The 230,686-nt window shown below is 64.6% G+C and carries 200 protein-coding genes, 3 rRNA genes and 7 pseudogenes (2 of these 210 running past the window's edge); 119 read left to right on the plus strand and 91 right to left on the minus strand.

Annotated elements, in window-relative coordinates:
- Positions 1 to 946, plus strand: the 3' portion of a protein-coding gene (locus NY08_RS23950; RefSeq protein WP_045199209.1) for an HNH endonuclease signature motif containing protein. Its footprint begins 464 nt before the window's first position; 946 of the gene's 1,410 nt are visible here — the last part of the coding sequence; its start codon lies beyond the left edge, outside the window; it ends in the stop codon at positions 944 to 946.
- Between the two features lie 90 nt (positions 947 to 1,036).
- Here the strand turns inward: NY08_RS23950 and dapD are convergent, their stop codons facing one another.
- Positions 1,037 to 1,990 (minus strand): 2,3,4,5-tetrahydropyridine-2,6-dicarboxylate N-succinyltransferase, encoded by a 954-nt coding sequence (gene dapD, locus NY08_RS23955; protein WP_045199211.1) that lies wholly within the window; start codon positions 1,988 to 1,990, stop codon positions 1,037 to 1,039.
- A gap of 180 nt (positions 1,991 to 2,170) precedes the next feature.
- Between dapD and NY08_RS26170 the strand changes: the two genes are divergently transcribed.
- The 12 genes from NY08_RS26170 to NY08_RS24005 all read left to right on the plus strand — a co-directional run bounded on the left by NY08_RS26170 (position 2,171) and on the right by NY08_RS24005 (position 11,665).
- A complete protein-coding gene (locus NY08_RS26170) occupies positions 2,171 to 2,314 on the plus strand; it encodes a hypothetical protein (protein WP_158462611.1) in 144 nt (47 codons plus the stop codon).
- 46 nt (positions 2,315 to 2,360) lie between these two features.
- A complete protein-coding gene (locus tag NY08_RS23960; protein WP_045199213.1) occupies positions 2,361 to 3,305 on the plus strand; it encodes an SMP-30/gluconolactonase/LRE family protein in 945 nt (314 codons plus the stop codon).
- Between the two features lie 11 nt (positions 3,306 to 3,316).
- Positions 3,317 to 4,402: a succinyl-diaminopimelate desuccinylase gene (gene dapE, locus NY08_RS23965; protein ID WP_144407424.1), complete on the plus strand. Its 1,086-nt coding sequence runs from the start codon at positions 3,317 to 3,319 to the stop codon at positions 4,400 to 4,402.
- A gap of 10 nt (positions 4,403 to 4,412) precedes the next feature.
- Positions 4,413 to 5,219: a TIGR00730 family Rossman fold protein gene (locus tag NY08_RS23970; protein WP_032394086.1), complete on the plus strand. Its 807-nt coding sequence runs from the start codon at positions 4,413 to 4,415 to the stop codon at positions 5,217 to 5,219.
- Positions 5,216 to 5,779, plus strand: a complete 564-nt coding sequence (locus NY08_RS23975; RefSeq protein ID WP_032394087.1) for a TIGR00730 family Rossman fold protein — start codon at positions 5,216 to 5,218, stop codon at positions 5,777 to 5,779. Before NY08_RS23970 ends, NY08_RS23975 begins: the two co-directional genes overlap by 4 nt.
- A gap of 92 nt (positions 5,780 to 5,871) precedes the next feature.
- On the plus strand, positions 5,872 to 7,647 hold the full coding sequence (locus NY08_RS23980) for a long-chain-acyl-CoA synthetase (protein WP_045199216.1): 1,776 nt from the start codon (positions 5,872 to 5,874) through the stop codon (positions 7,645 to 7,647).
- Between the two features lie 36 nt (positions 7,648 to 7,683).
- Positions 7,684 to 8,544, plus strand: a complete 861-nt coding sequence (gene folP / locus NY08_RS23985) for a dihydropteroate synthase (RefSeq protein ID WP_032394089.1) — start codon at positions 7,684 to 7,686, stop codon at positions 8,542 to 8,544.
- Positions 8,541 to 9,470 carry a glucosyl-3-phosphoglycerate synthase gene (locus NY08_RS23990; protein ID WP_032394090.1) on the plus strand — a complete coding sequence of 310 codons (930 nt, stop codon included), beginning with the start codon at positions 8,541 to 8,543 and terminating at the stop codon, positions 9,468 to 9,470. Before folP ends, NY08_RS23990 begins: the two co-directional genes overlap by 4 nt.
- A 30-nt stretch (positions 9,471 to 9,500) precedes the next feature.
- Positions 9,501 to 9,830 carry a DivIVA domain-containing protein gene (locus NY08_RS23995; RefSeq protein ID WP_032394091.1) on the plus strand — a complete coding sequence of 110 codons (330 nt, stop codon included), beginning with the start codon at positions 9,501 to 9,503 and terminating at the stop codon, positions 9,828 to 9,830.
- A complete protein-coding gene (locus tag NY08_RS24000) occupies positions 9,827 to 10,435 on the plus strand; it encodes a DNA-3-methyladenine glycosylase I (RefSeq protein ID WP_032394092.1) in 609 nt (202 codons plus the stop codon). Before NY08_RS23995 ends, NY08_RS24000 begins: the two co-directional genes overlap by 4 nt.
- Positions 10,436 to 10,530: 95 nt before the next feature.
- A complete protein-coding gene (locus NY08_RS25720; RefSeq protein WP_008714277.1) occupies positions 10,531 to 10,698 on the plus strand; it encodes a DUF3117 domain-containing protein in 168 nt (55 codons plus the stop codon).
- A gap of 112 nt (positions 10,699 to 10,810) precedes the next feature.
- A complete protein-coding gene (locus tag NY08_RS24005; RefSeq protein ID WP_045199218.1) occupies positions 10,811 to 11,665 on the plus strand; it encodes a methyltransferase domain-containing protein in 855 nt (284 codons plus the stop codon).
- Positions 11,666 to 11,675: 10 nt separating this feature from the next.
- On the opposite strand, the gene glgA is transcribed toward NY08_RS24005, so the two are convergent.
- The gene (gene glgA, locus NY08_RS24010; RefSeq protein WP_032394094.1) at positions 11,676 to 12,839 is read right to left on the minus strand and encodes a glycogen synthase; all 1,164 of its coding nucleotides are present in this window, start codon (positions 12,837 to 12,839) and stop codon (positions 11,676 to 11,678) included.
- Positions 12,840 to 12,915: 76 nt separating this feature from the next.
- On the opposite strand from glgA, the gene glgC reads away from it, so the two are divergent.
- Positions 12,916 to 14,130, plus strand: coding sequence for a glucose-1-phosphate adenylyltransferase (glgC, locus tag NY08_RS24015; protein WP_032394095.1), 1,215 nt, complete (start codon positions 12,916 to 12,918; stop codon positions 14,128 to 14,130).
- Positions 14,131 to 14,197: 67 nt separating this feature from the next.
- Here the strand turns inward: glgC and NY08_RS24020 are convergent.
- A pseudogene (locus NY08_RS24020) lies at positions 14,198 to 14,808 on the minus strand (O-methyltransferase).
- Between the two features lie 239 nt (positions 14,809 to 15,047).
- Here NY08_RS24020 and sigE point away from each other — a divergent pair.
- The 4 genes from sigE to tatB all read left to right on the plus strand — a co-directional run bounded on the left by sigE (position 15,048) and on the right by tatB (position 18,111).
- Positions 15,048 to 15,674: an RNA polymerase sigma factor SigE gene (gene sigE / locus NY08_RS24025; RefSeq protein WP_045201066.1), complete on the plus strand. Its 627-nt coding sequence runs from the start codon at positions 15,048 to 15,050 to the stop codon at positions 15,672 to 15,674.
- Positions 15,675 to 15,690: 16 nt separating this feature from the next.
- A complete protein-coding gene (locus NY08_RS24030) occupies positions 15,691 to 16,017 on the plus strand; it encodes an anti-sigma factor family protein (protein WP_032394231.1) in 327 nt (108 codons plus the stop codon).
- 84 nt (positions 16,018 to 16,101) lie between these two features.
- Positions 16,102 to 17,643: a S1C family serine protease gene (locus NY08_RS24035; protein WP_373453945.1), complete on the plus strand. Its 1,542-nt coding sequence runs from the start codon at positions 16,102 to 16,104 to the stop codon at positions 17,641 to 17,643.
- Positions 17,644 to 17,661: 18 nt separating this feature from the next.
- Entirely contained in the window at positions 17,662 to 18,111 is a 450-nt protein-coding gene (tatB, locus tag NY08_RS24040) for a Sec-independent protein translocase protein TatB (protein ID WP_032394097.1), read from the plus strand.
- Between the two features lie 164 nt (positions 18,112 to 18,275).
- On the opposite strand, the gene NY08_RS24045 is transcribed toward tatB, so the two are convergent.
- The 6 genes from NY08_RS24045 to NY08_RS24070 all read right to left on the minus strand — a co-directional run bounded on the left by NY08_RS24045 (position 18,276) and on the right by NY08_RS24070 (position 24,616).
- The gene (locus NY08_RS24045; RefSeq protein ID WP_045199220.1) at positions 18,276 to 19,049 is read right to left on the minus strand and encodes an amino acid ABC transporter ATP-binding protein; all 774 of its coding nucleotides are present in this window, start codon (positions 19,047 to 19,049) and stop codon (positions 18,276 to 18,278) included.
- A complete protein-coding gene (locus NY08_RS24050; protein ID WP_032394098.1) occupies positions 19,046 to 20,503 on the minus strand; it encodes an amino acid ABC transporter substrate-binding protein/permease in 1,458 nt (485 codons plus the stop codon). The genes NY08_RS24045 and NY08_RS24050 overlap by 4 nt, the downstream gene beginning before the upstream one ends.
- 92 nt (positions 20,504 to 20,595) lie before the next feature.
- Entirely contained in the window at positions 20,596 to 21,732 is a 1,137-nt protein-coding gene (locus NY08_RS24055; RefSeq protein ID WP_032394099.1) for an Mrp/NBP35 family ATP-binding protein, read from the minus strand.
- Positions 21,733 to 21,793: 61 nt separating this feature from the next.
- Positions 21,794 to 22,666 (minus strand): lytic transglycosylase domain-containing protein, encoded by an 873-nt coding sequence (locus tag NY08_RS24060; protein ID WP_032394100.1) that lies wholly within the window; start codon positions 22,664 to 22,666, stop codon positions 21,794 to 21,796.
- Between the two features lie 112 nt (positions 22,667 to 22,778).
- Complete coding sequence (locus tag NY08_RS24065) at positions 22,779 to 23,321, minus strand: DUF1003 domain-containing protein (RefSeq protein ID WP_045199222.1); 543 nt, start codon at positions 23,319 to 23,321, stop codon at positions 22,779 to 22,781.
- Positions 23,322 to 23,341: 20 nt separating this feature from the next.
- On the minus strand, positions 23,342 to 24,616 hold the full coding sequence (locus NY08_RS24070; RefSeq protein WP_032394102.1) for a magnesium transporter MgtE N-terminal domain-containing protein: 1,275 nt from the start codon (positions 24,614 to 24,616) through the stop codon (positions 23,342 to 23,344).
- 74 nt (positions 24,617 to 24,690) lie between these two features.
- Here NY08_RS24070 and NY08_RS24075 point away from each other — a divergent pair, with 74 nt between their 5' ends.
- The 6 genes and pseudogenes from NY08_RS24075 to NY08_RS24100 all read left to right on the plus strand — a co-directional run bounded on the left by NY08_RS24075 (position 24,691) and on the right by NY08_RS24100 (position 30,678).
- Positions 24,691 to 25,632: an HpcH/HpaI aldolase/citrate lyase family protein gene (locus tag NY08_RS24075; RefSeq protein WP_045199224.1), complete on the plus strand. Its 942-nt coding sequence runs from the start codon at positions 24,691 to 24,693 to the stop codon at positions 25,630 to 25,632.
- Between the two features lie 85 nt (positions 25,633 to 25,717).
- Positions 25,718 to 26,206, plus strand: a complete 489-nt coding sequence (locus NY08_RS24080) for a general stress protein (RefSeq protein WP_032394104.1) — start codon at positions 25,718 to 25,720, stop codon at positions 26,204 to 26,206.
- A gap of 195 nt (positions 26,207 to 26,401) precedes the next feature.
- Positions 26,402 to 27,723 (plus strand): annotated as a pseudogene (locus NY08_RS24085) (extracellular solute-binding protein).
- Positions 27,720 to 28,670 (plus strand): carbohydrate ABC transporter permease, encoded by a 951-nt coding sequence (locus NY08_RS24090; protein WP_032394106.1) that lies wholly within the window; start codon positions 27,720 to 27,722, stop codon positions 28,668 to 28,670. Before NY08_RS24085 ends, NY08_RS24090 begins: the two are co-directional and overlap by 4 nt.
- Complete coding sequence (locus tag NY08_RS24095) at positions 28,670 to 29,503, plus strand: carbohydrate ABC transporter permease (protein ID WP_032394107.1); 834 nt, start codon at positions 28,670 to 28,672, stop codon at positions 29,501 to 29,503. The genes NY08_RS24090 and NY08_RS24095 overlap by 1 nt, the downstream gene beginning before the upstream one ends.
- 5 nt (positions 29,504 to 29,508) lie before the next feature.
- Positions 29,509 to 30,678: an ABC transporter ATP-binding protein gene (locus NY08_RS24100; RefSeq protein WP_045199226.1), complete on the plus strand. Its 1,170-nt coding sequence runs from the start codon at positions 29,509 to 29,511 to the stop codon at positions 30,676 to 30,678.
- Positions 30,679 to 30,737: 59 nt separating this feature from the next.
- Here the strand turns inward: NY08_RS24100 and NY08_RS24105 are convergent, their stop codons facing one another.
- From NY08_RS24105 to NY08_RS24120, 4 genes are all read right to left on the minus strand, one after another.
- Complete coding sequence (locus tag NY08_RS24105) at positions 30,738 to 31,025, minus strand: hypothetical protein (protein ID WP_045199227.1); 288 nt, start codon at positions 31,023 to 31,025, stop codon at positions 30,738 to 30,740.
- Positions 31,026 to 31,216: 191 nt separating this feature from the next.
- Positions 31,217 to 32,653, minus strand: a complete 1,437-nt coding sequence (locus NY08_RS24110; RefSeq protein ID WP_045199228.1) for an MFS transporter — start codon at positions 32,651 to 32,653, stop codon at positions 31,217 to 31,219.
- A 141-nt stretch (positions 32,654 to 32,794) separates the two neighbouring features.
- A complete protein-coding gene (locus NY08_RS24115; protein ID WP_032394110.1) occupies positions 32,795 to 33,649 on the minus strand; it encodes a hypothetical protein in 855 nt (284 codons plus the stop codon).
- Positions 33,639 to 34,355 carry a metallophosphoesterase family protein gene (locus NY08_RS24120; protein WP_032394235.1) on the minus strand — a complete coding sequence of 239 codons (717 nt, stop codon included), beginning with the start codon at positions 34,353 to 34,355 and terminating at the stop codon, positions 33,639 to 33,641. The genes NY08_RS24115 and NY08_RS24120 overlap by 11 nt, the downstream gene beginning before the upstream one ends.
- Before the next feature lie 70 nt (positions 34,356 to 34,425).
- Between NY08_RS24120 and NY08_RS24125 the strand changes: the two genes are divergently transcribed.
- Complete coding sequence (locus NY08_RS24125) at positions 34,426 to 35,019, plus strand: suppressor of fused domain protein (RefSeq protein WP_082073932.1); 594 nt, start codon at positions 34,426 to 34,428, stop codon at positions 35,017 to 35,019.
- A gap of 7 nt (positions 35,020 to 35,026) precedes the next feature.
- On the opposite strand, the gene NY08_RS24130 is transcribed toward NY08_RS24125, so the two are convergent.
- Positions 35,027 to 35,989 (minus strand): hypothetical protein, encoded by a 963-nt coding sequence (locus NY08_RS24130; protein WP_052683988.1) that lies wholly within the window; start codon positions 35,987 to 35,989, stop codon positions 35,027 to 35,029.
- Positions 35,990 to 36,129: 140 nt separating this feature from the next.
- The gene (locus NY08_RS24135; RefSeq protein ID WP_032394111.1) at positions 36,130 to 37,218 is read right to left on the minus strand and encodes a magnesium and cobalt transport protein CorA; all 1,089 of its coding nucleotides are present in this window, start codon (positions 37,216 to 37,218) and stop codon (positions 36,130 to 36,132) included.
- A 57-nt stretch (positions 37,219 to 37,275) separates the two neighbouring features.
- Here NY08_RS24135 and NY08_RS24140 point away from each other — a divergent pair, with 57 nt between their 5' ends.
- From NY08_RS24140 to NY08_RS24155, 4 genes are all read left to right on the plus strand, one after another.
- On the plus strand, positions 37,276 to 38,112 hold the full coding sequence (locus tag NY08_RS24140; protein ID WP_045201071.1) for a PHP domain-containing protein: 837 nt from the start codon (positions 37,276 to 37,278) through the stop codon (positions 38,110 to 38,112).
- A complete protein-coding gene (locus NY08_RS24145; protein ID WP_032394112.1) occupies positions 38,109 to 38,723 on the plus strand; it encodes a MarC family protein in 615 nt (204 codons plus the stop codon). Before NY08_RS24140 ends, NY08_RS24145 begins: the two co-directional genes overlap by 4 nt.
- Positions 38,720 to 39,007 carry a hypothetical protein gene (locus tag NY08_RS24150; protein ID WP_045199231.1) on the plus strand — a complete coding sequence of 96 codons (288 nt, stop codon included), beginning with the start codon at positions 38,720 to 38,722 and terminating at the stop codon, positions 39,005 to 39,007. Before NY08_RS24145 ends, NY08_RS24150 begins: the two co-directional genes overlap by 4 nt.
- A 243-nt stretch (positions 39,008 to 39,250) precedes the next feature.
- Positions 39,251 to 40,456: an NAD(P)-dependent malic enzyme gene (locus NY08_RS24155; protein WP_045199233.1), complete on the plus strand. Its 1,206-nt coding sequence runs from the start codon at positions 39,251 to 39,253 to the stop codon at positions 40,454 to 40,456.
- A gap of 89 nt (positions 40,457 to 40,545) precedes the next feature.
- On the opposite strand, the gene NY08_RS24160 is transcribed toward NY08_RS24155, so the two are convergent.
- From NY08_RS24160 to NY08_RS24175, 4 genes are read right to left on the minus strand one after another with little or no spacing between them, the layout of a single operon-like run.
- Entirely contained in the window at positions 40,546 to 41,238 is a 693-nt protein-coding gene (locus NY08_RS24160; protein WP_032394114.1) for an ABC transporter permease, read from the minus strand.
- Positions 41,235 to 41,900 carry an ABC transporter permease gene (locus tag NY08_RS24165; protein ID WP_032394115.1) on the minus strand — a complete coding sequence of 222 codons (666 nt, stop codon included), beginning with the start codon at positions 41,898 to 41,900 and terminating at the stop codon, positions 41,235 to 41,237. Before NY08_RS24165 ends, NY08_RS24160 begins: the two co-directional genes overlap by 4 nt.
- Positions 41,897 to 43,048 carry an ABC transporter ATP-binding protein gene (locus NY08_RS24170; protein WP_045199235.1) on the minus strand — a complete coding sequence of 384 codons (1,152 nt, stop codon included), beginning with the start codon at positions 43,046 to 43,048 and terminating at the stop codon, positions 41,897 to 41,899. The genes NY08_RS24165 and NY08_RS24170 overlap by 4 nt, the downstream gene beginning before the upstream one ends.
- Positions 43,048 to 44,022 carry an ABC transporter substrate-binding protein gene (locus NY08_RS24175; RefSeq protein ID WP_045199238.1) on the minus strand — a complete coding sequence of 325 codons (975 nt, stop codon included), beginning with the start codon at positions 44,020 to 44,022 and terminating at the stop codon, positions 43,048 to 43,050. The genes NY08_RS24170 and NY08_RS24175 overlap by 1 nt, the downstream gene beginning before the upstream one ends.
- 203 nt (positions 44,023 to 44,225) lie before the next feature.
- Here NY08_RS24175 and NY08_RS24180 point away from each other — a divergent pair, with 203 nt between their 5' ends.
- Positions 44,226 to 45,116 carry a glycine betaine ABC transporter substrate-binding protein gene (locus NY08_RS24180; RefSeq protein ID WP_045199240.1) on the plus strand — a complete coding sequence of 297 codons (891 nt, stop codon included), beginning with the start codon at positions 44,226 to 44,228 and terminating at the stop codon, positions 45,114 to 45,116.
- Here NY08_RS24180 and NY08_RS24185 read toward each other — a convergent pair.
- The 3 genes from NY08_RS24185 to NY08_RS24195 are packed head-to-tail and all read right to left on the minus strand — an operon-like array spanning position 45,072 to position 48,442.
- Positions 45,072 to 46,028, minus strand: a complete 957-nt coding sequence (locus tag NY08_RS24185; protein WP_032394118.1) for an alpha/beta hydrolase — start codon at positions 46,026 to 46,028, stop codon at positions 45,072 to 45,074. The two genes, NY08_RS24180 and NY08_RS24185, sit on opposite strands and share 45 nt — an antisense overlap.
- Positions 46,029 to 46,040: 12 nt before the next feature.
- Positions 46,041 to 46,874 carry an SDR family NAD(P)-dependent oxidoreductase gene (locus tag NY08_RS24190; RefSeq protein WP_032394119.1) on the minus strand — a complete coding sequence of 278 codons (834 nt, stop codon included), beginning with the start codon at positions 46,872 to 46,874 and terminating at the stop codon, positions 46,041 to 46,043.
- A complete protein-coding gene (locus NY08_RS24195; protein WP_045199242.1) occupies positions 46,871 to 48,442 on the minus strand; it encodes a flavin-containing monooxygenase in 1,572 nt (523 codons plus the stop codon). Before NY08_RS24195 ends, NY08_RS24190 begins: the two co-directional genes overlap by 4 nt.
- A 69-nt stretch (positions 48,443 to 48,511) precedes the next feature.
- On the opposite strand from NY08_RS24195, the gene NY08_RS24200 reads away from it, so the two are divergent.
- Positions 48,512 to 49,171 carry a TetR/AcrR family transcriptional regulator gene (locus tag NY08_RS24200; protein WP_045199244.1) on the plus strand — a complete coding sequence of 220 codons (660 nt, stop codon included), beginning with the start codon at positions 48,512 to 48,514 and terminating at the stop codon, positions 49,169 to 49,171.
- Positions 49,172 to 49,401: 230 nt separating this feature from the next.
- Here the strand turns inward: NY08_RS24200 and NY08_RS24205 are convergent, their stop codons facing one another.
- The 8 genes from NY08_RS24205 to NY08_RS24240 all read right to left on the minus strand — a co-directional run bounded on the left by NY08_RS24205 (position 49,402) and on the right by NY08_RS24240 (position 62,624).
- Positions 49,402 to 53,205, minus strand: coding sequence for a multifunctional oxoglutarate decarboxylase/oxoglutarate dehydrogenase thiamine pyrophosphate-binding subunit/dihydrolipoyllysine-residue succinyltransferase subunit (locus NY08_RS24205; protein ID WP_082073933.1), 3,804 nt, complete (start codon positions 53,203 to 53,205; stop codon positions 49,402 to 49,404).
- 110 nt (positions 53,206 to 53,315) lie between these two features.
- Positions 53,316 to 57,050: an ABC transporter ATP-binding protein gene (locus NY08_RS24210; protein WP_045201073.1), complete on the minus strand. Its 3,735-nt coding sequence runs from the start codon at positions 57,048 to 57,050 to the stop codon at positions 53,316 to 53,318.
- Between the two features lie 182 nt (positions 57,051 to 57,232).
- Positions 57,233 to 58,003, minus strand: a complete 771-nt coding sequence (locus NY08_RS24215) for an ABC transporter permease (protein WP_045199247.1) — start codon at positions 58,001 to 58,003, stop codon at positions 57,233 to 57,235.
- The gene (locus NY08_RS24220; RefSeq protein WP_045199249.1) at positions 58,000 to 59,043 is read right to left on the minus strand and encodes an ABC transporter ATP-binding protein; all 1,044 of its coding nucleotides are present in this window, start codon (positions 59,041 to 59,043) and stop codon (positions 58,000 to 58,002) included. The genes NY08_RS24215 and NY08_RS24220 overlap by 4 nt, the downstream gene beginning before the upstream one ends.
- Positions 59,044 to 59,165: 122 nt before the next feature.
- Positions 59,166 to 60,005 carry an LLM class F420-dependent oxidoreductase gene (locus NY08_RS24225; RefSeq protein ID WP_032396493.1) on the minus strand — a complete coding sequence of 280 codons (840 nt, stop codon included), beginning with the start codon at positions 60,003 to 60,005 and terminating at the stop codon, positions 59,166 to 59,168.
- 43 nt (positions 60,006 to 60,048) lie between these two features.
- Complete coding sequence (locus NY08_RS24230; RefSeq protein WP_045199250.1) at positions 60,049 to 60,768, minus strand: hypothetical protein; 720 nt, start codon at positions 60,766 to 60,768, stop codon at positions 60,049 to 60,051.
- A 29-nt stretch (positions 60,769 to 60,797) separates the two neighbouring features.
- Positions 60,798 to 61,814 (minus strand): glutathione S-transferase family protein, encoded by a 1,017-nt coding sequence (locus tag NY08_RS24235; protein ID WP_045199251.1) that lies wholly within the window; start codon positions 61,812 to 61,814, stop codon positions 60,798 to 60,800.
- 57 nt (positions 61,815 to 61,871) lie between these two features.
- The gene (locus NY08_RS24240; RefSeq protein ID WP_052683930.1) at positions 61,872 to 62,624 is read right to left on the minus strand and encodes a GNAT family N-acetyltransferase; all 753 of its coding nucleotides are present in this window, start codon (positions 62,622 to 62,624) and stop codon (positions 61,872 to 61,874) included.
- A gap of 174 nt (positions 62,625 to 62,798) precedes the next feature.
- Between NY08_RS24240 and NY08_RS24245 the strand changes: the two genes are divergently transcribed.
- The 3 genes from NY08_RS24245 (at position 62,799) to NY08_RS24255 (ending at position 65,360) form a co-directional block, all read left to right on the plus strand.
- Positions 62,799 to 63,002, plus strand: coding sequence for a cold-shock protein (locus tag NY08_RS24245; protein ID WP_008714360.1), 204 nt, complete (start codon positions 62,799 to 62,801; stop codon positions 63,000 to 63,002).
- Between the two features lie 288 nt (positions 63,003 to 63,290).
- Entirely contained in the window at positions 63,291 to 63,896 is a 606-nt protein-coding gene (locus NY08_RS24250; RefSeq protein ID WP_045199253.1) for a PadR family transcriptional regulator, read from the plus strand.
- A gap of 9 nt (positions 63,897 to 63,905) precedes the next feature.
- On the plus strand, positions 63,906 to 65,360 hold the full coding sequence (locus tag NY08_RS24255; protein ID WP_045199255.1) for a DHA2 family efflux MFS transporter permease subunit: 1,455 nt from the start codon (positions 63,906 to 63,908) through the stop codon (positions 65,358 to 65,360).
- Positions 65,361 to 65,427: 67 nt separating this feature from the next.
- Here the strand turns inward: NY08_RS24255 and NY08_RS24260 are convergent, their stop codons facing one another.
- Complete coding sequence (locus tag NY08_RS24260; protein WP_032396497.1) at positions 65,428 to 66,573, minus strand: acyl-CoA dehydrogenase family protein; 1,146 nt, start codon at positions 66,571 to 66,573, stop codon at positions 65,428 to 65,430.
- Between the two features lie 89 nt (positions 66,574 to 66,662).
- Here NY08_RS24260 and NY08_RS24265 point away from each other — a divergent pair, with 89 nt between their 5' ends.
- Positions 66,663 to 67,454 (plus strand): enoyl-CoA hydratase/isomerase family protein, encoded by a 792-nt coding sequence (locus NY08_RS24265; protein ID WP_045201077.1) that lies wholly within the window; start codon positions 66,663 to 66,665, stop codon positions 67,452 to 67,454.
- A gap of 10 nt (positions 67,455 to 67,464) precedes the next feature.
- Positions 67,465 to 68,406 carry an adenosine deaminase gene (locus NY08_RS24270; RefSeq protein ID WP_045199256.1) on the plus strand — a complete coding sequence of 314 codons (942 nt, stop codon included), beginning with the start codon at positions 67,465 to 67,467 and terminating at the stop codon, positions 68,404 to 68,406.
- A 19-nt stretch (positions 68,407 to 68,425) separates the two neighbouring features.
- On the opposite strand, the gene NY08_RS24275 is transcribed toward NY08_RS24270, so the two are convergent.
- Positions 68,426 to 69,913, minus strand: a complete 1,488-nt coding sequence (locus tag NY08_RS24275) for a molybdopterin-dependent oxidoreductase (RefSeq protein WP_045199258.1) — start codon at positions 69,911 to 69,913, stop codon at positions 68,426 to 68,428.
- Between the two features lie 61 nt (positions 69,914 to 69,974).
- Positions 69,975 to 71,288, minus strand: a complete 1,314-nt coding sequence (locus NY08_RS24280) for a D-arabinono-1,4-lactone oxidase (protein ID WP_045199260.1) — start codon at positions 71,286 to 71,288, stop codon at positions 69,975 to 69,977.
- 88 nt (positions 71,289 to 71,376) lie between these two features.
- Between NY08_RS24280 and NY08_RS24285 the strand changes: the two genes are divergently transcribed.
- Together NY08_RS24285 and NY08_RS24290 are read left to right on the plus strand one after the other, a co-directional pair.
- On the plus strand, positions 71,377 to 72,018 hold the full coding sequence (locus NY08_RS24285; protein ID WP_032396501.1) for a TetR/AcrR family transcriptional regulator: 642 nt from the start codon (positions 71,377 to 71,379) through the stop codon (positions 72,016 to 72,018).
- 90 nt (positions 72,019 to 72,108) lie between these two features.
- Positions 72,109 to 73,323, plus strand: coding sequence for an alanine racemase (locus NY08_RS24290; RefSeq protein ID WP_045199262.1), 1,215 nt, complete (start codon positions 72,109 to 72,111; stop codon positions 73,321 to 73,323).
- Here NY08_RS24290 and NY08_RS24295 read toward each other — a convergent pair.
- Positions 73,293 to 76,742 carry a TM0106 family RecB-like putative nuclease gene (locus NY08_RS24295; protein ID WP_045199263.1) on the minus strand — a complete coding sequence of 1,150 codons (3,450 nt, stop codon included), beginning with the start codon at positions 76,740 to 76,742 and terminating at the stop codon, positions 73,293 to 73,295. The genes NY08_RS24290 and NY08_RS24295 overlap by 31 nt on opposite strands.
- Positions 76,743 to 76,821: 79 nt before the next feature.
- Between NY08_RS24295 and NY08_RS24300 the strand changes: the two genes are divergently transcribed.
- Entirely contained in the window at positions 76,822 to 77,439 is a 618-nt protein-coding gene (locus NY08_RS24300) for an alpha/beta hydrolase (protein ID WP_045199264.1), read from the plus strand.
- Positions 77,440 to 77,496: 57 nt separating this feature from the next.
- Here the strand turns inward: NY08_RS24300 and NY08_RS24305 are convergent, their stop codons facing one another.
- Positions 77,497 to 79,284, minus strand: coding sequence for an AMP-dependent synthetase/ligase (locus NY08_RS24305; RefSeq protein ID WP_032396505.1), 1,788 nt, complete (start codon positions 79,282 to 79,284; stop codon positions 77,497 to 77,499).
- A gap of 277 nt (positions 79,285 to 79,561) precedes the next feature.
- Here NY08_RS24305 and NY08_RS24310 point away from each other — a divergent pair, with 277 nt between their 5' ends.
- From NY08_RS24310 to NY08_RS24325, 4 genes are all read left to right on the plus strand, one after another.
- A complete protein-coding gene (locus NY08_RS24310) occupies positions 79,562 to 81,382 on the plus strand; it encodes a DEAD/DEAH box helicase (protein ID WP_256986309.1) in 1,821 nt (606 codons plus the stop codon).
- 61 nt (positions 81,383 to 81,443) lie between these two features.
- Positions 81,444 to 81,944, plus strand: a complete 501-nt coding sequence (locus NY08_RS24315) for a 2Fe-2S iron-sulfur cluster-binding protein (RefSeq protein WP_045201081.1) — start codon at positions 81,444 to 81,446, stop codon at positions 81,942 to 81,944.
- Positions 81,941 to 82,936, plus strand: a complete 996-nt coding sequence (locus NY08_RS24320) for an FAD binding domain-containing protein (RefSeq protein WP_032396506.1) — start codon at positions 81,941 to 81,943, stop codon at positions 82,934 to 82,936. Before NY08_RS24315 ends, NY08_RS24320 begins: the two co-directional genes overlap by 4 nt.
- Entirely contained in the window at positions 82,933 to 85,041 is a 2,109-nt protein-coding gene (locus tag NY08_RS24325) for a xanthine dehydrogenase family protein molybdopterin-binding subunit (RefSeq protein ID WP_045199265.1), read from the plus strand. Before NY08_RS24320 ends, NY08_RS24325 begins: the two co-directional genes overlap by 4 nt.
- On the opposite strand, the gene NY08_RS24330 is transcribed toward NY08_RS24325, so the two are convergent.
- The 4 genes from NY08_RS24330 to NY08_RS24350 are packed head-to-tail and all read right to left on the minus strand — an operon-like array spanning position 85,038 to position 88,361.
- Positions 85,038 to 85,784, minus strand: coding sequence for an amino acid ABC transporter ATP-binding protein (locus NY08_RS24330; RefSeq protein ID WP_045199266.1), 747 nt, complete (start codon positions 85,782 to 85,784; stop codon positions 85,038 to 85,040). The two genes, NY08_RS24325 and NY08_RS24330, sit on opposite strands and share 4 nt — an antisense overlap.
- A complete protein-coding gene (locus NY08_RS25725; RefSeq protein ID WP_082074084.1) occupies positions 85,781 to 87,271 on the minus strand; it encodes an ABC transporter permease subunit in 1,491 nt (496 codons plus the stop codon). Before NY08_RS25725 ends, NY08_RS24330 begins: the two co-directional genes overlap by 4 nt.
- 38 nt (positions 87,272 to 87,309) lie before the next feature.
- Entirely contained in the window at positions 87,310 to 87,792 is a 483-nt protein-coding gene (locus NY08_RS24345; RefSeq protein ID WP_045199267.1) for a RidA family protein, read from the minus strand.
- A 14-nt stretch (positions 87,793 to 87,806) separates the two neighbouring features.
- The gene (locus NY08_RS24350; RefSeq protein WP_045199268.1) at positions 87,807 to 88,361 is read right to left on the minus strand and encodes a histidine phosphatase family protein; all 555 of its coding nucleotides are present in this window, start codon (positions 88,359 to 88,361) and stop codon (positions 87,807 to 87,809) included.
- A gap of 78 nt (positions 88,362 to 88,439) precedes the next feature.
- Here NY08_RS24350 and NY08_RS24355 point away from each other — a divergent pair, with 78 nt between their 5' ends.
- Both NY08_RS24355 and NY08_RS24360 read left to right on the plus strand, forming a co-directional pair.
- Complete coding sequence (locus NY08_RS24355; RefSeq protein ID WP_032396511.1) at positions 88,440 to 89,615, plus strand: acyl-CoA dehydrogenase family protein; 1,176 nt, start codon at positions 88,440 to 88,442, stop codon at positions 89,613 to 89,615.
- Positions 89,616 to 89,632: 17 nt separating this feature from the next.
- Positions 89,633 to 90,760 carry an acyl-CoA dehydrogenase family protein gene (locus NY08_RS24360; protein WP_045199270.1) on the plus strand — a complete coding sequence of 376 codons (1,128 nt, stop codon included), beginning with the start codon at positions 89,633 to 89,635 and terminating at the stop codon, positions 90,758 to 90,760.
- Between the two features lie 72 nt (positions 90,761 to 90,832).
- Here the strand turns inward: NY08_RS24360 and NY08_RS24365 are convergent, their stop codons facing one another.
- Complete coding sequence (locus tag NY08_RS24365) at positions 90,833 to 91,642, minus strand: alpha/beta hydrolase (RefSeq protein WP_045199272.1); 810 nt, start codon at positions 91,640 to 91,642, stop codon at positions 90,833 to 90,835.
- A 160-nt stretch (positions 91,643 to 91,802) separates the two neighbouring features.
- On the opposite strand from NY08_RS24365, the gene NY08_RS24370 reads away from it, so the two are divergent.
- Entirely contained in the window at positions 91,803 to 92,714 is a 912-nt protein-coding gene (locus NY08_RS24370) for a phosphodiesterase (protein WP_045201086.1), read from the plus strand.
- Here NY08_RS24370 and NY08_RS24375 read toward each other — a convergent pair.
- The 3 genes from NY08_RS24375 to NY08_RS24385 all read right to left on the minus strand — a co-directional run bounded on the left by NY08_RS24375 (position 92,711) and on the right by NY08_RS24385 (position 95,403).
- On the minus strand, positions 92,711 to 94,132 hold the full coding sequence (locus tag NY08_RS24375) for a stealth family protein (protein ID WP_045199274.1): 1,422 nt from the start codon (positions 94,130 to 94,132) through the stop codon (positions 92,711 to 92,713). The genes NY08_RS24370 and NY08_RS24375 overlap by 4 nt on opposite strands.
- A gap of 230 nt (positions 94,133 to 94,362) precedes the next feature.
- On the minus strand, positions 94,363 to 94,725 hold the full coding sequence (locus NY08_RS24380; RefSeq protein ID WP_045199276.1) for a VanZ family protein: 363 nt from the start codon (positions 94,723 to 94,725) through the stop codon (positions 94,363 to 94,365).
- 9 nt (positions 94,726 to 94,734) lie between these two features.
- On the minus strand, positions 94,735 to 95,403 hold the full coding sequence (locus NY08_RS24385) for a class I SAM-dependent methyltransferase (protein WP_052683931.1): 669 nt from the start codon (positions 95,401 to 95,403) through the stop codon (positions 94,735 to 94,737).
- Between the two features lie 83 nt (positions 95,404 to 95,486).
- On the opposite strand from NY08_RS24385, the gene NY08_RS24390 reads away from it, so the two are divergent.
- Positions 95,487 to 95,960: a phosphoribosyltransferase gene (locus NY08_RS24390; protein ID WP_045199278.1), complete on the plus strand. Its 474-nt coding sequence runs from the start codon at positions 95,487 to 95,489 to the stop codon at positions 95,958 to 95,960.
- 1 nt (position 95,961) lies between these two features.
- On the opposite strand, the gene NY08_RS24395 is transcribed toward NY08_RS24390, so the two are convergent.
- Entirely contained in the window at positions 95,962 to 96,996 is a 1,035-nt protein-coding gene (locus NY08_RS24395) for an NADPH:quinone reductase (protein WP_200893152.1), read from the minus strand.
- A 98-nt stretch (positions 96,997 to 97,094) separates the two neighbouring features.
- Here NY08_RS24395 and NY08_RS24400 point away from each other — a divergent pair, with 98 nt between their 5' ends.
- Positions 97,095 to 97,604, plus strand: coding sequence for a mycothiol transferase (locus tag NY08_RS24400; protein WP_045201092.1), 510 nt, complete (start codon positions 97,095 to 97,097; stop codon positions 97,602 to 97,604).
- A 3-nt stretch (positions 97,605 to 97,607) separates the two neighbouring features.
- Here the strand turns inward: NY08_RS24400 and NY08_RS24405 are convergent, their stop codons facing one another.
- A complete protein-coding gene (locus tag NY08_RS24405; RefSeq protein ID WP_045199280.1) occupies positions 97,608 to 98,102 on the minus strand; it encodes an SRPBCC family protein in 495 nt (164 codons plus the stop codon).
- The gene (locus NY08_RS24410; protein WP_045199282.1) at positions 98,099 to 98,923 is read right to left on the minus strand and encodes an SDR family NAD(P)-dependent oxidoreductase; all 825 of its coding nucleotides are present in this window, start codon (positions 98,921 to 98,923) and stop codon (positions 98,099 to 98,101) included. Before NY08_RS24410 ends, NY08_RS24405 begins: the two co-directional genes overlap by 4 nt.
- Before the next feature lie 103 nt (positions 98,924 to 99,026).
- On the opposite strand from NY08_RS24410, the gene NY08_RS24415 reads away from it, so the two are divergent.
- Positions 99,027 to 100,082 carry an iron-siderophore ABC transporter substrate-binding protein gene (locus NY08_RS24415; protein ID WP_045199284.1) on the plus strand — a complete coding sequence of 352 codons (1,056 nt, stop codon included), beginning with the start codon at positions 99,027 to 99,029 and terminating at the stop codon, positions 100,080 to 100,082.
- 308 nt (positions 100,083 to 100,390) lie between these two features.
- Here NY08_RS24415 and NY08_RS24420 read toward each other — a convergent pair whose 3' ends face one another.
- Together NY08_RS24420 and NY08_RS24425 are read right to left on the minus strand one after the other, a co-directional pair.
- Complete coding sequence (locus tag NY08_RS24420; protein WP_045199286.1) at positions 100,391 to 101,776, minus strand: HNH endonuclease signature motif containing protein; 1,386 nt, start codon at positions 101,774 to 101,776, stop codon at positions 100,391 to 100,393.
- A 468-nt stretch (positions 101,777 to 102,244) separates the two neighbouring features.
- Positions 102,245 to 103,717, minus strand: a complete 1,473-nt coding sequence (locus NY08_RS24425) for a cryptochrome/photolyase family protein (RefSeq protein ID WP_045199288.1) — start codon at positions 103,715 to 103,717, stop codon at positions 102,245 to 102,247.
- Positions 103,718 to 103,844: 127 nt separating this feature from the next.
- Between NY08_RS24425 and NY08_RS24430 the strand changes: the two genes are divergently transcribed.
- The 4 genes from NY08_RS24430 (at position 103,845) to NY08_RS24445 (ending at position 107,551) form a co-directional block, all read left to right on the plus strand.
- Complete coding sequence (locus tag NY08_RS24430; RefSeq protein ID WP_045199290.1) at positions 103,845 to 105,494, plus strand: alkaline phosphatase D family protein; 1,650 nt, start codon at positions 103,845 to 103,847, stop codon at positions 105,492 to 105,494.
- 21 nt (positions 105,495 to 105,515) lie between these two features.
- Positions 105,516 to 106,358: an oxygen-dependent tRNA uridine(34) hydroxylase TrhO gene (trhO, locus tag NY08_RS24435; protein WP_032396522.1), complete on the plus strand. Its 843-nt coding sequence runs from the start codon at positions 105,516 to 105,518 to the stop codon at positions 106,356 to 106,358.
- A 4-nt stretch (positions 106,359 to 106,362) separates the two neighbouring features.
- Positions 106,363 to 107,238, plus strand: a complete 876-nt coding sequence (locus NY08_RS24440) for a pseudouridine synthase (protein ID WP_045199292.1) — start codon at positions 106,363 to 106,365, stop codon at positions 107,236 to 107,238.
- A 67-nt stretch (positions 107,239 to 107,305) separates the two neighbouring features.
- On the plus strand, positions 107,306 to 107,551 hold the full coding sequence (locus NY08_RS24445; protein WP_032396524.1) for a hypothetical protein: 246 nt from the start codon (positions 107,306 to 107,308) through the stop codon (positions 107,549 to 107,551).
- Positions 107,552 to 107,686: 135 nt separating this feature from the next.
- Here the strand turns inward: NY08_RS24445 and NY08_RS24450 are convergent, their stop codons facing one another.
- The 3 genes from NY08_RS24450 to NY08_RS24460 all read right to left on the minus strand — a co-directional run bounded on the left by NY08_RS24450 (position 107,687) and on the right by NY08_RS24460 (position 114,839).
- Positions 107,687 to 113,164: an ATP-binding protein gene (locus NY08_RS24450; protein WP_045201094.1), complete on the minus strand. Its 5,478-nt coding sequence runs from the start codon at positions 113,162 to 113,164 to the stop codon at positions 107,687 to 107,689.
- A gap of 386 nt (positions 113,165 to 113,550) precedes the next feature.
- The gene (locus tag NY08_RS24455) at positions 113,551 to 114,222 is read right to left on the minus strand and encodes a TetR/AcrR family transcriptional regulator (RefSeq protein ID WP_045199294.1); all 672 of its coding nucleotides are present in this window, start codon (positions 114,220 to 114,222) and stop codon (positions 113,551 to 113,553) included.
- A gap of 14 nt (positions 114,223 to 114,236) precedes the next feature.
- Positions 114,237 to 114,839 carry a dihydrofolate reductase family protein gene (locus NY08_RS24460; protein ID WP_045199296.1) on the minus strand — a complete coding sequence of 201 codons (603 nt, stop codon included), beginning with the start codon at positions 114,837 to 114,839 and terminating at the stop codon, positions 114,237 to 114,239.
- A 279-nt stretch (positions 114,840 to 115,118) separates the two neighbouring features.
- On the opposite strand from NY08_RS24460, the gene NY08_RS24465 reads away from it, so the two are divergent.
- The 8 genes from NY08_RS24465 to rrf all read left to right on the plus strand — a co-directional run bounded on the left by NY08_RS24465 (position 115,119) and on the right by rrf (position 130,590).
- Entirely contained in the window at positions 115,119 to 120,368 is a 5,250-nt protein-coding gene (locus NY08_RS24465) for an AAA domain-containing protein (protein ID WP_045201096.1), read from the plus strand.
- 108 nt (positions 120,369 to 120,476) lie between these two features.
- Positions 120,477 to 121,685 (plus strand): metallophosphoesterase, encoded by a 1,209-nt coding sequence (locus tag NY08_RS24470; protein ID WP_045199298.1) that lies wholly within the window; start codon positions 120,477 to 120,479, stop codon positions 121,683 to 121,685.
- Between the two features lie 28 nt (positions 121,686 to 121,713).
- On the plus strand, positions 121,714 to 122,553 hold the full coding sequence (locus tag NY08_RS24475) for an HAD family hydrolase (RefSeq protein WP_045199300.1): 840 nt from the start codon (positions 121,714 to 121,716) through the stop codon (positions 122,551 to 122,553).
- Positions 122,554 to 122,835: 282 nt separating this feature from the next.
- Entirely contained in the window at positions 122,836 to 123,381 is a 546-nt protein-coding gene (locus tag NY08_RS24480; RefSeq protein ID WP_082073936.1) for an LpqN/LpqT family lipoprotein, read from the plus strand.
- A gap of 51 nt (positions 123,382 to 123,432) precedes the next feature.
- The gene (locus NY08_RS24485; RefSeq protein ID WP_045199302.1) at positions 123,433 to 124,842 is read left to right on the plus strand and encodes a plasmid pRiA4b ORF-3 family protein; all 1,410 of its coding nucleotides are present in this window, start codon (positions 123,433 to 123,435) and stop codon (positions 124,840 to 124,842) included.
- A 491-nt stretch (positions 124,843 to 125,333) separates the two neighbouring features.
- A 16S ribosomal RNA gene (locus NY08_RS24490) occupies positions 125,334 to 126,851 on the plus strand.
- 334 nt (positions 126,852 to 127,185) lie between these two features.
- Positions 127,186 to 130,340: ribosomal RNA gene (locus NY08_RS24495) — 23S ribosomal RNA — on the plus strand.
- Between the two features lie 133 nt (positions 130,341 to 130,473).
- Positions 130,474 to 130,590: ribosomal RNA gene (gene rrf, locus NY08_RS24500) — 5S ribosomal RNA — on the plus strand.
- The 16S, 23S and 5S rRNA genes sit together here, the layout of an rRNA operon.
- Positions 130,591 to 130,900: 310 nt before the next feature.
- Here the strand turns inward: rrf and NY08_RS24505 are convergent.
- Positions 130,901 to 131,266 (minus strand): annotated as a pseudogene (locus tag NY08_RS24505) (transposase); the annotation flags it as partial.
- Between the two features lie 134 nt (positions 131,267 to 131,400).
- Here NY08_RS24505 and NY08_RS24510 point away from each other — a divergent pair.
- Complete coding sequence (locus NY08_RS24510; protein ID WP_045194499.1) at positions 131,401 to 132,792, plus strand: Mu transposase domain-containing protein; 1,392 nt, start codon at positions 131,401 to 131,403, stop codon at positions 132,790 to 132,792.
- Positions 132,789 to 133,640, plus strand: a complete 852-nt coding sequence (gene istB, locus NY08_RS24515) for an IS21-like element helper ATPase IstB (RefSeq protein WP_045194497.1) — start codon at positions 132,789 to 132,791, stop codon at positions 133,638 to 133,640. The genes NY08_RS24510 and istB overlap by 4 nt, the downstream gene beginning before the upstream one ends.
- Before the next feature lie 24 nt (positions 133,641 to 133,664).
- Here istB and NY08_RS25730 read toward each other — a convergent pair.
- Positions 133,665 to 134,497 (minus strand): annotated as a pseudogene (locus tag NY08_RS25730) (IS3 family transposase); the annotation flags it as partial.
- A gap of 290 nt (positions 134,498 to 134,787) precedes the next feature.
- Between NY08_RS25730 and NY08_RS24530 the strand changes: the two are divergent.
- Positions 134,788 to 135,408, plus strand: a complete 621-nt coding sequence (locus NY08_RS24530) for a DUF6188 family protein (RefSeq protein WP_045199304.1) — start codon at positions 134,788 to 134,790, stop codon at positions 135,406 to 135,408.
- Here the strand turns inward: NY08_RS24530 and NY08_RS24535 are convergent.
- Both NY08_RS24535 and NY08_RS24540 read right to left on the minus strand, forming a co-directional pair.
- Positions 135,387 to 136,136, minus strand: coding sequence for a YqjF family protein (locus NY08_RS24535; protein ID WP_235387027.1), 750 nt, complete (start codon positions 136,134 to 136,136; stop codon positions 135,387 to 135,389). The two genes, NY08_RS24530 and NY08_RS24535, sit on opposite strands and share 22 nt — an antisense overlap.
- Positions 136,137 to 136,159: 23 nt before the next feature.
- Positions 136,160 to 136,828: an SIMPL domain-containing protein gene (locus tag NY08_RS24540; RefSeq protein WP_045199306.1), complete on the minus strand. Its 669-nt coding sequence runs from the start codon at positions 136,826 to 136,828 to the stop codon at positions 136,160 to 136,162.
- Positions 136,829 to 136,916: 88 nt separating this feature from the next.
- Here NY08_RS24540 and NY08_RS24545 point away from each other — a divergent pair, with 88 nt between their 5' ends.
- A complete protein-coding gene (locus NY08_RS24545) occupies positions 136,917 to 137,909 on the plus strand; it encodes an isopenicillin N synthase family dioxygenase (protein WP_045199308.1) in 993 nt (330 codons plus the stop codon).
- Here the strand turns inward: NY08_RS24545 and NY08_RS24550 are convergent.
- Positions 137,903 to 138,331 carry a DoxX family protein gene (locus tag NY08_RS24550; RefSeq protein ID WP_045201105.1) on the minus strand — a complete coding sequence of 143 codons (429 nt, stop codon included), beginning with the start codon at positions 138,329 to 138,331 and terminating at the stop codon, positions 137,903 to 137,905. The genes NY08_RS24545 and NY08_RS24550 overlap by 7 nt on opposite strands.
- A gap of 34 nt (positions 138,332 to 138,365) precedes the next feature.
- Between NY08_RS24550 and NY08_RS24555 the strand changes: the two genes are divergently transcribed.
- Positions 138,366 to 139,433, plus strand: a complete 1,068-nt coding sequence (locus tag NY08_RS24555; protein WP_045199310.1) for a DNA polymerase IV — start codon at positions 138,366 to 138,368, stop codon at positions 139,431 to 139,433.
- Here NY08_RS24555 and NY08_RS24560 read toward each other — a convergent pair whose 3' ends face one another.
- From NY08_RS24560 to NY08_RS24575, 4 genes are all read right to left on the minus strand, one after another.
- Positions 139,434 to 140,138, minus strand: a complete 705-nt coding sequence (locus tag NY08_RS24560; protein ID WP_045199312.1) for a TerD family protein — start codon at positions 140,136 to 140,138, stop codon at positions 139,434 to 139,436.
- 125 nt (positions 140,139 to 140,263) lie between these two features.
- Positions 140,264 to 142,015 carry a pyruvate dehydrogenase gene (locus NY08_RS24565; protein WP_045199314.1) on the minus strand — a complete coding sequence of 584 codons (1,752 nt, stop codon included), beginning with the start codon at positions 142,013 to 142,015 and terminating at the stop codon, positions 140,264 to 140,266.
- Positions 142,016 to 142,264: 249 nt separating this feature from the next.
- A complete protein-coding gene (locus tag NY08_RS24570; RefSeq protein ID WP_235387028.1) occupies positions 142,265 to 142,930 on the minus strand; it encodes an aspartate/glutamate racemase family protein in 666 nt (221 codons plus the stop codon).
- 3 nt (positions 142,931 to 142,933) lie between these two features.
- Positions 142,934 to 144,352 carry an MFS transporter gene (locus NY08_RS24575; protein ID WP_045199316.1) on the minus strand — a complete coding sequence of 473 codons (1,419 nt, stop codon included), beginning with the start codon at positions 144,350 to 144,352 and terminating at the stop codon, positions 142,934 to 142,936.
- A gap of 199 nt (positions 144,353 to 144,551) precedes the next feature.
- On the opposite strand from NY08_RS24575, the gene NY08_RS24580 reads away from it, so the two are divergent.
- Complete coding sequence (locus NY08_RS24580; protein WP_045199318.1) at positions 144,552 to 145,226, plus strand: GntR family transcriptional regulator; 675 nt, start codon at positions 144,552 to 144,554, stop codon at positions 145,224 to 145,226.
- Between the two features lie 16 nt (positions 145,227 to 145,242).
- Here the strand turns inward: NY08_RS24580 and NY08_RS24585 are convergent, their stop codons facing one another.
- Positions 145,243 to 146,361, minus strand: a complete 1,119-nt coding sequence (locus tag NY08_RS24585) for a YbfB/YjiJ family MFS transporter (protein WP_045201109.1) — start codon at positions 146,359 to 146,361, stop codon at positions 145,243 to 145,245.
- Between the two features lie 156 nt (positions 146,362 to 146,517).
- Between NY08_RS24585 and NY08_RS24590 the strand changes: the two genes are divergently transcribed.
- From NY08_RS24590 to NY08_RS25365, 4 genes are all read left to right on the plus strand, one after another.
- Complete coding sequence (locus NY08_RS24590) at positions 146,518 to 146,817, plus strand: type VII secretion target (protein WP_052683933.1); 300 nt, start codon at positions 146,518 to 146,520, stop codon at positions 146,815 to 146,817.
- Positions 146,814 to 147,797, plus strand: coding sequence for a WXG100 family type VII secretion target (locus NY08_RS24595; RefSeq protein WP_045199320.1), 984 nt, complete (start codon positions 146,814 to 146,816; stop codon positions 147,795 to 147,797). Before NY08_RS24590 ends, NY08_RS24595 begins: the two co-directional genes overlap by 4 nt.
- A gap of 206 nt (positions 147,798 to 148,003) precedes the next feature.
- Positions 148,004 to 148,741: a hypothetical protein gene (locus NY08_RS24600; RefSeq protein ID WP_144407426.1), complete on the plus strand. Its 738-nt coding sequence runs from the start codon at positions 148,004 to 148,006 to the stop codon at positions 148,739 to 148,741.
- A complete protein-coding gene (locus tag NY08_RS25365; RefSeq protein ID WP_052683934.1) occupies positions 148,738 to 149,268 on the plus strand; it encodes an LpqN/LpqT family lipoprotein in 531 nt (176 codons plus the stop codon). The genes NY08_RS24600 and NY08_RS25365 overlap by 4 nt, the downstream gene beginning before the upstream one ends.
- Here NY08_RS25365 and NY08_RS24610 read toward each other — a convergent pair.
- Complete coding sequence (locus tag NY08_RS24610; RefSeq protein WP_082073938.1) at positions 149,265 to 150,632, minus strand: MmgE/PrpD family protein; 1,368 nt, start codon at positions 150,630 to 150,632, stop codon at positions 149,265 to 149,267. The two genes, NY08_RS25365 and NY08_RS24610, sit on opposite strands and share 4 nt — an antisense overlap.
- A gap of 178 nt (positions 150,633 to 150,810) precedes the next feature.
- Between NY08_RS24610 and NY08_RS24615 the strand changes: the two genes are divergently transcribed.
- Positions 150,811 to 151,623: a cyclase family protein gene (locus NY08_RS24615; RefSeq protein ID WP_045199325.1), complete on the plus strand. Its 813-nt coding sequence runs from the start codon at positions 150,811 to 150,813 to the stop codon at positions 151,621 to 151,623.
- Positions 151,620 to 153,047: an MmgE/PrpD family protein gene (locus NY08_RS24620; RefSeq protein WP_045199327.1), complete on the plus strand. Its 1,428-nt coding sequence runs from the start codon at positions 151,620 to 151,622 to the stop codon at positions 153,045 to 153,047. Before NY08_RS24615 ends, NY08_RS24620 begins: the two co-directional genes overlap by 4 nt.
- Positions 153,048 to 153,105: 58 nt before the next feature.
- Here the strand turns inward: NY08_RS24620 and NY08_RS24625 are convergent, their stop codons facing one another.
- Together NY08_RS24625 and NY08_RS24630 are read right to left on the minus strand one after the other, a co-directional pair.
- Positions 153,106 to 153,933 (minus strand): HpcH/HpaI aldolase/citrate lyase family protein, encoded by an 828-nt coding sequence (locus NY08_RS24625; protein ID WP_045199330.1) that lies wholly within the window; start codon positions 153,931 to 153,933, stop codon positions 153,106 to 153,108.
- Positions 153,930 to 154,718 carry an IclR family transcriptional regulator gene (locus tag NY08_RS24630; protein ID WP_045199332.1) on the minus strand — a complete coding sequence of 263 codons (789 nt, stop codon included), beginning with the start codon at positions 154,716 to 154,718 and terminating at the stop codon, positions 153,930 to 153,932. The genes NY08_RS24625 and NY08_RS24630 overlap by 4 nt, the downstream gene beginning before the upstream one ends.
- 210 nt (positions 154,719 to 154,928) lie before the next feature.
- On the opposite strand from NY08_RS24630, the gene NY08_RS24635 reads away from it, so the two are divergent.
- Genes NY08_RS24635 through NY08_RS24675 form a run of 9 tightly spaced genes read left to right on the plus strand, consistent with a single transcriptional unit; the run spans position 154,929 to position 164,291 of the window.
- The gene (locus NY08_RS24635; RefSeq protein ID WP_045199334.1) at positions 154,929 to 156,149 is read left to right on the plus strand and encodes an ABC transporter substrate-binding protein; all 1,221 of its coding nucleotides are present in this window, start codon (positions 154,929 to 154,931) and stop codon (positions 156,147 to 156,149) included.
- Positions 156,146 to 157,135 (plus strand): branched-chain amino acid ABC transporter permease, encoded by a 990-nt coding sequence (locus tag NY08_RS24640; protein WP_045199335.1) that lies wholly within the window; start codon positions 156,146 to 156,148, stop codon positions 157,133 to 157,135. The genes NY08_RS24635 and NY08_RS24640 overlap by 4 nt, the downstream gene beginning before the upstream one ends.
- Entirely contained in the window at positions 157,132 to 158,181 is a 1,050-nt protein-coding gene (locus NY08_RS24645; RefSeq protein ID WP_045199337.1) for a branched-chain amino acid ABC transporter permease, read from the plus strand. The genes NY08_RS24640 and NY08_RS24645 overlap by 4 nt, the downstream gene beginning before the upstream one ends.
- Positions 158,178 to 158,900 carry an ABC transporter ATP-binding protein gene (locus tag NY08_RS24650; protein ID WP_032395095.1) on the plus strand — a complete coding sequence of 241 codons (723 nt, stop codon included), beginning with the start codon at positions 158,178 to 158,180 and terminating at the stop codon, positions 158,898 to 158,900. The genes NY08_RS24645 and NY08_RS24650 overlap by 4 nt, the downstream gene beginning before the upstream one ends.
- Positions 158,897 to 159,601, plus strand: coding sequence for an ABC transporter ATP-binding protein (locus tag NY08_RS24655; protein ID WP_032394949.1), 705 nt, complete (start codon positions 158,897 to 158,899; stop codon positions 159,599 to 159,601). Before NY08_RS24650 ends, NY08_RS24655 begins: the two co-directional genes overlap by 4 nt.
- A gap of 13 nt (positions 159,602 to 159,614) precedes the next feature.
- Positions 159,615 to 160,247, plus strand: a complete 633-nt coding sequence (locus NY08_RS24660; RefSeq protein ID WP_045199340.1) for a hypothetical protein — start codon at positions 159,615 to 159,617, stop codon at positions 160,245 to 160,247.
- A complete protein-coding gene (locus NY08_RS24665; RefSeq protein WP_045199342.1) occupies positions 160,244 to 161,614 on the plus strand; it encodes an FAD-dependent oxidoreductase in 1,371 nt (456 codons plus the stop codon). Before NY08_RS24660 ends, NY08_RS24665 begins: the two co-directional genes overlap by 4 nt.
- A 23-nt stretch (positions 161,615 to 161,637) precedes the next feature.
- Positions 161,638 to 163,104 (plus strand): dihydroorotase, encoded by a 1,467-nt coding sequence (locus tag NY08_RS24670; protein WP_045199344.1) that lies wholly within the window; start codon positions 161,638 to 161,640, stop codon positions 163,102 to 163,104.
- Positions 163,101 to 164,291, plus strand: coding sequence for a CaiB/BaiF CoA transferase family protein (locus NY08_RS24675; RefSeq protein ID WP_032394952.1), 1,191 nt, complete (start codon positions 163,101 to 163,103; stop codon positions 164,289 to 164,291). Before NY08_RS24670 ends, NY08_RS24675 begins: the two co-directional genes overlap by 4 nt.
- A gap of 40 nt (positions 164,292 to 164,331) precedes the next feature.
- Here NY08_RS24675 and NY08_RS24680 read toward each other — a convergent pair whose 3' ends face one another.
- Both NY08_RS24680 and NY08_RS24685 read right to left on the minus strand, forming a co-directional pair.
- The gene (locus tag NY08_RS24680) at positions 164,332 to 165,258 is read right to left on the minus strand and encodes an ABC transporter substrate-binding protein (protein WP_045199346.1); all 927 of its coding nucleotides are present in this window, start codon (positions 165,256 to 165,258) and stop codon (positions 164,332 to 164,334) included.
- Positions 165,259 to 165,333: 75 nt separating this feature from the next.
- Positions 165,334 to 167,631, minus strand: coding sequence for an ATP-binding cassette domain-containing protein (locus NY08_RS24685; RefSeq protein WP_045199349.1), 2,298 nt, complete (start codon positions 167,629 to 167,631; stop codon positions 165,334 to 165,336).
- Positions 167,632 to 167,805: 174 nt separating this feature from the next.
- Between NY08_RS24685 and NY08_RS26540 the strand changes: the two genes are divergently transcribed.
- On the plus strand, positions 167,806 to 168,276 hold the full coding sequence (locus tag NY08_RS26540; protein ID WP_230596718.1) for a PASTA domain-containing protein: 471 nt from the start codon (positions 167,806 to 167,808) through the stop codon (positions 168,274 to 168,276).
- Position 168,277: 1 nt separating this feature from the next.
- Here NY08_RS26540 and NY08_RS24695 read toward each other — a convergent pair whose 3' ends face one another.
- Positions 168,278 to 168,817, minus strand: a complete 540-nt coding sequence (locus tag NY08_RS24695) for a DUF2231 domain-containing protein (protein ID WP_045199351.1) — start codon at positions 168,815 to 168,817, stop codon at positions 168,278 to 168,280.
- A gap of 89 nt (positions 168,818 to 168,906) precedes the next feature.
- Between NY08_RS24695 and NY08_RS24700 the strand changes: the two genes are divergently transcribed.
- On the plus strand, positions 168,907 to 170,403 hold the full coding sequence (locus tag NY08_RS24700) for an acyl-CoA synthetase (RefSeq protein ID WP_045199353.1): 1,497 nt from the start codon (positions 168,907 to 168,909) through the stop codon (positions 170,401 to 170,403).
- 7 nt (positions 170,404 to 170,410) lie between these two features.
- Here the strand turns inward: NY08_RS24700 and NY08_RS26670 are convergent, their stop codons facing one another.
- The 4 genes and pseudogenes from NY08_RS26670 to NY08_RS26770 all read right to left on the minus strand — a co-directional run.
- Positions 170,411 to 171,217 carry an HNH endonuclease signature motif containing protein gene (locus NY08_RS26670; RefSeq protein ID WP_327205225.1) on the minus strand — a complete coding sequence of 269 codons (807 nt, stop codon included), beginning with the start codon at positions 171,215 to 171,217 and terminating at the stop codon, positions 170,411 to 170,413.
- Positions 171,171 to 172,178: a DUF222 domain-containing protein gene (locus tag NY08_RS24710; RefSeq protein WP_235387030.1), complete on the minus strand. Its 1,008-nt coding sequence runs from the start codon at positions 172,176 to 172,178 to the stop codon at positions 171,171 to 171,173. Before NY08_RS24710 ends, NY08_RS26670 begins: the two co-directional genes overlap by 47 nt.
- Positions 172,179 to 172,224: 46 nt before the next feature.
- A complete protein-coding gene (locus NY08_RS26545) occupies positions 172,225 to 172,476 on the minus strand; it encodes a DUF3253 domain-containing protein (protein ID WP_235387273.1) in 252 nt (83 codons plus the stop codon).
- 15 nt (positions 172,477 to 172,491) lie between these two features.
- Positions 172,492 to 172,659, minus strand: a pseudogene (locus tag NY08_RS26770) (DUF2256 domain-containing protein); the annotation flags it as partial.
- On the opposite strand from NY08_RS26770, the gene NY08_RS24720 reads away from it, so the two are divergent.
- A complete protein-coding gene (locus NY08_RS24720; protein WP_045199357.1) occupies positions 172,643 to 173,209 on the plus strand; it encodes a peptide deformylase in 567 nt (188 codons plus the stop codon). The pseudogene NY08_RS26770 and the gene NY08_RS24720 overlap by 17 nt on opposite strands.
- Positions 173,210 to 173,222: 13 nt before the next feature.
- Here the strand turns inward: NY08_RS24720 and NY08_RS24725 are convergent, their stop codons facing one another.
- Together NY08_RS24725 and NY08_RS24730 are read right to left on the minus strand one after the other, a co-directional pair.
- Positions 173,223 to 173,663, minus strand: coding sequence for a hypothetical protein (locus NY08_RS24725; protein ID WP_045199358.1), 441 nt, complete (start codon positions 173,661 to 173,663; stop codon positions 173,223 to 173,225).
- Positions 173,663 to 173,995, minus strand: coding sequence for a hypothetical protein (locus tag NY08_RS24730; protein WP_045199359.1), 333 nt, complete (start codon positions 173,993 to 173,995; stop codon positions 173,663 to 173,665). Before NY08_RS24730 ends, NY08_RS24725 begins: the two co-directional genes overlap by 1 nt.
- 40 nt (positions 173,996 to 174,035) lie before the next feature.
- Here NY08_RS24730 and NY08_RS24735 point away from each other — a divergent pair, with 40 nt between their 5' ends.
- Positions 174,036 to 174,518 (plus strand): DUF6992 family protein, encoded by a 483-nt coding sequence (locus tag NY08_RS24735; RefSeq protein ID WP_200893153.1) that lies wholly within the window; start codon positions 174,036 to 174,038, stop codon positions 174,516 to 174,518.
- A gap of 142 nt (positions 174,519 to 174,660) precedes the next feature.
- Positions 174,661 to 175,929, plus strand: coding sequence for a DUF4185 domain-containing protein (locus tag NY08_RS24740; RefSeq protein WP_045201116.1), 1,269 nt, complete (start codon positions 174,661 to 174,663; stop codon positions 175,927 to 175,929).
- Here NY08_RS24740 and NY08_RS25950 read toward each other — a convergent pair.
- Positions 175,862 to 176,524 carry a hypothetical protein gene (locus tag NY08_RS25950; RefSeq protein WP_144407427.1) on the minus strand — a complete coding sequence of 221 codons (663 nt, stop codon included), beginning with the start codon at positions 176,522 to 176,524 and terminating at the stop codon, positions 175,862 to 175,864. The genes NY08_RS24740 and NY08_RS25950 overlap by 68 nt on opposite strands.
- On the minus strand, positions 176,521 to 177,477 hold the full coding sequence (locus NY08_RS26550) for a hypothetical protein (protein WP_235387031.1): 957 nt from the start codon (positions 177,475 to 177,477) through the stop codon (positions 176,521 to 176,523). Before NY08_RS26550 ends, NY08_RS25950 begins: the two co-directional genes overlap by 4 nt.
- 320 nt (positions 177,478 to 177,797) lie before the next feature.
- Between NY08_RS26550 and NY08_RS24750 the strand changes: the two genes are divergently transcribed.
- The 6 genes from NY08_RS24750 (at position 177,798) to NY08_RS24775 (ending at position 185,459) form a co-directional block, all read left to right on the plus strand.
- Complete coding sequence (locus NY08_RS24750; protein WP_032394960.1) at positions 177,798 to 178,778, plus strand: ABC transporter permease; 981 nt, start codon at positions 177,798 to 177,800, stop codon at positions 178,776 to 178,778.
- A gap of 31 nt (positions 178,779 to 178,809) precedes the next feature.
- Positions 178,810 to 179,730 (plus strand): ABC transporter permease, encoded by a 921-nt coding sequence (locus NY08_RS24755; protein WP_045199361.1) that lies wholly within the window; start codon positions 178,810 to 178,812, stop codon positions 179,728 to 179,730.
- Complete coding sequence (locus NY08_RS24760; protein ID WP_045199363.1) at positions 179,723 to 181,624, plus strand: ABC transporter ATP-binding protein; 1,902 nt, start codon at positions 179,723 to 179,725, stop codon at positions 181,622 to 181,624. Before NY08_RS24755 ends, NY08_RS24760 begins: the two co-directional genes overlap by 8 nt.
- Before the next feature lie 37 nt (positions 181,625 to 181,661).
- Positions 181,662 to 183,350, plus strand: a complete 1,689-nt coding sequence (locus NY08_RS24765) for an ABC transporter family substrate-binding protein (protein ID WP_045201119.1) — start codon at positions 181,662 to 181,664, stop codon at positions 183,348 to 183,350.
- A 212-nt stretch (positions 183,351 to 183,562) separates the two neighbouring features.
- Positions 183,563 to 184,003: a hypothetical protein gene (locus NY08_RS24770; RefSeq protein WP_144407428.1), complete on the plus strand. Its 441-nt coding sequence runs from the start codon at positions 183,563 to 183,565 to the stop codon at positions 184,001 to 184,003.
- Positions 184,004 to 184,097: 94 nt separating this feature from the next.
- Positions 184,098 to 185,459 (plus strand): acetamidase/formamidase family protein, encoded by a 1,362-nt coding sequence (locus tag NY08_RS24775; RefSeq protein WP_045199364.1) that lies wholly within the window; start codon positions 184,098 to 184,100, stop codon positions 185,457 to 185,459.
- A 73-nt stretch (positions 185,460 to 185,532) separates the two neighbouring features.
- Here the strand turns inward: NY08_RS24775 and NY08_RS24780 are convergent, their stop codons facing one another.
- Complete coding sequence (locus NY08_RS24780) at positions 185,533 to 186,150, minus strand: TetR/AcrR family transcriptional regulator (protein WP_032394963.1); 618 nt, start codon at positions 186,148 to 186,150, stop codon at positions 185,533 to 185,535.
- A gap of 85 nt (positions 186,151 to 186,235) precedes the next feature.
- Between NY08_RS24780 and NY08_RS24785 the strand changes: the two genes are divergently transcribed.
- Entirely contained in the window at positions 186,236 to 187,588 is a 1,353-nt protein-coding gene (locus NY08_RS24785) for a cytochrome P450 (protein ID WP_032394964.1), read from the plus strand.
- Here the strand turns inward: NY08_RS24785 and NY08_RS24790 are convergent.
- The 3 genes from NY08_RS24790 to NY08_RS24800 all read right to left on the minus strand — a co-directional run bounded on the left by NY08_RS24790 (position 187,585) and on the right by NY08_RS24800 (position 190,248).
- Positions 187,585 to 188,454 (minus strand): alpha/beta fold hydrolase, encoded by an 870-nt coding sequence (locus NY08_RS24790; RefSeq protein WP_045199366.1) that lies wholly within the window; start codon positions 188,452 to 188,454, stop codon positions 187,585 to 187,587. The genes NY08_RS24785 and NY08_RS24790 overlap by 4 nt on opposite strands.
- Positions 188,455 to 188,501: 47 nt before the next feature.
- Positions 188,502 to 188,798, minus strand: a complete 297-nt coding sequence (locus tag NY08_RS24795) for an antibiotic biosynthesis monooxygenase family protein (RefSeq protein WP_045199368.1) — start codon at positions 188,796 to 188,798, stop codon at positions 188,502 to 188,504.
- A gap of 73 nt (positions 188,799 to 188,871) precedes the next feature.
- Positions 188,872 to 190,248: an NAD-dependent succinate-semialdehyde dehydrogenase gene (locus NY08_RS24800; protein WP_032394972.1), complete on the minus strand. Its 1,377-nt coding sequence runs from the start codon at positions 190,246 to 190,248 to the stop codon at positions 188,872 to 188,874.
- A 240-nt stretch (positions 190,249 to 190,488) separates the two neighbouring features.
- On the opposite strand from NY08_RS24800, the gene NY08_RS24805 reads away from it, so the two are divergent.
- Positions 190,489 to 192,726 carry an NADP-dependent isocitrate dehydrogenase gene (locus NY08_RS24805; RefSeq protein WP_032394973.1) on the plus strand — a complete coding sequence of 746 codons (2,238 nt, stop codon included), beginning with the start codon at positions 190,489 to 190,491 and terminating at the stop codon, positions 192,724 to 192,726.
- A gap of 187 nt (positions 192,727 to 192,913) precedes the next feature.
- Here NY08_RS24805 and NY08_RS24810 read toward each other — a convergent pair whose 3' ends face one another.
- Positions 192,914 to 193,807, minus strand: coding sequence for a LysR family transcriptional regulator (locus tag NY08_RS24810; protein ID WP_045201123.1), 894 nt, complete (start codon positions 193,805 to 193,807; stop codon positions 192,914 to 192,916).
- An 82-nt stretch (positions 193,808 to 193,889) separates the two neighbouring features.
- On the opposite strand from NY08_RS24810, the gene NY08_RS24815 reads away from it, so the two are divergent.
- Genes NY08_RS24815 through NY08_RS24825 form a run of 3 tightly spaced genes read left to right on the plus strand, consistent with a single transcriptional unit; the run spans position 193,890 to position 196,983 of the window.
- A complete protein-coding gene (locus tag NY08_RS24815) occupies positions 193,890 to 195,323 on the plus strand; it encodes a CitMHS family transporter (RefSeq protein WP_045199371.1) in 1,434 nt (477 codons plus the stop codon).
- Positions 195,320 to 196,672: an acyclic terpene utilization AtuA family protein gene (locus tag NY08_RS24820; protein ID WP_045201125.1), complete on the plus strand. Its 1,353-nt coding sequence runs from the start codon at positions 195,320 to 195,322 to the stop codon at positions 196,670 to 196,672. The genes NY08_RS24815 and NY08_RS24820 overlap by 4 nt, the downstream gene beginning before the upstream one ends.
- Positions 196,669 to 196,983 (plus strand): AtuA-related protein, encoded by a 315-nt coding sequence (locus tag NY08_RS24825; protein WP_045199373.1) that lies wholly within the window; start codon positions 196,669 to 196,671, stop codon positions 196,981 to 196,983. The genes NY08_RS24820 and NY08_RS24825 overlap by 4 nt, the downstream gene beginning before the upstream one ends.
- Here the strand turns inward: NY08_RS24825 and NY08_RS24830 are convergent.
- On the minus strand, positions 196,980 to 197,816 hold the full coding sequence (locus NY08_RS24830; RefSeq protein WP_179275773.1) for an adenylate/guanylate cyclase domain-containing protein: 837 nt from the start codon (positions 197,814 to 197,816) through the stop codon (positions 196,980 to 196,982). The two genes, NY08_RS24825 and NY08_RS24830, sit on opposite strands and share 4 nt — an antisense overlap.
- The gene (locus NY08_RS24835; RefSeq protein WP_045199375.1) at positions 197,813 to 198,793 is read right to left on the minus strand and encodes a GlxA family transcriptional regulator; all 981 of its coding nucleotides are present in this window, start codon (positions 198,791 to 198,793) and stop codon (positions 197,813 to 197,815) included. Before NY08_RS24835 ends, NY08_RS24830 begins: the two co-directional genes overlap by 4 nt.
- Before the next feature lie 124 nt (positions 198,794 to 198,917).
- On the opposite strand from NY08_RS24835, the gene NY08_RS24840 reads away from it, so the two are divergent.
- From NY08_RS24840 to NY08_RS24855, 4 genes are read left to right on the plus strand one after another with little or no spacing between them, the layout of a single operon-like run.
- The gene (locus NY08_RS24840; RefSeq protein WP_045201129.1) at positions 198,918 to 199,550 is read left to right on the plus strand and encodes an isochorismatase family protein; all 633 of its coding nucleotides are present in this window, start codon (positions 198,918 to 198,920) and stop codon (positions 199,548 to 199,550) included.
- Positions 199,551 to 199,567: 17 nt separating this feature from the next.
- Positions 199,568 to 199,987 (plus strand): EVE domain-containing protein, encoded by a 420-nt coding sequence (locus tag NY08_RS24845; RefSeq protein ID WP_235387034.1) that lies wholly within the window; start codon positions 199,568 to 199,570, stop codon positions 199,985 to 199,987.
- Positions 199,988 to 199,999: 12 nt separating this feature from the next.
- Complete coding sequence (locus tag NY08_RS24850) at positions 200,000 to 200,986, plus strand: alpha/beta fold hydrolase (RefSeq protein WP_045199377.1); 987 nt, start codon at positions 200,000 to 200,002, stop codon at positions 200,984 to 200,986.
- Between the two features lie 7 nt (positions 200,987 to 200,993).
- Positions 200,994 to 201,650 carry a nitroreductase family protein gene (locus NY08_RS24855; RefSeq protein WP_045201133.1) on the plus strand — a complete coding sequence of 219 codons (657 nt, stop codon included), beginning with the start codon at positions 200,994 to 200,996 and terminating at the stop codon, positions 201,648 to 201,650.
- Positions 201,651 to 201,693: 43 nt separating this feature from the next.
- Here the strand turns inward: NY08_RS24855 and NY08_RS24860 are convergent, their stop codons facing one another.
- Both NY08_RS24860 and NY08_RS24865 read right to left on the minus strand, forming a co-directional pair.
- Positions 201,694 to 202,761 (minus strand): ParB/Srx family N-terminal domain-containing protein, encoded by a 1,068-nt coding sequence (locus NY08_RS24860; protein WP_045199379.1) that lies wholly within the window; start codon positions 202,759 to 202,761, stop codon positions 201,694 to 201,696.
- Positions 202,762 to 202,876: 115 nt separating this feature from the next.
- The gene (locus NY08_RS24865) at positions 202,877 to 203,407 is read right to left on the minus strand and encodes a GNAT family N-acetyltransferase (protein WP_045199381.1); all 531 of its coding nucleotides are present in this window, start codon (positions 203,405 to 203,407) and stop codon (positions 202,877 to 202,879) included.
- 122 nt (positions 203,408 to 203,529) lie between these two features.
- On the opposite strand from NY08_RS24865, the gene NY08_RS24870 reads away from it, so the two are divergent.
- From NY08_RS24870 to NY08_RS24885, 4 genes are read left to right on the plus strand one after another with little or no spacing between them, the layout of a single operon-like run.
- On the plus strand, positions 203,530 to 204,384 hold the full coding sequence (locus tag NY08_RS24870; protein WP_144407429.1) for an ABC transporter permease: 855 nt from the start codon (positions 203,530 to 203,532) through the stop codon (positions 204,382 to 204,384).
- Between the two features lie 3 nt (positions 204,385 to 204,387).
- A complete protein-coding gene (locus NY08_RS24875; RefSeq protein WP_045199383.1) occupies positions 204,388 to 205,107 on the plus strand; it encodes an ABC transporter ATP-binding protein in 720 nt (239 codons plus the stop codon).
- Between the two features lie 55 nt (positions 205,108 to 205,162).
- Positions 205,163 to 206,209 carry an ABC transporter substrate-binding protein gene (locus NY08_RS24880; RefSeq protein ID WP_045199385.1) on the plus strand — a complete coding sequence of 349 codons (1,047 nt, stop codon included), beginning with the start codon at positions 205,163 to 205,165 and terminating at the stop codon, positions 206,207 to 206,209.
- Positions 206,210 to 206,252: 43 nt separating this feature from the next.
- Positions 206,253 to 207,362: an LLM class flavin-dependent oxidoreductase gene (locus NY08_RS24885; RefSeq protein WP_045199387.1), complete on the plus strand. Its 1,110-nt coding sequence runs from the start codon at positions 206,253 to 206,255 to the stop codon at positions 207,360 to 207,362.
- Positions 207,363 to 207,383: 21 nt separating this feature from the next.
- Here the strand turns inward: NY08_RS24885 and NY08_RS24890 are convergent, their stop codons facing one another.
- The 4 genes from NY08_RS24890 to NY08_RS24905 form a co-directional block, all read right to left on the minus strand.
- Entirely contained in the window at positions 207,384 to 208,610 is a 1,227-nt protein-coding gene (locus NY08_RS24890) for a bifunctional 3,4-dihydroxy-2-butanone-4-phosphate synthase/GTP cyclohydrolase II (protein WP_045199389.1), read from the minus strand.
- Positions 208,610 to 209,107, minus strand: coding sequence for a flavin reductase family protein (locus NY08_RS24895; protein WP_045199390.1), 498 nt, complete (start codon positions 209,105 to 209,107; stop codon positions 208,610 to 208,612). Before NY08_RS24895 ends, NY08_RS24890 begins: the two co-directional genes overlap by 1 nt.
- Positions 209,104 to 209,610, minus strand: a complete 507-nt coding sequence (locus NY08_RS24900; RefSeq protein WP_045199391.1) for an NADPH-dependent FMN reductase — start codon at positions 209,608 to 209,610, stop codon at positions 209,104 to 209,106. Before NY08_RS24900 ends, NY08_RS24895 begins: the two co-directional genes overlap by 4 nt.
- Before the next feature lie 159 nt (positions 209,611 to 209,769).
- Positions 209,770 to 211,062, minus strand: a complete 1,293-nt coding sequence (locus NY08_RS24905) for an NtaA/DmoA family FMN-dependent monooxygenase (RefSeq protein ID WP_045199393.1) — start codon at positions 211,060 to 211,062, stop codon at positions 209,770 to 209,772.
- Positions 211,063 to 211,483: 421 nt separating this feature from the next.
- Here NY08_RS24905 and NY08_RS24910 point away from each other — a divergent pair, with 421 nt between their 5' ends.
- From NY08_RS24910 to NY08_RS24965, 12 genes are all read left to right on the plus strand, one after another.
- Positions 211,484 to 212,311 (plus strand): ABC transporter ATP-binding protein, encoded by an 828-nt coding sequence (locus NY08_RS24910; RefSeq protein ID WP_045199396.1) that lies wholly within the window; start codon positions 211,484 to 211,486, stop codon positions 212,309 to 212,311.
- Positions 212,308 to 213,351 (plus strand): ABC transporter permease, encoded by a 1,044-nt coding sequence (locus NY08_RS24915; RefSeq protein ID WP_045199398.1) that lies wholly within the window; start codon positions 212,308 to 212,310, stop codon positions 213,349 to 213,351. Before NY08_RS24910 ends, NY08_RS24915 begins: the two co-directional genes overlap by 4 nt.
- Positions 213,351 to 214,235, plus strand: coding sequence for an ABC transporter permease (locus NY08_RS24920; protein ID WP_045199400.1), 885 nt, complete (start codon positions 213,351 to 213,353; stop codon positions 214,233 to 214,235). The genes NY08_RS24915 and NY08_RS24920 overlap by 1 nt, the downstream gene beginning before the upstream one ends.
- Positions 214,236 to 214,385: 150 nt before the next feature.
- The gene (locus tag NY08_RS24925) at positions 214,386 to 216,038 is read left to right on the plus strand and encodes an ABC transporter substrate-binding protein (RefSeq protein WP_045199402.1); all 1,653 of its coding nucleotides are present in this window, start codon (positions 214,386 to 214,388) and stop codon (positions 216,036 to 216,038) included.
- Between the two features lie 178 nt (positions 216,039 to 216,216).
- Complete coding sequence (locus NY08_RS24930; protein WP_045199404.1) at positions 216,217 to 217,524, plus strand: NtaA/DmoA family FMN-dependent monooxygenase; 1,308 nt, start codon at positions 216,217 to 216,219, stop codon at positions 217,522 to 217,524.
- Positions 217,525 to 217,556: 32 nt separating this feature from the next.
- A complete protein-coding gene (locus NY08_RS24935) occupies positions 217,557 to 218,870 on the plus strand; it encodes an NtaA/DmoA family FMN-dependent monooxygenase (RefSeq protein WP_045199405.1) in 1,314 nt (437 codons plus the stop codon).
- A gap of 30 nt (positions 218,871 to 218,900) precedes the next feature.
- Positions 218,901 to 220,190 carry an NtaA/DmoA family FMN-dependent monooxygenase gene (locus tag NY08_RS24940; RefSeq protein WP_045199406.1) on the plus strand — a complete coding sequence of 430 codons (1,290 nt, stop codon included), beginning with the start codon at positions 218,901 to 218,903 and terminating at the stop codon, positions 220,188 to 220,190.
- A gap of 23 nt (positions 220,191 to 220,213) precedes the next feature.
- Positions 220,214 to 221,710, plus strand: coding sequence for an MFS transporter (locus NY08_RS24945; protein ID WP_052683939.1), 1,497 nt, complete (start codon positions 220,214 to 220,216; stop codon positions 221,708 to 221,710).
- Positions 221,707 to 222,996: an NtaA/DmoA family FMN-dependent monooxygenase gene (locus tag NY08_RS24950; protein ID WP_045199408.1), complete on the plus strand. Its 1,290-nt coding sequence runs from the start codon at positions 221,707 to 221,709 to the stop codon at positions 222,994 to 222,996. The genes NY08_RS24945 and NY08_RS24950 overlap by 4 nt, the downstream gene beginning before the upstream one ends.
- Positions 222,996 to 224,435, plus strand: coding sequence for an MFS transporter (locus NY08_RS26555; RefSeq protein ID WP_052683940.1), 1,440 nt, complete (start codon positions 222,996 to 222,998; stop codon positions 224,433 to 224,435). The genes NY08_RS24950 and NY08_RS26555 overlap by 1 nt, the downstream gene beginning before the upstream one ends.
- On the plus strand, positions 224,399 to 225,595 hold the full coding sequence (locus NY08_RS24960; protein ID WP_052683941.1) for an NtaA/DmoA family FMN-dependent monooxygenase: 1,197 nt from the start codon (positions 224,399 to 224,401) through the stop codon (positions 225,593 to 225,595). Before NY08_RS26555 ends, NY08_RS24960 begins: the two co-directional genes overlap by 37 nt.
- Entirely contained in the window at positions 225,592 to 226,920 is a 1,329-nt protein-coding gene (locus tag NY08_RS24965; protein WP_045194158.1) for an NtaA/DmoA family FMN-dependent monooxygenase, read from the plus strand. The genes NY08_RS24960 and NY08_RS24965 overlap by 4 nt, the downstream gene beginning before the upstream one ends.
- Positions 226,921 to 226,966: 46 nt before the next feature.
- Here NY08_RS24965 and NY08_RS24970 read toward each other — a convergent pair whose 3' ends face one another.
- Positions 226,967 to 227,701, minus strand: coding sequence for a GntR family transcriptional regulator (locus NY08_RS24970; protein WP_158462490.1), 735 nt, complete (start codon positions 227,699 to 227,701; stop codon positions 226,967 to 226,969).
- Between the two features lie 410 nt (positions 227,702 to 228,111).
- On the opposite strand from NY08_RS24970, the gene NY08_RS24975 reads away from it, so the two are divergent.
- Complete coding sequence (locus tag NY08_RS24975) at positions 228,112 to 229,032, plus strand: ABC transporter ATP-binding protein (protein ID WP_052683673.1); 921 nt, start codon at positions 228,112 to 228,114, stop codon at positions 229,030 to 229,032.
- 117 nt (positions 229,033 to 229,149) lie between these two features.
- On the opposite strand, the pseudogene NY08_RS25740 reads toward NY08_RS24975, so the two are convergent.
- Both NY08_RS25740 and NY08_RS24985 read right to left on the minus strand, forming a co-directional pair.
- A pseudogene (locus NY08_RS25740) lies at positions 229,150 to 230,046 on the minus strand (dioxygenase family protein).
- Position 230,047: 1 nt separating this feature from the next.
- Positions 230,048 to 230,686 (minus strand): annotated as a pseudogene (locus NY08_RS24985) (maleylacetate reductase); it runs 430 nt beyond the window's last position.

The following is a 230,686-nucleotide window of genomic DNA, read 5'->3' on the forward strand; positions in this document are numbered from 1 at the left end:
CGAGGACACCGACCGCAACGAATTCTTCGCCTCCAAGACGTTGAACGGCCGGCTCGTACTCAAAGGAGACTTCGATGCGATCACCGGAGAAAAACTCCTCACCGCACTCTCCCCGCTGACCGAACCACGACCCGACCCCGACGGCACCGAGACACCCAAAACCGGAGACGACCGCAGCCCCGCCAGGCGTCGCGCCGACGCTTTCGGACACATCATCGACCAGTACCTCGCCTCGAGCAATCGCCCCACCGAAGGCGGCGAGAGGCCGCACCTGAACCTGCACATCACCCTGCGTGATCTCACCGACCTCCGCGACAGTGCCGACGGTGCTGACGTCGATGACATCGCCGACGACGAAACCACTCGCGCTGCAGCCGAATCCGACACCGGCGAAGTAGATCCGGTCGACATCAACACCGGACACCCCATCCACCCCGATGCGGAAGACGGGACGAATCCACCTTGTGCCGCAGATCGCGGCGCGTATCGGGACCTGTTCGGCGACGGCACTTCGGTCGGGTGGCTGCCCTGGATGGGACCACTGTCCCGCAACACCTCCCGCCAACTCGCCTGCGACTGCCTCCTCACCGCCATCGTCATGGACGAGAACGGCTCACCGATCAACCTCGCCCGCACCGCACGCACCGTCACCGCAAAACAACGCAAAGCCCTCATCGCGAGAGATCACACCTGCGCCTTCCCCGGCTGCGGAAAACCCGCCGCCTGGACAGAAGCGCATCACATTTGGCACTGGGCCGATGGTGGCCCCACCGACATGAACAACCTCGTCCTCCTGTGCGGATTCCACCACCGACTCCTCCACCACAGTGACTGGGAAGTGTTCATCGGCGTCGACAACCACCCGTGGTTCGTGCCACCGGCAACCGTCGACCCGTACCGACAACCCAGACCATCCCACGCCCGAGCAGGCCCACACATCGCCTGAACCCGCCCAAAGACCACTCCAGCCCCGCACCGAGAACACGGTGCGGGGCTGGAAGAGGTTGGCAGTAAGCCTGATTCGGGAATTCAGCTCTCAGTCGTTGGCGTGCAGTGCCGCGTTCAGTTCGACGCCGGTGCCCTTCCACGGCACCACCTCGACAGCGCCCGACAGCGAGTTGCGACGGAACAGCAGGTTGGACTTGCCGGACAGTGTCGCCGCCTTCACCACTGTTCCATCCGGGCCACTCACCTTGGTTCCTGCGGTGATGTAGAGCCCGGCCTCGACGACGCAGTCGTCACCGAGTGAAATGCCGAGCCCGGAGTTCGCGCCCAGCAGGCAGCTCTTTCCGACGGAAATGACATTCTTGCCGCCGCCGGAGAGCGTGCCCATGATCGACGCGCCGCCGCCCACATCGGAACCGTCGCCCACGACGACGCCCGCGGAGATGCGACCCTCGACCATCGAGTTGCCGAGCGTGCCGGCGTTGAAGTTGACGAAGCCCTCGTGCATGACCGTCGTTCCGCTGGCCAGGTGCGCGCCGAGACGAACGCGGTCGGCGTCGGCGATCCGAACACCGGTGGGAACGACGTAGTCGACCAGGCGCGGGAACTTGTCGACTCCGAACACGGTCACCGGACCGCGGGCACGAAGTTTCGCGCGCACCGTCTCGAAACCGTCCACCGCCGCGGGCCCGAAGTTGGTCCACACCACATTGGACAGCAGACCGAACACGCCGTCGAGGTTCTGCCCGTGCGGCTGGATCAACCGGTGCGAAAGCAGGTGCAGTCGCAGATACGCGTCGTGGGCGTCGATCGGAGCGTCGTCGAGAGAGGCGATGCTGGTGCGCACTGCGACTACCTCGACGCCGCGCGCCTCGTCCGGTCCGACGAGAGCGGCCAGCTCCTCGGGGACGTCCGAACCCTCGAGCCGGACGGTGCCGGTCTCGAAGCCCGACCCGAGCTCCGGGTTCGGAAACCAGGTGTCGAGAACGACGCCCGACGTCGTGATGTTGGCAATACCTACTGCTGATGCTCCCTGTGCGCTCACGGCTCGAAGAATACGCGGTGGACCCGGAGGGCGGGTTGGCCCGTCATTGCGGGAACGTCGACTGTTCCTGGACGTCGTTCCCGACGCGGCGTCGGTTCGTTATCGGTTCGACCGTGGAGCGTGATCGCATCGGAATGCCGGCGGAGGCATCGACGGCGGGGAAGCTGACAGAGTTTCCCGGTGACCACACGTCCCGACTCCCGCATCCGTGGAGTGACCTCGGTGATGGCGGACGGTGTGTCCTTCACAGGGTTGGTGACGACCCTGGCGACGACGATCGTGCTCGGGGTCGCCCTGGGTTTGCATGTCGCAGGCGCGTGGTAGACATCGTCATCGGCTGACAGGGGGTCGCCGAGGTTGGGGGAGTGTCATGGGTTCGAGCAAGTCCGCGCGTATGCGTTCGGTCGTCACGGCGATCGCTGCTGCGATGGTGGTGGCCGGGAGCGTCGTCGTCGGGTCCGGCACCGCAGTCGCCGATCCCTCCTGCGCCGGCGCAGGCGGTCCGTCGGCAGTGGTCGCACGGATCCCGGGTGCGGCTCTGGAAGGCCTGACGGTCGACGCCTCGGGCCGGGCCTACGTCACCGACATCGTCTCCGGACGGGTGTACCGCATCGACGCGCCGGGGCAGGCCGCCTATCCCATCGCGACGGTTCCCAGCGGCGGCGGTGGTGCCCTGGCCTGGATGCCCGACGGCACCCTGCTGGTCGGCTACGGGGCCGACCCTCGCGTCTTCGTCGGAGACATCGTCAAGGCCGCCGGGATCGTGCGGCTCGACGTGAACACCCTGATCGTGACCCCGTTCGCAACCGGTCTGAGCGCAGCCAACGGACTTGCCGTCGCCGCTGACGGAACGGTGTACGCCACCAACGACTTCGGCTCGCTCATCGGCCGGATCGGCCCCGATGGTTCGGTCGACCCGGCGTGGGCGAGCTTCCCCAGTGCCAACGGCGCAGTGCTCGACGCTGCCGATCGGTACCTCTACGTCTCGCGCACCTTCGTGAACCCGGGCGTCAGCCGGATTCCGATCGCCGACCCCTCGGGGCCGGAAAGCGTGCTCGACCTGACGGGACTCGACTCGTTCGCAGCTCCGGACGGGCTCACCCTCGACGACGCCGGACGTCCGGTGGTACCCCTGAATGCAGGCGGCTCCGTCGTCCGCATCGATGCGCCGGGGGCGACGTGCGTCATCGGCACCGGAACTCGGTTGACCAGCGTCGTCGCCTACGGTCGCTCCGACCAGGGGTTCTCGAACGGAAGATTGTTCGGTGCAGGCTTCGACGGCGTGGTCCGCGAGATTCCGGGATCCACGGCCTAGAGTTTTCACCCGTGACGCTCGAACTGAATGCAGACCCGATCGACCTCACCGCGGCGCTGGTGGACATCCCCAGTGTCAGCGAGGACGAATCGCGCATTGCGGACGAGGTGGAACGGGCGCTCCGCGACCAGACGACCGGCTTCGAGATCATCCGCAGTGGCAACGCCGTGCTGGCCCGGACCAACTTCGGGCTCGGGTCGCGCGTGGTGCTCGCCGGGCACCTCGACACGGTCCCCATCGCAGACAACGTGCCGTCGAGGCGGGAACACGACAGCGCCGAAGGTGACATCCTGCACGGCTGCGGAACCGTCGACATGAAGTCGGGCGACGCAGTGTTCCTGCATCTCGCCGCGACGATCGACAATCCTGCGCACGATCTCACTCTGGTGTTCTACGACTGCGAGGAGATCGCGGCTGCCCGCAACGGGCTGGGCCGCATCGAACGCGAACTTCCCGAATGGCTGGTCGCCGACGTCGCGATCCTCGGCGAACCGTCCGGCGGGTTCATCGAGGCCGGTTGCCAAGGGACACTCCGTGTTCGGTTGACGGCGTCGGGAACACGGGCTCACAGTGCCCGGTCCTGGTTGGGCGACAATGCAATTCACAAATTCGGCGCGGTTCTGAACCGGCTCGCGGCGTATCGGGCACGCACCGTCGACATCGACGGCTGCGTGTATCGGGAAGGGCTGCAAGCGGTCCGGATCTCCGGTGGGGTCGCGGGCAACGTCGTTCCCGACGCGGCCGAGCTCGATGTCAACTTTCGCTTCGCACCCGATCGCAGCGTCGACGACGCCGTCGAACACGTTCGTGAGGTGGTCGAGGGACTGGATCTCGGCTTCGAGGTCACCGACTCGTCGCCGGGTGCCCTTCCCGGACTGAACCAGCCTGCGGCGGCTGCGCTGATCGAAGCCGCGGGCGGACAGTTCCGCGCCAAGTACGGCTGGACGGACGTCTCCCGGTTCTCGGCGCTCGGTATTCCGGCGGTCAACTACGGACCCGGCGACCCCAATCTCGCCCACAAGCGCGACGAACGCGTCCCCGTCGAGCAGATCAGCCACGTCACGCAGGTTCTCCGGAGCTACCTCACTGCCGGATAGCCTGAACGCCATGAACAGCGACCAGGACCCAGGTAGTTCCGAGGAACACGGCAGTTCCGAAGAACACAGCAGTTTCGAGTGGCACAGCAGCGAGAAGCCGGCCAAGCACAAGGGATCCGTCGTACTTCGGCGTGGCCGGAACACCGAGACCTCCACCTCGGATCAGCGCCTGCTCGACGAGCGAGGACCGGGGAACTGGATTCACTCCGACACCTGGCGAGTGCTGCGCATCCAGAGCGAATTCGTCGAGGGATTCGGTGCACTCGCCGAGGTCCCCAAGGCCGTGACGGTGTTCGGTTCGGCGCGCACCCCCGTCGACCATCCCGAGTACGCCCGAGCCCGACAGCTCGGAGCCGCTCTCGCGAAGGAGGGCTTCGCCGTCATCACCGGTGGTGGGCCGGGCGCGATGGAGGGGGCGAACCGAGGTGCGAGCGAGGCCGACGGGTACTCGATCGGGCTCGGGATCGAGCTGCCGTTCGAGCAGGGCCTCAACGAATGGGTCGATCTGGGCGTCAACTTTCGCTACTTCTTCGTTCGCAAGACCATGTTCGTGAAGTACTCGCAGGCGTTCGTGTGCCTTCCCGGCGGCTTCGGTACTCTCGACGAACTCTTCGAGGCGCTGACCCTGGTGCAGACGGCCAAGGTCACCAGGTTCCCGATCGTGTTGCTGGGCAAGGACTTCTGGTCGGGACTGCTCGATTGGATCAAGACGACTCTCGTGAAAGAAGGCAAGGTGTCCGAGAAGGACCTCGAACTGATCCACTGCACCGACAGCGTCGACGAGGCTGTCCGGATCGTCCGCGAGGCCCAGCAGTGAGCGATCGTGGCACGACCGAACGCGCGATCAGTGTCTGCGTCTACTGCGCGTCCGGTCCCGTCGACTCCTCCTTCATCGACCTCGCCGCCGAGGTCGGCACCGAGATCGGCCGACGAGGCTGGCAGCTCGTCTCGGGCGGCGGCAACGTGTCGATGATGGGCGCCGTTGCTGCGGCGACGCGAGCTGCGGGCGGCAACACGGTCGGCGTGATCCCCAAAGCACTCGTGCATCGCGAGGTCGCCGATGTCGATGCCGACGAGTTGATCGTCACCGACACCATGCGCGAGCGGAAGAAGATCATGGAGGACCGCGCCGACGCGTTCATCACCTTGCCGGGTGGCATCGGGACGTTGGAGGAGCTGTTCGAGACGTGGACCGCGGGCTATCTCGGGATGCACAGCAAGCCGATGGTGATGCTCGACCCATTCGGACATTTCGACGGCATGATGCAGTGGATCGACGGGCTGCTGGCCACGGGCTTCGTCCAGCAGCGCGCTGTGGATGCCCTGATCAGAACCGCGTCGGTCGAGGCTGCCCTGGACGCCTGTGCAACGTTGTGACAGGTCACCAACCGTGGCCGACGAGTGCGCTCCTCAAAGTTGTTACTCTCAAGTAGGGTAAGAAATCTCACATCGTCTTCAAAGGGGAGTACATGGCTGTCGATGCCCGTCAGAAAATTGGAGTGACCGACCTCGCGGTCGCGTTGCCGAAAATGGTGACGGAGGTGCCCAGTCTCCTCAAGGGCCTGGCGGGATTCACCCGCAAACCCGACCACAAGGCGTCGATCGGTCAGGTCTTCCAGGATGCTGCCGCGAAGAACAGCGACCGTCCGTTCGTGCGGTTCGAGGGTGAGTCGATCACCTACCGGGACGCGAACGAGCTCGTCAACCAGTACGCCGCGGTGTTCGCAGACCACGGAGTCAAGCGCGGCGACGTCGTCGGCATCCTCAGCAAGAACCGTCCGGAGGCGCTGTTCGCCGCCCTTGCCGCCGTCAAACTCGGCGCCACCGCGGGAATGCTGAACTACAACCAGCGCGGCGATGTACTCGAACACAGCCTGGGCATTCTCGAGGCGAAGGTCCTCGTACTGGACGAGAACGCGCAGGAGGCGCTCGATTCGCTCGACGGGGAGCCGAAGGTCGGTGCCGTACTGCCGCTGAAGAAACTCGCCGAACTCGCCGCGACGGCGTCGACAGCCAACCCGAAGGTGACCGCCGAGATCCAGGCCAAGGAGAAGGCGTTCTACATCTTCACCTCGGGCACCACCGGCATGCCGAAGGCGAGCCTGATGAGCCACTTCCGCTGGCTCAAGTCCATGTCCGGTCTCGGCAACATGGGTGTCCGGCTGCGCAGCAACGACGTCATCTACTGCTGCCTGCCGCTCTACCATAACAACGCGCTGACGGTGACGCTGTCCTCGGTGCTCGCGGGCGGCGCGACGATAGCCATCGGCAAGCAGTTCTCGGTGAGCAATTTCTGGGACGACATTCGGGTCAACAAGGCCACCGCGTTCACCTATATCGGCGAGCTGTGCCGCTACCTGCTGACACAGCCGAAGAAGAGCTCCGACCGCGACAACTCGGTGAAACTGATCGTCGGCAACGGACTGCGCCCGGAGATCTGGGAGGAGTTCACCGAACGATTCGGCATCTCCCGCGTCGCCGAGTTCTACGGTGCAAGCGAGTGCAACATCGCGTTCATCAACGCCCTCAACATGAAGAAGACCGCCGGGATCTGCCCGCTCCCGTACGCCGTCGTCCAGTACGACGAGGAGTCCGGCAAGGCCAAGCGCGGGCAGGACGGCAAGCTCCGCAAGGTCGGAAACGGCGAGGTCGGACTGTTGCTGTCCAAGGTGACCGACCGGGCGCCGTTCGACGGCTACTCCGACGACATGGCCACCGAGAAGAAGTTGGTGCGCGACGGCTTCAAGGACGGCGACGCGTGGTTCGACACCGGCGATCTGGTTCGTAAGCAGGGCTGGATGCACGTCGCATTCGTCGACCGTCTCGGCGACACCTTCCGTTGGAAGGGTGAGAACGTGGCCACCACCCAGGTCGAAGGTGCGCTCGGTGGGCATCCGTCGATCGACGGTGCCGTCGTGTACGGCGTCGACATCGAGGGAACCGACGGCAAGGCAGGCATGGCTGCGGTGACGCTGCGCGAGGGCGAGACCTTCGACGGCAAGTCCACGGCCGCGCACCTCTACGACAAGCTCCCCACGTACGCGGTGCCCCTCTTCGTCAGGGTCGTCGACAGCCTCGAGCAGACGTCGACGTTCAAGAGTCAGAAGGTGGCCCTGCGCAAGCTCGGCTACGAGGAAGACGGCGACAGCGACCTGTACGTGCTGCGCGGCAAGTCCGGTGGCTACGAGAAGGCGTACGACGGCTACGTCGCCGAGGTCGCCGCAGGCAAGGCTCCCAAGGGCTGAGCACCCGAAAGATGCGCTCGTGTCACTATTGATTTCATGAGCACCCTCTGCGGCAAACCGGTCGCCGACGATCGCGCATTGGTCATGGCCATCGTCAATCGCACCCCCGATTCGTTCTACGACGGGGGTGCGAATTTCAGCGACGACGCTGCGATGGCGTCGGTGCACCGGGCTGTCGCAGAGGGTGCCGACATGATCGACATCGGTGGTGTGAAAGCAGGTCCCGGCGACATCGTCGACGCCGAGGAGGAGATCCGCCGTGTCGTCCCGTTCGTCGAGGCGATCCGGGACGCGTATCCGGAGCTGCTGATCAGTGTGGACACCTGGCGCAGCGAGGTAGCTCGACTGGCCTGCGGTGTCGGAGCGGATCTGATCAACGACACGTGGGCCGGGGCCGACCCCGAGCTGGTGCGCGTCGCTGCCGCCGAAGGAGTCGGCATCGTCTGCTCGCACACCGGCGGTGCGGTGCCCCGTACTCGCCCGCATCGGGTTCGGTACGCCGATGTCGTGGCCGACGTGATCACCGAAGTCACCGCCGCCGCGGAGAACGCCGTTGCGGAGGGGGTGAAAAAAGATTCGATTCTGATCGATCCGACGCACGATTTCGGGAAAAACACCTATCACGGGCTCGAGTTGTTGCGTCGCGTGGACGATCTTGTAAACACCGGGTGGCCTGTGCTCATGGCGCTGAGCAACAAGGACTTCGTAGGCGAGACTCTAGGGGTAGAGCTCGCCGACCGGTTGGAGGGAACATTGGCAGCGACAGCATTGGCCGCAGCAGGCGGAGCCCGAATGTTCCGGGTGCACGAAGTTGCGTCGACCAGAAGAGTCGTCGACATGGTGGCAGCGATCCAGGGACTGAGAACCCCGGCGCGGACGGTCAGGGGTCTGGCATGACGCTTGCAGATCGAACGGACGTCACCAGGGCGTGGTCCGAGACCAACAGCTGGGACACCCCGGAGTGGACCATTGCCGAGCTCGAGGCCGCCAAAGCGGGCCGAACGGTGTCGGTGGTACTGCCGGCACTGAACGAGGAACAGACGGTCGCCGCTGTCATCGACACCATCCACCCGTTGCTCGGTGGCCTCGTCGACGAGCTGATCGTGTTGGACTCCGGTTCCACCGACGAGACGGCCGTGCGCGCGACAGCGGCCGGCGCACGCGTCATCAGCCGAGAAGAAGCGGTACCCGGTGTGGACCCGGTACCGGGCAAGGGCGAGGTTCTGTGGCGTTCGGTCGCCGCGTCGACCGGTGATCTCATCGCGTTCGTCGACTCCGACCTGATCAACCCCGATCCGGCGTTCGTGCCCAAGTTGCTCGGCCCCCTGCTGATGGGCGACGGCATCCACCTCGTCAAGGGCTACTACCGCCGTCCGTTACGGACCAGTGGAACCGAGGACGCCAACGGCGGTGGACGCGTCACCGAGCTCGTGGCGAGGCCGCTGCTCGCTGCCCTTCGGCCCGAGCTGACCGGGGTCATTCAGCCCCTCGGCGGTGAGTATGCCGGAACGCGTGAGCTTCTGTCCGCGGTGCCGTTCGCACCCGGCTACGGAGTGGAGATCGGGCTGCTGCTCGATACCTACGACAGGCTCGGACTGCGGGCGATCGGCCAGGTGAATCTGGGTGTGCGCAAGCACCGCAACCGCCCGCTGGTCGAACTCGGGGCCATGAGCAGACAGATCGTCGGGACGATGCTCAATCGGTGCGGGATGGTCGATTCCGGTGCCGGTCTGATGCAGTTCCGGGTCGACGGCGACTCGTTCGAGCCGTTCTCGACCGAGGTGTCGTTGCTGGACCGACCGGCGATGAACTCGCTGAAGTAGCGTGTCGGGCGGTCGTGACAAGATCGTGGCATGTTGACGCTGCTGATCTACGTCGTCGTCATTGCCGTCGTCGCCGCTGCATTGTTCTTCGTGGCGTCAGCGGTTTTCGGTCGCGGTGAGGAACTGGGCCCGCTGCCCGAGGGAACCACCGCGACCGTTCTGCCGGCCGAAGGCGTCACCGGTGCCGACGTGCATGCGCTGAAGTTTCAGCAGAGCCTGCGCGGCTACAAGCCCAGCGAGGTCGACTGGGCGTTGGAGCGACTGGGCGGCGAGATCGACATGCTCCGTTCGCGGCTGTCGGCTGCGCAGCAGGCACAGGAGACGGTCGCCCCGTCCCCGGATGAGCCGGACGAGCGATGAGCGCTGTCGCCGGACCGGACGGCCGACTGCGCTGCCCCTGGGGTGCCACCGACGACGACCTGTACCGGAACTACCACGATCTCGAATGGGGACAGCCGCTCCACGGCCGCAACGAGCTCTACGAGCGGCTCTGTCTCGAAGCGTTCCAATCGGGCCTGTCGTGGATCACGATCCTGCGCAAACGCGACAGCTTCCGCACGGCATTCGCCGGATTCGATCCCGAGCTGGTGGCCCGGTTCGGCGACGCCGATGTCGAACGGTTGATGAACGACGCGTCCATCGTGCGCAACAGGCTCAAGATCGACGCTGCGGTGAGCAACGCACGTGCCATCGTCGATTTCGACGATACCGACCTCGACACCCTGCTCTGGTCGTTCGCTCCGAAACCCAGGCCGGCGCGACTGACCGAGTTCTCCGATGTGCCCGCCTCGACTCCGGAGTCCACCGCTCTGGCCAAGGAGCTCAAGCGGCGGGGCCTACGGTTCGTCGGTCCGACAACTGCCTACGCCTTGATGCAGGCCACCGGAATGGTCGACGATCACCTGTCGGGGTGTTGGGTGCAGGTCGTCAATACCGACTCCGGTTCCCGGTATCGACGACGATAGGGAAGAATAGGGGACAACACCCGTCGCCCCGCGACGAAATTGTCTTTTTGGCCTAGGCGCCGAGCTGGTGGGCGCAGATCTGGAGGGAGCAGAGGATGGCGGCGATGAAGCCCCGGACCGGGGACGGTCCCCTCGAAGCAACCAAAGAGGGACGAGGAATCGTCATGCGCGTCCCGCTCGAGGGGGGCGGCCGATTGGTCGTCGAATTGACCCCCGACGAGGCCGCGGCGCTCGGTGACGAATTGAAGGGTGTCACCGGCTGACCGTTCTGTCGATCGATCATCGCTCAGCCCCGCTCGCCGTGACGGCAAGCGGGGCTTTGTGTTGTGTTCACGACTGTGTCGTCCGGCAGAGTCGTGACGGAGGAGGTGTCCGATGCTGACCGACGTCGTGGACGTGCTTCTGTGTCCGCAGTGCCGAGCACGCGAGGTCGACTCCGGGCTCGGTGTCGGCGACACGGATCGGGCGCTGTGGTGCGATCGAGGGCACTCGTTCGATGTCGCTCGGCAGGGGTACGTCAGTCTGCTGACCGGTGACGGCGGCAAGTTCACCGGCGATTCGGCCGAGATGATCGCCGCGCGCGATGCGTTCCTGGGGGAGGGGCACTTCGACCCGATTGCCCGAGCAGTGTCTGCGGGGGTCCCGGTGGACAGCGAGTTGGTGCTCGACGTCGGGGTCGGAACCGGTCACTATCTCGCGGCTGTTCTCGACGACCACCCCGAGGCTCGGGGGATGGGCGTCGACGTGTCGAAGTTCGCGGCCAGGCGCGCTGCGCGGTCCCATCCCCGGCTGGGGTCCGTGGTCGCCGACATCTGGAGCGGACTTCCGGTGCGGTCGGGTGCCCTGTCCGCGGTGACGTGCGTCTTCGCTCCGCGCAACGCCGGAGAACTGAATCGGGTACTCGTCGACGACGGCGTGTTGGTGGTCGTCACGCCCACGACGCGGCATCAGCGCGAGCTGCGGGGGCCGCTGGGACTCATCGGTGTCGACGAGGACAAGCCCCGCCGCCTGAGCGAATCGTTGTCCGGTCTGTTCGAACCGGTCACGGAATCTCCGCTGGAATACTCGATGATGCTTTCGCACAACGACATCGAGGCTTTGATCGGCATGGGCCCGTCGGCGCGTCACGGTGACCCCGAGGCGCGGGCTGCGGCGCTGACGCAGCTACCGGACACCACTGAGGTCACCGCGTCGGTGACGGTGTCGACCTATCGCAAGACGAATCGCTGAGTCGTCCCGATCAGCGGCGGCGCGCCAGAGCGTCGTTGTAGACGGCGAGAGTCTGCTTCGCGATCGACGCCCAGGAGAACTCGGCGACGGCCCGCTCTCGACCCGCCTTGCCCATCGCTGCCGCGAGCGCGGGATCGAGGGCGACCTCGTTGACGGTCTCGGCCAGGTTCCGCTCGAAGGCATCGGGTTCGTAGGAGTTGTAGTGCACCAGGCGTCCGGTGCGGCCCTCGTCGACGACCTCGGGAATGCCGCCGACATCCGATGCCACCACAGCAGTTTCGCAGGCCATCGCCTCGAGGTTGACGATGCCCAGTGGCTCGTACACCGAGGGGCAGACGAAGACGGCTGCTGCAGTGAGGATCTCGCGAATCTTGTCGGTGGGCAGCATGTCCTTGACCCAGAACACACCGCCGCGCTGCTCGGCGAGCAGGGCGACGGCCCGCTCGGTTTCCGCGGCGATCTCCGGAGTGTCGGGGGCACCAGCGCACAGGACGAGTTGGATCGACGGGTCGAAGTGGTGGGCGGCAGCGATCAGGTGGCCCACACCCTTCTGCCTGGTGATGCGGCCGACGAACGCGACGATCGGCTTGCTTCGATCGACGCCGATCTCGTCCAGAGTTGCGGTGCCCTGGTCGGCGAACCACCGCTGCGTGTCGATTCCGTTGCGCACCACATGAACACGGCTCGGATCGAGCCGCGGGTACGCGTCGAGCACGTCTTTGGCCATGCCCTCGCTGACGGCGATGACCGCGTCTGCGTATTCCACGGCATTGCGCTCGGACCACGACGAGATGCGGTAGCCGCCGCCGAGCTGCTCGGCCTTCCACGGCCGTCGTGGTTCGAGTGAGTGTGCGGTGAGGATGTGCGGAACGTCGTACAACTCGGCGGCGAGATGGCCCGCGAGGCCGGTGTACCAGGTGTGTGAGTGCACCACATCGGCGTCGGCGGCGGCGTTGGCCATCCGCAGCTCGGCCGACAGCGTCGTCAACGCGGCGTTCGCTCCGGCGAGTGCGGGATCGGGGTCGTGCACCTGCGCGGTGTCGCGCGGCGCGCCCATGCAGTGGATGTCCACGTCGCACAGCGATTTCAGCTGCGCGGTCAACTCCGTGACATGGACTCCTGCGCCACCGTAGATCTCCGGGGGATATTCCTTGGTCATCATTGCTACGCGCACGTGAACGAACCTACATTCCCCAGCAGTTGTGCGTGTACTGCTAGCAAGGTTCTCTCGGTGCGGATAGGTTGAGTGGGTGAGGACACAACCGCACGTACTAGGGATTGTGCTTGCCGGCGGTGAGGGTAAGCGCCTTTACCCGATGACCGCGGACCGAGCCAAGCCAGCCGTGCCCTTCGGGGGCGCCTACCGACTCATCGACTTCGTACTGAGCAATCTCGTCAACGCCGGCTACCTCCGGCTCTGCGTGCTCACCCAGTACAAGTCCCATTCACTGGACCGCCACATCTCGCAGACATGGCGACTGTCCGGTTTCGCCGGGGAGTACATCACTCCGGTCCCGGCACAGCAGCGTCTCGGGCCCCGGTGGTACACCGGCAGCGCCGACGCCATCTTCCAGTCGCTGAACCTGGTGTACGACGAGGACCCCGAGTACATCGTGGTCTTCGGAGCCGACCACGTGTACCGGATGGACCCGGAGCAGATGGTGCAGCAGCACATCGACTCCGGTGCCGGCGTCACCGTCGCGGGCATCCGGGTTCCGCGTAGCGAGGCATTCGCGTTCGGATGCATCGACTCGGACGAGAACGGCAAGATCACCCAGTTCCTCGAGAAGCCGGCGCAGCCGCCCGGGACCCCCGACGATCCCGACGTCACCTACGCCTCGATGGGCAACTACGTGTTCACCACCAAGGTGCTCGTCGACGCCATCAAGGCCGACTCCGAGAACGTCGACTCCGACCACGACATGGGTGGCGACATCATTCCGGCACTCGTCGAAGCGGGCGTCGCCTCGGTCTACGACTTCAACGACAACGTCGTTCCCGGTGCCACCGAACGCGACCGCGGATACTGGCGAGACGTCGGCACCATCGACGCCTTCTACGACGCCCACATGGACCTCGTGTCGGTGCATCCCATCTTCAACCTCTACAACCGGCGCTGGCCCATCCGCGGATCGGCCGAGAACCTGCCGCCCGCCAAGTTCGTCCAGGGCGGCTTGGCTCAGGAGTCGGTCGTCGGTGCCGGCTGCATCCTGTCCGCGGCCACCGTCCGCAACTCGGTTCTCAGCTCCAACGTCATGATCGACAGTGGTGCGACCGTCGAGGGCAGCGTCCTGATGCCCGGCGTCCGTATCGGCAAGGGTGCGGTGGTGCGGCACGCGATCCTGGACAAGAACGTCGTCGTCGGTGACGGCGAGATCATCGGTGTCGATCACGAACGCGACCGCGAACGCTTCAACGTCAGCGCCGGGGGAGTCGTCTCCGTCGGCAAGGGCGTCTGGATCTAGTGCGCTGCGCGCAGTGGTGCGGTCAAGTGCCCTCTGTGGCTCCTGACCGCACCACTGCCGTAGGCATTTACGCTCTCGACGCGCAGATCAACCCGTCGCCCAGAGGCAGCAGCACCGTCGTCAGACGCTCGTCCTCGGCGATGGCCCGGGCGGCGGATCGAACGGCAACTGCGGTGGCGTCGCGCTGAGTCGGGTCGGCGACTCGCCCACCCAGTAACGCGTTGTGCAGCACCAGAACTCCACCGGGTCGCAGGAGTCGAACACTCTCGGCGACGAAGTGCGGATGGTCGGCCGGACTGGCATCGATGAAGACCAGATCGTAGGTGTCGTCGGCCAACCGGGGGAGCACATCGAGCGCCCAGCCGTTGATCAACCGGGTGCGCGAGGGCGCAATTCCCCCGCGCGGAACGCTTCTCGGGCTGCACGCTGGTGCTCGGGCTCGGTGTCGATGGTGGTGAGCACACCGTCCACGCGCATCCCGTCGAGCAACCACAGACCACTGATTCCAGCGCCGGTACCGATTTCGACGACAGTCTTCGCACCGAGCATCTGGGTGAAGATGGACAGAATCGCTCCGACCGACGGCGGTACCGGTGCGGCACCCAGGTCGACGGCTCGCTCTCTGGCTGCGATCAGAACCTCGTCCTCCTGAGCGGAGTCTTCGGCGTAGGCGAGCATCTTCTCGGCGTTGGTCGGCACGCCCCGAGGCTATCGTGCCCAGGGCACATTCTCACGCACACATTCTCAGGTGCGCCTCAGCTGTTTCATACCGGACCCACACGCGGGTCCGTCAGGCTGTGCAGGAGTCGAAGGTCCATCTCGATTGCGAAGTGTGAGCTGGAACATCCGAGGGTAGTCGTCGGTTGAATCAGAAGGACGTACGCAGTCCTGAGCAGGAGGATCCAACTATTTACAAGATCAACGGCGATCGCGACAGCGCGCGTCTACCCGAGTCCGTACCCGCACCCGACGATCTCAGCGGCACCGCAGTGTTCGATGCGACCGGCGAGAACTCCACCATGCCGTCCTGGGACGAACTGGTTCGCGAACACGGCGACCGCGTCTACCGACTGGCCTACCGCCTGTCCGGCAACGCCCAGGACGCCGAGGACCTGACGCAGGACACTTTCATTCGCGTGTTCCGCTCCCTGTCGAATTACCAGCCGGGCACCTTCGAGGGGTGGCTGCACCGCATCACCACCAATCTGTTCCTGGACATGGTTCGTCGTCGCAGCCGCATCCGTATGGAGGCGCTCCCCGAGGACTACGACCGTGTTCCCTCGGACCGACCCAACCCCGAGCAGATCTACCACGATGCTCGCCTCGACCCCGATCTGCAGTCCGCGCTCGACTCGCTGGCACCGGAGTTCCGTGCCGCAATCGTGCTGTGCGACATCGAAGGACTGTCGTACGAGGAGATCGGTGCGACACTGGGCGTCAAGCTCGGAACTGTTCGCAGTCGCATTCACCGTGGACGCCAGGCGCTACGCGAGTACCTTCGAGTGCACGGGAAGGTCGACTCCGGTCACGCAAGTGTCCACTAGCTACGAGGAGGGTTGGATGACGCAGGCGCGCAAGCCGAAGCGATTCAGCTCCACCGAACATCTGGCCAGTGAGGCCATCGCGGCGTACGTCGATGGCGAATTGCGAATGCCCGCCTATCTCCGCGCAGCAGACCACCTGTCCGAATGCCCCGAGTGCGCCGCCGAGGTCGAGGCCCAGCAGCAGGCGCGCAAGGCACTGCGTGGAGCAGGGGAGATGTCGATGCCACACTCCTTGCTCGGCCTGCTCAGTCAGATACCGTCCTGCGCGGGCGAGGATCGGCCGACCCACACCAAGAGAACGTTCATGTCCGCTGTCGCCGACGTCCGCCGTCGCCGACGCTGATCGCATCGACATCTGCCCCACGACTTCTCACCTGCATCGAGCCGCGCCGACCGCTCGAGTGATACTGAACTCTCACACCGACGTATGCGAGGGGTAACCGGACGCGTGACATCGAATTCGACCAGCACCGAGGCCGCAGGCACCGACCCATCGGAGATCGAGCCCGACGGCATCGGCTCGGCGGGACCGGAGGGTCCGCGGTTGCCACCTCGTCCGGTGTATCGACCTTCCGTCGATCCGGTGTCGGCTTCGGTGTTCGGACGTCCCGACGACGTGGACGGTTCGTTCTCTCCTCGTAGGCCCGGTGAGGAACTTCCCTCACGTGTTTCGGTGCGTCCACCCGATCCCATCCTCGCCGAGGCGTTCGGACGCCCGGACGATGCCACGGAATCGCTGCAGCGCGACCCGAACGCCGAGGACGACAGCGACGCCGCTCCGTCGGCTCCGGCAGATCCGTGGCGCGACCCCACCGCTCGGGTGTCCCTCGGCAGCGCGGCGCTCGACACCCCGCCCCCTCCAGTGCTGCCGCCGGGAACCAAACTCGGTGTGCGCGACGTGCTGTTCGGGCGGTCGGTATCGGCCCGAGCTCTGGTGGTGCTCGGTGTTCTGGCACTCGTCATCGGATTGGTCGGCGGGTTGTTCGGTCGCCTCACCGCCGAGGTGACCGGCGCGTTGACCAGCCAGAAAGTGACTCTGACCCAATCCAGCGGCGACGACATCCCGCGCGGGCAGATCAGCAAGGTCGCCGACGCAGTCCTGCCCTCCGTGGTGTCGATCCAGGTGACGCTCGGCGACACCGGCGGTACCGGCTCGGGCGTCGTCATCGCAGGTGAGGGCTACATCGTGACGAACAATCACGTGATCTCACTGGCCGCATCCGACCCGGAGAACTCGACCCTCGAAGTGACCTTCTCCGACGGCACCAAGGTGCCAGCGGACATCGTCGGACGAGACACCAAGACCGACCTCGCCGTCCTCAAGACCGACGTCGGCAACCTCACCGTGGCCGAGCTCGGTCGTTCCGCCGACGTTCGCGTCGGGCAGGACGTGATCGCCGTCGGCTCACCGCTGGGATTGAACAAGACCGTCACCTCCGGCATCGTCAGCGCGCTCGACCGACCCGTTGCCCTGTCGGGTGAAGGCACCGACACCAATGCCGTCATCGATGCCGTACAGACCGACGCCGCCATCAACCCCGGCAACTCCGGTGGCCCGCTCATCGACTTCGAAGGCCGCGTGATCGGCATCAACTCCGCCATCCGCAGCGAGAGCGGCGGATCGGTCGGCCTCGGCTTCGCCATTCCGGTCGACGAGGTGTTCGAGGTGACACAGGCGCTGATCCGGGACGGCGTGATGCGGCACCCCGACATCGGAATCAATGCCCGCTCGGTCATCAACGACACCTCGGCCGGCGCGGAAGTGGCGAACGTCCGCTCGGGCGGTCCTGCCCAGCAGGCCGGAATCGTCGAAGGAGATGTCATCACCAAGGTCGGTGACCGAGCAGTGGGCGACGCCGACGAACTGGTCGTCGCCGTGCAGGCCACGACGATCGGGGAGCCCGTTCCAGTGCAACTCGTTCGGTCCGGGCGGCTGGTGGACCTGTCCGTCACGCCGGTTTCGGACTGACGACGTAGGCTGGCAGACGTGTTCGGCAACATCGGTTGGGGAGAGCTCGTCATTCTCCTCGTAGCAGCTCTCGTCATCCTCGGCCCCGATCGCCTCCCCGGCGCGATCAGCTGGGTGTCGAAGTCCATCCGTCAGGTCAAGGACTATGCCAACGGTGCGAGCCAGCAGCTCAAGGACGAACTCGGCACCGACTTCGAGGACCTCCGCAAGCCGCTGGCGGATCTCAACCAACTTCGCGGCATGACCCCTCGGGCAGTGATCACCAAACATCTGCTCGACGGAGACGACTCGGTCTTCAAGAACCCACTCGAGGACACCTTCAAGGGCAAGCCCTTCGACGCCAAGCCGAAAAGCTCGGGCGGCCCGACGCCCCAGATCAACACGTCACAGGGTGGGGTGTCGATGAGCAAGAACGAGCCGAAGCTGTCTGCAGGCGACACCCCGCCCATCGACGCCGACGCCACCTGACGCTGCTTTGCATATGGCCGACCCCGCTGCTGCGTGAATGGACCATTGCACACGTCTGAGCGCGGCAGTGGTCCATTCATGCCGACCCCGCTGCTGCGTGAATGGACCATTGCACACGTCTGAGCGCGGCAGTGGTCCATTGACGCAACCGGGGAGCGGGGCGGCTAGAGGACCTTGTTCAGGAAGTCCTGGGTGCGAGGGTTCTGCGGGTTACCGAACAATTCGTCGGGTGTTCCCTCCTCGACGATGACGCCTTCGGCCATGAAGATCACGCGATCCGCGACCTCGCGTGCGAAGCCCATTTCGTGGGTCACGACGACCATCGTCATGCCGCCCTGCGCGAGGTCTCGCAACACCTGCAGGACTTCGCCGACCATTTCAGGGTCGAGAGCACTGGTGGCCTCGTCGAACAGCATGATCGACGGGCTCATGGCCAACGCTCGGGCGATGGCGACGCGCTGCTTCTGCCCGCCGGAGAGGTTGGCGGGTTTGTAGTCCGCACGCTCGGACAGGCCCACCTGTTCGAGCAGCTTCCGGGCCGCGTCCTTGGCCTGCGACTTCGACATCTTCTTCGTCTCGACGGGCGCGAGCATGACGTTCTCGAGCGCGGTCATGTGTGGGAAGAGGTTGAAGTGCTGGAACACCATGCCGATGTTCTGGCGCACCTTGTCCAGGTCGACGTTCTTCGCGGTCAGGTCGGTGCCGTCGACGACGACCGATCCGGCAGTGATGTCTTCGAGCTTGTTCAGGCAACGCAGGAACGTGCTCTTGCCCGAGCCCGATGGCCCGATCACGCACACCACTTCACCGTTGGCGATCTCGGCGTCGATGCCCTTGAGGACCGTGTTGTCGCCGAACGCCTTCTGCAGGCCCCTGATGGAGATCTTGGTTCCGGAACCGCTGTCGACCGGCAGGTCCTTGGTCAGTTCGGTGCTCATTTGTTGATCCTCTTCTCGAGCCGGTTCGACAGCTTGGTGAGAGCCATGATGATGATGAAGTACAGAACGCCGACGATGAGCCACATGTTGAACGACTCGAAGTTGCGGGCGATGATCAGACGACCGGTCTGTGTCAGTTCGGCGAGGCCGATGACCGAGAGCAGTGACGTGTCCTTGAGCGTGATGACGAACTGATTGATGTACGACGGGATCATCGTGCGAATTGCCTGTGGCATCACCACTTTTCGCATCGACTTGAGGTAACTGATGCCGAGACTGCGCGATGCTTCCATCTGGCCCTTGTCGACGGCGAGAATCCCACCGCGGACAATCTCGGCCATGTACGCACCGGCATTGAGCGAGAGCGTGATGATGCCCGCGGTGAACGCCGACATCTGGAAGTTCAGCGCCGCGGGGACACCGAAGTAGATGAAGAATGCCTGCACCAGAAGCGGTGTGCCACGGAAGATGTCGACGTAGGTGGTGCCGATGCCGCGGAGCACGATGTTGGTCGAGACGCGGAACAGGCCGAAGATCGCGCCGAGTACCAGCGCGATGGCGATGGAGATGACGGTCAGCACGATGGTCAGCCACAGTCCCTTGAGCAGCAACTGCCAGCTGCTGGCGATCAGACCGGGGATGGACGTGTCGGCGGTGGAGGCATCGGCGTTGAGGTAGGTGTCGAGAATCTGGTCGTACTGGCCGTTGGCGCGCAGGTTCTCGAGGCCGGTGTTGAACTGTTCGAGCAACTGGGCGTTGGTGCCCTTGGCGACGGCGAATCCGTAACTGGCACCGGCTTCTTTCTCGGTGACGGTCTTGAATCCGTTGCCCTGGGTGATGCCGTAGGCGAGCACCGGGTAGTCCTCGAAGGCGGCCGCGGAGTTACCGGTGCGCACTTCCTCGAACATCGTTGCCGAGTCGTCGAAGCTCCGGATGGTGAAGCCGTACTGATCTGCGATCGACGCTGCGAAGGTCGCGCCCTCGGTGCCGTTCTTGACTGCGACGGACTTGCCGCGCAGATCCTCGTAGCCCTTGATCTCGTCGTTGGAATCCAGAATCGCCATCTGGACACCGGAATCGAAGTACGGCTCGGAGAAGTCGAAAGTGGCCTTGCGTTCGTCGGTGATCGACATGCCGGCGATCATTCCGTTGAACTGGCCGCTGGTGACGCCCTGGAGTGCGGTATCGAAACCGACCTGCTCGACGGTGTAGTCGAAGCCCTGATCCACCGAGATCGCGGCGAGTAGGTCCATGTCGATTCCGACGAGTTTGCCGCTCTCGTCCTGGAATTCGAACGGTGCGAACGTGGTGTCCGTCGCGATCGAATAGTTCTGTGCAGGCGGGGCGGGTTGTGCGGATGCCATAGCGGGACCGAGCAGCGATCCCAGCAGGGTGATCAGCAGTGCGATCAGAACCGGAACGACGACCGGCCTGACCCGATGCGGCTTCTTCATGAAGGCCACTCTCTATCGACAATAGGATCGAAGGCAAATCCTAAGGCCCCAACCCTGTTTCCCGCGTCGTTTGTCGGGTATAAGCGCGCGCCCTACAGCTTGCGTGCCGAATCGATGCCGAGTGACATTCCCACCAGACCGCGCTCGCGTACGGCGAGTTTCGCTGCGACGGCCTCGAGTGCCTGTGCCGCAGGCGATTCCGGGTTACTCAGCACGATCGGCGTGCCTGCGTCACCGCCCTCTCGGACGGCGGTGTCGAGCGGAATCTGGCCGAGAAGTGGAACGCTGGCACCCACTGCCTTGGTGAGTCTGTCCGATACGTCCTGTCCGCCACCGGATCCGAAGATGTCCATCCGGGTGCCGTCGGGGAGCTCGAGCCACGACATGTTCTCCACGACGCCTGCCACGCGCTGCCGAGTCTGTAGTGCAATTGCACCCGCGCGCTCGGCGACCTCGGCCGCGGCCTGCTGCGGGGTGGTGACCACGAGGATTTCCGCGCTCGGAATGAGCTGAGCGACAGAGATTGCCACGTCTCCGGTACCGGGCGGAAGGTCGAGCAGCAGCACGTCCAGATCGCCCCAGAAGACGTCGGCGAGGAACTGCTGCAGCGCACGGTGCAGCATCGGTCCACGCCACACGACCGGAGTGTTGCCCTGCGTGAACTGGGCGATCGAGATGAACTTCACGCCGTGCGCCTGCGGCGGCATGATCATCTTCTCGACCTGCGTGGGCCGGGCGTCGTTCCCGAGCATCCGGGGCACGGAGTGGCCGTAGATGTCGGCGTCGAGCACACCGACCGAGAGTCCGCGAGCAGTCAGCGATGCGGCGAGATTGACCGTCACACTGGACTTGCCGACGCCACCCTTGCCCGACGCCACCGCGTACACGCGCGTCAGGGATCCGGGTTGCGCGAAGGGAATGATCGGCTCCGCGGAATCGCCGCGCAGTGACTTGCGGAGTTCGGTGCGCTGCTCGTCGTTCATCACGTCGAGTTCGACCGAGACGGTGCCGACGCCTGCGACGTCGGCGACTGCGTTCTTGACGCGGTCGCTGATCTCGGTCTTCATCGGGCACCCGGAGGTGGTGAGGTAGATGCCGACGCCGACGGCTCCGTCGTCGGAGATGTCGATGCTCTTGACCATCCCCAGATCGGTGATGGGTTTGCGGATCTCGGGGTCGATCACCTTCGAGAGCGCGGTCCGAACGTCGGATTCGGTCAGTACAGCCATTGCTTCATGCTAGGCGGTGGGCTGTGCGCCGATGGACAGCAGGGCAGGTGCGGACGGCCGATCAGTGAATGCGCGGGAGCTGGTCCGAGGTCGGGACGATGCCGGTGGCGTATCCGGCCGACCACGCGAGCACGTTCGCCACGTAGGCCATCGAGTTGTTGTAACGCAGGATCGCTTTGGTGGTCGATCCCAGGTCACGCATGTTGGTGCCGTCGTCGCACAGGTACATGCCGGTGGCCAGGGCCGCGTCGAACAGATTCTGTGGGTCGGAGACTCCGTCGCCGTTGCCGTCGGCGTGATAGAGGTTCCACGTCGAGGGTAGGAACTGCATGGGTCCGACGGCACGGTCGTATTCGGTGTCACCGTCGAGCGCGCCGCCGTCGGTGTCACGAATCACCTGATTGCCCGCGAGGGTGCCGTTCAGTCGTGGCCCGAGGATGGGCTCGTGCAGCTCGCCCGAGTCGTCGACCTTGCCGTTGTTGGCGTGGGTGGATTCGACACGGCCGATGCCGGCGATGACGGTCCAGCTGATGCCGCAGCCGGGTTGCTGCTGGGCGAGGATGCGCTCGGCGTTCTTGTACGCCGAGACGTTGACGACCGGAATCGCGATGGGACTGACCGCGAGGTTGGTGGGCAGCTCAGGTGTGGGCGGGATCTCGGGAACCGGCGCCGGTGCGGGGACCGCAGCGGGCACGGGAAGCTCGGCCTGGGCGACCGGCTGCGCCTGTCCGTCCTGGGCGATCGGCTGCGGAGTTTCGACGACGGAGTTCGATTCCTGCGCGGCAGGGGACGTCTTCGCGCTGACGAACGGGATGTATTCCGTGGCTCCGGCGCTGGTGGCGGCGGTGACGAGTCCTGCGGGGACGAGACCTGCCAGAGCAATCACCGAATTCCGTCTGACCTTGGAATTCGATGCTTTTCTGTGACGACCCACGCGTGCTGTACCTCCTGATTTCCCCGGATGACAACCGGGGCCCGACCTGATGACCGGGATCGAGGGTACCTGATTCGAGACTGTTCCGTTATCGGGCTGTTACAGAGCGGACCTAGTGCGTATCGGGGTCCGATGCGTCCGGCATGCCCATGTCGTCGTGCACCCGCGCGGCCGCCTTCTTTCGTGCCTTCTTGGGAGAGACCGTGGGTTGACCCGTCGCCTGCTCGAGGAGTGCCTTGATCTCGTCCAGTTCGCGGCGCAGGTAGTCGCGGGTGGCGACCTCGCCGACGGCGATGCGCAGCGCGGCGAGTTCACGAGCGAGGAACTCGGTGTCGGCCTTGGTCTGCTGGGCGCGAGAACGGTCCTCCTCGAGGGAGACGCGGTCGCGGTCGTCCTGCCGATTCTGGGCCAGAAGAATCAACGGAGCTGCGTACGCGGCCTGGGTCGAGAACGCGAGGTTGAGCAGGATGAAGGGGTAGGGGTCCCACTGGAGGTTGACCGCCACGACGTTGAGGAAGATCCAGACGATCACGATTCCCGTCTGGATGGCCAGGTAGCGGCCGGTGCCGAGGAATCGTGCGGCCTTCTCGCCCGACTTGCCGAGGTCGAAGTCGAGGTTCACATTGAACATCCGCGACCCGCGCGGCGTGTCCATTCTCTGGCGTGCTGTTTCTTTCACTGTCCCGCCACTTCCTGATCTCGCCAGTCCTCGGGCAGCAGGTGATCGAGGACGTCGTCCACGGTCACGGCCCCGACCAGGTGGTCCTCGTCGTCGACCACCGGGCCGCAGACGAGGTTGTACGTCGCGAAGTACCGCGTCACGGCGGTGAGACTGTCCTCGGGGGACAATCTCGGCAGAGCGCTGTCCACCACACCGCCGACCAGGCTCGCCGGGGGTTCTCGAAGCAATTGCTGCAGATGCACGCAGCCGAGATACGGGCCGGTCGGTGTCGCGGTCGGGGGCCGCACGACGAACACCAGGGAGGCCAGCGCAGGCGTCAGGTCGGGATTACGTACCCGGGCGAGCGCCTCGGCCACCGTCGTCGACGCGGTGAGAACCACCGGCTCGGGGGTCATCAGACCACCGGCGGTATCGGGGGAGTGTTCGAGCAGACGACGGACAGGCGCGGAGTCCTCTGGATCCATCAGGCGCAGAAGCGATTCCGCCTCGGTCTCGGGCAGCTCGCCCAGCAGGTCGGCGGCGTCGTCCGGGTCCATGGCCTCGAGCACGTCGGCACCACGGTCGACACCGAGGTAGTGCATCAACTCCACCTGATCGTCGTCGGGCAGTTCCTGGACGACGTCCGCGAGCCGCTCGTCGTCGAGAGCGCGCGCCACCTCCATCCGGCGCTTGACGGGCAGCTCGCGCATCGCGTTCGCCACGTCGGCCGCGCGAAGATCCTCGAACTGCATCAGCAGCTGCGCCACACCCTGATCGGGCATGGACAGCTCGTTCTGTGTCAGCCCCTGCACGTGCTGCCAATCGACGACGTGGATGGCACCACGCCGCGCGAGCCGTTGCCGTTGCTTGCGGACCGCCACCCGCGCGACCACCCAGTCGCGAGTTCGGGTGAGTTCGATGCCGAGGTCGACAACGATGGAATCGACGTCGTGCAGCTCGTCGAGCTCGGGGTCGTCGACGCGCACCTTGGAGTCGAGGATCTGCGCGAAGACCAGGATCTCGTTGGCGCGCTGGGTGAATCGACGAAGACTGACGTTTCCGGTCGTGAGTTGAACGGAATTGGGCTCGATGCTCGTCACTCGTAGCATCGGCACGAAAATTCTTCGGCGAGTTGCCAATTCGACCACAAGGCCGAGGACTCTCGGCTGCGCTCTGCCGACACGCATCGAGACGACCACGTCACGAACCCGGCCGATCGATTCGCCGTCGGGGCCCAGGACACCCAGGCCGGCGAGCCTGGCCGCGAATACCTTGCTCAGTGCTGCCATGATGGCAAGGTTAGAGGCTCGGCAGTACAGAGGGTGAATCAGACAGGGGTTGTGCTTTCGTGAGAGCTTCGGGCATGCGGCGGTCGGTACTGGCCGTTCCGGGCAGTTCGGACAAGATGATCGACAAGGCGAAGGGACTGCCCGCCGACGCGGTCTTTCTCGATCTCGAGGACGCCGTCGCGCCGCTGGCGAAAGTGGCGGCCCGAGCGCGCATCGTGGACGCACTCAACTCCGACGGCTGGGGCGATCAGATCAAGGTCGTGCGCGTCAACGACTGGACGACGCAGTGGACCTACGGCGACGTCATCGACGTCGTGTCGGGTGCCGGACGCAATCTCGACGCCATCCTGCTGCCGAAGGTGGAATGCGCCGCGCACGTGCAGGCGCTGGATCTGCTGCTCACTCAGCTCGAGAAGGAGCACGGTCTCGAGGTCGGTGCCATCGGGATCGAGCCGCAGATCGAGAGCGCACGCAGTCTGCGCAACATCGACGAGATCGCGACGGCGAGCCCGCGCGTGCAGACTCTGGTGTTCGGCCCTGCGGATCTGATGGCGAGCGTCAACATGCGCACTCTGGTCGTCGGCGAGCAACCGGTCGGATACGACACGGGCGACGCCTATCACCACATTCTGATGACCATTCTGCTCGCTGCCCGGACCCACGGTCTGCAGGCGATCGATGGCCCCTACCTGCAAATTCGAGATCTCGACGCCTTTCGTCGGGCGGCCGGGCGCACGGCCGGCCTCGGTTTCGACGGCAAGTGGGTGCTGCATCCGACGCAGATCGAGGCCGCCAACGAGATCTTCGCGCCGCGTCAGGCCGATTACGACAAGGCCGAGATGATTCTCGACGCCTACGAGTTCCACACGTCCGCGGCGGGTGGCGGTCGCGGTGCGGTGATGTTGGGCGACGAGATGATCGACGAGGCGAGCCGCAAGATGGCGCTCGTCGTCTCGGCGAAGGGCCGCGCCGCAGGAATGACGCGCACGACCGCTTTCGTGCCGCCCACAACCTGACCGACCACGTCCTGACCGACCGTCAACCTGCTGTGAACCGCTACAACGGGTGTGCCGGGTGTCCGTTTCGGGGCACAATGGAGTCATGACTAATCCCCTCTCGCAGTCGGGCCGCCCAGGGCAGGGACTGCCGACGCCGCCTTCCGGTTGGCCGATCGGTTCCTACCCCACCTACGCCGAGGCACAGCGCGCCGTCGACTACCTGTCCGACGAGGAGTTCTCGGTACAGGACGTGACGATCGTCGGCGTCGACCTGATGCAGGTCGAGCGCGTCCTGGGCCGGCTCACGTGGCCCAAAGTGATTGGTGGAGGCATTGTTTCGGGTGCATGGCTGGGCGTTTTCCTCGGCCTGGTCCTCGGTATCTTCAGCGAGAACATCCTCGGAGCTCTGCTCATCGGCGTCGGCGGCGGCATCATCTTCGGCCTGATCTCGGCGTCCATTCCGTACGCGGCCACCAAGGGGCAGCGAGATTTCGCGTCGAGCATGCAGTTGGTCGCCGGTCGTTACGACGTCCTCTGCGAACCCCGTACCGCGGAGAAAGCGCGCGACCTGCTCGCGAAACTGTCGATCTGATCACACCTGGTGGACGACAAGGCAACCGACAGGTAACGGAATAGCCCCAATCTCCCCTCAATGCCAGTGAGTTCGGTTACGTTTCTTTCGTGCACGGCAGTCCCACACAGTGTGCTGCGCGAGTAACTGAACGTACGGAGGCGGAAAGTGCCGAGACATCGTGGTCGTAGGCGTGGAAAAGCAACGAGGATAGGGGTGTTGGCGGCAGCGGCTCTGGTGACGAGTCCGTTGCTCGCAGCGTGTGGTTCGTCCGACAGTTCGGTTCCGGTTCTGAGTTTCTACACTGCCGCAGACGGCGCAGAGCAGTACGCCGCTGCGGCACAGGTGTGTTCGGACGCCTCGAACGGTCGCTACCGCGTGGAGCAGCGAACGCTGCCCAAGAGCGCAAATGATCAGCGTCTCCAGCTCGCGCGGCGCCTCGCAGGCAACGACCGGACGCTCGATCTGATGACACTCGACGTGGTGTGGACGGCCGAATTCGCCGAAGCCGGATGGGCATTGCCCGTGCCCGACGACCTGTCCGAAAAGCTGCGCGACGGCTCCACCCTCGAAGGTCCGCTCGCCACGGCCGAATGGCAGGACCAGCTCTACGCGGTTCCGCTGAACTCCAACACCCAGTTGCTCTGGTACCGGCCCGACGAGGTGCCGGACGGGGTACCCCGCAGACGTGGGATCAGCTGATCGACGTGGCCGAGGCCAATGCGGCCGCCGGAAGGCCCTCGGAGATCGGCGTCCAGGCCAAGCAGTACGAGGGCTTCATGGTCTGGTTCAACTCGCTGCTCGAGAGCGCAGGAGGATCGGTCGTCGGCGAAGACGGAACGACGGTGACACTGAACGACACTCCCGAGCACCGCGCCGCCACCGAGAAGGCCCTCGAGATCATCAAGCGGGTCGCCACCGCCGATGGCCGCGACCCGTCGGTCTCGCAGAGCGACGAGGGAACCTCCCGGCTCGGGATGGAAGCGGGACGGATGGCCTTCCAGGTCAACTACCCGTTCGTGCTGCCCGGTCTGAAGGAGAACGCCGTCGCCGGTGCCGTCTCGTTCCTCGACCTGTCGAACGTGCCTGCCGACCAGCAGGACGCGCGGATCGCCGAGGTCTTCCGCAGCGCCCCGTATCCGGAGGTCGATGCTGGCGAGCCCGCCAAGGTCACCATCGGTGGGTTCAACATCGGCGTCGCCAAGACCACGCAGCACGAGGACCTCGCGTGGGAGGCCGTCGAGTGCCTCACCAACGAGGAGAACCAGCGCAACAACGCCGTCAACGGTGGTGTGCCGCCGGTGCTTGCACGCCTGTACGACGATCCGGAGTTCCAGGCCGTCTATCCCGCGTGGGAAGGGGTGCTCGGTTCCATCGAGTCGGCGGCCGTGCGGCCCGTTTCGCCTGCGTACCAGAGCATCTCGATTCTGTTGACCGATGCGCTCAACCCGCCGCAGAACATCGATCCGGTGGCCGACGTGGACAAGCTCGCTGATCTGGTCACCAAGGCCGTCAATTCCGAAGGGTTGATTCCATGAGCGCCACCACCGAGTCACAGCCCGCATCGCAGCCTGTCGACAAGCAGGCGGCTCTGAAGAACGTTTCCGACGGCAAGAAGGCCGAACGACGGTTGGGTCTGCTGCTCATCGCACCCGCAGCCCTGCTGATGATCGCGGTCACCGGGTACCCGATCATCTACGCGTTCTGGCTCAGCCTGCAGAAGTACAACCTCGCATTCCCCGAGGATCGTGAATTCGTCGGCATCTCCAACTACGTGACCGTGCTCTCCGACGGCTACTGGTGGACGGCGTTCGGCGTGACGGCGGGCATCACGATCATCTCGGTGATCATCGAGTTCATCCTCGGCCTGGCGGTGGCTCTGGTCATGCACCGCACCATCTTCGGCCGTGGACTGGTGCGCACCGTGGTGCTCATTCCGTACGGCATCGTGACCGTCGCCGCCGCGTACAGCTGGTACTACGCGTGGACCCCCGGCACGGGCTACCTCGCCAATCTGCTGCCCGACGGCAGTGCCCCGCTCACCGAGCAGTTCCCGTCACTGGCGATCGTCGTGTTGGCCGAAGTGTGGAAGACGACGCCGTTCATGGCGCTGCTGCTGCTCGCAGGCCTGGCGCTGGTGCCCGACGACCTGCTCAAGGCCGCCGAGGTCGACGGGGCGGGCGGCTGGACCAGGCTGATGCGGATCACCATTCCGTTGATGAAGCCGGCGATCCTCGTCGCGGTGCTCTTCCGCACCCTCGACGCGTTCCGCATCTTCGACAACATCTACGTCCTGACCCGAGGCAGCAACGAAACCGGATCGGTCTCGATTCTGGGTTACAACAACCTCTTCGGTGCGTTCAACCTCGGACTCGGGTCGGCGATCAGCATCCTGATCTTCTTCTGCGTCGCGATCATCGCGTTCGTGTTCATCAAGTTGTTCGGTGCATCGGCACCGGGATCCGACGACGGAGGCCGCAAGTAATGACCACTGTTACGCCTCGCAAGAAGGTCGGTTGGACGGTCGTCAACGTCCTCGTCCTGCTCTACGCACTCGTTCCGCTGCTGTGGATCATCAGCCTGTCGTTCAAGTCGACGGCGACCATCGCGGACGGCAGGTTCATTCCGCAGTCGTTCACCCTCGAGAACTACAAGGGCATCTTCCAGACGAACCAGTTCACCTCGGCATTGGTGAACTCGATCGGCATCGGATTGATCACCACGGTGATCGCCGTGGTGATCGGCACGATGGCCGCGTATGCCGTTGCTCGCCTTGACTTTCCGGGCAAGAAGGCGCTCGTGGGTGCGGCGCTGCTCATCGCGATGTTCCCGCAGATCTCGCTGGTGACACCGCTGTTCGACATCTCCCGCTCGCTGGGACTGTTCGACACCTGGCCGGGACTGATCATCCCGTACATCACCTTCGCGTTGCCGTTGGCGATCTACACCCTGTCGGCGTTCTTCCGTGAGATTCCGTGGGAGCTCGAAAAGGCAGCGAAGATGGACGGCGCGACGCCCGCACAGGCGTTCCGCAAGGTCATCGCTCCGCTGGCCGCCCCCGGCATCGTCACCGCCGCCATTCTGGTGTTCATCTTCGCCTGGAACGACCTTCTGCTCGCCATCTCGTTGACGGCGACGGAACGTTCGGTCACCGTCCCGGCGGCCATCTCGCAGTTCACCGGTAGCTCTCAGTTCGAGGAGCCCACGGGGTCGATCGCGGCGGCAGCAGTCGTCATCACGATCCCGATCATCATTTTCGTGCTCTTCTTCCAACGACGTATCGTGGCGGGCTTGACGTCCGGCGCAGTGAAGGGATAACCGTCATGGCCGAAATCGTTCTCGACAAAGTCACCAAGCTCTACCCCGACGGCGCCGCCGCGGTCAGCGACGTCGACATCACCATCGCCGATGGCGAATTCATCATCCTCGTCGGGCCCTCCGGTTGCGGAAAGTCCACGACGCTCAACATGATCGCCGGTCTCGAGGACATCTCGTCCGGCGAACTGCGCATCGCGGGGGAGCGCGTCAACGAGAAGGCACCGAAGGATCGCGACATCGCGATGGTGTTCCAGTCCTACGCGCTGTACCCGCACATGACGGTGCGTCAGAACATCGCCTTCCCGCTGACGCTCGCGAAGCTGTCGAAGTCGGAGATCAACACCAAGGTCGAGGAGGCAGCCAAGATCCTCGACCTCAGTCAGCACCTCGACCGCAAGCCGGCGAACCTCTCCGGCGGTCAGCGTCAGCGAGTTGCCATGGGCCGCGCCATCGTTCGTACCCCCAAGGCCTTCCTGATGGACGAGCCGCTGTCCAACCTCGACGCGAAGCTGCGCGTGCAGACTCGCGCCGAGATCTCGCGCCTGCAGAAGCGGCTCGGCACCACCACGGTGTACGTCACGCACGACCAGACCGAGGCCATGACCCTCGGCGATCGCGTCGTGGTGCTGCGCGGCGGTTTGGTGCAGCAGATCGGTTCTCCGCAGGAGCTCTACGACAAGCCGCGAAACCTGTTCGTGGGCGGCTTCATCGGATCGCCCTCGATGAACTTCGTTCCCGGACAGCTCACCTCGAACGGCGTGTCCACCGCGCTCGGTGAGATCGACATCCCACTCGAGCGGATGGATGCGATCAAGGCCAAGAACCCAGGCCGCGAGGTGGTCGTCGGCATCCGTCCCGAGCACTTCGAGGACGCGGCGCTGATCGACGGCTACCAGAAGATGAGCGGCGCGACCTTCACCGCCACCGTCGACGTGCTCGAGTCGATGGGTAGCGACAAGTACGTCTACTTCACGCTCGAGGGTGCCAAGGTCGAGTCCAGCGAGCTGCAGGAGCTCGCCGCCGATGCCGGCATCGCCGATCTCGGTGGCGCACAGGTGGTTGCGCGTCTGGCCGCCGAATCCAAGGCCGCCGAGGGTGGTCAGGTGGAACTGTGGTTCGACCCGGCGAAGATCTCGGTGTTCGACCAGGCCTCGGGTGCCAACCTGACGCTGTAGAGCGCTGCGCGCATGTGCACGGAACTTCGTAGTGGGCTACGAAGTTCCGTGCACATGGGTCAGAAGGCAGAGCCCGTGCTCGGCAGCTGGTAGCCCTGGAAGAAGTCGAACGGCACCACATTCGGTGCCGGGTTCTGCAGCTGCGGCGCCGGTGCCTGTGGGAACAGTTCGGGTAGGCGGAACTGATCGGGCTGCTGGTTCTGCTGATACTGCGGCGCGCTGTGGTCACGATCGTCGCGGTCGGACCACAGCGGATCGGCCGACGCGGTGCCGGTGACCGCCACCAGAGGGATGGCCACCAATGCTCCGGTGACTGCTGCGCGGGTGAGGATCTTTCGGGTGTTCATGTGTTCCCTTTCGTCGTGGTTCGTACCTCCACGACACTAGGTATTCGTGAGTACGCCCGAAAGGAAGATTCGTTGACTCCCAGTAGATTACGAGTCTTCTGCCAGGGTTTCCCACCTGCGAACGGACGGTCTTCGTCCTGGTCGGACAAGGGTGTCGGCTGTCAGGTCGCTGTGAAGCGGTCGGCAGCTCGTCACGCCGCCATGTTCGACGTGCTGGTCGGTTCGGACCCCGCCACTCGCACCGATTCCCGCGCGGCGGGGGTACTCCTGATGGCCAGGGCCGCGAGTACGACAACGAGGCAGGCCACCGCACCTGCGACGAACGCTGCGGTGTACACGCTCTCGCGGGCGACGGCTGTCCCGTCGATGGTGAACATGGCGAGGACGGTGGACAGCGTGGCACTGGCGATCGAGGTGCCGACTGTCCGGACGATCGAATTGACGCTGTTCGCCACCCCGGTGTCCGCTGCGCTGACCTCGGCCATGAGCAGGTTCGGCAGGGCAGCGAACGCAAGACTGACGAACATGTTGATGACGATGCCTGCGGTGATCAGCTGCCAGGTGTGATCGTGGGCGAGTGCGACGAAGACGAACCCGACCATCCCGATCACGGCTCCTGCGATCAGTACTCGGCGCGGCCCGAACGACCGGATGAGGCGGCCACTGACGACGGCCGCGACCACTCCGACCGCTGCGCCGGGCAGCAGATAGACGACACTCGCCTCGAGAACGTTCGCGGTGAAGCCGTAGCCGGCCACAGCTCGTGGTGTCTGCACGAAGTACGAGCAGGCGAGGAAATTGACGAACATCCCGATACCGACGAAGAGGGTGGCGACGTTGGTGGCGAGCAACGGTCCGTGGGTGAGCATGCGGGGTGCGACCAATGGCTCGTCGGCGCGCTTCTCGAAGGTCCACCAGATGGCCCCCGCGACCACACCGCCGACCGCGCAGCCGATGGTGGCAACCGAACCCCACCCCCAGGTGCGGCCCTGGGTCAGGGCGAGGAACAGCAGCAGCAGAGTCACCGCGAGCAGTGCAGCTCCCCACCAGTCGACGGTGCCGCCGCTGGTTCTCGGGCGCGCCGGTACGCCGAACCAGGCGATTGCGAGCGCGAGCACCACGAACGCAACAGTGAGCCAGAACACGCGGTGGTAGTCGGCACCGTTGGCCGTCAGCAGCCCGGTCAACACCAGTCCGAAGCCACCGCCAACGCCGAGTGTGCCGGACAGGACGGCCATCGAGCCCACGAGCTTACGAGGAGGCATCTCGTCACGGAGGACGGCAAGCGCGATGGGGAACAGTGCGTAGGACACGCCCTGCAGGACGCGGCCGACGATCAGCCACAGCAACGAGTGAGTCAGGGCCGCGAGGAGAGATCCGGCGAGGACGACGGTGAGCACACCGATCAGCACCGGACGCTTGCCGTGCAGGTCGGCGAGCCTCCCGATGACCGGGGTGGCGATCACCGCCGCGAGGAGGTTGGCCGTCAGCACCCATCCGGCGGCGGTGGTGCCGACCCCGAGTTGGGTGCCGATGGTCAAGACGATGGGGACCACCATCGTTTGCAGAACGGCGAGAGTCATGACGATGAAACAGAGTCCGGGCAGCAGTATGCGGCGGGAGGACATGAAAGAACTACCTCGTTACGTATCGACCAAGCGATGGAACCGAAAAAATTAGAATGATGAACGCATCTAAGTAACTATCAGAGATCGGTGCACCAGGGAAGTGAGCCGGGGCCGTTACCACGGCCGAGCATCGACGCAGGCCTACTGATGCTTTCCCAGAGCTTTCTGACGCAGTTCGCTGACGATCTCGTCGTTCCAGACGTGTTCGCGCACCAGGCGGTAGCGCTCCCGGCTCATCCACAGGTACGCCTCGGCGTCGGTGCGGTCCTCGAGGATCTCCGCTGCGCGCACCATGCGCACCACCGGTAGGTACTCCTCACCGAACCAACGCCGCGCGACGGTACCGCGGTCGACGAATTCTCCGACCTCCTGCATCAACCGGAAGCCCCACGCCTCCACCGATTCGCTCAGTTGGGCGTAGTCGAAGGGATCGGTGACCTGGACGGCCTCGCGGGCGCGGCCGACCAACGGAACTCGACTGAGGAAGATGCGTCGGTGGTCCTTGATCAGCAGGTCGCCGCGTCGGGTGATGCCCTCGGGGGAGATGCGGGTGATGATCTCGGTGACCACCGCGTCGATCGACGTCCGGTGCATCGCGAAGGCGATGGAGACTCGGTGGTGGCCGTCGACGACGAAGTGCATGCCCCCGATGCGGTACACCTGGATCGGCGGCATCGCCTCGCCGCGGCGCTGAGCGGCCGCGAGTCGCTGCCAGCGCTCGCGAATACGTGCCGAGGTAGGGCGGAAGAAACGGTCGAAATCGCGTGTGCGGTCCACACTTCCGACGATGGTCTCGACGCGGATGACCTGCAGACCCAGGTGCCGTTCGCCCACCTTGCCGAGGGCGGCGACCACCTCGTCGAACGGCAGGATGGTGTTGACGTCGTCGGGTTGGCGACGCAGCCACCCGACCAGACGTGCGACGTCGGCGCGTCGGCGCTGGCGGGTGAAGTCGTTCTCCGCGTCGGCGGCCGGGAATCCGGTGTCACGTGCCATGTCTGCGCCTCACGATCTTCGGTGTCTCGAAATCCGTTCTCTCGCTGCCCGGTTCGATCTCGAGAAGGGTGTATCCGACGGTGTTGATCACCGTCGCGCCGTGCAGGGTCAGGTCGTCCGGGGTGTGACCGTGCGGATGAATATGCCCGTGCAACAACAACTGTGGCGACAGTCGACGCGTCACCTCGTCCAGGCAGTCGAAGCCGATGTGCGCGGGGTCGGTGTCGTCACCGACGCCGAGCGGGGGACTGTGGGTGAGCAGAATGTCGACGGGGCGAAGATCCTTGCGCACGTTGCGATGCCACGCGAACGTTCGAGTCAGGGTGCGCGATCGCCGTCGTTGCTGCCGTTGGGTCCACTGATTGGGGCCACCGTTGTAGCGGATGGACCCACCGAGGCCGGCTATCCGTAGGCCTGCGGCGGAGACTATTCGACGGTCGACGTTGACGGCACCGACCGGTCCGGGCCAGGTGGCGGGCAACCCGGCGCGCATCCACCCTGCGCGTCCGGCCGAGTATCCGGTGAGGTCCGCGTCGTGATTGCCTGGAACGAACACACACGGAGCGTTCAACGCGTCGGTGAGGTACTCGAGGTAGTCGAACGGGAGGTCGCCCGCGCCGAGAATCAGGTCGACTCCGAGCGACTTCACCTGCGGACTCCACAGGGATTCGATCGTTTCGTCGGCAACTGCGAGAACGGAGACCACGGGTACGACGGTACCCACCTCCGGTGCGGTGATACCTCCGAACGGACTTCTCGGGCATCGGTGGTGTTGGATGGGTCAGGTGAGCGACAGTGTCATTGCAGCGGTACGCGCACATCTGGTGACCGAGATCGGCGACGAGAATCCGTCGTCGGCGTCGGTGACGTTCCTCGGCCTCGAGTCGCTGGACGTGCTGAGGTTCGGCGCGGACTCCGACGTGGTCCGGTACGTCAGTCTCGGCTGTTCTCGTCACCCCATGGCCGATCCCAACGAACTCGTCGCCGATCCCTCGCGCGGCCCCCGAGCAGAACTGGTGCTGACTCTTCGCGGTGGGGCAGGCGTGGCGTCGGGCGTGCACAAGTCCCTGGCCGTGCTCGCTGCCTCGCCCGCGGTGGAGGGGGTCGTGCTCGTCGAGGACGCGCTGCTCGATCTGGGCGAGCCGCTCTGGACCAACGCGCCGTTCACCGCGGTGCTGCTCGGCGACAGCGACATCGCCGATCTGACGCTGCCCGAGCCCTACGATCCGGTTCGCTTTCTCGCTGCCGTGCCGTTGACCGGTACCGAGGCCGCGTGGGTGCGTCTGCGCGGTGCCGCGGCCCTGCGTGAGGCCTGGGCCGAGGCCGGGATCGACGTGCGCGATCCGAATCGGTCCGCGGCCAGTCTCTGACCCGTAGTCACCGAGCGTAGGACGCCAATTCCGGTTCTGCGGTGACGGAATCGTCGATCAGGTGCCGAGGTACCTGGGCCAGGTACTTCAGGCCGGTGATCGCGGCATGCGCGTCGTAGCGCAGGTTCGGCATGCTGGTGGTGAAACACAGATCGTCCGGGATCCGCTCGCGGACAGCAGGTCCGTCGTGTTCGAGTGCATCGAGGACGATACGGAAGGCGACGTTGTCGCCGATGATGTTGAAGTGTTCGACGGGCCGCAGCGGGCAGACGTCCTGAACGGCGATGTTCGCGGCTCCGGCAAGAGTGCTGGCGTGCGGTTGCGGATAGATCAGCTCGTCGAATTTCGTGTAGATCGAGGTGTAACCGGGTCCCTCCGGCAACGGACGCGCCGCCAGCGCGGTGAGGAACTTCGATCCGGTGGCGATCTGCCAGTTCGCAGGCGGGCACTCCTGCGAGTCGTCGCATCCCGAACGAGCCGAGTCGGTGCCGTTGTACGGGGTGGCGAGCGAGATGAGATCCGACACCAGAGCAGGCAGATCCGGCCAGAACGTCAACGCCCACAGCTCGTCGAGCGGGCCGTGCTGGTGGCCCATCATGACGACCTGGCGACCGCTGTCGGCGGCCATCGTCCGAACCGCGTGCACCACGTACTGGGCGGCGATCTGCAGGTCGCCGTACCCCTCGTCCGGCAGGGAGAGGCTGCACACCGGTATCCCGGCGGCGGGCAGCGACTGCAGATAGTTCCACCCGAACGACTGCTGGTCGGTGGCGAAAGCCGGGGTGAGCAGGACCGGATCGCGGGTGGCGTCGTGCAGATCGGGGGTGCACGTCAGAGCGTGGTCGAGGGCGGCCGGATCGACGGTCAGTGCGGGACCCGGATCGAGGTTCGACCCTGCCGATGCGGTTCCCGGTACCACCGTGGACAGCAGTGCGACGGTCGACGCCAGTACGAGTGAGCGGATTCTCATCGATCCCTTCCGGACGACAATGCAGGGCTTCTGCAGTCTCATCCGGCCCGAACCGGTGGGCTCGTCACCTGTCGGCAGTCGGGGCAATCACCAACGATCGGACGATTCGGTTGGGCATCGTCCAATCGAATCGTCGGCCCCTAGAGCCAGTTGTTCTTGTGGAACGTCCGCCACAGTCCGATGCACACGCACAACACCACTGCGACCATCAGGTGGTAGCCGTACGTCCAGTGCAACTCGGGCATGTTGTCGAAATTCATCCCGTAGATCCCCGCGACCATCGTCGGCACGGCGGCGATCGCCACCCACGACGAGATCTTGCGCATGTCCAGGTTCTGCTGCATCGTCACTCGCGCCAGCGCAGCGTCGACCAGTGAGCTGAGCACCTCGTCGTACTCGGAGATGCGTTCGGCGACCGTCGTGTGATGGTCCTGCACGTCGCGCAGGTAGCGTCGCACCGCTTTGGGGACGCTCGGCTCCTGCACCAGACGCGCCAACGGCGTCGACAGTGGTGTCACCGACCGCCGAAGTTCGACGACCTCCCGCTTGAGGAGATAGATGTTCTCGATGGGCACGTGGTGGTGCGGCGAGAACACTTCCTCCTCCATACCGTCGACGTCCCGCTCGATCGAGTCGGTCACCGCGAGATATTCGTCGACCACGTGGTCGGCCACCGCATGGAGAACTGCCGACGGGCCGAGCGCGAGCTGTTCGGGGTTGCCCTCGAGGCGTTGACGCACGCCGGCCAGTCCCGAATGCTCCCCGTGCCGGACGGTGATGACGAAGTCACGGCCGACCATCACCATGATCTCGCCGCTCTCGACGATCTCGTTGGCGGTCGTCACCGACTCGTGCTCGACGTACTTCACCGTGCGCAGTACCAGGAACGCGACGTCGTCGTAGCGCTCGAGTTTGGGTCTCTGGTGGGCGTGCACGGTGTCCTCGACCATCAGCTCGTGCAGGCCGTAACACTGGGCGATCGCGTTCATCTGTTGGTCGTCGGGTGCGTGCAGACCCACCCACACGAATCCTTCGCCGCGTGCACGCACCTCCGCGATGGCCGAGGTGTGAGTGAATCTGCCGGGCAGTCGAGCGCCCTCGACGTAGACCGCACAGTCGACGATTGCGCGAGCCGTGGGCACCGGAATTCGCGGTGCGTGCACCGGACCGGCCTTGGCCGATCGTCGATGCAGGGACGGCAGCGACGGGCGTGGTGGAAGGGACGGCATGGCGGGCAATCGTACGCCAGCAAAACGACGAGAGAGTGGGCCTGGAACACTGTGCAGGTGCTCATCGACCTCCACACCCACTCGACGGCGTCCGACGGCACCGACAGCCCGGCCGAGCTGGTCCGGGCCGCAGCCGAGGCGGGACTATCGGTGGTGGCTCTGACCGACCACGACACCACCTCGGGATGGGACGAGGCGGCCTCAGCACTGCCGTCCGGTCTCACGCTCGTGCGCGGCATGGAACTTTCCTGCACCGGGCGAGGCGAGGACGGCCGGCCGGTTCCCGTGCACCTACTGGCGTACCTGTTCGACCCCGCGAACGAGGTGTTCGCAACCGAGCGCGCGCGGTTGCGCAGCGAGCGGGTCACGAGATTGCGTGCCATCGCCGAGAAGATGGCGGCGGACGGTCTGCCCATCGACCCCGACGCGGTGCTGGCCTCGGCCGGTGCGGCGGCCGGGCGACCCCATCTGGGTCGCGCACTGATCGACGCCGGGTACGTCCCGGACATGAACGCCGCGTTCGCCGGTCCGTTGGCGACCGACGGCAAGTACTACGTCGAGAAGGTCGACACTCCCCTCGAAGTAGCGGTGGACATGATCGCTGCGGCAGGCGGTGTCAGTGTGCTCGCGCACGCCAGAGCTCGTACCCGCGGCCGCATCCTCGACCTCGATCACATTCGCGAACTCGCAGCGCGCGGTCTCGGTGGAGTGGAGGTTCATCACATGGATCACTCGCCGGCGGACACCGCGGTGATGGCCGACCTCGCCGCGGAACTGGACCTGATCGTCACGGGATCCTCGGATTACCACGGCACCAACAAGACGGTGAAGCTGGGCGAATACTCCACTGCCCCAGAGCAGTACGACCGTCTGGTTGCGGCGGCGCGGCCATGACATTCGATGTGACGCTCTACTTGACGGTGTTGATCACCCTGTTCGTCATCATGGACCCGCCGGGCGCGATCCCGGTGTTCCTGTCTCTGGTCGGGCGCAAGAGCAAAGAAGCCCGCAACAAGGCCGCATGGCAGGCCCCCGCGGTTTCGCTGACCGTCATCTCGGTGTTCGCGATCGGCGGCCAGGCGATCCTGAGCTACCTGCACATCGGCATTCCGGCATTGCAGGGTGCGGGCGGGTTGCTGTTGCTGCTCATCGCGTTGTCGCTGCTCACCGGAAAGGGCGCGGGCGGAGACACCGCCGCGGAGGACGTCAACGTGGCACTCGTGCCGCTCGGGACTCCGCTCATGGCAGGCCCCGGTGCCATTGCCGCGGTGATCGTCTACGTCAGCCAGGCCGACGGTGACGCCGGTTCGTTCTTGGCAATTGCGTTGGGCATCATCACCATTCACATTCTGTTCTTCCTGGTGCTTCGATTCTCGACCGCGCTGATCCGGCTCCTCGGGGAGGGCGGTATCTCGCTGTTGGCACGCATCGCCGGTCTGTTGCTGGCCGCTATCGCGGTGCAGTTGATCGCGGACTCGGTTCGCGGATTCGTGGCAGGCGGATGACCGGGGCAGGTGCCGGGCTCCGATTCCTGCGCGGGCTCAGCGGTATCGTCACCGGGGGACTGGTGGTGCTCGCCATCGGCGTCGCCGTCACGCAGTATCTGGGCCACTCCCGCGGCTTTCCCGGTCCTGGCGCTCTCTCGGTTGCCGCCCATATCGTCGCCGCGATCGTTGCCGTGATCGCGCAGCGCATCACCGATCACCGTCGCGGATTCTCGGCCGTTCTCGGAGCTCTCGTGGTCCTCGTCGCCGCAGGACTCGTCCTGTGGACACAATGGTGGCAGTGAGAACCGGTGCCGGTGGTTCCTGACGCTGTGGTCAGGTGGGGCGGCGATGTGGCACACTGGGGCACCGACAGGGCTACAGCCCATCGCTGATCGTGCAGGCGTACCCGCCTCACATGCGAGACACGCTCTCGGCAGTTTGCAGCCAGCACTGGCGCACTCCGACGGGCCATCATTTCCACCACTCACTTCGTTGACACTTCGTCGCCTTGCTGGTCGAGGTCGACAGTGCGAGGAGCTTTCACCGTGACGGCAGTCGAAGACACCGCAGCAACACACACCGCACCGGCAGGACCGGCGGCGATCACCGACGAGGAGATCTTCGCCGGGCATCTCGGCGGCAAGCTGTCGGTCGAGTTGGCAGCGCCGCTCGACACGCAGCGCGATCTCTCGATCGCCTACACCCCCGGAGTGGCGCAGGTCAGCCGCGCCATCGCCGCCGACGCCTCGCTGGCCAAGCGATACACCTGGACCGATCGCCTCGTGGCCGTCATCTCCGACGGTTCCGCAGTGCTCGGCCTGGGCGACATCGGTCCGCGCGCGTCGTTGCCGGTGATGGAGGGCAAGGCCGCGCTGTTCAAGAAGTTCGCAGGCCTCGACTCCATTCCGATCGTGCTCGACACCAACGACGTCGACGAGATCGTCGAGACCATCGTGCGGATGCGGCACAGCTTCGGCGCCGTCAACCTCGAAGACATCTCGGCACCGCGCTGTTTCGAGATCGAGAAGCGCGTCATCGAGGCGCTCGAATGCCCCGTCATGCACGACGACCAACACGGCACCGCCATCGTCGTACTCGCTGCTCTCAACGGGGCTGCGAAGGTTCAGGGCCGCAGTACGTCCGAACTGAAGGTCGTCGTATCCGGAGCCGGGGCAGCGGGAGTCGCGTGCGCGAACATGCTGCTTCTGGCCGGCATCCGGGACGTGGTGGTGCTGGACTCGAAGGGCATCGTGTCCGCCGACCGCTCGGACCTCAACAGCGTCAAGACCGATCTCGCCGCGCGTACCAACCCCCGTGCACTGTCGGGCGGTGCGGTCGACGCCCTCGCCGGAGCGGACGTGTTCCTCGGTCTGTCCGCAGGCAAGGTCGACGAGAGCTACATCGCTTCGATGGCCCCGGACTCCATCGTGTTCGCACTGTCCAATCCGGATCCGGAGATCCATCCGGAGGTGGCGAGGAAGTACGCCGCCATCGTGGCCACCGGACGAAGCGACTTCCCGAACCAGATCAACAACGTTCTCGCCTTTCCCGGTGTGTTCAAGGGCGCACTCGACGCCGGTGCCCGCCGTATCACCGAAGGCATGAAGCTCGCCGCTGCCGAGGCAATCCTCTCGGTTCTCGGCGACGAGTTGGCTGCGGACAAGATCGTGCCCAGCCCACTCGATCCTCGTGTCGCCCCGGCCGTTGCGGACGCAGTTGCGGCAGCAGCGCGAGCCGAGGGCGTCGCGTAGGAAAACGGAAGAAACACCGGCGAACCCGGCCCTACCCGGGCCTGCGGTTCGCCGGTGTCTTTCGTCTGTGTCTTTCGTGGTGGGACGAGTCAGACTTTCGCGAGTCCGGTCGGCATCCGCCGCAGGCGACCGGTTCCCGGCACCGACGTCCACACCGCGAGGGCGAGCAGGCCGTCGACGATCAGGGTCAGCAGAGCCACCAGAATCGCGCCGACGAGGACGCGGCCGTAGTCGTAGAGCGCGAGCCCGTCGAAGATGTAGCGGCCGAGCCCACCCAGGTTGACGTAGGCCGCGATGGTCGCGGTGGCGATGATCTGCAGTGTGGTGTTGCGCAATCCACCGAGGATCAGCGGCAGCGCGTTGGGGATCTCGACCCGAAACAGCACTTGCGTTTCGGTCATCCCCATCGCGCGGGCGGCGTCGACGACGTTGGCGTCCACGTTGGCGATGCCGGAGTACGTGCCTGCCAACAGCGGAGGAATACCGAGCAGCACCAACGCGATGATCGGCGGAACCAGTCCGAGTCCGATCACCAGAACCAGAAACACGAGAATGCCGAGGGTCGGCAGCGACCGCAGCGCGTTGACGAGGCCAACGACGACGGCCTCACCGCGGCGCAGGTGACCGATGAGCAGACCCACCGGAACCGCGACGGCGGCCGAGAGCAACACTGCCAGCAGGCTGTACCACATGTGCTCGATCAGTCGTGCGCCGATTCCCGTCGGCCCGGCCCAGTTTCCGCCGTCGAGAATGTACGAGAACGCCTCGGAGAAGAGATTCATGCGCGTGCCTTCTTCTTCGACGAGCCCGTGTTCAGTCGCGTCCACGGAGTGAGTCGACGCCCCAGCAGGAACAGGGCCGCGTCGAAGATCAACGCCAGGAACACGATCGAGATGATGCCTGCGAAGATCTGATCGGGATAGTCACGCTGGTAGCCCTGGGTGAAGAGTTGGCCGAGACCGCCGATGCCGATCACCGAGCCCACCGAGACCAGCGAGATGTTGGTGACCGCAACGACTCTGATGTTCGCGATCAGCACCGGAAGCGCCAGGGGCAGTTCGACGGTCACCGCTCGCCGCAGCGACGAGTAGCCCATCGCCTCGGCAGAATCGACCACGGCGAACGGCACCGAGTCGAGGGCCTCTGGGACCGCGCGCACCAGCAGTGCGGTCGAGTACACCGACAGGGCGATCACCACGTTCAGTGGATCGAGTACCGGTAGACCGACCACCGCGGGGATGGTGACGAACAGGGCGAGCGAGGGCAGGGTGAACGCGATACTGGCCACCGTCAACGTGATTCGACGAACCCAGCGAGTGTTGCGAATGACGGTGCCCAGCGGGATGGCGATGAGCAACCCGACGAACAGCGGGACGAGCGAGAGGTACAGGTGCGTCTTCGTGTAGCCGAGGACCACACCGAAGTTGTCCAGCAGCCAGGTCACTGTTCGGTGTCCCCGCTGGCGAGGAAGTGATGCCGGTTGCGTTCCGAGTCCTCCGACTTACGTTGCGCAGCAAGGTGTTCGAGGATCTCCGCACCGTCGACGCTGCCCACGGCAGCCCCGGCACCATCGACCGCGACGCCGATTCCCGACGGCGAGGAGATCGCGGCGTCGAGTGCCTGACGCAGATCGCCGCCCTCGAGGAACAGCGAGCCGCCCGCTGCCGTGCTCTCGTCGATGCTGCGGCCGCCCCGCACCTTCTCGACTCCGGTCGCGTCGATCCACCCGAGCGGTCGGCGCTGTTCGTCGACGACGAGCACCCATTGCCCCTGGTCCAGTCGGAGGCCGTCGATCTCGTCCTGCGTCGCCGTGTGGATCGGGTGCATGGTCACAGCCTGCGCCGACCTGAACGACAGCCCGCGGTAGCCGCGATCGCGGCCGACGAACGACGCCACGAAAGACGTTGCCGGTGCGGCGAGTACGGTCTCGGGCTTGTCGTACTGCTGCAGTCGGCCCTGCGGTCCGAAGACCGCGATGCGATCGCCGAGCCGTACGGCCTCGTCGATGTCGTGGGTGACGAAGACGATCGTCTTCTTCAGGTCGGCCTGCAGGCGCAGCATCTCGATCTGCAGTTCTTCACGAACCACCGGGTCGACCGCGCTGAAGGGCTCGTCCATCAGCAGGATCGGTGGGTCGGCGGCCAGCGCCCGGGCCACGCCCACCCGCTGTTGCTGCCCGCCGGACAGTTGCGCCGGGTAGCGCGAGGCGAACGCCGGGTCCAGGCCGACGCGCTCGAGGACGTCGAGTGCAGCCTTGCGTGCGGCGCGACGCGATTCGCCGTTCAGTACCGGCACCGTGGCGACGTTGTCGACGACGGTACGGTGCGGCAACAAGCCGGCACTCTGAATCACGTATCCGATGCCGCGGCGCAGCTTCACCGCGTCGATGTCGGCGACGTTGCGACCGTCGACCGTGATCACACCCGAGGTGGGAGTGATCATGCGATTGATCATTCGCATCGAGGTGGTCTTGCCGCAGCCGGACGGCCCCACGAACACGGTGAACGAGTGTGGCTCGATCACCAGGTCCAAGGAGTCGACCGCTGTGGTGCCATCCGGATAGGTCTTGTTGACGTGCTCGAAGGTGATCATCAGCTGACCGGCTGGTCCAGGCCCTTGTCCTTGACCCACGCCGCTGCTGCTGCCGCCGGCTCGACCTTTTCGTCACCGGAGACCGAGGTGTTCAGTGCGATCAGCTCTTCGGTGGTGATCTGCGCCGACACGGCGTCGAGCACCTGAGTGAGCTTGTCGGACTGCTTGGCCGTACGCAGCACCGGAATGATGTTCTGGGCCGCGAAATTGTTCTCCGGGTCTTCGAGGACCACGAGATCGTTCTGTGCGATCGAGGGCGCGGTGGTGAAGATGTCCGCCGCGACGACCTGCCCGGAGACGAGTGCCTCGACCGTGGCCGGGCCGCCGCCGTCGGAGATCGGGATGTAGTTGCCGGGCGAGATGTCCAGGCCGTACTTGTCTCGCAGACCGGGCAGGCCGCCGACGCGCTCCTGGAACTCCGGGGTACCGGCGAAGGTCACCTCGGAGGAGAACGGTGCGAGGTCGCCGATGGTGGTGAGGTTGCGTTCGGTGGCGGTCTGGCGAGTGACGACGACGGCGTCCTTGTCCTCGCCCGGTGCCTGCGCCGTCACGGTGAGATCGTCGCCCAGGGCGGCAGGAAGTGCGGCCAGGACGTCCTCGGACGAGGTCGCGGTCGCGGATTCGTCCAAGTACTGCAGCAGGTTTCCGGTGTAGTCGGGGATCAGGTCGATCGACCCGTCTCGCACTGCGGGAATGTAGGCCTCACGGCTGCCGATGTTGAGCTTGGTGCTCACCTCGAAACCATTGGCGCGCAACGCCTCGGCGTAGATGTTCGCCACGGTCTCGGACTCGGGGAAGTTGGCGGAGCCGATGATGATGGAGTTCGTGTCGCTGTTGGTCTCGCCGCCACCGCTCGAGAGTGGATCCGAATTGCCGCCGCAGGCGGTCAGGGCGGTGACCGAGAGAGCGAGTGCGGCAACAGCTGCCACTGCCCTCGGAGCGGAGAACGCACGCGTGATGCGGGAGGTGGTCATGGTGTCCTTCCATCGGTTCGGGCACAGTCCTACCCATTTCCGCCGATCTGCCCCCGGGGGGGCAACGGAAGAACCAGGACTCGGGCTGCTCGGGATGGTAGTCGAATTCGGCGTGCCCATAAGGTTGGTTCGACTACCGTCTCGTTCGCACTAGTGCCCCGCGGTCGGGATCGGTAAACCACATGGGCAGTGAACAGGAGAAAATGACAGTGCGATCGTCGGTTCTGGCAGCAGCCCTGGTGATGTCGATCGCCGGTCTGGTCGGCGGTTGCAGTGCGAGTGCATCGACCGACCCTGCTGCGGTGCCCGTCGTCGTCGGAGCGGGCAATTCGGATCTGTCGCGTCTGCTCGCGCAGATCTACGCCGGGGGACTGCGGTCGACAGGAGCGGAGGTCGAGGTGAAGGAGGACCTGGGCGATCGGGCCGACTACCTCGCGGCGCTGGACCGCGGTGAGGTGACGATGGTTCCCGATCTCACAGGCGAGCTGCTGCGGACCTTCGACGGTCTCTCCGAGGCAACCGAGGCCGAGGACGTGTACACGGAACTGAACCGATCACTGCCGGCCGGATTGTCGGTGGGGGATTACGCCACCGCCGAGGATCGACTGGCCATCGCGGTGGCGTCGGGCAGTGAATCGGGCGACGAGACGGTGACGGATTTCCTGGGTCGTGAGGAAAGAACGGTGGGAATCGTCGACGGCCAGGTCGATCCGATGGACGTCCTTGCGCAGGGTACGAGGAGTCCCACGTTCACGGGGGCGTCGGTCACCGATGTCACCCCGTATGCCGATGCGCAGTCCGCCGTCGACGGCTTGAACGCCGGAGAAGTCGACGTGCTGGCGATTCGCGCCGCGTCGTTCGGCCCGCTGGCGAAAGACCTGACAACGCTGCCCGACGACGACCACGTGTATCCGGCGCAGAACGTGGTGCCGCTCTATTCCGACGGAGTGCTCGACGAGAGTGCTGTGAGGTCGTTCTCGGTGGTGGCGGGTGAGCTGACGACTGCGGACCTCGCCGAGATGATCGGCGAGGTCCGCAACGGAGTTCCGTCAGGCGATGTCGCCGGCCGTTGGCTCGGCGAGCGCAACCTCTGACGGGCCGGTCGGCTGCGCGGCTCGGAGCTTGCGGCCGAGGTACGAGCCCATGTGCTGGACGGCCTGGGCCGCCTCACGCAGAATCGACGCCTGCAGATGGGCCACGTGCCAGAGCTTCTTGTACTCCACGTGTTCGAGCTCGACACCCGACAGGCGCAGCTTGTCCGCGAACGCAGTGATCTGCGCGTACAGCACCTCGTCGGTACCGACGTGCATGACGATCGGCGGCAAACCGTCCAGGTTGCCCAGCAGTGGGGCGAAACCCTGGTCCAGCGGATCGCCCGCACCCAGATACGCATCGGCCGAGCTGTAGGACCACCCGGTGTTGACCACCATGTCGCGGTCCTTGGCGGCGTCGCGAGCTCCGGGATCGACCCACGGCGAGATCAGGCCGAGGGCAGCCGGGCTGGTGCCGTCGTCCACCAGACGCCGGGCAGCGGCGACCGAGAGACCGCCACCGGCCGAATCGCCGGCAATCGCGATGCGGTCCGCGGTGAATCCGTGGACACGAACCAGCTCGCGGAACGCCGCCACGGCGTCGTCCAGACCTGCCGGGTACGGGTTCTCCGGTGCCAACCGGTAATCGAGCACGTAGACAGCACTGGCCGATTCCCGGGCCAGATGTGCGGCCAGTGACCGGTGCGTATTGATGGATCCGATCGTGTACGCGCCGCCGTGCAGGTACAGGATCGCGGTGTCGCGTTCGGTTGCCCCGACGGTGACGCGCTCGGCTCGACGGCCCGCGAGTGTCATCTTCTGCGAGACCGTTCCGTGCGGAAGCGTTTGCACGGGAGCTGCGGCCTCGAGGATCAGCCGCTGCGTCCGAAACGAGAATCGCGCATTCAGCGCGAGGCGATAGAACGGCTTCAGCGCAGCCGCGACGATCGGCAGGGGAACGTAGAAGGACTTCACGACGCGACCCGCCTACTTCTTCGTGCGCGGCAGCGCGCGCTTGGACACTGCGGCGATCAGGCCCTGGTAACGCGATCCGGTGATGCGCTGGAGCAGGTCGAGTGCAATGGCGTCGGAACCGATGAGAACGCGTCCCTTGCCCTTCTCGACACCCTTCAGGATGGTCTTGGCCGCGTCGATCGGGGTGGTCTTGGCGAGCTTGGTGTCGAAGAACTTCGCGAAATCGGCCTGGTCGTAGTTCTCGGCCACGGTGGCGTTGCGAGCGATGGCGGTCTTGATGCCACCGGGGTGAACCACGGTCACCTTCACCGGAGCCTTCGAGATCAACATCTCGATGCGGAGCGATTCGCTGAACCCGCGTACGGCGAACTTGGCCGCGTTGTACGCGGACTGCGACGGAATCGCCAACAGTCCGAAGAGGCTGGAGATGTTGATGATGTGGCCATCACCGGAGGCCTGGATGTGCGGCAGAAAAGCCTTGGTGCCGTTGACGACTCCCCAGAAATCGACGTCGACGATGCGCTCGATGTCCTTGAACGAGGACTTGTCGACGTCACCGTGGTAGGCGATGCCTGCGTTGTTGTAGATCTGGTTGACCTTGCCGAAATGCGCGACGACGGCCTCGGCGTAATCCAGGACGGTCTCGCGCTGGGAGACGTCGAGGAAATCCGACTTCACCTCGGCGCCGAGTGCTTCGACTCGTCGGACCGTCTCGTCGAGTCCGGCGGTGTCGACGTCGGACAACGCCAGTTTCGCGCCACGGCCGGCCAGCTCGAGAGCCAGTGCGCGGCCGATTCCCGAACCCGCGCCGGTGACGACGGCCACCTTGCCTGTGAATGTGCTCATCGTGCGGACACCTTGTCTGTGTTGTTGCCGGCGGAGTTGTTCGCCGACGATCCGGAGGGCAGGTCTGCGGTAGCGACGCTACGGTACGCATCGAGATCGAACTGCTTGGTGATTCTGCGGAACTCGAACGTGAAGCCCGGCCACAGCGTGGTGTTGTTGCCGTGCTTGTCGAGGTACCAGCTGGCGCATCCGCCGTTCATCCACACGCTCTTGGCGAGCTGATCCTGCAACGTCACGTTGTACTCGTCCTGCACGTCCTTGCGCACCTCGATGGTGCCGATGTCGTGCTTGTCGATGGTGTCCAACGCGTCGACGAGGTAGTTGATCTGCGATTCGATCATGAAGACCATCGAGGTGTGGCCGAGGCCCGTATTCGGTCCCACCAGGAAGAACATGTTGGGGAAGTTCGCGACCGCTGCCCCCTTGTAGCCCTGCTGGCCGCCGTCGTCGAAGGTTTCGGCCAACGTGCGGCCGTCCTTGCCGATGATGCCCTGGTAGGCGGGGGAGTCGGTGACGTGGAAGCCGGTGGCGACGACGAGCGCATCGATCGGGCGCTCGGTGCCGTCCTTGGTGACGATCGATCCTTTGCGGATCTCGGCGATGCCGTCGGTCACGAGGTCGACGTTGCTCTGCGCGAGAGCCGGGTAGTACGCGTTGGAGATCAACATGCGCTTGCAGCCGATGCGGAAGTTCGGCGTCACCTTGGCGCGCAGTGCCTTGTCCTTGATCTGGGTGCGCAGGTGGTTCTCCGACGCCCACTGCAGCGGCTTCATGAAGGCCGGAGCCTTGGCCAGACCGACGACCTGGGTCTCGCGCATCGCGTAGATGCCGGCCCGCGACAGGCGCTGGAACCCGGGAACGTGCTTGAAGGCGAAGCGCTCGAGCTTGGTGTACGGGCGATCGGCGCGGGGAAGGATCCACGGCGCGGTGCGCTGGTACACGTCCAGATGTTCCACCTGGCCTGCGATGGCGGGCACGATCTGGATGGCGGAGGCACCGGTGCCGATGACGGCGACGCGCTTGCCCGCCAACGAGACGTCGTGGTTCCACTGAGCGGAGTGGAAGACGTCGCCCTCGAAGTCGTGAATGCCCTTGATGTCGGGCAGATTCGGCTCACACAGTGCGCCGACGGCCGAGACGACGATCTTCGCGGTGTAGTTGCCGGAGGTGGTCTGGACATCCCAGCGGTTGGTCTCGGCGTTCCAGCGGGCCGAGGTCACATCCGTGCCGAACACGTGCTTGTCCATGACGCCGTACTTGCGCGCCACCCCGGCGATGTACTTCTGGATCTCGGGCTGTGTGGAGAACGACCGAGTCCAGTTCGGGTTCAGGGCGAACGAGTACGAGTACAGGTGCGACGGCACGTCGCAGGCAGCACCGGGGTAGGTGTTGTCGCGCCAGGTGCCGCCGACGTCGTGGCCACGTTCGATGACGACGAAGTCCTTCTTGCCTGCCTTCGTCAGCTTGATCGCGGCACCGAGGCCGGCGAAACCGCTGCCGATGATCAGCGTATCGACGTGACGCGGCGTCGTTGCACGGTCCGAAGTATCTGTTACGGGAAGACTCATGTAGGGGAGCGTAGAAGCTTATTGAGTGTGAGTCAATAGTTATTGACTAACATTCAGTAGGGTGGTTGCATGGCGGTCGTGAACAGTCCCGGCGCACCGACCACGAAGAGGACGAGACTCAGTCCGCAACAACGACGAGCCCAATTGATCGAGCTCGGTACCGAAATGCTCGCCGACCGCCCCCTCGAGCAGATCTCCGTCGAGGACATCGCCGATCAAGCCGGCGTCTCCCGAGGTCTGCTGTTCCACTACTTCGCCTCCAAGCAGGACTTCCACCTCGAAATCGTGCGTGAATCCTCGCGCGTCATGCTCGAGCGCACCGCACCCGATCCGTCGCTGCCACCGTACGAGATTCTGCGCGACTCCATCGCCAACTACGTCGATTACGTCACCGACAAGCGACAGATGTACGTCTCACTCCTGCGCGGCACCCCCAGTGGCGATCCGCAGATGCGCGCGGTGTTCGAGGAGACTCGCTCCGCCATGGCCGAGCGAACCCTCGCGCAACTCGGGGGACTCGACATCGAGGTGACCCCCACGATCGTGCTGGCCGTTCGCGGCTGGATCGCATTCGTCGAGGAAACGACCATCAATTGGCTCACCGCACCGGAGCTCGGCCGCGACGAACTGATCGACCTCAACGTCAATGCTCTGCCTGCCGTCGCGCTGGCACCGGACATGATCTCCGCACTCCTGGGTGCCGACCGAGACGCCGCCGCAGACGCCTGATCCCGCCCCGCCGCGCGCCCCCGCCCCGCCGCGCGCCCCCGCCCCGCGTCAATGGACCATTGCACTCCTCAGACGTATGCAGGGGTCCATTCACTCGTGTCCGGGGGTCGCGTGAATGGACCGTCGTACTGCGCAGACGCATGTAGTGGTCCATTGACGCGGAACGGGGGAGCCCAGAAACGACGACAGCGGCCCACCCCCGAAGGAGTGGGCCGCTGTCGCGAGTGTTTCTAGTCTTCGCCGACTGCCTTGAAGGCCTCGTCGATGATTTCGAGTTGCTCGACGGCGTGTACCTTGCTCGATCCCGACGACGGGGCGGACATGGCGCGACGGGAGATGCGCTTGATGCCGACCAGCTTCTCGGGCATGAGCTCGGGCAGTGCGAGACCGAAGAAAGGCCACGCACCCTGGTTCGCAGGCTCTTCCTGAACCCAACGGAATTCCGTTGCGTTCGGGTAGCTTTCGAGTGCTTCCCTGATGCGGCGAACCGGCACGGGGTAGAGCTGCTCGACGCGAACGATCGCGACGTCGTCGCGGTTGTCCTTCTGCTTACGAGCGAGGAGCTCGTAGTAGAGCTTGCCGCTGACCATCAGCACTCGCTTGACCGCGCTGCGGTCACCGGTGCCGGTGTCGTAGGTGGGCTCGTCGAACACCGAGTGGAACTTGCCGTCGGTGAAGTCCTCGATGTTGCTCACCGCTGCCTTGTTGCGCAGCATCGACTTCGGGGTGAAGACGATCAGCGGGCGACGGATGCCGTCACGCGCGTGCCTGCGCAGCAGGTGGAAGTAGTTCGCGGGGGTCGAGGGGAGTGCGACGGTCATCGAGCCCTCGGCGCACAGTGTCAGGAAGCGCTCGATGCGTCCGGACGTGTGGTCGGGTCCCTGACCTTCGTGGCCGTGCGGCAGCAGCAGCACGACGTCGGAGAGCTGACCCCACTTGGCTTCACCGGACGAGATGAACTCGTCGATGATGGACTGTGCGCCGTTGACGAAGTCGCCGAATTGCGCTTCCCACATCACCAGTGCGTCCGGGTTGCCCACGGAGTAGCCGTACTCGAAGCCTACGGCTGCGAACTCGCTCAAAGCGGAGTCGTAGACCATGAACTTGCCGGGGTTGTCGCTGCCGATGTTCTGCAGCGGGGTGTACTCGGCACCGGTCTTGCGGTCGATGATCACCGAGTGGCGCTGGGTGAACGTGCCGCGGCGGGTGTCCTGGCCGGAGAAGCGGATGTTGCGTCCCTCGTCCACCAGCGATCCGAGTGCCAGCAGCTCGCCGAAGGCCCAGTCGACCTTGCCCTCGTGCGCCATTTCCCGGCGCTTCTCGAGAACCGGCTTGACGCGCGGGTGCACGTTGAAGCCGTCGGGAACGTCGAGGTGCGCATCGCCGATGCGGTGCAGCACGGCCTTGTCGACGGCCGTGGTGAGCTTGGCGGGCAGCTGCTGATCGAGCTCGACCGACTCACTGGGCTCAGGGGTGTACTTCTCGAGTTCGCGTACCTCGTTGAAGACGCGTTCGAGCTGGCCCTGGTAGTCGCGGAGTGCGTCCTCGGCTTCCTTGAGCGAGATGTCTCCACGACCGATGAGCGATTCGGTGTAGCTCTTGCGGACGCTGCGCTTGGTGTCGATCACGTCGTACATCGCCGGCTGCGTCATCGAGGGGTCGTCGCCCTCGTTGTGTCCGCGACGGCGGTAGCAGATCATGTCGATGACGACGTCCTTGTGGAACTTCTGACGGAAGTCCACTGCCAGCTGAGCGACCCAGGCACAGGCCTCGGGATCGTCGCCGTTGACGTGGAAGATCGGCGCGGCGATCATCTTCGCCACATCGGTGCAGTACTCGGACGAACGCGAGAACTCCGGCGAGGTGGTGAAGCCGACCTGGTTGTTGACGACGATGTGCACGGTGCCGCCGGTGCGGTAGCCCCGCAGATCGGACAGGTTCAATGTCTCGGCGACGACGCCCTGGCCTGCGAATGCGGCGTCTCCGTGCAGCATCAGCGGCAGAACGGAGTAGCCGCCCTGGCCGGTGCCCTTGTCCAGCAGGTCCTGCTTGGCGCGAACGAGGCCTTCGAGAACCGGGTCGACGGCTTCGAGGTGCGACGGGTTCGCGGTGAGCGAGACCTTGATGTCGTTGTCACCGAACATCTGGATGTACGTGCCCTCGGCACCGAGGTGGTACTTCACGTCGCCGGAGCCGTGCGCAGCGGCCGGGTTCATGTTGCCCTCGAACTCGGTGAAGATCTTCGAGTAGGGCTTGCCGACGATGTTGGCGAGCACGTTCAGGCGGCCGCGGTGCGGCATACCGATGACGACCTCGTCGAGGGCGTATTCGGCGCTCTGGTCGATGACGGAGTCCATCATCGGGATGACCGACTCGGCACCTTCGAGCGAGAACCGCTTCTGCCCGACGTACTTGGTCTGCAGGAACGTCTCGAACGCCTCGGCGGCGTTGAGCTTGCTCAGGATGTACTTCTGTTGCGCCACAGTCGGTTTGACGTGCTTGGCTTCGACGCGTTCCTGCAGCCAGGAGACCTGCTCGGTCTCGAGGATGTGGGTGTACTCGACGCCGACGTGGCGGCAGTACGAGTCGCGCAGAACGCTGAGCACGTCCCGCAGCTTCATTTTGTCCTTGCCGTGGAATCCGCCGACCTTGAACTCGCGGTCGAGGTCCCACAGCGTGAGGTCGTGGCTGATCACGCCGAGGTCCGGGTGCATCCGGAACTTGTCCTTGGTGAACTGCAACGGATCGGTGTCGGCCATCAGGTGACCGCGGTTGCGGTACGCAGCGATGAGCTCGAGCACGCGGGTGTTCTTGTCGACCGTGCCCTCGGGCAGATCCTTGCGCCAGCGAATGGGCTCGTAGGGGATCTTCAGCGAGTGGAACAGCTCGTCGTAGAACTCGTCGCTGATCAGCAGGTTGTGGATCGTCTTGAGGAAATCGCCCGACTCCGCACCCTGAATGATGCGGTGGTCGTACGTCGAGGTCAGCGTCATGAGCTTGCCGACGCCGAACTCGGCGAGACGCTCGTCGCTGGCTCCCTGGAACTCTGCCGGGTACTCCATCGCACCTGCGCCGATGATCGCTCCCTGACCGTTCATCAGACGCGGCACCGAGTGCACGGTTCCGATTCCACCGGGGTTGGTCAGCGAGATTGTGACGCCCTGGAAGTCCTCACCGGTGAGCTTGCCGTCGCGAGCACGACGCACGATGTCCTCGTACGCGTTGTAGAACTGCGTGAACGTGAAGTCCTGCGTGTTCTTGATGGCGGCGACGACGAGGGAACGGTTGCCGTCCTTGCCGGGCAGGTCGATCGCGAGACCGAGGTTGATCGCTGCCGGAGTCACTGCGTTCGGCTTGCCGTCGACCTCGGCGAAGTGGCGGTTCATGTTCGGGAACGCCTTGACGGCCTGCACGATGGCGTAGCCGAGCAGGTGCGTGAACGAGATCTTGCCGCCGCGGGTGCGAGCGAGATGGTTGTTGATCACGAGGCGGTTGTCGACCATGAGCTTGGCCGGGATCGCACGGACGCTGGTCGCGGTCGGAATCTGCAACGAGGCGGACATGTTCTTCGCCACCGCTGCAGCAGCGCCGCGCAGAACCTTGCTCGACTCCTCGCCGAACTCGGCTGCGGCGGGCTTTGCGGGAGCGGACTTCGCCGGTGCTGCCTTCTTCTCGGCAGGCTTGGCGGCGGCAGGCTTCGAGGCCTCGGCCTTGGGAGCGGCGGTTTTCGGAGCTGCCTTGGGTGCTGCGGCCTTCGGCGCGTCGGTCTTGTCGGAAGCAGAAGCGGCCGTCTTGGCTGGTGGCGCGGGCGCTGCGGGAGGCGCGGACTTGGTCGAGCTGCCGTTCGAGGATGCGCCGTTACCGGCAGCACCGTTGGATCCGGCGGTCTCGTCGGTCGCTGCATCGGGGTCGTAACCGGTCAGAAACTCGTGCCAGCTCGCGTCGACGGATGAAGGGTCCTTCTTGAATCGCTGGTACATCTCGTCGACCAGCCATTGATTTTGTCCGAATTGGGTAGTAGAGCTGCTGCTCACGGCAGTAGTTCGCCTCGTTTCTGTCTTCGTTCCCGTTCAGCGCGCGTACGTGTCCAGGCTAGACCTTTGGTCCAGCTCACGTGCGTCCGGGACGTAGCTGTGATATGTACTCACCGGTAACCATCGGCCTCGTTGTCGATGACACCTTGGACTATCGAATTATTCCCTCGGTTCGTTTCGGCTGCAGTCCACAACTGCGCGTAGAACCCGCCCTGCGTGCGCAGCTCCGAATGTCGACCTACTTCCACGATACGGCCGCCGTCGACGACCACGATCAGATCCGCTCGTGCGGCGGTCGCCAAGCGATGCGCGACGACCACCGCGGTGCGGGTGCGTGCGACGGCACTGCTCGCTGCGAGCACGGTGCGTTCGGTCGCGGGATCGAGCGTGGCGGTGGCCTCGTCGAGCAGGAGAAGGTCGGGGTCGACCAGCTCGGCCCTGGCCAGTGCGATCAGCTGTCGTTGACCCGCGGACAGCCCTTGACCGCGCTCGCCGACGGGTTGGTGCATACCGCCGCGAAGTGCGGCGATGGTGCTCAGAGCTCCCACGGATCGGGCCGCGTTCTCGATGTCGGCACGGGTGGCGTCGGGCCTGCCGTAGGCGATGTTCGACGCGACGGTCCCGGTGAACAGGTGCGCTTCCTGCGGTACGACGCCGAGTCGGTGCCGGTAGTCCGAGAGGCGATAGTCGCGTAGATCGTGGCCGCCGACGCGCACCGATCCGGAGGTGGGATCGTAGAAGCGGGCCAGCAGTTTGACGACCGTGGATTTGCCCGCGCCGGTGCGCCCGACCAACGCGACGGTGGTGCCGGCGGGGATGGTGAGATTTACCTCACTCAGGGCGTCGGACTGTGCTCCGGCATACCGAAAACCGACGTCGACGAGTTCTATGTCGGCGTGCAGGCGTCCGCCGGGGAGTGCGGTGGTGTCCGATTTGGTGTTCGCTTCGATCGAACTCGTGGTGCGGAGGAGATCACCGATGCGGCCGACACCGACACGTGCTTGCTGGTAACCGTCGAACACCTGCGATAGCTGCTGGATCGGACCGAAGAGCAGCCCGAGATAGAGCACGAACGCCACGAGAGTGCCCGCAGTGGTGGTGCCGGTGGCGATCTGATGCGCGCCGACGAACACGACGACGGCGAGGGCGATGTCGGAGAGCAACGTGATGAGGGGGAAGAACACCGAGATCGCGGTCTGCGACCGCATCCGGCTCACCCGGTAGCGGTCGGAGCGTTCGGCGAACCGGGATGCGGCGTACTCCTCGCGTCGGTACGCCTGCGCGGCGCGCAGTCCCGTGACGTTCTCCTGGAAATCGGCGTTGACGATCGAGATGCGCTCGCGAGATGTCGAGTACGCCGCCGACGAGATGCGCCGGAAGATCACGGTGGCCACGGCGAGGGGCGGCACCACCGCCAGCGCCACCAGTCCCAGTGCCGGGTCGGTGACGAGCAGTGCGGCGGCGATGCCGACGACGGTCAGCACGCTGACCACTGCGGTCGAGGCTCCGGTCTGGATGAAGGAAGACAGCGCATCGACGTCGGTGGTCATTCGCGTCATGATGCGACCCGACAGTTCGCGTTCGTAGTAGTCCAGGCCGAGCCGTTGGATGTGCGCGTAACTGCGCACCCGGAGTCCGAAGAGCACTCGCTCGCCTGCTCGCGCCGTGATGACCGTCGTCCAGCAGACGACGAACCAACTCGCCGCAGCCAACACGACACCGATCGAGGTGGCGATCCACAGGGTGTTCGAGTCTCCGCCGGCCACCCCGCTGTCCACCGCGTAGCGAACGAGCGAGGGGAACGCGATCGAGGCCAGTGAGTCCAGCGCGAGGAGCACCACCACCGCTGCCAGCAACAACCGCACCGGGCTCAGCAGTCTCGACAGCCGGAATTCCGGGTCGGGTCGACGAAGTGCGGCTCCCGATGCAGCCGGATCCTCCGTCGCGGGCGGCAGCGCCGCGACCGCCCGGGAGATCGCCGGAGTCGGCGCGAGTGAGCCGAAGGCCCCCGCCATCGCAGTTCCGTGGCCACCTCCGCCTCCGGGCGCGGGCGCTGACACCGCGCCGGGCTCGACGGTCGCCTCCGCCGCGGACTCGGGCCAGAGCGTGTCGGCGGACGGTTCCGCTGTCGGTTCCCGGTCGGTGTCGTCGTTCGCGTCGCCGTCCCCTCCTGCGAGGAGGGCCCGGAACAACGGACAGCGCCGATCCAGTTCGTCGACCGTTCCGGTGTCGATGATGCGGCCGTTGTCGAGGACGGCGACGCGATCGGCCAGTGTCAGGGTCGAACGGCGATGTGCGAGAACGAGAGTCGCGCGAGTACGGACGCCGCGCAACGCGTCGAAGATGGCGGCCTCGGTCTCGGCGTCCACGGCGGAGGTGGCGTCGTCGAGGATGAGAATTCGCGGTTCCACGAGAAGAGCGCGGGCCAGTGCGATGCGTTGGCGCTGACCGCCCGAGAGAGTGAGGCCGCGTTCGCCGACGAGGCTGTCGTATCCCTCGGGGAGCGCCTCGACGAACGTCGAGGCCTGCGCGAGCCGCGCCGCATGCCTGATGTCCTCCGCGGTGGCGTCGGGCCTGCCGAGGGCGATGTTGGCGGCGATGGTGTCGGAGAAGAGGAACGGCTCGTCGAACACCAGCGAGACCGCCTCGCGTAGCGACGTCGAGTCGAGGTCGTCGATGTCGATCGACGTTCCGTCGGACGTCAGCGCAATCTGCCCCCGAGTCGGGCGGTAGAAGCGGGGGAGCAGGAGTGCGAGTGCGGTCTTTCCCGAGCCCGCGTGACCGACGACGGCCACCGTCTCACCGGGCGAGATGGTCAGGTCCAGGCCGGTGAGCACGTCGCGTTCGGGTTCGAATCCGAAGGTCACCTCGGAGATACGGACTCCGAGCGGGCCGTCGGGCAACGCGACGGGTTCGGCCGGTTCCGGGTCGGACGGCTCGGTGTCGACCACCTCGTAGACGCGCTCGACGGCCGCGCGGGAGAGTTGGGCCATGATCACCACCGACGAGACGGTGCGGGTCACGGCGGACAGAGTCGCGACATAGGTGGCGAAGGCCAGGAAGGTGCCGATCGTGATGTGGCCTTCCAGGGCCAGATAGCCGCCGAGAGCGATGACTCCGACCAGACCGAGTTGAGGAATGGTGGCCATCGACGGTGCGAACCGTGAGTTGATCTTCGCCGACCGCATGCGCTCGGCGAACAACCTGCGACCCAGGGTCTCGATGCGATCGACCGCGCGGGCTTCCTGCCCGAAGCCCTTGACCACCCGAACGCCGGTGACCGTCTCCTCGACGTGTTGTGCCAGATCGGCGGCGCGTTGCTGCGCCGACCAGGTGGCCGCGAAGAGAGTGGGCCGAATTCGGTAGACCACGATGCCGACCGCAGGAACGATGAGTACCGCGACAACGGTGAGCAGCGGCGACAGATACGCCATCACAGCCAGCGCCAGCACGAACTGCAGGACGGCTCCCGCCGACAACGGCACCATGGCCAGCAGCCCCTGCACCAGTTGGAGGTCGGTGATCGATCTCGAGACGACCTGCCCGGTACGGATCTCGTCCTGCTTGCGCCCGTCGAGCCGCTGCAGTGACGCGAGCAGGTCGAGGCGTAGATCGTGCTGGACGTCGATCGAGAGCCGGCCGGCGAGCATGCGTCGACCGAATTGGCACGCGAAACGCACCAGGCCCAACAGTGCGATGGCGGCGGCGACGGCGGCGATCTTCTCACCTCTGCCGGCCGTCGCGTCGTCGATGGCGACTCTGGTGAGGAGCGGGAACGAGATGTCGATGACCGCGGCGATCATCGTCACGCCCAGTGCTCCGAGTGCGGTGCGTCGATGCAGCATGCACTGCGCGATCAGACGTCTGATCCACCCACGCCGGGGCCTCGACGCGGGTTCTGCACTGTCGAGTCTCGACGAGCTGAGTCCGGGTGCCGCTGCACGGTCTTTCACCGCATTACTGTGTGCCATCGCCTCACCACGGTAGACCCGAGTACCGACAGGGTCGGCCCGCGAACGAAGCGACGTCAGTCGATGTCGCGGGTGCGGGCCAGGAACCAGCCGACGCCGGTGAGGATCGCGGCCCACACCGCGAGTCCGAGCGGTGCCCACGGCCACGACGCCAGGTCGCCGGCGTCGTCGAGTTGAGTCGCCGCCATGGTCGGCAGAGTCAGGTTCGACGGCAGCGCTACCGCGACCGATCCGAGCCCGAGTCCGAACAGGATCAGCGAGAGCAGACCCTCGCCGAACGGCAGCCAGGCGACGAGCACGATCGCGGCCCACGTCGGAGATTTCAGCAGCAGACCCAGGCCGGCACCGATCATCGACCACAGCACGACTGCGAGGAGGCACGACAACACCACGCCGACGAACGCGCCGTCCAGCAGCACTGTCCGTTCGTTGAATATCAGCAGGCAGATCAAGCTGGCCAGCAGCACCACCAGGCCGTATCCGAGGCCGAACAACGCAGTGACGACGAGTTTGGCGGCAATCACCCCGTCGCGGCCGCGAGCGGTCAGGAAGCTGGTGGTGATGGTCTTGTGGCGGAATTCGGTTCCGGCGTTGACGGCACCGAAGATCCCGGCGAACAGAATCGCGGCACCGGCGGCGACGTACAGGCCGATCGAGGCGACGCCACCCGAGATGTCCAGGTCCTCCTCGAATTCACCCAGCTGATTCGCGATCACCGACGTGATGACGGACGCGAACACTCCGACGACGATCGGGGCGATCGCCAGCGCCCACCAGAACTTCAGTGTGGTGACCTTACGGATCTCCGACGTCAGCAGTGCGTTCATCGCTGACCCCCGTTCCAGTTCTGTGGCGGACCGTAGTTCTGCGGCGGAGCGCCGTACCCCGGCGGTGGGCCGTAACCCTGCGCAGGACCCGGCGGGCCGTAACCGTGGGGATTCTGCCGAACGGGTGCGGCGTTGTACTGACCCGTGGTCATCGACAGGAACACCTGCTCGAGGTCGACGTGTTCGCCGGTGGTCCCGAAGATCGTCACTTGGGCGGCGGCCGCGATGCGGGCGATCGTCGCCGCGTCGGGACCGGCGACGCCGATGCGTCCATCGGGAAGCAGTTGGCTGTCGTTGAACCCATTCGAAGCCAACGCCAATGCCAAAGCTGCGGGGTCCGATGCGGCCACCAGTACGCGGCTCGGACGCGTCGATCGCAGTTGCGCGATGGAACCCTGGTACACGAGTGCGCCGGCGCTGACGATCACCAGATTGTCGACGGTCTGCTCGATCTCGCGCAGGATGTGGCTCGATACGAGCACGGTGCGACCCGACGCGGCGAATGCCTTGAGGAAGTCGCGCAGCCAGGCGATTCCTTCGGGGTCGAGACCGTTCGCGGGTTCGTCGAGCACGAGGATTTCCGGATCCCCCAGCAGAGCTGTCGCCAACGTCAGGCGCTGACGCATGCCGAGCGAGAAACCGCCTGCGGCGCGGTCGGCGACGTCACCGAGCCCCACGAGGTGCAGGACGTCGAGCGCGCGGCTGTCGGGTATGCCGATCGCAGCGGTGTAGATCTTCAGGTGGTGTGCGGCGCTGCGCTTGGGGTGCAGGCTCAGCGAGTCGAGGACGGCACCCACCGTGCGGGCGGGGTGGGTCGCCGCGCGGAACGGCATGCCGTTGACGAGGCCGACACCCGAGGTGGGAGCGACGAGTCCGAGGAGCATGCGCAGCGTCGTCGTCTTGCCCGATCCGTTGGGGCCGAGGAATCCGGTGACCGTTCCGCGCGGAACGACGAAGCTCAGGTCCGAGACCGCGCGAACTGTGCCGAATTGCTTGGTCAGTGCTTGCGCTTCGAGCGCCGCTCCCGGATAGCTGGACATCTGTGCACAATCCCCCTGGCCGTAGGTCACCTCGAGTACCGGCTGCGCGCGGCAACCGGTACTCGAGGCTACGGGGTGCGACCGACATCCGGTGCGGCTACACGTGCGCGAGCCGTCCCGCGTCAGCGATGCAGCGCGGCGGCGATCTCTCGGTAGGTCTCGAGCGGATCGGCCATGTCGGGCAGCGAGTGCAGTGTCACGTGCGAAGCACCTGCATCGATGTGCTCGTTCAACCGTGCTGCGATCGCGTCGGCGGTACCGTGCGCCACCAACGCGTCGATCAGTCGGTCGCTGCCGCCGTCGCCGATCTCCTCGTCGGAGTAGCCGAGTCGGTTCAGATTGTTGGTGTAGTTGCGCAGGTGCAGGTACGGATTGTTGACCGGCGGTCGGCCGATCGAGCGTGCCTGCTCCGGATCCGACTCGAGGACCACCTTGTGTTCGGGTGCCAGAATCTTGTTCGGTCCGAGCGCCTGGCGTGCTTCACGGGTGTGCTCGGGGGTGGTCAGGTACGGATGCGCACCTGCGGTGCGGTCGGCCGCAAGCGCGAGCACCTTCGGTCCGAGCGCAGCGAGGACGCGTCGCTCCACCGGGACTCCGGCCTCGTCGAGAGCGTCGAGGTAGGCGACAAGAGCGTCGTACGGCTTGGTGTACTCCTGCGTCGCCTCCGGATGGCCTGCGCCGATTCCGAGGACGAATCGGCCCGGGTGCTTGCTCTCCAACCGGTGATACGACGCGGCGACGTCGGCCGCTGCGTCCGACCAGATGTTGACGATGCCGGTGGCGACGACGACCGTCTCGGTGGCGTCGAGGATCTCCTCGCTGGTGGTCAGGTCCGCGGGCGGCGAGCCGCCGAGCCAGATCGTCCCGTAGCCGAAGGATTCGATCGCCCGGGACAGTTCGGGTGTGAACGCCGAGTGCAGTCGCCAGACGCCGTACTTGCCGAGTTCAGGTGTGGAAGTCATGTTCGAAGTCAACGCGGCAGAGTCACGAAGATTCCGCTGCCGGTCACTCGTCCGGTTCGATGACCCGATTCTCCGGGAGCCGAGCAGGCGGCGGGCCGAAGGCATCGCGGGCATTCTTGATGACACCTTTGCCGACTGCGCGGTTGCCTGCGCCGCCGATCGCCGCACCGATGCCTGCGGGAAGCATCTTGCCGACCAGAAGCGCGCTGCGCTTGGCCAGGTATTTGGTGATGAACTTCTTCACCAGCGACTTGTTCATGCTGGTCATCGAGCCGCCCGGGATGCGGGAGGTGATCAGCGGCCCCCAGTTCTTCGCCGTCTTGCCGACTGTCCGTTGCACGATCTGCATTCCCGACTCGCCCAGCGCAACCGAGAGCACCAGGGCGCGTCGTTGCTGGTGGTTCTCGACGGGGATGCCGTGTACGGCGGCCACCGACAGTGTCAGCAGTGCGGAGGACTCGATGAAGAAGGCAGTTTCGGCACCCACCGCTGCGAGCGAGGCGACGGTCCCGACGCCGGGGATCGCCGCGGCACCGCCCACCGCGGAACCGCTGCCGGTGACCGCGAGCAGAAACCGCTTCTCCAGCCGTTCGATGATCTGCGCGGGGGTGTCGTACGGGTGTGCTCGACGCACGTGCGCGACGTACTTGTCGACGGCGGGTCCCTGGAGGCGGCTGGCGTTGTCGAGGATGTTGACCAGCGCGCGTTCGAGCTTGCCTCCACCTCCGACGTCGAGATGTGCGTCGTCCTTCTTGCCGGCCATGGGGCCTCTTTCTCGTGGAGGGTGGTGAGTCAGTGCACCCAGTGGTCGGCTGGAACGAGCTCGTCCGGCTTGGGCGGCGGGGGAGCGGTTCCGTCGCCGAACGGTGATCCTCCCAGGGATTCGCGGCCGTGGGGTTCGAGCCACCCTGCCAGGTCCGGGCCCTTGGGCACGATCCCCGTCGGGTTGATGTCGGTGTGCACCTCGTAGTAGTGCCGCTTGATGTGGTCGAAGTCGACCGTGTCGCCGAATCCGGGCGTCTGGAACAGATCGCGTGCGTAGTTCCACAGCACCGGCATTTCGCTGAGCTTGCTGCGATTGCACTTGAAGTGGCCGTGGTAGACGGGATCGAAGCGTACGAGGGTGGTGAACAGGCGCACGTCGGCTTCGGTGATGTGCTCGCCGACGAGGTAGCGCTGGGTGGACAGGCGTTCGACGAGCCAGTCGAGGCGCGCGAACAAGCGGTCGTAGGCCTTTTCGTACGCCTCCTGCGAGCCGGCGAATCCACAGCGGTAGACGCCGTTGTTGACGTCTCGGAACACCAGATCGGCGACCTCGTCGATCTCGGCGCGCAGCGCTTCCGGGTACAGATCGGGGGCACCGTCGCGGTGGTACTGCGTCCATTCGGTCGACAGGTCGAGGGTGATCTGCGGGTAGTCGTTGGTGACGACCTCGCCGGTGGGAACGTCGACGATGGCGGGGACGGTGATGCCGCGCTCGTAGTCCGGGAATCGAGCGAAGTAGGCGTCCTGCAACCTCGGGATCTGCAGAACGGAGTCGACGCCACCTGGCTCTTCCTGGAAGTTCCAGCTGCGCGGGTCGTGGGTCGGCCCCGGAATGCCAAGGGACAGCACGTCTTCCAGCCCGAGGAGGCGACGCACGATGATGGACCGATGCGCCCACGGGCAGGCGCGTGCGGCGATCAGTCGATACCGACCGGGTTCCACCGGATAGCCGTCTCGGCCGTCCGCGGTGATTCGCGTCGGAATGTAATTGGTGTCGCGGGTGAATTCCTTGCCCGGTTCCACGTAGGCGGCATCGTCTGCCATTGTGTTCACTCCTCGCATCGATCGGTCCCCGACGACGCTACCCAGTCCGGAGGTACCTCAACCGTGATCGCCGCGAAGCACCGCGGTGTGACGGACGCCGATCTCCACGTAGCCCAGCCGCGCGGCGAGGCGTCGAGCACTGGCGTTCTCCGGTCTCGATCGCCATTGCGGAATCAGGCCGTCGTCGATGGCGTCGTTGGTCGCCAGCCTGCCGACCACCTGGGCGTGGCCTCGTCGGCGATGGTTCGGGTCCGTCAGGACACGCATGTCGGCCAGGATCAACTGCTGCTCCGAGTAGCCGGCCGACGCGAGGGAGTGCGCCGAGTCCGCCGGCCTGTCGTCGCCGAGCAGAGTGAACCAGTGCCGTGAGACCGGCTCGTCGAATGCCTCGGCGACGTCGGCTTCACTGCAGTGCGCAGCCAGGTTGCGCGCATGCTCCGCTTCGTGGGAGATCAGCGGATCGTGTACGTCGATGGTGTGGCCGATGTCCGACCCGTAGGCCACGGTGTGTGTACCGATGTCGTAGCGCTCGGATCGGTCACCCAACAGCGCCGAGATCCAGGTGCGGTCGGTACCGGCATGGCCGGTGAGTGCGCGCGAGGCGTCCACCGCCCAGGACGGACCGGAGATCAGCGTGGTCTCGGCCAGTCGCAGGACGGTGATGTCCTCGGTGGCACCGACATGTTCGACGCGGTCGGAGTCGGTGTCGAGGGCTCGATCGTCCATCTGCAGCTGTCGACACCACGCCAACCGGACGATGTCGAGTCGGTGGCGATCGAACGGACCCGCGTCGGGCAGAGGGGAATTCACGCTCGAAACATTAGCCACAGGGCCGCAGGGCGCCATTTCGGTTTCACCGTCCCAAAGCAATCTTTCGAACTTTTTCGCCCCCGGTGTTTCGCTCAGCGCCGATAGATGGCAGACTCGGATTTGAGATTAGAGCTTCGACGTGAAGATCTAGCTCGCTTACAGAAGGTTTACAGAATGACGCAGGGCAGTGTGAAGTGGTTCAACGGCGAAAAGGGCTTCGGCTTCATCGAGCAGGATGGTGGCGGACCGGACGTTTTCGTTCATTACTCGGAGATTCAGGGTAGCGGCTTCAAGTCGCTCGACGAGGGCCAGCGCGTGGAGTTCGAGGTGGGCCAGGGTCAGAAGGGCCCCCAGGCTACCGGCGTCCGCGCCATCTGATTCAAGCTTCGTAACCCGACTTCTCCTGGTGGAGTAAGCTTCTCGAAGTAAATTCCACCAGAAATTCGGTGACAAGGCCGGATACACGGAAGAGATTCCGAGTATCCGGCCTTCGTCTGTTGAAAGGGACATCGACCTCGGTCGATGTCCCTTCTGCATTTCCCGGACATCATGTGCCGTATGTCCGATTGATCCCCAGGTCGGAGCATTGTCCTGGTTGCAATCGGTCTTCTCGCGAGCTTATATTCCAGTTGGAATAATTCGACTGGGGTATCGGGAGGGAGTGCGATGCGAGAGGCGGCAGTGAACCCGCTGGGCGTATCGGTCCTGGCACTGCTCTCGGAAGGTGCCATGCATCCCTACGAGATGTACCAACTGCTGTTGGAGCGCAAGGAAGATCGAATCGTCAAGGTTCGACCGGGGTCGCTGTACCACGCCGTTGCGCGACTCCACGGGCAGGAACTGGTCGCCGAGGTCGGAACGGACCGCGGCGGCAACCGACCCGAGCGCACCACCTACGAGATCACGCCCGCCGGCCGACGCGTTCTCGTCGACCGGCTCACCGAGATCCTCCGCACCCCGGTGCGTGAGTATCCGCAGTTCACCCTCGGTCTGTCCGAGATGCACAACCTACCGGCGTCCCAGGCAATCGCGTTGCTCCGTGCGCGTATCGAAGACCTGTCGCTCGAGATCGAGGAACTGTCCGGCTACCAGCGCTTGGCCGCAGAACGCAAGGTGTCCGAAATCTACTGGGCCGGAATCGATTACACCTACCACATGTTGTCCGCCGAAGTGAACTGGTTGACGAGCTACATCGACCGCGTCGAGAGCGGCGCGTTGCCGTGGCCGCACGAGATTTCCGCACACCACACGACCCTGACGGATCGGGACTAGGAGAACAGTATGAACGCCGTCGAGACCGCTCCGCCGCAGCAGGAGATCAAACCCTGGCCCGCGCTCTGGGCGCTGTGCCTGGGATTCTTCATGATTCTGGTCGACACCACCATCGTTGCCGTCGCTCAGCCGGCGATCCTGGCTGGTCTGAACACCGATATCAACAACGTCATCTGGGTCACCAGTGCGTATCTGCTGGCCTACGCCGTGCCGCTGCTCGTCACCGGACGACTCGGTGACAAGTTCGGTCCCAGAAACCTCTACATCGCCGGTCTGGTCGTGTTCACCCTCGCGTCGGCGTGGTGCGGGCTGTCCGGATCCATCGAGATGCTCATCGCTGCGCGTGCCGTGCAGGGTCTCGGCGCTGCGATGATCACCCCGCAGACGATGGCCGTGATCACCCGAGTGTTCCCCGCCGAGAAACGCGGAACCGCCATGGGCGCGTGGGGAGCCGTCGCCGGTGTGGCGACACTCGTCGGCCCGATCCTCGGCGGCGTCCTGGTCGACTCACTCGGCTGGGAGTGGATCTTCTTCATCAATCTGCCGGTCGGTGTAGTTGCAATTGCCTTGGCGCTCAAGTTCGTTCCGGTGTTGCCCACCAACGACCACAAGTTCGATCTGCTCGGTGTCGCACTCAGTGCCGTCGGACTGTTCTGCATCGTCTTCGGTATTCAGGAAGGGCAGAAGTACGACTGGGGGACAGGTATCTGGATCCTGATCGGTGTCGGATTACTCGTCTTCGCCGGGTTCGTCTACTGGCAGTCGGTGAACAAGAGCGAACCGCTGGTCCCGTTGGCGCTCTTCCGTGATCGCAACTTCTCGCTCTCCAATATCGGCATCGCCGCAATGGGTTTCGCGATGTCCGGCATGATGCTGCCGATCATGTTCTACGCACAGAGCGTCACCGGGCTCACCCCGACCCGATCGGCACTGCTGTTCGTGCCGATGGCACTGCTGACCGGCATTCTGGCACCCAACGTCGGCAAGCTCGTCGACAGGACACATCCCCGCTACATCGCCGGTTCGGGATTGTTCATCCTGGCCGCATCACTGCTGTGGTTCGCGTACGAGATGACACCCACCACGGCGATCTGGAAGCTGCTGCTCCCCGTCGCCGCAATGGGCGTGGCCAACGCATTGATCTGGTCTCCGCTGGCGGCCACGGCAACTCGTAATCTTCCGATGAGTCAGGCCGGCGCAGGCTCGGGCATCTACAACACCACCCGCATGATCGGCTCCGTGCTCGGTAGTGCGGGCATCGGCGCTCTCATCCAGTCTCGCCTGGCCGCCGAACTGCCCACCGGTGGATCTGCCTCGGGGGCAAACGAATTCGCCGGCCGAGTGCCCGAGATGCTGCGTGACGGTTTCACCACCGCCATGGCCCAGTCACTGATCCTGCCCGCCGCGGTGTTGATCGTCGGCATGATCGCGGTCTGCTTCTACGCTCGGCCGGCGTTCAAGTAAGTGCCTGCGGCAGTGGTGCGTTTGGGTCCCCCCTGCGGCACTTATCCGCACCACTGCGCGAAGCGCACTACAGGCCCAGATCGCGGCCGATCAGTTCCTTCATGATTTCGTTCGATCCGGCCCAGATCTTCGTCACGCGAGCGTCTTTCCATGCGCGGGCGGCGCGGTACTCGTTCATGAAGCCGTAGCCGCCGTGCAATTGGACGCAGTGGTCGAGAATCTCGTTCTGTACCTGCGAGCTCCACCACTTCGCCTTGGCTGCGTCGATGGCCGTCAGCTCACCGATTCCGTGGGCGGCGATGCAGTTGTCGATATAGGCCTGTGCCACATCGAGTTTCGTGACGAGCTCGGCGAGCAGGAACTTGTTCCACTGGAGCGAACCTATCTGCTGGCCGAAGGCCTTGCGGTCCTTGGCGTACTGCAGCGTCTCCTCGAGGATCGGGCGCACGTGTCCGAGGTTGGCGACCGAGCAGCTGATGCGTTCCTGGGGGAGCAGCTGCATCATGTGGATGAAGCCACCGTCGAACTCGCCGATCATGTTCGAGCTGGGCACCCGAACGTTCTCGAAGAACAGCTCGGCCGTATCGGACTCGGGCTGACCGACCTTGTCGAGCTTGCGGCCACGGGAGAATCCCTCGGTGCCGTTCTCGACGGCGAAGAGCGTGATGCCCTTGGCCTTCTTCTCCGGCGTCGTACGAGTCGCGACGATGACGAGGTCCGCGGAGTTGCCGTTGGTGATGAAGGTCTTCGAACCGTTGATGATGAAGTCGTCGCCGTCCTTGACGGCGGTGGTCTTGAGCGCAGCGAGATCCGAGCCGCCGGACGGCTCGGTCATCGCGATCGCCGTGAGGATCTCACCGCTGCAGAAGCCGGGCAGCCAGCGCTTCTTCTGCTCCTCGGTGGTGAGCTTGACCAGGTAGGGAGCGACGATGTCCACGTGAATACCGAAGCACGACGCCACCGCGGCACTCGAGCGGGCGAGTTCCTCGGCGAGGACGGCGTTGAATCGGTAGTCCTCGGCTCCGCTGCCGCCGTATTCCTCGGGCACTTCGAGGCCCAGGAATCCGTTGCGACCTGCTTCGAGCCAGATCTCGCGGTCGATGTATCGCTGTTCGACGAGCTTTTCCTCGACCGGTGTGATGGTGCGGGTGACGAACTCGCGCACCGACGCACGGAAGTCCTCGTGATCGGCCTCGAACAGGCTGCGCTTCATCTATCTGTTCCTCTCGGTAACGGTGAGTTACCTGCGCACAATACTCGTTGGTAACAACCGTCCGAGACCGGTGTGGCACTATGCGAACCATGGCTGACGCACCCACTTCGCTCGTTCGATCCACCACCGCGGCAGGCGCCGAGGTCGCCGTCCTCACCTTCGACCACGGCCCGCTCAATCTGTTCGATCAGGCCATGTTCGACGCGGTGGCAGCGAACGTTGCCGACCTCGTCGCGCGGCCCCCTCGTGCGGTGCTGCTTCGCGCCGAGGGCAAGGTCAACTCCGCAGGTGTCGACGTCCATGTGTTCGAGGGCCTGTCCGCCGCACAGGGTGCGGATCTGTGGCGGGGTCTGTTCGCACAGATTGCTCATCCGCTCGAGGCGCTGCCCTGCCCGGTGATCTACGCCGCGCACGGTTTGACGCTCACCGCCGCGTTCGAGATCTCGCTGGCCTGCGACATCATTCTCGCCGGTCCCAAGGCCAAGTTCGGTCTGGTCGAGACCGTCGTCGGGTTGACGCCGTCGATGGGTGGCCCGCAGCGCCTCGCCGAGCGGGCCGGTTCGGGTCGGGCTCGTGAGCTCGTCATGACCGGTGACCTGTACGACGCGCAGACGCTGAAGGAGTGGGGCGTGGTCAATCAGGTTCACGACGACGTCGATGCCGCGGCCCTCGCGCTGACGCATCGACTGGCCGACGGCCCCACGGTCGCACATGCGGCGACGAAACAGATTGTGGCAGCGTGGCGTTCGGGCGGTGTGGCCCATGCGGACGAGGTCACCTCGGAGGTCTCCGGTGCCCTGTTCGAAACAGAGGATCTGCGGGGTGCGGTGAAGAGCTTCCTCGAGGTCGGTCCGGGTAAGGCGACGTACACGGGCAAGTAGCATCGGGTGAGTGAGTACTGATCAGCTGGCCGAACTGCACCTGCACATCGAGGGGTCACTCGAACCTCCGTTGATATTCGAGCTGGCGGAGCGTAACGGATTGTCGTTGCCGTACAGCGACATCGACGAACTGCGGGCGAAGTACGAGTTCACCGACCTGCAGTCGTTCCTGGATCTGTACTACGCCAACATGGCCGTGTTGCGCACTGCCGAGGATTTTGCCGATCTCGCTCGGGCCTACTTTCGCCGCACGGCGCAGGCCGGGGTGACACACGCGGAGATCTTCTTCGATCCGCAGGCGCACACCGAGCGCGGCGTCCCCCTCGAGGCCGTCGTCGACGGATTGGCCGACGCGTGCGCCTCCAGCGAGCGCGAGTTCGGCGTCACCAGTGGGCTGATCGCGTCGATCCTGCGGGACAAGCCGGTGCTGCACGCCAACCAACTACTCGACGATCTGTTGGCGATGCAGGCCCCCATCATCGGTCTCGGTCTCGATTCCGCCGAGGTGGGCTATCCGCCGTCACTGTTCGTCGACGTGTTCGCCAAGGCGCGGGCCGAGGGACTGCACGTCGTCGCGCATGCGGGCGAAGAAGGGCCGCCGGATTACATCTGGCAGGCACTGGATCTGCTGAAGGTCGAGCGCATCGACCACGGAGTGCGATGCCTCGAAGACGAGGCACTGGTCGATCGTCTTGTCGAGGAACAGATTCCGCTCACCGTCTGCCCGCTCTCCAACGTTCGGCTCAAGGTGATCGACAACGTCGACCAGCTGCCGTTGCGGCAGATGCTCGAGCGCGGCCTGTCGGTGTCGATCAATTCCGACGATCCCGCCTACTTCGGTGGCTACGTCGACGACAACTTCGCGGCCCTCGCATCGGGAATGGGTCTCACCACGGCCGAGCGAAAGCAGCTGGCCGAGAACTCGATTCGCGCGAGCTTCGCGACTGTCTAGATCAGCGCGACTGTCCGGATCAGGTCGCTGTCACCGAGATCCGCGGGTAGCCGGTGGCACCATCGGGAACGGTGTCGGCGGTCTGGTTGGTCTGCAGCTCGCCCGCGGAGTTGGTGGCGCGGGCTCGGATCGCGTGTTGGCCCGAGGGCAGGTCCAGCTCGACGGTCCATTGCCGCCAGGTGTCCTTGGAGTACTCCTCGGACAGTGTGGCCGGCACCCAGTTGCCCTCGTCCACTTGCACTTCGACGGCGTCGATACCGGTGTGCTGATCCCAGGCGACGCCGGCGATGACCGTCTTCCCTGTGGGCACGGAACTGCCCGATCGCGGGGTGTCGATGCGGGAGGCGGTCTTGATCGGCCCGAGTGCGCCCCAACCGCGGTCGGTCCAGTATGCCGTCGCGCGGTCGAAGCGGGTGATCTCGATGTCGGTGACCCACTTGGTCGCCGAGACGTAGCCGTACAGACCGGGTACGACGAGCCTCGCCGGGTAGCCGTGTTCGACGGGCAGCGGTGCGCCGTTCATTCCGACGGCCAGCAGCGCGTCGCGGCCGTCGAGCAGCACCTCGAGGGGAGTGCCCGCGGTGAAGGCGTCACTGCTCGACGACAGTGCCATGTCGGCGTCGGGTGAGATGCCTGCTTCTTCGAGAATGTCCTTGAGCGGATAGCCGATCCACGTCGCGTTGCCCACGAGGTCGCCGCCGACGATGTTGGAGACACAGGTCAGGGTGACCGTCTTCTCCACCGCCTGACGCTGCGCCAGGTCGGCGAACGTCAGCTCGATCTCGCGGTCCACCATGCCGTGGATCCGCAACGACCACGTATCCGACGCCACCCGCGGCACGACCAGCGCGGTGTCGATGCGGTAGAAGTCGTCGTTCGGGGTGATGTACGACGCGAGGCCGTTGATCTTCAGGTCCGCCCCGGCCGGGATCGGGGGTTGCGGAGTGGGCGTGGGCAGCATGAAGCCGAGTCGATCCGCGGTGACGGCGCGGGCGGAGGTCAGCATCCGGCCGGCTGTCCCGGCAACGACGCCGAGTACCGCGGCACCGGCGGCGAGGGTCAGGAAACTACGTCGGTTCATGCCTTCGGTTGCAGGGGCGGCGGCACCGATGAGGGCGTGCAGCACGACGATGCCCACGATGACGCCGCCGATGGTCGGGACTGCGTAGAGCGCGGTGGCGTCGGGTCGAGTCACTGCTGCGAGTACGCCCACAACGCCCAGTGCGGCGAACACCACGGCACCGATCGGCTTGCGGGCGATTCCTGCGGCCGCGGCGATCGCGCCGATCACCACGGCCATGCCGACGAACAGGGCGAGCTTGTCGGAGGTACCGAACGTGTCGATGGCCCATTCACGGATCGGGGCCGGACTGTTGTCGACGGCCGAGGACCCGACGGCGGTCAGTGGTGACGAGTTGGGTCCGATGGGCACGGCAATCAATTCGCCGACACCGAGGACGACTCCGGCGGCGACGATGCCGGACAGCGCGCGTTTTCCTGTGCTCACTCGCTCCAATGTAAGCGAATTCGTGGTGAGCGGTACTTCGTAGCCTGCTACGAATTACCGCTCACGACAGCAGACGCTCGAGGTAGTCGCTGCCGAACAACTTCTTCGGGTCGATCGAATCGCGAACACGCAGGAAGTCGTCGAAGTGTTCGTAGCAATCGCGCAACTCGTCGCTACCGAGGGAGTGCAGTTTGCCCCAGTGCGGCCTGCCACCGACGCTGCGGCAGATTGCCTCGACGGCGTCGAAGTACTCGCGGTGATCGCGGCGGTGGTACTGGTGGACGGCGATGTAGGCCGTCGGGCGTCCGGATGCGGTGGAGAGCCAGATGTCGTCGCCCGCGGCGAAGCGCACTTCGACCGGGAACGCGATGGACACCGACGACCGTTCGAGCCATCGATCCACCTCGCGCAGCACCCAACCGATCTCGGATGCGGGTACCGCATATTCCATCTCGACGAACTTGACGGTCCGCGACGACGCGAACACCCGGTACGAGCGGTCGATGTACTCGCGAGCCGACAGTGCCCGAGCCGAGACCGCATTGACCCGAGGAATCAGTGCCGGTACGCGGGTCACCACCCGGTTGAGGCCTTCGAAGACCGTGTTGGACAGCAATTCGTCGTCGATGTAGGAGCGCACCTTCCCCAGCGGCTTCAGCACGACGTCACCGGGCAGGCGGGTGTTGCGTTTGGTCAGCACGCGGTCGGTGTGCGGAAACCAGTAGAACTCGAAGTGGTCGACGGCGGCGACGGTCGCGTCGAGTTCGGCGAGCGTTGCCCGCAACGTCGACGGCTCCTCGACGGCCCGCAGGGCGAAGGCCGGAACGCACTCGAGCGTGACTCGGGTGATGACGCCGAGCGCACCGAGCCCGACGCGGGCCGCGTCGAACAGTTCCGCGTTCTCCTCACGAGAGCACTGCACGAGTTCGCCGTCCGCGGTCATCAGTTCCACCGCGCACATCTGGGTGGCGATGCCGCCGAAGCGTCCTCCCGTTCCGTGGGTACCCGTGGAGATGGCGCCCGCGATGGATTGTTCGTCGATGTCGCCGAGGTTGGTCATGGCCAGCCCGAGATCCCACAACCGCGCGGTCAGCTCGCGCAGCCGGGTGCCTGCGAGCACTGTCACCCGGGCCGACCCGTCGTCGTCGTGCACCACGGATTCGATGCCGCGCAGCGAATCGAGGACGATCTGGACGCCGTCGGTCACCGCGATCGGAGTGAAGGAGTGACCGGCCCCGACGCATCGCACCGTGCGAGATCGTTCGACGGCACCGGCCAGCACGACGCGCAACTCGTCCACCGACGTGGGCTCGGCGCGGTCCGACGGGAACGCGTGTTGATTGCCTGTCCAGTTCTGCCACGACCCCGCGTTCATTCGATCACTATTGCATTGCTCGTACCGCGCGGAGGCGTGCCTGGATCAATCCGAGGCACAGAACTCGGCCGCGCCCTAGGATCGGGTCATGCAATCGAGGCTGCCCGCTGATGTGCGACGCGCACAACTGGTGCAGTCTGCGATCGAGGTCGCCGAGCGCGTGGGAATCGAGTCCCTGACCGTACGTGCTCTGTCGGAGCATGCCGAGGTCACCAAGGGCATCGTGCAGTACCACTTCGAGACCAAGCAGGATCTGGTGATCGCGATGGGCGAGCACCTCATCGTCGACGTCACCGAGATTCTGCACGCCGCGTTGGACAGTGCCGTGGGTACGCGCGAACTCCCGGGCGTCCGCGGTCTGCGAGAGCTGGTGCACGGCGGTCTGAGCGCGGTGTGGTTGCTGATCGAGAAGTCGCCGGATCGGCAGTTGCTCGCCTACGAGATCAAGACCTATCTGTTGCGTCATCGCGCGCTCGGGTCCGCAACGGCCGCCGAGATCGCCACTGGGCAGTACCGAATCCGAGACTCCGAGGCCCGGTTGTTCTTCGAGAAGTGTTCCGCTCACACCGGGACGCGATGGCTCGAGCCGGTGGCGTCGATCGCGCGTTTCGGAATGGCCACCCTCGACGGGCTGGTGCTGCGGTGGTTGGTCGACGGTGACGATCTCGAGGTGCTGGCGCAGATCGACGACCTGTCGGGGCTGATCGCGGGCAAGGCCGTGGACTGCTGAGACTCGGTGTGGTCGATGCTCGCTGGGACTTCTGGGCTGCGGAGTGTTTGACTGTGTAGGCCTGGCAACGACGACGAAGGAATACGCCGCATGAGCTCGATCGCCGGTGTCGCAACCACCGACACGACACCACTGTCCCGTATCGCCGCTGCCACCGAGGGGATCGAATCACCTTTGGCTGCAGTCGATTCGGCTGCCCTCGATGCCAACGCGGCGGCCCTGCGAGCGCGGGCGGATTCGGTGCCGATCAGGATCGCGAGCAAGTCGGTTCGGTGCCGGGCGGTGCTGGATCGGGTGCTCGCGGCCGACGGCGTGAACGGGGTCATGGCCTACTCCCTGCGTGAGGCGATCTGGTTGGCACGCCACGGCGTGGAGGACATCCTGATGGGGTACCCGTCGGTCGATCGCACCGCCCTCGCCGAGGTCGTCAACGATCGTGTGCTGTCGGGACGCATCACGCTGATGGTCGACGACGTCGCACAGCTCGACATCGTGCGCGACGCCACCGACAGCGATCTTCTCAAGCCGCGGATCTGTATCGACGTCGATGCCTCGCTGCGGATCGGGCCGCTGCACATCGGTGTCCGACGTTCGCCGCTGCGCGAACCCGAGCAGGTCGCCGCCTTCGCGCGGGCGGCGCAGGCGCGTGGGTTCCGGGTGGTCGGTCTGATGTTCTACGAGGCGCAGATCGCCGGTGTGCCCGATGCCAATCGTGCGGTGGAATGGATGAAGTCGCTCTCTTCCCGTGAGATCTCCACGCGCAGAACGGCGGTCGTCGAGGCCGTGACTGCGGCAGTCGGTCGGATCGAGATCGTCAACAGTGGCGGTACCGGGTCGATCGACTTCTCGGCGGCCGATCCGGTCGTCACCGAGGTGACAGCCGGGTCGGGCTTGTTCGCGCCGACGCTCTTCGATCGGTATCGCGCGTTCTCGGCCGAGCCCTCGCTGTTCTTCGCACTGCCCGCGGTGCGCAAGCCGACTCCGCAGATCGCGACGCTGTTCGGTGGTGGCTACATCGCGTCGGGTCCGGCGTCGGCGTCGAGGTCGCCGCGGCCGGTCGCGTGGTCGAGAAGGGCCAGGGGAGTGGTGACGTCCGGTCTGAGGTTGCTGCGCAACGAGGGTGCCGGCGAGGTGCAGACTCCCGTGAGCGGAGCAGGGGAGATCCGGATCGGTGATCGCGTCTGGTTCCGCCATGCCAAGGCGGGTGAGCTGTGCGAGCGGTTCGACACCCTGCATCTGGTGCACGCCGACGGGTCCGTCGAGGTAGTCCCCACTTATCGTGGTGAGGGTATGGCGTTCGGCTGAATCCCGTTCTCGCACAGGCCCATGAACGTTCCGAGAGTGACCAGTCCGGCCGGGGTCGACGGCAGGTACCGGGTCAGTGCCCGCGATCGGATCAGTATCGCGGCCCATTGGCCCCGCGAGACCGCGACGTTGAGTCTGTTGCGCGACAACAGGAATCCCATGCCTCGCGGAACGTCCTCGATCGCCGACGCGGCCATCGAGATCAGCACCACCGGTGCCTGGCGTCCCTGGAACTTGTCGACGGTGCCCACCGCGACCTCGTCGAGTCCGGCGGCTGCGAGTCGCTCGATGATGACGGCTACCTGCGCGTTGTAGGCCGCGACGACCAGGAAGTCGCCCTGGTGCAGGGGCCGCGCACCCTCGAAGGACTGCGGGTCGCGCCACTGCCGGCCGAGCAGAGTCTGCACACGGGTGACGATCTCGTCGGCTTCCTCCACCGAATCGGTGGAATTGCCGTGGTGGTCGAGGTACACGGTGTGCAGTCCAGGTGCGAGCGACTCCAGCGAACGGGCCTGTGTCACAGCACTGTTGGACTCCAGTTTGCCCTCGTAGGACAGCGCCGACACCGGGGCGCACAGATCGGGATGCATCCGCCATGTCGTGGCCAGGAAGTAACCGCGGTCGACGGGCAGCGTCGGGTGACCGCTGGTGATCCAACCCAGAGCCGACTCGTCGACGGGTTCGGGGTGGGTGCCCTGGCTGACCTGTGGCAGCTGCGCCGGGTCGCCGAGCAGCAGCAGATTACGTGCAGACACCGAGACGGCGATGGTGTTGGCCAGCGAGAACTGCCCGGCCTCGTCGATGACCAGGAGATCGAGCGATTCGGGCGGGATGCGGCCGGGGTTGGAGAAGTCCCAGGCGGTACCGCCGATCACGCAGCCGTCCTCGGCGTCGGTGACGAAGCGGGAGTACTCCGCCGGGTCGACGACGGTGTGGGCTGTCGGTGCCTTCTTGCCCACCCGGCCCGGGTCGACGCCGGCCGCCACGATGGTGTCCAGCACATTGTTGACCACGTGATGCGACTGGCCCACCACGCCGATGCGCCAGCGATGGACGTCGACCAATTCGGCGATCACCCGGGCAGCGGTGTACGTCTTCCCGGTCCCGGGTGGCCCCTGCACGGCAACGTAGGAGTGATCGAGATCGAGCAGGGCCGCCGTGACCGCCGTCGCGTAATCCCCGGCGCGGACCTCGGGAAGACCTGTGCCGGAACGGGTTCGGGGTGGGGACAGGGTCAGCAGATCGGCGACGGCCGTGCGCGGAAGGTGCGGCAGTGCCGCGCCGACCTCGGCGGCGGCCGCAACGATCGCCTGCTCCAGGTACTTGGTCGCCGGAGGCGGTTCGGGTGCGGTGGCGATGGGGAAGTCGGGGTACTCGTCCACTCCCTTGCGAAGGTTCTCCTGCACCACCACCATGTCGAGGGTGCCCTCGTACCCTGCCTGCACGATCTCGACCGTCGTGGTCGCGCGATGGGTCGGCTGCTGCTTCGGCAGCCCCTCCGGCGCCGGGTCGTCGTAGAGCAGCTTGACCTTCGAGCTCGACAGGACTCCGTTGCTCAGGTGCCCCAGTAGTTTGAGCTGCCGTCGCAGGACGCGTTGATTCGGTGCGGTTTTCATCCAGTCGTGCACCAGTTCGGCGCGCTCGACCTTCAGCACGTCGGCAGCGTCGGCCCACTCGTCCAACGGGTGCGTCAGGCGGTCGAAGTGCGCCCACCAGAACGGCTTTCGTTCGCGTCGGTGATACCCGATGGAACCGGCGAACAGTGCGACGGCCTGTTGCGTCGAGGTGCGCTCCCACGGCAGACCGGCGTACTCGGCGAGTTCGAGCTCGAGCGGGCTGGCGGTGTCCACGGCAGCGTCTTCGAGCTCGAGGTGTTGCGTCGTCCGCGGGTGCACCCCGGCATCCGACGCGCGCGCCAGCAACCAATCCCGCAGTCGCTGAGTCGATTCGCAGTCGGTGCGGTTGTACTCGGCGATCTCGGAGAGCAGTGCCGCGGCCTCGGCGTCCTTGCCCTGATCTCGCAGATCGCACCAGTTCGCGTATTCGACGATCGACGCGGCCGCGTCGGTGACGTCTCCGTCGCGGGTGGCGGGCATGTACAGGGGTTCGAGCTTCTTGATGCTGTAGGACCTGGCTCCGATGCGTACCGCAGATCGCACGATCGGATAGAGGTCGACCAGAACGTCGTCCCGCAGTAGGTCGTCGACCGCGTCCTCACCGACGCCGTAGCGTCCGGCGAGGCGCAGCAGCGCGGTCTTCTCGTACGGCGCGTAGTGGTAGACGTGCATGTTCGGGTGAGCCGCGCGTCGGGTGGTCACGTAGTCGAGGAAGTCGATCAGGGCGCGTCGTTCCTGCGCGCGATCGTGCGCCCAGAACGGCAGGAACTCACCGTCGGCGGTGTGGACACCGAACAGGTACTCGAGTCCCCACTCGGAACTGCCTGCCTCTGCCCACAGGGGATCGCCCTCGAAGTCGAAGAAGATGTCGCCCGGATCGGGCTCGGGAATCACACCGAGGGCGTCGGCGTCGAAGATCTCGAACTCGGCGTCGCCACTGTTTTCCTGGCGCACCTGGAGCTCGGCTTGAGCTCGCAGGTTGGTCAGTGTGCGCGACGACATGCCCTCTACGGTCCCGGTCGACGCAGCCAGCTCGTCCACCGTGGCGATTCCCGCGTCGAGCAGTCTCTCCCGGGTACTCGCGCGCATCCCGGCGACGAGAACCAGGTCGCGGTGCTGTTCCACCTCGATCGTGCAGGCCTCGCACTGCCCGCAGCCGGAGTAGCGCGGGTCGAACCAGTCGACGACGGTGCCCTCGGCGTGGTGTTCGTCGAGGATGTGTTGCAGGTGTTCCCTGGACTGCCGGTAGACCGGAAGGATCTCGGCGAGCGAGTGGACGGAGTCGCTGCCGTCGCCGAGCATCAGGTGCACCTCGTCGCTCGGAGTGATCCCGCCGGACCGCAGCGCGTCCGCGTACGCCGCCAACTGCAGCAGTGCCGGAACCTTGGCGTGCCGAGAGAGCTTCGTGTCGTACACCGCGTACCGATCGCCCTCGGCCACCAGAAAGTCGCAGAAACCGAGGAATCGTCCGTCGAAGAAGGTCGCCTGGTACACCACCGGTGTGCGCGCAGTCAGAGCGGTGAAGGTTGCCCACGCGGCGTCGGCAAGTTCCTGATCGGTACGCCCCGGTCGATCCATCGTCAGGACGCCGCCGGGGAACCGCCGCTGGAATGTCTCGAGTTGGCGGCGTTCGTGCTCGAATCCGAGTGCGGAGGTGCGGTCGAGCATCGGATCGGGGGTGGTCGTTGTCCGCGGGATCAGTCCGCTCAGCCCGTCGAGTCGGCGCAGCAGTCCGAATTCGCACGACGCTGCCGCGGCGAGGTCGCTGGCGCTGTAGATGACGCGATCGCCGATGAGGAACACGCGCCCACCCTAGTCACCGCCGGGAGCGGCACCGGTCACGTTGCGCGCGGATGCCGTCGCGAGGAGGCAAAATGATCGAATGCCTTTTTTCGACGGAGCCACCGGTGCTGTCCATTACCGAAACTGGACTGTTCCCGATGCTCGTTTCGGTCTCGTCTTTCTGCACGGTCTCGGCCAGAACAGCGGCCACTATCACCGCTTCGCTCGGGTCCTCAACGGACGCGGGGTCGACGTGTGGGCGGTCGATCACGTGGGCCACGGCCTCACCGAAGGTGAGTTGACCGACGCCGCTCAGATTCCCGGCCTCGCGCAGAATGCGCTGCAGTTGCTCGACATCGCCGAAGCCGAGCACCCCGAGTTGTCGTTCGCCCTGATGGGTCATTCCCTCGGCGCGGCCACGGCCATCGCGGCCCTCGGAGCGCATCCCGAGGCGGTTCGGTGCGCGGTGCTGTGCGGCACCCCCAAGTCCGTGACCGGCTCGGCCAACGATCTCGCCGACAACGTGATTCCGATCCTCGCGGTACACGGAGTCGACGATCGCCTGGCTCCGATCGATGCGGTGCGCGAGTGGATCGGCAGTGTTCCCGACTCGTCACTGCGTGAATTCGAGGACGGGGGCCACGACCTGCTGCACGAGAAGATCCATCTGCAGGTGACCTCGGTGGTGGCGGAGTTCCTCGACGATCACATGTCCTGACCCGACGACGAGGGCCCGGTGCGCATCGCACCGGGCCCTCGTCGTCGGATGGTCGATCTACGAGTAGATCGCCTCGATGTCGCTGCCGCGCTCGGCGTGGATGATGTTGCGCTTGAGCTTCATCGTGGGGGTGAGCTCACCGGTTTCGACGGTGAAATCGTTCTCGAGGATCGTGTACTTCTTGATCTGCTCGGGGTTGGAGACCTTCTTGTTGGCCTCGGCGACGGCCTTGTCGATCTCGGCGACGAGGTCGGCGTTCTTCGACAGCTCCGAGAACGGGATGTCGGCCGAGAGGCCGTGTCGCTCGAGCCAGCCCGGCAATGCCTCGGGGTCGAGGGTGATGAGCGCACCGATGAACGGCTTCGCGTCGCCGACGACGAGGCACTGGCTGATGATCGCGTTCGCGCGGAGGGCGTCCTCGAGCACTGCGGGAGCGACGTTCTTGCCGCCCGCGGTCACGATGATCTCCTTCTTGCGGCCGGTGATCGAGACGTAGCCTTCCTGGTCGATGGTGCCGAGGTCGCCGGTGTGGAACCAACCGTCGACGATGGCCTCTGCCGTCGCCTTCTCGTTGTGCCAGTAGCCGCTGAACACGACCGGTCCCTTGAGCAGCAGTTCGCCGTCCTCGGCGACCTTCACCGAGTGGCCGTCGATGGGCTTGCCGACGGTGCCGACGCGCTGGTCCTTGGTGGTGTTGACGGTGATCGCCGCGCTGGTCTCGGTCAGTCCGTAGCCCTCGTAGACCGGAACGCCTGCACCGCGGAAGAAGTGGCCGAGGCGGGCACCGAGAGGTCCGCCGCCGGACACCGCGCGAGTGCAGTTGCCGCCGAGTGCGGCGCGCAGCTTGGAGTACACGAGCTTGTCGAACACCGTGTGCTTGAGGTTCAGGACGAGCCCGGCTCCGCCCTTCTCCTGGGCCTCGCTCCACTCGATGGCCGTCGCGGCGGCCTTGTCGAAGATCGAACCCTTGCCGCCGTCGTGCGCCTTCTGCTTGGCGGAGTTGTAGACCTTCTCGAACACGCGCGGCACCGACAGGATGAAATCCGGCTTGAAGACGGCGAACTGATCCACCAGCGTCGTCACGTCCGAGGTGTGCCCGACGGTGACCTTGGACTCGAACGAGCCGAACGACACGGCGCGGGCGAACACGTGCGCCATCGGGAGGAACATCAGTGTGCGATTGCCCTCCTTCATCGAGTCGTGCAGCGCGATCTGGGTGGCCTGAACCTCGGCGTAGAAGTTGGCGTGTGTGAGCTGGACGCCCTTGGGGCGACCGGTGGTGCCCGAGGTGTAGATCAGGGTGGCGGGCGAAGCCGCGCTGACCTGATGGCGTCGCGCGTGCAGATCCTCGTCGCTGACCCCGGCACCACGGGTGGTCAGTTCTTCGATGGCTCCGGCGTCGATCTGCAGAACCTCACGCAGATCCTTGGCACCCTCGGTGACCTCTTTGAGGTTCGAGGCGTGCGCTGCGGTCTCGACGACGAGCAGCTTGGTGGCGGAGTCCTCGAGGATCCATTGCGCCTGATCGGCGGAGGATGTCTCGTAGATCGCGACGGTGCAGCCGCCTGCCGACCAGATGGCGTAGTCGAGGACGACCCACTCGTAACGCGTCGCGCTGAGGATGGCGACTCGGTCGCCGAGTTCGATTCCGGACGCGATCAGTCCCTTGGCCGCTGCGGCGACCTCTTTCGCGAACCGAGCTGCGGTGACGTCGGTCCAGTTGCCGTTCTCCAGTCGCTGGAAGGGTACGAAGTTCGGCGATTCCTTCTCGTACCTGTAGACGGTGTCGGCCATGGATGCGTCGTCAGGAATGGTGAACGACGCCGGCACAGAATATTCGCGCACTGCTGGACCCCTTACGGAAAAATAGCGTGGTAGTTGTGCATTTCATCACATTCGAGGCCGTGGCGCACCATCCGGGGTGTCCGGTTTGTCGACTTTGCCGCGAGTCCGAGGGAGTTGAGTGTGACTCGGGGTACAACTTAACTGCCTGCAGTCGGGTTCGGGCGTCGGGTTGCCGGTGTGAGGCCGCTCGCACCGCATGCCGTCGTGACCGGTTTCGTCACCTGATCAGCGTAGAAGGGGTCGCGGTGCCCGAGCAGGTACTAAACTCGTGCAACATATGAGCACTTCAGAAACTGAACAGGATGCCGCCGTGACGTCGGACGAGACGAATTCGCCCCCTCAGGAGTCCGCCTCCGATCCGGTCCGCGCGAGCGAGTCGTCCTCGGCGACGGGTGACGACATCACTTTTGCCGATCTCGGCATCGACGAGCGGGTCCTGAAGGCCCTGCGTGACGTGGGATACGAGACGCCGTCGCCCATCCAGGCGGCCACCATTCCGCCGCTGATGGCCGGCAACGATGTCGTCGGCCTCGCGCAGACCGGAACCGGCAAGACCGCAGCGTTCGCAGTGCCGATCCTGTCGCGGCTCGACGTCTCGCGTCGAGTACCGCAGGCCCTGGTGCTGGCCCCGACCCGGGAGCTCGCGCTTCAGGTCGCCGAGGCGTTCGGCAAGTACGCCACGCACATTCCGGGTCTGCACATCCTGCCGATCTACGGCGGTCAGGCGTACGGCATACAGCTCTCGGGCCTGCGTAAGGGCGCGCAGATCATCGTCGGTACCCCCGGTCGCGTCATCGACCACCTCGAGAAGGGCACCCTCGACCTGTCCGGCCTCGAGTACCTGGTGCTCGACGAGGCCGACGAGATGCTCAAGATGGGCTTCCAGGAGGACGTCGAGCGCATCCTCTCCGATACCCCGGAGTACAAGCAGGTCGCGTTGTTCTCGGCCACCATGCCTGCCGCGATTCGCAAGATCTCCAAGCAGTATCTGCACGACCCGGTGGAGATCACCGTCAAGACCAAGACGTCGACGGCACCGAACATCACCCAGCGCTACGTCCAGGTGGCGCATCAGCGCAAGCTCGAAGCGCTCACTCGAATCTTCGAGGTCGAAGAGTTCGAGGCCATGATCATGTTCGTCCGCACCAAGCAGGCCACCGAGGAGCTCGCCGAGAAGCTGCGCGCACGGGGCTTCTCGGCCGCCGCGATCAACGGCGACATCGTGCAGGCCCAGCGTGAGCGCACCATCGGCCAACTCAAGAACGGCCAGGTCGACATCCTGGTGGCCACCGATGTCGCGGCTCGCGGTCTCGACGTCGACCGCATCTCGCACGTCATCAACTACGACATCCCGCACGACACCGAGTCCTACGTGCACCGCATCGGTCGCACCGGTCGCGCGGGGCGGGCCGGTCAGGCTCTGCTGTTCGTCGCCCCACGCGAGCGGCATCTGCTCAAGGCCATCGAGCGCGCGACGCGTCAGCCGATCACCGAGATGCAGCTCCCCAGCGTCGACGACGTCAATGCGCAGCGCGTGACGAAGTTCAAGGACTCCATCACCGACAGCCTCGGCAACGAGAATCTGGCCTTGTTCCGCCGGCTCATCGAGGACTACGAGCGCGAGCACGATGTGCCGTTGGTCGACATCGCCGCCGCGCTGGCGATCCAGTCGCGCGACGGCGAAGCGTTCCTGTTGAAGCCGGAGCCGCCTGCCCCGCCGCGGGCACCCCGTGAGCCGCGTGAGCCGCGGCCGCCGCGCACGTTCGACGAGGATGCCGCCAGCTCGCATCACCGCAAGACGGGCCAGGAGATGGCGACGTACCGCATCAGCGTCGGCAAGCGTCATCACGTCGCTCCCGGTGCCATCGTCGGTGCCATCGCCAACGAGGGCGGGCTGCGTCGAAGCGACTTCGGGCACATCAGTATTCGTCCCGACCACTCGCTGGTGGAGCTGCCCGCAGATCTTGCCGACGAGACGGTCGAGGCGTTGCGCCGCACCCGTATCAGCGGCGTGCTGATTCAGCTGCAACCCGATTCCGGCCCTCCCGGACGCAGCGGCGGGCCGCGCGGTGGCGGAAAGTTCAAGGGGAAGCGCTAGCGCGCACGCACGACCCCAGCGCGAGCGTTTGGTGGATCCGGCCTCGGGTATCCGCCCGTGCATGACCAACGTCACCCTCCGTGTCAACGGCATCGATCGCGAGATCGACTGCGACACCCGATCCACCCTGCTCGACGCTCTCCGGGAGAACCTCGATCTGATCGGTGCCAAGAAGGGGTGTGACCACGGGCAGTGCGGTGCCTGCACGGTGTTGGTCGACGGACGGCGGATCAACAGCTGCCTGACGTTCGCGGTTGCACAACAGAATCGCGACATCACCACGATCGAGGGATTGTCCGACGGCGACACGCTGCACCCCGTGCAGCAGGCGTTCGTCGATCGCGACGCGTTCCAGTGCGGGTATTGCACTTCCGGGCAGATCTGTTCGGCGGTCGCAGTGATCGAAGAGGCGAAGCAGGGTTGGCCGAGCGCGGTCACCGAGGACATCGAGGCCGCCGACATCGAACTCGACTCCGATGAAGTGCGAGAACGTATGAGCGGCAACCTCTGTCGTTGTGGTGCCTACTGCAATATCGTCTCGGCCGTACGGGACGCATCGTGAAGACCTTCGAGTACGACGCAGCCACCGCGGTCGACGACGCCGTGGCCCGCCTCGCCGAGAACGAGAACGCGATGGTGCTCGGCGGGGGAACCAACCTCGTCGACCTGATGAAGCTCGGTGTCGTGGGTCCGACGACGCTGATCGACGTCACGCGACTTCCGTTGCACGACATAGACGTATCCGACGACGGATCGCTTCGTGTCGGTTCGGGTGTGACCAACAGTGATCTCGCGGTGCATCCGGTGGTGCGTCAGCGTTATCCGGTGCTCTCACGGGCCGTGCTCTCCGGTGCGTCGGGCCAGTTGCGCAACATGGCGACCACGGGCGGAAACCTGTTCCAGCGCACCCGGTGTGTGTACTTCATGGATGCATCGAAGCCGTGCAACAAACGCGAACCCGGTTCGGGCTGCCCGGCCCGGACGGGTGAACACCGAAACCTGGCCATTCTCGGAGCTTCGCAGGCCTGCGTGGCGACGCATCCCTCCGACATGGCGGTCGCGCTGACCGCCCTCGACGCACGCATCGTCGTCCAGGGGGTCGACGGTGAGCGTGTGGTCGACATCGACGACTTCTACCGGTTGCCCGGTGACGCGCCCGAGCGCGACAACACCGTCGCCCGAGACGAACTCGTCACGGCCGTCGAGATTCCGGCACCGGCGGCCGGCACCGTCTCGACCTACCGCAAGGTGCGCGACCGGCAGTCCTATGCCTTCGCGATCGCCTCGGTCGCCGCCACTCTCGACGTCGAGGACGGGATCGTGCGCGGGGTGTCGATCGCGCTGGGCGGTGTCGCGCACAAACCGTGGCGGGCCCGCACGGCCGAGCACGCGCTGCTCGGCGCGGCCGCCGACGAGGCGTCGTTCCGGCGCGCGATCGCACTGGAACTCGATGCGGCAGAGCCGTTGCGTGACAACGCATTCAAGGTCCCGCTCGTGACCAACCTGGTCGCTCGCACGTTGGTCGAACTCACGGAGTCGGGAGATCGGTCATGACCGCATCGATCGGACAACCGATCCAGCGCACCGAATCGATCGCGAAGGTCACCGGTCGAGCCCGTTACGCCGCCGAGCAGCCGCCGGCCGTCGGGCAGCTGTACGCCTGGTACGTGCCCGCGACCGTTCCTGCCGGCACGGTCGAACGTGTCGAACTGGACGCCGACGCTACGGTTCACGCAGTCCTGTGGCACGACAACGCCGAGCGCCTGGGTGATGTCGAGGACGCCGAACTGCATGTGCTGCAGTCGAACACCGTCGCCTATCGAGGTCAGATCGTGGCCGTCGTCGTGGCCGACACCCTCCAGGATGCCCGCGCCGCCGCAGCCCGAGTGCACGTGCGCTACGCCGACGTGCGTTCTCCCGACAACACTCTGACCGCAGACCACGGTTCGCTGTATGCGCCGGAATCGGTCAACGCGGGGTTTCCCACCGACGTCACCGTCGGCGATCCCGATGCGGCGCTCGCATCGGCCGAGCACCTGATCGACAACTGGTACTCCACCGCGCCGATGCACAACAGTCCGATGGAGCCGCACGCCACCACGGCGCAGTGGTCCGACGGCGTGCTGACGGTCTGGGATTCGACGCAGGCACCGTCGGGTGTTCAGGGCGACCTCGCCACGGCCTTCGACCTCGAGCCCGAGAACGTTCGAGTGATCGCGGAGAACGTCGGCGGCGGTTTCGGAGCCAAGGGCAGTACTCGGCCCAACGTGATCCTCGCGGCGATGGCCGCACGAGCCACCGGCCGCACCGTCAAGTTGGTGTTGCCCAGGCAAGCTCTCTTCGACGTCGTCGGCTATCGCACCCCGACGCTCAATCGCGTTCGGCTGGGCGCTGATTCGACAGAAACCCTGCAGGCCATCACGCACGACTCGTTTCAGCAGACCAGCACGATCTTCGAGTTCTGCGAGCAGACGTCGGAATCCACTCGCCACATCTACGCGTCCCCGAACCGTCGCACCACTCACCGACTCGCGCAGCTGGACGTCGGAACTCCGCGCTGGATGCGGGCTCCCGGTGAAGCGCCCGGCATGTTCGCCGTCGAGACGGCCATCGACGAACTGGCTGTGGCCACCGGCATCGATCCGATCGACCTGCGGATCCGCAACGAGCCGGACGTCGATCCCGCGAGCGGCAACCCGTTCAGCTCACGCAGCGTGGTCCAGTGCCTGCGCGAGGGTGCCGAGAAGTTCGGCTGGGACCGCCGCGAGTCCGCGCCCGGTCGCCGTCGAGAAGGCAACACCCTGATCGGCATGGGAGTCGCGACGGCCAGCTACCCGGTGTTGATCTCACCGTGTACCGCGTCGGCGCGCGTGGAGCAGGACGGCACGATCACGGTGTCCGTCGCTGCGTCGGACATCGGGACCGGAGCGCGCACCGTGCTGCGCCAGATCGCCGCCGATGCCCTCGAGGTGGACGCAGATGCCGTCACACTCGAACTCGGCGACAGCGCTCTGCCGAAAGCTCCCGGAGCCGGTGGGTCCTCGGGTACGTCGTCCTGGGGGTGGGCCGTCACCAAGGTCTGCCACTCGCTGAAGGCACAGGGTTCGTACGAGCCGGGCAACTCTGCCGATGCCGACACCACCGACGACGTCGAGGGCCAGAAGGAGTTGGCGCGCATGGCGTTCGGCGCTCAGTTCGCGGAGGTCGCGGTCGACATCGACACCGGCGAGGTGCGGGTGCGACGGATGCTCGGGGTGTTCGGCATCGGCGCGGTGATGAATCCGCGGCTGGCCAGGTCTCAGCTCATCGGCGGCATGACGTTCGGACTCGGAATGGCACTGATGGAGAACGGCATCACCGATCACGAGTTCGGCGGGTTCGCCAATCACGATCTCGCCGAGTACCACATCCCGGCGTGTGCGGACGTCACCGACCTCGAGGCGGTGTGGATCGAGGAGGTCGATACCGAACTCGCGCCGATGGGCGGCAAGGGAATCGGCGAGATCGGCGCAGTCGGATCCTCGGCGGCCATCGGCAACGCGGTCTACAACGCCACCGGCGTTCGCGTCCGTGACCTGCCGATCACCCTGGACAAGGTGCTGACGCAGTGGAGTGGTCAAGTGCCCCAGGCGGCACTTGACCACCCCACTGGCCGCTAGGCCAATATCCGCTGCAGGAATTGGTGGGTGCGGGGCTCGGTGGGGTTCACCAGCACCTGCTCCGGCGTGCCGCGTTCGAGAACGACGCCGTTCTCGATGAACAGCACCTGATCGGCGACTTGCTGCGCGAAGCGGATTTCGTGGGTGACGATCACCATGGTCCAGCCCTGCGCGGCAAGGCCTTTGATGACGGCCAGAACCTCGCCGACGAGCTCGGGATCGAGGGCCGAGGTGGGCTCGTCGAACAGCATCAGCTTGGGTCGAAGGGCGAGAGCTCGCGCAATTCCGACGCGTTGTTGCTGGCCTCCGGAGAGCTGGAACGGGTACTGGTCGGACTTGGCGTCGAGACCGATCTGATCGAGGATGGCGTGCGCGTCGCGGATGGCGTCGTCCTTGGCGCGCTTCTGCACGATCACCGGTCCCTCGATGATGTTCTGCAGCACCGTCTTGTGCGGAAACAGGTTGTGGCTCTGGAACACCATGCCGCTCTGGGCGCGGAAATGTCGGAGCTGCGGCGCTCCGACGGGCTCGGAGAAATCCACCGACACGTCCCCGATACGAATGATGCCTGCGTCGGCCTGATCGAGTGCGTTCAGTGTGCGCAGCACCGTGGTTTTGCCGGATCCGGACGGTCCGATGATGACGGTGACGGTGCCGGACGGCACGCCGAACGAGATGTCCTTCAACACCTCGAGTGGCCCGAACGATTTCTTCAGTGCGGATACTTCCAGCAGGTCTGTCATTTGGCCACGTACCTGTCGAGTCGGACTTCGAGTTTGCCTTGGAAGAACGAGAGAACGATGCAGATCGCCCAGTAGTACAGCGCCGCTACGGAGTACAGGGTGAAGAAGTCGAAGGTCGGCGCCGCCGCGAGTTGCGCGACGCGCAGCAGCTCCGTCACCAGGATGGTCGATGCGAGCGAGGTGTCCTTGACGAGCGAGATCAGCGTGTTCGACAACGGTGGCACCGCGGTACGCAGTGCCTGCGGAAGCACGATGCGCTGCAACGTGGTTCGGTACCCCATCCCGATGGTCTGCGCCGCCTCCCACTGGCCCTTGGGCACGCTCAGTATCGCGGCACGGATGACCTCGGCCGCGTAGCCACCGACATTCAACGAGAATGCGACCACCGCGGCCGGGAACGGCGAGATCACGATGCCGAACTGCGGCAGCCCGTAGAAGATGATGAACAGCTGCAGCAGCAGGGGAGTGCCGCGGATGATCGAGACGTAGAACCGGGCGACGGCGGCGAGCGGCTTGTTCGACGAGATGCGTGCCAGCGCCACGGCGAGGGCGATGACGAGTCCGACGACGAAGCTGATCGCGGTCAGCGGAATCGTCATGGTCACAGTGGCTTCGAGCATCGGCCACAGGTTGTCGAGCACCAACTGCATCTTCGACGGTGCAGTGGTTCCCGCGTCCTCGCTCTCCGGAACAACGGTGTCCGCGGTCGGTGCGGCGACGTCGCTGCCGAAGTACTTGTTCGAGATCTCGGCGATGGTGCCGTTCTCACGCAGTGTGTCGATGGCCGTGTCGACCTCGTCCATCAACCCACTGTCCTTGCGGGCCACGAACGATTGCAGGGTCGTGTCTCCGGTCTCGCCTGCGATCTTCACGCCGGTGTCGCCGGTCTGCTGCAGGTACTCGGCGATGGCGAGGGAGTCGTTGACGGTGGCGTCGACGCGGCCGTCCTTGACGAGCGTGACCGCCTGGACGAATCCCTCGACGGCTTCGACGTTCGCGCCTGCGTTCGCCGCGACCTCCGCCCAGTTGCTCGTCGAGGATTGGGCGGTGGTCTTGCCGGCCAGGTCGGCGAGAGAGGTGATGGTGGAGTCGTCTGCGGCGGTGAGGATCTGGCCTTCCGACACCGTGTAGGGCGTGGACAGGTCGTAGGCCGACTGGCGCGCAGGAGTGATCGAGACCTGGTTGGCGATGAGGTCGAACCGTTGGGACTGCAGGCCGGCGAAGATCGAGTCGAACGGGGTCTGCACGAAGTCGACGCGTACGCCCAGTTCTGCACCGACCGCGTTGATGACGTCGATGTCGTAACCGGTGAGTTGTCCGTCGTCGCCCTGATAGCTGAACGGACTGTAGGTGCCCTCGGTACCGACGACCAGTACGCCCTCGTCCTTCACCCGGTCCAGTAGCGACTCCGAGGACGAGCTGCAGCCGGACAACCCCAGGATTGCGATCAGAATCGCGACCAGAGCAAGAATCGATCTGCGCACCATCTGCGCCCGCTTTCGCCGTATGTACGAGTGGAGCAAACCTACCCGTCGATCTCCAGTTCCGCTGACACCACGACGGTGTTGTTCATCGGCAGTGCGGCCACCCCGAGTGCGGTGCGGGCATGGGCACCGATCTCGGGACCGAAGATGGCGAGCACCAGATCGGAGAAGCCGTTGACGACCGTGGTGGTCTGAGTGAAACCGTGGTCGGCGTTGACCGATCCGGTGACGGTCAGCCACGCGCTGATTCGATCGAGGTCGCCGATCGCACGGGTGAGGCTGCCCAGCACGGCGAGAGCCGCATCGCGCGCGGCATCGGTGGCGGCGTCGAGACTCACCTGCGATGGCACTGCGCCGAACGGGCCTGCCAGGGCACCGTCCTGCTCGAGCGGCGAATGGCCCGAGGCGAAGACTCGGTTGCCGCGCACGCGAACCCACTCGAACGAGTACTCGAAACCGGGTGGGGCGGTCGGTTCGCCGGGCAAGGTGAAGCCCAGTTCGGTGATGCGACGTTCGATCTCCATGAAGGAAAACTCTGTCAGACCGCGATGCCGTTGATGGTGCGAACGGTCCAGCGAGAACCGTCGTGTTCGAGGGTCGAGACGCCCGCGTTGAGGATGCGTGGGGAGTGGCGTCGCCGGATCGCGTCGAAGATCGCCCGGATGACGCCGCCGTGCGCCACGGCGATCACCGCGGAGTCCGGATAGCGCGAGGCGATCTCGTCCACGCCGCGAACGCCACGCACGATCAGGTTCGAGCGTGGCTCCAGGCCCGGATACCGGCCGTCGGGCCAGTGCGAGTACGCGTCCCAGTCGGTGAATCCTTCGGCGTCACCGAAATGCCGCTCGGCCAGGTCGGGGAACTCGGCGGTGCGGGTAAGGCCCAGGTGCGCGCCGATGATGTCCGCGGTTTCCGCTGCTCTGATCAGCGGGGAGCTGACCAGGTGGTCCCACGTTCGGTACTCGAGTTCGTGGCCGGCCTCGCGGGCCTGGGCACGGCCGGTGTCGTTGAGAGGAATGTCCGATGAGCCCTGCAGACGCCCGTGCAGATTCCAGTTCGTTTCACCGTGCCGAACCAGTGCCAGAAGAGTCATAGTGAGCGGAGAATATCCCAGAGTTACCAGGGAGTACGGTCGATACGAAGATACGCGAACGAGCTTGGAGGATTGTCGATGAATCTTGCCCTCACAGAAGAAGAGGCCGCGTTCCGTGACGAGATGCGGACGTTTTTCACCACGAAGGTCCCGGCCGAGATTCGCGAGAAGAGCGCGACGGGTCAGGAGTTGAGCAAGGACGAGGTGGTCACGACCATGCGAATCCTCAACGAGAACGGCTTGGCCGTGCCGCATTGGCCGGCCGAGTTCGGTGGCCGCGACTGGACCGCTGTGCAGCGCCACATCTGGCTCGACGAGATGCAGTTGGCGTCGGTGCCCGAGCCGCTGGCGTTCAACGCCTCGATGGTCGGCCCGGTCATCGCGACGTTCGGCTCTCAGGAGCTCAAGGAGAAATTCCTGCCCAAGACGGCGAACCTCGACATCTGGTGGTGCCAGGGCTTCTCCGAGCCCGAGGCCGGATCGGACCTGGCGTCGTTGCGCACCACCGCGATCCGAGACGGTGACGACTACATCGTCAACGGACAGAAGACGTGGACCACGCTCGGCCAGTACGCCGACTGGATCTTCGCGCTCGTGCGCACCAACCCGGACGCGCCGAAGAAGCAGGCAGGAATCTCGTTCCTGCTCATCGATCTGAACACTCCCGGCATCGAGATGCGCCCCATCAAGCTGATCGACGGCAGTGTCGAGGTCAACGAGGTCTTCTTCGACAACGTCCGCGTTCCGGCGGAGAACCTCGTCGGCGAGGAGAATCAGGGCTGGAGCTACGCCAAGTTCCTGCTCGGCAACGAGCGCACCGGCGTCGCCCGGGCCGGACACACCAAAGTGCATCTGGGACAGGCGAAGAAGCACGCAGCGCAGACGAAGGTCGGCAGCGGCACATTGCTCGACGACCCCTTGTTCGCGGCCAAGATGGCCGAGGTCGAGAACGAACTGCTCGCGCTGGAGCTGACTCAGCTGCGCCTGGTGTCGAGCTCGGACGACGGTAAGCCGAATCCGGCGTCGTCCATCCTCAAGCTGCGGGGATCGGAATTGCAGCAAGCGACGACCGAACTGCTGATGGACGTCGCCGGGCCGGACTCACTGCCCTACGAGGCGGGCGAGGACATCGAGAGCGAGGGCTGGGCGCAGCGCTCGGTACCGGGGTACCTCAACTACCGCAAGGTGTCCATCTACGGCGGCTCGAACGAGGTTCAGCGCACCATCATCGCCTCTGCGATTCTCGGACTGTAAGGGAGCATCTGAAAGACATGGATTTCGAACTCAACGAAGAGCAGAAGCTGCTGCGCGACACCACTCGTGAGGTGCTCACGCGGGCCTACGACACCGAGAAGCGCAACAAGATCGTTGCCGGTGAACTGGGCTGGAGCACCGACGTGTGGAAGCAGTTGGCCGAGGTCGGGCTGCTGGGTCTGACGTTCGGCGAGGAAGACGGCGGGATGGACGCCGGTCCCGTGGAGATCATGGCCGTGATGACCGAGGTCGGTCGACGCCTCGCACCCGAGCCGATTCTCGATGCCGTCCTCGTTCCGGGCGGGTTGATCTCCGAGCTCGGCAGCGCCGAGCAGCGCGCGCGGCTCCTGCCGCCGGTGGCCGAGGGATCGTCGATGTTGGCGTTCGCGCACAACGAGTCCGGCAGCCGCTGGCCGAACATCGAGGTCGCCACCACCGCCACCGAGGACGGTGGATCGTGGGCGATCAACGGCGTCAAGAACCCGGTTCCGCACGGTGGTAGCGCAGACGTGATCGTTGTCAGTGCCGCGCTGCCCACCGGTGGCACGGGACTGTTCGTCGTCGATGCCGATGCGACCGGCCTCACGCGCAAGTCCTACGCCACCCACGACGGTCAGCGCGCCGCTCAGATCGAATTCGTCGATGTCGCAGCAGAACCGCTCGGTACCGCCGAGAACGCGGCAGCGGCCATCACCGGGGCCGAGGTGCGGGCTCAGGCCGCGCTGTGTGCCGAGGCGATCGGCGCCATGGAGGAGGCTCTGCGGCTGACCACCGATTACCTGAAGGCGCGCAAGCAGTTCGGGGTTCCGCTGGCCAAGTTCCAGGCGCTCACCTTCCGTGCGGCGGACATGTACGTGCTGCTCGAACTGGCCCGCAGCATGAGTCTGTACGCCACGATGTCGTTGGCGGACGGCAACGTCGACCCGACCATCGCCTCGCGCGCCAAGCTGCAGATCTCCCGCTCCGGTCGCAAGATCGGCCAGGAGGCCATTCAGTTGCACGGCGGAATCGGCGTCACCGCCGAATATCCGGTCGGGCACTACACCAGTCGGCTGGTGGCCATCGAGCACACTCTCGGCGGTGCCGACGAGCACCTGCGCATCCTGGCGTCGAAGGTCGCCGATCACGATCTCATCGGGATCTGACTCTCGTCGTCAGACGCCTCGGGCCCGGCCACCTGTCGAAGGTGGCCGGGCCCGAGGTCGTTTCGGGAGGTGTCAGCTGCCCGCATCCGCCGCGCCGACGAGGTCGGCCACAGCCCTGGGGTTCGAGACCAGGATCGCGTGCGAACCCGGCACCTCGGTCACCTGAGCGCCCGCCCGCTGCGCCATGAACCGCTCGGCGGACGTCGGGATGATCTGATCCTGCTGGGGGATCAGAGCCCACGACGGCGTGTGCGCCCAGGACGGTGGGCCGCTCGGCTCGAGCAGGGCGCCTGCGGCGATCGTCTTCTGGTGTGCGGCCATGCGAGCGGCCTGCTCCTCGCTGACATCCGGGGCGAAGAACGGACGGAACAGGGCGGGAGTGATGTACGAGTCGACGTTGCGGCCGATGATGTTCGACGCGTCGTCGACGACCGTCAGCCCGATCACCGGCGGTACCAGCGCGGTCACCGGAAATCGGATGGGATCGAGTTCGAGGGCGACGGGTTCGCCTTCGACGGGCATGAACGCGGCGACGTAGACCAGAGCCTCCACGTTGTCGGCGTGCACGTTGCTGATCACCGTGCCGCCGTACGAATGGCCCACCAGGATCACCGGCCCGTCGATGCTCTCGACCACGTCGGTGACCGAGGCCGCGTCGATCGCGGGCCCGCGCAGCGAGTTGTCCGCCGTCACCACGGGGTAGCCGCGGCCGCGTAGATCCTCGGCGACGCCGTCCCAGCTGGTGTTGTCCGCGAAGGCTCCGTGCACCAGCACCACGGTCGGCAGCTCCTGCGCGGAAGCGGGGGCGACGCCGATGCCGACCATCGCTCCCACCGTCAGTCCTGCAGTTGCCAGAAGAGTCGTCAGCGTCGGTTTCGTCATGCCCACAACCTGTCACACGCCGGAAGTTCGTGCGGTGTTCACCGCCGAGATCCGACCAGCTTCCTCTCAGCGAACGCTCGTATGCTTGGCTTGCAGCAGTGGCGTTCGTCCGACCCGGGCGATCGCAAAACCGTAGGTGATGATCGTGAGCGAGAGTTCGATGAAGTCTCGGATGGCCGAGTACCCACGTCCCCATCACTGCTTGTTGCACATCAGCGACACGCATCTCGTCGACGGTGGCGGTCGGTTGTACGGCGGCGTGGACAGTGAGTTGCGGCTCGAACAGGTGATGGCCGACGTACAGAACTCGGGTGTCCGCCCCGACGCGTTGGTGTTCACCGGAGACCTGACGGACAAGGGCGAGGCCGGTGCCTACGAGAAGCTGCGGGCGTTGGTCGAGCCCGTGGCCGAGGAACTCGGTGCGCAGATCGTCTGGGCGATGGGCAATCACGACGACCGTGCGATGTTCCGCCAGAAGCTTCTCGACACCGAACCGACCGTGCAGTCCATCGATCGCGTCCACGACGTCGACGGTCTGCGTGTCGTCACGCTCGACACGACGGTTCCCGGTCGCCATCACGGAGAGCTCGGCGACGAGCAATTGGCCTGGCTGACAGACACTCTCGCCACGCCCGCCGAGTTCGGCACGATCCTGGCGATGCATCATCCGCCGGTGCCGACCGTGCTCGATCTCGCGGTACTGGTCGAGCTGATCGATCAGCCGCGCCTGGCCGACGTGTTACGCGGAACCGACGTGCGATCCATTCTCGCTGGGCACCTGCACTATTCGACGACGGCCACGTTCGCGGGTATTCCCGTCTCGGTGGCGTCGGCCACGTGTTACACCCAGGATCTGAACGTGCCCGCCGGTGGATTGCGCGGTCGCGATGGTGCCCAGGGCTACAACCTGGTCCACGTCTACGAGGACACCGTCGTGCATTCGGTGGTGCCGACTGGCTCGTACGACACTGTGGGAGAACCGGTCTCGGCTCAGGAGACCGCACGCAGGCTGAGCGCAGCGGGAGTCACCATCGCAGACAGTGCGAGGCGGAAGACGTTCAGCGACGCCTAGCGCTGCTCTCGTTCCCACGGCGCGACGATGGGGAAGTACTTGTCCAGGAACTGCGTCACCGTCCGGGTGCGCAGGTCCAGGTCGACCTCCGGAAAGCTGCCGTCGTTGAGGCAGAAGAAGTCCACCGACCGTTTGGGCAGCAACTTCTCCATGGCGTCGAGGCCCGCGACCGTCGTGGTATCGATGTACCGAACCTTGGCGTCCTTCTGGACCACGGCGCGTCCACTCATCAGCGCGTAGTAGTGGTACAGCGAGTTCGTCACCGAGATGTTGGTGCTGGCGCGGAACGCGCTCGCGGCAGTGGACGCGAACTCGTCCGGAAACTCGTTCTCCATTTCCTGCATCACACTGCGCCGCAACGGTGTTGCCGCGTGTTCGAGATGCCGGGTCGTGGTCATACCGAATCTGTCCTGCAGGATTCGACGGTTCACCCGTGCCGCATTCTCGAAGCCGCTGCGGTCGGCATCGCTGTAACCCAACCCGATTCGCGTCGTCGCCTCGATGAACATGCTGATCCCGCCGGGGGAGAAGAACATCGACGGGCTGACCGGTCGGCCGAAGAACATGTCGTCGTTCGAGTACAGGAAGTGCTCGGACAAGCCGGGTATGTGGTGCAGCTGGCTTTCGACGGCCTGCGAATTGTGGGTCGGCAGCACGGAGGTGTCGACGAAGAACGCCTCGCTCGGCACGAACGTCACCTTGGGATGGTCGGCGAGCCACGCCGGCCTCGGGGAGTCGGTGGCCACGAAGATCCGCCTGATCCACGGCGCGTACATGTGCACCGACCGCAGGGCGTACTTCAATTCGTCGATCTGCCGGTAACGGGCCGCCGAGTCGTCGCCCTCACCGACGACGTAATTCGCCATCCGCCGCGCCCTCTGGGCCTGGAATTCGGCCGAGGAGCCGTCGACCCAGGAGAAGACGATTTCGATCTCGAAATTGATGTCCGACGCATGGTCGGCGAACATGTTCTCGATGGTCGGCCAGGTTCTGCCGAAGCGTTCGACGGTACCGCGGACGGCCTCGTCGGGCCGGATGTTGCGCCTGGTCAGCGAATTCTCGATCGGCAGCACGATCTCGGACGGGGAGAACGACCACAGTTCGATCTGCACGGCCGTCGACGCGCCGTAGTACAACCCACTGAACGGCTCGACGCGCGGCCGGTACAGGCGGACGATGCGTGCGTTCGCGGACGGTGACAGCGACCCGTCGGCCACCAGCACTGCTTTTCCGCGGGCGTCGACGGTCTTGGAGTAGAACGGCTCGGCGCGGCAGGCGTGCACCAGTGCCGTGGTCAACGCTTCGCGTGCGGCCAGTTCGATGGCGATGACGGGCCGTTCGTCGTTGCCGCGAACGAGCAGGTACTTGATGTGTGCGGCGTCGAGTACGGCGCGCACGAACAGCAGATCTTCGACCATCGCCTGGTGCGGGGTAGTGGAGGTGATGGTCAGTGCGTAGCGGCCGTCGTGGCTGACGACGTCGGATCGTTCGCTCAGTCGCGCTGCGGATGCGGCAGATTCTCGGGTGACGGCATCGTTGGTCTCGTGCTCCGGTGGAACGAGGTAGATATCGTGCGGGGCAGAAGACGAGGTGATGACGTTCCTTCCGGAGTCGCGCGCTGGCCGAGGGACCCCGGTGCAGGGTCAGTCTAGTGCAGGTCCGGGGCGCGTTCGACGCGCTGCGGTAGAACCCGACTCGCTGCGAGCAGGCCCACAGCAACTCCGGCGGCGTCGGCAAGGGCGTCGGCGAGCGATCCGGAGCGTCCCAGAGGCAGGATCGCCTGCAGGACCTCCGAGATCGCCGCGAACGTCAGTACCCACAGTGCGGTTCGGATCCAGTCGATTCCGGCCAGGCGTGAGGTGTACGCCAGCGCAGAGAACAGTACGAAGTGGATGATCTTGTCGCTGTGCTGAAATCCCGAGGGAACCCCGGACGCGGGGGTGAAGAGCACGATCAGCGCGACGACGAAGGTGACGACCAGGGGAATTCGTAACGTCGACTGCGTGAACACCGCCCGAGCCTACCGACGTTGCAGCACCACGACCGTGTCGATTCGCTCGTCGCCGTCCGGCGTCGTGCGGGTGCGGTGTTCGGCGTGGATCACCTCGAACCCGTCGCCTGCCGCAGCGACGACCGGTTCCGGTGCGAAGAGTCTGTGCTTGGCCGGATGCTGCGAGGCGTGGCTGTCGCTGGGACTGTGGCCGACGATCAGGAGACGTCCCTTCGGCGAGACCGCTGCGGCGAACCTGCGGGTGGTCAATTCGAGCTCGTCCGGTGGCACCTGGAGGAAGTGCACCGACACGAGATCGAATGCCTCTGTCGGAGGAGTCCAGTCCAGGACATCGTGCTGCTGCCAGTTCACCGCGAGTGTGTGCGGCTCGAGTGCCTGTTGTGCCGCACGGGCGCGGCCGAGGGCGACATCGGAGATGTCGACGCCGGTCACGTGCCAGCCTTCACCGGCCAACCACAGGGAGTCGGCACCTTCCCCGCAGCCGATGTCCAGGGCGCGGCCCGGAGTCAGCTCGGACGCTTCCTGTACCAACACGGCATTGGGATGTCCGCTCCAGATGGTGGTGCGCTGGTTGTAGAGGTCGTCCCAGAATGCTTCGTCGAAGGCACCGTTCTCGAAGTCCGGCTCTGCGGGGGTCCGGTCGGCGGCATGAGTGTGAGCGTGCGTGTGGTCGGCCATGGTTCGAGAATGCCCGCTCACGACCGTGGGCGCAAACAAATTTGCTCGATTGGCAAAACGCCGCCTGGGTAGAGTGATCGTTCATGACCGAACAGGAACGTGAAGTACTGACGTGGGCGACGTTCGGGGTCGCCTCGCGTGAACTCACCGAGCAGATCGTCGACGACGGGTTCGTCCCGGACATCGTCATCGCGATCGCTCGAGGCGGTCTCATTCCCGCGGGTGCGATTGCCTACGCCATGGGCGTCAAGGCAGCGGGCACCCTCAACGTCGAGTTCTACTCCGACATCGAGGAGACCCTGCCCGATCCGGTTGTCCTTGAGCCCCTTCTGGACACCGACGCGATCGTCGGCAAGAAGTTGCTCGTCGTCGACGACGTTGCCGATTCCGGCCGCACGCTGGCGCTGGTGATCGACCTGTTGAAGGCGCACACGCCCGAGGTGCGGTCGGCCGTGATCTACACCAAGCCGAGAACCATTGTGCAGCCGGACTATTCGTGGCGTGAGACCGACAAGTGGATCAATTTTCCATGGTCCACGTTGCCGGTCATCACCTGAATCATTCGCTGGAGACGTCGATCAGCACCTTGCCGACGGTTCCGTTCTCGACGGCGTCGTGAGCCGCAGCGGTTTCGCTCAGCGGGAAGCGGTGCAGCGGTAGACCGGTGGCCTCACCCACCTCCAGAACACCGGCTGCTGCCGCCGCGCTGACGTCCGCCTCGGCGTTACGCAGTGCCTCGTCGCCCACGGTGTAGAGGAGTACGAACTGGTAGCGGGTGTTGAGCACCATGTTCGGCCGGACGTCGAGGGTCACGGTGTCGCCGCCGTTGTTGGCGTAGACGGCGATCGATGCGCGGTTGGCTCCCACGGCAGCGTTGAGCGCGGCATTCTGGGCGGGAGCCACCTCGACGACGAGATCGATTCCGGCGGGGATCAATTCGCGGATCTCGGCGGCGGCGTCGCCGGTCTTGTAGTTCACCACGTGGTGCGCGCCCGCGGCGGTCGCCAGTGCGCCCTTCTCCGGTCCGCTGACCGTCGTCACCACGGTCGCGCCCGCCCAGCGGGCCAATTGGATAGCGGCATGGCCGACGGCACCGGCACCACCGGCGACGAGTACCGACTTACCGTCCAGTGCGCCCGGGTGCAGCCGGGTGGGTCCGTCCTCGGAGACGGTCAGTGCGCGGTGTGCCGTCATCGCAGGCACTCCGAGGCTCGCGCCCACGTCGAATCCAACGCCGTCGGGTAGAGGAACCACCCGGGAGGCGGGTAGGACTGCGAAAGACTGCGCTGTTCCGGTCGGACGCTGATGCTGGGCGAGGTAGACCCAGACGCGATCGCCGACGGCCACGCCGTCGACCTCGGGTCCGACGGCGTCGATCACACCGGCACCGTCCTGGTTGGGCACCACCTCGTCGAACGCGAGTTCCTCGCCCGGTCCGGAGCCGGTTCGGTTCTTCCAGTCCGTCGGGTTGACGCCCGAGACCACGATGCGGACACGCACTTCGCCTGCGGCGGGCTCGGACACCTCGCGATCCTTCAGTTCGAGGACGGACGAATCGCCGGTGCGGGTGTACACAATTGCTGGAGCACTCATATTCGGTCCAACGCGCTCGGACCGCACCGATGTTCCCTGCGAGCACATCGGGGTATGCACGAGTGGTCAGCAGTGCCGTCAGAGGAGAAACGAATTTCATGAATCACAACGAAGTGCTCACCGACGCGTTCGGTCGAATCAAGGAGCTCGTCCACTCCGTCCTGGACGACATCCCCGCGGCTGCGTTGACGTATCGTCCGGACGCCGATGCCAACAGCATCGCCTGGTTGTTGTGGCACCTGACGCGGGTGCAGGACGACCACATCGCGGACGTGGCCGGGAGCGAACAGGTCTGGACGTCGGACTCGTGGTTCGAGCGTTTCGGGCTGCCGTTCGACAAGTCCGACATCGGGTACGGCCAGTCATCCGCCGACGTCGCTCAGGTCACCTCGAGCGCCGAGTTGCTGCGTGAATACCACGATGCCGTGCACGCGAAAACCGTTGCCTACGTAAGCAGCGTTTCGACCGACGATCTCGATCGGATCGTCGACGAGAACTGGGATCCGCCGGTCACCTTGGGTGCGCGGCTGGTGTCGGTGGTCTCCGACGACCTGCAGCATGCCGGGCAGGCCTCGTACGTTCTCGGCCTGTATACCCGGCAGGCCTAGCAATCAGGCGTAGAGCTTCTGCAGGTTCTCCAGCGTCTTACGGATGTTGCGACGCTGGAACTGCGGGAACGTCTTGCCGCTGGTGACGATCTTGTCGAACACGAGGGCCAGCGCGTCGGGCCACTTCGTCCGGTCGTCGGTCCAGGTCTCGGTGACTTTCGTGCCGCCCTCGACCGGCTCGAAGTCGTATCGCCAGGTTGCGTTCGCGCCCTTGATCTTCGGAGCGCTCTTGCCGATGGCATGGACGCGGAACTCGAAGGTCTTCCCCGGGTCGGCCGCCGTGACGGTGCAGCGAGTGACCCATTTCGCTCGGCCACGCTTGTTGGTTCCGTCGAAAACCATTCCCACGTAGGCACTCTCGCGGGGTTCGTGGACGGTGGCGCCGGAGTTCTCGGGGCTCCACCGACCCATCTCGGTGGGGTCGCTGATCGCGGCGTAGAGCGTATCGGCGTCGGCATTAACGACGATGCTGTCGGAAACGGTGAGTTCGCGCTTCACGACGATGCACCCTTCTTCAGGCCGGGATGGACACGAGTGAGCATCGGGACCAACAGTGTTCGCGGGGTGATCTGCGCGAAGATCGATCCGATGCGGTTGGCGGGCCCGGGGATCGACACCATGCGTCCCTTGGTCATGTCGTCGACGGCAGTCCTGGCCACCGTCTCGGCAGAGACCCACATGATCGACGGAAGTGCCTTCTCTGCATCGTCTTTCGCGAAGCCTGCGGCTTCGCCGAACCCGGTCTGGACCGGTCCGGGGCACAGTGCGGTTGCGGTCACGCCGGTTCCGCGCAGTTCACCGGTCAGAGACTGGGTGTAAGAGAGTACGAACGCCTTGCACGCACCATATCCGGCCTGTCCGGGCAGAGGCTGGAACGCAGCGGTCGAGGCCACGTTGAGCAGCGCGCCGCGTCCTCGTTCGATCATGCCGGGGAGGAACCGGGTGCACAGGTCTGCGACAGCGACGACATCCACCTCGATCATGTGCATCTCGGCGTCGGGGTCGGATTCTGCGACCGGTCCGAGTGTGGAAAGGCCGGCGTTGTTGATCAAGATGTCGGGGATCAGGCCGAGTTCGGTGATGCGGCCGAGCAATTCGGCTCGCGCCGTGCGGTCGGAGAGGTCCGCTGCGAGTACTTCGGCTCGGACTCCCCGTGCCCGAATCTCCTGTGCCAACTCTTCGAGCTTGTCGGCGCGCCGGGCGACGAGGGTGACGCCATGGCCACGGGATGCGAGCACGCGGGCGATCGCGGCTCCGATTCCCGAGGACGCTCCGGTCACGACGGCTGTCCGATCAGGGGCGGGACGAGGAAGGCTCATGGCTCCCACCGTAGCGAATATGCGCTGCGCAGCGCATTTGAATCCTCATTGAAGGTTAGCCTACTCTTACTTCAACGCTTCTTTGCTTGTCGAAAGGGTAACCATGTTCTCTGCTTCGTCGGCCGGTCGTCGGACTGCCCGCCGTGTGTCCCTGCTGTCTGCACTCGCTGTGTCGGCCCTGGTGGTCGGTGCGTGCTCGTCCTCCGACACTGCCGGGCCCGAGCAGTCGGGAGGCGGTGATTTCGCGGCCGTCACCATCGATTCGGCACTGGGGCAGGCGGTCATCACCGAGAAGCCGGAGCGCATCGTGACTCTCGGTCAGGGCTCGGCCGAGACGGCGATCGCGCTGGGTACCGTCCCAGTCGGTGTCGAGGAGTATTCGTGGGGTGCCGACGACACCGGTTACCTGCCGTGGGTACACGACGCGGTCACCGAACTGGGGGCCGAGCTTCCCGAACAATTCACCGGCGGAACCGAACTGAACATCGAGGCCATTGCCGCCCTCGAGCCGGATCTCGTTCTGGCTCCGTGGTCCGGCATCACCCAGGACCAGTTCGACAAGCTCAGTGCCTTCGCTCCGGTGGTGGCCTACGAGGAGCAGCCGTGGACGATCACCTGGGAAGATCAGATCACCGTGATCGGCAAGGCCATGGGCGAGGAACAGAAGGCAGCCGAGGAGATCGACAAGATCAAGGCGCGCTTCGCCGACGCCGCCGCCCAGCACCCCGAGTATTCGGACGTGAGCTTTTCGTACATCTACAACACAGGTCCCGGGACGCTCGGAGTGTTCCTCGCCGACGAGCAGCGCGTCGCGATGGTGCGCGGTCTCGGGTTGCAGGTCGACCCGGTGGTGAACACGCTCGACGAGACCGAGGGCACCGACTCGTCGGTCATCGGCTTGGAGAATGCGAATCTGCTGAACGATTCCGACCTGATCTTCACGTTCTACTCGGATCCGCAGAACCGTACCGACACCGAGAATCAGCCTGCGTACCAGCAGATTCCGGCTGTTTCCCGCGGGTCGGTCGTTGCGCCGACGGATCAGTCCTTCGTCACCGGGTCGTCCATCATCAATCCGTTGACGGTGCCGTGGGCACTCGAGCGCTACGTGCCGATGATCGACGAGGCTGTCGCGAAGCTCGACGCCGGCACGTCATAGCTTGATCGAGCGGAGCGGAGCAACCACGCGACTCGTGCACAACGCCGAAGTCCACGGTCGATCTGGCAGCTCGTGTTCGAGAGATGGGCGGCCGTAGCCCGGAAGATGGCGTCCGCGGGCTGCTCTCTATCGCCCTCCCTCCATGCTGGCCTTCGCTGGAGGTTCGGGCTGTGCCCGAGGTGGTGCCGCATCACTGCGGTGACGGCATTGGCGCTTCACCCGAATCAGTTTGTCGAGCAGTCTCTTCCAGCCCCGCACCGTGTTCTCGGTGCGGGGCTGGATTGTTTCTGCGGTTCGTGTGGGCAGGCTCAGGCGATGTGGGGGCCTGCGCGGGCGTGGGATGGTCGGGGTTGTCGGTACGGGTCGACGGTGGCCGGTGGGATAAACCAGGGGTGGTTGTCGACGCCGATGAACACTTCCCAGTTGGAGTGGTGGAGGAGTCGGTGGTGGAATCCGCACAGTAGGACGAGGTTGTTCATGTCGGTGGGGCCACCGTCTGCCCAGTGCCGGATGTGATGCGCTTCTGTCCAGGCGGCGGGTTTGCCGCAGCCGGGGAACGCGCAGGTGTGATCACGGGCGATGAGCGCCTTCTTCTGTTTGGCGGTGACGGTGCGTGCGGTGCGAGCAAGGTTGATCGGGGAACCGTTCTCGTCCATGACGATCGCGGTGAGCAGGCAGTCGCAGGCGAGTTGCCGGGAGGTGTTGCGGGAGAGCGGTCCCATCCAGGGCAGCCACCCGACGGTGGTGCCGTCACCGAACAGGTCCCGGTACGCGCCGCGATCTGCGGCACAAGGTGGATTCGTCCCGTCTTCCGCATCGGGGTGGATGGAGTGTCCGGTGTTGATGTCGACCGGATCTACTTCGCCGGTGTCGGATTCGGCTGCAGCGCGCGTGGTTTCGTCGTCTGCGATGTCGTCGGCGTCGGCACTGTCGCGGAGGTCGGTGAGATCGCGCAGGCTGATGTGCAGGTTCAGGTGCGGGCGTTCACCGCCTTCGATGGGTCGATCACTCGAGGCGAGGTACTGGTCGAGGATGTGTCCGAAGGCGTCGGCTCTGCGCCTCGCGGGGCTGCGATCGTCTTGGGTGCCGTCGGCGGCGGGTCGTGGTTCGGTCAGCGGGGAGAGTGCGGTGAGCAGCTTCTCGCCGGTGATCGCATCGAAGTCTCCTCTGAGTACCAGCCGCCCGTTCAAGGTCTTGGAGGCGAAGAATTCGTTGCGGTCGGTGTCGTCGGCGGGTGGTGTCTTTCCGCCGTAGGTGTCGTGGAGTTTGGTGATCGCTTCCCGGATGCGGCCTGTGCGTGCTTCGGGTCCGGTGGCAGCGGTGATCATCGCTTTCCGGGCTATGTCCTGGCCTGCTGGGGGGAGGTTCTTGGGTGGGGTTTCGGCGAAGGTAAGGATCAAGGCGGCGTGGTCGACGGTGATGCTGCCGGTGTTCACGGCGTCGGCGATGTCGGGGAAGTTCTTCAGTCCGCGGGCGAGGGCGACGATCTTGGTGGCCTTGGACGGTGAGAGCAGGGTGGTGGAGGTGAGCCAGCCTGCGGGTCCGGGGAAGCCGAGTTTCTCCCGGGAGACGCGGGTGTCGATCTCGGCGACGAGAGCGATCCGGCGGGCTTCGAGCAGTTGGATCTGGTGGGAGACCACAGCAGACTCGGCGAGGAGTTCTGCCTCGCTCAGTTGCCAGATCGCTGCGGTCATGGGAGCAAGTGTATCGAACGCGCGTTCGACTGGCAACCATAGTGCAATCGAAAACTACTGTCCTGCTTAACTATTCGCGATCCTGAACCTGTCGGTGCGTCGTGGTAAGGGGCCGTCGGCACCCGAAGATCGCATGTCTCGGCCATTGTGGGCGAAAAGTGCACACCCGAACTTTGGTGCGTTCCTCTGGACCGCCGATCCTGAAGGTCGTCCGCACGCGGGTTTGGGCGAGACGCCGAGTTCTGCGGCAGTGTCATTGCGCAGCGACGATTGGGTGCGATGGGCTGGGTCGGCTGGGCGGCTGCGGCAGGAACCTTGAAGGCGGCCGGTTCCGATCTCTGCGTCGCAGCCGGCGCAGTGGGCGTTGCGTGGTTGATACCAACGAGACACTCGACAGGATCCGACTGCACTCGGTTTCGCCGAGCTTACTGAGCGAATCGAAGATTTGCGGTTCAAGGATCCAACGTGTCAGTACACCTCGCGCTGTCGTTCTTGTTCCAATACCTGCTCCAGGTCGCTCAATCGGTTCATCGACGACACCTGTCGCGCGGTGCGGTGATTGAGTGCCAACATCTCGCGGTGCCGGTGCACGAAGGCCCAGTAGCCGGCGGTGAAGGGGCACGCATCGTCGCCCAGTCGCTTCTTCGGGTTGAATTCGCACGGCTTGCAGTAATCGGTCATGCGGTTCAGGTATGCCCCGCCCGAGGCGTAGGGCTTGGTGGCGATCACGCCGCCGTCCGCGTGTTGACTCATGCCGATCACGTTCACTGGCATCACCCAGGCGAATCCGTCGACGAAAGCCGTTGCGAACCAGTCGGTCAGCGCTCGCGGATCCCAAGCATGTTGCAGCGCAAAGTTTCCCAGGATCATCAGTCGGGGGATGTGGTGCACCCAGCCGCGGTCGCGCACGCCGTCCACCGTCGACGACAGGCATTTCGCGACCACAGCGTCGCCGTCCAACTCGAGCAGCCAATTCGGCAGTGGCTCATGCGCTTCGAGCTTGTTGCGCTCGAGGTACTCCGGCCCCAGATGCCAGTACAGGTGCCACACGTATTCGCGCCAGCCGAGGATCTGTCGAACGAAACCCTCCACGCTCGCCAGCGGAGTGCCGTCGCGGTGGGCGTCCTCGGCGGCATGCGCCACGTCCAGCGGTTGCAGCAGGCCGAGGTTCAGTGGGACCGAGAGCAGTGAGTGAGACATCGTCCAGTCGTCGGCCATCACCGCGTCCTCGTACTTGCCGAAGTCGTCCAAGCGGTAATTCACGAAGTGCGCCAACGCGTCCGACGCCTCGGCCGCGGTCACCGCGAATACTCGGGGTCCGTCCACTCCGACGGTGTCGAGGTCCCACTCGTCGAGGTCGGCGCGCACCTGCTCGTCGATGGCATCCTCGGTCGGCCACCACGGTTCCTCCACGCCCAGGGTCAGACGCCCCTTCGGCGGTGGCGACTGGTTTTCGGCGTCGAGGTTCCACTTGCCCGAGACCGGGTCGGCACCGTCCATCAGCACATCGAATCTCTTGCGCTGCTCGCGGTAGAACGTTTCCATCCGGAAGGTGCCGCGTTCGGCCGCCCAGTCGGCGAACTCGGCACGGGGGAGTGCGAACATCGGCGTCGGGAGAATCTCCGAGACCAGGCCTTCCTCGTGCAACGCGGCGACGAACTTCTCCGCCGCGTGCGAGGTGGGCTCGAACACCACCACGGGCTTGCCGTACTCGGCCAAGCCTTCCCGATACGTCTCGGTCTGGAGGTAGGTCATCCGGTCACCCAGCTCGTCCGCCAGATGACGCATACCCGACAGCACGAGATGCAGCTTCTGTCGGTGGTAACGCCGACGCCGGAACACGCGCAGGGACTCGATCATCAGCACGTCCCGCTCGGCATGCTCGTCCACCGAGTGAAAGTGCGGGCCGAGCTGATCACCGAACAACCACAGAGCGTCCATGACCCCAGTGTTCTCCCGCCGCCTGTGCGGCAAACCCGCGTCCGACACATGGCCGGAGGATGAACACTGTCGCCGACCCAGGCGCGCCTTACTTGACCACCGACCATCCATCGCATGGACTGACCCGATGCACGCTGAGTCTGCGCTTTCCAGAAGGACGTTTCTTCGCTCGTCGTCGGTGGCCGTCGCGGTGGCCGGAGTCGCCACGACACTGCCTGCGACCGCACACGCACAGGGCAGCGACCGCGGCTTCCTGCACGGGGTCGCATCGGGAGATCCGTTGCCCGACGCGATCGTCCTCTGGACCCGCGTCACTCCCACGCCCGACGCCACCCCTGGCTCCGGCGTCGGACCTCAGGTATCGGTGACGTGGCGGATCGCCCGCAGCGCGGACATGAGTGACGTGGTCTCCTCCGGAACCGTCGCAACCGGCCCCGACGCCGACCACACCGTCAAGGTCGACGTCGACGGCCTCGCTGCCGACACGACGTACTTCTACGACTTCCGGACGAGCGACGCGGTATCGGCCGTCGGGACCACGCACACCGCTCCGCGCAACGACGCCGACATCGACGCGATGCGCTTCGGCGTCGTCTCGTGCTCGAACTGGGAGTCGGGGTACTTCGGTGCGTACCGGCATCTGGCCGCCAGGGGAGACCTCGATGCCATCGTCCATCTCGGCGACTACATCTACGAGTACGAGACGGGCGGGTTCCCGGGCCGCGACGGGGTGATCCGGCAGCATTCGCCCACCCACGAGATCGTCACGCTCGCCGATTACCGTCAGCGCCACGGTCAGTACAAGTCGGATCCCGATCTGCAGGCGGCGCATGTCGGTGTGCCATGGATCTGCACGTGGGACGACCACGAATCCGCCAACGATGCCTACGACACCGGCGCGCAGAATCACACCCCGGGCACCGAGGGCGATTGGTCCACTCGCAAGGCCAACTCCGAGCAGGCGTACTACGAGTGGATGCCGGTACGCGCCGCGGGCACCGCGACCAACCGCCATCTCTACCGCAGGCTCCGGTTCGGCAACCTGCTGGAACTATCGATGCTGGATCTGCGCACCTACCGTTTGCAGCAGGTGTTGCCGTTCAACGGGCCCGAGGTCGATTCGCCCAACCGGACCATCACCGGTGCGGAGCAGATGCAGTGGCTCACCGACGGGATCGTCTCGTCGCCGACGCAGTGGAAGATCGTCGGCAATCCGGTGATGATCACGCCCACCCTCATCCCGCCGCTCGATCGAGATGCGGCCAGGGCCGTCACCTCGCTTCTCGGAATCCCGGAGGGCGGCCTGCCGTACAACGCCGATCCGTGGGACGGGTACACCGCCGACCGGCGCAAGCTGCTCGGTGCCATCGTCGACGCTGGCGTCGACAACACCGTCTTCATCACCGGCGACATCCATTCGGCGTGGGCCTGCGAGGTGCCGCTTGATGCGGCGCGCTACGCAACGACGGAACCCGCTGCGACCGAACTCGTCGTCACCTCGGTGAGCTCGGCCAACATCGACGACCTGACGCGTACTCCGCCGCACACGCTGGGCCGGGTCGCCGAGGAAGCATTCAAGGCACTCAACCACCACGTGAAGTTCGTGGACCTCGACAGCCACGGCTTCGGCGTTTTCGAGCTCACCAAGACTGCGGCTCGGATGGACCACTGGTTCCTCACCGCCAAGGAGGATCCGCAGACCGGCGTGTACTGGGGAGCGGGCTTCACCGTGGACTCGGGCACCCAGCGCGTCCGGGCGGCGGCACCGCCTGCCTGACGACGCGCCATACTGGACGGCGTGGCTGTACCGAAAATCGTCCTGTTCTACGTCTTCACTCCGCTGCCCGATCCCGAGGCGATCCGGCTGTGGCAGCAGACGCTGGCCGCGTCCAACAACCTGACCGGACGCATCCTGATCTCAGAACACGGCATCAACGCGACGGTCGGCGGCGACGTCGACGACGTCAAACGGTACGTCCGTGGCACCCGCAGCTATCCGGCGTTCAAGTCGGCCGACATCAAGTGGTCCGATGGGCTCGGAAACGATTTCCCGAGACTGAGCGTGAGGGTGCGGGACGAGATCGTCACCTTCGGAGCCCCCGGCGAACTGAAGGTCGACGCCGACGGCGTGGTCGGCGGCGGCACCCATCTGAGCCCAGAGCAGGTGCACGAGCTCGTCGATTCCCGCGGCGACGACGTCGTCTTCTTCGATGGCCGCAACGCCTTCGAAGCCGAGATCGGAAAGTTCAAGAACGCGGTGGTGCCCGACGTCGATACGACTCGGGATTTCGTCTCCCAGCTCGATTCCGGCGCCTACGACCATCTGAAGAAGTCCCCGGTGGTCACGTACTGCACGGGGGGAGTGCGGTGCGAGGTGCTCTCGTCGTTGATGGTCGCGCGCGGGTTCGAGGAGGTCTATCAGCTCGACGGCGGAATCGTCCGCTACGCAGAGACTTTCGGTGACGACGCGCTGTGGGAGGGGTCGCTGTTCGTCTTCGACAAGCGGATGGCGCAGAACTTCTCCGACCACACCGCCGTCATCGGCCGGTGCAGTGCCTGCGGCAATCCGACGTCCCGCTATCAGGACTTCGACGGCGACGCCGGCCGTGGTCTGCGGTTGATCTGTCTCGACTGCGCGTAGAGAGATGCTGCCCTTCCGGGACGGTCTCGCACCGCTGAGACTGCTGTTGCCGCATGGTGATTCGGCTGTCACCATCGTGGAGTATCTCGAACGGGAGATGCCCGAGGACGACTGGCGGCTGGCCATGCTCGACGCCGAAGTGGTGGACGAGAAGAGCAGGCCCATCTCCGTCGACACGCGGTACCGCGCAGGCAGTCAGGTGTACTTCTATCGCATTCCGGCGCAGGAGGTTCCGGTTCCGTTCGAGATCGGCATCCTGCACGAGGACGGCGATCTATTGGTTGTCGACAAACCTCACTTCCTCGCCACCATCCCGCGTGGCCGACACGTCACCGAAACGGCGACGGTACGACTGCGCAGGCAGTTCGACTGCCCCGACCTGACGCCTGCGCACCGACTCGATCGCGCCACCGCCGGGGTGTTGCTCTTCACCAAGACCAAGCAAGCCCGACGGCCGTATCAGGAACTCTTCTCCTCCCGCAACGTCACCAAGGAATACGAGGCGGTAGCGGGATTTGATGCAGCGCTGGAGTTTCCACGCGTCGTCCGGAGTCGAATCCTCAAAGAACACGGGGTCATGACGGCATACGAGGAGCCGGGAGAGCCGAACAGTGAGACCCTGATCGACCTCGTCGACACGTTCGGTACAGCCGCTCGATACCGACTCTTCCCGAAGACGGGTAAGACCCATCAGTTGCGAATCCACCTGTCGTCGTTGGGAATTCCCATCGTGAACGACCCGTACTATCCGGTGTTCTCTTCTATCCCGGCCTATGACTTCACCCGGCCGTTGCAACTGCTGGCCCGGGCTCTGAACTTCACGGACCCGCTCACCGGTGAGCCCAGGCGCTTCGTCAGTGCCCGAACCCTCGAGCCCTGACGGCCGGCCATCGTTCGTTCGGACGATTGTGACAATTGGGACGCGAGGTTAGCGTGTCGAGCGAAACATGTCCGACGAAATCGAAGAGGAGAACAGCGTGAAGCGTCGTCTTGCTGTTGTGCTGGGAGCCGCAGTCATCGCCATCGCGTCGCCGGCAGTCGCGGTGGCCGATACCGGAAGTGCGAGCACCGGTAGCGCGAGCGGAGTCTTGGGTGGTTTCGAGATGCTGTCGCGGCTCTGGGAGGCCTGCGCAGTAACCATCTTCACCGGACAGTGCACCGGTGTCGTCGCCACAGACGTGACCTACTGGTAACGCGTGCCCTGAGCCAAACCCTCCGCCACACCCCCGAACCGACAAACGCGCGCGCATTCGCCAGACGCTCGCGGAACAGGTAACCGTTCCGCGAGCATCCGGCAAACGCGCGCGCGTTTGCGTGCAGCCCGAGCTCTACTTCGCCAACGACCGCGCCATTCCGCGTTCGATGGCGGCGACCAGCTGCGGGCGCAGTTCGGCGGCGGGGACGATGTGGTGCACCGATCCGACGTTCTGTGCACGCTGGATGTTGTGGATGGCCTCGAATTCGGCTGCCACTTCACCCAGTTTGGCGTTGCGGGCGTTCGCTCGCACGGTGGCCAACTCGACGCGCAGGGCCGAGCGGGTGGCGTCGTCCTCGGCGGTGTTCAGTCGTGTCTCGAGTTCCTTGACGGTCGGATCCGCTGCGGTGCGGGCGTTGACGTCGCGGGTGAACACCACCGCTGCGGCGGGGGCACCACCGAGCACGGAGGCGAAGGAGCCCTCCACTGCGAGGACCTCCATGTTGTCGTTGAGCGCTCCGGAGAACACCACGAACGCGCCGCCGTGGTATCGCGATACGACACAGAACACGACCGGTCCGTCGAAGTTGACGATGGCGCGGCCGATCTCGGCACCGTATTCGAGCTGGATGTTGCGCAGCGATTCCGGTGATCCGTCGAAGCCGGAGAGGTTGGCCAGCACCACGATCGGCCGGCTTCCGCTGGCGGCGTTGATGGCGCGAGCGGTCTTCTTCGACGAGTTCGGGAACAAGGTACCCGAGGTCCACTGATCGGGGCCGTCGGACGGGAACCAGCCCTTGCGGGGGATGGCTCGCGATTCGATACCGATGACGGACACCGGGATTCCGGCGAGGTGGGCGTCGAACACCACGGAGGTGTCGGCGTCGGCCATGTCGGCCCAACGCTCGAGTACCGAGTGGTCCTGGTCCACCACGGCGCGCATCACGGTGCGAATGTCGAACGGCTTCTTGCGGTCGGGGTTGGTGACCGAGGAGAAGATGTCGCCGACGGTGGTGAAGTCGCTCGACGGGTGCACGTGCGGGTAGGTGCGCACGTCGCGCTCGGTCGGGTCCGCGGTGGCTGCCCGGCGCGGGAAGCGTTCTCCCGGAGCGGCGTACGCGTGATCGTAGTGCGCGAACAGGATGTCGCACGCGGCCCGCAGGTTCGGTGCCCAGTACTGCGCCTGGCCGTTGGGGCCCATGACGCGGTCGTAACCGCCGATGCCGAAGTTGTCCTCGGCCGAGACGCCGCCGGAGTAGTCCAGGGACTGCTTTCCGGTGAGCACCATCGCACTGTCGGGGGTCATCACCAGGATGCCCTTGGTGTGGGTGAGCATGGTGGCTTCGGCGTTCCAGTACGGCTGCGCGCCGACGTTGATGCCTGCGACCACGATGTTGATCTCACCGCCGGCCTGGGTGAAGGTGATGATGCGACGCAGTCCGCGCGAGACCCAGTCCATGTTCTCGGTGCCCGATTCCATGGAAATCGTTGCACCGGAGGACAATGCGAACCATTCGACGGGCGCGCCGAGTTGTTCGGCGAGGTCGATGGCGGCGACGATTCGCGAGCACTCGGCCTCGGCGACGGTGCCCAGTGCCTTGGTCGGGTCACCGAACAGCGCGACGCGGGTGATGCCCTCGGGGTACTTGGCGGTCGGGGTGGTCGCGACACCGACGATGACGCCTGCGGAGTTGCGACCGTAGGGGCGATCGACGGGAGCGAGCACGCCGTCGGCGTCGAAGTCGTACTCGGTGAACGTGCCGCCGTTGCTGCTGAGCAACGGAATCAGCTCGTACGGGTACACGGTGCCGCGGGCCTGCGACCGCTGAACCTTCTGGGTGTACTCGTCGAGGGGACGCATCGGCTCGGTCGGCGGCGGAGTGATCTTCGCGACGATTCCCGCGCCGGAACGGTACGACAGGCGCAAGGCGACCTCGCGTGGCGTCGCTCCCGGTGTTTCGGCCAGACGAGCGATGAGGGTGATCTCCTCGAGGCCTGCACCGATCGTCAGCGGCGCGATGTGCCTGGCGATTGTGGCGATGCGGTCGGCGGGAACGTTCAGTACCGGCCAGACGTAGAGCACGACGCGGTTGGCGTCGAGGCGCTTCTTGCCGCGTCCGGCCTGAGCGCGGCGGATGCCGTCGAGGCAGGCCGCCACGGTCCGCTCGATCTCCGGTACCGCGACGATGTTGCCCGCATCGTCCAACTGTGTTGTGACGCCGCGGATCTCGGCCAGGGCAACCAGTCGCTCGTCGGAGGGGTTGGCCTTCGACGTCAGGTGGAACAGGTACGTTCCTGCGCTGGCGGGCAGGCGAACTCCGTCGAAGTTCTTCAGTCGCCACAGGTCCAGTCGCTGACCGGTCAGCGGGTGCATGTCCCGGATGATCGTGTCTTCCACGAGCGGCTCGGACCCCTCGGCCGTCGTTCGGCGGTAGGTCATCTTTCGAGCTGTGGAACCGAAGGCGGTCACCGTCACGCGGCGCCAGTGGCCGGTGCCGGGGTGCGCGGCCAGCACGGCTTGGAGCTGGGCCGAGAGTTCGTCTCCGTCGGTCGGCGCGTCCGGCCACGACAGGTAGAGGTCAACGGCCAGGTTCTCCGGGGACGGTCCGGCGATATCGTCCACCGAGTCCAGAGTTGCTGCGAGCGAATCGAAGTCGGTGGCCGTGGATACAAGGTGCAGCCGTTCGCCCGAGAGCTCGAAGTTGCCGGTGACGAAGTGCTTGCCGTCGCGGTCGAAGGCCTTGACGTCTTCGAGTGTGCGGATCTCGTAGTACTGGCGAGTGATCACTTCGAGCAGGGCACCGGGATCGGTGATCCGTTGTGCCAGAAGCTCGATCAACGGTTCCGGGGTGGCGACGAGAGCTGCGACGCGGGCGGAGTAGTCGGCCGCGTCGGGGTTCTCGGCCAGGTACTGCAGGCTGCCACGGACGCCGTCGTAGATCTTCTCGCGTGCACTGCGGATCTGTGGCTCGTCGAACAGCCGGAAGCGCAGGTTGCGGGCGACGTCGCCGATGACGGGGTAGCGGGCCTGGGTGGCACCGATGAGGCGCTCGAGTACCTCGGCCATGGCCGGGGTGGCCTCGGGCTGCGTCGAGCAGTCGCTGAGCCAGTGGCCGAGCAGGGCCGCGATGACCGGAACCTGGTTCTCCATGCGCTGCAGGGCCAGGAAGACGCGGTAGACGGCCTCTTCGAGTTCGGGGGTGCGTCCCTCGTCGATGGCGGCGTCGTAGTGCGCGAGGGCACGAGTGAGCTTGGCGCGGAACGAATCCGGAAGCCCCTGAACGTCCGCGTCCAGCGAGTGCAGGAACGAGTGGAAGTGCTCACGGGGGGAGTGGACGCGTTCGTCGGTGCTCTCCTCGTCCATCGTCGGCCGGTTCCGGGAGAGTTCGCAGATATCGGCGAACGTGCCCAGCAGCGCCAGCTCGGCGGAGACCAGCCCTGCGTCGTTGCGCGGCACATCCGCACGCAGAGTCTCGTAGGTGGACAACAGGTTTCGAGCGCGTGCTCCGCTGACGTCGAAGCCGGTGATGAGGGCGGCCAGTTCGTCGAGTCGGTCCAGGGCGCGACGCTGCGGCGAGCGCTGCTCGGCGTCGTCGACACCGCGGAACTGCACGCGCGGTGCCTGTTCGGAGACCTTCTGCTCTCCGGCCTGATCTACGCGAAGCAGTGCCGCTCCGGCGTCGACCTGTCCGTTGACCGAGGCCAGTACCTCACGCACTGTGCCCGCGTAGGGAGACCGGACGGCGGTCTCCATCTTCATGGATTCGAGGACGACCAGGGTCTGTCCCGCTTCGACCTCGTCGCCGACGGCGACCGGGACGGCAACGACGACGGCGGGAGCCGGTGCGCGGACCAACCCGGCCTCGTCCTGCGAGATCTGGTGGCTGATGCCGTCGACCTCGACGAGGAAGTGTGCGGCTCCGGCAACGGTGACCACCTGGTAGCGGCGGTCGCCGATGACCAGACGACTCTCGTACTTGCCGAGGCGTTCGACGTCGACCTGAAGCTCGCCGATGCCGTCACCGTCGATGCTGTAGCGGTGCGTCCCGGTCTGGCCTACCTCGAGCTTGTAGGCCTGCCCCTGGTAGTTCAATTCGACGGTGCGGCCGATGGCGTGGGTGGCGCGCGGGCGACCGCCGCGTGCGGAGTTCAGGAACGCGGTGCGTTCGCGGCCTTCCTCGGCGTCGTAGGCGTCGATGGCGGCGGCGACGATGGCGATGTCGGCAACGGCCGTCGGGCCCACCTGGGAGCCGGCTTCGGTGCGGTCGAGCCAGCCGGTGTCGGCGGAGGCGGAGATGACTTCCTCGCGGTCGAGCAGGCTCAGCAGGAAGGACTTGGTGGTGGTGCCGCCGTCGATGACGACGGTGGTCTCACGCAGTGCATTGCGCAACCTCGCCAAGGCTTCGCTGCGGTCGCGGCCCCAGGCGATGACCTTGGCGACCATCGAGTCGTAGTCGGGCGGGATGACGTCGCCCTGGGCGATGCCGGTGTCGACGCGGATGCCGGTGCCGAGGGGGAACTTGAGCAGCTCGACCGTGCCGGGAGCCGGTGCGAAGCCGTTGTCGGCGTCCTCGGCGTTCAGGCGAGCCTCGACGGCGTGGCCGAATTCGGGCGGGCATTCGCCGGGCAGTGCCTGGCCGTCGGCGACGAGGATCTGCAGCTTCACCAGGTCGATGCCGGTGGTGTATTCGGTGATGGGGTGCTCGACCTGCAGGCGGGTGTTGACCTCGAGGAAGGTGAAGATCTTCTGCTCGGGCTGGTACAGGTATTCGACGGTGCCTGCGCCCTGGTAGCCCGCGGCCTTGACGAGCTCGGCCGAGGCGGTGCGCAGCTGGTCGGCCTGCTCCTTGGTGAGCAGCGGTGAGCTGGATTCCTCGATGACCTTCTGGTTGCGGCGCTGGATGGAGCAGTCGCGCACGCCCGGGGCCCAGACGTTGCCGTGGCTGTCGGCGATGACCTGAACCTCGACGTGCCGGGCGTCGGTGACGAGCCGTTCGAGGAAGACGACGGGGTCGCCGAACGAGCGCTCGGCCTCACCCTGGGTACGTTCGAGAGAGAGTTCGAGTTCGTCCTCGTGGAAGACCTTGCGGATACCGCGGCCACCACCGCCCGAGCGGGCCTTGATGATCAGCGGGTAGCCGATCGCCGCTGCGTGACGCCTGGCGTCCGCGCGGGTCTCGACGGGGCCGCCGGACCACGGTGCGACGGGGACGCCGACCTTCTCGGCGAGGATCTTCGCCTCGACCTTGTCGCCGAGCAGACGCATCGCGTCGGCCGACGGGCCGATGAAGGTGATGTTCAGGCGGGCGACGAGGTCCGCGAACGTCGGGTCCTCGGCGACGAAGCCCCAGCCGACCCACACCGCGTCGGCACCGGACTCGACGAGCGCGGCCTCGAGGACGCCGTAGTCGAGGTAGGCCGATCCTGTCGCGGGCTTGCGCAGCGTGACCGCTTCGTCGGCCTGGCGGACGAACATCGCGCGCTTCTCCGCCTCGGTGTGCAGCGCTACGGTGCGGATGCCGTAATCGTGTTCGGCGTTGAGCTCTCGGACGGCTCGGATCAGGCGTACTGCTGCCTCGCCTCGGTTGACTACTGCAATCCGCTTGAACAACGTATCTCTCTTCGCTCGGTGTGGGCGCACCGCGTCGGTGCGCTCGATGGAACGTGGATTGGTGCCGGGCATGCCATTTTCTCGTTCGTCATGCGGCACTCCGATCGGCTCATTCTAACGGTAACGAGGCCCTGTGCACCGCCAACAGCGTTCGGCGTGAGTGTGATTGATCACCAACAAGTGAAACATATTCTGTGGCAACCACTTTGGCCACTAACTCGCTGCCGAGTTTTGTTCACCTCGCAAACGTACTCGCGAGTAGCGTTGGCGCGAGGCGTAATTCGCCATTCGACCACTCGCGTTGCTACCGGCGAGTACATTACCGGTGGGTACAACTCGAGCCGATCGGCTCGAGTTGGTTCGCGCGTCGCCGAGTGCGGTCTCCCTCACGTGTCGCCCTCGCTCACCCGCGGCAGTCGCAGCGCGTTGACCCACAGCCTCGTGGCCGTTGCCAGCAGGGCCTCGGAGTCCTCGGGCGGACGGCCGTCGGCGGCGTCGACCACGAAGTGGTTGAAGGCCAGCCGGCTGATCATCGAGGACAGTGCGCGAGAGGCCAGGAGAGGATCGAGTTCCGCGTCGGCCAGGCCGCGGCTCTGCAGACTCTCGATGCTTCGGGCGTTGCGCCTGACGAAGGCATCGGCGCGTTCGCGGCGGAGGCGGCGGAACTCGGGATCGATGTTCGATACCTGCTCGAGCAGCGCCATCAGCTTCGCGTTGCGCTGGTAGGCCTCGAAATAGGCGCGGTTGCTCGCAGCGATCACTGCCACCGGATCGTCGTGCGGGTCCACTCGCTCGGTACCGGGATGCAACATGTCGTCCCGTGCCTGCTCGAGTACGGCGGCCAGGATCTCTTCCTTGCTGGTGAAGTAGGTGTAGAAGGTGCCGGCCGAGCACCGAGCGGCGCGGGTGATGTCGATGAGCCGGGAGTCCAGGTACCCACTGTCCTCGAAGACTCGGCGCGCAGCCGCCACGAGCGAGGATCGAGTTCGCAGCCCGCGCGGGGTGATCGGCAGCTCCCGATTCGGCAGCTCGCGGTCGGACTCCGGCGCGGCAGGCATTCAGTCTTTATACGTCATTCCCCGCGAGCTTCCGGTCGGATGAACCGGGTGAATCTCACTCCGCTGTCGAACTGGCGCGATTCGAGGTGCTCGAACCGCTGAGCGGGGAACGGATCGGCACCCGTCCCGGGCGAGAACAGGCCGATTCCCCGCCCGAGTACGACGGGATTGACCTTGAGGAACAGCTCGTCGATCTCGGGCAGCAGTTGACCGGCGAGGTTTCCCCCGCCGCAGATCCAGACGTCGAACTCCGAATCCTCGGCTTTGAGGCTCCTGACGAGTCCGATCGGATCGTCGTTCACCACGGTGAGGGTCGGGTCGTCCGACCGGGCGAGGGTGCGAGAGAGAACGTACTGGCGCAGGTGGGGATAGGGGCTGGCGATCCCGGCGTCGAGCGCCGGTTGCAGCGTCTCGCGGCCCATGACCAGGGTGTCGAACCGAGTGGGCGGACCGTCCAGGCCGAACAGGGCCCGCACGTGCACGGGTAACGTCTCGGGCAGCTCGGCCACGATGGCATCGAGGTGATCGCCTTCGGCCACGAAACTGTCGTAGCCGCCGTCCGGTGCGGCGATGAACCCATCGAGGGTGACCGCGATGTAGTAGACCAGCTTGCGCATTCGGCTCCTGTCGTGGTCGACGGGGTGAGAACCCGTGGTCAGGGCGGGCGGGTCGGTTCGCTGTGGGGGATCCAGCGACCGAAGTGGGTCTTTGTGACCCAGCACTAGAACATATTTTGTGTTCTCGGGACGCGATGAACAACTTGTTTTCAACGGCTAGTCTGGCCCGGGTGTGCAAACACCGTCCCTGAAACGGACGACCATTCGAGTATTTGTGGGGAAACTGTGACGGCTGCAGCTGCTACCGGTCGTGAACACGACGACGAGCTCAAGAGCAGGGTGCAACGCCTGCTGCGCTTCCTTCGCGAAATCGTCGAGGCGCGCTCGAACCCGGTGCTGCGTTTCGACGACCACATGCAGATCGAGTGGGTCCACGCCGGGGACGTTCCCATGCAGCTCGACCCCCGAGCCAAGCAGGGTGGTGTGGTGCTCCGTGCACCTCGCATCGCGGTCGACGAGCCGCCCGAGCCGCCTGCGCTGTTGTCGGGCTGGCTCGATCCTCAGGTCGTCGCAGACAGCCGCTACCGCGAGCTCGAGTTGGCCGACGCATCCTCGGTGACGTCACGCCGTCGAGAGGAAGCGCAGGAGTCCGACGCCGACTTCGACATCCGCAAGGCCTACGAGATCAAGCAGGCCTTCGAGGAGTACTCCGAAGCGTGGAAGGAATGGGCGCAGGAGGATCGGGATCGGCGACCGCAGGCCGCCCTGTACCAGGCACTGCAGCTGATGATGCAGGAGCTCGCGTCGCGACCGGAGTCGATCGAGCTCGTGGTGGCATCCGGCCTGTTGACGTCGAGCAACACCGATCCGCAGCGCAGCGTGCGCACTCACCTGATCACACAATCGGCCAGCATAGAACGGGACGTACGCACCGGTGACCTGCTGGTTCGCCTCGCCGCGAGTACCACCCCGCGGCTCGAGGACGGGCAGCTGCTGACCGGTTCGGACGATTTCGACACCTCCGGCTCCGTCGCGCTGGCGCGAGAACTGCGTGACACCGTCAGCTCGCCCATCGGGGACGGTGTCGCACGGTTCTTGCGGAGCTGGGCGACGCGGGTGCCACGCCACGAAATCGAGGTGCTCGATCGTCTCGGGCCGCCCGGGGCTCTCGCCTACATCGACGACGACCGCACGCTGACCGTCTCACCTGCCCTCGTTCTCCGCGTTCGAGACTCGTTCGCGCTGGTCGAGTACTACGAGCAGATGATCGCGGACCTCGAGTTCGCCGACTCGCCGGTACCGCTTGGGCTCGCGCAACTGGTCGATGCCATCGAGCCGGCAGATCGGATGGCGTGGCTCGAACGCACGGGGGCGGGGGAGTCGGCGACACTGGCGGAGGACCCGCTGTTTCCGCTGCCGGCCAACGCCGAGCAGTCGCAGATCATCGAACGGCTGGGGCGCGACAGCGGCGTCGTGGTCGAGGGGCCGCCAGGAACGGGCAAGACCCACACGATCGCCAACCTCATGGCCGGGCTGTTGGCGCGCGGACAACGGGTTCTGGTCACTAGTGAAAAGTCACAAGCTTTGCGTGTGCTGCGGGACAAGCTCCCGCCGGAGCTGCAGGAGCTCTGTGTGTCCATCACCGACCTCTCTCGCGGTGGTTCGGACGAGCTCAATCGCAGCGTCGCGAAGATCGCCGAGCGCAAGACCTCGTTCGACGAAGCCAGCGAGGTGCAGAAGATCGAGGCGCTGACGACGCAGCGCGCAGCGGCCCTGGCCCGCCGGGCCGAGCTGCTCGATCGGGTCAGCGCGCTCCGTGAGACCGAAACCGTTGTGCACGAGTATGTTTCCGATGGTTACGACGGCACCGTGTCGTCCATCGTGCGCAAGGTCAAAGCGGCCGAAGGTGCCCACGAGTGGCTACCCGGCCCGCTGCTGGCCGATCGGCCACCCCTCGACGGTGCTCAGGTCGATCAGCTTCGTAAACTCATTGCCAGCTCCGACGGCACTCGCGAACTTCGCTCGCGACAGGTACTGCCGCGTCCGGAGACCATGCTGCCGAATTCGGCCGAACTCGCCTCGCTCTGCCAGCGTGCAGGTGCGCAGATCGACACTCTCTCGCCCCAGGCCGCGGATCTCGTGGCGTTGCTCGACGGCGTCGAACCCGCCGTGTCCGCGGAGATCAGGCAACTGTGCGAGGAGCTCGCCGCCCGAGTGCGAGCGGTCATCGAACTCGACGGCTCCTACCCACGGTTGACCGATTCCGTGCTGTCCGGCGAGGCCGCTCACCTGTGGTCTCGGGTCAGCGGAATCGACGCGATGGTCGAGACGGCAGCTGCGTCCGATCGCTACGTCGGTGCCCACGATGTGCAGTGCTCGTCGAGCTCGCCTGCGGCACTGTCGGCGATGGATGCGTTCGCCAGCGCGCTGGAGTCCGGTATCGAGTGGAAGCCCCGGTTCCGTCGCAGCGAGGAGCAGAAGGCCGTCGAGGCTCTCGACATCGTCGCCACCGTCGACGGCCAACCCGCGACGACGGCCATGGCCGCGCGACTGGTTGCCGAACACATTCGTGCACTCGAGACCGTGCAGACCGCAGCGGTGCTGCTGGCCGACCTCGCGATCATCGTTCCGCTCGACGGCACACGTTCGATTCGCGTCAACAACGTGGCGCGGATCGCCGACCGGCTCGGCCTGGTGTCTGCCGTCGTCGCTGCCCGTGACGCCCTGGTGCAACGGCTGTACACCATTTCGCCTGCGGCACCGTGGATTCGGAGCCTGGCCGAAGCTCAGGAAATCGCCGGGGCCGCCGACGCCATCGCCACGCGCATCGACATCGATGCCGCACGCGCCGAGCTCGACGCCCTGCAGTTCGCGGTCGCGACGCGCATCGATGCCGGGCCCTCGCCCGAGGGGTCGAATCTGGTGAGTGCGTTGAGCACTGCGGACCCGTTGGAATTGGCTGCCGCCGTTGCGGCCTATTCGCAGGCGTGTTCCGAGCAGGAGGATCAGCTTCTGCTCGAATCGATGTCGGCGTCGTTGTCCGAGGTCGCACCCGCATTGTTCGACCTGGTCGAGGACACCGCGGGCGATGTCGAATGGGACGAGCTGAGCTGGCAGATGTCGAAGGCCTGGGCGTGGCGTCGGGCACGCGAGTGGGTCGGTGAGCAGCACCACGGTGGACTCGAGCAGCAGCTGGAAGCGGAGCTCGCGGCCGCCGATACGGACATCGCCTATCTCACAACACGTCTCGCAGCGGCCAGTGCCTGGCGTAACAGCCTCCAACGAATGACCGCCGTCGAGGTGCGTGCGCTGCAGACTTATCGAGAGCACATCTCCAGCATCGGCTCTGGAGCCGGTAAGTACGCCGAAACCTACCGCAGTGCAGCACGATCGGCGATGCGCGAGGCGCAGAGTGCGGTCCCCGCCTGGGTCATGCCGCTGTCCCAGGTGCTGGCCTCGATTCCGCCGGTGCCGGGCAGTTTCGACGTCGTCATCGTCGACGAGGCGTCTCAGGCCGACATCACCAGTCTCTTCCTGCTGTACCTCGCACCCCGTGTGATCGTGGTGGGCGACGACCGGCAGTGCGCGCCGGCTGACGTCCCGCAGGCCGGCACACTCGAGGACGTGTTCGATCGCTTGGACGTCTATCTGCCCGATCTACCCGAACACGTGCGTGCGACGCTGACTCCGAGGTCGAGCCTGTTCTCCATGCTCCGTACCAGGTTCGGTCAGGTCGTGCGCTTGCGTGAGCACTTCCGCTCCATGCCCGAGATCATCAACTGGTCGAGTCAGCAGTTCTACGGAGACTCCCCGCTCGTTCCCGTGCGCCAGTTCGGTGCCGATCGGCTACCGCCGTTGCGGCACACGTACGTTCGCGGAGCTACGGTGACGGGAAAGAATGCCTCACTGGTCAACCGTACCGAGGCCATCGCGATCGCCGACCAGATCGCCGAGTGCCTCGAGGACTCCGCTTACGACAACCTGACCTTCGGAGTGGTTGTGCTGCAAGGCCAGTCGCAGGTCGACGAGATCCGCAACGAGTTGATCAAGCGGATCGGTATCGAACAGTGGGAGCAGCGTCGGCTTCGGGTCGGTACGCCGCCGGACTTTCAGGGCGACGAACGCAACGTCGTGTTCCTGTCGATGGTGGTGGCACCCGATCAGAATTTCGCCACCCTCACCGCCAATCAGTACAAGCGGCGGTTCAACGTTGCGGCGTCGCGGGCACAGGATCAGCTGTGGCTCTTCCATTCGGTGACCGTCGACCGTCTCAAGCGTGCGGACCTGCGCAACTCGTTGCTGAGTTACGTCACCTCCGTCTCGCCCGCTCCGGCCGATCCCATGCCGGTCGATGTTTCGCGTGAGGTCCGGAAGGCGCCGTTCGAGACGCTGCTCGAGCAGCAGTTGTGGAACGATCTCGTCGAGCGAGGTTTTCACGTCAATCCTGGTGTCGAGGTCAACAACAGACGCCTGGCCCTGGTCGTGACCGGCGACTCCTCGCGTCTCGCCGTCGAATGCGACGGTGACACGTTCCTGTCCACCCCCGCGCAGCGGCTGGCAGATCTGCAGCGTGAACAGGAACTCAAGCGATGCGGTTGGACTTTCTGGCGGGTGCGTGAATCCGAGTACTACCTGGACCGCGACGCGGCGTTGGAAAGCCTCTGGACCACGCTGGCCCGGTTGGGAATCAAGCCCAACAGCGTTGTGGTGGAAGGTCTGGAGAGTTCGGACGGAGCTTGGACCCCGGTCCCACTCGAGTCCTCGCAGTTCGACGATTCCGGTGTGTTCGAGACGTCCACGTACGCCGACTCACCCGCGCGCCACGAGTCGGTGCTGTCCTTGTGGACCATGCCCCGGATCGACATCCCCGCCGAGGACCCGGCCGCATCGGATGCGCGACGAGCCGACCGCGAGGGATCCGCACCGACGACCACCAACGGTTCGGGAGCCGCCAACGGGGCGGGAGTCGAGAACGGCTCGGGCCCCACGAACGGGTCGGGATCGACCAACGGCTCGGGTATGACCAACGGCTCGGGTATGACCAACGGGCCGGGAACGACGAACGGCTCCGGTATGACCAACGGGTCGGGAACGACGAATGGGTCGGGAATGACGAACGGCGCGTCCGCCGCCAACGGTGGCGGTCGTTCCAACGGCTCCACTCGCTCGGCTCGGCCGATCGAGTCCTCGGCACCGAGTCGTTCGGCCATGACCAACGGATCCACACCCGCAAAGGATGCGGAGATCGATGCGTCCGCGCGGGTGGGCGATGCCGATGTGAGCAGCGGCTCGACCACCGAGCTCGACGAAACCGCGAACAGCACGACAGCGGCAACGGACCGGATCGTGGAAGCCGACGAGGCGGTCGCACAGGACGAGGCGGCCGCAGAGGACGAGACCGGGGCGAGGAGCGAGGCTCCCGATCTCGACGGATCCGATCCTGCCGAGGCAGCGGGTGATTCAGCGGGAGCACCGGATGCCGACGGCGAGCCGAGCGGGGGCCTCGAGGCACCCGAGGACGAGGGCATCGCAGAACACGAGTTGCCGCTCAACGGACTTCGCGGATACACCACCCGTCGTCGGCCGTAGTTCGGCGTTCCCGGCCGACAGGCTCAGCGCCCGCACCGAAGCCGTGAGGGCGACGTAGTCTTGGTCCTCGGGCTGCGCGCACGTACGAGTGAAAAGGGTTCGACGCCGATGACAGATCGACAGATGCAGCAACCGGAGCAGTCGGTCTCACCGGATCGGTCGCCGCGCACTCGGCGGATCGTTGTGCCTACTGTCGTCTTTGTCGTCTGCGCTGCGCTTGTCACGCTGCCGACCTGGACCGTCGTATTCGCCGGCGCGCAGTGGCCGCTGGCCGCGCAGTTGGCCGGATCTGCGGTTGCACTCGCTGTATTTGTGGCGTTGCCTGCAGCGATGTACATGGGCCACCGGCCGAGCGCAGAAGGTTCCTCCAAGGATGCGTGGGCGCGTATCGGAGACGTGTTGTTGGGCTCGGTCTGGATCGCGTTCGTGTGGGCGGCACTCTCGCTGCTGCTGCGGCTCGCGCTGTGGACGGGTGGGGTCGACGACCCACTTCGCTCGCGGATCGTGTCGGTGACAACCGTGGTGCTCGTGGTCGCCCTCGCGTTGTGGGGTCATTACGAGGCGATGCGAACTCCCCGCGTGCGACACACGACCGTCAGGATCGATCGGCTCGGGGCGCGATTCCACGGTCTGCGAGTGGTTCTCGTGACCGACACTCATTTCGGCCCGCTCGATCGCACGACGTGGTCGCATCGATTGACGGACGCCGTCAATGCGCTCGAGCCGGACGTGTTGGCCCACGTCGGCGATATCGCCGACGGCTCGGTCGATCGGCGTCGAACGCAGGCCGCGCCGTTGGAGTCGATGCTCGCGAGTGCGGCGCGCGTCTACGTCACCGGCAATCACGAGTACTTCGGTGAGGCGCAGGAGTGGCTCGATCACATGGAGGACCTCGGATGGAACTCGTTGCACAATCGCCATGTGGTGCTCCATCGCGGTGAAGACGCGCTGATCATCGCGGGCGTCGACGACGCCACCGCCGCAGGGTCGGGTGCGCCCGGCCACGGCGCCGATCTTGCTCGCGCACTTGCCGGAACAGATCCTTCGATGCCCGTGCTGTTGCTGGCTCACCAGCCGAAGCAGATCGGTGACGCAGTCGACGCCGGCGTCGACCTGCAGGTCTCCGGTCACACACACGGCGGTCAGATCTGGCCGTTCTCGGCGCTGGTTCGGCTCGACCAGCCGGTGGTGCACGGTCTGAGCAGACACGGTGCGCGAACTCAGCTCTACACCAGCCGCGGATCGGGATTCTGGGGTCCGCCTTTCCGGGTGTTCGCGCCCAGTGAGATTTCCGTTCTGACATTGGTCGCCGGCTGAGCGATCGACACCTGGCAGGATCGGTGGGGTGAAGAGAACCGAAGAGGTCGTCGTTGTCGCCACCGATCTCGACGGGACCCTGTTGCGTTCGGACCGGACCGTGTCTGCGCGAACGGCCGCCGCGATGGCTGCCGCAGACGCAGCCGGAATCAGGGTGGTGTGGGCCACGGCACGGGCGCGCCACTCCATCGACGAACTCGCGGCGTCCTGCGGATTTCGCGGGACCGCGATCGGTGCCAACGGTGCTGTCGTCCTCGACCTGGCCGACGGTTTCCCGGCCATCGTCGGCACCAGATCGGTACCGCCCGAGACGGTGGCCTCTGCCAAGTCGGTCGTGCGCTCGCTCGTTCCCGGCGTGGCCTTCGCGACCGTGGGTGCCACGCGATTCGTGGCCGAGGCTCGGTACGCCGAGCTGTGCGTGTTCGCCGATCACCACCGGCAGCCGCACGAGATGGAGCTGTCGGAGCACGGTTTGTCGGCCGACGTCGAGCCGACGGTCAAAATCGTTGCTCGACACAGTGATACGACGAGCGAGGAGTTGTACGAGCTCGTCGCCGCTGCGGGAGTGGACGGGGTGGAGTTGACTCATTCCGGTGCTCCGTACATCGAGATGTCCGCAGCGGGAGTCTCGAAGGCCAGTGCGCTGCAGGAATTGTGCGAGCGGTGGGGGATATCTTCGGGTTCGGTTGCGGCGGTGGGGGATGCGCGCAACGATCTGCCGATGCTGACCTGGGCGGGCACGGCGTTGTGCCCGTCGAATGCTGCTGAGCCCGTGCGATCCGTTGTCGATCGAGTCCTCGAATCCAACGACGACGACGCGGTTGCGCGCTATCTCGAGGAACTCACCGCGCGCAGGGCGGAACTGTGACGCGCGGTCTGCTCCCTGGGTTGCCGTATGAGAAGCCGGCCCCCATCGTCGGCGGAAACACACTGGGGAGCTCTCCGGGTTCGGGTGACGTAGCGATTGCGGCGCCACCGAATTCGGCTTCGTTCACCGACGGAACAGTCAGCTCGACGTGGTCGGCGGACGGTTGGAGTCGCGCAGCGCTCAGCTCCCCGCCGGTCACTGCCTCTAGGATCTACGGACGAGCGGACCGGCGCGGGTAGCCTCTGGCGTGTCGGTGAATCGTCCACCACGAAAGGCCCTGCTGTGAACGACGCCCTGTCGACGGAATCCTCCGAGCCCACCACGATCGCCGAGTACCTGAACGCACATGCGTTGCGCGTCTCGCCGCTCGACGGTGCCGCGGCGTCCGAGATCGGCATCACCGTGCCGATTCCTGCGGGATGGCAGACGCTCGATCCCGCACAATTTCCCGGGGCGACTCAGGTGATCGTGGAACCGAACCTGGTGGAGAACGGATTCGCGCCCAACGCGGTGCTTCTGGTCGGTGCGTTGTCGCGCACGATCGACCCGGAAGCGTTGATGGCATTGGGTTTCGGCGACGGACGTGCAATGCCCGGCTGGGTGGAGCGCGAGGCGAGCGCGGCGTCGTGGCTCGGCTGGCCGTCGCGATTCATTCGGGGTACGTACGTCTCGCAGCAACTCGAAGCGGCCGTGACGACGCGATATGTGGTGGTGGGCATCGAAACTCAGTACTTGGTGCAGTTGACGGTGACGACGTTGGCATCGCAGCTCGATGCGTTGGCGTTCGACGTCTCCGCGATCAACGATGGTTTGACCACTGGTACGTAGAAGAACGCGAGCCCCTGTGTCCGACGCGCGGGTCCGACTAGGGTCGATTCCATGTCGATGAGAACCGGTCGCGTCCGGCACCTGTCGGTGGTGCCGAACTTGTCCGACGCCGACGAACCGGCCGACGGCGAGGCGACAGAGGCCACGCGGCGGGGCCTGGTGAACTTGGTGCTTCGGGTGACCGTGGATCACACCCGTCCGCAGATCTGGCGCCGGGTGCGGGTGCGCTCGGACCTGCTGTTGTCCGAGCTGCACTCGGTGCTGCAGAGGGCTCTCGGGTGGGAGGACCGGCATCTGCATGCGTTCAGTGTCAGGACCGCCGGTGCCACGCGTCGATTCGAGATGGAAGAGTCGCTCGACGACGAACCGGACGACGAGTCGTCGAGCGAGGAGCGAGTGCGGATCGACGACGTGCTCACTGCACCGGGTTCCACCATGACGTACGAGTACGACTTGGGTGACGGATGGACGCACACGATAGTTCTGGAGCAGATCGATTCCGATATCGACGACCTCCGATCCGTCTGCCTCGACGGGGCGCGTGCATGCCCACCCGAGGAATCAGGCGGGCCAGCGCGCTATGCACAGGCTTTGGAGATCGCCGCCGACCCGTCCGATCCCGAACACGCAGGCGTGCTGGCGCGGTGGGGCGCGGCCTTCGACCCGGCTCTGTTCGACGCCGATGCAGTCAACACTGTGCTGCACTCGTTCGACGTGGGGCGTTCGGTCCTTGCCGAAGCGGTGGCCGCGGCTCCGGCCATCGGAAAACTGTTCGATCGAGTGCGTCCTACGGAGGTGCCGTCACTGATGGCGTTGCTTCCGCGGTGCGAACTCACCATCGAGAGCTCGATCGATCTACCCGTCGCCGAAATTGCGATGGCCAAGTTGACGTGGTTCCTGGGCAGAATCGGCGACGCCGGAGCCGACCTGACCGGTGCCGGCTACCTCAAGCCTGCATTCGTCGTGGCGATTCGAGAGGAACTCGACTGGGGCTTGGGCTGGGTCGGGCCGAGCAATCGCGAGATCGATCATCATCAGGTGACCGATCTGCGCGAGGCGGCGCGGCACCTCGGGTTGACCCGCACATCGAAGGGCAGGTTGCTGCGCACCAAGCTCGGTGCAGCGTTGGCTCACGACCCGGTAGGGATGTGGCGACATGCGGCGTCGCGACTTCCGCTGGGCAAGGAGACCTACGAGACCGACGCAGCGACTCTGTTCCTGATCTCCCTCGCCGCATCGGCATCTGCGACGCATCGTAACAAGATGCTGATCGAGACTGTCGCCGAATTAGGTTGGGCCAGTGAGGATTCCGGTGTCTTCGATGCCCAGTTCGCGGCGCAGGCCACGGTGAGCTTTCTCGATCTCATCGGTGCCCACGGTCCGCAGTTCTACTTCCGTCAAGGGGTGTCGGACTCACCGAGCTGGTCGCGCAGGTTCGCACGTGATGCACTGCTGAGCTGAGTCGACGAGAAGTGGTCCCGGTAATGCCGAAATGGGGCTCGAGTCGCGCGAGACTGCCGCTGAGCAGGCGATTTGCGTTGGTGTGGTTGGTGGCGTAACTTTTGTCGAGTCAGAGCGACGGACACCGACCCGGTCTTCACGGACTGGGTGAACGAGGTTGGACGTGTGGCTCGGCAGGTTGTGTCCCCCAAGAGTCGGGCCTTGTGTCCGAGACCAAGCTGGGATACGCTGGAACAGTTGCCCTCGAGGCCGACGGACTGTGTGTTCGTGGGGTGAGAGTGTGTGCGTGTTCTTTGAGAACTCAACAGTGTGTCGATGAATGTCAGTGCCGAATTTATTTTGGTGAATGCATTCGATGTATCAGCCATCCGCTTGTGGTGGTTGTTGTCGGGTGTTGTTTGAAATGCTAGTTGAGTTTTTTTGCTAGTGATTTGACTTGATGTCTTTGACTGATTCACGGTCCCTTGTGGGGTCCGTTGTTTCGCAGGTCTTTTACGGAGAGTTTGATCCTGGCTCAGGACGAACGCTGGCGGCGTGCTTAACACATGCAAGTCGAGCGGTAAGGCCTTTCGGGGTACACGAGCGGCGAACGGGTGAGTAACACGTGGGTGATCTGCCCTGCACTCTGGGATAAGCTTGGGAAACTGGGTCTAATACCGGATATGACCGCATGCCGCATGGTGTGTGGTGGAAAGATTTATCGGTGCAGGATGGGCCCGCGGCCTATCAGCTTGTTGGTGGGGTAATGGCCTACCAAGGCGACGACGGGTAGCCGACCTGAGAGGGTGACCGGCCACACTGGGACTGAGACACGGCCCAGACTCCTACGGGAGGCAGCAGTGGGGAATATTGCACAATGGGCGGAAGCCTGATGCAGCGACGCCGCGTGAGGGATGAAGGCCTTCGGGTTGTAAACCTCTTTCAGCAGGGACGAAGCGTGAGTGACGGTACCTGCAGAAGAAGCACCGGCTAACTACGTGCCAGCAGCCGCGGTAATACGTAGGGTGCGAGCGTTGTCCGGAATTACTGGGCGTAAAGAGTTCGTAGGCGGTTTGTCGCGTCGTTTGTGAAAACCCGGGGCTCAACTTCGGGCTTGCAGGCGATACGGGCAGACTTGAGTGTTTCAGGGGAGACTGGAATTCCTGGTGTAGCGGTGAAATGCGCAGATATCAGGAGGAACACCGGTGGCGAAGGCGGGTCTCTGGGAAACAACTGACGCTGAGGAACGAAAGCGTGGGTAGCAAACAGGATTAGATACCCTGGTAGTCCACGCCGTAAACGGTGGGCGCTAGGTGTGGGTTCCTTCCACGGGATCTGTGCCGTAGCTAACGCATTAAGCGCCCCGCCTGGGGAGTACGGCCGCAAGGCTAAAACTCAAAGGAATTGACGGGGGCCCGCACAAGCGGCGGAGCATGTGGATTAATTCGATGCAACGCGAAGAACCTTACCTGGGTTTGACATACACCGGAAAACCGTAGAGATACGGTCCCCCTTGTGGTCGGTGTACAGGTGGTGCATGGCTGTCGTCAGCTCGTGTCGTGAGATGTTGGGTTAAGTCCCGCAACGAGCGCAACCCTTGTCTTATGTTGCCAGCGCGTTATGGCGGGGACTCGTAAGAGACTGCCGGGGTCAACTCGGAGGAAGGTGGGGACGACGTCAAGTCATCATGCCCCTTATGTCCAGGGCTTCACACATGCTACAATGGCCAGTACAGAGGGCTGCGAGACCGTGAGGTGGAGCGAATCCCTTAAAGCTGGTCTCAGTTCGGATCGGGGTCTGCAACTCGACCCCGTGAAGTCGGAGTCGCTAGTAATCGCAGATCAGCAACGCTGCGGTGAATACGTTCCCGGGCCTTGTACACACCGCCCGTCACGTCATGAAAGTCGGTAACACCCGAAGCCGGTGGCCTAACCCCTTGTGGGAGGGAGCCGTCGAAGGTGGGATCGGCGATTGGGACGAAGTCGTAACAAGGTAGCCGTACCGGAAGGTGCGGCTGGATCACCTCCTTTCTAAGGAGCATTCTCCAGAACATGTACCAGCACACAGGTGCTCGGATGATGGTCTGGCAGAGCCCGTTTCGTTCCCACACGTGGAACGGCGGGAGCTCACGGGTGGAACACTGACAACGAGATCCTGCAGAACGCGAAACCATGTTTCGCCGGCAGGGACTATATCGATGCACTGTTGGGTCCTGAGAGAACACGTGAGTGTTTCTTTCTAGGCAAGACATATACGGGCAAGAGATTGTGTTTACATCGCATCGCTTCGGTGGTGGCTGGTAGCACGTGTGGTTTCTTGGTTGTGTGTTGTTTGAGAATTGCACAGTGGACGCGAGCATCTTTGTTGTAAGTAATGAAGAGCGTACGGTGGATGCCTTGGCACCAGGAGCCGATGAAGGACGTAGGAGGCTGCGATAAGCCTCGGGGAGCTGTCAACCGAGCTGTGATCCGAGGGTGTCCGAATGGGGAAACCCAGCACGAGTGATGTCGTGTTACCTGCACCTGAATATATAGGGTGTGTGGAGGGAACGTGGGGAAGTGAAACATCTCAGTACCCACAGGAAGAGAAAACAATAGTGATTCCGTGAGTAGTGGCGAGCGAAAGCGGATGAGGCCAAACTTTGTGCGTGTGATACCCGGCAGGGGTTGCGTATGGAGGGTTGTGGGGTTTGCATTGTCGATTCTGCCGGATCGGCCGACAGTGAGAAATTGTGGTGTTAGTCGAAGTGGTCTGGAACGGCCTGTCGTAGAGGGTGAGAGTCCCGTAGACGAAAACATTGCAACTGTCGTTGTGGATACCCAAGTAGCAGCGGGCCCGTGAAATCTGCTGTGAATCTGTCGGGACCACCCGATAAGCCTGAATACTCCCTGGTGACCGATAGCGGACTAGTACCGTGAGGGAAAGGTGAAAAGTACCCCGGGAGGGGAGTGAAATAGTACCTGAAACCGTGCGCTTACAATCCGTCAAAGCCGGTGCATGATTCGTCATGGCTGGTGATGGCGTGCCTTTTGAAGAATGAGCCTGCGAGTTAGTGGCATGTCGCGAGGTTAACCCGTGTGGGGTAGCCGTAGCGAAAGCGAGTCCGAATAGGGCGTATCCACCTTGTGTGGTGTAGTGGCGTGTTCTAGACCCGAAGCGGAGTGATCTACCCATGGCCAGGTTGAAGCGACGGTAAGACGTCGTGGAGGACCGAACCCACTTAGGTTGAAAACTGAGGGGATGAGTTGTGGGTAGGGGTGAAAGGCCAATCAAACTCCGTGATAGCTGGTTCTCCCCGAAATGCATTTAGGTGCAGCGTCACGTGTTTCTCACCGGAGGTAGAGCTACTGGATGGTCTAGGGGGCCTACAAGCTTACCGAAATCAGCCAAACTCCGAATGCCGGTGAGTGAGAGCGTGGCAGTGAGACTGCGGGCGATAAGGTTCGTAGTCGAGAGGGAAACAGCCCAGATCGCCAGCTAAGGTCCCTAAGCGTGTACTAAGTGGAAAAGGATGTGGGGTCGCGAAGACAACCAGGAGGTTGGCTTAGAAGCAGCCACCCTTGAAAGAGTGCGTAATAGCTCACTGGTCAAGTGATCCTGCGCCGACAATGTAGCGGGGCTCAAGTACACCACCGAAGCTGCGGCACTCACACAACAGCCCCATGCAGGTCTGCGGATCTGTGTGCAGGTGTGTGGGTGGGTAGGGGAGCGTCGTGCAGCCATGGAAGCATCGGAGTGATCCAGGTGTGGAGGCTGCGCGAGTGAGAATGCAGGCATGAGTAGCGAAAGACGAGTGAGAAACTCGTCCGCCGAATGACCAAGGGTTCCTGGGCCAGGTTAATCCGCCCAGGGTGAGTCGGGACCTAAGACGAGGCCGACAGGCGTAGCCGATGGACAACGGGTTGATATTCCCGTACCCGTGTAACCGCGCCCATGGTGAATCAGTGATACTAACCACCCTGAATCTCGCTTACTTCACGCCTTCGGGTGTGCGGGGGCGGGTGGATGCGTGGGACCTGATCTGGTAGTAGCCAAGCGATGGGGTGACGCAGGAAGGTAGCTGGGCCAGTCAGTGGTTGTACTGGTGTAAGCCTGTAGGGCGAACGGTAGGCAAATCCGCCGTTCACTAAGCCTGAGAGGTGATGCGTAGCCGATTGAGGCGAATTCAGTGATCCTATGCTGCCGAGAAAAGCCTCTAGTGAGTTGTTACACGGCCCGTACCCCAAACCGACACAGGTGGTCAGGTAGAGAATACTAAGGCGATCGAGATAACTATGGTTAAGGAACTCGGCAAAATGCCCCCGTAACTTCGGGAGAAGGGGGGCCCCTGCCGGTGATCACTCTTGCAGTGTGAGCTGGTGTGGGCCGCAGAGACCAGTGAGAAGCGACTGTTTACTAAAAACACAGGTCCGTGCGAAGTCGTAAGACGATGTATACGGACTGACGCCTGCCCGGTGCTGGAAGGTTAAGAGGACCGGTTAGCCAGTGATGGCGAAGCTGAGAATTTAAGCCCCAGTAAACGGCGGTGGTAACTATAACCATCCTAAGGTAGCGAAATTCCTTGTCGGGTAAGTTCCGACCTGCACGAATGGCGTAACGACTTCTCAGCTGTCTCAACCATAGACTCGGCGAAATTGCATTACGAGTAAAGATGCTCGTTACGCGCGGCAGGACGAAAAGACCCCGGGACCTTCACTACAGCTTGGTATTGGTGTTCGGTTCGGTTTGTGTAGGATAGGTGGGAGACTGTGAAGCGGTGACGCCAGTTACTGTGGAGTCGTTGTTGAAATACCACTCTGATCGTATTGGATACCTCAACCTCGGACCATGATCTGGTTCAGGGACAGTGCCTGGTGGGTAGTTTAACTGGGGCGGTTGCCTCCTAAAATGTAACGGAGGCGCCCAAAGGTTCCCTCAGCCTGGTTGGCAATCAGGTGTCGAGTGCAAGTGCACAAGGGAGCTTGACTGTGAGACTGACAAGTCGAGCAGGGACGAAAGTCGGGACTAGTGATCCGGCACCGGCAAGTGGAAGCGGTGTCGCTCAACGGATAAAAGGTACCCCGGGGATAACAGGCTGATCTTCCCCAAGAGTCCATATCGACGGGATGGTTTGGCACCTCGATGTCGGCTCGTCGCATCCTGGGGCTGGAGTAGGTCCCAAGGGTTGGGCTGTTCGCCCATTAAAGCGGCACGCGAGCTGGGTTTAGAACGTCGTGAGACAGTTCGGTCTCTATCCGCCGCGCGCGTAAGAAACTTGAGGAAGGCTGTCCCTAGTACGAGAGGACCGGGACGGACGAACCTCTGGTGTGCCAGTTGTTCCACCAGGAGCACCGCTGGTTGGCTACGTTCGGAAGGGATAACCGCTGAAAGCATCTAAGCGGGAAGCCTGTTCCAAGATGAGGTTTCTCACCCCCTCGAGGGGGTAAGGCCCCCGGCAGACCACCGGGTTGATAGGCCAGAACTGGAAGCCCAGTAATGGGTGCAGGTGACTGGTACTAATAGGCCGAGGACTTACCACAAAGAAGCTACGCGTCCACTGTGCAATATCTGAAACAACACACGTTTCAGCACAACAATTGAATGAACCCAGTACGTCACCGATCCAGATCCGGTGGCACCGCTGATGTTCCGTGTGTAACTGTTTCGCAGAGTTACGGCGGCCATAGCGGAGGGGAAACGCCCGGTCCCATTCCGAACCCGGAAGCTAAGCCCTCCAGCGCCGATGGTACTGCACTCGACAGGGTGTGGGAGAGTAGGACACCGCCGAACACAATTTCCCAGAACACCCCCAGACCACCCGGTCCGGGGGTGTTCTGCATTTCGAAACCACAACCACAACCACAACCACAACCACAACCACACTCCACAAAACACCACACCCACACCCACCCGTGCCGAGTTAGCCCGCACCCACAGGGGCAAACGCGCACGCAATCGCCAACCGCGCGCAGAATCGCAGCCCGGACACCGACCATTTCCCGGGCACTCGACGAACGCGCGCGCATTCGCGGAATGCCGACCACCATCGACGCGGGCATGGGACTGCCCCGACTTCAGTTGACTAGTGGGGTTGAGCGATTCAGGCCGCGTGTGCGGTCCGGTTGATTGTCTCAAACTCGATAGGGGTGAGCTTGCCGAGGCGCCGTTGACGGCGTTTGCGGTGATAGGTCTTTTCGATCCATGTCACGATCGCCAGCCGTAGTTGCTCGCGGGTCGACCACCGCTGGCGGTCGAGGACGTTCTTCTGCACGAGTGCGAAGAACGACTCCATCGCGGCGTTGTCACCGCACGCCCCGACCCGCCCCATAGAACCTCGTAACCCATTGCGCGACAGTGCATGTACGAACTTCCTGGATCGGAATTGGCTACCGCGATCCGAATGCACGATAGTCCCCTCCGAGCCTCTTTGCGCCACAGCATTATCCAATGCTGACACCGCTAATGACGGCGCTCATCGAAATTCCCCACTAGCGCTCATCGAAATTCCCCACCCGTGTGGCACCGCCAACGAGGGCGGGTCTCCAACGAAGCTGATGGTCTCTGACCACGCACCAGCTATCCGAAGGAGACCCGCTCCTCATGCTTACACAGGAGGAAGATGTGGAAATCAACGCCTTGCACAAACGAGGCTGGAAGATCGCGGACATCGCGCGTCACACCGGCCGCGACCGCAAGACCATCAGGTCGTACCTGAACGGCACCACCACTCCCGGGGTGCGTAAACGCAGCGCACCGGACCCATTCGAGGTGTTCCTCGCCTACGTCACTGCACGTCTGATCGACGACCCACACCTGTGGGTCCGCACGCTCTGCGACGAACTCGAGGACCTCGGCTATCTGATGTCGTATCAAACGCTGCACCGCAAGATCCGCGAACTCAAACTCCGGCCGATCTGCCAAGCGTGCCTGACGGCCACCGAAAGACCCAACGCGGTCATCGAACACCCGCCAGGGGAAGAGACACAATGGGATTGGGTCGATCTACCCAACCCACCCGCCTCGTGGGGCTGGGGATCGATGGCCCACCTGTTCGTCGGAACTCTGGCGTGTTCGGGCAAATGGCGCGGCGTCCTCGCACCGAACATGACCCAACCACATGTCGTCGACGGACTCGACCGGATCTGCCGAGGCCTCGGCGGGATCAGCCGAGTCTGGCGGTTCGACCGAATGGCCACAGTCTGCCACCCCGAGTCCGGCCGGGTCACCGCCAGCTTCACCGGCGTCGCGAAACATTACGGTGTCTCCGTTGCGATCTGCCCACCGAGGCGCGGCAACCGCAAAGGTGCAGTGGAGAAGTCCAATCACACTGCAGCGCAGCGGTGGTGGCGAAATCTCTCCGACGATCTGAGCGTCGAGCAAGCCCAAGCGAGCCTCGATCGGTTCTGCAGTCTGCGCGGCGATACTCGCTTGCGGCCGACGAAGGACGGCAAAACTTCGGTAGCGACGATCGCCACCGCCGAAGGACTGCATCCGATGCCGCCGTCCGCGTATCCCGCGATCCTGTCCACTCATCGAGTCGTATCCCGGCAGGCGTTGGTGTCCTACCGCGGCAACCGCTACTCAGTGCCGCCCGAGCTCGCGTCCGCGCAGGTCACCGTCACCCACGTTCTCGGGACCGACGTCATCGACATCGTCACCACCTCGGGTATCGCCATCGCCCGGCACCGGCTGGCGGCCGATGGGACCGGGGCGATGGTCCGCGATCACGGCCACATCTACGCCCTCGAGCAAGCAGCGATGGCCGGCGCGAACACCGGACGTCCGCACCGCCGCAAGGAACGTATTCCGCCCGGACCGGACGCACTCGCCGCTGCAGAGAAGCTCCGAACAACAACCAGTGCAACATATCCCGACGCAGCGGACAGATCGGAAAACGACAGTCACGCAACCGAATCCGATACCGCAGGAGCGATTATCTACGACCTGTCGATCTATGAACGCGCCGCACACGGAAGGAACACCCTGTCATGACCGACCAGAAAGCTGCCACGAACGCCGACCGGTTACCGGCCCCGAACACCGCCGCTGCAGCCAGCCTTTACCAACGCCTGCGGGGGCATCTCGCTGTCCTGAAACTTCACGACGCCGCCGAAGCGCTGCCGTCGGTCCTCGATCAAGCAGCCGCCGAAGAACTGTCGATGACCGCGGCGTTGGACCGGTTGCTCTCGATCGAGGTCGAGGCCACCGAAGCCCGCCGACTGAACGGCAGACTCCGATTCGCGTGCCTGCCGACACCGGCATCGCTCGAGGACTTCGACTACGACGCAGCCGCTGGTGTCGACAGGAAGTTGATCGAGGAGTTGGCGACCTGCCGATACTTGGAGACAGCGACGAATGTGCTGCTCATCGGCCCGCCCGGGGTCGGCAAAACGCATCTGTCGGTCGGGCTGGCGCGTGCCGCAGCTCATGCCGGCTATCGAACGTATTTCACCACCGCAGCTGATCTCGCTGCCCGCTGTCATCGAGCCGCTCTCGAAGGAAGGTGGGCTACGACGATGCGGTTCTACGCTGGACCGACACTTCTCGTCGTTGATGAACTCGGCTACCTACCGTTGCCCGGCGAGGCAGCGTCGGCGTTGTTTCAGGTTGTCTCGCAACGGTATATGAAGACGTCGATCGTGATGACCACCAACCGTGGCGTGGGATCGTGGGGTGAAGTGCTCGGTGACAACACCGTCGCAGCAGCCATGCTCGACCGGCTTCTGCATCGATCCGTCGTGCTCAACCTCGACGGTGATTCCTACCGTCTCCGAGACCACAACGCCAGATCGGAGAAGCTCCGCAAAGCCACCACAGGAACCCGCCAACCACTACAGTGAAGTTCGCTCACGAGTGGGGAATTTCGGTGAGCGCGGTTGGGGAATTTCGCTGAGCCTCGTCACTAACGAGGCCTTCATCCTGGAGTCGATCGAGTAGCCGACGATCCTGTTCGACCAGACGTCCTTGATCGCGCAGAGATACAGTTTGCCCTCGTCGGTGCGGTGTTCGGTGATGTCGGTCAGCCACAGCTCGTCCGCGGCCCGTGCGGTGAACTGACGGTCGACGAGGTCGTCGTGAACCGGCGGGCCGGCCTTCCTGTTCAGGCCTCGCTTCTTCGAGAACACCGACCAGATGCGTTCTTGTGAGCACAACCGCGCGACCCGGTTCTCGCTGGCGGTGATCCCGCGGTCGGGTAGTTCGTCTGCGATGAAGCGGTAGCCGAATGCGGGGTCGTCGTCGTGGATCTCACGAGCAATGTTGATCAGATGCGCATCATCCCAATCTCGTTGCGTGACTGGCTGTTTCTTCCATTTGTAGAACGCTTGGGTTGAGAAACCGAGAACCCGGCAGGTCACTGTGACGGGTACTCCGTCGCCAGCAAGGTCGAGGACCAGCGGGTAGATCATTTTGGGAGTATGTCTCGACTCAGATAGGCGGCGGCTCGCCGCAGAACGTCGTTTTCCTGCTCGAGCAGCCGGTTGCGCTTTTTTAGCTCCCGCAGCTCAGCGGACTCGTCACCAGGGTTCTGCCGGCCGTCACGGACGACGCCGTCTTCACGATCGGCAATCTTGAGCCAGCGGTGCAGGCAACCTTCGGAGATTCCGAAGTCCTTCGCGATCTGACGCAACGGGGCCTCGCCCTTGCGTGCGACGGCGATGACGTCGCGGCGGAACTCCTCGGGAAATGCTTTCGGCATGGTGAACATCCTTCCACCGTGAGGAGCGATCCTCACAGATCAGATGTCAACCAAAGCTGGGGCAGTCCCCATCAGCCTCCACCCGACCCGATGAGCTCACACCCATCGGCAGGGGCAAACAGACGCGCAGTTGTCATCCGCGCGCAGAATCGCAGCCCGATCACCGACCCCGCGCACCCGACGAACGCGCGCGCATTGCCATCCCGCCGAGGGCTGAACCCCGTACCCCGTATCGCGCCCCGGCCAGTCTTTGTGGGCTCCCACAGGATTGTGTGGCACAGTCGATGTCGATGAAACTCGCCGTCGATCAGAAGCGTGTCAGCAGAATCCTGCTCGATTTCGATCTGAGCATCGAATTCGACAACGGTGCCAGCATTGCCTTCAGCGAGGTGATGATCGACGGACTCATTGTCGACGAGGACAATCAGTTCGAGGGTCTACGAGCGCTCGCGACCCTGCACGGTCTCGTATGCGACGACGCAGACTACGACGAATCCGGTGTTCTCCGTCTTACGTTCGAGGGCCGGCAGACAGTGGTGGCCAGTCCGCGAGACGAGGTCGAATCCTGGGAGTACACGGCTGCGGACGGCTCGACAGTGGTGTGTGGACCGGGCGGGGCTGTCGAGTCGTGGCCCGCACCCGAGCATCCGAAGTCGGTGGCCCCGACCGTCGAGAGGCTTCCTTCCATCGGTGCGACCGTGGTTCGGCTCTCGACCGGCGACGACCCTGCCGTCGAATTCTCGGATGGCACCAAGCTGTTGTTCGACCTCTCCCTCGACGCCGGGTACCTCGTGTTGCGGGAAAGTGTGACGTCGAGTTCCCTCGCCGACAGCGTCGCTGCTGCACAAGGAGATTGGGTCGTCGAACTGTCCTCGGGGCACGTGATCTTCTACCGACCGCGCACTGAGTAGGGTCTACCGAACTGGGTCTCGACACCGGGGGAGTACAGGATTGAGTCCGGTCGCCGGGTACTGACACCGGGTAGGCCTGCCGCTGCCACGAGCTCGTCCGAGCAGTGGGTGAGTTCTGCGTCGACCAAGGGCCAGTGCCGGTGTACGTTCGGGACGTACAGCAGGCGACCGGCCAGTGAGGTGTGCAATCCCCAACGCGCGGTGAGGAACACAGCGAGCGGATCCTCGGACAGGTCGCGTGATCCTCTGACGACGCCGAAGTCGGTGGTTGCGCCGCGGTGCGGGGGAGCGAGCCGTTTGCTGCGGTAGCCGATCGTGGTGCTGTCGTCGGCGATATCGATCGATGACCAGCGGTACGGAATGCGAGCAGCGTTGGTGCCCAGCACGACTGCGAGTCTGGTTGCTTCCAGGGATCGGAACACGACGCCGCGTCGCCCCTCCGCGTCGACCGAGTACAGCCGAACGTTGATCTCACCGAAGGTGCCGAAGTACGGGACGGGGTGACGGTAACCGAGGCCGGCACCGACCATGTGGAAGCCGATCAGCCCAACCCACGACGAGCCGTCGTATTCGTCGGGTACGCACCCTCGGGGCAACAGCGGGGCGACGTCGGAACTCGGAACCCGCCAGTGTAGAAAGACCAGCCGTTCCCATCGCTGATCCATCACGATCGGACGAGGCAGTAGCGGTGGCCGCGGCCAGAGGCGTCGGGCATCGTCTCGGTTCATGATTCGAGCCTAGGCGCGAGGCGTCAGGAGGCGGTGAATCGGGCGTGCACGCTCGCCGAGATGGTGATGTTCTCCGGCTTGAGTGCAAATCCGGCAGGCGCTGATTTCGCGGCGAACATACGTGCCGAGGATTCCGGTCCACCGCTCTCCGCGAACCCTGGAAGCAGACCGGGATCGGCCACCGCGACAGCGTGCACGCCCGATCGTCCCAGGCTCGACGCGTAGGCCTCGGCCTTCGAGACGGCGTCGCGCACAGCGAGTTCCCGGACCGCCAAGGTGTGAGCGGTTCTGCTGGATTCGGTGAGGTCCCAATCGAAGTGGTCGATCGACACTCCCTCGAGTGCCGAGGCTGCGTAGACGAACGCGTCCACCAGATCGAGCTGGCTGAACTGCACTTCCACTGACGCCTCGGCTTGATAGACGTACGGCAGTTGCTCTCCGTCGTGGTTGAACGGGCGGTGGCGCGAGTGGCGCACCTGGTCCACCGACCATCGATCGATGGGTCCCCCGTCACTGTTGTAGAGCGGCTCGACCAGTCTGGTGAGCTCCCGGACGAGTTGCTGAGCAGGCTCGGATGCGGACTCTGCAGTGCGACCGTCGGTGCGGACGGTCAGCGCGAGTGTGCACTGTTCGGGTGGGTAGGTGGCTGCGCCGTGACCGACGACGGTGATGTCGAGTGCTTCGGGGCTCATGACACTCAGTGTTGCATCCGGGTCGGGCGGTTTTACCGAACCTGAACACTGCTGGCCGACGCGTCGAGGGAGGAGGACAATCACGAACATGCTTCCCGTTCTCGATCTAGGTTTGGCCGACCACGACCCCCGCGCGTTCCAGTTGTCGCTGCGCGAAGCAGCTCACGGGTCCGGCTTCTTCTATCTCGTCGGACACGGGATCGAGATCGAACGAATGCACGAGGTACTGCGCCTCGCGCGAGAGTTCTTCGCCGTGCCGGACGATGTGAAGGAGGGAATCAGTCAGCTGAAGAGCCCGCATTTCCGCGGCTACTCCCGGGTGGGTGGCGAGCTGACCAACGGCCGGGTGGATTGGCGAGAGCAGATCGACATAGGTCCCGAACGCCCGGCGATCGAGGGAGCCGAAGGCTACTGGAACCTGCAGGGCCCCAACCTGTGGCCGTCGCAGCCGGCCGGGTTCCGAGAGACGTTCGAGCAGTGGGAGCAGTCCGTGTCGGGTCTCGGGCTCCGGTTGCTCCGGCACTGGGCGCAGTCATTGGGTGCGCCCGAGAACGTGTTCGACGACGCTTTTGCCACTGCGCCCGCGACGCTGATGAAAGTCGTGCGTTACCCGGGCACTGCTGATCACTCGCAGGGCGTCGGAGCGCACAAGGACTCCGGGGTGTTGACGTTGCTGCTCGTCGAACCGGACTCGGCCGGTCTGCAAGTGGAGACGACCGCCGATACGTGGATCGACGTACCGCCGCTGGACGGAGCATTCATCGTCAACATCGGCGAGTTGTTGGAGGTTGCGACCGGCGGCTATCTACGTGCGACGCGTCATCGGGTGGTCGCGCCGGGACCCGACACCGACCGGATATCGGTGCCACACTTTCTGAGCCCGGCCCTCGATGCCGTCGTCCCGGTGATCGAACTGCCGCCCGAATTGGCGCGGCAGTCACGAGGAGTCGAGAACGATCCTGCCAACCCCATCTACAGCACCTACGGCGAAAACGCGTGGAAGTCCCGTACGCGAGCACATCCCGACGTAGCACAGTTGCACCACGGCATCGTTCCGGCCGGTCGGCAGTCTGCCTACTGATTCCTACTGTGGCCCTGACGTGATGCGCGAAACTGCGCCCATGCTCCGGTGCACCACAACGCCCATACGATCAGCAGTGGCTGGAACAGCAAACGGATCCCTCGGGCCGTATCTGAGTCGAGGCCGAACGCGTCGGTGTGCGTGACGAACTGCGAAATGTTGCCGGGAAAGACCGCGACGAAGAACGCCGCGACCACCCAACCGATGACCGGTGCGCGAGCGGTCCAGAACAGCAGCGCCAGACCGAGCGCGATCTCGACGACACCCGACGCCAGCACGACGAAGTCGGTACTGATCGGAACCCAGGTCGGCACCTGGGCGGCGAAGGTGCTCCTCGCCCAGAAGAGATGACTGAGTCCGGCGAAGACGAGGAACGCTCCCAGTACTACTCGTCCGATGGTGCGAGAAATCGATTTCGTCATGGCGTCATGAGACACCACGGGCACACTGAGCACTATGACCGGGAGTACACCGACCGACCCAGCACGGCACCGATGGGTACTGCACGTCGACCTCGATCAGTTCATCGCTGCCGTCGAAGTGCTCCGCAACCCGGACCTGGCGGGCAAAGCCGTCGTGGTCGGCGGTAGAGGAGACCCGACCGAGCGTGGGGTGGTGTCGACGGCCTCGTACGAGGCGCGTGCGAAGGGCGTCGGATCCGGAATGCCACTACGCGTCGCCGCGAAGAAGATCCCGGACGCAGTCTTCCTCCCCGTGGACAAGCCGGCGTACGACGAGGCCTCGGCACTGGTGATGGACACTCTGCGGTCGTTGGGATTCGTGGTCGAGGTGATCGGATGGGACGAGGCGTTTCTCGGTGTGGAGACCCACGACCCCGAGGGCGTGGCAAAGACCGTCCACGACGCGGTGTTCGACGCGACGGGGCTGCATTGCTCGGTCGGCATCGGGGACAACAAGTTACGAGCCAAGATCGCCACCGACTTCGACAAGCCTCAGGGCATCTACCGGCTTACGCAGGACAACTGGTTCGAGGTGATGGGCGATCGCGGTACCGATGCGTTGTGGGGGATCGGCAAGAAGATCTCGAAGAGGCTGACCGCCCTCGGCATCTCGACAGTCCGAGAACTGGCCGATGCCGAGGACGCGGACCTCGCCGCAGCGTTCGGACCGAAGATCGGTCCATGGCTCGGTACCAAAGGGCGAGGTATCGACCTCGCACCGGTGACGTCCGAGCCGTGGGTCGCACGGTCGCACAGCCGTGAGGTCACGTTCCAGACCAACGTCGCCGATTGGGCGATCGTCCGAGACGAGGTCGCCGCGTTGACGTCGAAGGTGCTGGCAGACATTGAAGCCGAGAACCGGCCGGCCGTGCGAGCGGCATTGAAGATCCGCTACGCGCCGTTCGAGACCCATACCGTCAGTGCACCGATCATCGGAGCGCCCACCTTCGATCCGGAGATCCTGACCTCGGCCGCGGTGGCGCTCGTCGACCGCCTCGACCATACGAGAGAGGTTCGACTGATCGGCGTCCGGCTGGAAATGACTCCGCCGCAACCTCTCTGACTACTTGCGGCCCGCCGCCCAGCGCAGTCCCCAACCGTACTTCTTGTCGAGGTCGGCTTGGCTGCCCTGGATGTACTCGACTTCGCGGGTGACCGTGATACCGGCAGACGTGTTCTCCAACAATGCGATCGAGCAGATGCGCGCAGAGTTCTCGGCCGAGTCGAGGCGTACCTCGACCTGTGGTCCGCTGGTCGGGTACAGCGTCACCACTCCGTCGACTGCGGCCCAGTTCGGTGCGCCGTCGTAGATCATCGCGAAGATCAGGATGCGGGCGAACTTCTCGGGGTGGGCAAGATTGATGTGCATGTTCTCGCCGCCGCTGACCGAGCCGGAGCGGTCGTCGCCGTCGAGCGCGATGAACGGGGCATCCTGCAGCGAACCGAAGCTGTTGCCGAGCGCTTGGACCACGCCCTTGGAGCCGTCGCGCAGTTCGTAGAGGCACCCGAGGTCGAGATCCACACCGCCGGAGCCGTAGGACGCGGCAGCCAGCTTGGCCAGGAAGCCCTTCTTCTTCGGCTGCGCTGTGGGTGCCCCAGACGACCAGTTGAGGTTCACCCGCATGGAGCCCTGCTTCTCGCCGGACTTGGTGAGGCTGATAGTCGGCGATGCCTTGGACAGCGTGACTTTGCTCAGACTGACGGGTGCTCCGGCTTGCTGCGCGGGGTTCTGCCCCGTAGAGGGCTTGCGGGTGTAGTCGATGGCCATGGTGGAGCCTTCCGGGCGGGGAGGTGCCGGATCGCGATGTCCGGTTTGGGCGGTGTGTCGACAATAACCGCACGCCCGACGAGCTCGGTGCCCGCACCGACCTCGGGTTCCCTCGCGATGGCGATCTACGGGCGCGGCACGTTACGCAGATTCGACTTGGCCATCCGAACGGCCTCGCCGACACCGCCGTTGAGCACGACCTTGCTCATCGCGAGTGCGAATCCCTTGATCTGCTCGCCGGTGATGGTCGGCGGGACCGAGAGCGCAAGCGGATCGGTGATCAGCTGCACCAGCGCCGGACCGTCCACGGCGAATGCGGTCTCGAGTGCGCCGCGGATGTCCTCGGGCTTCTCGACGCGTTGTGCATGGATACCCGCAGCCGCTGCGATGCCGGTGTAGTCGACCTGCGGGACGTCGACCCCGAAGTCGGGCAGACCGTCGACGAGCATCTCGGCTTTGACCATGCCCAGTGTCGAGTTGTCGAACAGCACGATCTTGACCGGCAGCTTGTACATCGCGACGGTCAAGAGTTCGGAGAGCAGCATCGAGAAGCCGCCGTCGCCCGAAATCGACACGACCTGGCGGCCCGGATGCGCGAACTGCGCACCGATGGCGTGCGGCAGGGCATTGGCCATCGACCCGTGCAGCATCGACGCAACGAACGCCCTTCTACCCGTGGGGTTGATGTAGCGCGCGGTCCACACGTTGCACATGCCGGTGTCGGTGGTGAACACGGCGTCGTCGGCGGCGAGGTCGTCGAGTACCGACGCGGCGTACTCGGGGTGGATGGGGACGAGCTTCTCGGCGTTGCGGGTGTACGCACCGACGGTCTTGCCCATCAGGTCGTTGTGCTTGTCCACCCACTTCTCGACATAGCGGCGATCGGCCTTGCGAGTGACCAACGGCTGCAACGCATTCAGGGTCGCCCGAACATCACCGTGAATCGGGTACCGGACCGAGGTCCGACGTCCCAGCTTCGTGGGGTCGATGTCGATCTGCGCGGTCGTGACGTCTTCGGGAAGGAACTGCTGATACGGAAAGTCGGTGCCGAGCAGGATGAGTAGGTCTGCGTCGTGGATCCCGGCGTGCGCAGCTCCGTAGCCCAGCAACCCCGTCATGCCGACGTCGTACGGATTGTCGTACTGGATGAACTCCTTTCCACGCAACGAATGTCCGATGGGAGCGCCGATGGTGTCGGCGAACGCGACCACCTCGTCGTGAGCGCCCTTGACCCCGTAGCCGGCGAAGATTGCCACCTTCTCGGCGTCGTTGATGGCGTCGGCCAGCTTCTGGATGTCCGCCGCGGGTGGTGTGACGACCGGTGTCGAGGGAATGGCGATCGGGTCCATCGTGCCTGCGGCCGACAACTCGGCGATGTCGCCGGGAATCGTCAGAACCGATACCCCGCCGCCGGTGACGGCAGCGTTGATCGCCGCACGGAACACCCGGGGTGCCTGCTCGGCAGTGGAGACGAACTCGTTGTAGAGCGAGCATTCGCCGAAGAGACGGTCGGGGTGCGTCTCCTGGAAGTAGCCCGATCCGATTTCGCTGCTGGGAATGTGCGACGCGATCGCCAGAACCGGTGCGCCCGAACGATGTGCGTCGTACAGGCCGTTGATCAGATGTAGGTTTCCCGGTCCGCACGAACCAGCGCAGACGGCGAGTGTGCCGGTGGTCTGCGCATCGGCCGACGCAGCGAACGCCGCGGCTTCCTCGTGGCGTACGTGAATCCAGTCGATGCCGCCCTTGGCCGATCCTCCGGTGCGACGCACTGCGTCGACCACCGGATTGAGACTGTCGCCGACGATGCCGTAGATGCGTTGTACGCCGGCGTCGACGAGTCCTCGAACGAGCTGATCGGCCACTGTGGTGGGCATTGATTCTCCTCAACTATGCGACGCGATGTTCTCCGATGTTCTTCGGCCGCGTCTCGTCGACGGCTTCCCTGTGCAGAGGGCCTACCAAACATCCTGGGAGCGCACACGGGAGCCGTCAAGCGAAAAGTGCTGGTAGATGCTGTGGCGATCTCCGTCACGTCGGGATATTTCAGGCAACACCCATAGATGACGGCGGTTATCCGCCTACCGACTAGCTTCGGTGAACGCAGCCCGGGCGATGGTGGAGATCTAGCTGCGTACCGCGTTCGAGATTCTGTCGACGACCATCGCAACGGCACTCGGAACCGGCTCGATGACGTCCACGTCGGTGCGCAGCGCCAGCCGCCGAGCCGAATCGCTCAACGGTCCGCCGCCGATGACGACGGCGCTCGCTCCGGCTGCCACTGCTGCATCGACCGCCGTTCCCAGTTCGTCGACGCTCGACGCGAGGTCCTCGGCCAGGACCAACGGCGATGACGCGGTGAGGAACACACCCGCGAAATCGCCGTCGGGCACGGTGGCACGAGTCAGTGCTTCGAGTTGGGCGGCGAGATCGGCTGTGGTGGTGGCGATCGCGAAGCGGCGACCACCACGTGCGGCGTGCAGGATTCCTGCCTCTCCGATCCCGACGACCGGAATGTCGACGAGGGTTCGGAGTTCGGCCGCACCGGGATCACCGAACGCGCCGACGATCACAGCGGCGGGGCCATGGTGCTCGATCGCGTCGAGGGCCGCCGCTACGACTTCCGGTCCGGCAGCCCGCAGCTGTTCGGTGCCGGTGATCATCGCCGGTCCGGTACCCGCGGTGATCCCGATGACGGTGAATTCCGTGTCGTGGAGCCAACGTCGAGCAACGTCGACGAGGAGCTGCGTCGTTGCAGTGTTCGAGTTGGGGTTGACCATGAGAATCTTCACTGCTCAGCCATCTTCCGGCATGGGTTGTCCGAAGGTCTCTTTCGGGAACTGCACGGCAATGCCGCACACGATGAACAGGCCGGCCAGCATCGCGAACATGGCACCCACGCCGGACGAGTCCAGTACGGCTCCGGCAATGAGCGGGAACAGTCCGCCGGAGAGGGAGCCCAGCGCCAGGATCACCGACGTCGCGAGGCCACGGATTCGCGTGGGGTACTGCTCGGGCGCGAACAGCCAGATCGTCGTGTTGAGGATGATGACCGAGAAATTGAACAGGGCACCGAAGACCAGTACGAGGCCGATCGACGTTGCGAAGAAGCCGAATCCGAGCCCGGCGACGATACCGAGAACGGCACCACCGGTCAGTGTCACCTTGCGGGGGAGTTTGCGGGCGATCAGTGCGGCGGTCAGCGCGCCGATCAACGATCCGGATTGCATCACGAGGGTGTACCAGAGCGCACTCGAGATCGACATTCCCCGCTCGGTCAGAATGACGGGAATGAGTGTGAGCATCGAGATCTGCGCTGCGTAGGACATGCAGACGGCAATGCCGAGGGCGAGAGTGCTTCTGCGGTAACGCCGCCCGAACATTTCCGTCCACCGAGCGCGCGGTACGGCGGGATCGTCGACCGAGGTGTCGACGTTCAAGTACTGAACCTCGGACTCGAGCGTGCCGCGAAGCTTGCCTTGCGCCAAGCGGTTGATGACGGTATTGGCCTCGGCCACACGGCCTGTCGCGGCGAGGAAGCGAGGCGTTTCCGGAAGCGAACGGCGGTAGAACACGACCGCGAGTGCGGGCAGTACGAGTAGACCGAACAGCCATCGCCAGCGGTCGTCACCGGTGAAGATTGCGAAGACGATGACCCCGAACAGTGGGGCGAGCATGTTGCCCAGACCTGCAGCTGCGACGTTGATCATGCCGACCGCGGTACCGCGATGCTTGGCGGAGAAGAATTCGGAGAGCATGATCACCGCTACGGCGATCTCACCGCCGAGTCCGAGCCCGACCAGGAATCGAGCGCCCACCAGCACCTCGTAGTTGGGCGCGAACGCGCACAGCAGCGAGCCGAATGCGAAGACGAGAAGGTTTGCACCGAGGAGGGTTCGGCGACCGAAGCGGTCCATCACCGCTCCGGCCAGGATGCGCCCGAGTGCGACGGCGGTGAACGTCGCGGTGTTCAGCAACCCGATCTCGGTTCCGCCGAGTCCCCAGGATTCACGCAGGAGCGGTCCGGTGATACCGACGGCATTCTGTTCGATGGCGTCGAAGAAGACACCGAACAGGACCATGGCGACGATGCCGAAGTGCGCTGTGGTGAGGCCGATCTTCGAGTACGACGCCTCGATCTGTTCGCTGAGGCTGCCGGCCTCCGGTGGCGGGTCGATCGGTGACGGCTTCTCGTTCGTGGTCGGGACGCTCATCCCAGTGCCTCTCGCTCAGTGGTATACCAACAGCGGAGAATTTACGGAGCTATGCGCCGCGACAGGTTTCTCGGCGGTAACACTTGCGTTTCCAGATCCTCTCACCTGCTCCTTTCTGTCGAGGTGATCATTGGGCAAAGTCCGCCGATGGCCCCTGTGGATACGCGGTATACCTGCGGTTCGCTGGTATACAAGCATCATGGCATCCACGGAAGGTCGCGAATCGCTGTCGCGTTCGGTGTTCGACGCGATCAGAACACGCATCCTCGACGGCCGCCTCCGACCTGGTGAAACGCTGAGCGAGCGCAATCTGGGTACCGAGCTGCAGGTGTCGAGGGTGCCGATTCGTGAGGCACTTCCATTGCTCGAAGCAGCCGGGTTGGTGACGCTGTCGCCGAGACGCCCTGCCGTGGTGACGGGAGTGACCAGAAGTTCGGTCGACGAGTTGTACGACATCAGGTCCGCACTCGAGCCGCTCGTTGCTCGCCGGGCAGCGTCCGCTGTGTCGGCGGGAGCGGACTCGTCATCGTTGGTCGACGCCGTGTCCCGTGCAGGTGCCGCTCTCGAGCGGGGCGATCTACTCGAGTTCCATCACGCGAGCTCCGGAGTGCACTCGGGGATCGAGGAATTGTCCGCCAACCGACTGTTCCCGGTCATCATGGAACCTCTGCGGGAGCGCAGTAACCGACTCAACATGGCCAATCTCGAACGAGATCCGTCGCTGCGCCACGGGGAGCATGTCTCCCTCGTCGACGCCATCGCCAAGGGGGACCCGGAGTTGGCGGCCGCGGTTGCGTTCGCACACGTGGAATGGGGCCGAGCGCGAACGTTCGAGACTCTGGCGCAAGTTCCGGGCTACGACCCACAGCACTGAGCCGAGCGAGCCGTACTCATCGCGATGCGGTCAGTCCGGACACCCGTACGGCCCCGGCGGTCCCGAGGATCAGCACGCCGGTTGCGACTGCGAAGGCGATCGAATAGGAGTCGCCGATCGCAGGTGCGACGATCAGCGGGCCGAGAACCTGTCCGACGCCGTAGAACGCGGTCAGTGTTGCCGCAGTACGTCCGATGGGCAGTGTCTGTGCGGTGCTCATCGTCAGCATCGTGATGCCCATGAACGTTCCGCCGAACAGCAGAGCCGAGAACACGGCAGCAACGGTGTTTCCGGTCAGGGCGGGGAGTACCGCTGCGATCGACTGCAACGCGAACGCTGCCACCAGGGCGTTGCGCGTGCTGGTTCGGCGGGCGACTGACTGCCACAACACAGTCGCCGGTACCGCGGCGAATCCGACGACGATCCACACCGCCGGACCCACCGATGTGCTGCCGTGGCCACCGACCGCCGCCACGAGGAACGTACCGACGATGATGTAACCGAGACCTTCGAGGAAGTACGCGAACAGCAACGTCCGCCAGACGGTCCGGGTCTTGTGGTCGATGTCGCCGGGTTCAGCCCGCGCTGCGGGCTCGGGATGCACCCGTAGCGTCCACGCCGGGGCGATGAGGACCGCTGTCAGGAGCGCCGAGCACACCCACAGCGCCTCCCATGACAGGTGCGGTCCGACGAGCAGGGTCAGAATTCCCGACGCCGCGATGCCTGCGCCGACGCCGCCGAACGCGATACCGGGGGAAGCGCCGTCGGCGCGATGCTTCGTGACGGTGCTCGCGCACGCGATGAAAACCGCTGCGCTCGCCAGGCCTGCCAGGAACCTCAGTGCGGAGAACGCGGCGGTGGAATGGGCAGCGGCCATGGCCAACTCGCTGGCGACGAGTATCACTGTCCACAGACGGAACGATGTCGTCGTGTTGATCGACGGGCGCACTGACAACACGATTGCTCCGACGAGGTAGCCGGCGTAGTTCGCGGTCGCGATTACGGCACCGCTGCTCGGCGTGACCTCCGATGCATCGACCATGATCGGCAGCAGCGGCGTGAACACGAATCGTCCGACGCCCATCGCGGCCGCGAGTCCGGCCGCGGCAGCGAACGACAGTCGACGGCCGTTCATGGCGAGCACCCCCTATATCGTTAGCCGGGCCAACGGTACCCGCCGCATTCACGACCCCGGAATCGGACCGGACGGGAACCGATCCGAGCCCACAGGCGTCAAACCCCATGACGCCGAAACACCGGGCGTCGATACGGTGCGACTCGGGGGAGCGTCATGACAGTGAATGTGGATCCAGTGATCCTGCGGCAGTTCTCGAATATGTTGTCGGCGACCGGCGGGGTGATCCGTGAGTTGGATGCTCTTGCACCGTTCCGTGAATCGGAGAATGCGTTGCAGGGTAGCGACTTCCACGCAGCTTGCGCGGCGGCGGCGGCTGCAGCGGCCGGAGCTGTTGCAGCTCTGGCCGGGCGCGCGGAATGCGTCGCAGACATCGCCCGCGGCGTCGCGCAGAACTACGAGATCACCGACGACGAACTCGCCCGCCGGCTCGATGCCATGGACCGGCCGAAATGACCCCGACGGTCCCGCATGTCGCGGGGTGGGAGCCGGAGTCCATGCGCAAGACGATGATCGAACTGTCGGAGATCGTCGAGCGCGTCAACGGCCAGCGCACCGGAGTGCTCGAGGAGCAGGACGCGTTGGCCGAGACCTGGACCGGCGAAGCAGCCGACGCCGCAGCCGAACGCGTGGTTGCCGAGTGCTCCCGGATGGGCTCGGTGTGCAGTGAGATCGATTCGCTCGGAAAGGCATTCGAGAGCGCAGCCGGAATCGTGGAGGCCGCAAAGGCGCACCTGCAGGCGCAGGTGTCGGCAGCGACGGCCAGCGGGTTCGCCGTACGAGCCGACGGTGTGGTGGATCCCGAGGGAATGATCGCGCTGATCCCCGACGGGCTCGGCGAGGAGAAGGCGCGCCAGGCCGACGAACTACGCTCTGCTGCAGCACAATTGACACGAGACATCCAGGGGGCGCTGTCGCAGGCCGAGCGCGCTGCGATCGACGCTGCCCAGCAGTTGGCCGAACCCACCAAGCACTTGACCGAACTCGCGCTCGGCAGCGCGACCGGGAACGTCGTGGAGAATCCGGACGGATCGTTCTCCTGGATGCCGGACTGGCCCAGCACCGTGGCCTCGTCGGTGATCTCGGGTATGAGCGACGTGACGAGAAGGGTGCTCGAATTGCCCGGCGTCGATTCCGTCGACGATGTTGCCAAGAACATCGGACGCGGTCTGGGAGTGTTCGGTTCCGTGGCCGGAGCGATCCCCGGAATCGCCGACAATATCGACGACGGCATGGACCCGACCGAAGCCGTCATCGTCGAGGCCACACCGATTGCCGCGGGAGCAGTTACGACCTGGGCGTTCGGTGTCCTGGGTGGCATGGCGGGTTCCGTCGTTCCGGGACCTGGGACCGTGGTCGGCGCTGCTGCCGGAATCGCACTGGGTGGACTTGTCAGCTATGGAGTAGACACGCTGTTCGAGGCGGCGGGAAAATGAGCGAATGCAGGGACGGTCGGACGCCACAGCGTGAGGACGTGCTGATCAATAGCGTGGTAGGGCAGAAGTATCCACTGTGGGTGAGAACGTGGCGCAGTGTTCACCTGGGGTGGCTCGTAGCTCTCGGCGTTCTGTCTGCCGTCCTTGCGGCGACAATCGTGACTTCCGGGCTGCTGAGAACAATCGACGCGGACACACTCCTCTTCATGTCGTGGCTGACGTTGCTGATGCTCTTGCCGCTCTCCCTCGCAGTATTGTTGTCCGGCATCGGATCTGCCCGGCTTTCACGTTTCGTGCGACCGGTGAACGTCGCCGGAGTCGGCCGAGGCGTGGCAGTGCCGGGGCGGGGAAATGTGTTGTACCGCAGCGGAATACTTGCATTCGCGTTGGTGGCCGGCGTGTCTTACGTCCAATGGAGAGCAGACGAACCCGTAGGTGCTGCGCGTCACCAGCTGAAGATCGTAGTCATGTCGCACTTCGGCGCTCCGATATTGCTGCTGTTCTTCGCCCTCAGTGTGTTGATCGTCAACCGGACCAGAATTTCACTGCATCCCGATGGCATTGTGGAAGAGATCCATCGTCGCCGCGGGTGGAAGGTCACCACAGCCGTCACGGTCGTGCCGTGGGACGGGATCGTCGAGCTGCAACCGCAGACGCATCCGAATCCGGCCCTGTCACATCCGCACTGGTACCCCACTATCCGAGTCGCGTACCGTGCAGCCGACAGCGAATCGGATCAGGAACTGACGCTGATGGTGTGCGAGAAGAAAGTCGAGCCCAACTCGTTGTATGCCCTGTTGCAATGGTGTCGCGACAATCCCTGGGCTCGTGCGCAACTGGGCCACGACGACGCGCGTGAATTGCTGCGTCCACCCGGTCTGCGCGAGCGCATCCGCGCCGACCGAGCCGCGTCGATCTCCGCTGGAAGGAATGCTGTCCAGTGACGGTTGCAGAAAGGACGATACAAACCTTTCTCCAGCAGGAGGGTGTCGAACTGGTGCCGGTGCACCGCGACGAGTGCGACCGGTTCGGGCTCGAGCTCTCGACGCAACCAGACTGGGAGGTCGTTGCCGAGCACCTGTTCCCGCACGCCACCGCGGTGCTGTGCTCGCCGGCCAACACAATCGACGGATTCGTTCCGAACGTGGTGGTCCTGGTCGGCAAGCTCAGTCGATCGGTTCATCCGGAATCGTTGCTGGACTGCGGCTTCGGTGACTCCCGGGCGCTGCCCGGATGGGTCGAGATCGGTCACGACCGAGACCCGTTCCGTGCTCTACCGGCAGTCTCGATCGCAGGTCGCTACGACTGCGACGGCCGGTTGCTCTTCGCCCGGACCCGCTACGTCGTGGTCCACCACATCGTCGATCAGTATCTGATTCAGGTGACGGTCACCGTGCCGGATTCGCTACGGCAGAAACTGTCCTGCGCCGCGGACGAATTGATCGAGGACATGCGTATCGGGCGACGCTAGTGCCTGGGCAGCTGGAGCAACAGTGCCGCCACGTCCTCCGTCGCACCGAGGGCATCGACGATGTGTTCGAGAACGGTGGTATCGGATTCGCCGACCAAGCGAGAGATCTTGGCTCGCAGCGCGGCGTAGTCCATCGGAAAATGGTCGATGTCGCCGACCGGATTAGGGGTGGTCGCGGAGACCGAACTTCCGTCCTCGAATTCGATCGTCACCTCGGCGGCTCGACGCTCGGGCAGTAGAGCATCCAGTTCGGGGGACGACGCGACGTCGACTCGAGCGCTGAACAACTCGGCCGACGCGAAAGTCGCACTACGGGGATCGAGCGATTCGACGTCTATCGCGTCGGACACGAATGCGGCGGACACGACGAACGGCAGCGAGAACATAGCGCCCAGCCTGCTGGAAGGATGTCGGCGAAACAGAGGTTCTGCCAACGAATGCGTGCGCACCCGCACACGTTCGATGTCGTCTGCGAACCATTCGGCATTCGAGCGCAGGCTCTGCACGGCGTCGACGGCGGCGTGCGTGTACGAGCAGCTCGCGTGCTGCTTCGTGTAGCCCTCGAGCGTGAGCCATCGATCGCCGAGGTCTTCGGTCAGTCGGGCGATGTTCAAGGTCCCGACGATCGCACCCAAGGTGTGCTCGATGGCACCCGAGTTGTGCACCACCCCCGATCGGGCCAGCCTGGCCGCGTTCAAGCCTGCCCGCGCTGCACCGCCGATCCACAGGTTGCGGGAGAAGTTTCCGTCGAGGACCACTGCCCACGGTGCCACCTGCACCAGGGCAGACGACGAGTCGATCGCCGCGGCAACCTCGCTGGCTCCGGCACCGTGGATGAATGCCGCCGCCGTGGCTGCACCGGTGGCACCCCAGTGGCCATGGGTGTGCCAGGAGCTGTTGCGGCTCAGTGCCCAGCCGAATCGAGCGGCGACTTCGTATCCCGCCACGATGGCCGTCAGAAAGGTCGAACCCGAAATCGGCGTCGGTGCCAGTCTGGTGGCAGCGATGGCCGCGGGGAGCACGTGCGCAGCAGGATGACCGGCGGCGTACTTGTTGCCCTCGTCCAGTTCGAGGCAACACGATGCGATCGCGTCGAGCTCGGACGCAGTGTCGACCGTAGTGCCTACGCTCCCGCCGATCGGGTGCGTCGATCCAGTTTCTGCAGTCCAGTTCCTTCGCAATTCGACCATCTCGGCGGAGCGGGCACCGGCGAGCGTGACACCCAGCAGATCGAACAGGATCAACCGGGCCCGGTCGTTCAGCGGTGCGGGCAACGGTGCGCCCCTGAGATCGACCATCACGGCAGCCAGGCGGTCTACCGCGGCAATATGTTCCGTTGAGCGAAACGAATTGGAGCCATTCATTCGTGGACTGTAGAAGGTTGCAAATCGGAGAGTCAATGATCGAGACGGGTAGGCGGAGGACTGCTACGCTCATCCTGCCGCCGGTGCACTTCTCGGAAGCCTCCAAGCGTTCCGGCTAGCGAAACGACATCACGCTGGTGTGAGGTGACTGCTCAGCGTCGAACGAGGAGATGAAGCAATGTCCGATCAACTTCTTCGTGCCGTCCAGGGGGGCGTGCACGCAGTCGATCTCGGTAGGCAACTGAGGGTCGGCATGCCGCAGTCACCCAATCATCCGCAGTTCTGGCACACGTTGCCGCGCAGGCACGGTGACATGACCCGAGCGGATGGCGGCAGTGCCGCGAACGACATGATCACCACCGGAACGCATGTGGGTACCCATATCGACGCTCTTGCTCACGTCAGCCAGGACGGGAAACTGCACGGCGGGGCCGACGCAGGTCAGTCCTGCCTCGGTGGGAAATACGTCGAACACGGAGTACACACCATCGAGCCCATGATCCGCCGCGGTGTGCTGCTGGACATTCCGAGGCTCCTCGGTGTCGGCCGCTGCGAGGGTGGATACGAGATCACCGTCGACGATCTCGAATCGGCATGTGCAGCAGAGGGTGTCGAGATCGGGGCCGGCGATGTCGTCTTGATTCGCAGCGGCTGGGGGCAGTTGTTCGCCGAAGGGCTGCCCTACGTCGGCGGACCGTCCGGTGTTCCCGGAGTCGGAGAAGCAGGCGCGCAGTGGCTGGCGGACAGAGGCGTACACGCTGCAGGTGCCGACACGATCGCGTTCGAGCGGCTCGCTCCCGGCAGTGGCCACGGTCTGCTACCTGCGCATCGAGTTCTTCTGGTGGAGAGCGGAATTTACATCATCGAGGCGCTCGACCTCGAAGAGCTCTCGCAGCAGGAACTCTTCGAGTTCACGTTCCTCCTCGTGCCGCTGAACATCTTCGGCGCAACGGGTTCGCCGGTCCGGCCGTTGGCGGTGAGGTCCGCATGACCGAACGCACACTCGCGCAGCACATAGCGCATTTCGCCGCGACCACCCGCTACCACGATCTCCCCGAAGCAGTCGTCGCCTCTGTGGGGATGCGAGTACTGGACACACTCGGAATTGCAGTGGCTGCCACCGACCTCGATACCAGTCGGGCCGCGACCGCGTGGGCACGAGAACAAGGTGGGTCGGCAACGGCGTCCGCCGTCGGACTCGATGTTGCACTCCCGCCTGCCATGGCCGCCTTCGTCAACGGCGTGCTCGCGCACTCGCTCGATTTCGACGACACCCATCTGCCGTCGATCCTGCACCCGAGTGCCAGCGTGGTGCCTGCGGCACTCGCGGCCGCTCAAGAGCACGGAGCCGACGGCCGAGAACTCGTGCGTGGCATCGCGATCGGGCTGGAAGTGTGTGTGCGAATCGGAATGGCGGGGTTCGATCCGGAGACCAAGAATTCGGTGTTCTTCGAGCACGGTCAACACGCCACCTCGATCTGCGGTGCCATGGGCAGCGCCGTGGCTGCAGCCGTCATCGGTGGTGCATCCGAGGAACAGATCGTGGACACGTTGGGTATCGCGGCCTCGATGGCGTCGGGCATCATCGAGGCCAACCGCACCGGCGGAACGGTCAAGCGTATGCACTGCGGATGGGCGGCGCACTCCGCTCTGTCTGCAGCCGGGCTTGCGCGACACGGGATAACGGGACCGCCGACCGTCCTGGAAGGACGGTTCGGCTTCTTCCAGGCCTGGTTGCACGAACCGGGCCGAGCCGAGGAAATCCTGAACGGCCTCGGCTCCGAGTGGGCTGTTCCAGGAATCTTCTTCAAGCCGTACCCGGCCAATCACTTCACCCATGCTGCGATCGACGCGGGAGCAGCCCTTCGCGCGCGTGGAATCGGTCCGGAGCAGATCGAGAAGCTGGAGCTGGGGGTACCTGCGGCGAACCTGCGGACGATCGGTGAACCCATCGACGTCAAGCGCACGCCCGAGACCGGATACATGGCTCAGTTCAGCGGCCCCTACGCGGTTGTGGTCGGGCTGCTGGGCGGGGGAGGACTCGGTGCTGCGCTCGAGGACTACACGGACGAGTTGGCGAAGTCGGCGGATCGGCGTGCGCTGATGGCCAAGGTCGACGTGGTGCCGGATGCCCGGTGTGATGCCGTTTTCCCCCATCAGTTCCCGGCGGTGCTGACCGCAACACTGACCGACGGAACGGTCGTGGTCGAAGAGGTGTTGACCACGCGCGGAGGACCCGAACGGCCGCTGTCGTTCGGTGAGGTCTCGACCAAGTTCACCAGCAATGCCGGGCCGTTCCTCTCCGACGTCGAACTGAAAGAATTGGCCGGTCGATGCGATCGGCTCGGGGACCTGACCGACATCGGAACACTGCTTGCTCCGTTGACCGATCTGAAATCGACCACGCAGCAATAGGACAGTCCTCGGGCACCGTCCACTCGTATGGCGGTGCCCGAGCTGCAGTGCGACCGGCTCAGGCCCGGGCGAGGATTTCCCGCGCGCCCCGTACCACTGCTTCGTCGACGAATCTGCCGTTGTCGTCGACGGTCGGACCACCCTGGGCCACGTCGTACAGTTCCACCAGTCGGCGGGCTGCAGCCACGTCGTCCGTCGACGGCGTGAGTGCGGCATTGATGATCGGAACCTGGCTCGGGTGCAATGCCGTCCGGCCGCGGAAACCCATCTGCACGAAACGCGCTGTGGTGGTGACGAATCCGTCCAGATCGCGGAAGTCGGTCGACGTCGGAGCGATCGGTGCGGCCAATCCCGCTGCAGCGCAGTCGATCACGACGTTCAACCGAATGGCGTCGATCATCGATTCGGTGTGCTCCGATCGTGTGATCCGCAGGTCGGCGAGTAGGTCGACCTCGCCGACCCCGAAGGTTCGAACCCTGTTGCATCGAGCCATCTCCGGCACAGCGCGCAAGGAGTGAGCTGTTTCGATGAGGCCGATCAGCTCGATGTCGGGGAGATTGCGCATGTCGAGGAATCGGTCCGCACGTGTCAGGGACTCGGTCGAACACTTCGCCACCATGATGCCGGTGACTCCGGTTCCGGCGACGGCCTCGAGATCTTGCGTCATGAACTCAGGGGTGACCCGAATCCAGATCTGGGTGTCGGTGGATGACCTCGACGCCAACCACTGTGCGACCTCGTTGCGCGCTCGGTCCTTGTCCGGCAGCGGAACTGCGTCCTCCAGGTCGATGATCACCGCGTCGGTCTGTCCGCGCACCGCCTTGTCGAACAGCTGCGGCTTGTTCGCGGGGACGTAGAGGAACGATCGGGCGGATGTAGGGATCATCGGGCTGCTCGCGCTTCCAGGATGGTGGTGATCGATCGAGCCGCGGCGACGACCTGGCCGGCGTGGACGATGTGCTCGTCGTCCGCTGAGGAGGAGTAGCGAAAGGCCGGACCGGACGAGCTGACCGAACCGAGGACGTGGCCCGCGGCGTCGAAGAAGGGAGCGGCGATCGATGCTGCACCGGTATTGCGCTCGTTCGTCGAGGTCGCGTACCCGTTGGTGCGGATGTCGTCGAGGCGAGCGCGGAAGCGGGTTTCGTCGGCGTCAGGGGTGGTGCTGCGGAGTTCCTGGAAGGCTTCCTCCGCGAATCGGTCGGGGAGGAACGCCAGGATCGCTCGGCTCGACGCTCCCGAGTGCAATGCGTACTGCGGGCCGATTTCGACGACCATCTTCACTTCCTGCGGGCTCTCGTACTGATCGAGATAGACGCGGCGGTGCCCGACGAGTACCGACAGCGTGGCAGTTTCACGTGTGTTCGCACGGAGCGCACGCAATACCGGAGCGGCGATGGACCGCACGTCGAGTTGGCTCCAGGCCTTGGTTCCGAGTCCGATCGCGGCGGGACCGAGGGAATACGTCGACTCGCCCGCGACGGGCTGCACGATCGACCGCGATGCGAGCGATTGCAGAATGCGGTGCACCACAGCCTTGCTCAGCCCAAGCGTTCGAGCGATTTCCGATACGCCGAGTGCGCGATCGGATTGGGCGAATGCGATGAGCACGTCGGCGACACGATCGGCCGACTCGGTGCCGGTCGATGTCTCCAGTACTGGCCTGCTGACCATAAGTGCCACCTTTCGGATGTGCATGCGTTCCGCTGAGCGAACCATACCCGTAACAAGAATTTGACGGAAGAGCCTGTTCTGAGCCCGTGATGCGTGCCATACTCGATTCCAGCGAGATCAATCATCAATCTGATGGTGCGCTCAGCGGAACGGTTGGTTCCGCCCAGTGGTTCGACTCGGCGCCGGTAGGCGCGGAAGGCAGATTCGACAATGAAGAAGCTCGTAGGTGTGCTGACGGCCGTTGCCGTCGTGGGTGCTGCAGCGTGTGGTTCGTCCACCGGTTCGGACGACTCCGGCCCCATCAAGATCGGATCGGTTCATCCCACCACCGGAGCGCTGGCAGGTGTGGGCGGTCTGATGAACGACGGTGCTGCACTGGCGGTGGCCGATATCAATGCAGCAGGCGGCATTTCGTCCCTCGACGGTCGGCAACTGGAGTTGGTATCGGGTGACAGCCAGGGCAAAGCAGAGGTCGGACAGAGCGAGGCGCAGCGACTGATCGACGACGGCGCGGTGTCGCTCATCGGCACGTACCAGAGCGATGTCACGCAGAATGTCGCCTCTGTCGCCGAACGATCGCGGATACCGCTCGTGATCGACGTGGCGGTGGACGACAAGATCCTGGACCAGGGGTACCAGTACTCCTTCCGCATGCAGCCGAACGCCTCCAGCATGGGAACCGACGGTGCAAAGGCGCTCGCCGCGATCGAAGAGCAGACCGGTCAGGCCATCGATCGAGTCTCCTACCTGCACATCGAAGGATCGTTCGGCGACAGTGTCTTCAACGCATTCGAGGCCGAGGCTGCGAACCAGGGAATCTCGTCGGTGCAGGAAATCACCTATCCCGCAACGAATTTCTCCGACGCCACCACACAGGTGCGTGAGGCTGCAGTATCCAACCCCGACGTCATAGTCGCCACCGGCTACTACCCGGACGGTCTGTTGATCGCCCGCGCCGTCGAGCAGCTGAATCTGAACGTCAAGGGTGTCTACGGAATTGCCAACGGCGCTTTCGACGACAGCTCTTTTCCCGGCGACGCAGGCGCGGCCGGCGACGGTGTGTTGAGCGCCAACTACCACTTCGACGCCACCAGCGACCGCGTCACCGACATTCGTACGCGGTTCGAGGCCCAGTACGGACGCCCGATGGAGACGGCAGCGATGCTGTCCTACCAGGCGGTCGAGGTCATCGCGGCGGGTCTGAACGACGGAGCCTCCAGTGACCCGGAAGATCTGCGCGAGGCGATTTCCGGCGTCTCGATCGACGACCCGCTCCTCGCGTTCAGCGGACCGATCGAATTCGACGAGACCGGGCAGAACAAGAACGCAACCGTCATTGTCATGCAGGTCCGCGACGGTGCAATCGCACAGGTCTTTCCCGAGGAGTTCGCGACGGACGCAATCGAATTCCCCGTGGGATCCGGCCAGTGACGGCGGCTACCTCGACTGCGGAGAAGACGGGTAAGCGAGGTCTGGCCGGGATCGACCCCGGCATCCCGGTCGCAGCAGCGATCGTCGTCATCATGGCGGTGATCTACCTCGTCGGTGGTAAAGATCAGGGCTTGGTCACGCAGTCGGTCGTCTCCGGGCTTCTGCTCGGCGGCGTGTACGCACTGATCTCGGTCGGACTGACGCTCATCTTCGGCGTTCTCGGCATCGTGAACTTCGCTCAGGGCGCGATGCTGACGATGGCGATGTACATCGTGTACGCGCTGTCCACTGCCGGGTTGCCGGTCTACGTCGCGACACTGCTGGCAGTTCCGGTGATGTTCCTGTTCGGCATGGTCGTTCAGGCAACTCTGCTGACGAAGCTGACCATCAGTGGCAGCCACGACGGACCTTTGCTCGTCACCCTCGGCCTGTCTCTGCTCATCATCAACGTGCTGCTGATGATCTTCGGCGGGCGACCACAATCGGTCCAGGCACCGATCGACGGTTCCCTCGACGTTCTCGGTGCGGTGGCGTCGTGGCCGCGCGTGGTGGCGTTCATCGGTGCCGCTCTGGTCGCCGTCGCGCTCAGCGCGGTGCTGAAGCGGACGCCGCTCGGATTGTCCATTCGCGCAGTCGCATCCAACTCCGAAGGCGCGAAACTCGTGGGCGTCGACATCGGCAGGGTCTATGCGCTCACCTTCGGTATCGGTGCCGCGTGCGTCGCCGTCGCCGGCGGGTTGATGACACCGTTCACCAGTCTCACGCCGTCGGTCGGAGAACAGTTCACCATCCTGGCGTTCGTCATCGTGGTTCTCGGTGGACTCGGAAGTGTCGTGGGAGCGATGGTCGGTGGCCTCGTCATCGGCCTCGTGCAGACCGTCGGTGCGCTGTATCTACCGGGAACAGGCTCGCTGATCCTCGTCTTCGCGGTGTTCGTCCTCGTCCTGTTTCTCAAGCCCGAAGGATTGTACGGAGCTCGCCGATGACAACGACAACGACAACAAGCGCACCCACTCCGGTGCAGCACGATCCACGGTTGAAGGACACCTGGCTCCGACGCCAATTGATCACGCTCGCCATCGGTTTCGTCGTGGTTGCGGCATTGCCGCTGATGCTCGGTGAGCAGGCACAGACCGTTGCCGTTCGCACGCTGATCTTCGCCGTGATGGCCGTGGCGTGGAACATCATGAGCGGGTTCGGTGGCATGTTCAGTTTCGGCCACGCCGCCTTCTTCGGAATCGGTGCCTATACCGGTGCGTATCTCTTGGTCGAACGCGGCGTCTCGCCGTGGGTCTCGATGATCCTCGCGGCGATCATCTCGGCGGTGGTGGGAACGCTCATCGCCTACCTGTGTCTGCGCTACCGACTGGCCGGGTCCTACTTCGCATTGGCCACATTCGCCTTCGCGCAGATGTTCCTGCTGCTGGTGCAGAACCTCGAAGTCTTCAACAAGACCGAGGGATTCAACGTGCCGATCCTGCCACGGGATTCGTGGTGGATGCTGCAGTTCGAGAAGGGCAGCCCCAACTACGTCTGGATTCCACTCGTCATTCTGGCCCTCGCCGTTCTCGGCACGATCTTCTACACCCGTTCGCGGGCCGGGCAGTTCGTCCAAGCCACCCGCGACGACGAAACCGCCGCAGCGTCACTCGGTATCGACACGATGAAGTACCGGTTGATCGCCGTAGCGGCGAGTTGTGCGCTGACCGCCGTCGCAGGTGTCTATTACACGCAGTACTACTTCTTCGTCGGACCGGAGCAGGCCTTCGGTTCGGCGGTCTCCGTCGAAGCGATCGTTCCGGCCGTCATCGGTGGCATCGGCACGATCTGGGGACCGGTCATCGGTGCTGCCGTGATCGGGCCGCTGTCCGAGTTGATCAACGAACTGCTGCGAAACCCACCCGCCTTCCTCGAATTCCTGCAGGGAACAATCGGATTGGACGTTGCCGCGTACTCGGTGATTCTGATCGCGATCGTGATCTTCCTACCCAAGGGAATCTTCGGCACGATCCGTGAGAGGTGGAACCGATGAGCCTGTTGAGCATCGAGAACCTGAGCAAGTCGTTCTCGGGTATCCATGCGGTGCGCGATGTCAGCCTCGATGTGCCCGAGCACGAATTCCTCGGGATCATCGGCCCCAACGGGGCAGGTAAGACGACCTTGTTCTCCTTGTTGTCGGGTGAACAGCCACCGACCACGGGCCGAGTGATCTTCGACGGTACCGACATCACGGGTTGGCCGGCCAGCAAGATAGCGCGCGCCGGACTGGTCCGCACGTTCCAACTGATGCGCCCGTTCGAGTCGATGTCGGTGTTGGAGAACGTCACCATCGCCGCGTTGTCGAAGCGCAAGTCACGCAGGGATGCGCGGCGTCATGCCCTCGATGTTCTCGATCGTGTGCAGTTGTCCGATCAGGTCGGCGGCAAGGTCTCGGCCATGTCGACCGCGGGATTGAAGAGACTCGAACTCGCGCGCGCACTGGCCATGGAGCCGCGTGTCGTGCTCCTCGACGAGGTTCTCGCCGGGCTGGTCCCAGCCGAGCGTGCACCGATGATCGAACTGCTGCGCACAGTGCACCAGGAGGGCCAGACGGTGCTGTTCGTCGAGCACATCATGGCCGCGGTGATGGCCCTGTCCGAGCGCCTGGTGGTCATGCACGAAGGTGCCGTGCTCACCTCGGGTGACCCACGCACGGTGGTTGCCGACGACCGTGTCGTCGAGGCGTACCTCGGTGAGGAGAAAACAGCATGATGCTCGAGATCGACAACCTGCACGCCGGATACCGTCGTCTGGAAATCCTGCACGGGCTGAACCTCGCGGTCGACCGACACGAGATAGTCTCTTTGATCGGTGCCAACGGGGCAGGCAAGACGACGACGCTGCGCGCACTGTCCGGTATGGTGTCCACCTCCGGCGGTACGATCATGCTGGACGGCAACGCTATTCACGGAATGCGGGCGGATCGAATCGTCCGGGCTGGACTCGTGCACGTCGCACAGGACCGAGCTCTGTTCGGCAGTCTCACCGTCGCCGACAACCTGGAGATGGGTGCGTACACCCAGAAGCGCAGCGGCGTCAAGGAATCCCTCGACCAGGTCTACGCACTGTTCCCGATTCTCGCCGAACGACGCGAACAGCGGGCCGACACCATGTCCGGCGGTCAGCAGCAGATGCTCGCCATCGGTCGCGCGATGATGTCGAAGCCGCGAGTTCTGACGCTGGACGAACCGTCGGTCGGGCTCGCTCCCAAGCTCGCTGCTCAAGTGCTCGACGCTATCGTGCGAATCCGTGATTCGGGCGTGACCGTGCTGATCGTCGAACAGAACGCCGCACAGGCACTCGCGATCTCCGATCGCGCTTACGTCATCGAGAGCGGATCGATCGTGTTGACCGGCACCGGATCCGAATTGGCACACGACGAGCGGGTCAAAGCTGCCTACCTCGGTATTTAGGAGTTCACTTCACATGCATCTCTTGGCCTTCACCCCGATCGACGTCGACGCGGCAGAATTGCAGCGGCGCCAGGGTCGGTACGACCACCTTTCTCCCGCAGGGATCACCGTCGAGCTCCGCAACATCGGGTCCGACGCGCCGAGCGCACTGGACACCGAACGTGACGTCAGACGGTCGGAGGAGGTGCTGTCTGCTGCATTTGGGTCTGTGCACGACACGGAAGCGGATGGGTTTCTGCCCGACTGCGTGCTCGATCCCTGTGCCGAAGAGGCGGACTCGTTCATCCGGCCCCTCTACGGCCTGACCCGGCTGACGGCATCGTTCTACGCGTCCCAGGGGCATCGAATCGGCGCGCTCGCCCGCAACGATGTGATCGCTGCGGAGATGGATCGCCGGCTCGCGTTCTACGGGGTCGTCGCCGAGGCAACCCAGGTACTCGGGCTCGGTGTGCACGATATCGCCGACACCGGGGCCTGGGGGAGAGCGGTCTCGGAGCACGCGAGGAAGCTCCGGTGCACCATCGCAATCAATGCGTGCTCGGCCGTCGATCTCGTCGATCCACCCGCGTCGCCGCAAGTGGTGGACCCGACCGCCACTGCGCTACGGCTACTGGGTCTGCGATCCGAACTGCAGGTGTCCGCGTGAGCGAGGACGGCCCGGACCTGATCGTGGCCGGCGCGGGCGGCGGCCTCGTTGCTGCGCTCCGCGCCGCCGAGCTCGGCCTCGACGTGCTGGTCGTCGAGGCCAGTGCGCACTTCAAGCGAGGCAACAACACCGCGATGTCGACCGCGATGATTCCCGGCGCGGGGTCACGATGGCAGCGGGAGGCCGGAATCGAGGACTCGCCGCAGCAGTTCCTCGACGACGTGATGCGCAAGACGAAAGGCAGTGCAGACCATCGGCTGGCGTCGGCTCTCGCCGAAGTCAGTGCCACTTTGGTCGAGTGGCTCGCCAATCACGTCCGACTGCCGCTCTCTCTCGTGACCGACTTCTCGTACCCGGGGCACTCGCAATTGCGTTGTCATACAGTCGAAGGCCGCCACGGTAGTGGGATGCTCGAGCACCTCGCGCGAGCGGTCGCCGACGAGCCGCGCATCGATATGTTGACACCCGCGCGACTGACCGACGTGTCAGTCGATTCCGACGGGGTTGTCGACGGAGTGACGATCACGATGCCCGACGGCAGCGTCGACGTCGTTCCTACCCGTGCAGTTCTGTTGGCCACCAACGGCTACGGTGCCAACGCGGCCATGGTGGCGGAGCACGTACCGGAGATCGCCGCTGCGAGGTATCACGGCAGCGAGCACTCCGCGGGCGATGCGCTCACCATCGGCCGTCGTCTCGGTGCCGAGTCGGCGTATCTCGATGCCTACCAGGGGCATGCTGCACTGTCCAAGCAGGCCACGACGCTTGTCGGATGGGCGACGGTGATGCACGGCGGCATCGTGCTCGACACCTCCGGACGCCGGTTCGGTGACGAGACGACAGGTTACTCGGAGTATGCGGCCATTCTGGCCGCCAGACCCGGATCCGAGGGCTGGGTCGTCATCGACCGGTCGATCTACGACAAGTGCATGTCGTTCAAAGACTTCCAACAGACCGTCGACTCGGGTGCGGCAGTATGGGCCGACGATATGGACGGCCTGGCGACCGCAACGGGGCTCCCACCTGCGGCGGTGGTGGAGGAACTCACCGCTGTGCAAAGGTATGCCTCGGGAGAGGACTCGGATCCGTTCGGCCGCAGCTCATTCGGGCACACGCTCACCGGTCCGTATGCAGCCATCAAGATCGTGCCCGCCTTGTTCCATACGCAGGGCGGGCTCGTCGTGGACGAGAACGCACGTGTTCTACGAACCGACGGCTCGGCGATCACCGGCCTGTTCGCCTCGGGCGGTGCCGCGATGGGCATCTCCGGCCACGGTGCTGCCGGGTACCTCGCCGGTAACGGATTGCTCCCGGCACTCGGACTGGCCTACCTCGCGGCAAGCTCACTCCGAACCAAAGAACTCTAGAGAAGAAATTCGAAAGGACCATCATGTCAACGCTTTTGATCACCAATGCGCGCGTAGTTCGGCCAGGATCCGACGCCCCCGACGAGGGTGAGTTTCTGGATCTGCTGATCGAAGAAGGCAAGTTCACCCGTATCGAGGCGAACATCGATGCAGGATCCGCAGAGACCGTCATCGACGCTGCCGGCAAGGTCGCATTCCCCGGTGTGGTGGACGCACACCAGCACTGGGGTATCTACAACTCGCTCGGCGACGATGCCGAGACCGAGTCGCGGGCGTGTGTCCAGGGCGGCGTGACCACCTCACTGTCCTACATGCGGACTGGCCAGTACTACATGAACACGGGTGGTTCCTACGCCGACGTGTTCCCGAAGGTTCTCGACGCCACCGAGGGGCGCCCGTACGTGGACTACGCGTACCACCTCGCGCCGATGTCCAAAGAACACATCGACGAAATCCCCTCGCTGATTGCCGATCACGGCGTCACCTCGTTCAAGATCTTCATGTTCTACGGCAGCCACGGGCTCCACGGCCGGTCGACCGATCAGAGCGAATTCCTCATGACTCCAGAGGGGGAGCGATACGACCTGGCGCACTTCGAGTTCGTCATGCGCGGCATCCAGGCTGCCCGAGAGCAGATGGGCGACAAGGCCGATCACATCTCGCTGTCGCTGCACTGTGAGACCGCCGAGATCATGAGCGCGTACACCAAGATCGTCGAAGAAGAAGGCACCCTCGAGGGCCTGGCTGCGTACAGCGCGTCACGGCCACCGCACTCGGAGGGCCTCGCCGTCACCATCGCGTCGTTCCTGGCCGACGAGACGCAGCTGCCCAACATCAACCTGCTGCACCTGTCCTCGCGCAAGGCGTTGACTGCGGCGATGCGGATGGCAAAGGCGTTCCCGCACGTCAACTTCCGCCGTGAGGTCACGATCGGGCACCTGTTGGCCGACATCGACACCGCATACGGTCTCGGCGGCAAGGTCAACCCGCCGCTGCGTCCGCGCGACGACGTCGAAGCGCTGTGGGAGCACCTGCTCGCAGGTGACATCGACTGGGTCGTCAGCGATCATGCGTGCTGCAAGGACGAGAAGAAGTTCGCCGAGGACCGCGGCGACATCTTCGCCGCGAAGTCCGGCTTCGGGGGTGCCGAGTATCTGCTTCCAGGGCTGGTCAGCGAAGGACGCAAGCGCGGCCTGAGCTGGCGGCGTATCGCCGAGCTCACCTCGCTCAACCCGGCCCGACGCTACGGCCTACCGGGTAAGGGCGACATCGCCGTCGGGATGGACGCAGATATCGCCCTGATCGACCCGGACCACACCTGGACCGTCCGTCCGGAGGATTCCGAGTCGGCGCAGGAGTACACACCATTCGAGGGTTTCGAGCTAGGTGCCAAGGTGACCGACACGTTCGTCCGTGGTCAGCGGGTACTCGCCGACGGTGCCGTCGCCGGTGCGCCCGCCGGCCGCTACCTGCACCGCCCGTACCTGTGACGGGGCCACTGGAGGGCATCAAGGTACTCGACATCTCGACGATTCTCGCAGGCCCGCTCGTCGCGCAGATCCTCGGCGACTTCGGGGCAGAGGTCATCAAGATCGAGCACCCCACCAAGCCCGACGGTATGCGCGGGCACGGCTTGGACAAGGACGGTCACCCTCTGTGGTGGACGATGATCGGGCGGAACAAGCGCACGGTCACCCTCGATCTCGGAAACTCCCGAGGCGGAGCCATATTCCGACGCCTGGCCGCAGAAGCCGACGTGGTGGTCGAGAACTTTCGGCCGGGAACCCTCGAACGCTGGGGGCTGGGATACGACGTTCTCTCCGAGCTCAACCCTGGTCTGATCCTGTTGCGTGTCACCGGCTTCGGCCAGACCGGACCGTACGCGACCAGACCGGCCTTCGGAACGCTCGTCGAATCGATGAGTGGTTTCGCGCACCTGACCGGCGAAGCCGATGGGCCGCCGACGCTTCCGGCGTTCGGCTTGGCCGATTCCCTTGCCGGGATCGCGGGCTCGTCGGCCGTGTCGATGGCTCTACTGCACCGCACCAACAACGGCGGCAAGGGGCAGCAGATCGACCTGGATCTGTTGAGCCCCATCATGGCTGCGGTCGGGCCGGGCGTCATCTATGCCGATCAACTGGGCATCGATCAGGAGCGAACAGGGAACCGGTCGAGCAACAACGCGCCCCGCAACCTGTACAAGACCGCGGACGGGCATTGGTTGGCGATCTCCACGAGCGCCAACTCGATAGCCGAACGTGTGCTGGTGCTGGTGGGTCACCCCGAGGTGCTGGACGAACCGTGGTTCGCCACCGGGCGTCAGCGCGCCGCCCACGCCGACCTTCTGGACGAGTACGTCGGCGGCTGGATTGCCGAGCGGACCAAGGACGTGGTGATCGACGAGTTCGAAAAGGCCGGAGCGGCAGTCGCTCCCGTCTACAAGCCGAGCGACCTGTTGTCCGATCCGCAGGTGAACGCCATCGAGATGGTGACGACCGTCGAGGACGACGACCTCGGCCCCGTGCGCATGCAGAACGTCATGTGGCGGATGGGGGGCAGTCCCGGCCGGATCAGATACACCGGCCGCAAGCACGGTGCCGACACCGACCAGGTGCTCACCGAAATAGGGTGCAGCGCCGACGAGATCGAGGCCATGCACCGCGACAGCATCGTGTAGAGCGCGGCGGGTGGTCGCGGTGTCCGGTCACCCGCCGAGTTCACTCGGGAATCTGCTGCACCACGGCGGCGACGGCTTCCACCTGGTCCGCGATCCGTGGCCCCCATCTACTCGACAGGTCCTCGTCCATCGGGAAAATCCTGCCGTCTCGGACGGCGGTCATCGAACCCCACCCCGGTCGAGCCGCGACCGATTCGGCTGTGACGCCACAGCACTGGCTGTCGGCGAGGAACACGATATCGGGATCCGCGGTGATCACCGACTCGGCGGACAGCTGCGGGTAATCGCCAGCCCCGGATCCGTCGGCGATGCTCTGCAGACCGAACAATCCGTAGATCTGGCCGACGAAGCTCTGGCTGCTCACGGTGTACAGGGTGTCGTCGAGTTCGTGGAAGTACGTCAACGGCTGATCGCGTGTCGGCACGCTCGCGACGGCAGCATCGATGCGGTCACGCATCTGCGCGACCACCGCATCGCCTTCGGCGTCGTGCCCGGTCGCGTCTGCCACTTGTTCGATCTGCGAGTACGCGTCGTCGAGGCTCGTGGCGGCCGGGACCATCAGCGTCGGAATGCCTGCCTCGGCCAGGGTGGACGTCACCAGGCCGAGGTCGGTGGAGGTGATCACCAGATCGGGGTCGTACGCGACGATCGCCTCGAGGCTCGGCGTGAACGCAGACAGCCCGGTCTTCGGGGCATCGGCGGGATAGTCCGACTGATCGTCGACGGCCGCCACCTGCTCACCCGCTCCGACGGCGTACAGGGTCTCTGTCGCCGTCGGGCTCAGAGAAACGATCGAACGGGGCATCGCGTCGATGGTGACGGTCTCGCCGTCCGAGCCCGATGCGATCGTCCTCGGGAACTCCCCGCTCGACGCCGTGGTGGAGGAAGCGGTCGGCGGGGAGTCCGTGGTCGTGCTGCCGCATCCGGTCGCGACCAGCGCGATGACCGCGAACCCGGCTGAGATCATTCGTGCCGATCGACGCTGCACTGCCACTCCTGTGTTTCCGGTACCTCGTGGAGCGCCAACACTATCGGGTCGCGGTCAGCGAGCGAGGCTCCCTGCCAGGTACGTGCCGGTGTGGGTGTCGGAGACCACCAACTCGTCGACGGTTCCGGTGAAGGTGATCAGTCCGCCGTTGTGTCCGCCGTCGGGGCCGAGGTCGATGACCCAGTCGGCCGCGGCGATGACGTCGAGGTTGTGTTCGATGACGATCACCGACCTGCCCTCGTCGACCATCCCGGACAGCAACGCGATCAGGTTCGACACGTCCGATGGGTGCAGACCGGTCGTCGGCTCGTCGAGTACCAGCACCGGCGACGACCCGACCAGTTCGGTGGCGAGCTTGAGCCGTTGCCGCTCGCCGCCGGAGAGCGACGACAGGTTCTGGCCGAGCGAGAGGTAGCCGAGCCCGACATCCCGGCACCGGCGGAGGATGTCACGGATCTTTTTGACCTCGAAGAAGTCCTGCGCGTCCTCGACGGACATCTCGAAGATGTCGGCGATGCTGACGCCGTCGACGGTATGCCGGATCGCACCCGACCGAAAACGGCTGCCCTGGCACGTCTCGCAGGTGCTCGTCACCGGGTCGGTGAACCCGAGATCGGTGAAGATGACGCCGCTGCCCTGGCAGTCGGGGCACGCGCCGTCGGAGTTGGGCGAGAACAGAGACGGCGGCTGGCCGGTCTTCTTGGCGAAGTATGCGCGGATCGGGTCGAGCAGACCGGTGTACGTCGCGGGGGAGGAGCGGCGCGAACCGCGGATGGGTGCCTGGTCGATGATGACGGCGTCCGGCGCTGCCTCTCGGAGATGGCCGTGGATGAGGCTGGATTTGCCGGAACCGGCGACCCCGGTGACGGCGGTCAGGACTCCGAGCGGGACGTCGACGCTGACGTCGCGCAGATTGTGGGTGTTTGCTCCGGTGATGGTCAGCCAACCCGAAGGCGTACGGGGAGTGCGCAATTCGACGCCCTCGCGCCGCAGCGCGGCACCGGTCCTGGTGTCGGCGCGGCGGAGTTCGTCGTAAGTGCCCTCGAACACGACTGTGCCGCCGGCCTTTCCCGCGCCTGGGCCGATCTCGACGATCCGATCGGCGATCGCCATGACCTCGGGGTCGTGCTCGACGACGAGGACGGTGTTGCCCTTGTCGCGCAGCGCGAGCAACATGTCGTCGAGGCGGTGGACGTCGCGGGGGTGGAGGCCTGTGGTCGGCTCGTCGAACACGTAGAGCATGTCGTTGAGGGTGGCGCCGAGGTGTCGTACCATCTTGATGCGCTGGGATTCACCGCCCGACAGCGACGACGTCGCCCGGTCCAGGCTGAGGTAGCCGAGACCGAGATCGACGAGTCTTCGCAGCTGCGTGACGATTTCGGCGGTGACAGTGCCCAAGCCGCTGATCTGCCACCCGTCGATGCGGTCGGCGAGTTCGGACACCTGCATCGCGAACGCGTCGGGCAGAGACAGGCCTTCGAGCGTGGCACCGCGGATGGTCTCGTTGTAGCGGGAGCCGCCGCAGGACTCGCAGACACCGCGCGTGACGATGCGTTCGAACGCGAGCTTGGCCTTGCCTTTGAGGGCCTCGGCGTCCTTGGTCAGGTAGCTGCGCCGGAACCGGGACACGATTCCCTCGTAGCTCTTCATCACGGCGTCGGGGTTCAGCACCTCGACCTCGCCGGGCTTGGCGTCGAAGAAGATGTGGCGCTCGCGGGCGGAGTAATGCTCGATCGGGACGTCGAGATCGAACAGGCCCGAGTCGGCGAACACCCGATACGGCCATTTGCCGACCTCGAAGTCCGGGTGCCGGAACGGCCCCTCGCGCAGGGACTTCGACTCGTCTACCAGTTCGCCGATGTCGACGACCTTCGCCTCCCCGAGCCCTTCGCACTCCAGGCACATGCCGGCCGGATCGTTGAACGAGAACGCGTTCGCGAACCCGATCGTCGGGGTGACGCCGCGGGACCAGAGCATGCGCAGCCAGTCGCCGATGTCGGTGATGGTGCCGACCGTCGACCGCGGGCCACCGAACAGGCGCTTCTGGTCGACGATCACGACTGCCGACAGGTTCGCGATCAGATCGGCGTCGGGGCGACCGTAGGAGGGCAGGAAGGTCTGGGCGAACGCGGTGAACGTGGAATTGATCTGCCGTTGAGCTTCGGCAGCGATGGTGTCGAACACGAGTGACGACTTCCCCGACCCGGAGACGCCCGCGAACACGACGAGCGATCGCTTGGGCAGGTCGAGGTCCACGTCGCGGAGATTGTTCTCGCGTGCTCCGCGAACGATGATCGTGGACAGTTCGTTGCTGGATGGCTGGGCTGGGGTGGTCGGCTGGGCCTGGGTCATGTGCGCTGAGGTCGCCTTTCGCCGCCCCCGACGCTGGTTCGTCCGGGGCCGACGCAGTCTACCGTACGCCGTACGGAAATGCCGTTCATGCTTCCGCAGTAACAGACTTACCGGTCTGGCGATCTCACATGGGCGCCGATTGCATCAGGCCATCGGTCGTGTCGAAAGGTATTCATGACCAGTAGTAGTCGTTTCCGCGTGCGGTCGGCCATCGTGCTCGCCCTCCCGGCGATCGTCCTCGCGGGCTGCGGATCGCAGGACTCCACCGAGCCCGAAGTCCGCACCGAAGTAAGGACTGTGACCGTCGAGGCAACGGCAACCCCACCGACGATCGCGCCGACGTCGATCGACAGGATCGTCCTTCCGGACACCACTGCGCCCGAGCCGTCCACATCGGAACCGGCCGCGCCGGTCCTCGTTGCCATGCCTCCGGTCGTATGCATGAATTTGCAGTCCGCGCAGAATGCGATCCAGGCAGCCGGGGTCTTCTACTCCCGCAGCGCCGATGCCTCCGGCGAAGGTCGGATGCAGGTCAACGACTCGAACTGGATTGTCGTGGCGCAGGATCCGCCCGCAGGGACGCTGATCGGTGAGGGAGATGCTCTGCTGTCCGCGGTGAAGATCGGTGAGCCGAACAACTGCTGATCTAGCTGCGAAGGCTGGGCTTGCCCGCTGGAGCCGGTTTCTGCTCGGTCGAGCTGTACGCGAGGTGGCCGCCGATGAGGCCGCCGACGCTCGCTGTGGCGAGACCGGCTGCAGCCAGGGCCTTGGCGATGCCATCGGTCTGTTTCCGGCGACGTAGGTAGGAGCCGAGAAAGAGGAAGACGCCGGTCGCGTTGGAGGCCGCGTGGATGATCCCGACTCGTCGCTGGCGGGTGTTCATCGTCGACCAGTCGGCCCATCCGGTGGCGATGGCGGCCGGCGCGGACACGAGCCCGATGGAGATCACAAGCTTGCTTGCTCTCGACTGGTGATTCAGCAGGTCCAGAGCAACGGCGCTGGTCCAGCTGCCGATGGTGACGTTGACCAGAGCCGGGTGGATGGGGTGGCCGATCCACTGTCCGCGGAGCGCGCCGCCGACGGTGCTGTCGTCGAGTGCGGGCTCGAGGACGTCGTTGATCGCGTTGCTCGCTCCGTCGAGGAACGATGCCGATTCGAGGCTGTCTAGTGCTTGCTTGAGTGTCATACGTTGCCGCATGCCCCGCTGACGCTGCGCGAACCGTAAGGGCAGCCAAACACGGGACGAGATGCTTGGACGTCCTATAACGTCAGGTGATGAGCAGCGGAACACGAGTGAACACCGTCGACGGCGTCCTGCGGCGGTCGGCCGCGAAATTCCCCGACCGTCTCGCCGTGACCTTCGAGGGACGCTGCCACACCTACGGAGAACTCGATACCGCCGTCACCCGCGCCGCCCGACGACTGATCGCGTTGGGGTTGAACAAGGGTGACCGCGTCGCGGCGTACGGCGTCAACTCGGATGCGTACGTTGTTGCGTTTCTCGCCTGTGCGCGAGCCGGATTGGTGCACGTTCCGATCAACTACGCGCTGGTGGGCGACGAATTGCAGTACTTGCTCGATCAGTCGGGCTCCCGCGTGGTTCTCGTGGATCCGGCTTTGACGGCCACCCTCGACTCCGTTCGTGCAAACCTGACGATCGAGCACGTTTTTTCCCTTCCCGATGTACTGGGCACGGACGGCGACGGCTCCGAACTAGAGCCCGCCGCCGATTCGACCGACCCAGCTCAGCTGCTCTACACCTCCGGAACGACGTCGAAACCCAAGGGCGCGATGATGTCTCACGGAGCACTCGTCGCCGAATACGTCTCGTGCGTGATCGCGCTCGGGTTCACCCAGGACGACGATCCACTGCTCGTGATGCCGATGTACCACTCGGCGGGAATGCACGTGTTCATGCTGCCGTATCTGTCGGTGGGTGCCACGGTCCGCTTGATGCGCAGGCCGGACGTTCCGGAGATCCTGCGCCGCATCGAAGAGGAGAAGATCAAGTCTCTGTTCCTGGCCCCCACGGTGTGGGTTCCGCTCGCCAATCACCCCGACCTGGCCACGCGTGACCTGTCGTCGCTGAAGAAGGCGCAGTACGGTTCGTCGATCATGCCTGTCACCGTTCTCACTCGGCTACGTGAGCGGTACCCGGACATCGAGTTCTACAACTGCTTCGGGCAGTCCGAGATCGGTCCACTGGCAACGGTATTGCAGCCCGAGGAGCACGAGGCGCGGCCGGCGTCGTGCGGCCGTGCGGTGTTCTTCGTCGAGACCCGTGTCGTCGATGCCGACGGGAACGATGTGCCGGACGGCGAAGCCGGAGAGATCCTCTACCGTTCTCCTCAGCTGTGCGACGGCTACTGGGACAAGCCGGAGGCGACGGCAGATGCGTTCTCGGATGGGTGGTTTCATTCAGGCGACCTGGTGACCCGCGACGCCGAGGGTTTCATCACCGTGGTCGACCGGATCAAGGACGTCATCAACACCGGCGGCATTCTCGTCGCGTCACGCGAGGTAGAGGATGCGATCTACACCCATCCGGCGGTCGCCGAGGTCGCGGTGATCGGGACGCCCGACGACAAGTGGATCGAAGCGGTGACGGCAGTCGTTGTGCTCAAGGAGGGCAGTGAGTTGTCGTCGCAGGCGTTGATCGACCATGTGAAGGGTCGTATAGCGCCGTTCAAGGTGCCCAAGACCGTCACCTTCGTCGACGAATTGCCACGTAATCAGAGCGGAAAACTGCTCAAGCGTGAGCTGCGTGGTTGACCTGTCGTCAGGCTGCTCGCTGTTTTCGTCGGTGGTAGCTGGGGATGGGTTGGCGTGTGGGGTCGATGGATTCGGGTGGGATGGCGTAGGGGTGTCCGTCGTCGCCCATGAGCAGTTGCCAGTGGCCGTGGTGGACGAGGCGGTGGCATTCGCCGCAGACCAGCGCGAGGTTGTTCAGGTCGGTTCTGCCGCCGTGTTCCCAGAACCTCACGTGGTGGGCGTGGCACCACTTTGCGGGGCGGCCGCACATGACGCAGCATCGGTCGCGGATGGTCAGGGCGATGCGTTGGTCGTCGGTGGCGAGTCTGGTGGTGCGCCCGAGCGCGAGCGGGACGCCGTGGTGGTCGACGATCACCGGGGTGAGGTTGGCGTCGCAGGTGAGTAGTTCGGCGAGGGAGCGACTGATCGGGCCGGTCCAGTCGGTGTGGAACGGCCACTCGGCATCGCCCGGCTCGGGAACGGACTTCTCCCTCGCATCACTACCACCGGCAGCGTCACAACCGTCGGTGCTGCGACCGACACGACTCTGGGGAGAGTCACCGGTGCATGAACGGTCGCCGGCACCAGAACTCCCTTTGGCGCGTTGACCGCGGCCCGTGGCTCGATCGGGACCGGCGTCGGTGTCTTCGGTTCGTGAACCGCCGTCGATACCAACACTCTCGCTGACGCGGTGACCGCCGTCAGCACCACCATCGGGACCGTCGTCGGCATTACTGGTTCGTGAGTTGCCGTGGGCACCAGCACTCTCGCTGGCGCGGTGGCCGCCGTCAGCACCGGTAGCGTGTGTTGTCGAACCCCGTTGGTGCGCTGGCAGTTTCCTTGTTTCTACGGTCGCTGAGCAGGTCGCGCAGCGGAACGATCAGGTGCACCGACGCCCGCGACCCACCCGACGCCCCGCGGCTGCCACCGCGGAGGTGACGGTCGAGAATCCGATCGAGTGCATCGGCCCGCCGCTTCGACGGACTCCGCGCGTCACGTTCCCCACCCGGGCCCGGCCGCGGAGCCGTCAACGGCGACAGGGCGGTGAGCAGTTTCTCGGCGAGGAGCCGGTCGACATCGCCACCGATCTGGAAGCGGCCACTGGCCAGCCGGTGAACATCGAACCGGTTCAGGCCCGGGTTCTCCGACACCGGTACCGGCGGCGGCCCCGACGGAACAGGTTCGGGCCCAGCAGGTTCGGGCCCTGCATCACCCAAGCCGCCTGCATCACCCGGGCCACCTGCGTCACCGGAGCCACCGGCATCGGTTCGGCTCGCCTGTTCCCGCTCCCGTTCTCGTCGCTGCTTCTCGGCCCGCGCATGTCGAGCTCGCGCGTCCTCCGCCGCGGAGTGCGCCAAGGCCTGCGCTCGTGCGGTGACCTGTCCGGCGGTGCCGCGCATCGCGGTCTCGAGCAGTTCCGCGACGACGGCGTCGTGGCGCTGCTCGTCGAGGGTGGGGTCGGCGACCACGACGGTGGCGTAGCCGTCGGCGATCGCCGAGGCGTGGCCGGCGTGGATGTCACCGCCGGCGAGGGCGTCGAGCACGTTCGGCCATTGGGTGAGCCATTGCCCGAGTTCCATCTGGCGGGTTGCGGATCCGTCGGTGATGCGCACCGACTTCGCGTACCAGCGGGTGACCGTCGAGTGCCCGAGTTTCATCGCCAGGCCACGTCGGTCGATCTCGGCGAGCAGTGTCAATCTTGCTGCAGCCAAAGCGTTTTCGTGGGACGACACGTCGGCGAGCTCGGAGACCAATTCCTGGTCCGCGAGCTCGAACACATCCCCCCATGTCTTCACCCCACGAAAGCTATACCCACCCACCGACACGTTTCTGCGACGCCGGTCAACGCTTCCAACGAATACGGATTGGGCCCTTCGCAGTCGAGGGATCGACCACTGATCCCTTCTGGGTGATCTCGACCTCTCCCGCGTCGACCATCCGACGGGCGGCGCGGCGGACCGGTTCCATCAACTCCCGCCAACCGTCGTCGGACAGGGCTCGTGCGACGTCGGACGGGCAGATCGTGGAGTCGCGGGACCGAGCGTCGAGCAGAGAACGGATCTTGTCTTCGAGTTCTTTGTCGGTGGCGCTCACCTTGTGTCGCCGGCACGCATCGCTGCAGTACTTGATGTCATCCCAGTTCTTCTCCCACTTCTTACGCCACTCGATTCGCCGCCCGCACGATGCGCAGACCTTGTCGGCGGGCTGCGCAGTGGAGGAGCGACGAGAATGGGCCATGCTTCGACAGTAACCTCGTTGCATGGCGATTCGACCCATTCTCGTTGCCGGTGACCCGCGGCTGACGACGGTCGCCGAACTCGTCACCGTGTTCGACGCCGATTTGGCGGCGTTCGTGAAGGACCTGTTCGAGACCAACACCGCGGCGCACGGGGCCGGACTCGCTGCCAACCAGGTCGGCGACCCGCGTGCAGTGTTCGTCTACGACCTCAGGGACGGCGGGGTCCGTCACCGCGGGCACGTGGTCAACCCAGTGCTCGAGACGTCGGCGATCCCGGAGACGATGCCGGACCCCGGAGACGGTGAAGGGTGTCTGTCGGTACCGGGGGAGCGGTACCCGACCGGCCGCGCAGACTGGGCCCGCGTGACCGGTGTCGATGTGGAGAACGCGCCCGTCTCGGTCGAGGGCCACGGTTACCTGGCTCGGTGTCTGCAGCACGAGTCCGACCATCTGGCCGGTCACCTGTACCTCGACCGCCTGATCGGCCGCAATCAGCGTGCTGCGAAGAAGATGATCAAGGCACGAGGATGGGTCGGCCCCGGCAACAGTTGGCTGCCCGGGTCCGATGCGGACCCGTTCGGCTGGTGAATCGAACCGGCGATCAACACGCGCCGGTGAGTGCGCATGCCGCTGCGCGTTCCAGCTTCCAACGGCCCTCGGAGACAACGAAACCGATCGAGGACGTCGGCCCGACGGACGTGCCGCTCGCCTCGACGCGGCCGGGCGCGACGACGTCGATGCGATCGAACGACGCCTCCGACAGGCTTCCACCGCTGTCGAGCAGAGGTTCGATCTCCTCGGCGGTGCCTTCGAGCGCGTCGGCGCGGTCGGACCGTTCGGCGGTCCAGTCGAAAACGGTACGGAAGATGGCGGTCGCTTCGTCCGGGGTAGGGATGGCTGTGTGCGCGACGGAGGGAGGAGGGGGCGGGAACGACGACGGCGCAACGTTCACCGCGGCGTCGATGCCCGGCTCGGGTTCCGTTGCGGCACAACCTGTGAGCGCGACCAGAGCCAGTCCACAGAGCACGCGACCGACGATCATCAGAACGGGTTGTAGACGTAGAGCATCCGGTAGTCCCACTCCGAGGATCCGGCCGGGATTCGGATCTCCGTCAGGACCCGGCCGTTCTGGGAGCACGAACCGCGGGCGTGAAACGACCAACAATCGATCCGCCGACTCGTGCCGAACGGGCTGACGATCAACGATTCTGTGCTCGCCGCGCCGTATGCCGCAGGGTCGAAGGCGCTGACGAAACTCGAGGTGGAGTCCTTGGGCCCGAACGGGTTGTCGTCGGGAGCGGCGGAGGCTGTCGGCGCGACGAGCACTGCGCCGCCGATCGCCAGCGCGACTCCGGCGAGGATCTTCTTCGGCAATGGTGGCTCCGTTCGTTTCGAGCACGGCTACTCAGTGCTCATGGGATCGGCCGCAACCGACCGCGCGTTACGAACCGGCTCCTTCCTCGAACGCGGCACACTGGAGTACATGACAGCACTCGAAGCGCCCATCGTTGCCCAGCGGCTCGGCCGTCGTCTCGCGATGTGGGGCGGTGGAAGTATGCTCGTCGGAACGGTGTTGGCGTTGCGCGGGTCTTCGCCTGCCCGGCGGGCGTTCGGTCAGCAGACTGCGGGGTGGGGTGCGATCGATCTGGCGATCGCGGGTGTAGGCGCGCTGAGCTCGAAGCCTCCGACTGCCGCGAGTTTGAGCCGGCTGCTGTGGATCAATGCCGGTCTCGACGTCCTCTACGTCGCGACCGGCGCGCACATCGCCGTCAGAAAGCCTCGGTTCGGCGGCCGGATCACCGCTGACCAGGCGCTGGGCCACGGCTCTGCGGTCGTCGTGCAGGGCGCTGCGCTTCTCGCATTGGACACGACACACGCCCGCATGATTTCCGGGTAATCACACGAGTGTCATTCTCGCCGTTGGCGTTTTGTCAAGTACCGACACGTCTGATTTGTTGCGCGATCAGTAGATTTGCGTAACACTCGTCCCATCAGTCACATCAGTATCGTGGGTCACACGGGAAACGGTGGGTTCGTCCATGCGTGTACGTAGTCGGCAGATTGCTGTCGGGGCTGTCCTGGCACTGGCAGTGAGCGGACTCAGCGCTCTGACCGCGCCCACCGTGTCGGCCGAACCGTGCGGTGGGCTCGGTGGGCCGGGCTCGTCTCCGCTGTTCGGGTCGTCGGGTAGCGCCGGGATGTCGGGCAAGAACCCGCAAGGCCCTCAGGGGCCGCTGCCTCGGATCACCGGCAACACCCAGAGCATCGCCTGGGTCACCGGTCCGCAGAGCGTGAACAACACCTACAACGACCTCGCGATGTCCGGCACCGACCTCGGAATCAGCTGGGACAACGGGGCCGGCCAAATCCTGATGGCGTTCGGTGACACGTTCGGAGACTGCTCCTCCGGCAATGCGCAGTGGCGCAGCAACGCGCTCTTCCGGTCGGACAAGGCGTCGACGAATCTGGCGCAGGGAGTCGAGATCGGTCCAGCCGACCCCGCAGACAACACCTCCGGTGCCGTCGTGCGGGCCGGTAGTCCCAACTATGCAGCCGAGATCATCTCCAGCGCAAAGCTGCCCAGCGTCGAGGACACGACGATTCCCACGGCGGCCATAGCGATCGGCAACACCCAGTACATCAACTACATGTCGGTGCAGAGCTGGGGCAGCCCCGGGCGCTGGATCACGAACTACTCGGCGACGGCGAAATCCACTGACAACGGTCAGAATTGGTCGACCGACCCCAAGACGATCCGCGTCAACAAGGGTGTCACCATTCCGGGCTTCACCAACGTCCACGAAAGCCAGGGCAAGTTCCAGCAGAGCGCGTACGTGCTGGGTCGAGACGGCAAGTACCTGTATCAGTTCGGCACACCCAACGGACGATTCGGCGATGCCTTCGTCTCACGGGTGGCACCGAGCGACATCGAGAACCTCGACGCGTACGAGTATTCGACGCAGGATCCGGATCCGACGAAGCAGTGGTCGAAGAACATCGGCGACACCGTTGCGATCGTCAAGGGCCCGGTCAGTGAGATGTCGGTTGCATGGAACGACTACCTCGGCCGCTACGTGATGATGTACGGGGACGAGAACACTCGCACATTGGTCGCTCGCACTGCCGACAATCCCGAGGGGCCCTGGAGTGCGCCGAGGACCATCCTCGATGCCAATCAGACCGCCGGCGGAATCTATGCGCCGTTCATTCACCCGATGTCGAGCGGAAAAGACCTGTACTTCACTGCTTCTCGGTGGTCGGACTACAACGTGCTGCTGTTGAAGACGAATCTCGACGCGCTGAAGTGATCTCCGCGGAGCGTTCGATCGCCGCCTGCAGGTAGGCATCCACCTCGAGATCTTCCGGGGCGGAAAGTAATCCGCGCCGGATCGTCGAAAGATATCTGCTCGACGGTTCGCCGGGCTCTCGGGCGATCGAACTTGTCAGCGTGAACGCGGGTCGTCCGTCAATGTCCGGAAGTCGGAGTAGTGCATCGTATTTCCCACGGAAGCTCTCACCTTCGCGATCCACTGCCAGCTGCGACCATTGCCCGATGGCAAGTGTCTCCGTCCCCCCGACATCGATGGATGCGACGACGTTCTCGACGGCAGCCAGGTGAGCGAACTGGACGCGGTCGAGTAGATAGCCATGTGCTACAGACCGATTCGCGGCATCTGCCGTCGTCGAGACGAACGCGGACGCTCCGGTCCAGCGCCGCGAGACTCCGGCGAAGTACAGCGGATAGTCGATCCACAGCCATTTTTCCCCGGCAGGCAACGCTGTCGAGGGTGCCGGTGGGTGCGCACCGAATTCGGAGCTTTCGTCGGATCCCGTCAGGTAGCTGAAAAACCTCTCGCGCAGGAGATTCGACCCGTACGAGACGTACCAGAGCCGACCCTTCACTCGGTCTCGAACAGCTGCCGGTATGCCTCGGCGAGCAGGTCGGCCGCGAGGTCGTGGTTGTGTGACGCTGCGCCCGTCGAGTTGCCGGATCGCATCAGCCTGGCGTTGAGGCCGTAGGCGAGGTCGTCGAACGTGTCGTCGTCGATCCCGAGGTCGACGTCCACGTCTTCTTCCAGCAAGGCACCGAGGTCGATCGACCACGACCACACACGTTCGTCCCGGTAGGGGCCGCGCCCGGCGCTGACGGTCTCGTTGGAGACCTCGAGTTGCTCGTCGGTCCGGTCGCGCGGAACGTTGGTGTTGATGCGCAGGTCGAGTTCGATCGTGTCGTCGTCGTGCACGATCTCGTCGACGCGCAGCGTCTCGAAGCCGCCGCACCTCAGCGTCAGCAAGCGCCGAGGCCCGGTGTCGACGTGTTCGTCGGACAGGGCGGCGATCTGCCACAGGTACTTCGCGGTGTTCGCCGGGTCGGGGATCGAAGAGTTGATGTAGTCGGCCACGATGCTGCGGATGGCCGGGTATGCGATGTGGTCGGACAGTTCCCAGAACTGCTTGCGCGCCTTGCCGACGGACGTGTCGAGCAATGTCGCCCGCTTGGCCCTTTCCTTCGGCAGCGCAGATTTCGCGCTCGGAACGTCGCCCAGGGAGGCCGGCTCCGAGGGGCGTTCACGTAGACGGGTCAGGTGCGACACGAGATCTCGCAACTGCTCGAGCTGATCGGCAGTCCCGGCTGCGAAGTCGAGTGCTTCGATGTCGGTCCACGCGTCGAGGTCGGCGATGAACTGTGCCGCGACCGAGTCGGAGTACCCGACGTAGGCCTCGTTGTCGGCGAAGTGCAGAACGTAGAGCCCGGTTCGGTGTTCCTTGGCCGCGAAGACCGTGGCGATGGATCCGGCGTCGGTGACGTCGTACCGCTCGAAGGTGAATCCGTCGGATGTGGAAGCTGTCGGCATGGCTGTGAATCTACCGATGTGAGTCGAAAGCACCTATTTTCGGCCGTGTCCGCAATGTCGGGAATTCGTTCCAGAAACCAATGATTTAGGTGAACCTTCGTAAACTGGATGTTCAGACTTGTTCTCGCACCGCATGTTCCGCATTGTCCGATGTACCGGAAGTACTTCCGCTACCGTGAACGAAAGTTGAATTCGTGGTGCTATCTTGTGGAATGTCTGTTTCCATCGCTAACGAAACAAGCAGGTAACACGCGGTGTGAACAATGCCGAGAGCAGTGCCATCGGGCACGGCCGTGGTGCTCGATGGAAGGTGGTTGCGCGTGGGCGGTTATCTTGCGCGGAGGTTGCTGAACTACGTCGTCCTGCTGCTCATCGCGACGTTTCTGACCTACCTTCTGGCGTCGCTCACGTTCGATCCGCTGTCCAATCTCCTCAGTCGCAACCCGCCGCCGTCGAGCGCTGTACTCGACGCGAAACGCGCGGCGCTGCATCTCGACGACAACCCCGTGTTGCGCTACCTGAAGTGGCTGTGGGCTGTGCTTCATGGTGACTTCGGTCAGACCATCGCGGCCGGCTCCGTCAACGACGAGTTGTGGCGACGCATTCTCGTCTCGCTGCGTCTGGTGGTGCTCGGCACCGTCCTCGGCGCGGTACTGGGAACACTCGTAGGTGCGTACGGTGCCGTCCGGCAGTACAAGATCTTCGATCACGTCGCCACTGTCGTGACGTTCATCCTCATCAGCACCCCGATCCTGGTTCTGGCGCCGGTACTCAAATACCTTGCTGTGCAGGTCAATCAGAGCACCGGTAGCCAGTTCTTCCAATACACCGGTGAGACGTCGACAACACTCGCTCCCGGTCTGATGAACGAAATCATCGACCGTGCTCAGCATTTGCTGTTGCCGACCGTTGTCCTGATGTTGTTCACCATCGGTGGTTACAGCCGCTACATGCGTAGTTCCATGCTCGACGAACTGAACATGGACTACATCCGTACGGCCCGCGGCAAGGGCCTCACCCGCGGCCGCGCGATTTTCAAGCATGGCTTCCGAACTGCATTGATCCCGATGGCGACGCTCTTCGCGTTCGGGATGGGCGCGGTGATCACCGGCGCGACCTTCACCGAGCGAGTTTTCGGGTGGTACGGCATGGGGGACTGGCTGATCTACGGCATCACCAGTCAGGACATCAACATCACGCTCGCGGTCTCGCTGTTCACCGCGCTGTCGGTCCTCGTCTCCGGAATGTTGACCGACATCTTCACGGCCGCATTGGATCCGCGCGTTCGCTACGCGGACTGACCCACCACTTCGAGTAAGGAAAGGATCGGCGATGGCGACACCTGTGGTTCCCGAGATCGCTGCGGTCGAGGGCCCGAGCGACTCGACGGCTCCGATCACACGCAGGCGCTTGGTGCTGCGCCGGTTCCTGCGCAACCGGCCTGCGTTGGTGGGCATCGTGGTGCTGCTCGCGATGTTCGTCGGCGCATTCGTACTCCCGCACTTCATTCCCTTCACCTACGAGGAACTCGACGCGTACGCGCTCAACTCGCCGCCGACCACACGACACTGGTTCGGCACCAACCAGATCGGGCAGGATGTTCTGGCTCAGACGCTGCGTGGACTGCAGAAGTCGCTGATCATCGGCATGCTCGTCGCGCTTATTTCCACGGTGCTTGCCGGTGTCGTCGGCGCGGTGGCGGGATACTTCGGCGGTTGGACCGACCGCGCGCTGATGTGGGTCGCCGATGTTCTGCTCGTCGTCCCGAGCTTCCTGGTCATCGCGATCTGCTCACCACTGTTCCGCGACAAGAGCTTCTTCATCCTGGTGTTGCTGCTCGCGGCGTTCGCGTGGATGATCACCTCCCGCATCATCCGTGCGATGACGCGGTCGTTGCGTGAGCGCGAATTCATCCGTGCCGCCAAGTACATGGGTGCGACGCCGACGAGTGTCATCGGGAAGCACGTGCTGCCGTCGATGGCGTCGATCCTCATCGTCGACGTCACGCTCAACGTGGGTATCGCCATCATCGGTGAGGCGTCGCTGAGCTACTTCGGTTTCGGTGTCCAGCGGCCCGACGTCTCGCTCGGAACCCTGATCGCGGACGGTACGTCGTCCGCGTTGACCTATCCGTGGCTGTTCGCGTTCTGCTGTGGCGCACTGGTCTTGATCGTGCTGGCAACGAACTTCGTCGGCGACGGCCTGCGCGACGCATTCGATCCGAACTCGACGAGGGGACAGGCACGTGGCTGAGACTGTGCCGGTGTTGAAGGTCAGCGGACTCGAAGTCAGCTTCCCGAGTGAGGAAGGCCGCGTCACCGCGGTCCGCGGACTGGACTATCAGGTCGACAAGGGCGAGGTCATGGCCATCGTCGGCGAATCCGGCTCCGGTAAGTCGGTGTCGTCCCTGGCCGTCATGGGGTTGCTTCCGCAGACCGCACGGGTCACCGGGTCCATCGAGCTGAACGGCCGTCAGCTACTCGGACTGTCCGACCGTGAGATGTCCCGTGAGCGTGGGCGTTCGGTGGCGATGATCTCGCAGGACCCATTGACTGCGCTGACGCCCATCTACCGGATCGGTGATCAGATAGCCGAGGCGATCTCGGTACACAATCCGTCACTGAGCAAGGTGAAGGTCCAGGAGCGGACCCTGGAATTGCTCGATCTGGTCGGCATCGCCGATCCGAGAACACGGGCCAAATCGTATCCGCACGAGTTCTCCGGCGGTATGCGGCAACGCGTCGTCATCGCGATGGCCATCGCGAACGATCCCGATCTCATCATCGCCGACGAGCCGACCACTGCCCTCGACGTGACGATCCAGGCGCAGATCCTCGACCTGCTGCGCACGGCCCGTGACGTGACCGGAGCCGGCGTCGTGTTCATCACCCACGACCTGGGAGTCGTTGCCGGCGTTGCCGATCGGGCCATGGTCATGTACGCCGGGCGAGCCGTCGAAACTGCTCCAGTGGACGAGCTGTACGCGCACCCGTCCATGCCCTACACCGTGGGCTTGCTCGGCTCGGTCCCTCGCCCGGATCGTCCCGCGCAGGAGCGCCTGGTGCCTATCGAGGGCACGCCGCCCGCTCTGGTGAATCTCCCTACGGGCTGCCCGTTCGGGCCCCGATGTCCGCTGCACACGGAGGCCTGCGACAAAGGCGAACCACCGTTGATTCAGGTTGCCCCGAATCACAGCGCGGCGTGCATCCGTATCGATGCGGCGACGGCCGAGTCGGTGGAGGCGGAATTCGAGGGTGCCCCACGGTCGGAGGCACCGGCCGAATTGGTGGTGACCGTACCGAAGGATGCTCCGGTGTTGTCGGTGACCGATCTGCACAAGAGCTACCCCATGTTCAAGGGTTCGGTACTGCGTCGACGCGCGGGCGAAGTGCCTGCGGTGCAGGGCATCAGCTTCGATGTCCACGCAGGGTCCACCTTGGCGATCGTCGGCGAATCGGGCTGCGGCAAGTCGACGACCCTGCTCGAGATCATGGAGTTCGTGAAGCCGCAGCAGGGCTCGATCAGAATCAACGGAGTCGAGCCTTACGGCCTGAGCCGAGCCGAGCAACGAAAGCTGCGCGCGCACATCCAGATCGTGTTCCAGGACCCGATGGGCTCGCTCGATCCGCGAATGCCTGTGGGGGAGATCATCGCCGAGCCGTTGAAGATCAACGGCGTGCCGGTCGACGAGCGCACCCGCCGGGTTCGGGAACTGATGGACACCGTCGGAATGCGTCCCGAGCTCGCCGATCGGTATCCCACTCAGTTCTCCGGCGGGCAGCGTCAACGTGTCGGCATTGCACGGGCTTTGGCGCTCAAACCGTCGATCCTGGTGCTCGACGAGCCGGTGTCCGCGCTCGACGTGTCGATCCAGGCGGGCGTGCTGAACCTGCTCCAGGATCTGCAGGAGGAGCTCGGACTGGCGTATCTGTTCGTCTCGCACGACCTGTCGGTGGTGCGTCACCTTGCCGACGAAGTAGCGGTGATGCGCAACGGGGTGTTCGTGGAGAAGGGCCCGACGGCGCAGATCTTCGACGCACCCGAGGACCCGTACACACGGGCACTCCTGAAAGCCATCCCCATCCCCGATCCGGTGCTCCAACGAGCCCGAATCGCCGAGGCCGCACAGCTGGCCGACGCCATCTGACCTTGCAGGTTACGTGCACACTGAGAAAGGTGAATTGATGAAAGCCAAGCTATTTCGGGCACTGGTCCCGATCGCGGTGGCCGTGACCACCGTAGGACTGGTGGCGGGGTGCAGCTCCGGCGACACCGGGCCCAACGCCGATGCGCCTGCGTCGTTCGAGAGCGGAGCGCAGATAAACCCGCATCCGATCACCGATCTGCAGCAGGGCGGGAACATGAACTTCCCGCTCACGCAGGTGACTGCCAATTACAACTACTACCAAATCGACGGCACAACGGTCGATACCTCGCGGTTCTACGCCGCGCTGATGCCGAGGTCGTTCACCGCCGCAGCCGACGCGAGTCTGACGGTGGACACGGACTTCTTCACCGACATCACCGAGTCGGAGGTCGACGGAAAGCAGGTCATCACCTACAACATCAATCCCAAGGCCAAGTGGAGCAGCGGGAGGTCGCTGGACTACACCGACCTCGTGGCAACGTGGACCGCGAACAGCGGGAAGGACCCGGCGTACGAGGCTTCATCCACGGCCGGGTACGACAAGGTCGAATCCGTCGTGCGCGGCGAGAACGACCAACAGGTGATTCTGACGTTCACGGAGAAGTTTGCCGACTGGCCATCGCTGTACTCCCCGCTGATGCCCGCAGAGTCGGTGAATACCGTCGACGCCTTCAACACGGGATCGGTGAGCACGATGCCTGCCACCGCAGGCCCGTTCCGTATCCGGACCATCGAGCCCGGGGGTAAACGCATGATTGCGGAGCGCAACCCTGATTGGTGGGGCGAAAACCCAGCGGTGCTCGACACCATCACGTTCCTGCCACTCGATTCGACGGCCTCCGTCGGCGCGTTGCAGAGTGGCGAGATCGATTACTACGAATTGGGTAGCAGCGCTGACGCATTCAAGGTCGCGCGGGGTATCCCGAACATCGACCTGCGGCAGAGCCTGGGTCCGCAGTACCGCCATTTCGATTTCAACGGCGCGCCCGGGCGCATCACGTCGGACAAGGCGGTCCGGTTGGCTCTGATGAAGGCGATCGACCGCGATTACCTGGCCACCTCGCAGCTCGGCCAGATCACCTCGAACCCGACGGTGCTGAACAACCACATTTTCGTCGACGGCCAGAAAGGTTACCAGGCGAACAACGGCGACGTCACGTTCGACCCGGAGAAGGCGAAGTCCGAACTCGAGGCCGCCGGATGGACGATGAACGGCGAGTTCCGCTCCAAGGACGGACAGCAACTCGATCTGCACGACATCATTCCGGCGGACACCCCGAATGCGACGCAGGAAGCGCAGATCATCCAGCAGAACCTCAAGGCTGTCGGCGCCAACCTCATCATCGACGCAGTGCCGTCCGACGACTTCTTCGAGAAGTACATCCTGGTCGGCGCATTCGATGTCACCCACTTCACCTGGGAGGGAACGCCGTACACCTCCAGCAGTGACGGCATCTTCCGCCTGACGCCCGGCAGTACGCTGCAGAATTACGGTCAGGTCGGGTCCGAGGAGATCAACGGATTGCTCGACACGGCGGCCGGCGAGCTCGACGACGACGCACGTTTTGCCGACTACAACGAGGCAGACAAGGCGATCTGGGCGGAGGGGCACAGCCTCACGATGTTCCAGCGTCCGTCGACGTACGCGACCAAGTCGAATCTCGCGAACTTCGGCGCTCCGGGATTCGGTGACCTCGATATGTCGAAGGTCGGGTTCCTGAAATAGCTCACGGTCTCGGATATCCGGTCGGTGCCGCGGCAGCCACGTTGGTTGTCGCGGCATCGACCGTTGTCGTGATCGCACCGCTGAGTTTCTTCGTTGCGCTCGTCGTCCTCGTCTGGACGGGTTGGTCGGTGGCGTGCGCTCTCCTGTCCGGGCGATCAGCACAGACAACGACCGCCCGAACCACAGTGCGGCGAGTTCGGTTTCAGCACCGCATGCGGTCGCGAGGTTACCTGGAGGTCCACGAGAAGACAGGGCGGGCCTGGTATCCCGTCTACTTCCACACCGGGCTGCTGGCGATCGTTCCCGACGCCGCCGCGAGCGTGAGCAGGTCGATCTTCGGTCGGCGTGCTGTCGTCGTGGAACCGGGGATTCTCGCCGTGCCGTCGGGGCGGCGTCGCACGTCGTTACCTCCCGGCACACCCCTCGATGCCCCTCGCCTCAACGACGTCGATCTGCGTACGCGCAGTGAAAGATTCGGATCGCTGCGCCGCCGAATCATGCTCGACGCCCCTGCCGCAGTGGCCGGCCCGTTCATCGGTCTGCTGTGGCTGGTCGTCGACGGCGGGGGATTCGCCGAGTTCGTAGCCGTCACCGTTCTGGCTGCGGTCACTGCGCTCTGGTGGTCGGCGATCGGTGGAAGCGATCCCAGCTGAGCCGTCCTGCCGGGTACTTCGTCCGACGCATGTTCGTAACTGCCGAGAAACACCCCCGGTCTACGTTCGAGATTCGGACAATTCAGGAGGCATCATGGCGCGGTCGATGGCGGAGCAGGCAGCGGAGACGATCACCAAGGGAATCGGTCGACGTGGATTCATCCAGGCGGTGGCGGCATTGGGCGCAGGCGTCGGAATCGCCGGAACGGCAGCTTGTTCGTCGTCGTCGTCGTCGTCCACCGCCGCCGCGAGTTCGTCGGCACCTGCACCGGTCGGCATTCTTCAGCCCGGATCAGGCGACATCTCCGGCGATCACTATCTGAGTTCCGAAGTCGACAAGGTCCTGTGGGGGTACGTCCCGACGGTCGAGTCCGAGTCGGTGCTGCAGATGAAGTCCGGCGAGACGGTGACCATCGACGCGCTCAGCCACGAAGGAATTCTCGAAGATCAGGGTCGCGATCCCGTCGAATTCTTCGGTGGCAAGGGCGTATCGGAATCCGACGTGCTGCAGGACGCCATCGACATCGCCGGCGGATACGACCGCACGGTCCGTAACTTCGACGTCGACGGCCCTCATGTGGTGACGGGTCCGGTGTTCGTCGAGGGTGCGCAGCGCGGGGATGTACTCAAGATCGAGACGCTCGAGGCGATCCCACGCGTTCCGTACGGTGTGGTGTCGAGCAGGCACGGCAAGGGCTCCCTGACGGTCACTGCGTCCGGTGAGGCTCCTGCGGGCATCAGCCTGGACGAGGTGATGCCTCCGATCGCAAGCGACGGCAGGACCTCGGGTGACCCGACGCAGTACGGCAATATCTCCACGTTCACCGCCGTCGAGGACGGGCAGGGTGTGATGCGGTACGGCGATGCGGCCGTACGCTTTCCGCTGCGTCCCTTCATGGGCATGATGGGTGTTGCCTTCGCCAGCGACCCGGGCCTGACGTCACCGAATGCGAATTCGATTCCCCCGACGCTCGGCGGCGGCAACATCGATGTCGGCCTGCTCGGCGTCGGGTCGACGTTCTACCTCCCGGTGTTCGCAGAGGGTGCGTTGTTCTACGTCGGCGATCCGCACATGGCGATGGGCGACGGAGAGGTCGCGCTGACGGCGATGGAAGGTTCCCTGCGCGGCACCTTCCGCCTGACGGTGTGCAAGGCGGGCAGCGGGGATGCGCCGTCCGTCGCGTACTCGTATCCCTTTGCCGAGAACGAGGATTCATGGATTCCGATCGGCCTGTCCGATCCGGACGGTGCCGTCGGTGGTCAGAGTTCGGACCTGAACGCAGCCATGCGTCGGGCAGTGGTCAACGCGCTCGACTTCCTCGAGACCGACCTCGGCATGGACCGGGCGACGGCCTATGCCTACCTTTCCGCGGCCGCCAACTTCACCGTTTCGCAGGTGGTCGACAAGACGGTAGGCGTGCACGGCCAGATCTCGAAGGCGCACTTCGATCGGTAGGAGTGCGCCTTCGGCGCAGTGGCGCGAACAAGTGCCCTCCGCGGCACCTGGGCACGCCACTGCCGAAGGCACCTCAGCGGTGTGCCGTCGCGATGAAATGACGTGTTGCGGCGTCGACGATGTCGGCAGGGGCGATGTCGATTTCGTCGTTCAACCACGCGATGACCAGTTCGGCGAGTCCGCCGATGAACAGCAGGCCGTTGATCTCGGATTGTGGTTGCGGCCAGGCCTGTTCGCCGAACAGTTCGCGTGACTGCTCGGCCACCAGATGGGCGAACGCGCGCATGGACTTTCTTCGATAATCCCGCAGTGAGTCGACGGCCAGTGACTCGATCATCGCGACGCGTCCCTTGCGGCGGTCGTCGGTGAGCACGCCGACGAACGCGGCGATGGCGTTGCGCACCTGTTCCTCGACGGTGGGGGCCGGGGAGTGCAACGCGTCCATAGCCGCTGCCCGGATCTCGTCGGATACCGACTCCACCACCTTCTCGAGCAAATCCTCTTTGCCGGAGAAGCTTTGGTAGAAGTAGCGCTCGGTCAGTTTCGCCTCCGCGCAGATCGCGGTCATGGTCGTGTTCTGGGCACCGGCCGTGGAGAACACTTCGAGTCCGGCTTCGAGCAACCGCGCGCGACGGTCGGCGGTGCGGTCGTCGGCACTCATGCCGTTGTACCTGCGCGTCGGGGAAGCCATGGGTAGATCTTGACAGAGGAAGCAGGTGTGACGCAGACTACATCCCATCTGACAGGACGCTCTGTCAGATTGACGGAGGTCGACAATGGCACGTGCTCTGGCTGCTCCACCTGCTGATTCAGCGCTCCAACCGGTATACGGTGACGGCGGCATACCCGTCGTGGGGCACACACTCGAATACATCCGAGACCCCCTGAAACTGCTCGGCAGTCGGTGGGAGAAGTACGGCGAGGTGTCGTGGCTGACGATGGCCGGGCAGAAGTGGATCACCGTTCTCGGTCCGGACGCATGCCAGGAGGTGTTGCAGAACGCCGACAAGGCGTTTGCGAACGGTGACGGCTGGTCGCTGCTGATCGGCCCGTTCTTCCACGGTGGGTTGATGCTGCTGGACTCCGACGAGCACCTGAAGCACCGACGAATCATGCAGCAGGCCTTCACGAGGGATCGGCTCACCAAATCCGTCGAGGCGTTGAATCCTGTCACCGCAACCGGTTTGGACGCGTGGCAGGGCGGGCGCGACGTCCAGGTCTACCCGGCGCTCAAAGCGTTGACCCTGGAGGTGGCGACGAGCATCTTCATGGGCGGTGCCGAGGGCAGCACGGAAGCCGAGATAGCCGAGCTCAACTCGAGTTTCGTGGCGTGCGTTCAGGCTGCGACGTCGATCGTGCGCTATCGAGTTCCGGGAACGCGGTGGAAGCGTGGCCTCGATGGCCGCGCCATGCTCGAGCAGTTCTTCCGGCGCTACCTTCCGTCGCGGCGCGCCACCGAAACCGACGACCTGTTCTCGGTCCTGTGCCACATCGAGGGGAACGACGGCGAGCGATTCTCCGACGAGGAAGTGATCGACCACATGATCTTCCTGCTGATGGCTGCGCACGACACGTCGACGATCACGCTGTCGACGATGATGCAGTACCTCGGGCAACACCCCGAGTGGCAGGACAAGTGCCGCGCGGAGTCCGAGGCCCTCGGCACCGATGCGCCGACGCTCGCGCAACTCGACGAACTGCACAGTGTCGATCTGGTGATGAAGGAATGTCTGCGGTTGGTCTCGCCCACTCCGGTGGTGGCGCGACGCGCTGTCAAAGACACCGAGGTGCAGGGGAGGTTCGTACCCGCGGGGACGTACGCGTCGGTCGCGCCGCACTTCACGCACCACATGGAGCAGTACTGGCCGGAACCCGAGAAGTTCGACCCCGGCCGGTTCGCCGACGACCGCCGAGAGGACAAGGTGCACCGCTACGCGTGGGAGCCGTTCGGCGGCGGAGTGCACAAGTGCATCGGCATGTTCTTCGCGGGTGCCGAGATCAAGACGATCATGCACCACCTGCTGCTGCGATTCGATTGGTCGGTCGATCCCGATTACGTTGCGCCGCTGAACTTCACGTCGCTGCCCTTCCCGGAGGACGGGCAGCCCGTGCAGCTACGAAAGCGCTAGATCTTTCCGGCGCGGTCGGTGAGCCAGCCGATGATGTTCGCGGTGACCTCGTCCCGGTTCGTCTCGTTGAGGATTTCGTGGCGGGCACCGGGGTAGAGGGTGACCGTGACGTCGCTCATGCCGGCCTCGCGATATCGGGAGGCGAGGGTTTCGATCAACTGGCCTCCGCCCGCGAGCGGATCGTCGGTTCCCGACGTGATCAGGAGTGGCAGGTCGGAGCGGATCTGCTCGAGGTTGTGTGGATCGGCGAGCTTGTCGGCCTCACCGAACAAGGCAGGGACCGTCGACTCGGGGAGGTCGAAGCCGCACAGCGGGTCGGAGACGTAGGCATCGACTTCGGCCTCGTCGCGTGAGAGCCACTCGTATCCGGTGCGGTGCTCGAAGGCGGCGTTGAACACGCTCAGGTCGCCGGCGGGGGCGTCGGCCATGCCGGCCGCGAGGATGTCGAGCGTGGTCGAACCCGACAGCACCACGCCCTCGTAGAGATCCGAGCGCTCGATCAGAACATGCTGCGCAGCAAAGGATCCCATCGAATGTGCGAACAGGAACAGTGGCAGGTCCGGGTACTCGTTCAGCAGCGCTTCGCCGAGTTGCTCGATGTCGGCCCACAACCCGGCGAACGCGGCTGCCCCGAAGTCGCCCGGTGTGTCGACGATCGACTCTCCGTGGCCGCGATGATCGGAGGCGACGACGTGGAATCCGGCGTCGTTCAGTGCAGCGGCGAAGCGGGCGTAGCGGCTGCCGTGTTCGGCGAGTCCGTGCGCGATCTGTACGACGCCGCGAGCCGGATCGACGGACGTGGTCCAGGTGTAGGTGCTGATCTCGATGTCGTCCTGCTTGGATACGAACGACGAAGCGTTGGCCACGACTATCTCCTCGAAACGGCGATGGGAACGAGACTCGAACCTATCTCCTATGCGTTCTCCATCGGGTCGAAATGCGAGACGACGGGGAACGGCTCGTAGAAGTGATGCAGCAGCGTCTTCCACTCCTGGTACCGGTCTGACTTCCTGAAGCCCTCGGTGTGGTCTTCGAGGCGTTCCCATTCCACCAGCAGAAGATAGACATCGGGCTGCTCGATGCCCCGCGACAGTGTCAGATTCACGAACCCCGGCATCGAGGAAATGATCGATTTCGCGTCGGCGAAGGCGGCCTCGAAATCGTCGGTTCGGTGGGGAATGACGTGCAGCAGGGCGTGTTCGATGATCATCGAGACAGTATGGCCATGCTTCGAACGACGAAACTCCCCGGGCAGCGCGCCCGGGGAGCATCTACGGTGCCGCTTACTTCGCGGAGACGCGGACCAGTTTCTTGTTCACGAACTCGTCCATGCCCCACGGTCCCAGCTCACGGCCGACGCCGGAGCGCTTGACGCCGCCGAACGGCAGGCCCGGCAGGGTGGTGCCGTGCTCGTTGACGAAGGCCATACCGACCTCGAGCTGCTCGGCCACGTCGCGGGCCTTGTCCAGATCGGCGCTCCACACCGAGCCGCTCAGGCCGTAGGCCGAGGAGTTCGCCAATTCGATTGCCTGCTGCGGGCTTTCGACCTTGTAGATCACTGCGGCCGGTCCGAACAGCTCTTCGCTGTACGCACGCATGTCGGGGGTGACGTCGGTCAGTAGCGTGGGCTGCACGAAAGCACCCGGTCCGTCGATCTTCTTGCCGCCGGTGAGCAGTGTCGCGCCCTTGGCGACGGCGTCGTCGATCTGCTCGATCAACGTGTCGGCCGCTGTCTGTGACGACAGTGGGCCGAGCGTGGTGTTCGCGTCCAGCGGGTCGCCGGTCTGCACGGCCTCGAACGAGGCGGTGAGCTTGGTGACGAAGTCGTCGTAGTGCTCCTCGGCGACGAGGATGCGCTTGGCGGCGTTGCAGGCCTGACCTGCGTTGGAGAGTCGCGCCCTGGTCGCGGACTCGACTGTTGCATCCATGTCGTCGGAGTCGAGCATGATGAACACGTCCGATCCGCCCAGTTCCAGGACGACCTTCTTGAGGTTGCGTCCTGCTGTTTCGGCAACGGACGTTCCGGCTCGCTCGCTACCGGTGAGCGAGACGCCCTGCACGCGTGGATCGGCGATCATATCGGCGATCTGCTCGTTGGTCGCGAAGATGTTGATGTACGCGTCCTGGGGGAGTCCGGCCTGCTGGAAGATCTCCTCCATCAGCAGCGCCGACTGCGGGCAGTTGGGTGCGTGCTTGAGCAGAATCGTGTTGCCCACCATCAGGTTCGGGCCGGCGAACCGAGCCACCTGGTAGTAGGGGAAGTTCCACGGCATCACGCCGACGAGCGCGCCGACCGGCTTGCGCTGCAGCACAGTGTCTTCCGCACCGGGTACGTCGAGCTTCTCGTCCTCGAGCAGAGCGGGGCCGTTGTCGGCGTAGTAGCGGTAGATGTTCGACGACAACTCCACCTCACCCTGGGATTCGGTGAGTGGCTTGCCCATTTCGAGTGAGATGGTCCTGGCCAGTTCGTCGGAGCGTTCGGTGTAGAGGTCGGCGACCTTGTGCAGAATTTCGGCGCGATGCTTCGGTGAGGTCTTGCGCCACGTCCGGAATCCGGCGTCTGCGTCGGCGAGCGCGCGCTCGACACCGGCCGAGTCGAGGGTTTCGAATTCCTTGACGGTTGTGCCGTCGGCGGGATTGACAGTCTTGTAGGTCGTCATGTGCTGTCCAACGGTCGGGATGGGGGTGGTTGTTCCTATCCGGGCAAATCGGATGCTGCGATGGTGGTCAGAGCCGGGGTGGCGGGAGTCGACGAAAACCATTGAGCGCCCTACCGGCCGGTAACTTCCGGGCCCGAACCGAGTGATACCCCACTGGCAAGCACAGCGGCAGGTTCAAAGATTAAAGTCGACGGTGGACGCATCCAAAAGACGACGTTGAAACTGAGGCAAAGGCGAAACATGACTGCGAAGAAGCCGACCATCATCTACACCCTGACCGACGAGGCGCCCATGCTGGCGACTCACGCGTTTCTGCCGGTCATACGTTCTTTCGCCAGCGCGGCCGAGATCAACGTCGAGTCGAGTGACATCTCCGTTGCCAACCGCATCCTCGCCGAGTTCCCCGATTACCTGAACGAAGACCAGCGAGTGACCGACAACCTCGCCGAGCTGGGCAAGCTGACTCAGCTGCCCGAGACCAACATCATCAAGCTGCCGAACATCAGCGCATCGGTGCCGCAGTTGCTCGCTGCCGTCAAGGAACTGCAGGACAAGGGCTACGCGATCCCCGACTTCCCCGGCAACCCGAAGACCGACGAAGAGCGCGAGATCCGCGACCGGTACACCAAGTGCCTCGGCAGCGCAGTCAATCCTGTTCTGCGTGAGGGTAACTCGGACCGCCGTGCACCCAAGGCGGTCAAGGAATTCGCCCGCAAGCACCCGCACTCCATGACCGAATGGTCGATGGCGTCACGCACCCACGTCGCGCACATGCGCGAGGGCGATTTCTACCACGGAGAGAAGTCGACGGTCGTCGACGGAGACCGTGAGATCAAGATGGAACTGCTGCCCGCGGACGGCGAGCCGATCGTGCTCAAGGAGAAGGTCTCGCTCACCGACGGTGACGTGATCGACTCGATGTTCATGAGCAAGAAGGCGCTCCTCGACTTCTACGAGGAGCAGATGCAGGACGCCTACGAGACCGGCGTCATGCTGTCCCTCCACGTGAAGGCCACGATGATGCGGGTATCGCACCCCATCGTGTTCGGCCACGCCGTTCGCGTGTTCTACAAGGACGCGTTCGCCAAGCACAACGAGATCTTCGAAGAGTTGGGCGTCAACGTCAACAACGGCCTGTCGGACCTGTACGCCAAGATCGAGACACTCCCGGCGTCCAAGCGTGACGAAATCATCGAAGACCTGCACAAGTGTCACGAGACCCGCCCGGAGCTGGCGATGGTCGACTCCGCGCGCGGTATCTCGAACTTCCACTCGCCCAGCGACGTGATCGTCGATGCCTCGATGCCCGCGATGATTCGCGCCGGCGGCAAGATGTGGGGAGCCGACGGTCGTCCCAAGGACACCAAGGCCGTCAACCCCGAGTCGACGTTCTCCCGGATCTACCAGGAGATGGTGAACTTCTGCAAGACCAACGGACAGTTCGATCCGACGACGATGGGCACCGTCCCCAACGTCGGCCTGATGGCGCAGAAGGCCGAAGAGTACGGCTCGCACGACAAGACCTTCGAGGTACCGAAGGCAGGCGTCGCCAACATCACCGATATCGCCACCGGCGAGGTACTGCTCACGCAGACCGTCGAAGAGGGCGACATCTGGCGTCTGTGCATCGTCAAGGACGCGCCGATCCAGGACTGGGTCAAGCTCGCCGTGACGCGCGCCCGTGAGTCCGGAATGCCGGTCGTCTTCTGGCTCGACCCGTACCGCCCGCACGAGAACGAGCTCATCGGCAAGGTGCGCACGTACCTGAAGGATCACGACACCGAGGGCCTCGACATCCAGATCATGTCGCAGGTTCGCGCAATCCGGTACACGATGGAGCGTCTGGTCCGCGGACTCGACACCATCTCCGCGACCGGCAACATTCTGCGTGACTACCTCACCGACCTGTTCCCGATCCTCGAACTCGGCACCAGCGCCAAGATGCTCTCCATCGTTCCTCTGATGGCCGGCGGCGGACTGTACGAGACGGGTGCGGGTGGCTCGGCTCCCAAGCACGTCAAGCAGCTCATCGAAGAGAACCACCTGCGTTGGGACTCGCTCGGCGAGTTCCTGGCTCTGGCAGTGAGCCTCGAAGACCTCGGCACCAAGACCGGCGACGTCAAGGCGACCATCCTCGCCAAGGCACTCGACGCCGCCACCGGCAAGCTGCTCGAGAACAGCAAGGGCCCGTCGCGCTCGACCGGTGAACTCGACAACCGCGGCAGCCAGTTCTACCTCGCCCTCTACTGGGCCGAGGAGCTGGCGGCACAGACCGAGGACACCGAACTGGCGAAGCACTTCGCCGCACTGGCGAAGACGCTGTCGGAGAACGAAGACAAGATCGTCTCCGAGCTCAACGAGGTCCAGGGCAAGGCAGTCGACATCGGCGGCTACTACTACCCGGACCCCGAAGCCACCGCTGCAGTGATGCGTCCGTCCAAGACCTTCAACGAGGCTCTGGAGTCGTTCAAGCTGTAGTTTCTCTGACTCACCCCCCATCGAATGAATGGTCCATTCACGCGCTCAGACGTTGTGAATGGGCCATTCATTCGTATTGGGGTGCACCAGAATTCGTTCCACCACCCACCCCGTTCGGAGCCGGCCCCCGCCCACCCCGTTCGGATCAATGTGACTTTCACGCGCTCAGACGTACTGAATGGCCCATTCATTCCTTGCGGGGCGGCGCCAAGATGTCGAGAAACGCCGTACAGCTCGCACTGTGGCGACGCCCTGGCAGTTGGACAACGGAGATCGTGCGATGGATCGTCGGCTCGATGGGCAGGTAGACGAGGCTCGCGAACGACATCATCGGCACCACCAATTCCGGGATGACGGTGATGCCGAGTCCCGCCGCGGTCAGGCCCGCCACCGCGGCCACGTTGTGTGCCTGAACCGACGGTCCGACGTCGACTCCGGCGTTTTCCAGTGCCAGTCGCACGTGCGACGCGATGCTCGATTCCGGGCCGAAGGCTATGAACGGCTCGTCGGCGAGGTCGGTCCATCTCAGGCTCTTGCGCTGCGCCAGAGCGTGATTCGACGGTAGCGCGCACACGAATGCGTCGGTGCTGACTGTCGTACGCATCAAGTCGTTCGCTCGCCCCGAGGCAGCAACCACCGCGAAATCCACGGAACCGTCACGTACGGAGGCCACTACGTCGTCGCGCAGGCCGTCCCTGATGTGCACCGAGACGTCGGGATGGCTGTCGCGGAATCCGACGATGTACGGCGGGAGGAACGTCGCCGCGATCGACGGTAGGCACGCGATGGTGACGGTTCCGCGGTCGCCCGAGACGAAGCGCCCGATCTGCTCCAGGCCGTCATCGAACTCGAGCAAGACCCGACGGGCATAGGCCGTCACGTCGTGTCCATCACCGGTGAGGTCGACGCTGCGGGTGGTGCGTACGAACAGTCGCACGCCCAGGCGGCGCTCCGCCTCGGCGACCGTGCGACTGAGGTTCGGTTGTGAAACCCCGAGGGACGCCGCCGCCGAGGTGAAGCTCGCGAGATCGGCCAGCGCCACGATGGCTCGTAGGTGTGCGATGCCGAGATTGATGCTCACAGCGTATGAATCTATACCCAACTGATGTTGGACTGCGTAAGTGATCTGCACAACACTCGACGTATTCGATGAAGGAGATCACATGCTGTCACTGCTCGGCTTCGGGACGATTGCCGTCATCCTGCTGCTGTTGTTCACCCAACGCGTCGCAGCCATCGTTGCGCTCGCGGGTGTCCCACTCGCTGCTGCGTTCCTGGCCGGCAACTCACCGTCCGAGGTGGCAGGGTTCGTCAAGGACGGGCTAGGTGGCGTGGTGGGCGTCGCGGCCATGTTCCTGTTCGCGATTGTCTTCTTCGGGATCATGCGCGACGCAGGTCTGTTCGATCCCATCATCGCCCGCATCGTGCGCTGGGCAGGTAGCGCCCCGCCGACCGTCGCAGTCGCGACCACTGCCCTCGCCGTGGTGGCTCACCTCGACGGTGCCGGCGCAACCACGTTCCTGATCGCAGTCCCCGCCATGCTGCCGATCTACGAACGTCTCGGTATGAGCAGACTCGTTCTGGCCACCTGCGTCGGTCTCGGTGCCGGAGTGATGAACATGGTCCCCTGGGGTGGTCCGACTGCTCGCGCTGCAGCAACTGTGGGTGTCGACGCCAACGAACTGTGGGTCCCGCTGATTCCTGCGCAGATCGCCGGGGTCGTGTTGGCGCTGGGTGCTGCCTACTACCTGGGTCGGCGTGAGCGGACCCGTCTGGCCAAGGTTGCCGCGGGCGATGCGTCGGCCGTCGTGGAGGAGTCGACGGCGCGAGTCGCCGAACGCGTGTCCGCGGGATCCGGGGATACAAGATCCGCGGTCGGCGACGCGAACGAGGACCCCGGCAGCCCGTCGACCGGCGCGGACGATTCGGACGGTCCGGCAACCGCGTCGAGTGACCGAGCGCTGCTGCGACCGAAGTTGTTCTGGGTCAACGCCTTCCTGGTAGTCGCGACGTTGGCTGCGTTGATCGCCGCCGTCGCCCCTCCGGAAACCTGCTTCATCATCGCCACTATCGTGGCGCTCCTCGTCAACTACCGCGGAATGAAGGCCCAGTCCGCCCGCATCGAGGCCCACGCCGTCGGCGCGATGCTGATGGTCGGCACGTTGTTGGCTGCAGGGGTACTACTCGGTGTGCTCGACGGCAGCGGCATGATCGAGTCGATGGCAGTAAGCGCAGCGAATGCCATTCCGGACGCTATGGCCCCCGCCTTACCGCTCATCGTCGGCGTGTTCGCCGTCCCGATGAGCCTGATTTTCGGCCCGGACGCGTACTACTTCGGCGTGCTGCCGGTCCTCATCGAGGTGGGTGACCAGTTCGGTGTCAGCGCAATCGATCTGGCGCAAGCCTCGATCATCGGTGAGGAAACGGTCGGATTCCCGATCAGTCCGATGACCGGCGCGTTCTACCTTCTGGTGGGTCTCGCGAAAGTCGACATCGGCAAGCACATTCGGCACACGCTGGGGTGGGCGTGGCTGATCAGTCTCGGCATGCTCGGCGTTGCCATGGCCACCGGCGCGATCCCCCTGTGGTCGTCATGAGTCGCGACGGTACAATCCGGCTCGGGGCCGGAGCAGGCTTCGCCGGCGACCGCATCGACCCGGCACAGGTTTTGGCCGAGCGCGGTGAGCTCGACTACCTGATCTTCGAGTGCCTCGGTGAGCGGACGGTTGCAGCCGGGCAAGCCCGAAAATTGCTCGATCCCACGACGGGCTACGACCCGCTCCTGGCAGCGCGCATGCGCGCAGTACTCGGTTCGACCACCGAGCAGGGCATCACCGTCGTCACCAACTCCGGAGCCGCGAATCCTGTTGCGGCAGCCGCGGTGGTCGCCCAGGTGGCGGAGCAGGTGTGCTCGCGTTCGGTGCGCATCGCTGCCGTCACCGGCGACGACGTGCTCGACGCGGTGCGTCGCATCGATCCGGTGGTGTGGGAGACCGGCCGGCCGCTGTCGGAGCATTCCGAGGAGCTGGTATCGGCCAACGCCTATATCGGGGCCGATGCGGTACTGCCCGCACTCGACGTCGGTGCGGATGTGATCGTCACCGGCCGTCTCGCCGATCCGGCGCTGTATCTCGCACCCTTGATGCACGAACTCGGTTGGGCCGGGCAGGATTGGGAGACACTCGGTGCGGGGACGGCCGTCGGACATCTTCTCGAATGCGCGGGTCAACTGACCGGTGGCTACTTCGCCGACCCGGTCACCAAACCGGTGCAGGGTCTGGCACATCTTGGCTTCCCGTTCGGGGACGTACGTGCCGATGGCACAGCCGAATTCGGCAAAGTCGACGGCACCGGTGGGGAACTGACGCGGCGAACGTGCGCCGAGCAGTTGCTCTACGAGGTCGGCGATCCAGCCAGATACCTGACGCCGGACGTGAGCGCCGATTTCACCGGAGTCGCGTTCGAGACCGTCGGATCCGATCGGGTAGCGGTGTCCGGGGCGACGGGCAGTACACGGCCTGAGGAGCTGAAGGTGACTCTCGGATTTCGCGGCGGTTGGCTCGGTGAGGGGCAGATCAGCTACGCCGGGCCACGCGCACTGCAACGTGCGGAGCTCGCCGGAGAGATTGTGCAGCAACGACTGTGGGAGGTGCACGGCATTCCGGCCGAGAATGTGGGGATCGAGTACATCGGCGCGGGCGCTGCATTCCGAGGCCTCGCCGCCGCAACCGATGTCCCCGAAGTGCGACTGCGGGTGACTGCGAAGGTGCGCGACACGGAGACTGCATTTCTCGTGGGGTGGGAAGTCGAAAGTCTGTACACCAACGGCCCGGCCGGGGGAGGTGGCGCACGGAGCAGCAGCGCCGAGGTTCTTGCCATCAGATCGTGTCTGATTCCACGTGCACAGGTGGCGACGGACGTACACATCACGGAGGTGACGGTATGAGGACTGTCGACGATCTCGCCGACGTGCGAACCGGGGACAAGGGCGACACCCTCATTCTGGCTGTCTTCCCGCGAACCGACGAACACTACGAGGTACTGTCCCGCGAACTGACTGCCGATAACGTTGCCACTCACTTCGCACCGTTGGTCACCGGAGACGTACGCCGCACTGACATGCCACTGGTCTCCGGGTTGGTGTTCGAGCTACCCGGCGTGCTCGGTGGGGGAGTGACGGGTAGCCCCGTGCTCGACGGACACGGCAAGTGTCTGAGCTACCACCTGCTGAGTATGACTGTGGGCGAGCAGATCTAGCCGAGTTGCTCGACCTCGGCGTCGGGCAACACCGGTAGCGCAACCGGATACAACTGAAAGGTTCCGCTCATTCCCTTGAGCTCGACGTCTCGGGGCGTCCCGAGAGTCAGATCATGCGCGGTACCGATGGCATTGCGCACCGGTTCGCTGACCAGAATTTCACCGCCGTCGGCCTGTCCGGCGACGCGTGCGGCCATAGCGACGTTGAGTCCGAAGAGGTCGTCGCCGCGTCGCACGGAACTGCCCACGTGTACGCCCATGCGTACGCGGATGCGGTCCCAGCGATCGGGGTTCTTCAGCAACGCCTCTTGGACTTTCACCCCGCAGCGCACCGCTTGGGCAGGGTCGGAGAAGGCGATCATGTAGCCGTCGCCTTGGCTCTTGACCACGTGACCTCCGTGGTCGTCGACGTGTTTGCGGATCAGCTTGTTGTGCTTCTCGAGCAGCTTCACCCAGCCGCGGTCGCCGAGTTCCTCGTTGCGTGCGGTGGACCCCTCGATGTCGGAGAACATCACCACGATGTCGCCGTCGGCCGTCATGCGTGCCAAGTCGGGTCGTTCCACCTTGGCCCAGCCCGCGAGGTCTTCGACGGAGTTGCGGACCGTTGCGCCGAAACCCTTGTTGATGAGTAAGTCCGTCGTGTGAAAGGCGGTTCTGATCGCGAAGGGGACCAGGCCTCGTCGCTTACGCCGTTGTTGCGATTCGGCAAGCGCACGGTCCAGGGCACGGCGTGTGCTGCCGAGCTTTCGACGCGAGACGATCAAGACCACACCGAGAGCGATGATGGCGGCGAGTTCGACTCCGGCAACTATCCACAGGATCACGTCGCTCATCCTTGCCTGTCGGCCGCATCCGTGGGTGCGCAACCGACCGCGAAGTGCCGTCGATACGCCGTCGGGGTCACCGCGAATGCCGAGCGGAAGTTCTGACGCAATGTGACGGGGCTACCGAATCCGCACAGTGTCGCGATGTTCTCGATACTGCGATCGGTGGTTTCGAGCAGGCTCCGAGCTTCCTCGAGTCGTTTGTCCAGCACCCAGCGAGCGGGGGTGGACCCTGTCTCGAGCTGAAACTGGCGGATGAAGCTGCGTCGGCTCATGCGCGCGCGTTCGGCCAGTCGCTCGATGGGCAACGGCTCGTCCAGTCGTTCGAGTGCCCAGCTCTGTACGTCGGCGATCGTGGTGTCTCCGGCTGCTTCGACGACCGGACGTTCGATGTACTGCGCTTGCCCGCCGTCGCGATGGGGTGCGACCACCAGGCTGCGAGCCACCCGCGTCGCCGCAGCCGAACCGAGGTGCTTGCGGACGATGTGGAGGCAGGAATCGATCGACGACGCAGTGCCCGCAGAGGTCATCACGTCACCGTGGTCGATGTAGAGCACGGACTCGTCGACGCCCGCGTGCGCGTTTCGCTCCCGCAGCTCGGGCATTTTCGTCCAGTGTGTGACGGCGGGGCGGCCGGCGAGCAAGCCAGTGTCTGCGACGGCAAACGAACCGAGACACAGACCCGCGATCTCGGCGCCTCGCGTATGCGCTCCGCGAAGTGCGTTCGAGAAGTCGGTACCTATGTGCGGCAACGACTCCGGCCAGGACGTCACGATGACGATGTCGGCCCAGTCGACGGTATCGGGCCCAACGATCTCGCCGACCGGAAACCCCTCCTCGGTGCGGATCGACCCGGCTTCGTCGGACCACACCCGCGTCTCCCAGTCCGGGGCGAGCCCGAGTCGGGTCACCTCGCCGAACACCATCAGCGGCGCAGCGAGGTGGAACATCGTGATGCCATCGAACGCGTAGAGCGCGATGCGCATGGCTGACTCCGATCTCGTACGTTGGCGCAAATCCATCGAAAGTATGCATCCGTGCCACTCGTGCTCGCAAGGCCGCCACCGCAGTATGAGAGGCGACCGAGATCGCCAGTCGAAGGAGAACACCATGACCGCACCGCGTAGAGCCTTGATCGTCATCGACGTTCAGCAGGAGTACTTCGAGGGTGTGTTGCAGATTCAGTACCCGCCCCGCAACGAGTCGTTGGCCAACATCGTTCGCGCGATCGAAGCGGCTGCGGCGCAGGATCTTCCCGTCGCGATCGTCCAGCACGAAATGCCCGAGGGCGCGCCCGCATTCGTCAAGGGCACCCCGACGTACGAGCTGCACCCCGATATTCAGGCGCTCGTGCAGCCGTCCTTCGAGCGGGTCGAGAAGAAGTACAGCAGCGTGTTCGCCGGAACCGGCATCGCGAAGTGGCTGCAGGGCAACGACATCGACACCGTCACCATCGTCGGCTACATGACCAACAACTGCGACCTCGCGTCCAGCGCCGACGCCGAGGCGCTGGACCTGACCGTCGAGATCCTGTCCGACGCCACCGGCGCGATCAATCTGTCGAACGAGGCGGGCACTGTGTCCGCCGAACAACTGCACAAGGCTTTGATGGTGCTCCTGCAGTCGAACTTCGCGGCCGTCGCCTCCACCGACCAGTGGATCGACGCCGTCAAGAACGGAAACGAGCTCACCGCAAACAATCTGGTGGTCTCCGCGGCTCAGGGCAACGACGCGGTGGCCTGAGCTTCTACACTTTCCACGTGACTGCGCGGGCGATTACCGATCGGACTCTCGGTGCATGGGTGATCAAGTGCAATCCGCACAAGACCGATCTCGCACCGATGGTCCAAGCTGGACGTGCGCACGAGCACTGGTGCGTCGCTGACAACTACCGAACGCGTCTGATGGCACCTGGTCATCCGGTGCTGTTCTGGGTCAGTAGTCATCCGAGACGCGGAATCTGGGGTGCCGGTCGGTTGACCGGCACCCCGGTCCCCGGCCCGCAGTGGAAGATCTCGACGAACATCGCCTTGTTCGACGAGCCGATCCTCGCGTCGGATATTCGGTCCGTCGCATCGTTGTCGAATCTCGAGGTGTTTCGATCGCCGCAGCAATCGAATCCGTCCTGGCTCGACGCGTCCGCGTGGGCGTCGATCCGACCGATGCTGCCTCTCGAATGATGTGATGGCGGTATGGCACTGGAAGACGAGCCGACGCAGCACGGGATGTTGGATGTCGGGGACGGTCAACGCATCTACTGGGAGCAATGGGGTCCGTCCGATGGCGTGCCGGCGGTCTACCTGCACGGTGGACCAGGCGGGACCCTGAATGCCAGTCAGTTTCGTCGCCACTTCGACCTGACCCGGGTTCGCGCAGTCGGATTCGAGCAGCGTGGGTGCGGGCGGTCCACTCCGCACGCGTCGGACCCCTCGACGTCGTTGGACACCAACACCACTGCGCACCTGATCGCCGATATCGAACTCCTGCGCGAGCACCTCGGCGTCGAGGCGTGGATCGTCAACGGCGCGTCATGGGGATCGACCCTCGCTCTTGCCTACGCCCTCGAACATCCGACGCGTGTCCTCGGTGTCGTGTTGTGCGCAGTCACCACGACCGGCCGTGCGGAGGTCGACTGGATCACCGAGGGCGTCGGCGCGATCTTCCCCGAAGCCTGGGATCGGTTCGCAACCTTCGCCGAGCAGTCGGGCGTCGGTTATCGACGGGGCCGAGGCCGAATCGTCGACGCTTACGACCGACTGCTGAATTCGCCCGATCTCTCGTTGCGCGACAATGCATCCCGAGAGTGGGCATTGTGGGAGGACGTCCACATATCGATCGGCACCGGCGGTATGAGACGCGATCCCAGGTGGGAGGATGACCGGTTTCGTCTGGCTTTCGTGCGACTGGCCGCGCACTACTGGTCGCACGACGGGTTCTGCGATCCGCCTCTGCTCGATCGCGCCGACGGTTTACGTGATGTCCCGGGTGTCCTGATCCACGGCCGAAAGGACATCTCGGGACCCGCTGTCACGCCGTGGCGTCTGCATCGACGTTGGCCCGGGTCGACACTCGTCGTCGATGAGGGGGACGGGCATGGGGGCAGGTCCATGGCGGCGCGCTGGGACGCTGCGAACGATGCATTGACCAACCGGGCCCTGCAGGAGCCGAATGGTGCATGATCGAGAGGTGACTTCCTTCCCGATCATCGACCTGACTCCCGACGAGTTGCTGACCACGACGCGCACCGTTCGCAAGCGCCTGGACCTGACGCGGCCGGTGCCGATGGAGCTGATCAAGGAATGTCTCGAGATCGCTCTGCAGGCACCGTCCGGCTCGAACAAGCAGGGTTGGCAGTGGATCGTCGTCACCGATCCTGATCTTCGGGCTCGCATCGGTGCGATCTACGGCGAACTGTTCACCGCGTATCAGGCGTCCAAGCATTCCGCGTCGGCGCTGTTCGCAGACGACCCGGAACGTGCCTCGGTGCAGAAGCGCGTCGGCGACAGCGCGGGCTGGCTCGGCGAACACATGGGCGAGGTTCCGGTGCTGCTCATTCCGTGCATCCTGGCCGGCAAGACCCTCCCGGCCGGAAATCAAGCCGGTCTGTGGGGCTCACTCCTGCCCGCGGTATGGAACTATGCCCTGGCTGCGCGGGCGCGTGGTCTCGGAACGGCCTGGACGACAATCCATCTCGCCAAAGAAAAAGAGATCTCCGAGCTGCTCGGCATCCCCGACGACTTCCATCAGGGTGCGCTGATTCCCACGGCGTACTACACGGGTGAGACGTTCAAGGTCGCTCCGCGGGATCCGATCGAAACGGTGCTGCACGTCGACCGCTGGTGATCCACGGGCAGCCCGTCCCAATCCCGGTAGCGTCGAAAGGCAACTACCTGGGCAGCCCCATCTTGTACTGCAGGGCGTAGGCCAGCTTGCCTGGTTTGTCGTCCGAGTACGGGGCCGAGAGCTTTCCGAATTCTCCCTTGCCGGCTGCCTTACCGTCGTTCCACGCGTTCAGCGCGCCGAGTTCCGCTGCGGTGCGGCCACTGTCGATCACCGCGTCTTTGGGAGCCGCGACCTGTGCACGCGACACCGCCTCGACGGTGCTGAGGTAGCTCGTCAGGTTGTTGCTGTCCCAGCCGCTGATGTCGACGGCACCCGAGTCGCGAACCCATGCACCCCAATAGAATTCCTGGAAGGGGATGGTTCCGGGGGTGAAGCCGATGTCGCGGGCGAAGTACGTCAGGCTGCGGTATCTGTCGTTCTGGAACTTGGCGAGGCCGACTCCCGACGGGAGTTGTTCCACCGGAACCTCGTTGCCGTCGACGTCGTAGTTCCACACCCACTTCTCGGCCTTCATCCGTGCCCAGAAATCGGCTGTGCTCAGGTCACTGAGGTTCGCGACCACCCGCAGGCGAAGGTGCAGATTCGGTCCACCGTCGGCCGTTTCGTAGAAGGAGGTCAGCGTGTGGTGACCGTCGGTCAGGTACGGCACGCCGCCCGGACCGATGACGACAGTCTTCATGGGCGCGATGGTGTCCGGCGTTTCCTGACCGACGGGGACGGTGCAGGTGAACGACGACGGATTGTCCAGTCGTGCATCAGGCAACGCCGACGCGGCCTCTTCCTGGCCGTTGGCCTCGCACCAGTCGTCGAACTTCTTGTTGATCTCGTCCTTGCCGAGTGTGTATCGCCCGAGCTTGTAGTACACCTCGTCGTATCCGAGCGAGGGTTGCGTCGCGCGCACCTCACCGATCGGCAGATCGAGAAGCTCGCCCGCTTCGGCACATCGGTAGCCGAGGCCTGCCGACGATCCGGTGGGGAGCAGGTCGGCGACCTGACACAGGGGCGACGCTGCCCGTGCCGGCGCGGCCGTGGCAACGCTGGTCATCGACGCGGATACGACAGAGATCAATGCGAGCGTGCCCAGCAGGGCTGCTCTACGACGCGAGACCATTCGGTGAAACTCCTCTGAGTTCGAGTGAAGTTCTCCGAGAGTGCAGCCCGTGGGTCACCGGTCGATGTCGCAGAGCCGAACCGGAGGTGTTCGAGAGGTGAACGCAGCGCGCCGGTCAGCGATCCTCGCGCAACATCGCGTAGACGAGGGTGTCGGTCCATTCGCCCTTGCACCACCAGTTCTGTCGAAAGTGCGCTTCCCGACGCATCCCGACCCGCGCGGCCAGTCGGGCAGAGGCGTCGTTCCGGCCGTCCAGCTGTGCGCTGACGCGGTGGATCTGGGGTAACGAGAACACGTGCTCGATCAAGGCGGTGACCGCCTCGGTGGCGTACCCGCGGCCCGCAACGTCGGGGGAGAACGTCCAGCCGAGTTCGACGAGAGCCGGGGAACCGTCGACCAACCACGCCTCGACATTTCCCACCACCGTTCCCTCGTGCTCGGCAACCATCGCGAGTGCTTGGGTGTGCAGTCCGATTCGCTTCATCCGTTTGCCCACCGCAGCAACCGCATCGGTGTGTGTCCACGCTTCGTGGAGCAGATAGCGGCAGACTTCCGGGTCGCTGTAGTAGGCGAGGATCCTGTCCGCATCGGCGGGTTCGTACAGACGAAGGGTCAGGCGCTCGGTGTGGATGGGCTCGACGGTCATATGTCCGAGTCTGCCCGACTTGTATTCACGCTGATTCGAACCCTGGTCCAGGACCCGACGTGTGATGGATGGTGGTGAGTCGAACCTGCCCGCACTCAACCGGAAGGCCTGTACTCATGGTCATGACGTCGTATGCCGCTCCCGCGGGACCCGTGGACGCGAGCGACAGCGATGCCTCCGACATCGGCTCCACACCCGTCTCGCCGAAAGGGTCTGCGTGGCAGCGGTACCGCTGGACCGTCGTGCGCGCTTTGTCGCCGGTCGTCCTCCTCGTTCTGTGGCAGATCGCCAGCGCTGCCGGAGTTCTCTCCGAACGAGTGCTGCCTGCACCGTCACTGATCTTCGATGCAGGTCTGGAATTGCTGCGCAACGGCGAACTGGCGAACGCCCTGGCCATTTCCGGAACTCGCGTAGTCCAGGGGCTCGTGCTCGGTGGGGTGATCGGGGTGGCGCTCGGAGCGCTCGTCGGACTGTCCAAACTTGCCGAGGCAACCGTCGACCCGCCGCTGCAGATGCTGCGCGCGCTACCGCACCTCGGTCTCATCCCGCTGTTCATCCTGTGGTTCGGAATCGGAGAGACTCCCAAGATCCTGCTCGTTGCTCTGGGAGTCGCATTTCCGTTGTACCTGAACACGTTCTCGGCGATCCGCCAGATCGATCGTAATTTCCTCGACACGGCCGTCGTACTCGGTTTCTCGTGGCGTCAGCGGTTCACCACGATCATTGCGCCGAGCATCGCCCCGCAACTGCTGGTGGGACTTCGTCAGTCGTTGGCCATTGCGTGGTTGTCGCTGATCGTGGCCGAGCAGATCAACGCCGAATCCGGGCTCGGCTACATCATCAACAATGCGCGCGATTTCCTGCGGGTGGACACCATCATCTTCGGGCTCGTCGTCTACGCCCTGATGGGAATCGCCACCGACGGCATCGTCCGAGTCCTCGAAAAACGAGCTCTCCGTTACCGATTGGATGCCTGATTCATGACCTCGACGACGACCTCGGTCGCCACGCTGCGCGGCATCGACAAGTTCTACGGTGCCAGTCACGTGTTGAAGGGTGTCGACCTGTCCATCGAACGCGGCGAGATCGTCTCGCTGGTGGGAAGATCCGGCTCCGGTAAGTCGACGATCCTGCGCGTTCTGGCAGGACTGTCGACGGATCACACCGGGGAGCGGCATGTCGCCGGGCATCCCGCGGTGGCGTTCCAGGAACCGCGGCTGTTTCCGTGGCGCTCGGTCCGCCAGAACGTGTCCTACGGGCTCAACACAGCCGGCGTGACGGGGAACGATGCGTTGACAGCTGCGGATGCGACCCTCGACGAAGTCGGCCTCGCCGACAAGCGCGACGCATGGCCGATGACGTTGTCCGGCGGCCAAGCTCAGCGCGCCGCATTGGCCAGAGCATTGGTGGGCGAGCCGGAGCTGCTGCTGCTCGACGAACCGTTCGGCGCTCTCGACGCGCTCACTCGGCTGTCCATGCAGTCGCTGCTGCTCGACCTGTGGGGTCGGCACCGATTCGGCATCCTCCTGGTCACGCACGACGTCGACGAGGCAATTGCGTTGGGAGACCGGGTGTTGGTGCTCGACGGGGGTGGCGTCGCCGAGACCGTCACCATCGACCTGCCTCGTCCACGCGACCGAGGAACAGCCGGATTCTCTCGCATCCGCACTCATCTGCTCGGCGCGCTCGGCGTCCACTGAGCCGATCGATTTCACCGAACTCATCGATTTCACTGATACGAAGGATCGTTCACGCATGTCGTCACACGCTCGTTCCCGATCGCTGCGCGCCGTCGGGATACTCGCTGCCCTGTCCCTGACGGTTGTCGGACTCACCGGCTGCGTCTCCCGCGGCAGCGACACCACGGCCACCGAAGCGCCCGAACTCGTCTCGAACGATCAGCTCGCCACCGTCACCCTCGACGTCGGCGACCAGAAGGGTGGCACCGAAGCCCTGCTTCGTGCGTCCGGTGAGTTGGACTCTGCGCCGTACGATGTCGCGTTCTCCACCTTCACCTCCGGCCCGCCGCAGGTGGAGGCCGCAACGGCCGGTCAGATCGACTTCGCGGTCACCGGCAACACACCCCCGGTGTTCGGAGTCGCAGCCAATGCGCGCATCAAGGTCGTCTCCGCCTACAGCAACGACGCGAGCGGGGATCAGATTCTCGTGCCGCCCGATTCGACTCTCGCCACGTTCGCCGACCTGCGCGGCAAGAAGATCGCCGTCGGCAAGGGAAGTTCCGCGCACGGCCATGTCCTGCTGCAGTTGCAGAAGGCAGGGTTGACCACCGATGACGTTCAGCTGGTCTTTCTTCAGCCAGCCGATGCGCTGACGGCGTTCACCTCGGGTGAGGTCGACGCCTGGGCGATCTGGGATCCCTTCACCGCGATCGCGCAGGTCCAGAACGGCTCGAAAACGCTCACCACCGCAGAGGGCGTCGCCAACGGCTACGGCTTCGGCATCGCCTCGCAGCAGGCGCTCGACGATCCCGCGAAGAACACTGCCCTGCAGGACTTCGTGGTTCGTCTGGCCAAGGCGTCCGCCTGGGCGAACGCCAACCCGGCCGAGTGGGCGGCGGCGTATTCCACGGCCGTCGGCATCGACCCTGCCGCCGGTGAATTGGCTCAGGGACGAAGCCAGCGACCCGCAATTGCGCTCGACGACACGGTGATCGAGTCCGAGCAGGCACTCTTCGATGCCTTCGTCGAGAGCGGAAGCATTCCCGGCGGCAACACGTTCGCGGACTTCGTCGACACGCGGTACGCCGACGCCATCGCCGACGCCACCGCCTCCAGCAACTGACGAGCCACCAACTGATCACCCACCACGTCGTAGGAGTTCACTCGTGACCGCACGCATCTTCTGGTTCCTTCCCACCGCGGGCGACGGCCGTTCCATCGTCGGCGCCTCCCACGCATCCGGGAACCTCCGCGAACCCGCCGGGTTTCGTCGCCCGTCGCTGCGTTACCTCACCGAGGTGGCGCAGGCTGCGGACCGACTCGACTTCGAGGGCGTGCTGACTCCGACGGGAACCTGGTGCGAGGACGCGTGGCTGACCACGGCTGCTCTACTGCAGAGCACCCGACGGCTGAAGTTCCTCGTCGCCTTCCGTCCCGGCCTCACACCGCCCACGTTGGCGGCGCAGCAGGCGGCGACGTTGCAGCGCTTCTCGGAGGGACGGGTGTTGTTCAACATCGTCACCGGCGGCGACGACGTCGAGCAGCGTCGGTTCGGGGACTGGATAGACCACGATCGTCGCTACGCTCGCACCGACGAGTTTCTCGAACTCGTTCAACGCATCTGGACCGAGCCGTCGGTCGATCACAAGGGTGAGTTCTTCGAGGTGGCCGATGCACGGGTGTCCGAGGCACCGGATCCGTTGCCGGAGTTCTGGTTCGGTGGTTCGTCCGAGCCGGCTCTCGAGGTCGCGGCCAAGCGAGTGCAGACGTACCTGACGTGGGGCGAGCCGCCGGCCGACGCCCGCGCCAAGATCGAGAAGGTGCAGGCGCTCGCGGACGCCCAGGGCCGCAAGCTCACTTACGGCGTTCGCCTGCACACCATCAGCCGTGACACGTCCGAGGAGGCCTGGGCCGTCGCGCAGAAGCTTCTCGACGAGCTTCCCGAGGATCAGGTGTCGCAGGCTCACGCACTGCACTCGTCCTCGCAGTCCGAGGGTCAGCGCCGGATGGCCGCCTTGCACGGCGGCAGCAAGGATTCGCTCGAGATCTACCCGAACTTGTGGGCGGGTGTCGGACTCGTTCGCGGCGGAGCCGGGACGGCCCTGGTCGGTTCGCACGAGGAGGTCGCGGACCTGATCGGCGAATACCACGACGCCGGCTTCGACGAGTTCATCCTCTCGGGCTACCCGCACCTGGAAGAGGCGTATCACTTCGCCGAGGGCGTGCGTCCGATCCTCGATGCGCGCGGAATCACGGTGCCCGCTCGTCGGGTGTAGCTCTCGGTTCGAGGTGGCGGTTCACCACCCCTGCGCAATACCCTGGGGGAGCAGGTGACCCATCTGGGAGCGTTTCGTTTCCAGGTATCGGATGTTGGCCCGCGCGGCACCGACGATGATCGGCAGTCGTGCACTCACGTCGACCCCGTGCGCTTCGAGACCACGAATCTTGTCCGGATTGTTGGTCAGCAGGCGGACTGTGCTCAGACCGAGATCTTTCAGAATGGCTGCGGCGCCGCCGTATTCGCGTCCATCTGCCGGCTCGTCGAGCTCGAGATTGGCTTGTACGGTGTCGAATCCCTCGTCCTGAAGTCGATATGCAGCAAGCTTTTTCAGCAAGCCGATGCCGCGACCTTCGTGGCCGCGGAGGTACACCAGCACGCCGCCCTCCGCAGCGATTCGTTCGAGGGCAGTCTCGAGTTGCGGACCACACTCGCACCGTTGCGAGAGGAACGATTCACCGGTGAGGCACTCCGAATGCACTCGCACCAACGCGTTGTCGGTGACGTCTCCGGAGACCAGCGCCACGTGCTCGGCCCCGGTCTCGTGATCTGTGTAGCCGAACATCGCGAACGTGCCGTGTGGGGTCGTGAGGACGGTCTCCACCACCCGCCCGACGCGAGCGGGCCCGGCAACCGGTGCAGGGTCCCGAAGTTGGCGGTACGCGATGAGCTCCTCGATGGTGAGTACCGGAAGGTTCAGACGGGTGCCCAGGTTCTCGATCTCGGGAAAGCGCATCATCGATCCGTCGTCGGCCACCAGCTCGGCGATCACTCCCACGGCGGGCAACCCGGCGAGAGCACACAGGTCGACGGCGGCCTCGGTGTGTCCCGGTCGTTCCAGAACCCCACCCGGGCGAGCGCGCAGAGGGAGAACGTGCCCTGGCCGGATGATGTCCGACGCCACTGCGCCCGGATCTGCCAGCACCTGCAAGGTCTTCGCACGGTCGGCCGCGCTGATGCCGGTGGTGATCCCCGCGGCCGCGTCGACGGTCACGGTGTAAGCCGTCTTCTTCGGGTCCTGATTGTTCGACACCATCGGGGGTAGCTCCAGGGCATCTGCCCGTGCGTCGCTCATCGGAGCGCACAGCAACCCCGAGGTGTTGCGGACGGTCCAGGCCGTCCACGCGGGACTGACGCGGTCCGCCGCCAAGATCACGTCACCCTCGTTCTCCCGATCGGCCGAATCGGTGACGAACACCGGCTTTCCGGCCCGGAGGGCATCGAGGACATGTTCGACGGTACTCATCAGAGGTCTACCGCCAGTCGGCGAAACTTACTGCCGTGGAACACCATCGGTGCGATGCCGTCCTTGATTTCCAGTTCGTTGATGCGCATCAGAACGATGTCGTGGTCACCGGCTGTGACCTGCTCGGTCACCGAGGCGTCCAACCACATGCTCGCACCGTCGATGAACAGGGCACCGTCCTCCGTCGTCATGGTCGTCAGCCCCTCGAAGCGGTTACCCGTCTTCGCCGCGAGTGTTCGCGCCGCGACGTCGTGGAGTTCGCCGAGCACGCTGATCCCGATTCGCGGTGCTGCCGCGAACTTGGGCCACGTGGTTGAGGTGTCCTGAACACAGAATGCAACGAGAGGTGGATCGATCGACACCGCGACGAAGCTGCTTGCCGCCATCCCGACCTGTACTCCGTCGATCTCGGCGCAGACGGCGACGACGCCGCTGGGGAACTGTCCGAACGCGTTTCGCAGCACGGACTGGTCGAAGCTTGTGGTGCTCAGGGTCATGATGCATCCGTTCGGGTTCGGGCAGCGGCGAGAATGGTGTCGCCCCAGCGAGTTGCGTAGTCGGTGATTCGGGAATCGGTGGTGTAGGTCGAATCGATGAGGTAGAGGCCGGGTGCCGGTGTGACCGCGCCGAGTTCGACGAGAACGTGTTTGAGAAACAGATCGGGTGCCATGGCGTGGGCGGGACCGGCACCCAACATGAGCGGAACGGCAACGACATTCTTCAGTCCGGTGTCGCCTGCGAACTGGTCGAGGAACAACTTCAGCACTCCGGTGTACGTCGCCTTGAAGGTCGGACTTGCGAAGACGACGAGATCGGAGGACGACACGGTGTCCACTGCAGCCTGAACTGCGGCGTCACCCCATCCGAGGAGCCCGGGCCCGAGGGTGATCACGTCGACGGTTCCGCCCGGCTCACCCGTCAGTGCGGTGGCGAGAACGCGGGCGGCGTCGAGTGTTCGTGACTCGGGTTTCGGATTGCCCGCCACTACGGTGATTTTCATACGTGAACCTTTCGTTGGGGCGATGACACCAGCAAACAGCACGTGCGTAGCACCCTCGAGACTTCCCGGTTGCATGTCGATTGCGCCGTGTCGTGCTCGGCGATGCAGACCGTCGAGCTGGGGAAACGCCGAAATCCATGGGGCACAACGCCACCTGCATCAGAAGGCAGCGAGGTTCTCTCGGAACGTGGTTCGCGAATAACCGTCGCGAATCGCTCCGCGACGACGCAGCGCCGGAGCGAGACCGTCGGAGATTTCGGCGATGGCTTTGCGTGTGACAGGAGATGCGATGAGGAAGCCGTCTCCGCCGATGAATTCCATTGCCTCCTCCATTTTCTCGGCCACTGTCTCGACCGTTCCGACGAGCTCCATCGATTCCGTGGTCGGATAGTTCGCCACGATCTCGCGCAGGGTCTTGCCGGTTTTCGCCATGTCCGCGAGCGTGCTCTGGTGCCCGTTGTACTGGGTCAGATCGGGAACCGGCGCGTCTATGTCGAACTGTGAGAAATCGGTGCTGCTGAAGTACGACATCGCCGACAGGATGCCGTCGATGTTGTTTCGTTGCACTTCGCGCATCCGATCGCGTTTGACCAGAGCTTCCTCGTCGGTATCGGCCATGATGGGGCTGACCAGGAACAGCACTTTGACATCGTCGGGCTTGCGGCCGTACTCGACGAGCCTGCGGCTGATGTCCTCGCGGTATTCCTTCATGGCATCCAGTCCGCGGACATTGGCGATGATGGTGTCGGCGTGTTTTGCACCGAATGCGCGGCCGGCGGGAGAACCTCCGGCTTGGCAGATGACCGGACGACCCTGGGGGCCGCGCGGGACGTTCAGCGGACCTCGCGAGGCGTAGTACTTGCCCTCGAAATCGATCGTGTGAATCTTTTCGTGATCGGCGAACACTCCGGATTCCGAGTCCAGAACCAGGGCGTCCTCGTCCCACGAATCCCACAGTTGCGTGACGACGTCCACCCATTCGTCGGCCATCTCGTAGCGGAGATCGTGTTCGATCTGCTTGGCCAGTCCGTAGTTCTGTGCGGCTCCGTCGGCGCTCGCGGTGACGAGATTGATCCCGACCCGCCCCTTGGTCAGGTGGTCGAGAGTCGACATCAGTCGGGCCGCCAGGAACGGCGGATAGAACGTCGTGGCGACGGTGGCGATGATGCCGATGCGCTCGGTGGCGTCCGCCATCAGCGGCACGAGGGGCATCGGGTCGAAACGCACCGTGGTGCCGCGGCGTACGGAGCTTTCGAACGTCCCACGGTAGACGTTGGACAGTACCGACGAATCCTCGAGCATGATGTAGTCGAAGCCTGCACGCTCGAGGCTTCGCGCAGCATCGACGAAGAGATCGGGTCGACCAACGTCGGACGCCACGTTGCCCGACCACGGCTGGTTCCAGCCGTAGACCCCGAAGCCCGTCGTGAAGAACCAGCCGAGATGCATCATGCGGCGACGCCTGCGTCGATTCGACCGGTGGACGACTGCGTCGACACGACGCTGTCGGCGGGAGCGTGGTAGTTCATGCCAATCCCTCTCGTGATGGTTGGGCAACGTGACGGTTGCCGATGAAGGAAGCCTCCTGCAAACGCATTACCGAACGTGGCGCAGGCGTAAATGAGTTATTACGCCGCAAACATCGCCTGCTCGGGCGGTTTGTCGGTTCCGATAACGCCGCCGAGCAGCGCTGCAGAGGCGGGCCGAGACCTATGTCACTCCGGCGTTAATTAATTTCGGATCCCTCTGACCAGGGGATTCGAACGGCGTAATACTTCAGTTACGCCGAACGTCCCTTCCAGTAACGCGTGCCGAGAATGCTGTGCGCATCGAGCAATAGCTCTGCTGGAGACAATCGGCTTGGAGGATCGTGATGAGTGGCAACCTGCGCGCAGCGTATGCCGAGATCGACGCCGAACACGTGTGCAAGAGCTTCGACCGTCGTGGGTCCGGGTCGCCGGCCGTGGACGACATCAGCATGAAGGTGACGTCGAGCTCGGCCATCGGAATCGTCGGCGAGTCCGGCTCCGGTAAATCGACACTGGTTCGCATGATGTGCGGATTGCTCTCGCCCTCGGCGGGGTCGGTGTCGTACAACGGTGCCGAGTTGTCCGGGGTGCTCTCGACCCGTGCCGGTAGGCGCGAGTTCAGAGCGAAGGTGCAGTACGTCGCGCAGGACACGACGTCCTCGTTCGACCCACGCAGAACGTTGCGTGACGCTGTCCGGTTGCCTGCCATGCGTCTGCTCGGGATGGATGCGAAAGCTGCCGACGCACAGGTGAACTCGACACTGGAATCACTCGAACTCGATCCGGCCATGGCCGATCGGTTTCCCACCGAGGTATCGGGCGGTCAGCGTCAACGGTTCTCGATAGCCAGGGCGCTGGTGGTCCGACCGCGAATTCTCCTGTGTGACGAGGTGGTATCGGCATTGGACGTATCGGTCCAGGGAGCAATCCTGAACATGTTGCGGCAGTACTGCATCGACGCGGACTGTGGCTTGGTGTTCGTCTCGCACGGACTACCCGCGACGGCGTTCATCGCCAGGGACATGGTGGTCATGAGAAACGGTGTGATCGTGGAACAGGGCACTACCGACGACGTGGTCGAACGTCCCCAGGACCCGTACACGGCGGAGCTTCTCGAGGCCTACCGCGGTGCCGAGGACATCGAGCAACTCGCCGTGGCGGCAACGCGATGACCGGGTTTCTCGGACGGCAACGGTGGTGGCTCGGCCGAATCGCTGTGCTTCCGCTGCATCTGCTCGTGTTCGCGATCGCGGCGTTCTTCCTGGTTCGCGCGATCCCCGGCGACCCCGCACGTGAGGTGGTCGGTCCCGAGGCCACGGAAGCGGACTACCTGGCGACGAAGGCCGAACTCGGCCTCGACGGAAGCCTGTGGTCGCAGTTGACGACCTACCTGGGCAATCTGCTGCACTTCGATCTCGGCAACGCGATCATGACCGGCAGACCGGTCACTGCGGACATCGCAGACCGCCTGCCCGGAACCCTCGAATTGGCGGGCATCGCCTTCGCCTTTCTGTTGGCGATCACGCTGGCGCTCTCGGCCGTCGTCGTTGCCCGCCCGAAGTCCCTGGCTGCACGGATGGTGCGCGGGTACGCCCAAGCCGCTGGTGCCGTACCGGAATTCGTCGTCGGAGTCGTCGGCATCTTCCTGTTCTACGCCACCCTGCAGGTGGTCCCGGCCCCGTCGGGTCGAGTCAGGGCAGGACTGACCGAGCCCGAACCGATCACCTCCCTTCCGCTGCTCGACGCCGTTCTGCGCGGCGACACGGTCGTGGTGTCCTCGATGGTCTCGCACCTGTTTCTACCGATCGCCGTGCTCGTGCTCTCGGTCACCCCGATTCTGCTCAAACAGCTTTTGACAGCGCTCGATTCGAGCCTCACCGCGCAACCGACGATGTTCAAGATCGCCACCGGTTCGGCCCGCAAGTACATCTATGCAAGTGCGTACCGGCGAGCATTGCCGCCGACCGTCGCGTTGTTCGGCATGGTCTTCGGTTCTCTTCTCGGCGGTGCGGTCATCCTCGAGACCCTGTTCGGGCTCGGCGGCATGGGCCGATACGCCGTCGAAGCTGTCGCGGCGACGGATCTGATTGCGCTGCAGGGATTCCTGCTCGTAGTCGCGGCGATCTCGCTGATCGTGTTCCTGTGTGTCGATCTCGTCAACATGTTGCTCGACCCTCGCCGCAAGCCGGGCCGAGCCGGAGGTGGTTCCTGATGGTTGCTCTGGTTCCGAAGAAGGCCGTCTCCGACGCCCGCACAGGCCCACGTCGTCCGCGAAGGTCGATGTCGATCGGCACCGTGGCACTGTTCGTTCCACTGGCCCTGATCCTGCTGATCACCCTGATCGGACCGTGGATCGTCCCGTTCGATCCCACCAAGGTGGTCGGCTCGCCGTCCCAGTCTCCGGACACGGAGTTCTGGTTGGGAACCGACTCCAACGGACTCGATGTCTTCTCGCGCACCATTGCCGGTGCCCGCATCGATGTCACCATCGCGCTCGCGGTCACGATCGCCGCAACCGTGGCAGGCATCCTGATCGGGTTGACCATCGGAATGAGCGAGTCGGGACGCGGTCTCGGCGGATTCCTGGCCCGTGGGGCAGCACGTTTTCTGGATCTGCTCGAGGCCGTTCCCACGGTGATCGTCGCGCTGGTCGTCGTCTCGTTCTTCGGAACGTCCTCGATCACGATGATCTTCACACTGTCGATCATCCTTGCGCCGATTCAGGCGCGTTTGGTCCGCACCGAGGTACTGCGGGTGCGCGGCGACGCGTATCTCGACGCGGCCCGTCAGGCCGGACTGTCCGAGACCCAGTTGGTGTTCCGGCACGTACTGCCCAACTCCTCGGTGCCCGCATTGCAGAACGCGTCGGTGGTGTTCGGCATGACGATCATTCTCACCGCCGCGCTCGGCTTCCTCGGCGTCGGCCTGCCGCCGCCCACCCCCGAATGGGGCTCGATGATCACGCGCGGCGCAGGCGATGCCGCTATCGGGAAGCTGTGGTCGGCCGGCGCACCTGCCTTCGCGTTGTGCCTGACGGTGGCATCGGTTGCCGTCGTCGGCCGCAAGCTCACCGAGGGCACCCGCCGCTCGCACTGATATCGGCCCTCTTTCGTACGGCCCTCTTTCGTATCGGACAGTGCAGTCCGCGAATACCACTCTCGTGCATGGTCTCCCACGATCGAAGCCTCAGGGCTCGATCGGCGATGACACCTGCACTCGTGCACCGAACAAGGAGAACAACCTGTCATGAAAGCTTCTCATCGATTTCCCGTCGGACTCAGATGGGCGGTGCCGTTGCTCGTCGGTGCCCTTGCACTGACTGCGTGCTCGGACGGCGGAGGCGAGACCTCGGCGTCGAGCTCGGGGGAGATCATCGTGGTGACCCCCGACCAGGCGTCGAACGTGGTTCGGGACTACGGCTACACCGCCGGCACCGACAACCAGGACGTCACCAACAACATGCACGCCCAGCTGATCCGTAAGCCGTACGTGGAGGAGGAAGGCTCCGACGCGCTGGTGCAGGACTTCTACGATTTCGAGCCCTATCTCGCCGAGGGCTACGAGGTGAGCCCCGATCAACTCGTCTACACCTTCTCGCTGCGACAGGGTGTGATGAGTGACCACGGCAACGAACTCGATGCCGACGACGTCCTGTGGTCCTTCGAGCGCAAGTTCGCCACCCCGGGCGGAGGCATGGCCGGCTACTACAAGCCGATGTTGACCGACCCGGCAACGCAGATCGAGAAGATCGACGACTACACCGTCAGCTTCACCGTCGAGAAGGCCGGCTACGGTCTGACCCTGCTGGCCAATCTGGCGGAGAACATCGGGTCGATCTACGACAGCAACTATCTGATCGAGAACGCCACTCCCGAGGATCCTTACGCGGTTGCATGGGGTGCCGAGGACATGATGCGCGGCAACTTCGGTTACGGCGCATACATGTTGGAGTCGGTAACCCCGGGCCAGGAGATCGTCATGACGGCCAATCCCAACTTCGTGTTGGGTGAGCCGGAGATCAAACGGATCATTCGACGCGTCGTGGCCGACCCCGCCACTCGGGCCAACATGGTCACGCGCGGTGACGCAGACGTGGCCCTGGCGTTGCGCTCGTCCGACCAGGCGAGCTTGGCGAGCAACGATGCCGTGACGGTTCCGACGACCACCTCCAATCAGTACCTGTTGCTCTCGATGAACACCACGAGCGCACCGTTCGACGATGTGCGTGTGCGCCAGGCGATGGCGTACGCGATCCCGTACGACCAGATCCTGTCCGACGTGTTCTTCGGTCGCGCGTACAAGTACAACCACGTGCTCGACGACAAGGCGCCGAACTGGGACGGCAGCGATCTTCCCCAGTTCGACAGCGACCCCGAACGTGCGAAGTCGCTGCTCGCCGAAGCGGGACTCGACGGTCTTGCCTTCACCCTCAGCGTCAACAACCAACTCCCTGCCGCTCAGGACACGGCGATTCAGATCCAGTCCTATGCAGCCGAAGCGGGCATCGACGTGACGATCGCGGAAGTGCCAGCAGCGCAACTCAATGCCGACACCCTGGACGGCAAGGTCCAGGCAAGCCTGACCATGGGTGCCTCGGTCACCATGACCCCGCCGTATTCGCTGCAGCTGCTGACGCAACCGGGCGGTGGTTCCAACATCGCTCTGTGGAACGATCCCGAGTTCCTGTCGATGGTGGATCGAGGCCTCGATGCCGGTGACGCGTTGAGCCCCGAGGCCGGAGTGTTCTGGAATCAGGCCGAGCTGCGCATGACCGAGCAGGCCCCCTACATCTTCATCGCCAGGGTACGGCCGTCGGTGGCGCTGGAGGCAGGTATCGGCGGGTTCGTGCAGCGCACCGACTTCCGCATCGACTACTCCAACCTGACTCTGGGCTCGTAGGCTCCTCTGCCGCAGGCAGTTCGGTCGGTGGTCATATCCGCCGCCCCGACCGAACTGCGTGCGGAAATGCCGCCGAACGACGGCGAAATCGGACGGCTACCGAGAATGCGGCTCGTCGAAACATCGAGGCGGTGTAGTCGTCAAGACACAGCGCGAACGAAAAACCAGCGAGGACACTATGACAGACAACAGATTTCATCTCGGTTGGTTCGGCAGCTTCGTACCGACGACCTGGAACGCGGCCTTCGAGGGCACCGACAGCGGGGACTGGCTCAACGGAGACTTCTATGTCGATTTCGCCAGGACTCTCGAGCGCGCGTGCTTCGACTTCCTGCTCCTCGAAGATTCGTCGATGGTGTCGGACACGTACGGCGGAAGCTCGGAGGCGACCCTGAAGACCGGCGGGTGGGCACCGAAAGGTGATCCGATGGCGTTGGCTCCCTTGCTCACCCGGGCCACCAGTCATCTCGGTATCGCCTTGACCGCATCGACGTCTTTCTATCCGCCCTATCTTCTCGCACGCTCGATCTCCTCACTCGATCACCTGTCCTCGGGTCGTATCGGGTGGAACGTGGTGACCTCCAGCGAAGATCGCGCAGCCCAGAACTTCGGTATGGACGCACTACCTCCGCACGACGAGCGCTACGTGCGCGCCGACGAGTACGTGGACCTGGTCGAGAAGCTCTGGGACTCCTGGGATGCCGACGCTGTGGTGATGGACCGCGAGACGTCGACGTACGTCGACCACACCAAGGTCCACACCATCGACTTCCAGGGCAAGTACTACTCCTCGCGCGGACCGCTCAACACTCTGCCGTCACCACAGGGGCGACCTGTCATCACGCAGGCAGGCGGCTCGCCGGCCGGGCGCGACTTCGCGGCCAAACATGCGGACATGATCATGGCGCTCCCCAAAGGTGTTGCAGCGATGAAGGAGTACCGGTCCGACATCAGGCGCCGGATGGCGCTGCACGGCCGCGATCCCGATTCGGCAAAGGTGATGTACGTGGTCTCTCCCATCCTCGGTGAGACCCACGAGGATGCGCTCGCGCGAAAGGAACGCAAAGCGGCGGCGGTTCGCGCCAATCCTGCGGGGGTGCTCATCGGCTGGTCGGCAAGCATGGAGATCGACTTCTCCACGTTCGATCTCGACAAGCCGATGCCCGAGGACGTGCACACCAACGGACACCAGTCCACCTTGGAGAACTTCCGCAACTGGGCCGACGGCCGAACGCTCCGCGAGGCCTGCGTGGCCTACCGAACCGAATCGATGGAGCTGGTCGGTACACCGGATGCTGTTGCCGCGCAGATGGGCGACGCCATGGCAGAGGTCGGCGGGGACGGGTTCTTGATCTGGAGCCAGCCGCACAACCGGCGCTACATCGGTGAGATCGCAGACGGACTCGTGCCCGCTCTGCAGAGCCGAGGTCTGATGCGGACCGAGTACAGCAGCGATCATCTGCGCGACAACCTGCTCGAATTCTGACCCTCTCACTCGTTTCGTATCTGGAGAAAACTATGACTGCCAACAAATTTCACCTCGGATGGTTCCTCGGAGCCGGTTTCGGCGTCCAGTCCTGGAACCAGCCGTGGTCGGGTACCGGTGCGACCGACTGGATGATGCCCGATCAGTACGTGGACCTGGCGCACTCGCTCGAGCGGGCGTGTTTCGACTTCCTCATCATGGAGGACTCGGTGCAGGTGTCGGACACCTACAAGGGTTCGATGGAGTACTACCTGGCCACCGCATCCGCTGCGCCCAAACATGATCCGGCCGTACTCGCCGGAATCCTGTCGTACACGACCAAGCACCTCGGCATCGTTCCGACCCTGACTACCACCTTCTACCACCCGTACACCGTCGCGCGGTTGATGTCGACACTCGATCACATCGCCCAGGGACGCATCGGCTGGAACATCGTCACCGGCAGTAATACTCGCGCAGCGCAGAACTACGGATTCGACATGCCCGAGCACGATCTGCGCTACGACATCGCCGACGAGTTCGTCGAGGTGGCCTGCAAGTTGTGGGACTCCTGGGAAGACGGAGCGGTGCACGCGGACACCTCGCCGGGCGGCATCTACGCCGACCACGAGAAGGTCAACCGGATCGACTTCGAGGGCAAGTTCTTCAAGTCCCGCGGACCGCTCAACACCATTCCCAGCCCGCAACGCCGCCCGGTCTTCCTCCAGGCAGGAGGCTCCGACAAGGGCAAGGAATTCGCAGCCAAGCACGCGGACGCCATCATCTCCAATCCACACGGCACCGACAAGATGCGACGCTACCGCGAGGACATCCGCCAGGGAGCCATCGAGGCCGGCCGCAACCCCGACGACGTCAAGGTGATGTACCTGATCTCACCGATTCTCGGTGAGACGACGGCCGAGGCGAAGGCCAAGAAGAAGCGTCGCGCAGATGCCGCGTCGAGCAACATCGAGGCGCTGCTCGCCGGTCGTTCGCACCTCTCGGGGATCGACCTGAGTCGGTTCGACCTGGACGAGCCACTACCGGTCGACCTCGAAAGCAACGGCCATAGAAGCAGTTTCGCGGAGTTCAGGGGAGACGGAACGCAGACTCTGCGTGAGCGCCTCACAGGACACAGTGCCATCGACACCCTGGATTTCGTCGGCACTCCCGACGACGTTGCCGACATGATGGACGGCGTCATGCAGGAGGTGGGCGGCGACGGGTTCCTCATCGCCGGAGCTCCGATGAACCGGCGTTACGTCGCCGAGATCACCGACGGGCTCGTCCCCGCTCTCAAGCGTCGAGGTCTGACGCGAACATCGTACGAGCACAGCCACTTCCGTGACAATCTGCGCGCTTTCTGATCGCGCCGGTTCCGGAGAAGAGGAGAAGACATGTTCCACCTTGGTTGGTTCCTGAGCTGGCAGGTGCAGTCGTGGAACCAGATGTGGTCGGGGGAGGGCGGGACCGAATGGAACCACCCCGAGCTCTACATCGACATGACGAAGGCGCTCGAGCGCGCCGGCTTCGACTACATCATGTTCGAGGACGGCTCGTTCGTTCCCGACTCGTTCGGTGGCTCATCGCAATGGTGGTTGGCCAATGCCCGTTCGGTTCCCAAACAGGATCCGAACTCGTTGCTGCCCATCCTCAGCCAGCACACCGAGCATCTGGGACTCATCGCGACTATGACGACGTCGTTCCACCCGCCCTACATGGCGGCGCGCACGTCTGCCACGCTCGATCACCTCAGCAACGGGCGAGCAGGCGTCAATCTGGTGACCTCGCACAACGTTCGGACAGCGCAGAACTTCGGCTATGCGGACATGTTCGAGCACGACCACCGGTACGAGATGGCCGACGAGTGGATAGATCTCGTCAAGCAACTGTGGTCGTCGTGGGAGCCGGATGCGGTTCGCCTCGATCGTGAGGCGGGTGTGTTCGCAGATTTCGAGAAGGTTCACAACATCGATTTCGCGGGCAAGTACCACTCCTCCCGTGGACCGCTGAACACCACACCGACGCCGCAGGGTCGACCGGTGATCTGCCAGGCCGGTGGCTCACCTGCAGGTCGTGCTTTCGCAGCCAAGCACGCCGAGACGATCCTCGCGCAGGTCGAGAGTGTCGAGGCCATGAAGTCCTATCGCGACGACGTCCGTGCCCGCATGGTCGTCGAGGGCCGCGACCCGGATTCGTGCAAGATCATGTTCATCGTCAGCCCGGTGCTCGGGGAGACCGAGCGCGAGGCGCAGGACAAGAACGAGCGGATTCTCGACGGGTTCCGCAACAACATCGAGATCAACCTCGCCTCGATGTCCTATGCCAGTGGCATCGACTTCTCGAAGTTCGATCTCGACGCCCCGATGCCGACCGTCGAGACCAATGCCGGCAGAGCATCGATGGAGTTGATCGGTGCCAACGCCACCGGAATGACGCTGCGCGAAGCGGCGAGCTCGGACATCAGGAAGTCCGTCCAGCTGATCGGTACGGCCGACGCTGTGGCCGAGCAGATGGGCGACATCGCCGCCGAGGTCGGCGGCGACGGGTTCCTCATCTCCGCGAACGTGAACCGGCGGTACATCAGCGAGATCACCGACGGGCTGGCACCCGAGCTGCGCAAGCGCGGACTGATCCGTGACGGATACGCGCACAGTCTCTTCCGTGACAACCTGATGGACTTCTGATCGCCACTGCGAGGGTCGATCCGGTGACGGAGGTGCGGCCCGACTCCTATCCCTGGCGCGTGCTGTCCGTCACCGGCCTCGGGATGAGCCTGACGTTCGTATCGGTCTCGATGCTCCCCGTCGCGCTACCGGACATGAGCGCGGGACTCGGTGCGTCTGCAGCCCAGACGGATTGGTTCATGCTCGCGTATCTGCTCACCACAGCGGTGTTGATCCTGGTGCTCGGCAAGCTCGCAGACATCGTGGGCCGACGCCCGGTCTACCTCGCCGGACTGGCATGCCTGACCGTCAGTGCCGCGGTCATCGCGCTGGCGAGCGATCCGAACATCGTCATCGGACTTCGCATCGTCCAGGGCATCGGTGCAGCAGCGGTGATCACCAACACGACGGCGTTGCTCGTCGAGGCGTTCGAGCCGCAGAAGCTCTCGATCGGCATCGGCTGGAACATCACGATCATGTCGCTCGCCGTTTCGATCGGACCGTTGCTCGGCGGTGTGTTGACCGAGACCGTCGGATGGCAGGGGGTGTTCGGCGTCCTGGTACCTCTGGGCATCGTGGGGACGGTATGGGCCGCGATCACATTGCGTCGTAGCCCCCGTAAGGCCCGTAACACATCGTTCGATCTCGCCGGTGCCGCCGGCTCGATGGTCATCCTCGGGGGACTGGTCTACGGGGTGAACCGCGGTGGCAGTTCGGGTTTCGGCTCGTGGAACGCAGTGCTGCCGCTCGTGGCCGTGATCGTCGTGCTGCCGGTGTTCTGGTGGTGGGAGAAGCGCGCAGCAGACCCGATCGTGGATCCGACGTTGCTGATCGATCGCTTCCGGGGCAGCGCATACACCGCCTCCTTTCTGGTCACCATGGCCGAAGGCGCTGTCGCGGTGACGATGTCGCTCTACCTGCAGAGCGTCGAAGGGGCGAGTCCCGTCCATGCAGGCCTGCAGATCACTGCACTCGCGGTCGGAACGACGGTGATGTCGCCGATCGCCGGTGCCCTCACCACTCGCGTCTCGACGCGGACCCTGACCACGGTGTCCACGCTCGGTACCGCCGCCGTTCTGACAATGCTCGGGTTGCACATCGCGGGCCCGGCACAGTCCGTGCCGATCGTGGTGATCCTGTTTCTGCTCGGCCTCTCCGGTGGCATCTTCAAGACGGCCAACGCGTCGGCGATCAACGTGGGTGTGCCCGCCGACCGATCGGGCATGGCCAACGGTCTTCGCGTGTCTCTGGACAACACGGCGGTGACTCTCAGCACCGCGCTCGCGCTGGTCCTGGCTGTCTCTGCAATTCCGCCTGCTCTGCGCGAGGTGGTGTATTCCGGTGACGCACGGATGTCCACGGAGATCGAACTCGGAGCGCTGACATCGGGATTCGTCCTGGCCGTCGCAGTGATGGCCGTCGCCGCACTGCTCGCCGCTGTGGCATCGGTGTGGCGTGGAGTGCACCCACACGAACCCGCCGAGCTGACTCGGCTGAACACAAGTACCGGACCCGTATCGAGAACAAGGAGCACGGCATGACCAAATTTCATCTGGGATGGTTCACCAACTTCTCCAACCCGCCGTGGAACACGACGTGGGCCGGCGACGAAGGACGGACATGGGCCAACGGAGAACTGCACGTGGATTTCGCGCGGTCTCTCGAGCGGGCCTGCTTCGACTACATCATGCTCGAGGATTCCTCGATGGTCTCCGATGCGTACGAGCAGACGTCCAGGGTCGATCTCAAGTACGGCCTGTATGCGCCCAAGCACGATCCGGTCACCCTGGTGCCGATGCTGACCGCAGCCACCGAGCACATCGGCGTCATCGCTACCTGCTCCACGTCGTTCTATCCGCCGTGGTTGCTCGCTCGACGGTTCTCCACGCTCGATCATCTCAGTGGAGGTCGCGTCGGCTGGAACGTCGTGACGTCGAGCGAGGATCGCGCTGCGCAGAACTACGGAATGGACAAGCTGGCCGAGCACGACCAAAGGTACGAGCGCGCCGACGAATTCGTCGATCTGGTCAAGCAGCTGTGGGCATCGTGGGAGGACGATGCCATGGTGCTCGATCGAGAGAGCGGTACCTACGTCGACCACACCAAGGTGCACGTGACGAACTTCCGAGGCAAGTACCACGCGTCTCGCGGGCCGCTCAATCTTCCTCGATCGCCGCAGGGCGAGCCGGTGATCTGCCAGGCAGGCGGGTCACCGCGCGGACGCGAGTTCGCCGCTCGCAACGCCGAAACGATCCTCAGCGCAGCCAAGGACCCGGCCGCGATGAAAGCCTTCCGCGACGACATCAGGATGCGGATGGAGAAGGCCGGTCGTGACCCGGACAGCTGCAAGATCATGTTCATCACGCAACCGGTGCTGGCGGATACCGAGGCGGACGCTCGCGCGAAGGTGGATCGCATGGCAGCCGATGTCGACTCACGCATCGAGTCCGCGCTCGGCCACATCTCTGCGCTCACCGAAATCGATCTCTCCACATATCAACTCGACGAGGAGTTCCCCGAACTGTCCACCAACGGACACCGCACCACGCTCGGTGACTTCCTCTCGTACGGCAACACGCCGCGTTCGGCGGCATTGGGGTGGTCGATGAAGAACGTGCACTACGTCGGTACGCCGGACTCCGTTGCCGAGCAGATGGGCGAGACGATGGACTTCGTCGGGGGCGACGGATTTCTCATCACCGGCAGTATCGGTCGCCGGTACGTCGGGGAGATCACCGAAGGCCTCGTCCCAGCGCTGCAGCGCCGCGGACTGGTGCGTACCGAATACGAACACGAGATGTTCCGTGAGAATCTCATGTCGTTCTGATGCGGTTGCTGCGCAGAGACTCCGTGGTTCCCGGACCGGTCTACGCGTTGGCGTTCGTCAACGTGTGTATCGGACTCGGATACGGCGTCGTGGCCCCGGTCATCCCGGTGTTCGCACGAGACTTCGGAGTCTCCGATCTCGCGGCGTCGTCGGTGGTGAGCATCTATGCGTTCACCCGGGTGCTGTCCTCCTTCGGTGCCTCACGGTTGCTCGTGCGATTCGACGAGCGGTCGGTGCTCACCGCAGGCCTGCTGCTGGCTGCAATGTCCTCGCTCGCTGCAGCATTCGCGCCGACATTTCTGTTGCTGCTGATCCTGCGGGCCGTGGGCGGAGTCGGCACGGCGATGTTCACCGTGGCCGGTCAACAACTGCTGTTCCGCTACAGCACCCCCGACACCGGAGGAAGAACCGCGTCCGTCTTTCAATCGGGATTCCTGATCGGCGGCGTCCTGGGGCCGGTGATCGGCGGTGCCGTCGCATTGCTGTCGCTCCGCGCGCCGTTCCTGACGCACGCGGTGACGTTGATCGTCGGTGTCGCCGTCGTCTGGTTCGCCTTCCGGTCGAGCGACAAGAAGGACGCCGCGAACGGCGTCGTGCACGATCTGTCGACGCGACCGGAGATCATGACGCTACGAAGCGCCATGCGACACCGAGGCTTTCGTGCGTCGATCGCGTCGAACTTCGCCAACGGCTGGGTCGGGAACGGTGTGCGTTTCACACTGGTTCCACTGTTCGTCGCCACTGTGATCGGCGGCAGCCCGTTCGTGTCCGGCCTCGTACTCGTGGTCGGGGCCGTAGTACAGATCGTCGTCGTCAAACCTGCGGGCAAGCTTGTCGACAGCTGGGGCAGGCGACCCATGCTGGCATTCGGGTCGGCGGCGATCCTGCTCGGAATCTGCGCTCTCGCCGCCTTTCCGACGCTGCCGGTCCTGATAGCGACGATGGTGCTCTGGGGAGTGGGCGGTACGTGCGCCATGGTCGCCAGCGCAGCGACGGTCGGCGACGTTCTCGAGGGCAAAGGTGGCAGTCCTGTCGCCGTCTATCAGGTCACCTTCGACGTCGGCACCATGCTCGGCCCGCTCGTTGCCGGAGCCGTTGCAGCACAGGTGTCGTACTCGCTCGCCTTCACTGCGAGCATCCCGGTCGCCGCGCTGGCACTGCTGCTGGCTCTGCGACCGTGGCGCACCACCGCGATCTCGACGCCCGAAACGAAAGTGGTCGTCAACGAGGAATCTGCGGTGCCTGCACCCACCATTCGCAATCACTCCATGGGAAAAGAGGATCGATGTCACAACCGTTCACACTCGGGTGGTTCACCAACTACCTCGTACCGGACTGGACCGGCCCCTTCGCCGGCACCGGCGGAACAGACTGGGCCGACGGCTCTTTCGCTGTCGACATCGTGCGCAGGTTCGAACGAGCGGGAATCGACTTCGTGATGTTGGAGGATTCCACCGCGCTGACCGACATCTACGGCGGCACTTTCGAATCCGAACTCAAGTGGACGCCGCGTGCCCCCAAGCACGATCCGATGGCGCTGGCCTCGCGCCTGGCGTACGAGACCGACAGGATCGGGATCGTCGTCACCGCGTCCACCAGCTTCTACCCGCCATTCCTGCTCACCCGGTTGCTGTCGACACTCGACCACCTCAGTCGAGGCCGAATCGGCTGGAACATCGTCACCTCCACGGGTGATCGGGCAGCGCAGAACTTCGGCCGGGACACCTTGCCCACTCACGACGCGCGCTACGAGATCGCAGAGGAATTCGTCGACGTCGCGAACAAGCTGTGGGCGTCCTGGGACGCCGATGCCGCGTCGCCGATCGTGCCGAACCTCGAGTCCTATGTGGACCACACCAAGGTCAGGACCATCGACCACGACGGCGAGCACTTCTCCGTCCGGGGACCGCTCAACACCCTGCCCAGTCCACAGGGCAAGCCGGTGCTGTGCCAGGCCGGCGCGTCGAAGTCCGGTATCGATCTCGCCGCCAGGGTGTCGGATCTGGTGGTCGCTGCGCCCAAGGGGCGTGACGCGATGCGTGAGTACCGAAAGACGGTGCGGGCCCGCGCAACGGAGTTCGGGCGCGACCCGGACGCCGTCAAGGTCTTGTACATGGTGACCCCGATCCTGGGGGAGACCGAGGACGACGCGCGGCGCAAGGCCGAGCGCTACTACGAGGCGACCGATGCGGCCATCGCGCGACGGCTGATCATGTTGTCCGGTGACATCGACTTCTCGTTGCTCGACGTGGACAAGCCGATTCCGGACGACCTACGTACCGAGGGCAGTACCAGCATTCTCGACAACCTACGTAAATGGGCCAACGGCCGGTCCATTCGCGAGACCGTGGCCACCGAACGCACGGAGTCGCTCCGGCTCGTCGGGACGCCGCAGACAGTGGCCGACGAAATGGAGAGTGTCATGGACGACGTGGGTGGGGACGGATTCCTGTTCTTCGGGGGCGGCGGTGGCGTGCTGAACCGCCGATACGTCGACGATGTCTGTGACGGGCTGATGCCCGAGCTCTCTCGTCGCGGTGTGGCAGGCACCGGATACCGGGGCAGCAACTTCCGCGAGCATCTGGCAGGTGCGCGATGAGCGCACCTCGGATTCACCTGGCCTGGTTCACCAGCTTTCGGCCACCGGTGTGGAGCTCGCACTGGACCGGGTCGGACGCCGATACCTGGGCAGACGGACGGTTCCACGTCGAGATGGCCCGCGCACTGGAACGGGCGGGCTTCGACTATCTGATGCTCGAGGATTCGGCAATGGTGTCCGACAGCTACGGCGGCACGACCGAATTCGATCTTGCGAAGGCGCAGTACGCCCCGAAACACGATCCGGTGGCACTGGTTCCGATGTTGGCCGCTGCCACGTCGCGGCTCGGGATCGTGGCCACGATGTCCACCAGTTTCTATCCGCCGTACCTGCTGGCGCGTACGGTCTCCACTCTGGACCACATGTCGCACGGGCGGGTCGGGTGGAACGTGGTGACCTCCAGTGAGGACCGCGCGGCCCAGAACTTCGGGATGGCAGCGCTGCCGCCGCACGACGAACGATACGAGCGCGCAGAGGAATTCGTCGAGGCAGTCGATGCGCTCTGGGGTTCCTGGGATGCCGACGCAGTGGTGATGGACCGAACGACCAACACCTACGCCGACCACACCAAGGTGCACGACGCCAATTACGTCGGCAAGTATCACCGCACTCGTGGTCCGCTGAACACGCTGCCGATGCCCCAGGGCAGGCCGGTGATCTGCCAGGCAGGCGGGTCCCCTCGGGGACGGATGTTCGCTGCTCGCAACGCGGACACGATCATCTGCCAAGCCCAGGGCATCGCGGCGATGAAGGCCTTCCGCGACGATGTCCGATCCAAAGCTTCCGACGCAGGACGTGATCCGAACTCGATCAAGATCCTGTACATCGTGGCCCCGGTGCTCGGCGACACGGATCAGGAGGCGCGGGAACTCGATGCACGCTCTCGAGAAGCCACCGACGGCCGCGTCCATGCGGCGCTCGCGCACATCTCTGCGGTGACGGGTAACGACCTGTCGACCCTCGACATGGATGCACCACCGCCGGAGCTGTCCACCAACGGTCACCGGACCACGCTGGCGGACTTCCTCGCGGGTTCGGGCAGTAGCAAGTTCAACGACGACGGCACTCCCAAGACGCTGCGCCAGCTGGCTGCGACATGGTCGATCACGTCGGTGCCGCTGGTGGGAACGCCCGATACCGTTGCCGAACAGATGGAGGAGGTCATCGACGCTGTCGGCGGAGACGGCTTCCTGATCACCGGAAAATTGGGGCGTCGGTACTACACCGAGGTCACGGATGGTCTGGTGCCTGCACTGCGTCGGCGCGGGTTGGTACGAGAAACCTATGCGCACAACCAGTTCCGCGATAATCTCTTGGACTTCTGACATCCCCTCCGAAGAAAGGGGTCGGTGTTCGCACCGACCCCCTTCTTCAGTTCAGCGTGGTGGTGCCGGCGGTGACGGTCGATCCGATGATCGCTACTCGGTCTGCTCGGAAGTGAGTGAAGCTGAGCTCGGACGGCCGGCCGTCGGTATCTCGAGTGATCAACTCGCGCAACAGTACCGGTGATCCCACCTGCATTTCGAGCAGCTCGGCTGCTCGTTCCTGACACGAGATGGCTTCCACGACGGAACTACTGCCACCGTAGGTGGTGCCGAAGATTCGGTGATGGGCAACTGCGATCGGCGGGAACTCCGAGTGGTTGCTCTCGATGCGCTCGGTGAATTCGTCGATGTCGAAGTCCGTGATGCAGTAGCCGACCCGCAGATAGAGCGGCTTCCCGTTCATCCGGCCGATCTGCTCGAGCAGGATCACCGATTCCACGTCGGCACCGATGAACTCCTGAATCACCCCAGGTGCAGTGATGCGCCTGCATTCGAGGGTCTCCACCGTCAGCCGGCCCTCGTCCGGCATCCCGGCCCACGCCCTCGGACCCACTTCGCCGTCGCGGACGGCCACGATGTCGTGGGCGATCGACGTTCCTGCTCGACGCGCCCGCAGGACGACGCCGTCATCGGCGAGCATCTGAAGAGCCTTACGCACAGCGTTTCTCGTCGCGCCCAATGTCTCGATGAGATGCTGTTCGGAGAGAACCTCGTCGTGGGGCATCGTGCCTCGCCGGATTCCCGAGCGAATCAGCTCGTACACACGGCGGGGCGAGGTCACGAATTTTTCGCCGCGGTTCGACTGCGCACGAATGTATCTGGTTCGTTGTTCATCTGCTCGTCTGCGCAGATGGGCTGCAACAGAGCCGGATTCGTCGTCGAAGAAGGGGCGGGTCATTCGTCTGGGCCTTCCGATGATGCGCACATGGGAGTGCACAAGAAAGTGAGAAGGGTGGCCGCCACGTCGAGATCACCTGTACCGACATCGAGTCTATCGGAGATCGGGTCATGGACCCCGGTGTAGGTTGCGGCCTTTATGTCGGAGTTGCGGGAAGAACTGCTGGTCGGAGCCGCGCGTTGGTGAACGAATCGTGCGTAATGCGCTGTTTACCGTTTTCGTGGCCGCGGGAAACACCGCGGCGCAACCATGGGAGGCGTCCATATTCGACGGAGTCTCGGTGGGAGACAAACATGACGACAACTGCAGAGCCCGAGGCTCTTTCGCTTTCGATCCGCCCTAGCGATGCGCATACGGATTCGGGGGCCGCAGATCACACGTCGGTGCTCGATGTCGAGAATCTCAGTGTGACGTACGGCTCGGGAGACAGTGCAGTAGTGGCGGTGAAGGATGTCTCGTTCGCTATCGCGCCCGGTCAGCGAGTTGCTCTGGTGGGTGAATCGGGTTCGGGGAAGTCGACCTTGGCCATGACGATCGCGGGATTGCTCGACGTATCGGCGGGCGCAACAGTCGAATCGACGCGTCTCGAATTCGAGGGTAGCCCGGCCCGGCCGGAGACCGGTCGCAGCGTGCCACGGCGCACCGACGGAATTGCGATGGTGTTTCAGGACGCCATGACGGCACTCGATCCGGTGTGGACCATCGGGGGCCAGTTCAAGCACGTGCTCGCGGGAGCGGGAATCAAGGGCAGGCGTGAGCGTGCGGATACGACCGCGTACTGGCTGAACAAGGTCGGGCTCTCCGACACGAAGCGGGTGATGCGGAGTCGGCCGTACGAGTTGTCCGGCGGAATGCGGCAACGGGTGATGACGGCTCTGGCGTTGTGCGGGTCTCCGCGACTGCTGATTGCCGACGAGCCGACCAGCGCGCTCGATGCATCTCTTGCTCGCGGAACGATGGAGCTGCTGCAGAACCTGACCCAGGAGCAGGGGACTGCGCTGCTCATCGTCAGTCACGACATCAAGCTGTGCCTCGAGTTCTCCGACACGATGCTGGTTATGTACCGGGGTGAGTTGGTGGAGCAGAAGGCGTCCGCGGAGATCGTCGCAACCGCGACGCATCCGTACACCAAGGGGCTGCTGGGTTGCGTGCCCACGCTCGCGAATCGCTCGGCGTCGAGACTTCCCGTGCTCCGGGATTTCATGCCGGCCTGATCCTGTCGGGTCAGTTCCAGGTCGCCCGCTGCTCGACAGCACAAATCCGTGCAATTCCGATTCTGCAGGAGCTGTCTCCCCACGGAGCGGCGAGCGCCACCGGGATTTGCGTGGTCTCTATTGCTCCGGCGCGAGAACGATGTCGAATTGCACTCTCGACCAGGTGTTTTCTCCGAGGTCGCGACCGTCGGGGTGCGGGTTCCGGCAGGCTGTTCCACGAAGTCCTTGACGAGGGAGTCCTTGACGCCGAACACCGAGTCGCGATCGAGCAGTTCGTCGCCGCGTACGAAGATGTGGGTGATCAGTGTCCGTTGACCCTCGGCGGTGACCATGAAATGCAGGTGCGACGCCCGCATCGGCGAGCGTCCTGCGGCGTCGAGCATCCGCCCGACGGGTCCGTCGAACGGGATGGGGTACGGAGTCGGGGTGAGGCCCCAGAACGCAAACTTTCCGTTCTCGTCGGAGAACAGGTGACCGCGGGCGGCGACCCGTCCGTCGGAGTACTGGACGTCGTAGAAGCCGTCGTCGTCGGCCTCCCATACTTCGATCCGAGCATTCGCAACTGGGTCGCCTGCGATATCGGTGACGGTTCCCTCGACCCAGCAGGCCTGGCCCGGTGCGCCGTGGAGATGTCCCCACCCGACTCGATGGCGGGGGCGTCGTCGACGAAGAACGGACCGAACACCGTCGACTCCGTCTCGCCTGCGATCGCTTCGTTGTTGACGGTCACGGTCTGCATCGAGGCTCCGAAAACGTCGGAGAGCAGGATGAATTCCTGACGTCGGTCATCGGTGATGTGACCGACCTCGGTGAGGAACTCGATGGCCGTGTTCCATTCGTCCTGCGTCAGCCGGACCTCTCGGATGAACGCGTGGAGATGCTCGGTCAATCCCGTGAGCAGTTCTCGCAGTCGCGGATCGGGGGTGTCGGCGAAACTGGCGACGACCTTGTCGGTCAGTGCCGCTCCCGGCTGCTCTGCTCGGCGGAGATATCGGTGCGACTGTCGATACCCATGTCAGCGTCCCTCGTTCTCGGAAGTCGTTCCGGCCCAGGCGTTACGGAGCAGTACCATGAGCGATTCAGCAGTGACCGGCCGCGGATTGGAGGCGGGAGCCGCGTCGAGAACGAGTGCGACGGCCTCATCCAGATCGGACTCGTTCATACCGTAGTCGCGCAGCGCGGTGGGTGCTTCGAGTTCGGTTCGGAGCGACCACAGTCCCTCGACTGCAGTGCTGCTCCCGAAGGCACTCGCGATGCGCTGCTCGGCCGTCGGTGCATACGGAGCGTTGTATTCGAGTACATGTGGCAGCACGATCGCATGGGTTTGGGCATGCGGCATGTTGTACGTGCCGCCGAGCACATGACAGATCTTGTGGTGCAGTCCGGACCCTGCGGACGCGAAGGCGACCGCGGAAAGGTAAGCGCCGTACAGGGTTTGCTCGTGGCCGGATTGGCTGGCGGAATCTCGTTTGATGTCTCGAAGTCCGCTGGACAGTGCAGTGATGGCCTCCACTGCGAGCGTCGAGTTGATCGGATCCGCGCGCGGAGCCCACATCGAGTCGACGGAATGTGCCAGAGCGTTGAGTCCCGACGCCACGCTCAACTCCACCGGAAGGGTCAACAGCGAGAGCACGTCGTAGATCACGGTGGTGGG

The organism is Rhodococcus sp. B7740, from assembly GCF_000954115.1.
In the GTDB taxonomy this organism is placed as follows: Bacteria; Actinomycetota; Actinomycetes; order Mycobacteriales; family Mycobacteriaceae; genus Rhodococcoides.

What these genes read in the sequence shown, in the direction of transcription:
- NY08_RS24360 (WP_045199270.1), top strand. Translation starts at nt 89,633, where the DNA reads ATGGATTTCGAACTCAACGAAGAGCAGAAGCTGCTGCGCGACACCACT.
- NY08_RS24825 (WP_045199373.1), top strand. Translation starts at nt 196,669, where the DNA reads ATGAGGACTGTCGACGATCTCGCCGACGTGCGAACCGGGGACAAGGGC.
- NY08_RS24250 (WP_045199253.1), top strand. Translation starts at nt 63,291, where the DNA reads ATGCGAGAGGCGGCAGTGAACCCGCTGGGCGTATCGGTCCTGGCACTG.
- NY08_RS24725 (WP_045199358.1), bottom strand. Translation starts at nt 173,663, where the DNA reads ATGATCGTCGGTCGCGTGCTCTGTGGACTGGCTCTGGTCGCGCTCACA.
- NY08_RS24580 (WP_045199318.1), top strand. Translation starts at nt 144,552, where the DNA reads ATGGCATCCACGGAAGGTCGCGAATCGCTGTCGCGTTCGGTGTTCGAC.
- NY08_RS24440 (WP_045199292.1), top strand. Translation starts at nt 106,363, where the DNA reads ATGCTGCCCTTCCGGGACGGTCTCGCACCGCTGAGACTGCTGTTGCCG.
- NY08_RS23970 (WP_032394086.1), top strand. Translation starts at nt 4,413, where the DNA reads ATGAACAGCGACCAGGACCCAGGTAGTTCCGAGGAACACGGCAGTTCC.
- NY08_RS24210 (WP_045201073.1), bottom strand. Translation starts at nt 57,050, where the DNA reads ATGCTGCATCGACGCACCGCACTCGGAGCACTGGGCGTGACGATGATC.
- NY08_RS24900 (WP_045199391.1), bottom strand. Translation starts at nt 209,610, where the DNA reads ATGAAAATCACCGTAGTGGCGGGCAATCCGAAACCCGAGTCACGAACA.
- NY08_RS24910 (WP_045199396.1), top strand. Translation starts at nt 211,484, where the DNA reads ATGAGTGGCAACCTGCGCGCAGCGTATGCCGAGATCGACGCCGAACAC.
- NY08_RS24905 (WP_045199393.1), bottom strand. Translation starts at nt 211,062, where the DNA reads ATGATGCATCTCGGCTGGTTCTTCACGACGGGCTTCGGGGTCTACGGC.
- NY08_RS24950 (WP_045199408.1), top strand. Translation starts at nt 221,707, where the DNA reads ATGACCAAATTTCATCTGGGATGGTTCACCAACTTCTCCAACCCGCCG.
- NY08_RS24770 (WP_144407428.1), top strand. Translation starts at nt 183,563, where the DNA reads ATGCGGTCGCGAGGTTACCTGGAGGTCCACGAGAAGACAGGGCGGGCC.
- NY08_RS24940 (WP_045199406.1), top strand. Translation starts at nt 218,901, where the DNA reads ATGTTCCACCTTGGTTGGTTCCTGAGCTGGCAGGTGCAGTCGTGGAAC.
- NY08_RS24685 (WP_045199349.1), bottom strand. Translation starts at nt 167,631, where the DNA reads ATGACCCAGGCCCAGCCGACCACCCCAGCCCAGCCATCCAGCAACGAA.
- NY08_RS24135 (WP_032394111.1), bottom strand. Translation starts at nt 37,218, where the DNA reads ATGCCGTCCCTTCCACCACGCCCGTCGCTGCCGTCCCTGCATCGACGA.
- NY08_RS24455 (WP_045199294.1), bottom strand. Translation starts at nt 114,222, where the DNA reads ATGCCTGCCGCGCCGGAGTCCGACCGCGAGCTGCCGAATCGGGAGCTG.
- NY08_RS24055 (WP_032394099.1), bottom strand. Translation starts at nt 21,732, where the DNA reads ATGGCTGTACTGACCGAATCCGACGTTCGGACCGCGCTCTCGAAGGTG.
- NY08_RS24965 (WP_045194158.1), top strand. Translation starts at nt 225,592, where the DNA reads ATGAGCGCACCTCGGATTCACCTGGCCTGGTTCACCAGCTTTCGGCCA.
- NY08_RS24545 (WP_045199308.1), top strand. Translation starts at nt 136,917, where the DNA reads ATGCTTCCCGTTCTCGATCTAGGTTTGGCCGACCACGACCCCCGCGCG.
- NY08_RS24330 (WP_045199266.1), bottom strand. Translation starts at nt 85,784, where the DNA reads ATGACAGACCTGCTGGAAGTATCCGCACTGAAGAAATCGTTCGGGCCA.
- NY08_RS24415 (WP_045199284.1), top strand. Translation starts at nt 99,027, where the DNA reads ATGTTCTCTGCTTCGTCGGCCGGTCGTCGGACTGCCCGCCGTGTGTCC.
- NY08_RS24645 (WP_045199337.1), top strand. Translation starts at nt 157,132, where the DNA reads ATGACAACGACAACGACAACAAGCGCACCCACTCCGGTGCAGCACGAT.
- NY08_RS24840 (WP_045201129.1), top strand. Translation starts at nt 198,918, where the DNA reads ATGACCGCACCGCGTAGAGCCTTGATCGTCATCGACGTTCAGCAGGAG.
- NY08_RS24075 (WP_045199224.1), top strand. Translation starts at nt 24,691, where the DNA reads ATGCGGCGGTCGGTACTGGCCGTTCCGGGCAGTTCGGACAAGATGATC.
- NY08_RS24200 (WP_045199244.1), top strand. Translation starts at nt 48,512, where the DNA reads ATGGCGGTCGTGAACAGTCCCGGCGCACCGACCACGAAGAGGACGAGA.
- NY08_RS24560 (WP_045199312.1), bottom strand. Translation starts at nt 140,138, where the DNA reads ATGGCCATCGACTACACCCGCAAGCCCTCTACGGGGCAGAACCCCGCG.
- NY08_RS24000 (WP_032394092.1), top strand. Translation starts at nt 9,827, where the DNA reads ATGAGCGCTGTCGCCGGACCGGACGGCCGACTGCGCTGCCCCTGGGGT.
- NY08_RS24285 (WP_032396501.1), top strand. Translation starts at nt 71,377, where the DNA reads ATGCAATCGAGGCTGCCCGCTGATGTGCGACGCGCACAACTGGTGCAG.
- NY08_RS24565 (WP_045199314.1), bottom strand. Translation starts at nt 142,015, where the DNA reads ATGCCCACCACAGTGGCCGATCAGCTCGTTCGAGGACTCGTCGACGCC.
- NY08_RS24700 (WP_045199353.1), top strand. Translation starts at nt 168,907, where the DNA reads ATGAGCAGCGGAACACGAGTGAACACCGTCGACGGCGTCCTGCGGCGG.
- NY08_RS24740 (WP_045201116.1), top strand. Translation starts at nt 174,661, where the DNA reads ATGCGTGTACGTAGTCGGCAGATTGCTGTCGGGGCTGTCCTGGCACTG.
- NY08_RS24225 (WP_032396493.1), bottom strand. Translation starts at nt 60,005, where the DNA reads ATGACTTCCACACCTGAACTCGGCAAGTACGGCGTCTGGCGACTGCAC.
- NY08_RS24555 (WP_045199310.1), top strand. Translation starts at nt 138,366, where the DNA reads ATGACCGGGAGTACACCGACCGACCCAGCACGGCACCGATGGGTACTG.
- NY08_RS24045 (WP_045199220.1), bottom strand. Translation starts at nt 19,049, where the DNA reads ATGAGCACCGAACTGACCAAGGACCTGCCGGTCGACAGCGGTTCCGGA.
- NY08_RS24930 (WP_045199404.1), top strand. Translation starts at nt 216,217, where the DNA reads ATGACAGACAACAGATTTCATCTCGGTTGGTTCGGCAGCTTCGTACCG.
- NY08_RS24615 (WP_045199325.1), top strand. Translation starts at nt 150,811, where the DNA reads ATGTCCGATCAACTTCTTCGTGCCGTCCAGGGGGGCGTGCACGCAGTC.
- NY08_RS23995 (WP_032394091.1), top strand. Translation starts at nt 9,501, where the DNA reads ATGTTGACGCTGCTGATCTACGTCGTCGTCATTGCCGTCGTCGCCGCT.
- NY08_RS24785 (WP_032394964.1), top strand. Translation starts at nt 186,236, where the DNA reads ATGGCACGTGCTCTGGCTGCTCCACCTGCTGATTCAGCGCTCCAACCG.
- NY08_RS24090 (WP_032394106.1), top strand. Translation starts at nt 27,720, where the DNA reads ATGAGCGCCACCACCGAGTCACAGCCCGCATCGCAGCCTGTCGACAAG.
- NY08_RS24410 (WP_045199282.1), bottom strand. Translation starts at nt 98,923, where the DNA reads ATGAGCCTTCCTCGTCCCGCCCCTGATCGGACAGCCGTCGTGACCGGA.
- NY08_RS24395 (WP_200893152.1), bottom strand. Translation starts at nt 96,996, where the DNA reads ATGAGTGCTCCAGCAATTGTGTACACCCGCACCGGCGATTCGTCCGTC.
- NY08_RS23960 (WP_045199213.1), top strand. Translation starts at nt 2,361, where the DNA reads ATGGGTTCGAGCAAGTCCGCGCGTATGCGTTCGGTCGTCACGGCGATC.
- NY08_RS24655 (WP_032394949.1), top strand. Translation starts at nt 158,897, where the DNA reads ATGATGCTCGAGATCGACAACCTGCACGCCGGATACCGTCGTCTGGAA.
- NY08_RS24235 (WP_045199251.1), bottom strand. Translation starts at nt 61,814, where the DNA reads ATGGCAGACGATGCCGCCTACGTGGAACCGGGCAAGGAATTCACCCGC.
- NY08_RS24070 (WP_032394102.1), bottom strand. Translation starts at nt 24,616, where the DNA reads ATGGCAGCACTGAGCAAGGTATTCGCGGCCAGGCTCGCCGGCCTGGGT.
- NY08_RS24175 (WP_045199238.1), bottom strand. Translation starts at nt 44,022, where the DNA reads ATGACCACCTCCCGCATCACGCGTGCGTTCTCCGCTCCGAGGGCAGTG.
- NY08_RS24650 (WP_032395095.1), top strand. Translation starts at nt 158,178, where the DNA reads ATGAGCCTGTTGAGCATCGAGAACCTGAGCAAGTCGTTCTCGGGTATC.
- NY08_RS24540 (WP_045199306.1), bottom strand. Translation starts at nt 136,828, where the DNA reads ATGAGCCCCGAAGCACTCGACATCACCGTCGTCGGTCACGGCGCAGCC.
- NY08_RS24375 (WP_045199274.1), bottom strand. Translation starts at nt 94,132, where the DNA reads ATGGTCGAAGATCTGCTGTTCGTGCGCGCCGTACTCGACGCCGCACAC.
- NY08_RS24765 (WP_045201119.1), top strand. Translation starts at nt 181,662, where the DNA reads ATGAAAGCCAAGCTATTTCGGGCACTGGTCCCGATCGCGGTGGCCGTG.
- NY08_RS24145 (WP_032394112.1), top strand. Translation starts at nt 38,109, where the DNA reads ATGACATTCGATGTGACGCTCTACTTGACGGTGTTGATCACCCTGTTC.
- NY08_RS24215 (WP_045199247.1), bottom strand. Translation starts at nt 58,003, where the DNA reads ATGAACGCACTGCTGACGTCGGAGATCCGTAAGGTCACCACACTGAAG.
- NY08_RS24530 (WP_045199304.1), top strand. Translation starts at nt 134,788, where the DNA reads ATGAAACTCGCCGTCGATCAGAAGCGTGTCAGCAGAATCCTGCTCGAT.
- NY08_RS24370 (WP_045201086.1), top strand. Translation starts at nt 91,803, where the DNA reads ATGAAGTCTCGGATGGCCGAGTACCCACGTCCCCATCACTGCTTGTTG.
- NY08_RS24695 (WP_045199351.1), bottom strand. Translation starts at nt 168,817, where the DNA reads ATGACACTCAAGCAAGCACTAGACAGCCTCGAATCGGCATCGTTCCTC.
- NY08_RS24630 (WP_045199332.1), bottom strand. Translation starts at nt 154,718, where the DNA reads ATGGTCAGCAGGCCAGTACTGGAGACATCGACCGGCACCGAGTCGGCC.
- NY08_RS24190 (WP_032394119.1), bottom strand. Translation starts at nt 46,874, where the DNA reads ATGAGCACATTCACAGGCAAGGTGGCCGTCGTCACCGGCGCGGGTTCG.
- NY08_RS23980 (WP_045199216.1), top strand. Translation starts at nt 5,872, where the DNA reads ATGGCTGTCGATGCCCGTCAGAAAATTGGAGTGACCGACCTCGCGGTC.
- NY08_RS24220 (WP_045199249.1), bottom strand. Translation starts at nt 59,043, where the DNA reads ATGTCCAGCTATCCGGGAGCGGCGCTCGAAGCGCAAGCACTGACCAAG.
- NY08_RS24575 (WP_045199316.1), bottom strand. Translation starts at nt 144,352, where the DNA reads ATGAGCGTCCCGACCACGAACGAGAAGCCGTCACCGATCGACCCGCCA.
- NY08_RS24030 (WP_032394231.1), top strand. Translation starts at nt 15,691, where the DNA reads ATGACGCAGGCGCGCAAGCCGAAGCGATTCAGCTCCACCGAACATCTG.
- NY08_RS24850 (WP_045199377.1), top strand. Translation starts at nt 200,000, where the DNA reads ATGGCACTGGAAGACGAGCCGACGCAGCACGGGATGTTGGATGTCGGG.
- NY08_RS26540 (WP_230596718.1), top strand. Translation starts at nt 167,806, where the DNA reads ATGACCAGTAGTAGTCGTTTCCGCGTGCGGTCGGCCATCGTGCTCGCC.
- NY08_RS24660 (WP_045199340.1), top strand. Translation starts at nt 159,615, where the DNA reads ATGCATCTCTTGGCCTTCACCCCGATCGACGTCGACGCGGCAGAATTG.
- NY08_RS24510 (WP_045194499.1), top strand. Translation starts at nt 131,401, where the DNA reads ATGCTTACACAGGAGGAAGATGTGGAAATCAACGCCTTGCACAAACGA.
- NY08_RS24820 (WP_045201125.1), top strand. Translation starts at nt 195,320, where the DNA reads ATGAGTCGCGACGGTACAATCCGGCTCGGGGCCGGAGCAGGCTTCGCC.
- NY08_RS24035 (WP_373453945.1), top strand. Translation starts at nt 16,102, where the DNA reads ATGCGAGGGGTAACCGGACGCGTGACATCGAATTCGACCAGCACCGAG.
- NY08_RS24620 (WP_045199327.1), top strand. Translation starts at nt 151,620, where the DNA reads ATGACCGAACGCACACTCGCGCAGCACATAGCGCATTTCGCCGCGACC.
- NY08_RS23990 (WP_032394090.1), top strand. Translation starts at nt 8,541, where the DNA reads ATGACGCTTGCAGATCGAACGGACGTCACCAGGGCGTGGTCCGAGACC.
- NY08_RS24585 (WP_045201109.1), bottom strand. Translation starts at nt 146,361, where the DNA reads ATGAACGGCCGTCGACTGTCGTTCGCTGCCGCGGCCGGACTCGCGGCC.
- NY08_RS24115 (WP_032394110.1), bottom strand. Translation starts at nt 33,649, where the DNA reads ATGGCACGTGACACCGGATTCCCGGCCGCCGACGCGGAGAACGACTTC.
- NY08_RS24065 (WP_045199222.1), bottom strand. Translation starts at nt 23,321, where the DNA reads ATGGACACGCCGCGCGGGTCGCGGATGTTCAATGTGAACCTCGACTTC.
- NY08_RS24180 (WP_045199240.1), top strand. Translation starts at nt 44,226, where the DNA reads ATGACAGTGCGATCGTCGGTTCTGGCAGCAGCCCTGGTGATGTCGATC.
- NY08_RS24890 (WP_045199389.1), bottom strand. Translation starts at nt 208,610, where the DNA reads ATGAGTACCGTCGAACATGTCCTCGATGCCCTCCGGGCCGGAAAGCCG.
- NY08_RS24260 (WP_032396497.1), bottom strand. Translation starts at nt 66,573, where the DNA reads ATGAAGCGCAGCCTGTTCGAGGCCGATCACGAGGACTTCCGTGCGTCG.
- NY08_RS24600 (WP_144407426.1), top strand. Translation starts at nt 148,004, where the DNA reads ATGTCGTGGCTGACGTTGCTGATGCTCTTGCCGCTCTCCCTCGCAGTA.
- NY08_RS24830 (WP_179275773.1), bottom strand. Translation starts at nt 197,816, where the DNA reads ATGAGCGACGTGATCCTGTGGATAGTTGCCGGAGTCGAACTCGCCGCC.
- NY08_RS24720 (WP_045199357.1), top strand. Translation starts at nt 172,643, where the DNA reads ATGGCGATTCGACCCATTCTCGTTGCCGGTGACCCGCGGCTGACGACG.
- NY08_RS24915 (WP_045199398.1), top strand. Translation starts at nt 212,308, where the DNA reads ATGACCGGGTTTCTCGGACGGCAACGGTGGTGGCTCGGCCGAATCGCT.
- NY08_RS24265 (WP_045201077.1), top strand. Translation starts at nt 66,663, where the DNA reads ATGGCTGACGCACCCACTTCGCTCGTTCGATCCACCACCGCGGCAGGC.
- NY08_RS24160 (WP_032394114.1), bottom strand. Translation starts at nt 41,238, where the DNA reads ATGAATCTCTTCTCCGAGGCGTTCTCGTACATTCTCGACGGCGGAAAC.
- NY08_RS24860 (WP_045199379.1), bottom strand. Translation starts at nt 202,761, where the DNA reads ATGGTCTCGCGTCGTAGAGCAGCCCTGCTGGGCACGCTCGCATTGATC.
- NY08_RS24595 (WP_045199320.1), top strand. Translation starts at nt 146,814, where the DNA reads ATGACCCCGACGGTCCCGCATGTCGCGGGGTGGGAGCCGGAGTCCATG.
- NY08_RS26555 (WP_052683940.1), top strand. Translation starts at nt 222,996, where the DNA reads ATGCGGTTGCTGCGCAGAGACTCCGTGGTTCCCGGACCGGTCTACGCG.
- NY08_RS24835 (WP_045199375.1), bottom strand. Translation starts at nt 198,793, where the DNA reads ATGCGCATCGCGCTCTACGCGTTCGATGGCATCACGATGTTCCACCTC.
- NY08_RS24005 (WP_045199218.1), top strand. Translation starts at nt 10,811, where the DNA reads ATGCTGACCGACGTCGTGGACGTGCTTCTGTGTCCGCAGTGCCGAGCA.
- NY08_RS24300 (WP_045199264.1), top strand. Translation starts at nt 76,822, where the DNA reads ATGCCTTTTTTCGACGGAGCCACCGGTGCTGTCCATTACCGAAACTGG.
- NY08_RS24350 (WP_045199268.1), bottom strand. Translation starts at nt 88,361, where the DNA reads ATGACTCTTCTGGCACTGGTTCGGCACGGTGAAACGAACTGGAATCTG.
- NY08_RS24755 (WP_045199361.1), top strand. Translation starts at nt 178,810, where the DNA reads ATGGCGACACCTGTGGTTCCCGAGATCGCTGCGGTCGAGGGCCCGAGC.
- NY08_RS24670 (WP_045199344.1), top strand. Translation starts at nt 161,638, where the DNA reads ATGTCAACGCTTTTGATCACCAATGCGCGCGTAGTTCGGCCAGGATCC.
- NY08_RS24865 (WP_045199381.1), bottom strand. Translation starts at nt 203,407, where the DNA reads ATGACCGTCGAGCCCATCCACACCGAGCGCCTGACCCTTCGTCTGTAC.
- NY08_RS24385 (WP_052683931.1), bottom strand. Translation starts at nt 95,403, where the DNA reads ATGGCCGACCACACGCACGCTCACACTCATGCCGCCGACCGGACCCCC.
- NY08_RS24325 (WP_045199265.1), top strand. Translation starts at nt 82,933, where the DNA reads ATGACCGCATCGATCGGACAACCGATCCAGCGCACCGAATCGATCGCG.
- NY08_RS24230 (WP_045199250.1), bottom strand. Translation starts at nt 60,768, where the DNA reads ATGGCCGGCAAGAAGGACGACGCACATCTCGACGTCGGAGGTGGAGGC.
- NY08_RS25725 (WP_082074084.1), bottom strand. Translation starts at nt 87,271, where the DNA reads ATGGTGCGCAGATCGATTCTTGCTCTGGTCGCGATTCTGATCGCAATC.
- NY08_RS24290 (WP_045199262.1), top strand. Translation starts at nt 72,109, where the DNA reads ATGAGCTCGATCGCCGGTGTCGCAACCACCGACACGACACCACTGTCC.
- NY08_RS24795 (WP_045199368.1), bottom strand. Translation starts at nt 188,798, where the DNA reads ATGATCATCGAACACGCCCTGCTGCACGTCATTCCCCACCGAACCGAC.
- NY08_RS24150 (WP_045199231.1), top strand. Translation starts at nt 38,720, where the DNA reads ATGACCGGGGCAGGTGCCGGGCTCCGATTCCTGCGCGGGCTCAGCGGT.
- NY08_RS24430 (WP_045199290.1), top strand. Translation starts at nt 103,845, where the DNA reads ATGCACGCTGAGTCTGCGCTTTCCAGAAGGACGTTTCTTCGCTCGTCG.
- NY08_RS24195 (WP_045199242.1), bottom strand. Translation starts at nt 48,442, where the DNA reads ATGAGTCTTCCCGTAACAGATACTTCGGACCGTGCAACGACGCCGCGT.
- NY08_RS24080 (WP_032394104.1), top strand. Translation starts at nt 25,718, where the DNA reads ATGACTAATCCCCTCTCGCAGTCGGGCCGCCCAGGGCAGGGACTGCCG.
- NY08_RS24365 (WP_045199272.1), bottom strand. Translation starts at nt 91,642, where the DNA reads ATGACGAAACCGACGCTGACGACTCTTCTGGCAACTGCAGGACTGACG.
- NY08_RS24800 (WP_032394972.1), bottom strand. Translation starts at nt 190,248, where the DNA reads ATGACGACCTACAAGACTGTCAATCCCGCCGACGGCACAACCGTCAAG.
- NY08_RS24420 (WP_045199286.1), bottom strand. Translation starts at nt 101,776, where the DNA reads ATGACCGCAGCGATCTGGCAACTGAGCGAGGCAGAACTCCTCGCCGAG.
- NY08_RS24110 (WP_045199228.1), bottom strand. Translation starts at nt 32,653, where the DNA reads ATGTCCTCCCGCCGCATACTGCTGCCCGGACTCTGTTTCATCGTCATG.
- NY08_RS24935 (WP_045199405.1), top strand. Translation starts at nt 217,557, where the DNA reads ATGACTGCCAACAAATTTCACCTCGGATGGTTCCTCGGAGCCGGTTTC.
- NY08_RS24170 (WP_045199235.1), bottom strand. Translation starts at nt 43,048, where the DNA reads ATGATCACCTTCGAGCACGTCAACAAGACCTATCCGGATGGCACCACA.
- NY08_RS24445 (WP_032396524.1), top strand. Translation starts at nt 107,306, where the DNA reads ATGTCCGACGAAATCGAAGAGGAGAACAGCGTGAAGCGTCGTCTTGCT.
- istB (WP_045194497.1), top strand. Translation starts at nt 132,789, where the DNA reads ATGACCGACCAGAAAGCTGCCACGAACGCCGACCGGTTACCGGCCCCG.
- NY08_RS24805 (WP_032394973.1), top strand. Translation starts at nt 190,489, where the DNA reads ATGACTGCGAAGAAGCCGACCATCATCTACACCCTGACCGACGAGGCG.
- NY08_RS24780 (WP_032394963.1), bottom strand. Translation starts at nt 186,150, where the DNA reads ATGGCTTCCCCGACGCGCAGGTACAACGGCATGAGTGCCGACGACCGC.
- NY08_RS24050 (WP_032394098.1), bottom strand. Translation starts at nt 20,503, where the DNA reads ATGAAGAAGCCGCATCGGGTCAGGCCGGTCGTCGTTCCGGTTCTGATC.
- NY08_RS24610 (WP_082073938.1), bottom strand. Translation starts at nt 150,632, where the DNA reads ATGAATGGCTCCAATTCGTTTCGCTCAACGGAACATATTGCCGCGGTA.
- NY08_RS24315 (WP_045201081.1), top strand. Translation starts at nt 81,444, where the DNA reads ATGACCAACGTCACCCTCCGTGTCAACGGCATCGATCGCGAGATCGAC.
- NY08_RS26550 (WP_235387031.1), bottom strand. Translation starts at nt 177,477, where the DNA reads ATGCCGACAGCTTCCACATCCGACGGATTCACCTTCGAGCGGTACGAC.
- NY08_RS25720 (WP_008714277.1), top strand. Translation starts at nt 10,531, where the DNA reads ATGGCGGCGATGAAGCCCCGGACCGGGGACGGTCCCCTCGAAGCAACC.
- NY08_RS24535 (WP_235387027.1), bottom strand. Translation starts at nt 136,136, where the DNA reads ATGAACCGAGACGATGCCCGACGCCTCTGGCCGCGGCCACCGCTACTG.
- NY08_RS24425 (WP_045199288.1), bottom strand. Translation starts at nt 103,717, where the DNA reads ATGGACGCTCTGTGGTTGTTCGGTGATCAGCTCGGCCCGCACTTTCAC.
- NY08_RS24895 (WP_045199390.1), bottom strand. Translation starts at nt 209,107, where the DNA reads ATGACCCTGAGCACCACAAGCTTCGACCAGTCCGTGCTGCGAAACGCG.
- NY08_RS24975 (WP_052683673.1), top strand. Translation starts at nt 228,112, where the DNA reads ATGACGACAACTGCAGAGCCCGAGGCTCTTTCGCTTTCGATCCGCCCT.
- NY08_RS24130 (WP_052683988.1), bottom strand. Translation starts at nt 35,989, where the DNA reads ATGAGAATCCGCTCACTCGTACTGGCGTCGACCGTCGCACTGCTGTCC.
- NY08_RS24255 (WP_045199255.1), top strand. Translation starts at nt 63,906, where the DNA reads ATGAACGCCGTCGAGACCGCTCCGCCGCAGCAGGAGATCAAACCCTGG.
- NY08_RS24400 (WP_045201092.1), top strand. Translation starts at nt 97,095, where the DNA reads ATGAATCACAACGAAGTGCTCACCGACGCGTTCGGTCGAATCAAGGAG.
- NY08_RS24485 (WP_045199302.1), top strand. Translation starts at nt 123,433, where the DNA reads ATGTCGATGAGAACCGGTCGCGTCCGGCACCTGTCGGTGGTGCCGAAC.
- NY08_RS24870 (WP_144407429.1), top strand. Translation starts at nt 203,530, where the DNA reads ATGACGTCGTATGCCGCTCCCGCGGGACCCGTGGACGCGAGCGACAGC.
- NY08_RS24680 (WP_045199346.1), bottom strand. Translation starts at nt 165,258, where the DNA reads ATGATCTCAGCCGGGTTCGCGGTCATCGCGCTGGTCGCGACCGGATGC.
- folP (WP_032394089.1), top strand. Translation starts at nt 7,684, where the DNA reads ATGAGCACCCTCTGCGGCAAACCGGTCGCCGACGATCGCGCATTGGTC.
- NY08_RS24280 (WP_045199260.1), bottom strand. Translation starts at nt 71,288, where the DNA reads ATGAACGCGGGGTCGTGGCAGAACTGGACAGGCAATCAACACGCGTTC.
- NY08_RS24880 (WP_045199385.1), top strand. Translation starts at nt 205,163, where the DNA reads ATGTCGTCACACGCTCGTTCCCGATCGCTGCGCGCCGTCGGGATACTC.
- NY08_RS24105 (WP_045199227.1), bottom strand. Translation starts at nt 31,025, where the DNA reads ATGAACACCCGAAAGATCCTCACCCGCGCAGCAGTCACCGGAGCATTG.
- NY08_RS24460 (WP_045199296.1), bottom strand. Translation starts at nt 114,839, where the DNA reads ATGCGCAAGCTGGTCTACTACATCGCGGTCACCCTCGATGGGTTCATC.
- NY08_RS24590 (WP_052683933.1), top strand. Translation starts at nt 146,518, where the DNA reads ATGACAGTGAATGTGGATCCAGTGATCCTGCGGCAGTTCTCGAATATG.
- NY08_RS24310 (WP_256986309.1), top strand. Translation starts at nt 79,562, where the DNA reads ATGAGCACTTCAGAAACTGAACAGGATGCCGCCGTGACGTCGGACGAG.
- NY08_RS24925 (WP_045199402.1), top strand. Translation starts at nt 214,386, where the DNA reads ATGAAAGCTTCTCATCGATTTCCCGTCGGACTCAGATGGGCGGTGCCG.
- NY08_RS24625 (WP_045199330.1), bottom strand. Translation starts at nt 153,933, where the DNA reads ATGATCCCTACATCCGCCCGATCGTTCCTCTACGTCCCCGCGAACAAG.
- NY08_RS24735 (WP_200893153.1), top strand. Translation starts at nt 174,036, where the DNA reads ATGGGATCGGCCGCAACCGACCGCGCGTTACGAACCGGCTCCTTCCTC.
- NY08_RS24550 (WP_045201105.1), bottom strand. Translation starts at nt 138,331, where the DNA reads ATGACGAAATCGATTTCTCGCACCATCGGACGAGTAGTACTGGGAGCG.
- NY08_RS24125 (WP_082073932.1), top strand. Translation starts at nt 34,426, where the DNA reads ATGGGTCAGGTGAGCGACAGTGTCATTGCAGCGGTACGCGCACATCTG.
- NY08_RS24920 (WP_045199400.1), top strand. Translation starts at nt 213,351, where the DNA reads ATGGTTGCTCTGGTTCCGAAGAAGGCCGTCTCCGACGCCCGCACAGGC.
- NY08_RS24470 (WP_045199298.1), top strand. Translation starts at nt 120,477, where the DNA reads ATGACAGATCGACAGATGCAGCAACCGGAGCAGTCGGTCTCACCGGAT.
- NY08_RS24635 (WP_045199334.1), top strand. Translation starts at nt 154,929, where the DNA reads ATGAAGAAGCTCGTAGGTGTGCTGACGGCCGTTGCCGTCGTGGGTGCT.
- NY08_RS24095 (WP_032394107.1), top strand. Translation starts at nt 28,670, where the DNA reads ATGACCACTGTTACGCCTCGCAAGAAGGTCGGTTGGACGGTCGTCAAC.
- NY08_RS24815 (WP_045199371.1), top strand. Translation starts at nt 193,890, where the DNA reads ATGCTGTCACTGCTCGGCTTCGGGACGATTGCCGTCATCCTGCTGCTG.
- NY08_RS24875 (WP_045199383.1), top strand. Translation starts at nt 204,388, where the DNA reads ATGACCTCGACGACGACCTCGGTCGCCACGCTGCGCGGCATCGACAAG.
- NY08_RS24245 (WP_008714360.1), top strand. Translation starts at nt 62,799, where the DNA reads ATGACGCAGGGCAGTGTGAAGTGGTTCAACGGCGAAAAGGGCTTCGGC.
- NY08_RS24100 (WP_045199226.1), top strand. Translation starts at nt 29,509, where the DNA reads ATGGCCGAAATCGTTCTCGACAAAGTCACCAAGCTCTACCCCGACGGC.
- NY08_RS24775 (WP_045199364.1), top strand. Translation starts at nt 184,098, where the DNA reads ATGGCGCGGTCGATGGCGGAGCAGGCAGCGGAGACGATCACCAAGGGA.
- NY08_RS24355 (WP_032396511.1), top strand. Translation starts at nt 88,440, where the DNA reads ATGAATCTTGCCCTCACAGAAGAAGAGGCCGCGTTCCGTGACGAGATG.
- NY08_RS24345 (WP_045199267.1), bottom strand. Translation starts at nt 87,792, where the DNA reads ATGGAGATCGAACGTCGCATCACCGAACTGGGCTTCACCTTGCCCGGC.
- NY08_RS24390 (WP_045199278.1), top strand. Translation starts at nt 95,487, where the DNA reads ATGACCGAACAGGAACGTGAAGTACTGACGTGGGCGACGTTCGGGGTC.